The organism is Acinetobacter sp. AOR01_HL (genome assembly GCF_027855455.1).
Classification (GTDB): Bacteria; Pseudomonadota; Gammaproteobacteria; order Pseudomonadales; family Moraxellaceae; genus Acinetobacter; species Acinetobacter baumannii.
The window spans coordinates 1-230686 of record NZ_JAKTIM010000018.1; the positions used below are offsets into that span (position 1 = coordinate 1).

General features: G+C 40.2%; 205 protein-coding genes, 6 tRNA genes, 1 pseudogene and 1 riboswitch (1 of these 213 cut by a window edge). Of the genes and pseudogenes, 112 read left to right on the plus strand and 100 right to left on the minus strand.

What is annotated here, in order from left to right:
* Positions 1-12: 12 nt before the first annotated feature.
* The 12 genes from tuf to MKL62_RS04660 all read left to right on the plus strand — a co-directional run bounded on the left by tuf (position 13) and on the right by MKL62_RS04660 (position 14646).
* Positions 13-1203: an elongation factor Tu gene (gene tuf / locus MKL62_RS04605; protein WP_001029610.1), complete on the plus strand. Its 1191-nt coding sequence runs from the start codon at positions 13-15 to the stop codon at positions 1201-1203.
* Between the two features lie 60 nt (positions 1204-1263).
* Positions 1264-1339 (plus strand) — tRNA-Trp (locus MKL62_RS04610).
* A gap of 75 nt (positions 1340-1414) precedes the next feature.
* On the plus strand, positions 1415-1855 hold the full coding sequence (gene secE / locus MKL62_RS04615) for a preprotein translocase subunit SecE (RefSeq protein WP_000063880.1): 441 nt from the start codon (positions 1415-1417) through the stop codon (positions 1853-1855).
* 7 nt (positions 1856-1862) lie between these two features.
* Positions 1863-2396 (plus strand): transcription termination/antitermination protein NusG, encoded by a 534-nt coding sequence (gene nusG, locus MKL62_RS04620; RefSeq protein WP_000832994.1) that lies wholly within the window; start codon positions 1863-1865, stop codon positions 2394-2396.
* A gap of 108 nt (positions 2397-2504) precedes the next feature.
* Positions 2505-2933 (plus strand): 50S ribosomal protein L11, encoded by a 429-nt coding sequence (rplK, locus tag MKL62_RS04625; RefSeq protein WP_001074682.1) that lies wholly within the window; start codon positions 2505-2507, stop codon positions 2931-2933.
* 3 nt (positions 2934-2936) lie between these two features.
* Positions 2937-3632: a 50S ribosomal protein L1 gene (rplA, locus tag MKL62_RS04630; protein WP_001096694.1), complete on the plus strand. Its 696-nt coding sequence runs from the start codon at positions 2937-2939 to the stop codon at positions 3630-3632.
* A 319-nt stretch (positions 3633-3951) separates the two neighbouring features.
* Complete coding sequence (gene rplJ, locus MKL62_RS04635; protein ID WP_001196213.1) at positions 3952-4458, plus strand: 50S ribosomal protein L10; 507 nt, start codon at positions 3952-3954, stop codon at positions 4456-4458.
* Positions 4459-4500: 42 nt separating this feature from the next.
* Positions 4501-4872: a 50S ribosomal protein L7/L12 gene (gene rplL / locus MKL62_RS04640; protein ID WP_001229360.1), complete on the plus strand. Its 372-nt coding sequence runs from the start codon at positions 4501-4503 to the stop codon at positions 4870-4872.
* A gap of 305 nt (positions 4873-5177) precedes the next feature.
* Complete coding sequence (gene rpoB / locus MKL62_RS04645) at positions 5178-9266, plus strand: DNA-directed RNA polymerase subunit beta (RefSeq protein WP_000331899.1); 4089 nt, start codon at positions 5178-5180, stop codon at positions 9264-9266.
* A gap of 86 nt (positions 9267-9352) precedes the next feature.
* Complete coding sequence (gene rpoC / locus MKL62_RS04650) at positions 9353-13546, plus strand: DNA-directed RNA polymerase subunit beta' (protein ID WP_030423666.1); 4194 nt, start codon at positions 9353-9355, stop codon at positions 13544-13546.
* A 164-nt stretch (positions 13547-13710) separates the two neighbouring features.
* Positions 13711-14076: a hypothetical protein gene (locus MKL62_RS04655; RefSeq protein WP_000738603.1), complete on the plus strand. Its 366-nt coding sequence runs from the start codon at positions 13711-13713 to the stop codon at positions 14074-14076.
* A gap of 213 nt (positions 14077-14289) precedes the next feature.
* Positions 14290-14646, plus strand: a complete 357-nt coding sequence (locus tag MKL62_RS04660; RefSeq protein ID WP_001034851.1) for a YMGG-like glycine zipper-containing protein — start codon at positions 14290-14292, stop codon at positions 14644-14646.
* Positions 14647-14674: 28 nt separating this feature from the next.
* Here MKL62_RS04660 and MKL62_RS04665 read toward each other — a convergent pair whose 3' ends face one another.
* A complete protein-coding gene (locus MKL62_RS04665; RefSeq protein WP_000996189.1) occupies positions 14675-15172 on the minus strand; it encodes a DUF4442 domain-containing protein in 498 nt (165 codons plus the stop codon).
* Positions 15173-15289: 117 nt separating this feature from the next.
* On the opposite strand from MKL62_RS04665, the gene MKL62_RS04670 reads away from it, so the two are divergent.
* The 5 genes from MKL62_RS04670 to htpG all read left to right on the plus strand — a co-directional run bounded on the left by MKL62_RS04670 (position 15290) and on the right by htpG (position 21175).
* Positions 15290-16168 (plus strand): alpha/beta fold hydrolase, encoded by an 879-nt coding sequence (locus MKL62_RS04670; RefSeq protein WP_161778798.1) that lies wholly within the window; start codon positions 15290-15292, stop codon positions 16166-16168.
* Positions 16169-16272: 104 nt separating this feature from the next.
* Complete coding sequence (locus MKL62_RS04675) at positions 16273-17697, plus strand: Na+/H+ antiporter family protein (RefSeq protein WP_000994938.1); 1425 nt, start codon at positions 16273-16275, stop codon at positions 17695-17697.
* Between the two features lie 327 nt (positions 17698-18024).
* Positions 18025-18615 carry an OmpW/AlkL family protein gene (locus MKL62_RS04680; protein WP_000472952.1) on the plus strand — a complete coding sequence of 197 codons (591 nt, stop codon included), beginning with the start codon at positions 18025-18027 and terminating at the stop codon, positions 18613-18615.
* 184 nt (positions 18616-18799) lie between these two features.
* Positions 18800-19153, plus strand: coding sequence for a lysozyme inhibitor LprI family protein (locus MKL62_RS04685; RefSeq protein ID WP_031999767.1), 354 nt, complete (start codon positions 18800-18802; stop codon positions 19151-19153).
* Positions 19154-19255: 102 nt separating this feature from the next.
* A complete protein-coding gene (gene htpG / locus MKL62_RS04690) occupies positions 19256-21175 on the plus strand; it encodes a molecular chaperone HtpG (protein ID WP_030423663.1) in 1920 nt (639 codons plus the stop codon).
* Between the two features lie 83 nt (positions 21176-21258).
* On the opposite strand, the gene MKL62_RS04695 is transcribed toward htpG, so the two are convergent.
* The 3 genes from MKL62_RS04695 to MKL62_RS04705 all read right to left on the minus strand — a co-directional run bounded on the left by MKL62_RS04695 (position 21259) and on the right by MKL62_RS04705 (position 24485).
* Complete coding sequence (locus tag MKL62_RS04695) at positions 21259-22161, minus strand: hypothetical protein (RefSeq protein ID WP_030423662.1); 903 nt, start codon at positions 22159-22161, stop codon at positions 21259-21261.
* A 121-nt stretch (positions 22162-22282) separates the two neighbouring features.
* A complete protein-coding gene (locus MKL62_RS04700) occupies positions 22283-23422 on the minus strand; it encodes a hypothetical protein (RefSeq protein WP_005129855.1) in 1140 nt (379 codons plus the stop codon).
* A 358-nt stretch (positions 23423-23780) separates the two neighbouring features.
* A complete protein-coding gene (locus MKL62_RS04705) occupies positions 23781-24485 on the minus strand; it encodes a DsbA family oxidoreductase (RefSeq protein WP_001261850.1) in 705 nt (234 codons plus the stop codon).
* 177 nt (positions 24486-24662) lie between these two features.
* Here MKL62_RS04705 and MKL62_RS04710 point away from each other — a divergent pair, with 177 nt between their 5' ends.
* Positions 24663-25421: a hypothetical protein gene (locus MKL62_RS04710; RefSeq protein ID WP_005129854.1), complete on the plus strand. Its 759-nt coding sequence runs from the start codon at positions 24663-24665 to the stop codon at positions 25419-25421.
* A 21-nt stretch (positions 25422-25442) separates the two neighbouring features.
* On the opposite strand, the gene MKL62_RS04715 is transcribed toward MKL62_RS04710, so the two are convergent.
* Complete coding sequence (locus MKL62_RS04715) at positions 25443-25808, minus strand: MerR family transcriptional regulator (protein WP_005129852.1); 366 nt, start codon at positions 25806-25808, stop codon at positions 25443-25445.
* A gap of 71 nt (positions 25809-25879) precedes the next feature.
* Between MKL62_RS04715 and MKL62_RS04720 the strand changes: the two genes are divergently transcribed.
* Complete coding sequence (locus tag MKL62_RS04720; protein ID WP_109850603.1) at positions 25880-26524, plus strand: RBBP9/YdeN family alpha/beta hydrolase; 645 nt, start codon at positions 25880-25882, stop codon at positions 26522-26524.
* 68 nt (positions 26525-26592) lie between these two features.
* On the opposite strand, the gene MKL62_RS04725 is transcribed toward MKL62_RS04720, so the two are convergent.
* On the minus strand, positions 26593-27309 hold the full coding sequence (locus MKL62_RS04725; protein WP_001009587.1) for a YidX family protein: 717 nt from the start codon (positions 27307-27309) through the stop codon (positions 26593-26595).
* Between the two features lie 275 nt (positions 27310-27584).
* On the opposite strand from MKL62_RS04725, the gene MKL62_RS04730 reads away from it, so the two are divergent.
* Positions 27585-28076 carry a hypothetical protein gene (locus MKL62_RS04730; protein WP_005129848.1) on the plus strand — a complete coding sequence of 164 codons (492 nt, stop codon included), beginning with the start codon at positions 27585-27587 and terminating at the stop codon, positions 28074-28076.
* A 44-nt stretch (positions 28077-28120) separates the two neighbouring features.
* Here MKL62_RS04730 and fadA read toward each other — a convergent pair whose 3' ends face one another.
* Both fadA and fadB read right to left on the minus strand, forming a co-directional pair.
* Entirely contained in the window at positions 28121-29293 is a 1173-nt protein-coding gene (gene fadA, locus MKL62_RS04735; RefSeq protein ID WP_000212712.1) for an acetyl-CoA C-acyltransferase FadA, read from the minus strand.
* 12 nt (positions 29294-29305) lie between these two features.
* On the minus strand, positions 29306-31459 hold the full coding sequence (fadB, locus tag MKL62_RS04740; RefSeq protein ID WP_000580938.1) for a fatty acid oxidation complex subunit alpha FadB: 2154 nt from the start codon (positions 31457-31459) through the stop codon (positions 29306-29308).
* A 572-nt stretch (positions 31460-32031) separates the two neighbouring features.
* Here fadB and lpxO point away from each other — a divergent pair.
* The 8 genes and pseudogenes from lpxO to MKL62_RS04785 all read left to right on the plus strand — a co-directional run bounded on the left by lpxO (position 32032) and on the right by MKL62_RS04785 (position 40100).
* Positions 32032-32946, plus strand: coding sequence for a lipid A hydroxylase LpxO (lpxO, locus tag MKL62_RS04745; protein ID WP_030423660.1), 915 nt, complete (start codon positions 32032-32034; stop codon positions 32944-32946).
* 211 nt (positions 32947-33157) lie between these two features.
* Positions 33158-34201 (plus strand): lysozyme inhibitor LprI family protein, encoded by a 1044-nt coding sequence (locus MKL62_RS04755; protein ID WP_005129845.1) that lies wholly within the window; start codon positions 33158-33160, stop codon positions 34199-34201.
* A gap of 229 nt (positions 34202-34430) precedes the next feature.
* Positions 34431-34961 (plus strand): CHAP domain-containing protein, encoded by a 531-nt coding sequence (locus MKL62_RS04760; RefSeq protein WP_005129844.1) that lies wholly within the window; start codon positions 34431-34433, stop codon positions 34959-34961.
* 133 nt (positions 34962-35094) lie between these two features.
* The gene (gene uvrC / locus MKL62_RS04765; RefSeq protein ID WP_031945841.1) at positions 35095-36894 is read left to right on the plus strand and encodes an excinuclease ABC subunit UvrC; all 1800 of its coding nucleotides are present in this window, start codon (positions 35095-35097) and stop codon (positions 36892-36894) included.
* A 120-nt stretch (positions 36895-37014) separates the two neighbouring features.
* On the plus strand, positions 37015-37809 hold the full coding sequence (locus MKL62_RS04770; RefSeq protein ID WP_000055161.1) for a thioesterase family protein: 795 nt from the start codon (positions 37015-37017) through the stop codon (positions 37807-37809).
* Between the two features lie 118 nt (positions 37810-37927).
* A complete protein-coding gene (gene pgsA / locus MKL62_RS04775) occupies positions 37928-38515 on the plus strand; it encodes a CDP-diacylglycerol--glycerol-3-phosphate 3-phosphatidyltransferase (RefSeq protein WP_000206941.1) in 588 nt (195 codons plus the stop codon).
* A 123-nt stretch (positions 38516-38638) separates the two neighbouring features.
* Positions 38639-39492: pseudogene (locus MKL62_RS04780) on the plus strand (methylated-DNA--[protein]-cysteine S-methyltransferase).
* Entirely contained in the window at positions 39489-40100 is a 612-nt protein-coding gene (locus MKL62_RS04785; protein ID WP_000171261.1) for an alpha-ketoglutarate-dependent dioxygenase AlkB family protein, read from the plus strand. The pseudogene MKL62_RS04780 and the gene MKL62_RS04785 overlap by 4 nt, the downstream one beginning before the upstream one ends.
* 194 nt (positions 40101-40294) lie before the next feature.
* Here the strand turns inward: MKL62_RS04785 and MKL62_RS04790 are convergent, their stop codons facing one another.
* The gene (locus MKL62_RS04790; protein ID WP_001018361.1) at positions 40295-41068 is read right to left on the minus strand and encodes an IclR family transcriptional regulator; all 774 of its coding nucleotides are present in this window, start codon (positions 41066-41068) and stop codon (positions 40295-40297) included.
* 497 nt (positions 41069-41565) lie between these two features.
* Between MKL62_RS04790 and MKL62_RS04795 the strand changes: the two genes are divergently transcribed.
* The 3 genes from MKL62_RS04795 to MKL62_RS04805 are packed head-to-tail and all read left to right on the plus strand — an operon-like array spanning position 41566 to position 44905.
* A complete protein-coding gene (locus MKL62_RS04795) occupies positions 41566-43665 on the plus strand; it encodes an FUSC family protein (protein ID WP_005129839.1) in 2100 nt (699 codons plus the stop codon).
* Positions 43658-43864 carry a DUF1656 domain-containing protein gene (locus MKL62_RS04800; RefSeq protein ID WP_000503613.1) on the plus strand — a complete coding sequence of 69 codons (207 nt, stop codon included), beginning with the start codon at positions 43658-43660 and terminating at the stop codon, positions 43862-43864. Before MKL62_RS04795 ends, MKL62_RS04800 begins: the two co-directional genes overlap by 8 nt.
* Before the next feature lie 39 nt (positions 43865-43903).
* Complete coding sequence (locus tag MKL62_RS04805; protein WP_005129838.1) at positions 43904-44905, plus strand: HlyD family secretion protein; 1002 nt, start codon at positions 43904-43906, stop codon at positions 44903-44905.
* 56 nt (positions 44906-44961) lie between these two features.
* Here MKL62_RS04805 and ruvX read toward each other — a convergent pair whose 3' ends face one another.
* The 3 genes from ruvX to recN form a co-directional block, all read right to left on the minus strand.
* Entirely contained in the window at positions 44962-45402 is a 441-nt protein-coding gene (gene ruvX / locus MKL62_RS04810) for a Holliday junction resolvase RuvX (protein WP_000127528.1), read from the minus strand.
* Complete coding sequence (locus MKL62_RS04815; protein WP_001979301.1) at positions 45402-45956, minus strand: YqgE/AlgH family protein; 555 nt, start codon at positions 45954-45956, stop codon at positions 45402-45404. The genes ruvX and MKL62_RS04815 overlap by 1 nt, the downstream gene beginning before the upstream one ends.
* A gap of 126 nt (positions 45957-46082) precedes the next feature.
* Positions 46083-47750, minus strand: coding sequence for a DNA repair protein RecN (gene recN / locus MKL62_RS04820; RefSeq protein ID WP_000955429.1), 1668 nt, complete (start codon positions 47748-47750; stop codon positions 46083-46085).
* Positions 47751-47864: 114 nt separating this feature from the next.
* Here recN and MKL62_RS04825 point away from each other — a divergent pair, with 114 nt between their 5' ends.
* From MKL62_RS04825 to MKL62_RS04840, 4 genes are all read left to right on the plus strand, one after another.
* Complete coding sequence (locus MKL62_RS04825; protein WP_005129836.1) at positions 47865-49175, plus strand: tetratricopeptide repeat protein; 1311 nt, start codon at positions 47865-47867, stop codon at positions 49173-49175.
* Between the two features lie 76 nt (positions 49176-49251).
* A complete protein-coding gene (gene ppnP / locus MKL62_RS04830; RefSeq protein WP_000099685.1) occupies positions 49252-49578 on the plus strand; it encodes a pyrimidine/purine nucleoside phosphorylase in 327 nt (108 codons plus the stop codon).
* 101 nt (positions 49579-49679) lie between these two features.
* Complete coding sequence (rlmB, locus tag MKL62_RS04835; RefSeq protein WP_001118149.1) at positions 49680-50429, plus strand: 23S rRNA (guanosine(2251)-2'-O)-methyltransferase RlmB; 750 nt, start codon at positions 49680-49682, stop codon at positions 50427-50429.
* Between the two features lie 35 nt (positions 50430-50464).
* Positions 50465-51379 carry a DMT family transporter gene (locus tag MKL62_RS04840; protein ID WP_000075015.1) on the plus strand — a complete coding sequence of 305 codons (915 nt, stop codon included), beginning with the start codon at positions 50465-50467 and terminating at the stop codon, positions 51377-51379.
* Here the strand turns inward: MKL62_RS04840 and coaE are convergent.
* From coaE to pilB, 4 genes are read right to left on the minus strand one after another with little or no spacing between them, the layout of a single operon-like run.
* On the minus strand, positions 51376-51972 hold the full coding sequence (coaE, locus tag MKL62_RS04845; RefSeq protein WP_030423659.1) for a dephospho-CoA kinase: 597 nt from the start codon (positions 51970-51972) through the stop codon (positions 51376-51378). The two genes, MKL62_RS04840 and coaE, sit on opposite strands and share 4 nt — an antisense overlap.
* A gap of 1 nt (position 51973) precedes the next feature.
* Entirely contained in the window at positions 51974-52834 is an 861-nt protein-coding gene (locus MKL62_RS04850; protein WP_001152273.1) for a prepilin peptidase, read from the minus strand.
* On the minus strand, positions 52834-54060 hold the full coding sequence (locus tag MKL62_RS04855) for a type II secretion system F family protein (RefSeq protein ID WP_000279216.1): 1227 nt from the start codon (positions 54058-54060) through the stop codon (positions 52834-52836). Before MKL62_RS04855 ends, MKL62_RS04850 begins: the two co-directional genes overlap by 1 nt.
* A gap of 29 nt (positions 54061-54089) precedes the next feature.
* Positions 54090-55802, minus strand: a complete 1713-nt coding sequence (gene pilB, locus MKL62_RS04860; protein ID WP_001274984.1) for a type IV-A pilus assembly ATPase PilB — start codon at positions 55800-55802, stop codon at positions 54090-54092.
* Positions 55803-56092: 290 nt separating this feature from the next.
* Here pilB and tpiA point away from each other — a divergent pair, with 290 nt between their 5' ends.
* From tpiA to MKL62_RS04905, 9 genes are all read left to right on the plus strand, one after another.
* The gene (gene tpiA, locus MKL62_RS04865) at positions 56093-56887 is read left to right on the plus strand and encodes a triose-phosphate isomerase (protein ID WP_000016939.1); all 795 of its coding nucleotides are present in this window, start codon (positions 56093-56095) and stop codon (positions 56885-56887) included.
* Between the two features lie 12 nt (positions 56888-56899).
* A complete protein-coding gene (gene secG, locus MKL62_RS04870) occupies positions 56900-57229 on the plus strand; it encodes a preprotein translocase subunit SecG (RefSeq protein WP_005129832.1) in 330 nt (109 codons plus the stop codon).
* A 56-nt stretch (positions 57230-57285) separates the two neighbouring features.
* A tRNA-Leu gene (locus tag MKL62_RS04875) sits at positions 57286-57370 on the plus strand.
* A gap of 42 nt (positions 57371-57412) precedes the next feature.
* Positions 57413-57489, plus strand: a tRNA-Met gene (locus MKL62_RS04880).
* An 89-nt stretch (positions 57490-57578) separates the two neighbouring features.
* Positions 57579-57655: transfer RNA gene (locus MKL62_RS04885), tRNA-Met, on the plus strand.
* 215 nt (positions 57656-57870) lie between these two features.
* Positions 57871-58395 (plus strand): ribosome maturation factor RimP, encoded by a 525-nt coding sequence (gene rimP / locus MKL62_RS04890; RefSeq protein ID WP_000777730.1) that lies wholly within the window; start codon positions 57871-57873, stop codon positions 58393-58395.
* A 37-nt stretch (positions 58396-58432) separates the two neighbouring features.
* Positions 58433-59917: a transcription termination factor NusA gene (nusA, locus tag MKL62_RS04895; protein ID WP_000532248.1), complete on the plus strand. Its 1485-nt coding sequence runs from the start codon at positions 58433-58435 to the stop codon at positions 59915-59917.
* Positions 59918-59927: 10 nt separating this feature from the next.
* Positions 59928-62627, plus strand: a complete 2700-nt coding sequence (infB, locus tag MKL62_RS04900) for a translation initiation factor IF-2 (RefSeq protein WP_000130326.1) — start codon at positions 59928-59930, stop codon at positions 62625-62627.
* The gene (locus MKL62_RS04905) at positions 62627-63028 is read left to right on the plus strand and encodes a ribosome-binding factor A (RefSeq protein ID WP_000897046.1); all 402 of its coding nucleotides are present in this window, start codon (positions 62627-62629) and stop codon (positions 63026-63028) included. Before infB ends, MKL62_RS04905 begins: the two co-directional genes overlap by 1 nt.
* Before the next feature lie 55 nt (positions 63029-63083).
* Here MKL62_RS04905 and MKL62_RS04910 read toward each other — a convergent pair whose 3' ends face one another.
* From MKL62_RS04910 to hisIE, 9 genes are all read right to left on the minus strand, one after another.
* Positions 63084-63488 (minus strand): Na+/H+ antiporter subunit G, encoded by a 405-nt coding sequence (locus MKL62_RS04910; protein WP_001167533.1) that lies wholly within the window; start codon positions 63486-63488, stop codon positions 63084-63086.
* A gap of 12 nt (positions 63489-63500) precedes the next feature.
* A complete protein-coding gene (locus MKL62_RS04915; RefSeq protein WP_000154076.1) occupies positions 63501-63776 on the minus strand; it encodes a monovalent cation/H+ antiporter subunit F in 276 nt (91 codons plus the stop codon).
* The gene (locus tag MKL62_RS04920; RefSeq protein WP_005129831.1) at positions 63773-64300 is read right to left on the minus strand and encodes a Na+/H+ antiporter subunit E; all 528 of its coding nucleotides are present in this window, start codon (positions 64298-64300) and stop codon (positions 63773-63775) included. Before MKL62_RS04920 ends, MKL62_RS04915 begins: the two co-directional genes overlap by 4 nt.
* A 2-nt stretch (positions 64301-64302) precedes the next feature.
* A complete protein-coding gene (locus MKL62_RS04925; RefSeq protein ID WP_000459271.1) occupies positions 64303-66114 on the minus strand; it encodes a monovalent cation/H+ antiporter subunit D in 1812 nt (603 codons plus the stop codon).
* Positions 66114-66482, minus strand: a complete 369-nt coding sequence (locus MKL62_RS04930; RefSeq protein WP_000624229.1) for a Na+/H+ antiporter subunit C — start codon at positions 66480-66482, stop codon at positions 66114-66116. The genes MKL62_RS04925 and MKL62_RS04930 overlap by 1 nt, the downstream gene beginning before the upstream one ends.
* Positions 66479-69328 carry a monovalent cation/H+ antiporter subunit A gene (locus tag MKL62_RS04935; RefSeq protein WP_000381591.1) on the minus strand — a complete coding sequence of 950 codons (2850 nt, stop codon included), beginning with the start codon at positions 69326-69328 and terminating at the stop codon, positions 66479-66481. Before MKL62_RS04935 ends, MKL62_RS04930 begins: the two co-directional genes overlap by 4 nt.
* A 314-nt stretch (positions 69329-69642) precedes the next feature.
* Positions 69643-71025 (minus strand): AAA family ATPase, encoded by a 1383-nt coding sequence (locus MKL62_RS04940; protein WP_005129829.1) that lies wholly within the window; start codon positions 71023-71025, stop codon positions 69643-69645.
* A gap of 23 nt (positions 71026-71048) precedes the next feature.
* Positions 71049-72551 carry a UvrD-helicase domain-containing protein gene (locus MKL62_RS04945; RefSeq protein WP_000065140.1) on the minus strand — a complete coding sequence of 501 codons (1503 nt, stop codon included), beginning with the start codon at positions 72549-72551 and terminating at the stop codon, positions 71049-71051.
* A 9-nt stretch (positions 72552-72560) separates the two neighbouring features.
* Positions 72561-73328, minus strand: a complete 768-nt coding sequence (gene hisIE, locus MKL62_RS04950) for a bifunctional phosphoribosyl-AMP cyclohydrolase/phosphoribosyl-ATP diphosphatase HisIE (RefSeq protein ID WP_000073504.1) — start codon at positions 73326-73328, stop codon at positions 72561-72563.
* 213 nt (positions 73329-73541) lie between these two features.
* On the opposite strand from hisIE, the gene MKL62_RS04955 reads away from it, so the two are divergent.
* Positions 73542-73808, plus strand: a complete 267-nt coding sequence (locus MKL62_RS04955) for a hypothetical protein (RefSeq protein ID WP_000357680.1) — start codon at positions 73542-73544, stop codon at positions 73806-73808.
* 1 nt (position 73809) lies between these two features.
* Here MKL62_RS04955 and MKL62_RS04960 read toward each other — a convergent pair whose 3' ends face one another.
* The 6 genes from MKL62_RS04960 to MKL62_RS04985 all read right to left on the minus strand — a co-directional run bounded on the left by MKL62_RS04960 (position 73810) and on the right by MKL62_RS04985 (position 79775).
* The gene (locus MKL62_RS04960; protein ID WP_005129826.1) at positions 73810-74196 is read right to left on the minus strand and encodes a VOC family protein; all 387 of its coding nucleotides are present in this window, start codon (positions 74194-74196) and stop codon (positions 73810-73812) included.
* A gap of 26 nt (positions 74197-74222) precedes the next feature.
* Entirely contained in the window at positions 74223-75536 is a 1314-nt protein-coding gene (locus tag MKL62_RS04965) for an FAD-dependent oxidoreductase (protein WP_005129825.1), read from the minus strand.
* 123 nt (positions 75537-75659) lie between these two features.
* Complete coding sequence (locus tag MKL62_RS04970) at positions 75660-77279, minus strand: ABC1 kinase family protein (protein ID WP_000612218.1); 1620 nt, start codon at positions 77277-77279, stop codon at positions 75660-75662.
* Between the two features lie 12 nt (positions 77280-77291).
* Positions 77292-77960: a ubiquinone biosynthesis accessory factor UbiJ gene (locus tag MKL62_RS04975; protein WP_002047646.1), complete on the minus strand. Its 669-nt coding sequence runs from the start codon at positions 77958-77960 to the stop codon at positions 77292-77294.
* An 11-nt stretch (positions 77961-77971) separates the two neighbouring features.
* Complete coding sequence (ubiE, locus tag MKL62_RS04980; RefSeq protein ID WP_000064213.1) at positions 77972-78919, minus strand: bifunctional demethylmenaquinone methyltransferase/2-methoxy-6-polyprenyl-1,4-benzoquinol methylase UbiE; 948 nt, start codon at positions 78917-78919, stop codon at positions 77972-77974.
* A 148-nt stretch (positions 78920-79067) separates the two neighbouring features.
* Positions 79068-79775, minus strand: a complete 708-nt coding sequence (locus MKL62_RS04985; protein ID WP_000039800.1) for a DUF8198 family protein — start codon at positions 79773-79775, stop codon at positions 79068-79070.
* 207 nt (positions 79776-79982) lie between these two features.
* Between MKL62_RS04985 and pap the strand changes: the two genes are divergently transcribed.
* The gene (pap, locus tag MKL62_RS04990) at positions 79983-81401 is read left to right on the plus strand and encodes a polyphosphate:AMP phosphotransferase (RefSeq protein WP_000003544.1); all 1419 of its coding nucleotides are present in this window, start codon (positions 79983-79985) and stop codon (positions 81399-81401) included.
* Between the two features lie 22 nt (positions 81402-81423).
* Here pap and MKL62_RS04995 read toward each other — a convergent pair whose 3' ends face one another.
* Positions 81424-81930: a hypothetical protein gene (locus MKL62_RS04995; RefSeq protein WP_000687236.1), complete on the minus strand. Its 507-nt coding sequence runs from the start codon at positions 81928-81930 to the stop codon at positions 81424-81426.
* Positions 81931-82101: 171 nt separating this feature from the next.
* On the opposite strand from MKL62_RS04995, the gene MKL62_RS05000 reads away from it, so the two are divergent.
* From MKL62_RS05000 to recD, 3 genes are all read left to right on the plus strand, one after another.
* Positions 82102-85737, plus strand: a complete 3636-nt coding sequence (locus MKL62_RS05000; protein WP_005129823.1) for an exodeoxyribonuclease V subunit gamma — start codon at positions 82102-82104, stop codon at positions 85735-85737.
* A gap of 3 nt (positions 85738-85740) precedes the next feature.
* On the plus strand, positions 85741-89439 hold the full coding sequence (locus MKL62_RS05005; protein ID WP_005129818.1) for a UvrD-helicase domain-containing protein: 3699 nt from the start codon (positions 85741-85743) through the stop codon (positions 89437-89439).
* Positions 89440-89547: 108 nt separating this feature from the next.
* On the plus strand, positions 89548-91299 hold the full coding sequence (gene recD / locus MKL62_RS05010; protein ID WP_005129817.1) for an exodeoxyribonuclease V subunit alpha: 1752 nt from the start codon (positions 89548-89550) through the stop codon (positions 91297-91299).
* Between the two features lie 716 nt (positions 91300-92015).
* Here recD and MKL62_RS05015 read toward each other — a convergent pair.
* Positions 92016-93314, minus strand: a complete 1299-nt coding sequence (locus tag MKL62_RS05015; RefSeq protein WP_000689282.1) for an EstA family serine hydrolase — start codon at positions 93312-93314, stop codon at positions 92016-92018.
* Between the two features lie 212 nt (positions 93315-93526).
* On the opposite strand from MKL62_RS05015, the gene rpsO reads away from it, so the two are divergent.
* From rpsO to MKL62_RS05030, 3 genes are all read left to right on the plus strand, one after another.
* A complete protein-coding gene (gene rpsO, locus MKL62_RS05020; RefSeq protein WP_001229357.1) occupies positions 93527-93796 on the plus strand; it encodes a 30S ribosomal protein S15 in 270 nt (89 codons plus the stop codon).
* Positions 93797-94053: 257 nt separating this feature from the next.
* On the plus strand, positions 94054-96141 hold the full coding sequence (pnp, locus tag MKL62_RS05025; RefSeq protein ID WP_001985790.1) for a polyribonucleotide nucleotidyltransferase: 2088 nt from the start codon (positions 94054-94056) through the stop codon (positions 96139-96141).
* Between the two features lie 84 nt (positions 96142-96225).
* The gene (locus MKL62_RS05030; protein ID WP_001198549.1) at positions 96226-97437 is read left to right on the plus strand and encodes a magnesium transporter CorA family protein; all 1212 of its coding nucleotides are present in this window, start codon (positions 96226-96228) and stop codon (positions 97435-97437) included.
* 246 nt (positions 97438-97683) lie between these two features.
* On the opposite strand, the gene MKL62_RS05035 is transcribed toward MKL62_RS05030, so the two are convergent.
* The 6 genes from MKL62_RS05035 to MKL62_RS05060 all read right to left on the minus strand — a co-directional run bounded on the left by MKL62_RS05035 (position 97684) and on the right by MKL62_RS05060 (position 105068).
* Positions 97684-98013, minus strand: a complete 330-nt coding sequence (locus MKL62_RS05035; protein WP_000207459.1) for a chaperone modulator CbpM — start codon at positions 98011-98013, stop codon at positions 97684-97686.
* An 11-nt stretch (positions 98014-98024) separates the two neighbouring features.
* Positions 98025-98981 (minus strand): DnaJ C-terminal domain-containing protein, encoded by a 957-nt coding sequence (locus MKL62_RS05040; RefSeq protein WP_001107916.1) that lies wholly within the window; start codon positions 98979-98981, stop codon positions 98025-98027.
* A gap of 150 nt (positions 98982-99131) precedes the next feature.
* Positions 99132-99743 (minus strand): LysE family translocator, encoded by a 612-nt coding sequence (locus MKL62_RS05045; protein WP_001105725.1) that lies wholly within the window; start codon positions 99741-99743, stop codon positions 99132-99134.
* Between the two features lie 137 nt (positions 99744-99880).
* Positions 99881-100756 (minus strand): Hsp33 family molecular chaperone HslO, encoded by an 876-nt coding sequence (hslO, locus tag MKL62_RS05050; RefSeq protein ID WP_001281765.1) that lies wholly within the window; start codon positions 100754-100756, stop codon positions 99881-99883.
* Positions 100757-100921: 165 nt separating this feature from the next.
* On the minus strand, positions 100922-102763 hold the full coding sequence (locus MKL62_RS05055) for a monovalent cation:proton antiporter-2 (CPA2) family protein (RefSeq protein ID WP_005129815.1): 1842 nt from the start codon (positions 102761-102763) through the stop codon (positions 100922-100924).
* A gap of 76 nt (positions 102764-102839) precedes the next feature.
* A complete protein-coding gene (locus MKL62_RS05060) occupies positions 102840-105068 on the minus strand; it encodes a primosomal protein N' (RefSeq protein WP_000156655.1) in 2229 nt (742 codons plus the stop codon).
* Between the two features lie 148 nt (positions 105069-105216).
* Here MKL62_RS05060 and gspF point away from each other — a divergent pair, with 148 nt between their 5' ends.
* The 4 genes from gspF to MKL62_RS05080 all read left to right on the plus strand — a co-directional run bounded on the left by gspF (position 105217) and on the right by MKL62_RS05080 (position 108120).
* Complete coding sequence (gene gspF / locus MKL62_RS05065) at positions 105217-106422, plus strand: type II secretion system inner membrane protein GspF (protein ID WP_001112089.1); 1206 nt, start codon at positions 105217-105219, stop codon at positions 106420-106422.
* A 23-nt stretch (positions 106423-106445) separates the two neighbouring features.
* A complete protein-coding gene (gspG, locus tag MKL62_RS05070; protein ID WP_000865304.1) occupies positions 106446-107027 on the plus strand; it encodes a type II secretion system major pseudopilin GspG in 582 nt (193 codons plus the stop codon).
* A gap of 266 nt (positions 107028-107293) precedes the next feature.
* Entirely contained in the window at positions 107294-107638 is a 345-nt protein-coding gene (locus MKL62_RS05075; RefSeq protein ID WP_000643174.1) for a hypothetical protein, read from the plus strand.
* Between the two features lie 143 nt (positions 107639-107781).
* On the plus strand, positions 107782-108120 hold the full coding sequence (locus MKL62_RS05080) for a tRNA-binding protein (protein ID WP_000434938.1): 339 nt from the start codon (positions 107782-107784) through the stop codon (positions 108118-108120).
* Position 108121: 1 nt separating this feature from the next.
* Here the strand turns inward: MKL62_RS05080 and lnt are convergent, their stop codons facing one another.
* Together lnt and MKL62_RS05090 are read right to left on the minus strand one after the other, a co-directional pair.
* On the minus strand, positions 108122-109681 hold the full coding sequence (gene lnt, locus MKL62_RS05085; protein WP_005129813.1) for an apolipoprotein N-acyltransferase: 1560 nt from the start codon (positions 109679-109681) through the stop codon (positions 108122-108124).
* On the minus strand, positions 109678-110517 hold the full coding sequence (locus MKL62_RS05090; protein WP_001154809.1) for a CorC family transporter: 840 nt from the start codon (positions 110515-110517) through the stop codon (positions 109678-109680). The genes lnt and MKL62_RS05090 overlap by 4 nt, the downstream gene beginning before the upstream one ends.
* Before the next feature lie 184 nt (positions 110518-110701).
* Here MKL62_RS05090 and tusA point away from each other — a divergent pair, with 184 nt between their 5' ends.
* Positions 110702-110959 carry a sulfurtransferase TusA gene (gene tusA / locus MKL62_RS05095; protein ID WP_000003406.1) on the plus strand — a complete coding sequence of 86 codons (258 nt, stop codon included), beginning with the start codon at positions 110702-110704 and terminating at the stop codon, positions 110957-110959.
* A gap of 143 nt (positions 110960-111102) precedes the next feature.
* Complete coding sequence (locus MKL62_RS05100; RefSeq protein WP_005129812.1) at positions 111103-111483, plus strand: hypothetical protein; 381 nt, start codon at positions 111103-111105, stop codon at positions 111481-111483.
* Between the two features lie 86 nt (positions 111484-111569).
* On the opposite strand, the gene MKL62_RS05105 is transcribed toward MKL62_RS05100, so the two are convergent.
* Positions 111570-113282 (minus strand): electron transfer flavoprotein-ubiquinone oxidoreductase, encoded by a 1713-nt coding sequence (locus MKL62_RS05105; RefSeq protein WP_000400008.1) that lies wholly within the window; start codon positions 113280-113282, stop codon positions 111570-111572.
* Positions 113283-113468: 186 nt separating this feature from the next.
* Here MKL62_RS05105 and MKL62_RS05110 point away from each other — a divergent pair, with 186 nt between their 5' ends.
* The 5 genes from MKL62_RS05110 (at position 113469) to MKL62_RS05130 (ending at position 117878) form a co-directional block, all read left to right on the plus strand.
* Positions 113469-114080, plus strand: a complete 612-nt coding sequence (locus tag MKL62_RS05110; RefSeq protein ID WP_000248028.1) for a DUF1285 domain-containing protein — start codon at positions 113469-113471, stop codon at positions 114078-114080.
* A gap of 48 nt (positions 114081-114128) precedes the next feature.
* Complete coding sequence (gene murI, locus MKL62_RS05115) at positions 114129-114995, plus strand: glutamate racemase (RefSeq protein WP_005129809.1); 867 nt, start codon at positions 114129-114131, stop codon at positions 114993-114995.
* Between the two features lie 120 nt (positions 114996-115115).
* Complete coding sequence (locus tag MKL62_RS05120) at positions 115116-116120, plus strand: DUF4062 domain-containing protein (RefSeq protein WP_005129807.1); 1005 nt, start codon at positions 115116-115118, stop codon at positions 116118-116120.
* Between the two features lie 73 nt (positions 116121-116193).
* The gene (hemH, locus tag MKL62_RS05125) at positions 116194-117210 is read left to right on the plus strand and encodes a ferrochelatase (RefSeq protein ID WP_002132779.1); all 1017 of its coding nucleotides are present in this window, start codon (positions 116194-116196) and stop codon (positions 117208-117210) included.
* 23 nt (positions 117211-117233) lie between these two features.
* Complete coding sequence (locus tag MKL62_RS05130; RefSeq protein ID WP_000942273.1) at positions 117234-117878, plus strand: MBL fold metallo-hydrolase; 645 nt, start codon at positions 117234-117236, stop codon at positions 117876-117878.
* On the opposite strand, the gene MKL62_RS05135 is transcribed toward MKL62_RS05130, so the two are convergent.
* Positions 117875-118069 carry a DNA gyrase inhibitor YacG gene (locus MKL62_RS05135; protein WP_001138289.1) on the minus strand — a complete coding sequence of 65 codons (195 nt, stop codon included), beginning with the start codon at positions 118067-118069 and terminating at the stop codon, positions 117875-117877. The genes MKL62_RS05130 and MKL62_RS05135 overlap by 4 nt on opposite strands.
* 87 nt (positions 118070-118156) lie before the next feature.
* Between MKL62_RS05135 and MKL62_RS05140 the strand changes: the two genes are divergently transcribed.
* The 4 genes from MKL62_RS05140 to crcB all read left to right on the plus strand — a co-directional run bounded on the left by MKL62_RS05140 (position 118157) and on the right by crcB (position 121094).
* Positions 118157-118795 (plus strand): class I SAM-dependent methyltransferase, encoded by a 639-nt coding sequence (locus tag MKL62_RS05140; RefSeq protein WP_014466029.1) that lies wholly within the window; start codon positions 118157-118159, stop codon positions 118793-118795.
* Positions 118785-119990 carry a TIGR03862 family flavoprotein gene (locus tag MKL62_RS05145; RefSeq protein WP_005129803.1) on the plus strand — a complete coding sequence of 402 codons (1206 nt, stop codon included), beginning with the start codon at positions 118785-118787 and terminating at the stop codon, positions 119988-119990. Before MKL62_RS05140 ends, MKL62_RS05145 begins: the two co-directional genes overlap by 11 nt.
* A gap of 77 nt (positions 119991-120067) precedes the next feature.
* Positions 120068-120478, plus strand: a complete 411-nt coding sequence (locus tag MKL62_RS05150; protein WP_000075984.1) for a GFA family protein — start codon at positions 120068-120070, stop codon at positions 120476-120478.
* A 44-nt stretch (positions 120479-120522) separates the two neighbouring features.
* A riboswitch (Fluoride riboswitch) is annotated at positions 120523-120589 on the plus strand.
* 124 nt (positions 120590-120713) lie between these two features.
* Entirely contained in the window at positions 120714-121094 is a 381-nt protein-coding gene (gene crcB, locus MKL62_RS05155; protein WP_005129802.1) for a fluoride efflux transporter CrcB, read from the plus strand.
* A gap of 502 nt (positions 121095-121596) precedes the next feature.
* Here crcB and MKL62_RS05160 read toward each other — a convergent pair.
* The 3 genes from MKL62_RS05160 to MKL62_RS05170 all read right to left on the minus strand — a co-directional run bounded on the left by MKL62_RS05160 (position 121597) and on the right by MKL62_RS05170 (position 123835).
* Positions 121597-121929, minus strand: a complete 333-nt coding sequence (locus MKL62_RS05160; protein ID WP_000046495.1) for a HopJ type III effector protein — start codon at positions 121927-121929, stop codon at positions 121597-121599.
* Between the two features lie 252 nt (positions 121930-122181).
* On the minus strand, positions 122182-122436 hold the full coding sequence (locus MKL62_RS05165) for a type B 50S ribosomal protein L31 (protein ID WP_001224256.1): 255 nt from the start codon (positions 122434-122436) through the stop codon (positions 122182-122184).
* A gap of 100 nt (positions 122437-122536) precedes the next feature.
* Entirely contained in the window at positions 122537-123835 is a 1299-nt protein-coding gene (locus tag MKL62_RS05170; protein WP_001096918.1) for an ABC1 kinase family protein, read from the minus strand.
* Between the two features lie 257 nt (positions 123836-124092).
* Between MKL62_RS05170 and MKL62_RS05175 the strand changes: the two genes are divergently transcribed.
* Together MKL62_RS05175 and MKL62_RS05180 are read left to right on the plus strand one after the other, a co-directional pair.
* Complete coding sequence (locus tag MKL62_RS05175) at positions 124093-125340, plus strand: SfnB family sulfur acquisition oxidoreductase (RefSeq protein ID WP_005129801.1); 1248 nt, start codon at positions 124093-124095, stop codon at positions 125338-125340.
* 33 nt (positions 125341-125373) lie between these two features.
* The gene (locus MKL62_RS05180) at positions 125374-126624 is read left to right on the plus strand and encodes an acyl-CoA dehydrogenase family protein (protein ID WP_000205418.1); all 1251 of its coding nucleotides are present in this window, start codon (positions 125374-125376) and stop codon (positions 126622-126624) included.
* Positions 126625-126658: 34 nt separating this feature from the next.
* Here MKL62_RS05180 and abeM read toward each other — a convergent pair whose 3' ends face one another.
* Both abeM and MKL62_RS05190 read right to left on the minus strand, forming a co-directional pair.
* Complete coding sequence (gene abeM, locus MKL62_RS05185) at positions 126659-128005, minus strand: multidrug efflux MATE transporter AbeM (RefSeq protein ID WP_005129800.1); 1347 nt, start codon at positions 128003-128005, stop codon at positions 126659-126661.
* A gap of 33 nt (positions 128006-128038) precedes the next feature.
* Positions 128039-128500 (minus strand): DMT family transporter, encoded by a 462-nt coding sequence (locus tag MKL62_RS05190; RefSeq protein WP_001984522.1) that lies wholly within the window; start codon positions 128498-128500, stop codon positions 128039-128041.
* Positions 128501-128617: 117 nt separating this feature from the next.
* Between MKL62_RS05190 and hemW the strand changes: the two genes are divergently transcribed.
* Complete coding sequence (hemW, locus tag MKL62_RS05195) at positions 128618-129772, plus strand: radical SAM family heme chaperone HemW (protein ID WP_005129799.1); 1155 nt, start codon at positions 128618-128620, stop codon at positions 129770-129772.
* A 51-nt stretch (positions 129773-129823) separates the two neighbouring features.
* Here hemW and MKL62_RS05200 read toward each other — a convergent pair whose 3' ends face one another.
* Entirely contained in the window at positions 129824-130579 is a 756-nt protein-coding gene (locus MKL62_RS05200; RefSeq protein WP_005129797.1) for an SDR family oxidoreductase, read from the minus strand.
* A 112-nt stretch (positions 130580-130691) separates the two neighbouring features.
* On the opposite strand from MKL62_RS05200, the gene MKL62_RS05205 reads away from it, so the two are divergent.
* Complete coding sequence (locus MKL62_RS05205) at positions 130692-131588, plus strand: LysR family transcriptional regulator (protein WP_000375499.1); 897 nt, start codon at positions 130692-130694, stop codon at positions 131586-131588.
* A gap of 63 nt (positions 131589-131651) precedes the next feature.
* On the opposite strand, the gene MKL62_RS05210 is transcribed toward MKL62_RS05205, so the two are convergent.
* The 4 genes from MKL62_RS05210 to MKL62_RS05225 form a co-directional block, all read right to left on the minus strand.
* A tRNA-Lys gene (locus tag MKL62_RS05210) sits at positions 131652-131727 on the minus strand.
* Positions 131728-131749: 22 nt separating this feature from the next.
* Positions 131750-131825 (minus strand) — tRNA-Lys (locus tag MKL62_RS05215).
* Positions 131826-132057: 232 nt separating this feature from the next.
* Positions 132058-133899 carry a long-chain-acyl-CoA synthetase gene (locus MKL62_RS05220; protein WP_000084325.1) on the minus strand — a complete coding sequence of 614 codons (1842 nt, stop codon included), beginning with the start codon at positions 133897-133899 and terminating at the stop codon, positions 132058-132060.
* A gap of 192 nt (positions 133900-134091) precedes the next feature.
* Positions 134092-137424 (minus strand): Rne/Rng family ribonuclease, encoded by a 3333-nt coding sequence (locus MKL62_RS05225; protein ID WP_000827319.1) that lies wholly within the window; start codon positions 137422-137424, stop codon positions 134092-134094.
* A gap of 722 nt (positions 137425-138146) precedes the next feature.
* On the opposite strand from MKL62_RS05225, the gene MKL62_RS05230 reads away from it, so the two are divergent.
* The 4 genes from MKL62_RS05230 to MKL62_RS05245 all read left to right on the plus strand — a co-directional run bounded on the left by MKL62_RS05230 (position 138147) and on the right by MKL62_RS05245 (position 141174).
* Positions 138147-139079 carry an RluA family pseudouridine synthase gene (locus MKL62_RS05230; RefSeq protein ID WP_001089412.1) on the plus strand — a complete coding sequence of 311 codons (933 nt, stop codon included), beginning with the start codon at positions 138147-138149 and terminating at the stop codon, positions 139077-139079.
* Positions 139076-139750: an HAD-IA family hydrolase gene (locus tag MKL62_RS05235; RefSeq protein WP_005129796.1), complete on the plus strand. Its 675-nt coding sequence runs from the start codon at positions 139076-139078 to the stop codon at positions 139748-139750. The genes MKL62_RS05230 and MKL62_RS05235 overlap by 4 nt, the downstream gene beginning before the upstream one ends.
* A gap of 73 nt (positions 139751-139823) precedes the next feature.
* The gene (locus tag MKL62_RS05240; RefSeq protein WP_000091414.1) at positions 139824-140519 is read left to right on the plus strand and encodes a helix-turn-helix transcriptional regulator; all 696 of its coding nucleotides are present in this window, start codon (positions 139824-139826) and stop codon (positions 140517-140519) included.
* Between the two features lie 49 nt (positions 140520-140568).
* Entirely contained in the window at positions 140569-141174 is a 606-nt protein-coding gene (locus MKL62_RS05245) for a glutathione S-transferase family protein (RefSeq protein ID WP_000053842.1), read from the plus strand.
* Between the two features lie 56 nt (positions 141175-141230).
* Here the strand turns inward: MKL62_RS05245 and MKL62_RS05250 are convergent, their stop codons facing one another.
* Complete coding sequence (locus tag MKL62_RS05250; protein ID WP_000232918.1) at positions 141231-141908, minus strand: DUF1345 domain-containing protein; 678 nt, start codon at positions 141906-141908, stop codon at positions 141231-141233.
* Between the two features lie 263 nt (positions 141909-142171).
* Positions 142172-143071 (minus strand): DNA-binding transcriptional regulator HcaR, encoded by a 900-nt coding sequence (gene hcaR, locus MKL62_RS05255; RefSeq protein ID WP_000423241.1) that lies wholly within the window; start codon positions 143069-143071, stop codon positions 142172-142174.
* 735 nt (positions 143072-143806) lie between these two features.
* Here hcaR and MKL62_RS05260 point away from each other — a divergent pair.
* Complete coding sequence (locus MKL62_RS05260; RefSeq protein ID WP_000653392.1) at positions 143807-144859, plus strand: MBL fold metallo-hydrolase; 1053 nt, start codon at positions 143807-143809, stop codon at positions 144857-144859.
* Positions 144860-144925: 66 nt separating this feature from the next.
* Here the strand turns inward: MKL62_RS05260 and katG are convergent, their stop codons facing one another.
* The 3 genes from katG to MKL62_RS05275 form a co-directional block, all read right to left on the minus strand.
* Positions 144926-147082, minus strand: a complete 2157-nt coding sequence (gene katG / locus MKL62_RS05265) for a catalase/peroxidase HPI (RefSeq protein ID WP_000064289.1) — start codon at positions 147080-147082, stop codon at positions 144926-144928.
* Between the two features lie 515 nt (positions 147083-147597).
* Positions 147598-149892, minus strand: a complete 2295-nt coding sequence (ptsP, locus tag MKL62_RS05270; RefSeq protein WP_000069121.1) for a phosphoenolpyruvate--protein phosphotransferase — start codon at positions 149890-149892, stop codon at positions 147598-147600.
* A gap of 85 nt (positions 149893-149977) precedes the next feature.
* Positions 149978-150463 carry an RNA pyrophosphohydrolase gene (locus MKL62_RS05275; RefSeq protein ID WP_000567254.1) on the minus strand — a complete coding sequence of 162 codons (486 nt, stop codon included), beginning with the start codon at positions 150461-150463 and terminating at the stop codon, positions 149978-149980.
* Between the two features lie 182 nt (positions 150464-150645).
* Between MKL62_RS05275 and MKL62_RS05280 the strand changes: the two genes are divergently transcribed.
* Complete coding sequence (locus MKL62_RS05280; RefSeq protein WP_000761586.1) at positions 150646-151296, plus strand: HAD family hydrolase; 651 nt, start codon at positions 150646-150648, stop codon at positions 151294-151296.
* Between the two features lie 54 nt (positions 151297-151350).
* Here MKL62_RS05280 and MKL62_RS05285 read toward each other — a convergent pair whose 3' ends face one another.
* The gene (locus MKL62_RS05285; protein ID WP_005129793.1) at positions 151351-151947 is read right to left on the minus strand and encodes a hypothetical protein; all 597 of its coding nucleotides are present in this window, start codon (positions 151945-151947) and stop codon (positions 151351-151353) included.
* Positions 151948-152042: 95 nt separating this feature from the next.
* Here MKL62_RS05285 and MKL62_RS05290 point away from each other — a divergent pair, with 95 nt between their 5' ends.
* Complete coding sequence (locus MKL62_RS05290; protein WP_000164722.1) at positions 152043-152279, plus strand: hypothetical protein; 237 nt, start codon at positions 152043-152045, stop codon at positions 152277-152279.
* A 5-nt stretch (positions 152280-152284) separates the two neighbouring features.
* Here MKL62_RS05290 and MKL62_RS05295 read toward each other — a convergent pair whose 3' ends face one another.
* A complete protein-coding gene (locus tag MKL62_RS05295; RefSeq protein WP_001046500.1) occupies positions 152285-153145 on the minus strand; it encodes a LysR family transcriptional regulator in 861 nt (286 codons plus the stop codon).
* 117 nt (positions 153146-153262) lie between these two features.
* Complete coding sequence (locus MKL62_RS05300) at positions 153263-153517, minus strand: DUF2061 domain-containing protein (RefSeq protein WP_000244901.1); 255 nt, start codon at positions 153515-153517, stop codon at positions 153263-153265.
* Positions 153518-153754: 237 nt separating this feature from the next.
* Here MKL62_RS05300 and leuC point away from each other — a divergent pair, with 237 nt between their 5' ends.
* The 4 genes from leuC to leuB all read left to right on the plus strand — a co-directional run bounded on the left by leuC (position 153755) and on the right by leuB (position 157653).
* Positions 153755-155173 (plus strand): 3-isopropylmalate dehydratase large subunit, encoded by a 1419-nt coding sequence (gene leuC, locus MKL62_RS05305; protein WP_000907601.1) that lies wholly within the window; start codon positions 153755-153757, stop codon positions 155171-155173.
* 18 nt (positions 155174-155191) lie between these two features.
* Complete coding sequence (gene leuD / locus MKL62_RS05310) at positions 155192-155839, plus strand: 3-isopropylmalate dehydratase small subunit (RefSeq protein ID WP_005129788.1); 648 nt, start codon at positions 155192-155194, stop codon at positions 155837-155839.
* Between the two features lie 112 nt (positions 155840-155951).
* Positions 155952-156542, plus strand: coding sequence for a hypothetical protein (locus MKL62_RS05315; RefSeq protein WP_001984507.1), 591 nt, complete (start codon positions 155952-155954; stop codon positions 156540-156542).
* A 31-nt stretch (positions 156543-156573) separates the two neighbouring features.
* A complete protein-coding gene (leuB, locus tag MKL62_RS05320) occupies positions 156574-157653 on the plus strand; it encodes a 3-isopropylmalate dehydrogenase (RefSeq protein ID WP_000043186.1) in 1080 nt (359 codons plus the stop codon).
* A gap of 52 nt (positions 157654-157705) precedes the next feature.
* Here leuB and MKL62_RS05325 read toward each other — a convergent pair whose 3' ends face one another.
* Positions 157706-158113, minus strand: a complete 408-nt coding sequence (locus tag MKL62_RS05325) for a hypothetical protein (RefSeq protein WP_002056803.1) — start codon at positions 158111-158113, stop codon at positions 157706-157708.
* A 168-nt stretch (positions 158114-158281) separates the two neighbouring features.
* Here MKL62_RS05325 and MKL62_RS05330 point away from each other — a divergent pair, with 168 nt between their 5' ends.
* Entirely contained in the window at positions 158282-158650 is a 369-nt protein-coding gene (locus MKL62_RS05330) for a lysozyme inhibitor LprI family protein (protein ID WP_000724606.1), read from the plus strand.
* Positions 158651-158701: 51 nt separating this feature from the next.
* Here MKL62_RS05330 and infA read toward each other — a convergent pair whose 3' ends face one another.
* Positions 158702-158923 carry a translation initiation factor IF-1 gene (gene infA, locus MKL62_RS05335; RefSeq protein ID WP_001284370.1) on the minus strand — a complete coding sequence of 74 codons (222 nt, stop codon included), beginning with the start codon at positions 158921-158923 and terminating at the stop codon, positions 158702-158704.
* 264 nt (positions 158924-159187) lie between these two features.
* Here infA and MKL62_RS05340 point away from each other — a divergent pair, with 264 nt between their 5' ends.
* Positions 159188-160198: an AraC family transcriptional regulator gene (locus tag MKL62_RS05340; RefSeq protein WP_002009591.1), complete on the plus strand. Its 1011-nt coding sequence runs from the start codon at positions 159188-159190 to the stop codon at positions 160196-160198.
* A gap of 19 nt (positions 160199-160217) precedes the next feature.
* Here MKL62_RS05340 and truA read toward each other — a convergent pair whose 3' ends face one another.
* From truA to asd, 5 genes are all read right to left on the minus strand, one after another.
* A complete protein-coding gene (gene truA / locus MKL62_RS05345; protein ID WP_005129785.1) occupies positions 160218-161015 on the minus strand; it encodes a tRNA pseudouridine(38-40) synthase TruA in 798 nt (265 codons plus the stop codon).
* Between the two features lie 14 nt (positions 161016-161029).
* On the minus strand, positions 161030-162001 hold the full coding sequence (locus MKL62_RS05350; RefSeq protein WP_025470097.1) for an asparaginase: 972 nt from the start codon (positions 161999-162001) through the stop codon (positions 161030-161032).
* Between the two features lie 58 nt (positions 162002-162059).
* Positions 162060-163322 carry a T4P machinery localization factor FimV gene (locus tag MKL62_RS05355; RefSeq protein WP_005129783.1) on the minus strand — a complete coding sequence of 421 codons (1263 nt, stop codon included), beginning with the start codon at positions 163320-163322 and terminating at the stop codon, positions 162060-162062.
* 59 nt (positions 163323-163381) lie between these two features.
* On the minus strand, positions 163382-164746 hold the full coding sequence (locus MKL62_RS05360) for a type IV pilus assembly protein FimV (protein WP_005129780.1): 1365 nt from the start codon (positions 164744-164746) through the stop codon (positions 163382-163384).
* Between the two features lie 148 nt (positions 164747-164894).
* Entirely contained in the window at positions 164895-166013 is a 1119-nt protein-coding gene (gene asd, locus MKL62_RS05365; protein WP_000862762.1) for an aspartate-semialdehyde dehydrogenase, read from the minus strand.
* 189 nt (positions 166014-166202) lie between these two features.
* Between asd and MKL62_RS05370 the strand changes: the two genes are divergently transcribed.
* Both MKL62_RS05370 and gltP read left to right on the plus strand, forming a co-directional pair.
* Positions 166203-167324 carry an endonuclease/exonuclease/phosphatase family protein gene (locus MKL62_RS05370; protein WP_000262509.1) on the plus strand — a complete coding sequence of 374 codons (1122 nt, stop codon included), beginning with the start codon at positions 166203-166205 and terminating at the stop codon, positions 167322-167324.
* 689 nt (positions 167325-168013) lie between these two features.
* Positions 168014-169300, plus strand: coding sequence for a glutamate/aspartate:proton symporter GltP (gltP, locus tag MKL62_RS05375; RefSeq protein WP_000787677.1), 1287 nt, complete (start codon positions 168014-168016; stop codon positions 169298-169300).
* 56 nt (positions 169301-169356) lie between these two features.
* On the opposite strand, the gene MKL62_RS05380 is transcribed toward gltP, so the two are convergent.
* The 3 genes from MKL62_RS05380 to MKL62_RS05390 all read right to left on the minus strand — a co-directional run bounded on the left by MKL62_RS05380 (position 169357) and on the right by MKL62_RS05390 (position 172407).
* A complete protein-coding gene (locus MKL62_RS05380) occupies positions 169357-170457 on the minus strand; it encodes a glycosyltransferase family 4 protein (protein WP_000867091.1) in 1101 nt (366 codons plus the stop codon).
* 265 nt (positions 170458-170722) lie between these two features.
* Positions 170723-171658 carry an LpxL/LpxP family acyltransferase gene (locus MKL62_RS05385; protein WP_000078867.1) on the minus strand — a complete coding sequence of 312 codons (936 nt, stop codon included), beginning with the start codon at positions 171656-171658 and terminating at the stop codon, positions 170723-170725.
* Positions 171659-171774: 116 nt separating this feature from the next.
* On the minus strand, positions 171775-172407 hold the full coding sequence (locus tag MKL62_RS05390; protein WP_005129768.1) for a LysE family translocator: 633 nt from the start codon (positions 172405-172407) through the stop codon (positions 171775-171777).
* A 140-nt stretch (positions 172408-172547) separates the two neighbouring features.
* Here MKL62_RS05390 and MKL62_RS05395 point away from each other — a divergent pair, with 140 nt between their 5' ends.
* Positions 172548-173555, plus strand: coding sequence for an acyltransferase family protein (locus MKL62_RS05395; RefSeq protein WP_005129766.1), 1008 nt, complete (start codon positions 172548-172550; stop codon positions 173553-173555).
* Positions 173556-173574: 19 nt separating this feature from the next.
* On the opposite strand, the gene MKL62_RS05400 is transcribed toward MKL62_RS05395, so the two are convergent.
* Complete coding sequence (locus tag MKL62_RS05400; RefSeq protein WP_000323469.1) at positions 173575-175485, minus strand: ATP-binding cassette domain-containing protein; 1911 nt, start codon at positions 175483-175485, stop codon at positions 173575-173577.
* Between the two features lie 32 nt (positions 175486-175517).
* Between MKL62_RS05400 and MKL62_RS05405 the strand changes: the two genes are divergently transcribed.
* Positions 175518-175763, plus strand: coding sequence for a SlyX family protein (locus tag MKL62_RS05405; RefSeq protein WP_000165735.1), 246 nt, complete (start codon positions 175518-175520; stop codon positions 175761-175763).
* Positions 175764-175810: 47 nt separating this feature from the next.
* Here the strand turns inward: MKL62_RS05405 and MKL62_RS05410 are convergent, their stop codons facing one another.
* A complete protein-coding gene (locus MKL62_RS05410; RefSeq protein ID WP_005129764.1) occupies positions 175811-176821 on the minus strand; it encodes a zinc-binding alcohol dehydrogenase family protein in 1011 nt (336 codons plus the stop codon).
* Positions 176822-176920: 99 nt separating this feature from the next.
* Between MKL62_RS05410 and MKL62_RS05415 the strand changes: the two genes are divergently transcribed.
* The 10 genes from MKL62_RS05415 (at position 176921) to MKL62_RS05460 (ending at position 185874) form a co-directional block, all read left to right on the plus strand.
* Positions 176921-177298, plus strand: coding sequence for a winged helix-turn-helix transcriptional regulator (locus MKL62_RS05415; protein ID WP_001029768.1), 378 nt, complete (start codon positions 176921-176923; stop codon positions 177296-177298).
* 147 nt (positions 177299-177445) lie between these two features.
* Positions 177446-177895, plus strand: coding sequence for a hypothetical protein (locus MKL62_RS05420; RefSeq protein WP_000368721.1), 450 nt, complete (start codon positions 177446-177448; stop codon positions 177893-177895).
* 35 nt (positions 177896-177930) lie between these two features.
* On the plus strand, positions 177931-180567 hold the full coding sequence (gene topA, locus MKL62_RS05425) for a type I DNA topoisomerase (RefSeq protein WP_000024261.1): 2637 nt from the start codon (positions 177931-177933) through the stop codon (positions 180565-180567).
* Between the two features lie 87 nt (positions 180568-180654).
* A complete protein-coding gene (locus MKL62_RS05430; RefSeq protein WP_005129762.1) occupies positions 180655-181413 on the plus strand; it encodes a hypothetical protein in 759 nt (252 codons plus the stop codon).
* 137 nt (positions 181414-181550) lie between these two features.
* Positions 181551-182123, plus strand: a complete 573-nt coding sequence (locus tag MKL62_RS05435; RefSeq protein WP_000859452.1) for an HdeD family acid-resistance protein — start codon at positions 181551-181553, stop codon at positions 182121-182123.
* A gap of 116 nt (positions 182124-182239) precedes the next feature.
* Entirely contained in the window at positions 182240-184219 is a 1980-nt protein-coding gene (locus MKL62_RS05440) for an ATP-dependent helicase (protein ID WP_000050364.1), read from the plus strand.
* Positions 184220-184292: 73 nt separating this feature from the next.
* A complete protein-coding gene (locus MKL62_RS05445) occupies positions 184293-184532 on the plus strand; it encodes an RNA recognition motif domain-containing protein (RefSeq protein WP_000699342.1) in 240 nt (79 codons plus the stop codon).
* 7 nt (positions 184533-184539) lie between these two features.
* Positions 184540-184899 carry an ASCH domain-containing protein gene (locus MKL62_RS05450; RefSeq protein WP_001183874.1) on the plus strand — a complete coding sequence of 120 codons (360 nt, stop codon included), beginning with the start codon at positions 184540-184542 and terminating at the stop codon, positions 184897-184899.
* 80 nt (positions 184900-184979) lie between these two features.
* A complete protein-coding gene (locus tag MKL62_RS05455) occupies positions 184980-185483 on the plus strand; it encodes a DUF6586 family protein (protein WP_002027464.1) in 504 nt (167 codons plus the stop codon).
* A 112-nt stretch (positions 185484-185595) separates the two neighbouring features.
* Positions 185596-185874: a hypothetical protein gene (locus MKL62_RS05460; protein ID WP_000027403.1), complete on the plus strand. Its 279-nt coding sequence runs from the start codon at positions 185596-185598 to the stop codon at positions 185872-185874.
* Positions 185875-185911: 37 nt separating this feature from the next.
* On the opposite strand, the gene MKL62_RS05465 is transcribed toward MKL62_RS05460, so the two are convergent.
* The 4 genes from MKL62_RS05465 to MKL62_RS05480 form a co-directional block, all read right to left on the minus strand.
* A complete protein-coding gene (locus tag MKL62_RS05465; RefSeq protein ID WP_001119811.1) occupies positions 185912-187621 on the minus strand; it encodes a cation:proton antiporter in 1710 nt (569 codons plus the stop codon).
* A gap of 148 nt (positions 187622-187769) precedes the next feature.
* A complete protein-coding gene (rpmG, locus tag MKL62_RS05470; RefSeq protein WP_001205031.1) occupies positions 187770-187925 on the minus strand; it encodes a 50S ribosomal protein L33 in 156 nt (51 codons plus the stop codon).
* 12 nt (positions 187926-187937) lie between these two features.
* Positions 187938-188174 carry a 50S ribosomal protein L28 gene (rpmB, locus tag MKL62_RS05475; protein WP_000048256.1) on the minus strand — a complete coding sequence of 79 codons (237 nt, stop codon included), beginning with the start codon at positions 188172-188174 and terminating at the stop codon, positions 187938-187940.
* A gap of 167 nt (positions 188175-188341) precedes the next feature.
* Positions 188342-189790 carry a coniferyl aldehyde dehydrogenase gene (locus MKL62_RS05480; protein ID WP_001088254.1) on the minus strand — a complete coding sequence of 483 codons (1449 nt, stop codon included), beginning with the start codon at positions 189788-189790 and terminating at the stop codon, positions 188342-188344.
* Positions 189791-189902: 112 nt separating this feature from the next.
* Between MKL62_RS05480 and MKL62_RS05485 the strand changes: the two genes are divergently transcribed.
* From MKL62_RS05485 to MKL62_RS05505, 5 genes are all read left to right on the plus strand, one after another.
* On the plus strand, positions 189903-190595 hold the full coding sequence (locus tag MKL62_RS05485; protein WP_000056618.1) for a TetR/AcrR family transcriptional regulator: 693 nt from the start codon (positions 189903-189905) through the stop codon (positions 190593-190595).
* A 74-nt stretch (positions 190596-190669) separates the two neighbouring features.
* Entirely contained in the window at positions 190670-191533 is an 864-nt protein-coding gene (purU, locus tag MKL62_RS05490) for a formyltetrahydrofolate deformylase (protein ID WP_001057506.1), read from the plus strand.
* 391 nt (positions 191534-191924) lie between these two features.
* Positions 191925-192680: an energy transducer TonB gene (locus tag MKL62_RS05495; protein WP_000083586.1), complete on the plus strand. Its 756-nt coding sequence runs from the start codon at positions 191925-191927 to the stop codon at positions 192678-192680.
* A 44-nt stretch (positions 192681-192724) separates the two neighbouring features.
* Positions 192725-193345, plus strand: a complete 621-nt coding sequence (locus tag MKL62_RS05500; protein WP_001011664.1) for a MotA/TolQ/ExbB proton channel family protein — start codon at positions 192725-192727, stop codon at positions 193343-193345.
* Positions 193345-193749 carry an ExbD/TolR family protein gene (locus tag MKL62_RS05505; protein WP_000885431.1) on the plus strand — a complete coding sequence of 135 codons (405 nt, stop codon included), beginning with the start codon at positions 193345-193347 and terminating at the stop codon, positions 193747-193749. The genes MKL62_RS05500 and MKL62_RS05505 overlap by 1 nt, the downstream gene beginning before the upstream one ends.
* A 60-nt stretch (positions 193750-193809) precedes the next feature.
* Here MKL62_RS05505 and msrA read toward each other — a convergent pair whose 3' ends face one another.
* The 7 genes from msrA to lgt form a co-directional block, all read right to left on the minus strand.
* Entirely contained in the window at positions 193810-194331 is a 522-nt protein-coding gene (msrA, locus tag MKL62_RS05510; RefSeq protein WP_001183413.1) for a peptide-methionine (S)-S-oxide reductase MsrA, read from the minus strand.
* A gap of 100 nt (positions 194332-194431) precedes the next feature.
* Complete coding sequence (locus MKL62_RS05515) at positions 194432-195487, minus strand: DUF4105 domain-containing protein (protein WP_000551512.1); 1056 nt, start codon at positions 195485-195487, stop codon at positions 194432-194434.
* A gap of 14 nt (positions 195488-195501) precedes the next feature.
* Entirely contained in the window at positions 195502-196011 is a 510-nt protein-coding gene (locus MKL62_RS05520) for a dihydrofolate reductase (RefSeq protein ID WP_000312550.1), read from the minus strand.
* Between the two features lie 44 nt (positions 196012-196055).
* Positions 196056-196898, minus strand: a complete 843-nt coding sequence (gene thyA, locus MKL62_RS05525) for a thymidylate synthase (RefSeq protein ID WP_001203170.1) — start codon at positions 196896-196898, stop codon at positions 196056-196058.
* Between the two features lie 122 nt (positions 196899-197020).
* Positions 197021-197383 (minus strand): hypothetical protein, encoded by a 363-nt coding sequence (locus MKL62_RS05530; RefSeq protein WP_000881943.1) that lies wholly within the window; start codon positions 197381-197383, stop codon positions 197021-197023.
* Between the two features lie 10 nt (positions 197384-197393).
* Positions 197394-197753 carry a hypothetical protein gene (locus MKL62_RS05535; RefSeq protein ID WP_000889270.1) on the minus strand — a complete coding sequence of 120 codons (360 nt, stop codon included), beginning with the start codon at positions 197751-197753 and terminating at the stop codon, positions 197394-197396.
* Positions 197754-197826: 73 nt separating this feature from the next.
* Complete coding sequence (gene lgt / locus MKL62_RS05540) at positions 197827-198645, minus strand: prolipoprotein diacylglyceryl transferase (protein ID WP_000959085.1); 819 nt, start codon at positions 198643-198645, stop codon at positions 197827-197829.
* 93 nt (positions 198646-198738) lie between these two features.
* Between lgt and MKL62_RS05545 the strand changes: the two genes are divergently transcribed.
* Complete coding sequence (locus MKL62_RS05545; RefSeq protein ID WP_000335019.1) at positions 198739-199518, plus strand: NRDE family protein; 780 nt, start codon at positions 198739-198741, stop codon at positions 199516-199518.
* Between the two features lie 43 nt (positions 199519-199561).
* Here MKL62_RS05545 and MKL62_RS05550 read toward each other — a convergent pair whose 3' ends face one another.
* The 5 genes from MKL62_RS05550 to MKL62_RS05570 form a co-directional block, all read right to left on the minus strand.
* Positions 199562-201895 carry a PhoX family protein gene (locus tag MKL62_RS05550; RefSeq protein ID WP_005129759.1) on the minus strand — a complete coding sequence of 778 codons (2334 nt, stop codon included), beginning with the start codon at positions 201893-201895 and terminating at the stop codon, positions 199562-199564.
* A 208-nt stretch (positions 201896-202103) separates the two neighbouring features.
* Positions 202104-204284 carry a PhoX family protein gene (locus MKL62_RS05555; RefSeq protein ID WP_005129757.1) on the minus strand — a complete coding sequence of 727 codons (2181 nt, stop codon included), beginning with the start codon at positions 204282-204284 and terminating at the stop codon, positions 202104-202106.
* Positions 204285-204457: 173 nt separating this feature from the next.
* On the minus strand, positions 204458-205228 hold the full coding sequence (gene tatC, locus MKL62_RS05560; RefSeq protein WP_001072722.1) for a twin-arginine translocase subunit TatC: 771 nt from the start codon (positions 205226-205228) through the stop codon (positions 204458-204460).
* The gene (tatB, locus tag MKL62_RS05565; protein WP_005129754.1) at positions 205225-205659 is read right to left on the minus strand and encodes a Sec-independent protein translocase protein TatB; all 435 of its coding nucleotides are present in this window, start codon (positions 205657-205659) and stop codon (positions 205225-205227) included. Before tatB ends, tatC begins: the two co-directional genes overlap by 4 nt.
* 11 nt (positions 205660-205670) lie before the next feature.
* Positions 205671-205889 carry a Sec-independent protein translocase subunit TatA gene (locus tag MKL62_RS05570; RefSeq protein WP_000908081.1) on the minus strand — a complete coding sequence of 73 codons (219 nt, stop codon included), beginning with the start codon at positions 205887-205889 and terminating at the stop codon, positions 205671-205673.
* Between the two features lie 252 nt (positions 205890-206141).
* On the opposite strand from MKL62_RS05570, the gene MKL62_RS05575 reads away from it, so the two are divergent.
* A complete protein-coding gene (locus MKL62_RS05575) occupies positions 206142-207017 on the plus strand; it encodes an AEC family transporter (RefSeq protein ID WP_001196392.1) in 876 nt (291 codons plus the stop codon).
* A 195-nt stretch (positions 207018-207212) separates the two neighbouring features.
* On the opposite strand, the gene rdgB is transcribed toward MKL62_RS05575, so the two are convergent.
* The 7 genes from rdgB to MKL62_RS05610 form a co-directional block, all read right to left on the minus strand.
* Positions 207213-207839 (minus strand): RdgB/HAM1 family non-canonical purine NTP pyrophosphatase, encoded by a 627-nt coding sequence (gene rdgB, locus MKL62_RS05580; RefSeq protein ID WP_000106724.1) that lies wholly within the window; start codon positions 207837-207839, stop codon positions 207213-207215.
* Between the two features lie 168 nt (positions 207840-208007).
* Complete coding sequence (locus tag MKL62_RS05585; RefSeq protein ID WP_000751692.1) at positions 208008-208595, minus strand: tetratricopeptide repeat protein; 588 nt, start codon at positions 208593-208595, stop codon at positions 208008-208010.
* Positions 208592-209185 (minus strand): methionine biosynthesis protein MetW, encoded by a 594-nt coding sequence (metW, locus tag MKL62_RS05590; protein ID WP_001217230.1) that lies wholly within the window; start codon positions 209183-209185, stop codon positions 208592-208594. Before metW ends, MKL62_RS05585 begins: the two co-directional genes overlap by 4 nt.
* Positions 209185-210345, minus strand: coding sequence for a homoserine O-succinyltransferase MetX (metX, locus tag MKL62_RS05595; protein WP_000009640.1), 1161 nt, complete (start codon positions 210343-210345; stop codon positions 209185-209187). The genes metW and metX overlap by 1 nt, the downstream gene beginning before the upstream one ends.
* Positions 210346-210428: 83 nt before the next feature.
* Positions 210429-212126: a 2-isopropylmalate synthase gene (gene leuA, locus MKL62_RS05600; RefSeq protein ID WP_000978841.1), complete on the minus strand. Its 1698-nt coding sequence runs from the start codon at positions 212124-212126 to the stop codon at positions 210429-210431.
* 458 nt (positions 212127-212584) lie between these two features.
* Positions 212585-213268: a Fe2+-dependent dioxygenase gene (locus tag MKL62_RS05605; protein WP_001984475.1), complete on the minus strand. Its 684-nt coding sequence runs from the start codon at positions 213266-213268 to the stop codon at positions 212585-212587.
* Positions 213269-213372: 104 nt separating this feature from the next.
* The gene (locus MKL62_RS05610) at positions 213373-215604 is read right to left on the minus strand and encodes a TonB-dependent receptor (RefSeq protein WP_002072256.1); all 2232 of its coding nucleotides are present in this window, start codon (positions 215602-215604) and stop codon (positions 213373-213375) included.
* 414 nt (positions 215605-216018) lie between these two features.
* Between MKL62_RS05610 and tig the strand changes: the two genes are divergently transcribed.
* The 4 genes from tig (at position 216019) to MKL62_RS05630 (ending at position 220430) form a co-directional block, all read left to right on the plus strand.
* Positions 216019-217353 carry a trigger factor gene (gene tig, locus MKL62_RS05615; RefSeq protein ID WP_001198432.1) on the plus strand — a complete coding sequence of 445 codons (1335 nt, stop codon included), beginning with the start codon at positions 216019-216021 and terminating at the stop codon, positions 217351-217353.
* Positions 217354-217545: 192 nt separating this feature from the next.
* Positions 217546-218151, plus strand: a complete 606-nt coding sequence (gene clpP, locus MKL62_RS05620; RefSeq protein ID WP_000289452.1) for an ATP-dependent Clp endopeptidase proteolytic subunit ClpP — start codon at positions 217546-217548, stop codon at positions 218149-218151.
* 101 nt (positions 218152-218252) lie between these two features.
* Positions 218253-219566: an ATP-dependent Clp protease ATP-binding subunit ClpX gene (clpX, locus tag MKL62_RS05625; protein WP_001289250.1), complete on the plus strand. Its 1314-nt coding sequence runs from the start codon at positions 218253-218255 to the stop codon at positions 219564-219566.
* A 147-nt stretch (positions 219567-219713) separates the two neighbouring features.
* A complete protein-coding gene (locus MKL62_RS05630; RefSeq protein ID WP_001269736.1) occupies positions 219714-220430 on the plus strand; it encodes a DUF2846 domain-containing protein in 717 nt (238 codons plus the stop codon).
* A gap of 24 nt (positions 220431-220454) precedes the next feature.
* On the opposite strand, the gene MKL62_RS05635 is transcribed toward MKL62_RS05630, so the two are convergent.
* From MKL62_RS05635 to MKL62_RS05650, 4 genes are all read right to left on the minus strand, one after another.
* Positions 220455-221009 carry a DUF2059 domain-containing protein gene (locus MKL62_RS05635; protein ID WP_000155519.1) on the minus strand — a complete coding sequence of 185 codons (555 nt, stop codon included), beginning with the start codon at positions 221007-221009 and terminating at the stop codon, positions 220455-220457.
* Between the two features lie 141 nt (positions 221010-221150).
* Positions 221151-222677, minus strand: a complete 1527-nt coding sequence (locus MKL62_RS05640; protein WP_000207467.1) for a fumarate hydratase — start codon at positions 222675-222677, stop codon at positions 221151-221153.
* A 227-nt stretch (positions 222678-222904) separates the two neighbouring features.
* Positions 222905-225049 carry a phosphate acetyltransferase gene (gene pta / locus MKL62_RS05645; protein ID WP_005129752.1) on the minus strand — a complete coding sequence of 715 codons (2145 nt, stop codon included), beginning with the start codon at positions 225047-225049 and terminating at the stop codon, positions 222905-222907.
* Positions 225050-225091: 42 nt separating this feature from the next.
* Positions 225092-226294, minus strand: a complete 1203-nt coding sequence (locus MKL62_RS05650; protein WP_000236000.1) for an acetate/propionate family kinase — start codon at positions 226292-226294, stop codon at positions 225092-225094.
* Between the two features lie 762 nt (positions 226295-227056).
* On the opposite strand from MKL62_RS05650, the gene edd reads away from it, so the two are divergent.
* The 3 genes from edd to MKL62_RS05665 form a co-directional block, all read left to right on the plus strand.
* Positions 227057-228910 (plus strand): phosphogluconate dehydratase, encoded by a 1854-nt coding sequence (gene edd, locus MKL62_RS05655; RefSeq protein WP_005129751.1) that lies wholly within the window; start codon positions 227057-227059, stop codon positions 228908-228910.
* Positions 228911-228930: 20 nt separating this feature from the next.
* Complete coding sequence (gene eda / locus MKL62_RS05660; RefSeq protein ID WP_005129750.1) at positions 228931-229551, plus strand: bifunctional 4-hydroxy-2-oxoglutarate aldolase/2-dehydro-3-deoxy-phosphogluconate aldolase; 621 nt, start codon at positions 228931-228933, stop codon at positions 229549-229551.
* A 195-nt stretch (positions 229552-229746) separates the two neighbouring features.
* Positions 229747-230686 carry the 5' portion of a GntT/GntP/DsdX family permease gene (locus MKL62_RS05665; protein WP_000450961.1) on the plus strand. It continues 419 nt past the right edge of the window, so 940 of the gene's 1359 nt are visible here — the first part of the coding sequence; it begins with the start codon at positions 229747-229749; its stop codon lies beyond the right edge, outside the window.

The following is a 230686-nucleotide window of genomic DNA, read 5'->3' on the forward strand; positions in this document are numbered from 1 at the left end:
AGGAAGATCATCATGGCTAAAGCCAAGTTTGAACGTAATAAACCACACGTAAACGTGGGTACAATCGGTCACGTTGACCATGGTAAAACAACTTTAACTGCTGCGATTGCAACAATTTGTGCAAAAACTTACGGCGGTGAAGCGAAAGATTACTCACAAATCGACTCAGCACCTGAAGAAAAAGCACGTGGTATTACAATTAATACATCACACGTAGAATACGATTCTCCAACTCGTCACTACGCACACGTTGACTGCCCAGGCCACGCCGACTACGTTAAAAACATGATCACTGGTGCTGCTCAGATGGACGGCGCGATCCTTGTATGTGCTGCAACTGACGGTCCAATGCCACAAACTCGTGAGCACATCCTTCTTTCTCGTCAGGTAGGTGTACCTTACATCATCGTATTCTTAAACAAATGCGACCTTGTTGATGACGAAGAATTACTTGAATTAGTAGAAATGGAAGTACGTGAACTTCTTTCTACTTATGACTTCCCAGGTGATGACACTCCAGTAATCCGTGGTTCAGCTCTTGCAGCGCTTAACGGTGAAGCTGGTCCTTACGGTGAAGAATCAGTTCTTGCTCTTGTAGCAGCACTTGACTCTTACATCCCAGAGCCAGAGCGTGCAATCGACAAAGCATTCTTGATGCCAATCGAAGACGTATTCTCAATTTCTGGTCGTGGTACAGTAGTAACAGGCCGTGTTGAAGCTGGTATCATCAAAGTTGGTGAAGAAGTAGAGATCGTTGGTATTAAAGATACAGTTAAAACAACTGTAACTGGCGTAGAAATGTTCCGTAAACTTCTTGACGAAGGCCGTGCAGGTGAGAACTGTGGTATCTTACTTCGTGGTACTAAGCGTGAAGAAGTACAACGTGGTCAAGTACTTGCTAAACCAGGTACAATCAAGCCGCACACTAAATTCGACGCAGAAGTATACGTACTTTCTAAAGAAGAAGGTGGTCGTCACACTCCATTCTTAAATGGTTACCGTCCACAGTTCTACTTCCGTACAACTGACGTAACTGGTGCGATCCAGTTGAAAGAAGGCGTTGAAATGGTAATGCCAGGTGACAACGTTGAAATGTCAGTAGAATTAATCCACCCAATCGCAATGGACCCAGGTCTACGTTTTGCGATCCGTGAAGGTGGTCGTACTGTAGGTGCTGGTGTTGTTGCTAAAGTAACTGCATAAGCATAATATAGTGACGAATTACGTCTCAAGTTGAGAGCTTTGGCTCTCAACTTGCTTTATAGGTCAGTAGTTCAATTGGTAGAGCGTCGGTCTCCAAAACCGAATGTTGGGGGTTCGAGTCCCTCCTGACCTGCCATATTTTGAAATAAAAAGCTTGATGCTGGCTTAGTTGTTCATATAATAAGTCGCGAGTTCTACGACGAGTACAAAAATGTCGAATGATAAATCGCGTGACGCATTGAGCGACGCGCCAATTCCTCAAAGAAATAATTCTGCTGAAGTTGTTCGTTCTGGTTCGCCTTTAGATATCGTTCTATGGGTGATAGCAATTGCATTATTGCTCTCGGCTACCATGGTGAATCAGCATTTACCAGCGTATTGGGCCCCTGCAAATGATGTTTGGGTGCGCGTTGGGGTAATTTTTGCTTGTATCGTTGTGGCTTTAGGTTTATTATACGCCACCCATCAAGGTAAAGGCTTCGTTCGTTTGCTGAAAGATGCACGAGTCGAATTGCGTCGAGTAACTTGGCCAACAAAACAAGAAACAGTCACAACATCGTGGCAGGTTCTATTGGTTGTAGTTGTTGCATCATTAGTTTTATGGTGTTTTGACTATGGTTTGGGTTGGTTAATTAAGTTGATTATCGGGTAAAAGAGCTATGAAACGTTGGTACATTATTCATGCCTATTCTGGTTATGAAAAACAAGTGATGCGTTCACTTAAAGAACGAATCCAGCGTAGCGCTGTTGCCGATAGCTTTGGTGATGTCCTTGTTCCTACCGAAGAAGTGGTAGAAATGAAGGATGGTAAGAAGCGTAAATCTGAGCGTAAATTCTTTCCTGGCTATGTGTTAGTTGAAATGGAAATGAATGACGATACTTGGCACATTGTTAAAGAGTGTCCAAAAGTATTAGGTTTTATTGGTGGTACACCTGAAAAACCTGCGCCAATCACTCAACGTGAAGCAGATGCGATTCTTGCGCGTGTACGTAATACTGGTGAAGCCCCACGTCCTAAGACGATGTTTGAGCCAGGTGAAGAATTACTTGTTATTGACGGTCCATTCACAGACTTTAAAGGTGTGGTGGAAGAGGTTCAATACGATAAGTCACGTTTAACGTTGACGATTAACGTGTTTAATCGACCAACTCAGGTTGAACTCGAATTTCGCCAAGTCGAAAAAACGATTTAATCTTAATTGGTTGAAAAGCGCCCGATTTTATCGGGCATTGTTGTTGTAACAGTATTGTTACGTAGAAATTGGGGAGCCTAACGGCGTTTGTACCCAGAGGTATTTAAAATGGCTAAGAAGATTGACGGCTATATCAAGCTGCAAGTTCCAGCTGGTAAAGCAAATCCATCTCCACCGATTGGTCCTGCACTAGGTCAACGTGGTGTAAACATCATGGCATTCTGTAAAGAATTCAATGCTGCTACACAAAAAGTTGAACCAGGTCTTCCAATCCCTGTAGTGATTACTGTGTACAACGACAAGTCGTTCACATTCATCATGAAAACTCCTCCAGCTTCTATTCTTCTTAAGAAAGCTGCTGGTATCCAAAAGGGTTCATCTGTACCTAACAAAACTAAAGTTGGTAAGTTGACTCGTGCTCAATTAGAAGAAATCGCGACTACTAAAGAACCAGACTTAACTGGTGCTGACTTAGACGCGCGTGTTCGTACCATCGCTGGTTCTGCACGTTCTATGGGCTTGGAAGTGGAGCTATAAGACATGGCAAAGTTAACTAAACGTCAAAAAGCCATTGCTGCTGCTGTTGAAGCGAACAAAGTTTACACTTTGGAAGAAGCAGTACAGGTTCTTAACAGCTTGCCTGCTGCAAAGTTCAAAGAATCTTTAGACATCTCTGTAAACCTTGGCGTAGATCCACGTAAATCTGATCAGGTTGTTCGTGGTGCGACTACATTACCTGCAGGTACTGGTAAAACTGTACGTGTAGCTGTATTTGCTCAAGGCGCGCAAGCAGAAGCTGCGAAAGAAGCTGGTGCTGATGTTGTAGGTTTTGATGACCTTGCTGAAAGCATCCAAGGTGGAAACCTTGACTTTGATGTTGTAATCGCTGCTCCTGACGCTATGCGTGTTGTTGGTAAGCTCGGTACAATTCTTGGTCCACGTGGTTTAATGCCAAACCCTAAAGTTGGTACTGTAACTCCTGACGTTGCTGGCGCTGTTAAAAACGCTAAATCTGGTCAGGCACGTTACCGTGTAGACAAAGCGGGTATTATTCACGCTGCGATTGGTCAAGTTGGCTTTGATGCTGCTGCAATCCGTCAAAACGTTGAAACTTTAGTTGCTGACTTGAAAAAGTTAAAACCTGCAACTTCTAAAGGTGTATACATCAAGAAGATCACTTTGAGCTCAACTATGGGTCCTGGTCTTACTGTTGATGTAAACAACGTTTCTAACTAAGTTTTAACTTGGTTAAGTAAAGAATTTTAAAGTCCTGATGAGGATTAAGTATAAAACAGAAAAGTTATTTCTGCTTTTGCTTCGGTAGAGTAAAGCTTTATCTATTACTTATCAGGCGGACTTTGAATTGATAAATGAGAATTTATCAGCGTCAAAGACCTCAGGCGAAAAGACGTTATTTTCGAATAGCGATTTTCTTAATAAACCAGCCTGCGTAGACGCGGTGGTGTGATTTGTTCCTCCTCCGCGTGTAAGTCGAAAGACTTACGAACTGGGAGTGTGCCCATTGGGTACATAAATCACCTTAGGAGGTTTTACAATGGCTCTTCTTATTGAAGACAAAAAACAGATCGTTGCAGAAGTAAGTGAAGTTGCTTCTAAAGCGTTTGCAGCCGTTGTTGCTGACTATCAAGGTTTAAGCGTAGAGCAATTAACAACACTTCGTGTTGAAGCTCGTAAGCTAGGTGTAACTACACGTATTGTACGTAACACTTTGGCTAAACGCGCATTTCAAGGTACTCAGTTTGATATCTTGAACGACAACCTTGTTGGTCCAACAATTCTAGGTTTTTCAACTTCTGAAGATGACATGGGTGCAGCTGCACGCTTGTTCGAAGAATTTGCTAAAACTAACAAAGCATTTGAATTAAAAGCTGCTGCATTTGACGGCAAAGTTTATCAAGGTGCTGATGTTAGCGTTATTGCTAATCTTCCGAACCAAGAGAAAGCGCTTACTATGCTTGCCTCTGTCCTTCAAGCTCCTATTTCGAAATTGGGTCGCCTCATTACAGCACTCAAAGAGAAAAACGAGTCAGAAGCTGCTTAATCAATTTTACACACCATTCAATATCCATTTGGAGTTATTCTCATGGCTTTAACTAACGAAGAAATCTTAAATGCAGTTGCTGAAAAAACTGTTCTTGAACTTGTTGAATTAATTTCTGCTTTCGAAGAGAAATTCAACGTATCTGCAGCTGCTGTAGCTGTTGCTGCTCCAGCTGGTGGCGCTGCTGCTGCTGCTGAAGAACAATCTGAATTCAACGTTGAGTTGACTTCTTTCGGTGCTAACAAAGTAGCTGTAATTAAAGCTGTTCGTGAAGCAACTGGTCTTGGTCTTAAAGAAGCTAAAGACTTAGTTGAAGGCGCTCCTCAAGTTCTTAAAGAAGGCGTTTCTAAAGAAGAAGGCGAAGAACTTAAGAAGAAACTTGAAGAAGCTGGTGCTACAGTTACACTTAAGTAATTGTAAAAGGAGTCGGTTTTTAAATCGGCTCCATAAAATGGCTGATGGCTCTTGGGTCATCAGCCTTTTTGCGTTACAATAATCGGCTCGATTTTTGTTAGTTTTGTTTGGTTTTTAGAGAAAGCCTAAATAAAATAAATAAATTCAAATGCTTACCAATATTTTTCATTTTTAAAAATATTGTTAAGCGTTTTTATACCACTAAAAATTGCAGCATTTGTAAACAGTGGTGGCCATATCGGCCTGCGTAATTCCTTCTGAGCCCGTTCTGCAGGCGGGCTTGGTTTACTTTCCGAGGACTCCAGATGGCATACTCATATACCGAAAAGAAACGGATCCGTAAGAATTTTGGTAAATTGCCCCAAGTAATGGATGCACCGTACTTATTATCGATTCAGGTCGATTCGTACAGAACATTCTTGCAAGATGGCAAATCACCAAAAAACCGCGAAGATATCGGTCTCCAAGCCGCATTTCGTTCAGTTTTTCCTATCGAAAGTTATTCTGGCAATGCTGCTTTAGAATTTGTTGAGTATAGCCTTGGTAAACCTGAGTTCGATGTACGCGAATGTATTCTTCGTGGCTCGACTTATGCGGCACCAATGCGCGTTAAAATTCGTTTGATTATTAAAGATCGCGAAACTAAATCAATTAAAGACGTACGCGAACAAGAAGTCTATATGGGTGAAATTCCACTCATGACTGAAAATGGTACCTTTGTTATCAACGGTACTGAGCGTGTAATCGTATCTCAATTACACCGTTCGCCAGGCGTATTCTTTGACCATGATAAAGGTAAGACCCACTCAAGTGGTAAAGTGTTGTATTCAGCACGTATCATTCCTTACCGTGGTTCATGGTTAGACTTCGAATTTGATGCAAAAGACTTAGTTTACGTACGTATCGACCGTCGTCGTAAATTACTTGCTACAGTTGTGTTACGTGCACTAGGTTATAACAATGAACAGATCTTGAATTTGTTCTATGAAAAAGTACCAGTGTATCTTGACATGGGTAGCTATCAAATTGACCTCGTACCTGAGCGTTTACGTGGTGAAATGGCTCAATTTGATATTACTGACAATGAAGGTAAAGTCATTGTTGAGCAAGGTAAACGTATTAATGCTCGTCACGTACGTCAAATGGAAGCTGCAGGTTTAACTAAGCTTTCAGTTCCTGATGAATACTTATATGAGCGTATCACTGCTGAAGATATTACTTTACGTGATGGTGAAGTAATTGCTGCAAATACTCTGTTAAGCCATGAAGTAATGGTGAAGTTGGCAGAAGGCGGTGTTAAGCAATTTAATATCTTGTTCACTAACGATATTGACCGTGGTTCATTCGTAGCTGATACATTACGTGCAGACTTGACGCGTGACCGTGAAGAAGCATTAGTAGAAATCTACAAAGTAATGCGTCCGGGCGAGCCACCAACAAAAGAAGCTGCTGAAAACTTATTCAATAACTTGTTCTTCTCTTCTGAACGCTATGACTTATCTCCAGTAGGTCGTATGAAGTTCAACCGTCGTTTAGGTCGTCCTTACGAAGTTGGTACTGATCAGAAGTCACGCGAAGTTGAAGGTATTTTATCGCACGAAGATATTATCGATGTATTACGTACATTGGTTGAAATCCGTAACGGTAAAGGTGAAGTCGACGATATCGACCACTTAGGTAACCGTCGTGTACGTTCTGTTGGTGAAATGACAGAGAACCAATTCCGTGTAGGTTTAGTTCGTGTTGAGCGTGCTGTTAAAGAGCGTTTAAGCCAAGCAGAAACAGATAACTTGTCTCCACAAGATTTGATTAATGCAAAACCAGTTGCTGCTGCAATCAAAGAATTCTTTGGTTCAAGCCAGTTATCTCAGTTTATGGACCAAAACAACCCATTATCTGAGATTACACATAAACGTCGTGTATCTGCGCTTGGTCCTGGTGGTTTAACACGTGAACGTGCAGGCTTCGAAGTACGTGACGTACACCAAACTCACTATGGTCGTGTTTGTCCAATTGAAACTCCTGAAGGTCCAAACATTGGTTTGATCAACTCGCTTTCTGTATATGCAAAAGCGAATGACTTCGGTTTCTTGGAAACACCATACCGCAAAGTTGTAGATGGTCGTGTAACTGATGATGTTGAATATTTATCTGCAATTGAAGAAGTAGGTACTGTTATTGCACAGGCCGACTCTGCAGTAGATAAAGATGGCAACTTAACAGAAGAATTCGTTTCTGTTCGTCATCAAGGTGAATTCGTACGTATGCCGCCTGAAAAAGTAACGCATATGGACGTTTCTGCACAGCAGGTAGTATCTGTTGCTGCATCACTTATTCCATTCCTTGAACACGATGACGCAAACCGTGCGCTCATGGGTTCAAACATGCAACGTCAGGCAGTTCCTACTTTACGTGCGGATAAACCGCTTGTAGGTACAGGTATGGAAGCGAACGTTGCACGTGACTCTGGTGTGTGTGTAATCGCAAACCGTGGCGGTGTAATTGAATATGTAGATGCTTCTCGTATCGTTATTCGTGTAAACGAAGATGAAATGGTTGCAGGTGAGGCAGGTGTAGATATCTATAACCTCATCAAATATACACGTTCAAACCAAAATACTTGTATTAACCAAAATGTTATCGTGAACTTGGGCGACAAAGTTGCTCGTGGTGACATCTTGGCAGACGGTCCGTCAACAGACATGGGTGAACTTGCGCTTGGTCAAAACATGCGTGTAGCATTCATGACATGGAATGGTTACAACTACGAAGACTCGATCTTGTTATCTGAGCGTGTACTTCAAGAAGACCGTTTAACATCTATTCACATTCAAGAATTGTCATGTGTAGCACGTGATACTAAGTTAGGTGCAGAAGAAATTACTGCCGATATTCCTAACGTAGGTGAAGCTGCGCTTTCTAAACTTGATGAATCAGGTATCGTTTATATCGGTGCTGAAGTTACTGCTGGCGACATCTTAGTTGGTAAAGTAACGCCTAAAGGTGAAACTCAGTTAACTCCTGAAGAAAAACTGCTTCGTGCAATTTTTGGTGAGAAAGCTGCTGACGTTAAAGACTCATCTTTACGTGTTCCATCTGGTACTAAAGGTACAGTTATTGACGTTCAAGTCTTCACTCGTGATGGCTTAGAGAAAGATGACCGTGCTTTAGCAATTGAAAAAGCACAGCTTGATTCTTACCGTAAAGACTTGAAAGAAGAATACAAGATCTTCGAAGAAGCGGCTCGTGAGCGTGTAATTCGTTTGCTTAAAGGCCAAGAGTCTAATGGCGGTGGTTCAACTAAACGTGGTGATAAACTTTCTGAAGATTTATTATCTGGTTTAGAGCTTGTTGACTTACTTGAAATTCAACCAGCAGATGAAGCAATCGCTGAGCGTTTAACTCAAATTCAAGTGTTCTTAAAAGAGAAGAGCGCAGAAATCGATGAGAAATTCGCTGAGAAGAAACGTAAGCTTGCAACAGGTGATGAATTAACAACTGGCGTATTGAAAGTTGTTAAAGTTTACTTAGCTGTTAAACGTCGTATTCAGCCTGGTGATAAGATGGCTGGTCGTCACGGTAACAAAGGTGTTGTATCTAACATCTTACCTGTTGAAGACATGCCACATGATGCTAACGGTGTCCCGGTAGATATCGTATTGAACCCGCTGGGTGTACCATCTCGTATGAACGTGGGTCAGATTCTAGAGACTCACTTGGGTATGGCGGCTAAAGGGCTTGGTGACAAAATCGAAAAAATGTTGAAAGAACAACGTACAGTTTTAGAACTGCGCGAATTCTTAGACAAGATTTATAACAAAGTCGGTGGTGAGCAAGAAGATCTTGATAGCTTGACTGATGAAGAAATTCTAGCGCTTGCAGGTAACTTGCGTGCGGGTGTGCCTTTAGCTACTCCTGTATTTGATGGTGCTGAAGAAAGTCAAATTAAAGACTTACTTGAATTGGCTGACATTTCACGTACTGGTCAAACAGTATTGTTTGACGGACGTACAGGTGAACAGTTTGACCGTCCAGTAACTGTTGGTTACATGTACATGCTTAAATTGAACCACTTGGTTGATGACAAGATGCATGCGCGTTCAACTGGTTCTTACTCACTTGTTACACAACAACCGCTTGGTGGTAAAGCACAATTCGGTGGTCAGCGTTTCGGTGAGATGGAAGTATGGGCACTTGAAGCATACGGTGCAGCATATACACTCCAAGAAATGCTTACAGTGAAGTCGGATGACGTTGAAGGCCGTACTCGCATCTATAAGAATATTGTAGATGGTAACCATTATATGGATCCGGGTATGCCTGAATCGTTCAACGTATTGACCAAAGAGATCCGTTCTTTAGGTATCAACATTGAACTAAAAAATGGTGACTAAGTCGTAAGACTCACGATTTTTTAGGTAAAAACAATATTTGTGACCCAGTCGGGTAAGCGAGGCTTCCCGACACACGGAGAAAAAAATTGAAAGACTTGCTCGATATCATGCGTAAGAAAACGGACTCAGATGGTCATGCACCAGTTGAGTTCGACCGTATCCGTATTGGTCTTGCGTCACCAGAAATGATTAAGTCATGGTCTCATGGTGAAGTTAAAAAACCTGAGACAATCAACTATCGTACGTTCAAACCAGAACGTGATGGTTTGTTCTGTGCCAAAATCTTTGGTCCAGTAAAAGATTACGAATGCTTGTGTGGTAAATACAAGCGTATGAAATACAAAGGCGTCATTTGTGAAAAATGTGGCGTTGAAGTAACTACAGCAAAAGTTCGTCGTGAACGTATGGGTCACATTGAGCTTGCTTCTCCAGTTGCACATATCTGGTTCTTAAAATCGTTACCATCCCGTATCGGTTTATTACTTGATATGACCCTTCGTGATATCGAACGTGTATTGTATTTCGAATCATACGTTGTTACTGATCCTGGTATGACACCATTTGAAAAGTATCAACTTCTTAATGATGAAGAATACTTTACTGCTCTAGAAGAGCACGGCGACGAATTTGTTGCAAAAATGGGTGCAGAAGCAGTTCAAGACTTGTTGAAAGACATCGACCTTGAAGCTGAAATTTCACGTTTACGTGAAGAAATTCCTCAAACAACTTCTGAAACGAAGTTGAAAAAAGCGTCTAAACGCTTGAAATTGATGGAAGCATTCAAAGACTCAAACAACAAGCCAGAATGGATGGTAATGAACGTACTTCCGGTACTTCCACCAGATTTACGTCCATTAGTTCCACTTGAAGGTGGTCGTTTCGCGACTTCTGACTTGAACGACTTATATCGTCGTGTAATTAACCGTAACAACCGTTTGAAGCGTCTTCTTGACCTTGCAGCGCCGGACATCATCGTACGTAATGAAAAACGTATGTTACAAGAGTCTGTAGATGCGTTGCTTGATAACGGTCGTCGTGGTCGTGCAATTACTGGTTCTAACAAACGTCCATTAAAATCTTTGGCAGACATGATCAAAGGTAAACAAGGTCGTTTCCGTCAGAACTTGTTAGGTAAGCGTGTTGACTACTCTGGTCGTTCGGTAATTACTGTAGGTCCTACTTTACGTCTTCACCAATGTGGTCTTCCGAAGAAAATGGCACTTGAATTATTCAAGCCATTCATTTTCGCGAAATTACAAGCTTCAGGTCAGGCAACAACCATTAAAGCTGCGAAGAAAATGGTTGAGCGTGAGACTCCGGAAGTTTGGGACGTTCTTGCATCTGTAATTCGTCAACATCCAGTAATGTTGAACCGTGCGCCAACACTTCACCGTTTAGGTCTTCAAGCATTTGAACCTATTCTTATTGAAGGTAAGGCAATCCGTCTTCACCCGCTCGTCTGTGCTGCGTTCAACGCCGACTTCGACGGTGACCAAATGGCGGTACACGTTCCATTGACACTTGAAGCACAGTTAGAAGCTCGTGCATTGATGATGTCAACAAACAACATCTTGTCACCAGCAAACGGTGAGCCAATCATCGTTCCTTCTCAGGACGTTGTCTTGGGTCTTTACTACATCACTCGTGATGCAGTAAACGCGAAAGGTGAAGGCATGGTGTTTGCGGATACTCACGAAGTAAACCGTGCACTTGCAACTGGTCAAGTTGCGATCCATGCTCGTGTTAAAGTACGTGTGCATCAAACGGTTATCAATGAAAATGATGAGCGTGAACAGCAAACTATTATTGTTGATACAACACCAGGTCGTTGCTTACTTTGGGAAGTTGTTCCAGAAGGTTTAAGCTTCGACATGATCAACCTTGAGATGACTAAAAAGAACATCTCTAAGTTAATCAACTCTTGCTACCGTAAACTTGGTTTGAAAGATACAGTTATCTTCGCTGACCAATTAATGTACTTGGGCTTCCGTCAAGCGACTCGTTCAGGTGTATCTGTAGGTATGGAAGACATGTTAATTCCACCTACGAAACACACAATTATTGACAAAGCGGAAACAGAAGTTCGTGAAATCGAACAACAGTTCGAACAAGGTTTCGTAACTGCTGGTGAACGTTATAACAAAGTTGTCGATATTTGGGCGCGTACAAACGACCAAGTTGCTAAAGCAATGATGGATAACTTGTCTTATACACTTGTGAAAAACAAACAAGGTGAAGACGAGAAGCAAAAATCATTCAACAGTATCTATATGATGTCTGACTCTGGTGCCCGTGGTAGTGCGGCTCAGATTCGTCAGCTTGCAGGTATGCGTGGTTTGATGGCAAAACCGGATGGCTCGATTATTGAGACTCCAATTAAAGCGAACTTCCGTGAAGGTTTGACAGTACTCCAGTACTTCATTTCAACACACGGTGCGCGTAAAGGTTTGGCCGATACTGCATTGAAAACTGCGAACTCTGGTTACTTGACTCGTCGTCTTGTAGACGTAGCACAAGACTTAGTAATTACTGAGCCAGATTGTGGTACAAGTGGTGGTCTAGTGATGACTCCATTCATTCAAGGTGGTGATGTCATCGAGCCATTACGTGACCGCGTATTAGGTCGTGTAACTGCTGAAGATGTACGTCGTGCATCTGATGATGAAGTTGTATTACCTCGTGGTACGTTAATTGACGAGAAAATCGCGGCTCAGCTTGAAGAGGCTGGTGTCGATGAAGTTAAAGTACGTTCTGTAATCGCATGTGAATCAACATTCGGTGTATGTGCGAAATGTTATGGTCGTGACCTTGCTCGTGGTCACTTGGTAAACCCAGGTGAGTCAGTAGGTGTAATGGCTGCACAGTCAATCGGTGAACCTGGTACACAGTTAACAATGCGTACGTTCCACGTGGGTGGTGCTGCAAGCCGAACTTCTGCTGCGAACAGTGTTCAAGTACGTAACAAAGGTACTGTACGTTTCCATAACGTAAAAACTGTACAACATGCGAAAGGCCACTTGGTTTCAGTTTCACGTTCAGGTGAAATTGGTATTGCCGATGAGTTAGGTCGTGAGCGTGAACGCTACAAACTTCCTTACGGTGCGAGCATCTTGTTGAAAGATGGTGAGCTTGTTGAGGCTGGTGGTATCGTTGCGACATGGGATCCGCATACACATCCATTGGTAACAGAAGTTGCTGGTAAAGCACGTTTCAGCCAAATTGCTGATGGTGTAACTGCAACATCTAAAACTGATGATGCAACTGGTATGACAACTGTTGAAATCTTGCCTGTAACAGCACGTCCTGCTTCTGGTAAAGATTTACGTCCAGCAATCGTATTAGATACAACTGATGGCGGTGAACAGTTCTACTTCTTACCACAAAACACAATTGTGACTGTTCGCGACGGCGAAACAATTGGTGTGGGTGACGTTATCGGTCGTGTACCACAAGAATCTTCACGTACTCGTGATATTACCGGTGGTCTTCCGCGTGTTGCTGACTTGTTCGAAGCACGTAAGCCGAAAGAACATGCGATCTTGGCAGAAGTGTCTGGTATCGTAAGCTTCGGTAAAGAGACCAAAGGTAAGAACCGTTTAGTGATTACTCCAGATGACGGTTCTGAAATTTACGAAGAGTTGATTCCAAAATGGCGTCAAATCAACGTGTTTGAAGGTGAACATGTGAACCGTGGTGAAACCATTTCTGATGGTCCACAAAATCCACATGACATCTTACGCTTGAAAGGTGAAGTTGCTTTAACTAACTACATCGTGAACGAAGTACAAGACGTTTACCGTCTCCAAGGTGTAAAAATCAACGATAAGCACATTGAAGTTATCGTACGTCAAATGTTGCGTAAAGTTGATATCATCGATGGTGGTGATACAAGCTTCATCAAAGGTGAGCAAGTGGATTACATCCGTGTTGTTCAAGAGAACCAAGCTGTCTTGGCTCAGAACAAGTTCCCTGCGAAGTTTGAACGTCAATTGATGGGTATTACGAAAGCATCGCTTTCTACTGACTCATTCATCTCTGCTGCATCGTTCCAGGAAACAACTCGTGTGTTAACTGAAGCGGCTGTAACAGGTAAAGAAGATGATTTACGTGGCTTGAAAGAAAACGTTGTAGTGGGTCGCTTGATTCCAGCGGGTACTGGTCTTGCATACCACTTAGAGCGTCGTCGTCAAGAAGCGGAAGCAGCAGAACATGCTCTTCACAATGACTTCAGCGAAGTAGACCAAGCATTTAGCCAAGCTTTAAACTCAGAACAATTCTAAGCTTAAACTTGCATTAAAAAGGCGCCTTAGGGCGCCTTTTTTGTGGAAAAAATAAGCCATTTTTACAAAAAGTCTATTAAAGCACTCTTAATTTATTACTTAATGGGGGAAAACCCTCCATGAAAGCATACTATTCTAGGCGCAACTGAGTAGGAGTAGCTTTAATGAAAAAAATGATGATGATTGCAGGTGTTGGTTTAATGTCAACTACTCTATTTGTAGGTTGCCAAAATGCTAGCCCAGAAAGCAAACGTATTGGTTCGGCAGCTATCGGTGGTGGTGCAGGTGGTGCCGTAGGTAAACATATAGGCGGTAATATTGGTGCAGGTTTAGGAGCAGCGCTTGGTGCTGGTGTTGCCGCTAATGCTAAAGGCTCTAGCAGTAAAACAGTACGTAATAGTGCCATTGGTGCAGGTGTTGGGGCAATCTTAGGTGGTGCAGTGATTGGTGGTGACGCTGGTGCTGCTGCAGGTGGAGCCCTCGGTGGTAGTGCTGGTGCAGCCTATGAAGAGAAAAAAGGTAAGTACTAAAACTACCTCTAACTATATTAAAAAAGAAGCTCTTATTTCATTAAGAGCTTTTTTTTTATCTGCTTTTAAAAGATGAAAATTTAACTCATCACTGTGCATAAATTGGCTTTACAAAATATCTATTAATTACGACAGTGCAATAACACAAACTGATCAAATTCCCCATAAAAGAAGACTATGCTTTGATTAAAGCCCAAAGGAGTGAGTACGGTCATGAATAAAAAAATTGGTTTAATATCTACTGTCATATTATCTACAGTTATGTTCACCGGCTGTCAAAATATGAGTCCGTCTGACCAGCGTATTGGTGCAGCAGCAGCGGGTGGTGCATTGGGTGGTGGTCTTGGTAACCATGTTGGTGGTGGTATCGGTGCAGGTTTAGGTGCTGCGGTAGGTGCAGGTGTGGGTTCTAATACTCAAGGCGGCAGTAAACAAACTACAACCAAGAGTGCGATTGGTGCAGGTATTGGTTCGGTCGTTGGTAAAGCTATCATAGGTGGTGATACAGGTGCTGCAATTGGTGGCGCAATCGGCGGCGGTGCTGGCGCTGCGATTGAAGAAAAGAAATAAAAATAAGTGAAATGAAAAATAAGCGCCTTCAGGCGCTTATTTTATTAGTAGAAGGCTTTGCTTTTTTACGTCGGATATAAAGTGTCTTTTGGACTTCAGCAATTCTCACACCTGATTCATCGAAAATATTTAAATGATATGTTCTAAGAACAGGAGCATAGTTTTCGGCAAGTTCACGAATTTGTTCAATTTCTGCTAAATCAACGCGAATGTCAGCATAAACGGTACTTCGGCCAGGTGATAAAAAATTAATTTCAGCTGCTTTATCCCAAACAATATATTTTGATCCGAGATGATGCATAAGAATCAACATATAAAAGGGGTCAACCATTGAATAAAGGCTTCCGCCAAAGTGAGTGCCTACCAGATTTTGATTTTTCCAAGTAAGTGGCATTTTTACCCGAACATGACAGAGCTCTAAATTCATGACTTCAATATGAATTCCAGCTCCACGGTAAGGTGGGTAATGGTTAAATAAGAATTTGGAAATTGAAGGAATGTTCTGAAGTTTTTTTAAAATAGCCATAATAGTCAATTTTTTTTATTGCAACACTGGTCATACTAGATAAGTATCATCTTTTTTATATTGATGGCAATGCTTTATCCGATTAACGACATGATCGATTGAAAAACAAAATAGGAAATGATTATGCAGCCAAAGATTTATGCCGTAACGACAAGTGATCAACAAACCCTGTGTGCCAAAGCTTGGGGTGATGAGAAAAATACTCCATTAGTGTTAGTGCATGGTTATCCAGATAATCAGGAAGTATGGGAATCGGTCATTGAGCATTTAATCAATGATTTTTATATTGTGACTTATGATGTCCGTGGAGCAGGCTTATCATCTATTCCTAAACGGATACGGGATTACCGTTTAGAACGTTTATCTTTAGATTTGCAGGAAGTCGTAGATGAGGTAATCCCAAATCGACAGTTCCATATGGCTGCGCATGATTGGGGTTCAATTCAGTCTTGGGAATCTGCAACAGAACCTAAATTTAAAGGCCGGTTACTCTCTTATACAACAATTTCCGGTCCATGTTTGGATCATGCGGCACTTTTCTTAAGAGATAAGTTTAAAACATCACCTGCACAGATCCTAAAAATACTCACAAAATCATGGTATATCGGAGCATTCCATTTACCGCTAATTGCTCCAACTGTATGGTCGCTGTTTAGTCCAGAGAAGTGGGGTAAGATCTTAAAAGATTTAGAGCGAAAAGATAATTTGCCTTTAAATAATAATATTTCCTCAGATGGGAAATACGGTATTAACTTATATCGTGCGAATTTTATTCCACGTTTAACTAGCCCTCGTCAGCGTTATGCGCAATGTCCAGTTAAAGCAATTATTTTAAAGTATGACACTTTTGTCAGCCCAGAATATATTACAGAAGCGATGCCAAAATGGGTTGAAAACTTCGAATATGTTGAGCTTGAAGCAAATCATTGGGCGATTTTGAGTCAGGCTGAAAAAGTGGCAGCTCATATTCGCCAATTTATTGACTCGCAGAGCTAATAAGTGACTGTTTAATATACAAAACTGGTAATTCGGCGATATTTTCGGCTTCATAGAGGTGAATCTGGTAGAATATCGCCTTTTGTTTTGCTCTGAACTTATTCATGAATGCTGTCGTTATTGCGATTGCAGTGATGTTCTTATTATCACTGGCGCGCGTTTCTGTCGTACTGACTTTAGTGGTTTCTGCCATTGTGGGCGGCCTCGTAGCGGGTTTAAGCCTTTCTCAAACTGTTGAAGCCTTTAACGCTGGTCTTGGTGATGGTGCTGAAGTTGCACTTGCCTATGCAGTGTTAGGGGCATTTGCTCTGGCACTTTCAAAATCTGGATTACCTGATTTACTTGCCCATAAACTGATTGGTTTATTGGGAATGGAAGCGGGGAAAAGCCGAGAAACTAAAGTGAAATATTTACTCTTAGGTATTTTACTGATCGCAGCTATTTTCTCTCAAAACCTTATTCCAGTTCATATTGCTTTTATTCCAGTATTGGTTCCGCCTCTATTACGAGTCATGAACCATTTAAAACTAGACCGCCGCGCCGCAGCCTGTGTACTTACGCTAGGCTTAGTTGGGACATATATTTTCTTACCTGTTGGCTTTGGTGCGATTTTCCTTGAACAGATTTTGATGGGAAATATCAACAAGATTGGTGCTGCTTATGGCTTACATGTAGAACGTGGCATGATGCCTATTGGTATGGCAATTCCAGTTTTGGGAATGGTTCTAGGCACCTTGGTTGCGGTATTTATCAGTTACCGTAAGCCACGAATTTATGCTGACCGTTCGATAAGCCCTGTAACTACAATTGATTTAGATAAACCTCTTCGTGCAACTGCACAAGATGAAACAGCAGACTTAAAAGCAGACGCAGAAGAACTTAAACATGAGGCAGAGCAAGGCCCTGTTATTGCTAAAAAAACAATTTTTATGGCTTTACTGGCTATTGGACTCACTTTAGTTGCGCAGCTTTATTCCGGCTCAATGATCTTGGGTGGTTTAGTGGGCTTTGCAGTGCTTTCTACGGCAGGCATTTTTAAATGGCAAGATGCAGATGATGTCTTTGTACAAGGCATGAGAATGATGGCTCTAGTCGGTTTTATTATGATCTCTGCTGCTGGTTTTGCTTCAGTTATGACTCATACCGGAGATATTAACCAGTTGGTTAAAGGTGTGGTAGAAATCATTGGTGATAACCGTGCGCTTGCTGCATTTTTAATGCTTTGTATTGGCCTATTTGTCACGATTGGTATAGGTTCATCTTTCTCAAGTGTTCCTGTATTAGCTGTTATTTATGTACCTTTATGTGTCCAGTTCGGTTTCTCACCGTTAGCGACAATTGCACTTATCGGGACAGCTGCTGCTTTAGGTGATGCTGGATCTCCGGCTTCTGATTCTACCTTAGGACCAACAGCAGGTTTAGGTGTAGATGGGCAACATGACCATATTTGGGATACTGTGATACCAACATTTATTCACTTTAATATTCCGCTATTAATTTTTGGTTGGATTGCAGCCATGGTTTTATAATTTTTATAAAATATTAAATAAAGACCTCCTTAGTTTTTATCTAGAGATAATGATTAAGGAGTTTTTTTTGTGGTATAAACAAAACATGTATTTAGAATAAACTATATTAAAATACTCGGGATTTAAAGCTTATTAAAAAGGTTGGTTATATAAAATAATTCTGATTAATTAGGTTGGAATAAAAAACCAATTAAAATGGTCGGTTAATATATAATTTTATTTAAAACAGTTATTTAAAAATAAATATAAAAATAATTTTATAATGGGTGTTGCATCAATTTAAAATAAATGTTTATTATAAATATAAATAAGGTTGGAGATATTAAAGTGTTCAAAAAAGCATTAGTTATTGCATTAATGGGGGTGTCTTCATTTACTTTTGCTGGTAATTGGCAAGTAAAATTTGGGGGTAGTGTTATTGCTCCATCGGAAGATACAACAACACCTTTAGGTGTAGTAAAGGCTGATCATGAATATGCATTTACTCCATCAGTAGAATACTTTTTTGGTCAATCTCCATTTTCGGCAGAATTATTATTAGCAACACCTATTAATCACGATGTATTGCTCAATGGCGAAAAAAAAGCGCGTATTAAACAATTACCACCAACAATTACAGCAAAATATCATTTTAAAAACTCGACTCGTTTTACACCGTATATTGGTATCGGGGCAACAGCATTTATTCCTTGGGATGAACAAGGCGTAGCTGTAAAAGTAAAAGAAGATTTTGGTGTCGCTGGCCAAGTTGGTTTTAATTTCCAACCTGCTGATGCTAAAAATTGGGGAGTATTTGTAGATGTTCGTTATGCAGATATTAGTCCAGAGGTAACAATTGATCCTTCAGTAGCTAATTATAAGTTTGATTTAGATATCAACCCGTTTGTTTACACTTTAGGTTATAGCTATAAATTCTAAGCATAATAATAAATAGAAAGAATATAATAATAAACCTAGATTCAGGCACCTCACATAGCTTTTTATGTGAGGTTTTTTATTTCATGGTTCTCACTAAAAAACGCATAAAATAGACAGTTTTATACATATTTTACCGCTCTTTATTTCTAAACTATTTTTTATACATTTTTAAAGGAATAACATGATGAATAGAAAATTTGCCATGGGGCTAGCACTTTTTAGTGGTTTAGCTTTTACGCATAGTTTGCAAGCTGCTAGTTTCTCTTGCAATGCTGCAAAGACAAAGACTGAACTCAGTATTTGTAAAAATCGTTCTTTAAATGATGCTGATGTAAAAATGGCAACAACGTATCAAATTGTCCTGCATGCTTTACCTATGGGTGGACGTGATAGTCAGAAAGATGCTCAATATCAATGGCTGAAAAAGCGAAATGCTTGTGCGGCTAGCGTAAGTTGTATCAGCAAAGCTTATCAACAACGCCAAAAACAGTTAGACACGATATTGCAAGATAGAGTGTTAAGCCACGGTCCGTTTTAATTAGAGTAAAAATTTTTAATATTCAGGATTGAAAAATTCTAGAAGTACTCCATTCATAAAGCATTCGAGAACAAACAGACTTCAAAATTTAAGGAGTGATTTATGAGTGAACAAGCATCACAAAATTATAGTTTCCAAGCGGAAGTAGCACGGCTTTTACATTTAGTGACGCATTCTCTCTATTCAAACCCTGAAATTTTCTTACGTGAACTTATCTCTAATGCATCAGATGCATGTGATAAATTGCGTTTCGAAGGAATTAATCATCCTGAATATTATGAAAATGACCCTAATTTACATGTACGAATCAGCTTAAATAAAGAAGATAAAACTTTAACGATTTCTGATAATGGTATTGGTTTAAGCCAACAAGAAGCTATTGATAACTTGGGTACAATTGCAAAATCAGGTACTAAAGATTTCATGTCAAAATTGACGGGTGACCAGAAAGCGGATGCTCAGTTAATTGGTCAGTTTGGTGTTGGTTTCTACTCAGGTTTTATTGTTGCCGATAAAATTACGGTTGAATCACGCCGCGCAGGTCTAGATGCTTCTGAAGGGGTGCGTTGGATCAGTGGTGGTACAGGTGAGTTTGAAGTTCAGCAAATTGATAAAGCTTCACGCGGTACTGACATTATTCTTCACTTGCGTGATGACGCGCTTGATTATTTAGAGTCTTATAAAGTTAAGCAAATCGTTAATAAATATTCTGACCACATTAGCTTGCCAATTGAAATGCAAAAAGAAGTTTGGCAAGAAGAGGAAGCTGCTGAAGGTGAGGAGCCTAAAGGCGGCCAAATGGTCAAAACAGATGAGTGGGAAGCAATTAACTCGGCAAGTGCCCTATGGACACGTAACAAGAGTGAAGTGACTGAAGAGCAATATGTTGAGTTCTATAAAAACTTAACTCACGATTTTGAAGCTCCGCTTGCATGGGCACATAACCGTGTAGAAGGTAGTACGGAATATACCCAGTTACTTTATATTCCAAGTAAAGCACCTCATGACATTTTTACACGTGAAGCAAAAGCAGGAATTAAGCTGTATGTAAAACGCGTATTTATTATGGATGATGCGGACAATCTAATTCCAAACTATTTACGCTTTGTACAAGGTGTTGTGGACAGCGCTGATTTACCGCTTAATGTCAGCCGTGAGTTGTTGCAAGAAAGCCGTGATGTTAAGACAATCCGTGAAGGTAACGCACGCCGTGTACTCACTTTGCTTGATGGCTTAGCTAAATCTGAAGATGAAAAAGACCAAGAAAAATTCAAAACGTTCTACACTGAGTTTGGCTCAGTTCTTAAAGAAGGTTTGGGTGAAGACTTCGGTAACCGCGAACGTATTTTAAAATTATTACGTTATGCAACTTCAACAAATGATGAAGTAACAACTTCTTTTGCGGACTATAAGGCACGCATGAAAGAAGGCCAAAAAGCTATCTATTATGTGACTGCTGAAAGTTTAGCTGCTGCTAAGAACTCTCCACAGTTGGAGTTGTTTAAGAAAAAAGGCATTGAAGTATTATTAATGGCAGAGCGTGTTGACGAGTGGGCAATGAACTTTGTTCACGAGTTTGACGGTACACCATTGAAGAATGTATCTAAAGGTGCAGTTGATTTAGGTGACTTGCAAGATGCTGAAGAGAAAAAGGCACTTGAGCAAGCGGCTGAACAGTTTAAACCTGTTGTTGAGAAATTAAGTGACTCATTGAAGGCTAAAACCAAAGAAGTCCGTGTAACGACTCGTTTGGTAGATTCTCCGGCATGTTTAGTGACTAGTGAAGGGGAATTGTCTCCTCAACTTATTCGTATGCTCAAACAAGCAGGGCAAGCCGTACCTGAAATCAAGCCAATTTTAGAAATTAACCCTGAGCATCCTTTAGTGAAAAAACTTGAAGGTTCAGAACAATTTGATGATTTGGCGAATGTGATTTTTGATCAGGCGGTGATTGCAGAAGGTGGATTACCGGAAGATCCGGCAGCTTATGTGAAGCGTATTAATAACTTATTGCTAAAATAATTTTGCAATAGAAAAAGCCTCTGAATTATCAGGGGCTTTTTTGTGGATAAAGAAAGAGTTATCCACAATTTGATGGTTTTTGTCTAAAAATTAGCTTCCAGATTCATTTGGACACTGAGCTGATGCTTGGGATCATCATCAAGATGGTTAAAGAAATTAAGATCATTTTGCATAAAAATCCAATCTCTCCATATCGGTTGACGCCATGAGATATAAGGTCCCCAACTATTTAGGCGGATATCGTTATTGGCATATACACCACCGCTATAAATACCGTAAGTCAGACGATTATCTTTTACAAATTCAAATTGTTGGAAAGTCCAATTCCCCCAGTTGTAATCTTCCTTTCCACTCTTATTCACATTAAATGTATTGGAAAATAATGTGTTATCTTGCATTTTCTGCGTTAAGTTCAGCGTCGTTTCAGTGTAATTCCGGCTAGTCGAACCATATCGGAAAATTTGCTCAGTATCTAGACTAATGTTATGTCGTAAATTCCATTTTTTCTTGGCAAGAAATTGTACATAAACATCACTTTCCGAGTTTGAGCCTAGATCAAGATCATTTTCAAACGGCATCCAGGTTGAAATGGTATTCCAACTTGCTGTGAGCGGATTATTTTCTGAAATATGAAGAGTTGAAGCTTTCTTCTTGATCTTGCCAAAGGTTTTATAAGGATGTTTGCGTTGGGCTGCGCGACTCCACAACGTATCATTTCCAAATACAGCCATCAGGTCCTGAATAAGTGCAGTATCTGAACTATGACTTGGTTCTACTTCGCATGGTGAATGTAAAAAAGATACAGACTGACTTTTTGTTTTGAGAGTAACCACAGACGAATACAGGGTTCGCCTTGTAGAGCGTGAGTGTTTCAAAGAAGTGGGCAAAAGCTGTGTATGAGGAATTAAAACCAGCATACCTAAGCTATAAATGCAAAGTAAGGCAGTAGATCTGTATTCAAATGAAAAAGAAGAGAATTGATTCATTTTTCTGAAGATCAGGAATCAAAAATTAGCTCGTTATTGTAAGAAGAAAAACTTAAATTTTTATTTAAAAGTATTTTATTATTCATCACCTTGAATGGGGAACCCAAGGTGATTTTTAAGCTTAGAAAAGGGCTTCTAATCGTAAGAATGTGCTCACATAATGGTTGCGATCTTCACGATGGTCATTAAAGTAATTGAGGTCGCCTTGTACAAAGAACCATTCACGTAAAACAGGCTGACGCCATGATACAAATGGTCCCCAACTGTTTAAACGTAAATCGTTGTCATTGTAGTAGCCACCTGTATAAATGCCATAGTTAAAACGGTTATTTGCAAAGAAGCTATGTTCTCGGAAAAGACGGTTTTCCCATGTTAAATCATCGTCTTGATCATCGGCATAAGTTAAGCTGAACTGGTTTGATAAGATCGGCTGATTTGGACGAGCATGAGTGAGTTCAAGATTAGTACGTAAGTAGTTTTCACTATCTATGCCATAACGATAAATTTGTTCTGCATAAAATTTAAAATCATTACGGAGTTGCCAGTCTCTTGATGCCTTTAAACGGACATAAATATCATCGCCAGAACGGATACCTAAGTCAGCGTCTGTTTCAAAAGGTAGCTTTTTCGAGAAATTTGACCAACGTAATGCGATTGAGCTGTTGTCATCTCGAGTTCGTTTACCATCTAACTTTTTATTTGGATCTTGATTTGGGTTTTGATTGATATTGGCTGGGCTATTATTAAATTCGTCATCTAAAGAGTCATCACCAAATACCACACTTAAACGCTTCTCTAGAGTAGGTAATTTAATCTTACCGCGAATTCTGGGCTTGATTTCATAATTATCATATTCATTCCAATAGTTATCGATCATAACCCGAATGGTGGCTGACGCGGGTTTTTGTGGGTCAACTTCACCAAACCAGTTATCAATTTTTCCAGATGTACGATCGGCCCAATTACGGATTTTCTTTTGTTTACGGTCAAACCAAGTCTGATCTTCGGTTTGCTCGGTTGGTGGAACAATCGGTTCGTTGGACTGCTCGGGGAAAATCGTTGGGGTTGCATCAATCCATCTTGGAATTTGGTCTAAAAGATTTTCATCTTTATTTTCTTCGGCTTGTGCTCCAGATGACAAACCGTTTACTTCTTGGGTTGAGGAAGAATTTACTTCTGCATGAGCCATACATACTGAACCAAATCCTAAGGTCAAAAGGGCAAAAAGCTGCCGATATGTAATGATGTGAAATGTTTTCATATCTATCTTTATGTTTTGTTGTTATTGTCACTTTTGTAGATTTTTCTAATAAAATCAAGAGGACGACACAAAACTTAAGTAAATTTAACTTTTCTTACATATTTGAAATTAATTAAAAAGTTTAAGCTATTAGCGATAATTTTTAAGCAAAAAAAATCCCCCAAACTAGGGGGAGTTTTTGATCAAGGAAACTTCAAATTCCGATCATTAAACACATAAAAAACAGAACATTACAGCGCGAATATTCTAAGCCGCAATCATAAACCGATTTTAAACAATTGAATAGTTCTTTTTTTAGAACGCTCTATTGCTAAAATGGTGATAAAACATACGACTCGTTCACACTTTATCGTTAAGCCTATTTATTTTGTGGAATATCGCATGTTTCATCATTACAAACAGCTGCGTCATCTTGCTCAATATTTTCAGCATTTGCCTTGAGCTGTGCTTGTTCTAGTACTTGTAAAAACACTTCACGAGGTTGTGCTCCTGCAAGTGCGATTCTTTGGTCAAATACAAAGAAAGGTACGCCAGTTACATTGAGCTGCTCATGTGCAATTTTTTCATCATGACGAACAAAGTCAGCCAACTCATTTGTATCGAGTACATACTCAACTTCGGCATTATCAAGGCCAATACGAGAAGCAATTTCTTCTACAACTTCGCGTTCGCCAATAGCTAAACCTTCAGTCATATAAGCATGGAAAAAGGCTTCTTTTGCTTCGTTTCCTAAACCTTTACTTTGTGCAAGGTGGATAATACGGTGTGCATTAAAGCTATTGCCTGAGTTGGCTTTTTGCCATTGGAAGTCAATACCTTCAGAAGCAGCCATGGCCGCAATGTTGCGTTCCATTTCTTCCATCTCTTCATAGGTACGGCCATATTTTTTAGCCAAACGCTCAGTATTTGAAGTGTCATGTTTTGCGGGAGCATCAGGATCTAGTTCGAAACTATGCCAGTGAATATCAAGCTCGATACCTGCCTCGGCAGCGACATGTTCAAGGCGTTTTTTGCCGATATAGCAGAAAGGGCATACTACATCAGACCAGACATCAACACGCATGGGAGAATCTCATAAATATAATTTACCCATCATAATAGGGATGATGTACATGGATTTAAAGCATTGAATGGAGAATAGAGTGTTGCGTATTGTGAAATAAATGGCATATAAAGAGCTATAAGCTCTATTTTATAACTATAAAGAGCAAAACTATAAGAATGGAAATAGGAGGTGTTTATGCGCCGAGTTTTGATTGCAATTGCAAGTCTGGTTGTTATTACGAGTATTGTTTTTTTTACCTATCAACATATAAAACAGCAGCAAGCCAAAGATAGCAGTCAAATGTTTGATGTGGTAATGACTGAAAAAATGAATCAGCTTTATGATCAGGCCCAAGACTGGACTAAACCTGTACAACTTGATATTCACGATAAACGGCTGGCAGGACACTACAAACAAGTCTCAGAGTTTCTTTTGAGTTATTGGGTCCAAAATGTAAATGCACGTAATGAATATTTAAGAGAATTAAAAGCGGCGAAATGGGATACGTTCTTAAATGTTGACCGTTTAGATCATGATAAAAAACAAAAATATGCTGAAACCGAAAAAATGTTAGCCGATGTTCGCAGAGCTTCAGATAAGTATCAATCCGAATATGAAAAAATTCATAAAACCTTCTTGGCAAAAATTCAGGAACTGTCTGTTGATAAAGAGATGAGACAAATCCTCGAAATAAAATTAGGAGCTCAGCAAAAAGCCGATCAGGACCATGCAATTTTTATGATTGAGCTACAAATTTTAGATAAAGCAGAAGAAATGTTTAAGCTTTTAAAAACTTATCCATGGCAAAAGAAAGATCAGATGATACTTTTCCATGAAAATGCTCAGGTCAAAAAGTTTAATACACTGTATCAAGACGTTTTAAAACTTAATGCAAAAATTGAAAAAATTAAGAAAAAGAATGTAGCTGCCTTAGAAGGGGAGTTAAAAGAATAGCTACAGGAGGAGCATCACTTTTTAAATATTGGTGCTCTCAGCTTTTCCTTTTGCCAAGAAAGATTGTAATAAACTTTGAGAAGTTTGCAGTTTGTTTAACTGATCGGACACATGCTTAAGTTCTGTTTGCAGTTTTTCTTGAACCATTGGACACAGCGTAAATACCCGTTCATCTAAATCAAAACATGGCAATAAAACATGAATGTCTTTCAGGTTCATACCTGCATCATTTAATATTTTAATTTTCTTAATATTTTCAATATCTTTTTGCGTATAACTTCGATAATTATTGCTGGCTCGATGAGGCTGTATAAGCCCTAAATTTTCATAATACCGCAGCATACGTGGGCTTACTTTTGTGAGCTCGGAAACTTTAGCTAAGTTCATAAAATAGGATTGACCTTAACAGTGGTGTCATAGTTTAGCATGTTTTTATATTTCAAAATGGTACTTGTTCAATGATTAGAAAACTCATTTTATTGGTGATATTCGGATTAATGTCATTTGTTACAAATGCCAAAACCCTTGAATTACAGGAGAAGAACATGCGTCAAATATTTGTGCTTCACGGTTACTCAGCTTCTATTAACGATCATTGGTTTTTGGACTTAAAACATCAAATAGAAGATGAAAATACAACTGTTACTTTAATACCATTTCCAGATTCTGAGCATCCGGACGTCGATGCTTGGCAGAAAGTATTAGATGAGCAGGTTCCTGCAGTTAATGAAAATACTTATTTTGTTGCCCACAGTTTAGGGGTAATTACCTTGCTACACTTTTTACAAAGACATGATTATCAAAATATTGGAGGAATGATTTTAGTATCTGGATTCTCTGGTCCAATTTCAGACTCTTCACCTCTTAGTCCTTATATAACAAAGAGTAAAGTCGACACCAACTATTTCCGTGACATAAAGAAAAAGCTGGTTTATTTGTCTGATAATGATGATTTGGTTCCACCACAACTAACGATACAATTGGCTAAGGATATTGATGCGCCTTATATTACCGTTCCTAATGGTGGGCACTTTTTAGGTCGGGAAGGTTATACGGAATTTCCGCAATTAGTCGATTCTTTAAAAGAAATGTTAGAAAATTGATAAAAATCCCCGCATTGAGCGGGGATTTTTTATCTTTACTGAAATTTGTAATTTTTATTCCTAATCTATTAAGGCTGGTAAATGATACCCATGACTTTCGCAGGTAAAGCAATAATATCGAAAGTTAAGGTAAACGGAAGCAGTGGTAAACTTGCTAGCTTCTCCTTAGTTGATAAGGGTACTTTTCCGCTTTTATCATGAAGATATTGGATTCTAACGTGATATGGCTTGGATAAAGGGGTTATTTTTTTAAGATTGTTTACAGGAGGATAAACAGTTCCTCTAAGATTTAACTCAAATTTATGTAGTTCTAATGTCTTTTCATAGTCACATGGAATTACACCATATTGTTTGAATAAAGCTGATTCTTTCTCGTTCAATTTCCCATTAGGTGGGGTGTAAGAAAATCTAATATGTCCGTAAAAATGGTTACTATTCGAAGCTGGAGCATTAAAATCTAGCTCATTACTTATTTGAATATATTGTGGATTTAATTGACTAATTAATTGAATGAAATCGTTACCGCCTTTACTAATGACATAACTATATTTTTTCCCTGCGATAACAATACTGTCCTCTGGTTCATTTGGGAGAGATACTGATGGTTTACCGAATGCAATTACATCATCTTCTGTTAAAGTGATCCATTCATAGCCTGAGTCGTATTTTGTAAATAGCTCTCGCGTGTTTTCACCAATAATTCGATTACTCACACAACCAGTGAGAAAGAAACTGGCTAGTAAGCAGCTCATAAGAATATTCTGATTTAATATTTTAAAGTTCATTATTTCTGTCGAATTCAATAGATTTATAAAAAGCTGACTATAAACAAAAAATCGTAATATTTAAATCTGGCAATATAATATGACTTAGCCATATTCAGATTAATTTCTAAAATCTTTTATGAATTTCTTTTTAATAAGTTTAAAAATCTAACGTTATTTACCGTTTATCTGAGCATTACTGAATCAAAAATGACTTTGTTGTAGCCTATTTATAGAACATTTTATTTAGTCATCATTTTGAGTTCGCGTAGGGTGACTGATTTTGGGAGCAAGTTATGAACTTTCTAAAACAATCAGCCTTCATTGCTGTATTTGCTTTTATGGGTTTACCAACTGTTCAAGCAGAAGAAGTGGCTACTTTACCTACAATTCGCGTTATGGCCGAATCTGAGCTACGTGAAGAAGTAGGCTTTGTCCCATTTCAAGAAGATAAAAAAGTGCGTCAGGCTCTACAACATCGTGAGTATAAAACTCATAACGATATACAGAATGCTTTAGTCCCTGAAGGTATGACGACAGTAGACTATCAACCTGTCATGGCACAGCCAGACTTGTCTCAGCTTTCTCCATTTTTACGAGAATATATTCTAGCTGTAGCGGGAGGAATCCAATCTTCTGACCCAACCAATGGTCTTTTTGAAATGTTAAAGCCGCTGAACATTAACCGAAGTAATGTCGATGCTTATCGTGAAGGTACGATGAAAGTAAATTTAGATGATATTTTGAGATTACAGCAACAAATCCAAGATGGTTTAAAAGGTCGATAAAAAAATCCCCGCATTGAGCGGGGATTTTTTTATCTTGGTGTTAATTAAACACGTTCGATCACTGTTGCGATACCTTGACCAAGGCCGATACACATCGTTGCAAGACCGATTTGAGTATCTTGTTGTTCCATTACGTTTAACAACGTAGTGGTGATACGAGCACCTGAACAACCTAGTGGGTGACCAAGAGCGATTGCACCACCATTTAAGTTCACGATGTCTTGTTTGTCATACAGACCTAAGCCTTTAAGAACAGACAAGCCTTGTGCAGCAAATGCTTCATTTAACTCAACAGTCTGGATATCAGCAATTGATAAGCCAGCACGTTTAAGCGCTTTTTGAGTTGCTGGAACTGGACCATAACCCATGATTGCTGCATCACAACCAGCAACCGCCATAGAGCGGATCACGGCACGTGGTTTTAAACCTAATGCTTGTGCACGTTCAGCAGACATAAGCAACATTGCAGAAGCGCCATCAGAAAGAGCAGAAGATGTTGCTGCTGTTACTGAACCACCTTTAGGGTCAAATACAGGTTTTAATGCTTTGAACGCTTCAAGGTTTGCATCTGGACGAATCACTTCATCGATGTCGCAAAGGATTTTAAAGCCATTTGCATCGTGGCCTTCAACACCAATGATTTCATTTTTGAAACGGCCTTCTTGAGTTGCAGCCCAAGCACGACGGTGAGATTCAACACCGAACGCATCTTGTTCTTCACGGGTAATGCCGTTCATGCGACCTAACATTTCAGCAGTTAAGCCCATCATGTTAGATGCTTTAGCGTAGTGTTTAGATGCTTCAGGGTTAAGGTCGATGCCGTGCATCATGCCTACGTGACCCATGTGCTCTACACCACCAATAATGAAGATATCACCTTGGTTTGTTGCAATTTGTGCAGCCGCAGTGTGGATCGCTTGCATAGAAGAGCCACAAAGACGGTTAACTGTTTGACCAGCCACAGTTTTAGGCAAGCCAGCCAATAAACCGATGTTACGGCCAATGTTCATACCTTGTTCTAGGGTCTGGTTTACACAGCCCCAAATCAGGTCTTCAACTTCATTTACATCAAACTGGTTACGGGCAACGAGCGCACGTACAAGTTCAGCAGATAGACTGTCGGCACGTACATTACGGAACATACCGTTTTTAGATTTGCCCATGGCAGAACGAACGCCATCAACAATCACAACGTCACGTGGATTTAAAGTAGCCATTCACGTCGCTCCTTAACCGTAGAATTTTTTGTTGTTAGCAGCCATGTCGCGCAACATTTGTGGCGCTTCATAAGCCTTACCTAAGTGCGCATATTTGTCGCAAAGTGCAACGTATTCAGCAACACCTGTTTGGTCGATGTAACGGCATGGACCACCACGGAATGGAGGGAAACCAATACCCATAATCATTGCCATGTCTGCCTCAGACGCAGTCGCTACAATGTTGTCTTCTAAGCAACGAACAGTTTCATTGCAAAGAGCAAGCATCATACGGTCAATAATTTCTTGGTTATCAAATTCGCGTTTTTCGCCCGTTACGAATGGAGCAATTACTTCATACGCTGTTGGATCAACAGTTTTTGCTTTCTTGCCTTTCTTATCGAGTTCGTATTTGTAGAAACCTACATCATTCTTTTGACCAAGACGCTTCGCTTCGTACATTGCTTCGATCGCGCCTTTGTAGTCTGGCTTCATACGGTCAGGGAAACCTTCAGCCATCACTTCAGCACCATGTACACCTGTATCGATACCTACAACATCGATCAGATAAGCAGGTCCCATTGGCCAACCGAACTTAGACATTACATTGTCGATTTGTTGGAAATCTGCGCCGTCTTTTACAAGAAGGTCAAATGCACCGAAGTAAGGGAACAATACACGGTTAACCAAGAATCCTGGGCAGTCATTTACAACGATTGGTGTTTTACCCATTTTTTGAGCAAGAACGACCGTAGTTGCAATTGCTTCTTCAGAAGTTTTCTCACCACGAATAACTTCAACAAGTGGCATCATGTGAACCGGGTTGAAGAAGTGCATACCAACGAAGTTTTCAGGACGTTGTAATGCTTTTGCTAAACGTGTAATTGAAATGGTAGAGGTGTTAGAAGCAATGATCGTGTTTTCACGAACATTTTTCTCAGTTTCAGCAAGTACGATTTCTTTTACTTTTGGATTTTCAGTTACTGCTTCGATCACGATGTCAACTTCTTTAAACTCTTCGTAGCTTAAAGTAGGACGGATGCGAGCAAGTGTTTCACCCATTTGCGCAGGTTTCATTTTCTTGCGTTCAACTTGCTTGGTTAACAAGTTGTTTGCTTCTTTCATACCTAATGCAAGCTGTGGGTTACCAATATCCTTCATGATGATTGGAGTGCCTTTGCTTGCCGCTTGGTAAGCAATACCACCACCCATGATACCCGCGCCAAGTACAGCAGCTTGGTTTACAGGATGAGCACCCTTTTCATGTTGCTTAGATGCTTTTTTAACAACTTGGTCATTAATGAATAAACCAATTAATGCTTCAGCTTGAGGAGTTACGGCTGCTTTGGCAAAGCCTTCAGCCTCAGCTTTTAACGCTTCATCACGTGCAAGGCTTGCACCAGCTTGTAATGAATCAAGTAATAATTTTGGAGCAGGGTATTGAGCAGGATTTGCTTTAGCAAGTACCGCACCTTTTGCTGTGTTGAACGCCATCATTTGTTCAAGTGGGTTTAATTTTACAGCTTCAAGTTTTTCTTGGCGTTTTGCTTTCCAGTTTAAACGACCAGAAATCGCTTGTTTAACCAGATCAGTAGCAGCGTCAAGTAATTTGTCCGCAGCAACCACAGCATCTACAGCGCCATCTTTAAGTGCAGCAGCCGGTTTCTTTGGAGTAGCCATTGCCATCCATTCAACTGCATTATCAATACCAATGAGACGGCTTAAACGAACACTACCACCGAAACCAGGGTAAATACCGAGTTTGATTTCTGGTAAACCGACTTGTGCAGCTTCTGACATCACGCGATAGTCACAAACTAAACACATTTCAAAACCACCACCCAAAGCCATGCCGTTAATAGCAGCAACTTTTGGAAGGTCTAAATCTTCAAAGCTATTGAAGATTTCGTGAACAGGCATAAGCCAGTCAACAATCGCTTTTTCGCCTTGTGCAAAGTTTTGACCAAATTCGGTAATATCTGCACCAACAATGAATGTAGATTTGCCCGAGGTAACAACTAAGCCTTTAATATCGTTATTAGCTTTTACAGCCGCGATAGCAGCTTTGAAATCTTCAATTGTTGCACGGTTGAATTTATTGACCGACTCACCTTGTAAGTCAAAGCGGAATTCTGCAATTCCGTCCGCAAGCATTTGGACGGTAATGGCATTGCCAGCGTGGATCATGCCTGATCTCCTTAGTTTTGGAGGATTTCTAAGTTGATGTTATGAAGCGTGTGTACAGCTCCGGTACACATTTATGCTTCGCTAATCTTACGATAACTATATCTAAAAAGAACCCGACAAGTTGTATCAAGCCGTGACGCAAGGGTCATCTTATTTTTAATTGAATTCATACCAATTAAATGCATAAAGAAAATCATAGAGATAGCTGCTGAGTAAAGGCTTTTGTTTTAATTTAAGTTTTTATTTATAAAAAGTATAAATCTTTAATTTTTTATATAAAAAATGAGAATTTTATCCTATTCACTTCTTGTCAAAAAGGTCAATTGTTCTGGGGTAATGTCTAAAAAAGTCGACTACAAAGACACAATTTTCTAATGAATGATCACCATAACAAATTAAGCACTTTTTTTATATTAAGGCCCCTTAATTTTCCAAAATACACTGTTTAATTTTTTACATTCGCTTTTTATAAGTCAATTTTGTTAAAATTTGCGCCAATTAAATAAACTTCCGGTTGCTATTACCTTAGAAAATTAAGGTAAGGTTGCCCTAAACTTTGAAAGAGTAGCAATATGATTAAGTGGATCATATTAGCGATTTTTGTGATATCTGCATTGTATATCCAACATCGCGGCAAAGTGCGTCACTCGTTTTATCGTCAATTTTTTGACCATTCAACCTTGCTCGCACCGATTAACTTTTTAATGTACATCTTTTCAAAGGTACCGAATCAACCCTATATCGACACTCAACACTTTAAAGATTTAAAAGTGTTAGATGAAAATTGGGAAATGATTCGAGATGAAGCGAAAGCTTTATATGATCAAGGTGGGATTAAAGCATCAAGTACCTATAACGACTTAGGTTTTAACTCGTTCTTTAAAACAGGGTGGAAACGTTTTTACCTCAAGTGGTATGAATCAAGCCATCCTTCTGCTGCTGAGCTTTGCCCAAAAACAACGGCTTTACTCAAAACATTACCAACGATTAAAGCGGCAATGTTTACAGAGCTTGCTTCTGACAGCCGTTTGGTCAGACACCGTGATCCATATGCGGGGTCACTCCGTTATCATTTAGGTCTGATTACTCCGAATGATGACCGTTGTTTCATTGACGTAGATGGTGAAAGATACTCTTGGCGTGATGGTCAAAGTGTCGTGTTTGACGAAACTTATATTCACTATGCTGAAAATAAGACTGATCAAAACCGTATCATCTTCTTTGCCGATGTTGAACGTCCAATGAAAGTAAAATGGATGGAACGTTTCAATCATTGGTTTGGTCGTAACGTAATGACTGCGGCAAGCTCACCGAATGAAACAGGTGACCAAACAGGGGGCTTAAATAAAGCCTTTGGTTATGTTTATCAAATTCGTATTAAAGCTAAAGCTTTAAAAGCTAGTAATCGTAAGTTGTATTACTTCTTGAAATGGTTCCTCATGCTTGGAATTTTCTTCCTGATTTTTGTTCGACCATACGTATTTTAATGAAAGCGCCCGAAAGGGCGTTTTTTTTATTGTGATTATTTAAATAATTTAGATTTATTTTTATGCATTTAAAACGATGATTATTAGCGTGGGGAGTATTTTATTTAAAATTTCAGGTGAATTCTATTTTAATTATTGGGATGATAAGGCGATTGGTAAATATATGCCTTTCTTGTACTTAATAAATTTTAAAAATTTGCGTGGAATATAAATGAATACGGTGATGAAACAAGCTTTAGTAATAACTACATTCACTGCAGCAGTGATATTGACTGGATGTGGTAAATCTAAGCCAGAGCCAAAATCAAAAACAGAAAAAGTCGAAGCAATTTCGGATTGGAGCTGTACGTACCCTGATAATTTAAATCAGATTCAAACCTCTTTGAAAAAAGAATATTTGAAACAAATCGAACGTAGTTTAAGGCAAAGTCAATATCAGGTTGATACGGATATTCTTAATAAAATTAATCACGGTTTGAAGTTTGAAATTAAAAATGTTCGCACTTTACCGTTAGAAGATGAAAGCCAAAAAAATACACAACTCAGCTGTGAAAGCCAATTGGTTGTTTCATTTCCTAAAGGTTTACAAAAACGTGCGGAAAAAGCATATATTGAAGAGTTGCGTCATTCTGATAAAGAATCGGATACGCTCAATGACTATTTTTCGGATAATGAATCCTCTTTGACCCTTGAAAATGATCAATTGAAAGGTGACTTTTTCTATAACATTACAAAAACAGATAAAGAAGGTTTGGTGTTTGACTTGCCAACTCAAAATAGTGTGATTGAAGGATTGGTTTTTGTTGCCACTAAAGCTGTGCAATATGCAGCTTATGTTAAAGAAAATGAGTTGATTGAAGAAAATATTGAAGAAAATCTGCAAATATCTGAGCAAAATAATGAAGAGCAGACTGCTCTGGCTCAGGAAGCCATGGATGTTCGTAAAAAAGAATTGGATGCTGACAAAGCGAAGCAAGTGGAACGCTTAAATCTGACTTGGGATAAATTGAGTGCCGATAAAAAAACTCAATTTAAACAAGATCAATCGGATTGGTTTAAAAAACGTGATGTTGAATGTAAGGTGCTGGCACAAAAGACTGTAGATGAAATTCCTGAAAAAGACTTAGAAACTTACCAAAAGCAATCCGATTATTGGACCGCTGAGATGCGTAAGCAAAATCAGGAAATGCAATATACACAATGCTTTATTCAAAAAACTGCAGAGCGAACAGTTTATTTAAATAATTTAAACTAATCTGAAACTCTCTATAAGTGCTTGGTCAATCGTGTTGAAATAGATGGGATTGACCAATCTTTAGTAAGTTCGAAAGGGCGTTTTTTTATGCTGTACAGTACTTAACGAATTCTGTGACTCATTTCACAGTGCTGGCAATTTGTTACAACTATTAAAAGCCAACAGATAATTTTGATTCTACAATGGCGCGGTTTTTTCGAAGACTTGGTTAGCGGAAGTAGGTTTTACAATGGCTCATGCTCATCACGCAGCTCATGCATATGTTCACCATATCAAAGTGAGAAAAGAAGAAAGTTCTCAAGGTGACTTAAAAACAAAAGCGATGTTAAGCAAAGCTTCTTCGGGAAATAAAAAATATCATCGATCGGCTTCTAAACGACATAAATCGGAAGATCAAAATATTGATCTACATAAGTTCTCAAGTAAGCTTGAAAGTATGTCTGCAAAGCACAGTAAAGAAAAATGTGCCAAGAATATTCGTATTGCTTTACAAGCAGCAGGCGCCGATGTGTCTAAGCATCCGGTAGCAGCTTCAGACTGGGGGCATACACTTGAGAAGAACGGTTATAAGAAAATTAAACCTGCTTTTAACCGTCCACAAGAAGGCGATATTTATATTATTGAGCGAACAAGTGGACACACATATGGTCATATTGCAGGTTACACAGGCAATGGCTGGTTCTCAGATTTTCGTCAAAAAACCTATGCGGTCTATAAAGAAAAAGACGTTAAATATAGCTACTATCGCCTCGATTCTTAAGGAAGTACGACACACTTTGTCGGGCTACTTTCCTATCCCTTTTCAAATTTAGGTTCTGGCACAGTAAAGCACTTGAAAAGTAAAGGTGAAAACATCACATTAGGTATTCAATATTAAGCCATGTATGCCAATAGTGAATCAAAACGCTCGTCCCCATATTGAAAAAATTTTAGCTAATCTGACCCAACTTCCAGGCGTTTATAAGATGCTAGGGAAAGAGGGGGAGTTGTTATATGTTGGTAAAGCTAAAAATCTAAAAAATCGGGTGTCGAGTTATTTTGTTAAAACCATTGAGCATCCGAAAACTCAAGCTTTAGTCGCTCGAATTTATGATATTGAAACGCTAGTTACGCGTTCAGAAACCGAAGCGCTGCTTTTAGAACAAAACTTAATTAAACAACATCGTCCGCCTTATAACATTATGCTGCGAGACGACAAGTCATACGTCTATATCTTTGTATCAGCAGATAAACCGTATCCACGAATTGCCAGTGGACGTGGCAAAGGTAAGCACCAAATTGGTAAATTCTTTGGGCCTTATCCAAGTGCTTATAGTGCCCGAGATACCTTACTGGTTTTACAAAAGCTTTTTAATGTTCGCCAATGTGAAAATAGTTACTTTTCACAGCGCAAACGTCCATGTTTGCAATATCAAATCAAACGTTGTTCGGCCCCTTGTGTAGGTTTGGTCTCGCCAGAAGATTACAAAGAAGATGTGAATAACAGTATTCGTTTCTTACAAGGTGATACTAAAGAGTTAAACCAGGAACTGATTGCGAAAATGGAACAGGCAGCGGCAGATCTTGAATTTGAAAAAGCTGTTTTTTATCGGGATCGGTTGTCTTTACTTCGCGAAGTACAAGCACAGCAAGCCGTTTTCAAAGTGAAAGGTGAAGCTGATATTTTGGCAATTGCCTATCAGGCTGGCGTGACATGTGTGCAGATTATGCATGTACGTAACGGTCGTATGTTAGGAGGTAAAAGTTATTTTCCTGATATGTTAGGCGATGACCTTGGTCAAATGCTAAGTGACTTTATGGCAAACTTTTACTTTCAGGTTGCCGATGAAGTACCAAGCGAACTGATTGTGAATACTGCCTTACCTGACCGTAAAGAGTTGGAAGAAGCCTTAGCACAGCAGTTTGAAAAGAAAGTCCAGATTAAGAGCAGTGTACGAGAAACACGTGCCGAATGGTTAGAACTTGCCGAAATGAATGTTCAACATGCAATTAAAGGGCAGTTGAGTAATCACTTAGAACTCAATGAGCGTTTCCACCAGCTTGAGCAGGTAGTTGGCCGTCCAATTGATCGGATTGAATGTTTTGATATTAGCCATACTATGGGTGAAGCACCAATTGCATCATGCGTAGTGTTTGACCAAGGTGGAGCACGTAAACGGGACTATCGCCAATTTGCCATTCAAGATATTACTGCGGGTGACGATTATGCAGCAATGCGCCAAGCTTTAACGCGTCGCTATAAAAAGGCAATGTTACCAGATCTGCTTTTAATTGATGGTGGTAAAGGCCAGCTCCATATGGCCATGGAAGTAATGCAAGAGCTTGGGTTAGAAGCTTTTATGATAGGTGTATCAAAAGGTGAAGGCCGTAAACCGGGGCTTGAAACGCTTCATTTTACCGATGGCACAAAAATCCAGTTACCTGAAGATAGTAAGGCGCTACATTTGATTCAACAGGTACGTGATGAAGCTCACCGTTTTGCCATTACTAAACACCGCGCTAAACGTGATAAACGCCGCAGTACTTCAGTTTTAGAAGCAATTCCGGGCTTAGGACCTAAACGCCGTCGAGATTTATTAACACATTTTGGTGGGATTCAAGGTGTGTTAAAAGCATCTGAAAAAGAACTGACAGTCGTGCCGGGCTTAGGTGAAGTGATGGCAAGAACGATTTATAAAATTTTGCATGAGTAGTCATGTCTTGAGAAGATGAGTGACAAAAGCGCTCGTAAATTAATAGCTGAATGATCATTCACATATTGGTCAAAATGATGAAAGATATTTCTTAATCATGCGCATGATTTAGGGATATGAATGTCATTACTGCAACTATGGGAAGATGTAAAACAAAATGAATGGATTGATATACCTGCAGGATGGTTACAGGGCCGCACCGTTTTTGGTGGTCTTGTTGCTGGGTTATTAATGCAAAAAGCATGCTCCTATATTCAAGATTCAAATAAAAGATTATTAAGTTGTAGTGTTACTTTTGTAGGCCCTGTACAACAAGGCGCTGCCCGATTGACTATTGAAGTTTTAAGAGAAGGAAAGTCAGTCACTACGCTTGAAGCACGTTTATGGCAAGATGATGCAGTACAAACGATTTTGGTTGCAAGTTTTGGGGCTTCTCGTGCATCGAGTATTGAGGTAAAGCAAGAGCCAGTCGTCCCTGCTTATGTGCCACCTGAAAACTTATCTGTCATTCCTTTTGCGAAACATATGCCTGAATGCTTTCAGCATTTTGAAGTCTGTTGGGCTGAGGGGAATTATCCGGTAACGGGAAGTAAACATCCCGACTTTGGTGGCTGGTCAAGGTTCTCACCAGAGCAGCATGCGAATCGTCAAATGACATTATCTGATTTGATTGTTCTTATGGATATTTGGCCACCGGGTGTTTTGCCTATGTTTAAGCAAGTTGCACCTGCAAGTTCTTTATCATGGCATATTACGTATGTTCATCCAGTTCGGCACCAGTTGTGTGACTGGTTTAAATATAAAGTAACTACTGAATATGCAGCTGAGGGGTACTCCACAGAATATGCATATCTTTGGGATCAAAATGATCATTTAATTGCAATCTTGCGGCAAACTGTTACGGTATTTACCTAAGTAATCTACTTTCTCGATTCACATATTTCGTATAAAGTGGCTGTTACAGATAGATACAATATTGAAGTATGTGTCTTTGTCTGTTAAAAGATGCGTGAAGACTAAATTGGCGGTGTTTATGACCACAGGGCGAATCCTGAATATCCCAAATATCCTAACTTTGGCGCGTATTGCGCTTATTCCTGTATTTTTGGTGATTGCATATTGGCCGCCTGCAATAGGTATTGGTGAGCACGTAGGAAGTATGACACGTCATATTATCTTAACGGCTATTTTCGTGTTGGCTGCCGTAACCGACTGGTTTGATGGCTATTTAGCACGAACTTTAAACCAGACTTCAGCATTTGGCCGTTTCCTAGACCCGGTTGCAGATAAACTTATGGTTGCAGCTGCACTTATTGTTTTAGTGCAGTGGAAACCGACAATTGCAATGGCTTTCGCTGCAATTGTTATTATTTCACGGGAAATTACTGTGTCTGCTTTACGTGAGTGGATGGCAGAGCTTGGCGCGCGGACCAGTGTAGCCGTATCAACAGTCGGTAAATATAAAACTGCATTTCAAATGATTGCGATTAGCGTGTTCCTGTTGAATTGGCAGCCTTTAGAAGTATTGGCCTATGCTTTGTTATATACCGCCGTTATTTTGACTTTATGGTCAATGTTTATTTATTTAAAAGCTGCATGGCCATACCTAAAGCAGCCATAAAATTAAAAAGATTTTCAAAAGCCTTTCCTTGCGAAAGGCTTTTTTATTGGAAAGTGCAAGAATCGGGTCGTCATGGTGTCTTGGCTACTTTAAAGTAAGATTGAGTACCTAAGGAGGTGACAGATGCAAATGCTTTCTTCTCGGCAATTTGCTGCGATTGCCACAATTATTGAATATTTATATGAACATCTAGACCAGCAACCAAGCTTAGAAGATGTCGCTACATATATGAATTTAAGTCCGAGTTATATCCAGCGGCAGTTCCAAGAATGGGTAGGCATTAGCCCTAAGAAGTTTGTGCAATATATGAGCTTGCAGCAAGCAAAATATTATTTAATGCAGCAACGTAGCTTATTAGATGCGGCTTTAAATACTGGACTGTCGGGTAGGGTCGTTTACATGATTTGTTTATTCAGCTTGAAGGGATGACCCCTGGTGAATACAAGCAGCAAGGTGATGGCGTTGAACTGAATTATTCAGTTGAAACGAGTCCATTTGGTGACTTATTGGTAGTAAGTAGTGATAAAGGGATTTGTTCTGTTCGCTTTGTTGATCATAGTGAGAACATACAAGAAATCGTTAAACAGTATTTTCCGAAAGCTCAGTTAAAAAATCACTCTCCGATTTGGCATCAACAGATTGCACAGTGGTTTAGACAAGACTTCTCAGAACATTTACAGCAGAAATTACCGCTTAATCTTGCAGGAACACCATTTCAGCTACAAGTATGGGAGGCACTGCTTACTATTCCCGAAGGACAGTTACGAACCTATCAAGATATTGCTGAGCAAATTGGAAAACCTAAGGCAGTCAGAGCAGTGGCTACAGCAATTGGCCAAAATCCGATTGCGTATTTAATTCCATGTCATCGGGTCATTCGCGCAACAGGAATGGTCGGTGAGTACCATTGGCAAAAAGGGCGTAAACTGGCATTGTTAGCTTGGGAAATGGCTAAGCAGCAAGGGGAGATTGCATGACACTAGATTTATTTTCTCCAGAACCTTGTTCAAATTTATTGCCTTATGATGGTGAGGTTCAGGATTATGGATGTATTTTAACTGTCGAAGAAGCTGAACAATATTTTCATTATTTGTACCACCATTTGGCGTGGCGACATGATGAAGCGAAGCTATATGGCAAGCACTTTATAACACCTCGTAAAGTTGCTTGGTATGGAGATGAGCATTATCGATATAAATATTCTGGTGTCTTTCGTGATTCTTTACCGTGGGACAAAGCACTTGCTCAGCTAAAACAGCAAGTAGAGCAGATCCTTTCAGAAAAATTTAATTCTTGCTTGGCAAATCTTTATGAAGACGGAACTCAAGGAATGGCTTGGCATAGTGATTCGGATGTGTCTTTAGCTAGAACCACTACAATTGCCTCCTTAAGTTTTGGAGCAACGCGGAAGTTCTCTTTTAGGCATATTCAAACTAAAGAAAAAGTTGAGATGTGGTTACAACCGGGTCAACTTATTGTGATGCGTGGTGAGACTCAACAATATTGGCAACACCGTTTAAATCGTTCAACCAAGATTTTACAACCACGGATTAACCTGACTTTTCGTCAGTTCAAATTTTCATAAGTTTTTTCTAAGAATTGGGCAAGAAAAAAGCCCATGATGGCAACATGAGCTTATTCCTCTGAGGGAGAGCCTACTATTGATGAGCTGCTGATGAAAAGAATCATCAATAGGTGCTAAAATCATAATATGAGAATATTTGGGTATTTTCAATGCTTCAAAGTGTAAGAAAACTTTAAATTATCAAAAATATTATTTTAGATCTCGCCCTTTTCTGAAAGTTCCATAAAGCGCTGCTCAATCAATGCCGCGTTTTCTTGCAAAATTTCAATCAACTTTTCAATATTTAAAAAATCAAAGCGGTTCTTTGATGCGACTAACGTTAAAGCCAAAGGAACTTCTTTACTCGAAAAACGAACGGGTACAGCAAGCCCTGAAACATTGGGGTCAATCTCACCTTGCGAGAAATAGAAGCCTTGTTTTTTTATTTTACGCATACGCTGAATAAAGCTAGGTTCGTCTACAGCAAAACCTGATTCAGACAGCTCATGTTGAAAACGTTCATAGTAGTCATGCATGCGTTGTTTGCTTAAATGTGAAACCATCGTTTTTGGTGAAGCCCCAACATAAATTGGGCGTGGGCAGCCTCGACCATATGAAAGTAATTCAGTATCTTTAAAAATCTCATGATGAATATCAATGCAGTAGTCATCATTTAAATAGGTGAGTAAACAGCAAAGTTCAGTACGCTCTACAATATTTCGCATAAATGGCGTACTGATTTGGACCAATGGGTCGGTTGTTCTAGATACATAGTCAAGAACTGCTATTTTTGAGCCTAAAGTGTAATCGCCAGAAGTACCATTAATACGTTTTAATAAGTCGGCTGATACGAGTTCTTTCAGATAACGGTAGCTGGTCGGTTTAGACAAGCCAAGTTCTTCGCAAATAATATCGACATTAATCACTGGTCGTGAAACGGAAAATAAATCCAGTACGGTTAAAATTTTGCCAAAACTTGAAATTGCCATGATGTCTTATTCGTATCCTTAGTAAACGGGTCACACTTGAGTTCTTATAACAGAAAAATTGAAGCTTTGTCTCAATTCCAAGATAACTACCTGATTTAAATATTTTACGCTCAGAATCAGAAAAGTTCTCTTGATTCACACATCATATATGATTAACTAAAAACATATCAAATTATCAAATAAAGATATTTTAGTTGACTAAATCACTTTAATTTGAAAAAATTGTGCAACAAAATATCTAATCGAGAAATTGGTTTATTCTACCGGCTTTCTCGATGTCTCTTCTTTCCTAAGCTTGGTCGTATAAATAGCGGTCAAACTGAAATCATCTCGGTACATCATGCAGAGATGTAGGAAAAATCATTGTATTGAAGGATGCTCTCATTAACTCATTTGTCTTATAGGCAAATGACAAAGTCGTATTGTCTTTTTTTTTAAAAGCAAACGGACACTGATGAGCATGCTCATCAGTTCAAATCTATATTTGAGATGAGTTCATGTTATTAAAGCAAATACTGGCTTTCCGCCCGAGTAAGCTTGATCTAATTTTTGCAATAAAGACATTTATTGCCGGTATGTTGGCATTATTTGTATCGTTCGAATTAGACCTGATTAATCCAATGTGGTCGATCGGTACCGTCCTGATTATCGCCAATCCTTATTCGGGTATGGTGTCGTCTAAGTGTGTTTATCGTTTATTGGGAACGGTAGGCGGGGCCATTATTGCCTTAACCATTACTCCGCATCTGATTAATACGCCGTGGATCTTTACGGTTGTGTTATCACTATGGGTGGGCTTTGCGCTTTATGTGTCTTTATTAGACCGTACTCCTCGCAGTTATGCATTTATGTTGGCAGGTTATTCAACCGCAATGATTGTGTATAACGCGATTACTTATATTGATCAGTACAATATTTTTGATATTGCTTTGGCTCGTGTACTTGAGATTTCAATTGGTGTGATTTCGAGTGCGGTTGTGTCTGCGACTATTTTGCCCATGCATATTGGTTCGGCAATCAAACAGCGTGTAACGAAAACCCTCAAAGATACAGAAAACCTGTTTGCTAATTTGTTAAATGCAGATCAACAGCAAAACAATACACAGCTTTTAGCTGCTATTACTCGTGATACGACCGATATTCATGCTCTGGCAGTTCACTTGACCTATGAAAAAGGTGAGTTGCATGGCATGACCAAACCTTTGCAGGAAATGCTCCATCAAATGTCGATGGTGGTCGCGAACTTGGTTGCCTTATCTGAACGAATTAAACAACTGCAAGAACTCAATTTTATTGAAAGTCATTCAGATAAATTAAAGCAGCTTTCAGGGCATGTGATTCATTTTCTGGAACAAAAAGATCAGATGACTGATGAAAATATTCTGCAGTTACCTGACGAGTTTGAAAATGATTTCTTGAACTTAAATGATTCGGCTTCTGAACATCAGCAAGTGTTATTGGCTGCCATGAAAATGGATGTGCGTCATTTCATTAGTAATGTTTTAGCTGTAAAAGTTTTATGGCAACGCATCAAGCAAGGTAATAAAGAGATTCCAGATAATATTACCCCAATGACGACTAAATATCCAAGTTTACACCGAGATCATGGTGTGGCAGTCAGAGGTGGTATTAGTGCAGTGCTGATTACATTTATTGTGACTGGTGTGTGGATTCTTTCTGGCTGGAAAGCTGGGTTCATGATGGCACAGATCGGTGCAGTCACTGCCTGTATCCTAACAGCCCTAGATAACCCTGTTCCTGTCTTACGTATTTTTATATGGGGCAGTGTGGCTTCGGCGGTTTTAGTTTTTATTTACGCGTTTGGTATTTTCCCTCATGTCACCACATTTTGGGAACTTGGACTCGTTTTATTACCAATGTTCTTGTTTGCGGTTTCCATGATGGCGAATCAGGCACTCATGCCAGTCGGGATGGTGCTAGGTATTAATACCATGATGGGGCTGAACTTGCACAATGCTTACAGCATGGATGCAGTGTCTTATTTAGATAGCTCATTTGGTATGGTCATGGGCGTATTGGTGTCATTAGTCGTTATTGATGTTGTGCGTGCCATGTCACCCGATACCAGTGCAAACCGTATTTTGGCTTTACATTACCGTGCGATGCGCCAAGCCATATACATTCCTTATGGTATTGAATTTAAAGTTCACTTACGGGGGATGTTAGACCGTGTTGGTGTCTTAAATACTAAAATGGTTCAGTCAGAAGAGATTAAAAAATCTATTCAACAGGCTTTGGTTGAATCAAGTGCGATCATTGATTTAAGCCGACTACAAGAGCTAGCAAATCAAGTTCCGATATCTTCGGAATTAGCCCATCACATTGGCCGTTTGCAACAAGATTTAGATGAGCTATTTAGAGCCAAAGAAAATGAAAAAGGTGAAAGTGATGTATTGGTACAGCACATTCACCAAACCTTATTTGAACTTAAACAACTTGCTTCAAATATTGAAGATATGACTCTGCGTCAAAGATTATTTATTTCACTAAATAATATTGCTTATAGCATGTGTCATGTTTCATCAAACCAAATGAATGCAGATCGTACGCTTACAGGAGCCACAGCGCATGGGTGAGTTTAATGTCTACGGTATTTACGTGCCTGCTTTGCTCGTCCAAGCCATTTTTGCATATATATGTTTTCGCTGGTTAAGTCCCTTAACCAACAAATGGATTGCACAAGGCTGGATTGCATTACCCAGTATTTTCAATTTGTGTTTTTACCTTTTACTACTTTTGGTGATACACCAAATTTTTGTTGGGTTAGGTGCTTAAAGATGATTGCCAGATTAAAGATTGAGTTAGGTGAGTAAAATGAATCAATTGGAGTTGAAAAAAGTCATCCGTCCAGTGATTTTGATTGTCGCATTAATGATTGCTGTCTATACCATTGGGCATTTATGGAACTACTATAATGCAGCACCGTGGACACGTGATGGTCGAGTTCGTGGTGACGTTATTCAGGTCTCTTCAGATGTAGCAGGACTTGTAACGGAAGTATTGGTTCAAGATAACCAGACTGTAAAAAAAGGTCAGGTGCTTTTTAAAATTGATGTCTCTCGCCGAGCTTTAGATGTAGAGCAAGCAAAATCTGATTTGGCAAAAGCAAAAGCGGCCTATGCTCAAGCACAAGCAGGTCTAGCCCAAGCTAAAGCAAACTTGATTAAGTCGAGTACTAACATTAAGTTAGCCGAGAAAAACGCAAACCGTTATTCAAACTTAATGGATGGTGCGATTTCTAAGCAGGAACAAGATCAGGTCTTTGCAACTCGCGATCAATCACACGCGGAACATGAGCAACTCCAAGCTGCTATTCAACAAGCTGAAGCCACTATTAAACAGCAACAGGCACTGGTTGAAGCAGCAACAAGTAATTTACATTTAGCAGAACTCAATATGCACCGTGCGGCTGTTGTGGCGCCAGCAGATGGAACATTATCTAACTTTGATTTGCGTCCGGGTAATTATGTTCAAGTTGGACAAGCGGTTGCAGCATTGCTAGATCGTAAGCAGCTTTATGTTGTGGGATATTTTGAAGAAACAAAATTAGACCGTATTCATATTGGCGATGAAGCAACTGTGCAATTAATGGGTGATAGACAGAAAATTAAAGGCCATGTGCAGGGTATTGCATCGGGTATTGAAGACCGTGAGCGTTCAAGTAGTTCGAAACTGCTTGCAAATGTAAACCCGACATTTAGCTGGGTTCGTTTAGCGCAGCGTGTACCTGTAAAAATTGTATTAGACGAAGCACCAAAAAATGAGTTGGCTTTTGTGTCTGGCCGTACTGCTACAGTACATATTATTGAAAAATAAAAAGCTTAAGTTTTTAAACTCAATAAAAAAGCATGTTTGAAACATGCTTTTTTATTTTATGGCGTTAAACCAACAGGATTGCGATACCAGCTCTGAATTAGCAAAGCTGCGGCAAAACTATCGGCTGACAACTTCTTGGCACGACCTTGTTCTTGATAAAAACCAAGTTCTTCTCTTGCCTCACGAGTGGTGAGTCGTTCATCGACCATCCACGTTTCAATATTGGTTTGATGGCGTAGGCGACGTGCAAACTTACGTGCCCGTGTTGAAAGTTCTGACTCGCTATCATCCATATTCAATGGAAGACCAACAATAAATAAATCAGGCTGCCACTCTTTCACAATTTTTAAAAGTTGGTCCCAGTTGGGAATACCATCTTTCATTACAAAAAGTGGTAATGGGTTAGCACTTTCAATTGCAGACTGACCAATCGCCATTCCCATTTTCTGTGTGCCAAAGTCAAAAGCCATAATTGATTTTGATTGTGTTGCAGTCATTAAGCGTGTCCGATTTCAGAAGCCAGCCATGTACGATCTACACCAATTTTTTTATAGGCTGCATCCCAACGATCATCGTACGGCAAGTTAAAAATCAGATCCATATCGGCATCACAGATAAGCCAATCACCACGAGCGATTTCATCTTCTAGCTGGTTTTTACCCCAGCTCGCATAACCAAGGGCGATTTGGTAGCGGCCAACACCTTCGTTATGTGCAATCGCATCGAGAATATCTTTACTGGTAGTAATACAGACATTCTCACCCACAGCAATAGAAGAGTGCCATGTTGGTTGGCCTGTATGAAGAACAAAGCCCGCCTCAGGGCGTAAAGGACCACCTTGTAAAACCTCATGCGGATTTACATTGTCTGCATCAATGTCTAAATCATTGAGTAGCTCTTTAATTTGGATACCGGCAGGGCGATTGATAATAATACCTTGGGCACCTTCTTCGTCATGACGGGCAAGATAAATTACTGTATTTGCAAAAAAGTCATCTGCCATTTCTGGCGGGGCAATCAGACAACGGTGAGTCATATATTGTTTGGTCACCTAAGCGGTTCTCCCTCAAAAAATGTCGCTATAGGGTCTCTCGACCCTTTTTATCTATATAGGTTCTTTTTATCAACATACAAGAGTTAATCGGATTTCGCCAATCTTTTTCTCTCATTTTCTTTATTAAGTTGAAGAAGCCTGAAATTTAAGTTGACGTAATTGTTTAGCATGCTGCAAGGTTGTTTCATTAATTTCAACACCTCCTGACATGCGTGCTAGCTCGGAAATAATTTGATTTTCATCAAGTTGTACAATAGTACTACTTGCCGGATCAGTTTGTTGTTTTTTGACTAACAAATGTTGATCGGATTGTGCAGCCACCTGTGCTTGGTGGGTAATACATAGAAGTTGGACATGCTGAGCCAAGTCGGCCAATAAACGTCCAACCACTTCAGCTGTACCACCACTAATTCCGACATCAATCTCGTCAAATACCAAAACTTCTGCTTCGGTCTTTTCAGCATTCATGACTTGCATAACGAGTGCAATACGAGAAAGCTCACCACCAGATGCTACACGTGCCAATGGTTGAGGAGGTATGCCTTTATTGGCAGTAAATAAAAGTTGAATAAAACTTAAACCTTCTGCATTTGGTTGTTCTAATGGTTCAAACTTAAACTCAAAATGTGCCTCAGGCAGCGCTAAAGGTTTAACCTGTTCAGTTAATTGTTTTGCAAGTGGAGCAGCAGCTTCACGACGAATATTATCCAAATGCTGGGCTTTTTCTAAAAATTCTTGATGTGACTTTTCTACTTGTTCAGCCAGAGTTTCAGGGTCTTCTAACTGATGTAATTGTTCAAGCTCACTTTGCCAAGTTTCGTACTCTTCTTTAAGTGTTTCTGGTTGAGTACGGTATTTACGAGCAAGTCGATGGAAAACCTCTAGCTTGGAGTTCAGTTCTTCCATTCGTTCAGGATCGAAACTCTGACGGTCAATAAATTGACGTAAATTTGATGTGGCATCATCAATTTCACTTTGCGCATTTAATAACGAATTATAAATTTCGGAAAGCTGCTCACTACGCCCCGCATGAGACTCTAGACGGCGAATGATCGACGACATTTCTTGAGTAATGTTTTGTTCAGCTTCATCAAGCGCATTTAAACTATAGCTACAGTCTTGCATGATATGTTCATGATGACTAAGGCGATCGAACTCTTGCTCGATTTCTTTGTAATCGGTTTGAATGACTTCCTCAAGCTCTTCAATTTGTAACTCTAAGGTCGCAATACGTTGTAGACGGGTCGCTTGAGCGTCGAGCGCAGCCTGATGCTGGCGGATATTACGCTGCCATGTACTATATGCTTCACGAACATCATTTGCTTCGGCGTAAAAATTACTATAACGGTCTAGCCAATGCTTTGGATAAGGTGGTTCAAGTAGCTGTTGTTGGCTGTGCTGGCTATACAACTGAACCAATAAGCGGCCTAATTCTTTAAGCTCAGAGAGACTACTTGGACGGCCATTTACCCATGCTTTGCTACGGCCAGTTGCAAAAATAACCCGACGTAAATGAATTTCCCCTGAATCATCATCTAGTTCATGTTCTTTTAACCATTTTGCTTCAGGGCTATTGTCCTGATAAGTAAAAACTGCGGTTACATCCGCTTTGTCCGAACCATAGCGGACATAATTTGTATCTGTACGTTCCCCTAAGCAGGCAGATAGTGCATCCAGTAATAATGATTTTCCTGCACCTGTCTCACCTGTTAGAACATTAAATCCTTGTTCTATATCAATAGCTAAATGATCAGCTAATGCAAAATTAATTAAAGTTAAATGTGTGAGCATAAACGCATCCAACGCGCCAAATTATGGGTTAAAGATAGAGAAGTTTTTAATTTGCTACAAGTGATCTATTATTCTAACTGAAATTATAGAACAGCAAGATTGCGGATCTTTACAATGAAAAAAACATTAAGCTTACCGAAAGCACCAATAGGGATGATCAACCGCCATAAAAAAATTAATCCTGCTGAAATGAATAAAATTTTAAATCAGCATTTTAATGCATTTAAACAGGCTGCTGCACAGGGTGATTATGTCAAAGCATATCAACATGTAAAAAAAGCAGTAAGTCTGGTTCCTGGACATCCCGGAGCATTGTCTGATTTAGCTTATACTGAGCTACGGTTACGCCGTTATGAAGATGCATATCAACATTATATGCAAGCCATTAAAGCAAGTGGTTCTAACGTTAATACAAATCTATACGATGGATTGACCGAAGTTTGTCATCATTTAAATAAAAAAGAAGAGAAGATAAAATTTGGGCGTTTAGCTATTTCAACCAAAAAAGAACTCACAAAGAATGAGCCTACTTTAAATATACCCACTCATAAACCCGTGCCCTTTAGCCCAAATCCACAAGAAAATATCATTGCTTTTTCTCTATTTGGAGCAAATCCGCGGTATTGTGAAACTTCCATTTTAAATACTAAGTTAGCTCAAGAAATCTATCCTGAATGGACGTGTCGATTCTATGTGGATGAGAGCGTTCCCGAACTTGTACAACAACGGTTACAAGCAAATGGCGCACAAGTTGTACATGTTAGTCCCACTCAAAAACAGTTATCAGGTTTATTTTGGCGCTTTTTAGTTATGGATGATCCGATAGTTAAACGGTTTTTAGTACGTGATGCCGACTCTATCGTGTCTTATCGTGAAAAAGCCGCTGTTGATGCTTGGCTTAAAAGTGATCAATGGTTCCATTTAATGAGAGATAGCTATTCTCATACTGAATTAATTTTGGCAGGTATGTGGGGCGGTTGCACAGGTATTTTTCATAATATTGAAGCACATATCAGGGATTATGTTGCCACTGGAAGGTATCCGGACAATCGAGTCATAGATCAACATTACCTGCGTTATTGTATTTGGCCGACTTTAAAACAAAGTGTGCTTGTACATGATAGCCAGCAATTTGATGAAAATAGTGCCGATTTTCCGGTTTATGATCTAACTTCAATGCAAAATGACCAAGACAATTTTCATGTAGGGATGGATAATGGTTCACCAGTCGTTACAACTGCGGTTAATCATCCAACGGCAGAAAAAGTTTACTGGATTTTATTCGATGAAAATCACGATGAAGTTTGCAGATATGATGCAATTGTGTCGAAGAGTCGAAATATTGAAGTGAATTTACCCCACGCTTTTGCTAAAAAAATTCAGTTACAGCAGTGGAAATTACAAGTCTATCCGTATGAAAACTGATTGATTAGTTATTTAGGCACAATTAAACTACATTCATCATAATTTATATAAATGCGGCATTATCTGGAGAGTGTGCATGAGTTCAACCCAATTTGATCATGTAACGGTCATCAAAAAATCAAATGTTTATTTTGGTGGAGCATGTATCAGCCATACCGTGCAATTTGAAGATGGAACGAAAAAAACATTAGGTGTTATTTTGCCGACTGAACAGCCTTTAACATTTGAAACCCATGTTCCTGAGCGTATGGAAATTATTTCAGGTGAATGTCGCGTTAAAATTGCAGACAGCAATGAAAGTGAATTGTTCCGCGCTGGTCAATCTTTTTATGTACCAGGCAATAGTGTTTTCAAAATCGAGACTGATGAAGTGCTTGATTATGTTTGCCACTTAGAAGGCTAAGAAATTACTGTTTAAATCGGGTACACTATGCCCAAAGAAATCCTGTGAAGTTGGCTTTACAGGATTTTTATTTTTTGCTCAAACGTTGTTAGAGGTCATGCATGGCAAAACCGGAATATTATTATGGCGTTCACTCAGTGGAGTCATTGTTAGAACTTGAGCCGGAGCGCGTGCTGACCCTGTTTACATTGAAAGGGCGCGACGATCAGCGTTTGCAGAAGATTCTGCAATTGGCCGAGCCTTTTGGGATTAGTGTACAAAAAGCAAGCCGTGATAGCCTCGAAAAGCTTGCGGGTTTGCCATTTCACCAAGGCGTAGTTGCAGCAGTACGTCCGCACCCGACTTTAAATGAAAAAGATCTAGACCAGCTCTTGGCTGAAACTCCAGATGCCTTATTGCTGGCATTAGATCAGGTGACAGATCCACATAACTTAGGGGCATGTATCCGTACTGCCGCTGCAATGGGTGTTCAGGCAGTGATTGTGCCTCGCGATCGCTCAGCAAGCTTAACTCCAACTGCTCGTAAAGTCGCAGCGGGTGGGGCTGAAAAAGTTAAATTTATTCAAGTGACTAATTTGGCTCGTACTTTAGCGCATCTTAAAGAGACAACTCATGTCCGTGTGATTGGTACGATGCTTGATGAAAATGCATTACCTATTCAGAAGTGTGATTTCTCGGGTGCTGTTGTGATTGTAATGGGTGCAGAAGACACAGGTTTACGTCCAATTACTCAAGCACAGTGTGACCAAAAAGCCTATATTCCAATGTCGGGTAACTTACAAAGTTTAAATGTAAGTGTGGCAACGGGTATGGCACTTTATGAAGCTTGTCGTCAGCGTTCTGAGGTATAATTTAGCTGCCTTCCTAGTTTTTATGCAGTCTTGATATGTCTCCCCGTACGCAAGGTTATTTTTTTGTATTGGTGACCATGTGTATTTGGGGCGGGTTTACGCTTTTTGCCCGCTTAAATGCACAATGGCACATCAGTGCTTGGGATATTGCCGCACTACGCTTTGCTATAGCCTTCCTAATTTTGATGCCTATCTTAATTTATAAAAAAGATCTCGCTTTTTTATGGAGTAAGCATGCGGTTATTTTGGCATTGATTGGTGGAGTCATTTACTGCCTTACGGTTTATACAGCTTTTCTTTATGCACCAGCTGCACATGCTGCAATATTTTTAAATGGTTGTATTCCTATCTGTACTGCTATAGCTGCTTATATTTTATTTAGACAGCCATTTGATAAACATACATGGGTGAGTCTGGCAATTATGATTACTGCCTTGGCCCTCATGAGCGCATTAATGTTGCAAAGTAGTACCTCTGCTTTTGGAATTGGAGATTTACTTCTGTTTATCAGTGCGATTTGGTGGGGGATTTTTACTGTACTACTTAAACAGTGGAAGCTCTCTGCTTGGCATTCTATGGCAAGCGTCGCAATCTGGTCTGCAATTATTTATTTGCCGATTTATTTGTTGTTCTTACCTAAGCACTTTATGGATGTAGATCCTTTGCACTTAGCTGTACAAAGTATTTTTCATGGCGTGTTTGTCGTTATTATTGCGACATTAACCTATGTTGCTGCTATTCAGCGTCTTGGCGCATTTAAAACGGGAAGTATTGTAACTTTGGCACCGTTTATTGCTGCTATTTTAGCTGTACCTTTACTTGGTGAATCATTAAGCCCATCAATTGTAGTGGGCTTAGTAGGTATGGGAATAGGCGCTTTACAGCCTTGGCGCTGGTTTAGACAAGATAGCCTGACACAAAAGATTAAGCAGCAAAATACACGAAATTAGTTTGCACGCTTCAAATAACTTTGATGTAAAGGCTTTAATTGCTGATATAAATGTTCGAGTAATCCGTCATTAAACACGATGTCATTTGCAAGCTCACGTTTTCGTTCGCGTGGCATTTGTGCAGCAATAATTTTCTGGATTTGTTCTTGATTTTGTCCATCGCGCTGGCTTGCACGCTGAATTTGAGTTTGTTCACTCGCATCAATTAATAGCGTGTGATTGACCAGTTCATGTTGATTTGTTTCAAACAATAATGGCGAAACTAAAATCACATATGGACTTTTAGGATTTTGTAGCTGTTGAATAATAGATTGACGGATTGCGGGATGGGTAATTTGCTCGAGTGTATGACGCGCTTGCGGATTTTGAAAAATATATTCACGTAAGGCACGGCGGTCCAAACTGCCATCGGGTTGAAGCACCCAATCTCCAAAGGTCTGTTGAATTTTTTGAAGGGCAGGTTGCCCTTTTTCAACTACTTCGCGAGCAACAATATCGGCATCGACGACTTGGATTCCTTGGGATTCAAACCATTGTGTTGCAGCTGATTTACCACTGCCTATACCACCTGTGATTCCCAGAATAAAAGCCATCTTAACCTCCCAAATAAATTTTCATAATCTGATCACCCCATAAAAAGGCAACCCAACCAGCAATGGCAATATATGGCCCAAAAGCAAAAGGCTGATTGTCATTTCTTAATTTTAATAAAATGATGCCAATGATTGCGCCAAGTAACGATGACAATAACACAATTAACGGCAGCATCAATGGCCCCATCCATGCTCCTAATGCTGCAAGCAATTTAAAGTCGCCGTAGCCCATACCTTCTTTGCCAGTGATCACTTTAAATAAGTAATAGACAATCCAAAGACATAGGAAACCAATGAGATAACCCCAAATGGCTGAGTTGGGTGAGGTATAAATATTAAAGGTATTAATACCTAAGCCGAGCGCAGCTAAAGGTAAGGTAAAGCGATCAGGCAATAATTGTGTATCGAAATCAATAAAAGTAAGGGCTATCAGTACCCATGTGAGGACGAGTCCAAAAAGCATTTGTATGGTTGGGCCAAATACCATGACTACTACTAATGAACATAGCATGGTGAGTAGTTCGATGGCTGGATAGCGAATACTAATCGGGTGCTGGCAATGGCCACACTTTCCTCTTAACATAAGCCAGCTTATAACAGGAATATTTTGATACCAACGGATCGGTTGCTGACATGCAGGGCACGATGAAGCAGGCTTACTTAAAGTTAACTTCTCATGATCAATAATCGGTTGCTCAGGATTGAGCAGCATTTGGCATTCTTGCTGCCAATCTTGCTCCATCATTTTTGGCGTGCGGTAAATCACTACATTAAGAAAGCTACCGATACATAGGCTCACGAGTGCAACAGCAATATAAAGTGCAGTTAAGTTTTGAATAAAATACGCAATGATGTCTTGCATTATACAACTGAGCCCATTTGGAAAATTGGAAGATACATAGCAATTACCAGACCGCCTACGAGCACCCCTAAAATTGCCATAATTAAAGGTTCCATCATAGAAGTTAAACCATCAACGGCATTATCCACTTCATTTTCATAGTAAGTGGCAACTTTATCGAGCATGCTGTCTAGTGCACCCGATTCTTCACCAATTGCCACCATTTGTATAGCCATAGATGGAAAACGGTTAGACACTCGCATAGCAAACTGAAGCTGTTGACCCGTTGCGACATCTTCACGAATTTTCATCACAGCTTTTTCATAAATCACGTTATTGGTTGCGCCAGCAGTCGATTCTAATGCATCAATAAGTGGAACACCTGCGGCAAATGTTGTAGCAAGCGTGCGGCTATAGCGGGCAATAATTGCTTTATAAACCAAGTCCCCAAAAATAGGTAACTTAAGCGCCAGTTTATCTAAGCCGTCACGAAACTTTTTACTGCGTTTTTTTGCTTCCAGAAAGGCAGCAATGACTGCGCCAATCGCAATAATCATAATGAACCAGTATTCCTGCATCCATTTCGACATATTCACAACCATTTGCGTAAATGCAGGTAAATCTGCTCCAAAAGACGCAAATAAATCTTGGAAAACGGGAACTACTTTAACCATCAAAATAATGGTCACCACAATGGCTACTACAATAACTGTTGCCGGGTATTTCATTGCTTTCTTGATTTTTTGCTTGAGCAATTCACTTTTTTCTTTGTAAATTGCAACGCGGTCCAGCATCGTTTCGAGTGCGCCTGATTGTTCACCAGACTCAACAAGTGAACAAAACAAGTTATCAAAATGTTGAGGATATTTTCTTAAAGCTGAGGCAAAAGTACTACCACCTTCGACTTCACCTTTAATACCGAGTACAACCTCACGCATGGCCGGGTTTTCTAAACCTTCAGCTACAATTTCAAAGCCTTGTACGAGTGGTACACCAGCTTTCATCATAGTCGCCAGTTGTCGAGTAAAAATCGTAATATCGAGTGTGGTGACTTTTTTCTTGAATAAACCTTCAAGAATATTTTTACGTTTTTCACGTATATTTCGAACAGTCACCCCTTGTTTGCGTAAGGTTACTTTGGCTAAAGCCATGTTTTTAGCCGGAAGTTCTCCTTTGATTTTTACGCCCTTACGGTCAACCCCTTCATAAGCAAAAGTCGGCATCATTTGTGCCTTTTTGACAGCCATTAGATTATCCTTATTTTTTAAATAGTGTCTTATTCACTGGTGACACGGTTAACTTCTTGTAAAGAGGTCACCCCTTGCATCACCTTTTTTAAACCTGAACGACGTAGATTATTAAACCCCAATTTTTCAGAAGCAGCTGCGATTTCTAAAGCGTTGCCATCTTCCATAATAATCTTGGAAATTTCAGGTGTAACTTTCATTACCTCATAAATACCGACACGGCCTTTATAGCCTTCACGACATTCAGGGCAACCTACGGGCTGAAAAACCCGAAAATCTGGGTGTGCTAAATCTTGTTCGGTAAAGCCCATTTCTAATAAGCTTTGTTTAGGAATATCAGCAGGTATTTTGCATTGAGAACAAAGACGACGTGCTAAACGCTGTGCAATAACTAGGTTTACTGATGTTGCAATATTAAAAGAAGGAACCCCCATATTACGTAGACGGGTCAATGTTTCCGGAGCACTATTGGTATGTAGTGTTGACATCACCATGTGGCCGGTTTGAGCCGCCTTAATTGCAATTTCTGCTGTTTCCAAGTCACGAATCTCACCCACCATAATAATGTCAGGGTCTTGTCGTAAAAATGATTTAAGTGCGGCCGCAAAAGTAAGCCCTACCTTGGGATTTACGTTAACTTGATTAATCCCTTCAAGATTAATTTCTACCGGGTCTTCGGCAGTAGAAATATTGGAGCTTTCAGTATTTAAAATATTTAAACCTGTATATAACGATACGGTTTTACCAGAACCTGTTGGTCCGGTAATTAAAAGCATGCCTTGAGGTTTATCTAATGCCTCCATGAACAAAGCTTTTTGATCTTCTTCATATCCTAATGCATCAATTCCTAGCATTGCGCTTGATGGGTCAAGAATACGTAGAACTAACTTTTCACCAAACAAAGTCGGGAGGGAGTTCACACGAAAATCAATCGCTTTGGTTTTTGACAGCTTGAGCTTGATACGACCATCTTGTGGGACACGTTTTTCAGAAATGTCCATTTGAGACATTACTTTTAAGCGTGATGCCAAGCGGTTTGCAAGCTGTAGAGGGGGATTGGCAATTTGACGTAACACACCATCGACACGATAGCGCACCCGATAGGATTTTTCGTACGGTTCAAAATGTAAGTCTGAAGCACCCATACGAATAGCATCAATTAATAACTTATTAATATATTTAACAATCGGGGCTTCATCGCCTTGTGGAGCTTCTTCTTCATCGTCTTGAGCGGTAGGGCCATCAAGATTAACATCGAGATCAAACTCTTCATCATTGAAGTCAAAGCTGCTTTCTTCTGCAAAATGCTGGCCTAAAACTTTTTCGAGTTTATGGTGCTCCACAATTACAGGCTCAACCAGCAATTTACTATTAAAACGAATTGCATCAATCGCTTCGATATTGCTTGGATTACTGGTCGCGACATATAAAATTTGCCCTCTTTGAATGAGCGGCAAAATTCGATGTTTTAAAATCAGTTTCTGATCGACCAGATCTTTAGGAATCTGAGAAGTGTCATAAACATCCAGATCGAAATATGGTTCAGCAAACTCAGCAGAAATTGTTTCAGCCAATAATGAAGGGGAGAGATGAACCTCTTCAATTAAATATGCGACTGTGTCCTGCTTAGCTCTTTTCGCTGCATCTAATGCAGTTTGCATGGTCGCTGCCGACACATGCTTTTCTTCGACTAAACGTCGAAAAAACCCCGTAAATTTTGGAGATGTATGTAATGCTGACATCTGCCTGCCTATGTTAATGTGTTTATAATTGGTATATGAAAAATTATACTTTTGTTATGTAAAATTACTACCTTAGAAAGTGTTGCTCGGGTCCTACTCAGCCTATTAAAGCTTGAACCAGTCGAAGTTTTTCTTTATTAATTTTTAGAATGTCGGACTTTTAATAAAGTAAAGTTTTTTCTTAATTTCAAACACTAGAAAAGATATGAGTAATCGCGTTAAAGAAAAGTATCTGAAATTTGTATAAATGCGTGTAGAATGTGCTGCATTTTTGATGAAAGGTGAGCAGTATGTCGGGTTCGACGATTACGCCTTGGGTAGTTGGTAACTGGAAAATGAATCCAATGCGTGCCAACGCCAACCAACTTATAGAAGAATTTAAACAATTATTGCAACAAAACCAAATTGCAGATGAAAACTGCCATGTGGGCGTTGCCCCTGTTTCTATTGCTCTTACAACGGTACAAGCGCAATTACAGGATGCTGCAAGAACGGTATATACGGTTGCACAGGATGTATCACGTGTTGCTGGTACAGGTGCTTATACTGGTGAAGTCAGTGCAGAACTATTAAAAGATAGCCAAATTAATTTCGTACTGGTAGGACACTCTGAACGTCGTGATATTTTTGGTGACAACGTTGAAATTTTGAAGGCAAAACTCCAAAATGCATTAAATGCGGGTATGACTGTCATTTATTGTGTGGGCGAAAGCCTTGAACAACGTGAGCAAGGTCAGGCCGAGCAAGTTGTTCTACAGCAAATTTGTGATATTGCACCTGTAGTTACTGCAGAACAATGGCAAAATCAAGTGGTTATTGCCTATGAACCTATTTGGGCAATTGGTACAGGTAAAACAGCTTCTCCGCAAGATGCGCAAGCGATGCATGCTAAAATTCGTGAAGGCTTATGCCAACTTACACCAGCAGGCTCAAATATTGCTATTTTATATGGCGGTAGTGTAAAAGCTGAAAATGCTGTTGAGTTAGCTGCATGTCCAGATATCAATGGTGCGTTGGTGGGTGGTGCTTCATTAAATGCAGCATCTTTTTATCAAATTGTACAAGCCTTCGCGCAAAGCAAATAACGAGGATAGGGTATGCACTCTTTTGTACTTGTTGTACATATTATTTTAGCAGTACTAATGATTGCATTAATTTTAGTGCAACATGGTAAAGGCGCAGATGCAGGTGCCTCTTTTGGTGGAGGTGGCGCAGCAACAGTATTTGGTGCGTCTGGTTCAGGTAACTTCTTGACTCGCGTGACTGCAATTTTGACAGCTTTATTCTTTGTGACCAGTTTGACTCTGGCTGTTTTTGCCAAGAAGCAAACGACCGAAGCATATAGTTTGAAAACTGTACAAACGACTGCGCCAGTGCAGACTACATCGCCTGAAACTTCACCAAATGCACCAAAAACTGGCCAATAATTGGAAATAAGACTTTCCTTTTGGAATTGAAAGGACTAGAATGCGTCCCACAAGCTGCGGTGGTGGTGGAATTGGTAGACACGCTACCTTGAGGTGGTAGTGCTTTCGGGCGTGGGGGTTCAAGTCCCCCCTTCCGCACCAACTTTGAACCAGAAAGTTGAGTGCAAGCAGTTTTGTTTTTGATGCGGGATGGAGCAGTCTGGTAGCTCGTCGGGCTCATAACCCGAAGGTCGTTGGTTCAAATCCAGCTCCCGCTACCAATTTGATTAAGGTGCAACTTAATCAAGCTAATATTGGATAAGTTTACATTGACTTTTTTCGATATTTGTATATAATTTTTGCACGTTGATGCGGGATGGAGCAGTCTGGTAGCTCGTCGGGCTCATAACCCGAAGGTCGTTGGTTCAAATCCAGCTCCCGCTACCAAGTTTCTTAAAGAGGCTCACAGACAAGGTGGGCCTTTTTGCACAGTGGACTATTGTTTTCTGTGCTATATAGGGGCGATTAACGCCCTTTTTTATTGGTTATCGTATCGCTATCGTGTAGTGTCGACATCAATTGGTCAAATAGTCATGCTTCACTATAGTAAGTCTGTGTCGGTTAAAACAACCGATTGAATCGCACGAGAATGACGAGAGTAAATGAAATTATCAAATAAATCCCAAGCATTGTATGACATGATTGCTCCAGCAGTGGAGGCATGTGGTGTCGACCTTTGGGGAATTGAATTCCTTCCACAAGGTAAGCGTTCATTATTGCGTATTTATATCGATAGACCGGTTGATGAAAATGCTGAACCAGTGATTAATGAAGATGGTGAAGTAGAGCAAGGCCGCGGTATTGGTGTAGAAGATTGTGTTCGTGTTACACAACAGGTCGGCGCAATGCTGGATGTCCATGATCCGATTTCAGGTGAATATGCATTAGAAGTTTCTTCACCAGGTTGGGATCGCCCATTTTTTCAACTCGAACAGTTGCAAGGCTACATTGGACAACAGGTTGCTTTGCGTTTGATTGCTGCAGTAGAAAATCGTCGTAAATTTCAAGCAAAACTCCTTGCTGTAGACCTTGAAAATGAAGAGATTCAGGTTGAAGTTGAAGGAAAGCATGTGCTTGATATCGACAGCAACAATATCGATAAAGCAAACTTGATCTATCAAGATTAAATTTATTTAAATTATATAAGAAATCGGTAGGTGACTTATGGGCCGCGAAATTCTTACCGTTGTTGAAACGGTTAGTAATGAAAAAGGTGTTAGTCGTGAAGCGATCTTCGAAGCTTTAGAACAAGCTCTAGTTGCTGCAACGAAGAAAAAATTTTACGAGGGTACCAATTCTGAAGAAGCTCAGCTTCGTGTAGAAATTGATCGTAGAACTGGTGATTACCGTACTTTCCGTCAATGGACTGTTGTGGCAGATGAAGATCATGAAATGCCAGCATGCCAAGACGCAATTTCTGATGTTGATCCTGCAAAATGGTCAATTGGCGACGTTCGTGAGCTTGAAGTAGAATCGATTGAGTTCGGTCGTATCGCTGCGCAGATTGCGAAACAGGTTATCGTACAAAAAATTCGTGAAGCAGAGCGTGCATTAGTTGCTGATGCTTATGAATCAAAAGTTGGCGAGCTAATTTACGGTGAAGTGAAAAAGCAAACTAAAGATGGTTTCATCATTGACTTAGGTGACAATGCTGAAGCTTATTTAGCTCGTGAAGAAATGATTCCTAAAGAGATTCTTCGTCCAAAACAACGTGTAAATGCTATTTTATATAGTGTAAACCGTGAAGGCCGTGGTGCTCAGCTTCTATTATCACGCGCTAAGCCTGAAATGCTTATTGCTTTGATGAAGAAAGAAATTCCTGAAATTTCTGAAGAAATTATTGAAATTAAAGCTGCGGCGCGTCAACCAGGTGTTCGTGCAAAAATCGCAGTAAAAACGAACGACCACCGTATTGACCCTGTTGGTGCATGTATTGGTATGCGTGGAACACGTATCCAGGCGGTACAGCAAGAGTTAAATGGTGAGCGTATTGATGTTGTAGTTTGGTCTGATGATCCAGCTCAATACATCGCAAGTGCATTAGAACCAGCTGATGTATCAGGCATTGTGCTTGATGAAGATGCAAAAAGTGCAGACATCATTTTTGCTACCAATGATCAATTGGCACGTGCGATTGGTTCGCAAGGTCAAAATGTTCGTTTAGCTTCTGATTTAACTGGCTACAAACTCGACATGATGCTTGAAGAAGAGTATCGTGCTCGTCAGCAGAATGAAGCTCAGCAATATCTCGACATGTTCGTATCACGTTTAGATATTGAAGAAGACTTGGCAATGGCGTTGGTAGAGATGGGCTTCACTTCTTTAGAAGAGATTGCTTATGTGCCAGCTGAAACTTTTGACGAAATTGAACTTGACGCTGAGTTAGTTGAGTTATTGCAAAGTCGTGCAAAAGAAGCTGCATTAACTGATGCATTGAAACAGCAAGAAAATATTCAAGAACCGAGTGCAGACCTTCTCAATATGGAAGGCATGACCTCTGAGATCGCTTACTCGCTAGCCGCTCGCGGTATTATTACTGTTGATGATTTGGCAGATCAAGCAACTGACGATATTTCTGATATTGAAGGTCTTGGTCATGAAAAAGCAGGTCAATTGATCATGAAAGCTCGCGAATCATGGTTTAACTAGGAGATGAAATATGACGGACAAGTCGATTAAAGAGTTAGCTCTCAGCGTAGGACGTCCTGTTGAGAAGCTCCTAGAACAGGCTCGTGAAGCAGGTTTGCCTCAACGTACAGCAGACGACATTATTACCACTGAACAACAGGACACTTTAGTCAATTATTTGAAAAAGGTGCATGGTCAGGAAAGTGGTAACACAGGAAAAATTGCGTTGAAACGTAAAACAACCAGTACCGCTAAAGTTGCAAGTACTTCGGGTAAAGCAAAAACTATTAACGTAGAAGTACGTAAAAAACAGGTTTTTGCTAAACCAAACCCAGAACAAATTGCAGCAGAAGCTAAAGCGCGCGCAGAAGCAGAAGCTAAAGCGCGTGCAGAACAACAAGCGCGTGAAGCTGCAGAGCAAAAAGCGCGTCTTCAAACAGAGCAAAAAGCAAAAGCAACTTTAGATGCAATGCGTGCTGCTCATCAACAAGATAGCGCTGCACAGTCAGCTCCTAAAGCTGCTGTTGTAGTGAAAAAACGTGGTGGTGGTACAGTAAAACCTGCACCAAAACCAGCAGAAACATTAGAGCAAAAGAAAGCGCGTGAAGCACAAACAGCTCAGTTGAAAGCAACTGAAGAAGCTGCACGTCGTAAAGCGGCTGAGGAAGCTCAGCAGCGTACGCTTGAACAAATGCGTAAGATGGCATCTAAATATTCAAATGATGATGCTACTGCAACTATTCGTGTGATTGATGATTCTCCTCTTGCTTCAGGTCTTGTTGGCCAAGCTTATGAAGATTCATTTAATCAAGAAGACCGTGAAATTAAACGTGGTGGTGCTACAACTAACCCTCGCGCTGGTAAGAAAGGCGGTCGTCGTGGTCAAGAAGAGCAAAGCTTCGTTAACCATAACAAACGTGGTTTAAAATCAAGCCAAGCGAACAAGCATGGTTTTGAAAAGCCAGTTAAAAAGCAAGTCTATGATGTAGAAATCGGTTCAAGCATTGTTGTTGCCGATCTTGCTCAAAAGATGGCGATTAAAGTACGTGAAGTTATCAAGACACTTATGAAAATGGGTGAATTGGTTAACCAGAACCAGACAATTGACCAAGATACAGCTGCACTTGTTGTAGAAGAAATGGGTCATAACCCTGTTCTAGTTTCTGATACACAAGCAGAAGATAACTTACTTGAAGCAGCTGAAGAAGCACGTGGTGAACAAACTACTCGTCCTCCAGTTGTTACAATCATGGGTCACGTTGACCATGGTAAAACATCATTGCTTGACCGTATCCGTCGTTCCAAAGTGGCGGCAGGTGAAGCAGGTGGTATTACCCAGCACATTGGTGCATATCACGTTGAAACAGACAAAGGGATTATTACATTCCTTGATACACCGGGACACGCAGCATTTACCTCAATGCGTGCACGTGGTGCTAAAGCAACGGATATCGTGGTATTGGTTGTTGCAGCAGATGACGGTGTAATGCCGCAAACTGCAGAAGCGATTGACCATGCACGTGCAGCAGGAACTCCAATTATTGTTGCTATCAACAAAATGGATAAAGAATCTGCTGATCCAGACCGTGTGTTAAATGAATTAACAACCAAAGAAATCGTTCCAGAAGAATGGGGCGGTGATGTTCCGGTTGCTAAGGTTTCAGCACATACTGGCCAAGGTATTGATGAACTCCTTGATTTAATTCTGATTCAATCTGAATTGATGGAATTAAAAGCATCTGCTGAAGGTGCTGCACAAGGTGTTGTTATTGAAGCACGTGTTGATAAAGGCCGTGGTGCAGTAACTTCGATTCTTGTTCAAAACGGTACATTAAATATTGGTGACCTTGTTCTTGCTGGTTCATCATATGGCCGTGTTCGTGCGATGTCTGATGAAAACGGTAAGCCGATTAAGTCAGCAGGACCATCTATTCCAGTGGAAATTTTGGGTCTACCAGAAGCTCCAATGGCGGGTGATGAAGTTCTTGTCGTAAATGACGAGAAGAAGGCACGTGAAGTTGCTGATGCTCGTGCAGACCGTGAACGTGAAAAACGTATCGAACGTCAAAGCGCAATGCGTCTTGAAAACATCATGGCATCTATGGGCAAAAAAGACGTTCCTACAGTGAACGTTGTTTTAAGAACAGATGTTCGTGGTACTTTAGAAGCATTGAATGCTGCATTACATGAACTCTCTACTGATGAAGTAAAAGTTCGCGTAATTAGTTCTGGTGTTGGTGCGATCACTGAATCTGACGTAATTCTTGCCGAGTCTTCAGAAGCTGTATTGTTAGGCTTCAACGTTCGTGCTGATACAGCTGCTCGTCAGAAGAGTGACCAAGACGGTATCGATATTCGTTACTACAGCATCATCTATGAATTGATTGATGATGTAAAAGATGCCATGAGCGGTAAACTTGCTCCTGAACACCGTGAAACTATCTTGGGTGTTGCTCAAGTACGTGAAGTGTTCCGTTCTAGTAAGTTTGGTGCTGCTGCGGGCTGTATGGTTATGGAAGGCGTGATTCACCGTAACAAACCAATCCGTGTCTTACGTGATGATGTTGTGATTTTCCAAGGTGAACTTGAATCATTACGTCGTTATAAAGATGTCGTTGATGAAGTTCGTGCCGGTATGGAATGTGGTCTTGCCGTGAAAGGTTATAACGACATCAAACCTCTTGATAAGATTGAGGTTTATGATGTTCAAATGGTTAAACGGAGTCTTTAATGGCGGGTGGACAACGCTTAAAGCGAATGGCGGATTCAGTACAGCGCGAGCTTTCTGAACTTATCCGTCAGGAGTTGAAAGATCCGCGTCTGGGTGGTCTTGTGACCATCTCAGGCGTTAAAGTCAGTCCGGACTTAGGTTATGCCGATGTCTATGTGACCGTGATGGGTCGTGAATTAAGCGATGACCAAAACGAAGTGGCTCACCGTGAAACACTAGATATTTTGAATAAAGCATCTGGTTTTTTACGTCAGGAGTTGAGTCGTCGTATTAAAACGCGCATCACGCCTCGCTTGCGTTTCCATTACGATAAAACCAATGCATATGGCAACTATATGTTTGGCCTTATCGAAAAAGCGGTACAAGATTTACCGAAACGTGAGTCAGATGACGAAGAGTAATGAAAACTCAAAATAAAAAAGCCACCTTGGGGTGGCTTTTTTTTGTGTTCAAGTTTTATTCCTGAGGAGGTTCCATGGGTGGTTTGTTTTGTGAAAAACGTTGCCCAATTTTATACCGATCCCAAGGTAGAGGACGTTCGATGGCTTCAGGTACTTCACCACTCAATGAGCGTAAACGTAAATGTAGCGCGGCTTGAGCAATTAAGTTGGCTGATACAGGTGCAGTAATAAAAGCCAACAGTGTAATAAGTAACTCGGCAAAGCCAAATCGGCCTTGAAAAGCAAAAAAGATCATTGAAGCAATTAAAAAGCTACCTAAGCCTAATGTACTCGACTTGGTAGGTGCATGTAGTCGCATGAATAAATCGGGTAGACGCACCATACCGATAGATCCGACTAACATAAAAAAAGCACCGAAAACCAGAAAGATCGAAACAATAATTTCCATTGTAATTTGCATTTTGACCTTCCCCTAATCGATTACATGACCAGTTGTAAAATAACGGGCTAAAGCAGCCGTTGAAACAAACCCTAGCATAGCGACTAACAACGCCCCTTCGAATAAAGAGGTGGTTGTCCAATAAATGCCTAACACAATAATGAGACAGGTCGCATTTAAAAATAGGGTATCAAGCGCTAGTAGGCGGTCGACAATAGATGGACCCATCACCATTCGAAATAAGCAAAGCAACATAGAGATTGTGATAGCAATCAAGCTAATGCCAAGAGCATAAGGTAGGATGGTCATACGTTGTCCTCCGATTTGCTTTTCACATCAAAAATTTCCATGAGTGGAGCCTCATAGCGTTGTTTGATGTCTTGCACATCACTTTCAGTATTTTCTGTGCTAAGAGAGTGGACCAAAATATCACCACGCTCTTGATCAATACCGGCAGAGACCGTGCCAGGCGTTGTGGTAATAATCATTGCCAGTAAAGAGTTTACTTGTTCATGTTCTGTTTCTAATGGAACACGGTACCATTTAGGATGTAATTTTTTCGGTGACCCTAATACCAGTTTAGCAACCCGAAAATTGGAAACAATAATATCCCACAAGACAACAAAACACAGTTTTATGGCAGGTTTCCAATGGATATGCGGGGTTCTGGTAATAAAAGGACGAACTAGACGAGGAATAACAAGCCCCAAAATTACAGCCATAAGCAGGTCGCTCGCATCAAGACTATGCGCGAGCATTAACCAGAAGATGATAATCAAAAAAGAAACAAATGGATGCGGAAACCAGCGGTCAAGCAATTTAGATAGCTGCATTGTTATGGCTCCATAGGTTTCAGTTGACTTTCATCAGCAATGGTTGGGGTTTGCAATTTTTCTTGCTGCTGAATTTGGCGGTGTTTATATTCAGAAATATGCTCACCGTTGAAAGTATCTTTCGAAATAATGTCAGGAATAAGATAGGCATTATGATCTTCAACCTCACCACCATATTTTGTTTCTGGTAAATAAGTTGAGTCATATGGCTGAACACTAATAACTTCGCCATTTTGATCAGTTTTAAGAATAGATTGCTGATACAGGGCATGATCTTGAATTTGCTGAGCGGTATTTGTGGTGTAGTGCAATACAGGTGAAGCAAATGCTACATAAGCCACTAAACCGGCAAGCAAGATATAGATGACTGTATCGTTACGTGGCGGTGCTTTTTCAGGTAAAGCACGATAAATAATATAAGCAGGATTGATCGGGTCTTCTTCTGGTGGCGATGCACGCCAGAATAAAATAAAGCCGACACGTGTTAATGCAATAATGCTTAATAGGCTCACCAAAAGAACAATACCAATAACCCAGCCTTGATATGCAGTTTCAACAGTAGCCTGCAAAATAAATACTTTCCCAAAGAAGCCACTAAAAGGTGGTAAGCCTGCGAGCATCATGGCAATCAGGAAATAGGTCAGCATGGCTGCTTTTTCTTGTTTAATTCTTGGTGCAATCTTTAAATGGTCTTTAAAATCACCGCGCTGTGAAGTCATCCAGCCACAGAACAGGTAAAATGCTGCACCAATTAATGTACTGTGGACTAAATAGAATAATGCTCCAGACCACGCTTGCGTGTTTGACATGGCAATTGCAATCAATAAAGTACCAATTGAAGACAGCACCATAAAGCCAACAAAACGTCTGAGGCGATCTGCACCAATTGCGCCAATCACGCCATATAAAGAAGTCACTAAACCAATTGGAAGCAACCAGCTTTTAAAGATTTCTTGGCTGAGTACATCATTAAATACAGTTCCATTGACACGCAAAATGGCATAGATCCCCACTTTGGTCATAATGGTAAAAATTGCTGCGACAGGTGTACTTGCCACGGCATAAGTTTTTGGTAGCCAAAAACCAACTGGTAGCATGGCCGCTTTAATACCAAACACGACAAATAATAGTAAGGCACCTGCAACTGCTAATTTATGTTGATCTGCATCTAAAGTCGGTAGCAAACGTGAAACGTCAGCCATATTGAGGCTACCTACACTGCCATAGATCATGCCAAGACCAATTAAGAACAGGGCAGAGGCTAAAAGGTTGATAATGACGTAATGCACACCAAGCTGAAATCTCGGTTTTCCTTGTCCATGTAATAAGAGGACGTAGGATGCCATGAGCAAGATTTCAAAGAAAACGAACAGGTTAAATAAGTCGCCTGTGAGGAATGCGCCACATAGCCCCATTAAAAGAAAATGGAATATGGCGTGGAAATAGCGACCTCTCGTATCCCAGTTTTCACTGGCATACCATAAAACCGGAACTGCTAAGGCATAAGTTAAAACTAGCATAAAAGCTGAAAGGCGGTCGAGTACCAGCACAATACCAAAGGGAGCTGACCACTCGCTCAACTGATAAACTGTAATTTGGCCAGTGTTTGCAACAAGCAGATAACTAACAGCAGTGATTAACCCAGCTATTGCTGAGATCAAACTAATGCCACGGCGCCAAGGTTGTCGCCAATCTTCTTTTAATGCACCAGCGCCAGGGTTACCTAGAAGCAATAAGATAAAACCAGTAAATGCTGGGATGAGGATACTGAAAATTGGTGTATTAGCTTGCCAAAAAGATAAAAAATCAAACATCACGGCTCATCCTCACGTGGGTCGTATGTTGGAGAAATATCTTCTTTAGCATCAACATGGTCACTACCGGATTCATAACGGCTACGTAATGCGAGCTGCACAATAAAAGCGGTAGTGGCAAAACCGATCACGATTGCTGTTAAAACAAGTGCTTGTGGAAGTGGATCTGTAATATTGGTGGTTTCGGTTAGGATGGCTGGTGAGCTGACTTGCAAACGGCCCATCGCAAACAAAAATAAGTTAACCGCATAGCCCAGCACTGCTAAGCCCAACACAACAGGGAAGGTACGCGCACGTAAGATTAGATAAATGCCTGTCGCAACAAGTAGCCCAATGGCAGAGGCCAGTAAGAATTCTAAACTGATCATGATGATTTCTCCCCATGAGGTACAGGACCAGACATACTCGAGTGGCGAGAGTCCCCTAATACAGAAATGAGTAGCATGGTAGCGCCTACTACGGTGATATACACACCCAGATCAAAGCTTGCTGCTGAAGCCAGATGCAACTTACCTAAAACTGGTAATTCAACATAGACGTGCGCACTGGTTAAGAATGGACGTGCCCAGAACCATGCGGCAATGCCAGTAAGGCCTGCAATTGTTAATCCGGAGCCAATCCAGATTTCGTAAAGACGACCGGATTGGGCTTTTAACATTTGTTCTGCTTGATCTTGACCTAAAGCAATGTACTGAATAATCAGTGCCATTGAGGTAATCAGTCCTGCAATAAAGCCACCACCCGGGTAGTTGTGCCCACGCATAAAGATATAGACACTTACGACCAATGCTAAAGGTAATACCCAAGAGGCCGTAATACGGAACATAAGCGGAGATGGGTTAAAGCGGTAGGTGAGGCCTTGTGTCATGGTGGTGCCATGTACGCGCATGCCATCCATGAGACATAGCGCACCAATCGCAGCAATGCCTAGTACTGTAATTTCACCAAAGGTATCAAAGCCACGGAAGTCCACCAAAATAACATTTACAATGTTTGAACCGCCGCCAAGTGGTAAGGATTGCTGAGCAAAGAACCATGAAATCGAATTATGATCACGCGTTAAAATAAGCCATGTAATCCAACCAATTCCTAAACCGCCAATAATTGCTAACGCAGCATCTCTCCAACGTCTTGAGCGACGAGATTCATATGGCGTAAGTTGTGGGAGTAACGATAAGCTCATCAACAACAGAACAGTCGTAACTACATCTACTGTAATTTGAGTGAGTGCTAAGTCAGGTGCCGACATGGTGACAAATACCATGGTAACCACAAGACCAATTGCACCACTAATGAGTACAGCCTTGATACGTTCATGGTGGAACCAAAGCATCATCCAGCAACCTGAGAATAAGGTCAGCCAAAGAACTACTGCAATCCATGGTGCGTGAGTCAGCTCACGTGTACCTGTGGTAAGGCCCTGATTGAACAAAGGCAGAGTAACCATGACGATGCTAAAAGCAATGATTAAGAACAGGTAACTTTGCAAAGAACCATTTTCGGTTTTTTGTTTAATTTTTCGGCTTGTTAATAATAAATGCTTTAAGAATAAGTCAAATAAAATACGGCCTTGTAAGCGCCCTAAACGTGGGTCAAGGTCGATCTTACGAATCATGCCATCTTTTGCTAGGGCAAAATAGAAAAGCGTACCGCCAACTAGAGCAATAATACTCATGATTAATGGCGCATTAAATCCATGCCAAATTGCAAGATGAGTACCTGCAAAATCAGGTTGCATAAGACTTGCACGTGTCACACTGTTAACTAGAGGCTCGACCAGTAGGGCAGGGAAAATACCGACCAAAATACATAATGTCGCAAGCAATATAGCTGGTGCTCGCATGCCGATAGGTGGCTCATGGGCATTTTTATTTGGAACTTGTTTACCTACGGGGCCATCAAAAAATACGCCGTGTACTAAGCGAATTGAATAACTGACTGCAAAAATACCAGCAAGCGTCGCAATAATACTGGCAAAAATAACAGTTGATCCTGAAAGGCTCGCTAATAGCTCGGTAAAGAACATTTCCTTAGAAATAAAGCCATTGGTGAGAGGAACACCTGCCATGGATGCCGCTGTAATCATAGTCAGTGTTGCGGTAAACGGTAATAGTTGCCAAATCCCACTTAACTTTCTAAGGTCACGTGTACCTGTTTCATGGTCAATGATCCCGGCAATCATAAACAGGGCAGCTTTAAAGGTTGCGTGGTTAATAATATGGAAAATTGCCGCAGCAACAGCCAAAGGTGAACCAATACCAAGCAGGCAAACGATAAGACCTAAATGACTAATTGTAGAATAGGCTAGTAGCCCTTTTAGATCTTCTTTAAAAATTGCGAAGCATGCGGCCATACAAAGTGTAAATAGGCCGACAAACGTGACAATGTTGTGATAAAGCGCAGCACCAATGAAAATAGGTGCAAGACGAGCTAATAAGAAAATCCCGGCTTTTACCATGGTGGCAGAGTGCAAATAGGCCGACACGGGAGTGGGCGCTGCCATTGCATTGGGTAACCAAAAATGGAACGGGAACTGAGCACTTTTAGTAAATGCACCCAGTAAAATAAGCAAAAGCGTCGGAACAAACAGATAGTGACTTTGAATGAGGTCTTTCATTCCGACAATATCATTAATTTCGTAGGTTCCTGTGATTTGTCCTAATAAGACAAATCCACCTAGCATGGCGAGTCCACCCATACCTGTAATGGTAAGTGCCATACGCGAGCCACGTTGAGCAGCTTCGTAATGACTCCAGTAACCGACTAATAGGAAGGATGAAATACTGGTAAGTTCCCAAAAGACTAATAAAATAATTAAATTGTTAGAGAGGGAAATACCAAGCATTGCTGCCATAAACAGCATGAGTAATAAATATAATTTACTTAATGAATTTTTAGGGCCTAAATAATAATAGGCATAAATATAAATGAGTGTACCGATACCGGTAATAAGAAGAGAAAATAATAAACCAAGGGCATCAAGTCTAAAGCTCAGATTAATTCCTAATTGTGGTAACCAATCCCAACTTTGTTGAATGCTTGCACCACCAAGCACAGTTTTAGCCTGAGTCAGTAATAAACCAAAACTGGTTAAACTGACTCCGATCGCCCCTAAAGCCGTTACTCCACGTGAAAACCGTTGAAGCAATGAAACAAGGGTGGTGCCTAATATTAACGGTAATAAGATAATTATCGGTAGCACACTCGTATCCATATATAATTTAGACCGAAGCCTAAAGGTGAAATTTTCATTTCAGAATAGATAGGAATTCAAAGAGATTTCCAAAGCTTATATTCTGAAAACCCGACCAAATTAGAAAAATAAAGCGAGAAACAAGTTGTATTGCGCAACTTGAATAATAAAAACGCAAAATGAAATTTATTGTACACTAAAAAATCATTAAAAATCTGATGTTATTACATGTGGTAACAACATCTAGTGATTTTCCAGCTCAAAAAACCAGATCTCATCATATATTTAGCGAATTCGGTTTTATTATAAAAATTGAGCGAAATGGATAATAAATTTTAAAGAGAGGAGGTTTCTTCCGAGGTGTCTCCTGCATGAATCATACGTAATAATTCATTTTTTTGCTGTTCATTTAGATTTTGGATTTGTTGGTACAAACTATCGATTTGAGCTGTTGCCAGCTCGGTATCAAGCGGTAAGGGGTCCATATGTGGCGTTAACGCTTCATCTTGTTGTAATAACGTATAAAGATGTTCGAGTTGCTGCTGAGTGGTATTTAAATCAAGTGGACTGATTTTTCCATGCTCTAATTTAAAACATTGATATGCGGCTGCATGTTCAAGCAATTCTTCACGGCTTCCGGTCACAATAATTTGTAAGCGTGGGAATGCGCGATGAAGACGATTTAAAATTTCTGAGCAATGTGCTGCATCTAGTTGTGAATCGATCTGGTCAATTAACAAAACGCCTTCACCTTCAAGACAAGGGTCTAAGCTCAACGGATTGAGCAAACAAAGCCTGCGAACCACATCGCCTACGAGTGCAATCCATGTTTTAGTGGTGTTAGAAAGTTGTTGAAAGGCCAAGACTTCACCCTTGTAATGTGCCATAAGTTGAAGTTTTGGGTGATATTGCAAATAAAAGTCTTCAAGCTCAGGAAAAATAATCTTTAATGCCGATTTTAATGCGTACAAATTTGGTGAAGGAAGCTGTTTAGGATGTCCTGCCAATTCAAGTTGTAGCTGACGTAAAATTTCTTCCTGATCTTGTGAATTGGATTGTTTTGAAATAATTCGCTGTACAACATGAGCCGCTTGTGCATTTTCAATATCGCTAATTTCACGTAACCACTCAAAAAAGCGGGCGAAGGTGGTAAACGGAATGAAGCTAATGTCATAAGCAGAAATAGACTGAGTAATACCCGGTAAATTTTTATTCAGTAAATTTATATCGTTAACAAATCGCTCTGACGGATAATAAGCGAGTAAGGGAAGACCTTGAAGTGGGTCTTTTCTTGTGACTTGATGATAAAGGGTAATGGTTTGATCGAGCTGCTGAGTTTCAACTTGACTAATCCCTACGCCACTTGAATTTAAGGTCTTGAACAGTTTCCAGCTACACAGAGATGTGTCGGTTTGCTGGGTTGAAGTGGTTTCAGGGAGCTGTCCAAATTCCGGTGGAATCTGGATGCTGACTTCTATTTTAGACTGCAAACGAGAATGGCTAATGTCCTGATCTGGCATGACAATGCCTGGTGTGCGTGCATCTTTAAGGCGCGCAGGAAACCACGTTAAAGCATGATAAATATGCTTGAGTAGCATACTTTTGCCAGTCGCCTGCTCGCCTAAAATTAAAGTAATCGGTTGTTTGTCATATTGGAACTGTATTTTTAGGTCATGAAACAGAGCAATATGTTTAAATTGGATAGATTCAAGTTTCATAGGCTCACCTAATTATGAGCGCTTCAACCAACCGACTGACGAAGACTTAAAGGCGCCCTTAGTTTTAATTGTTGTATCAGATCATAAAGATGATGGATATTTAGACTTACTTTAGCACGAGTACAGGCAACGTACAGTAATCTTAACTCTTCATCTGTAATCTTATGCTCTAATCCATTAATTTTAAATTGATAGTCGTCTTCAATATGGACACGGTTCCATTCCAGCCCTTTCGCTTTATGGGCAGTCGAGATGACATAGTCAGCTTGCTCAAGGGGAGTAATCTTTGCAAGTGCTTTTTTTAATGGGTCAGTGCCGTGATCATCTACCAGCTTAACCAATGGTTTAATATCGCTTCCTTCATTGGTTTCGCAGTACTCATGAACATCATGCCATGAGTTAAACCATGCCAACTCAGGAACGTCAGTAACTCGTTTTCCTTGTTTTAAGAGGCTTGCAGCATCTACAAAACGGTTTAGTTTTTGATGGTCAGCTTGCAAACTCACTTTATCGCCGTGAACTAAGCCTGCCAATAACAGCTCCATTGCGCGAGCATTGGTACGACACAAAATCGCATCACGCATTTTTGTATGCGGTTTATTGACTACACTTGATTTCTGGTTCGGATTACCAAGCAAAGGAACTGTCTCATTTAAGCCACCTAATAACGCATTGGCGACATCGGCAATTGCTTCCCCAAAACGAAAAGAGGTCGTTAAGCGAGACTCTGGCAAAGGCAGCTGTTGCATGGCATTTACTGCACCGCGCCACGCGTAGATTTGCTGGTGGGCATCGCCTACATAAATAACCTGCGTACTTTTTTGACGAAGTAATATACCCAGCATTAAAGGGTCAGCATCTTGTGCTTCATCAAATAAAACATAATCGGCCGGAATATTAGGCTCAGATAATGCCCAAAGTTTGAGGTAAATATCATGACCAATTCCTGCTTGATGACTTGGGTCGATGGACTCTAGCCAGCGGCGTTCTACAGCAGGGTAAAGGTGAGTTTGAAGTGCAGTAATATCGTCTGGATGTAACCAGTTTGGCGCCTGAATATGTCGAGGCGCTGGATATTGAGAACTGGTCGAACAGAAATAGCTCACCGCATTGGCGACAAGGCTTGCGAGGCGACTTGGCATTAAGACGTATTTTTCATAACGTCCACCCATCATTCGACGTAGGGTAATCGGTTCTAGTCGATATTCTTTTGCAATAAAGCTTGGGCTTAAGCGAGGTAAGCGTAATTTATCAGTTACGCCACGTGGCACACTGCGAAAGGCGAGTGAGTGAAAAGTACGGCAATCTACATTGCGATGAAATTTGTTTTGAGCTTCACCAGCAATGGCTTTGTTAAAAGCCAAATACATACCACGCCGTTCAGGCATGGCATCACTAATCATTTGCAACGTAGTAGTTTTACCTGTGCCCGCATAGGCAATCACTTTAAATGATTGCCCAAGACGTGCGTTATCTATAGCAATTGCTTGCTCATAGGTGGCTTTAGGTTTTTCGATATTCGACACTGAGTGATTTTAAACCTTATTGCGGTTAGCTTTTTCAACTAAACCAGATAAACCCTGACGACGACCTAACTCGTCAATAATAAGTTGTGGATTAAGATCGAAATAACCCAACATGACAATACTATGGAACCACAAATCGGCAGTTTCATAAATCAAGTCATTTAAATTGCTTTCTGTATTTTGAGCAGCGTAGTCTTTCGCAGCAATAATGGTTTCTACGCCTTCTTCGCCGACTTTTTCTAAAATTTTATTGATGCCTTTTTTGTAGAGGCTTGCAACATATGATGTGTCTGCTTCTGCTTGCTTACGTTCTTGCATCAATTGCCCTAAGTGAGCAAGTACATCCACTTGTTCAGTAGTATGAGCATGATCGTGACTTTCAGCTTTGGCTTTGTCGCCATAAATTGCAGTAGGGTCTTTTAACTGTGCATCGACAATTTCCCAGCCCTGTGGGGTGAGTTTACGGTAGAAACAGGACTCACGACCTGTATGACATGCGATACCGCCATGTTGCTCAACCTGTAATACAATCACGTCGCCATCGCAGTCTAAACGAATTTCATAAACTGTTTGGAAATGACCTGATTCTTCACCTTTGTGCCAAAGTTTTTGGCGAGAACGGGAGAAATACACAGCCTGATTTTTTTCTGCTGTGAGTGCAAGTGATTCACGGTTCATCCACGCCACCATCAAAATACGTCCGGTTTGATGATGTTGAGCAATGGCAGGGATAAGACCATTGGAATCAAATTTAACTTCATCTAACCAGTTTGACATGAGCGGAAATCCATTCAGTGGAAATGAGCTAGTGTAGCGCTTGTGTTTAGGGTTGGCTATGCTTGTCGTATAAAAAATCGTTTATATGATTTGTCTATAAGATGGGTATTAGTAAATTGTAATTTAAGAGTTGTTTAAATTAATTTTGATTTGTGAAGCCATCGCTATTATAAAATTATCTAAGCATATTGTTATAACATAGGAAAATAAGTCTTGGACAAAATAGAAAATTTTGCTTGTCGAGTATGTGGTCTTATACAGGATGAAGAGCCGTGGGGGGAAAGTGGCGAAGACCCAAACTTTAATATTTGTGATTGTTGTGGGGTTGAATTTGGATATGAGGATTATACTAAAGAATCTGTAAAAGCGTACCGCAATAAATGGTTAGAGGTAGGTGCTAATTGGTGGAAATTAAAAGAGAAACCCAAAGATTGGGATATTAAAAAACAATTACAAAATATCCCTGTAAATTTTAAATAACTTATAACCTTATGTTGTTTGAAATCTCAATCAAATTTTGATCTGGATCGCGAATATAAACTGAAAGAATAGGATGCATTGCACCAGTACGCTCAATCGGACCTTCTTCAATTTGAATATTTAATTGATTAAGGTGTGCAACCACTTCTGAAATGGGAGTGTCTGAAATAAAACACAAGTCGGCAGATCTGGGAGTCGGCTGTAATGCCTTCGGTTCAAACTCGTTGCCTTGCTGGTGTAAATTTATCTTTTGATTTCCAAACTTTAGAGCCTTTCTATCACCTTTAAACGTGATGACTTCAAACCCCAATACGGTTTGATAGAAATTACAGGTGGATTCAATATTTGAGACAGTTAAAACAAGATGATCAAGATGGCTGATTTTCATGTGTTAATCACTATTATTTGGTGGGGTTAATAGTCAGACAAAGATTGGCTTTCTAAATGAAATGCACTGTTTTCTTTAGGCAATTGAGCTACCTGATCATAATCAAGTTGCTTGAATGGCCCTGTTTTTAAGCCTGAAATTGTAATTGCCATTTCTTTTCGAAAATAAGGAATTTGATACATCCAAGGGAAAACTAAATCTCTTAAACCTCCCGCCCACCAATGGTCAGATTGATAAAGTGGTGTTAGTAAGCGACTAAGAAATTGATAAAACTGGGTAGATGAACCGCGAAGCTGGTGATAATGCTGCCAGAGCAGGGACCAATCAATATTCTGGTTTTTTTGAGCATGTCGCAATGATTGAGAAAAAGCCCAAGCATCTAATAATGCCATATTGGCCCCTTGTCCCAACTGTGGGCTCATCGCATGAGCTGCATCTCCAATTACCCCAATTCGACCTTGACCAAATTGAGTCATGACGACATCACGATAGTTTGCAGATAGCCATTTGGGCTGAGTTTGACTGTTATACAAAATTTCTTTGAGCCACTCTGCAACTTTGGGCCAACGTTCTGAAACTTGCTTTAACCAAGCTTGTTTAGCCTGCTCATCTTGCAAAAAGCTTTGTAATTGTGGCGTAGGTAAGCTCCAAAAAACACTTGAAAGGCGCTGTTGAGGTTCGGTTGGAATCGCTCCCGTAGGAAGAATTCCCATCATAATTTTCGAGCGATCATAAAATTGATGCAAAATTTCAGAATCGAGAACTTGGCACTCGGGCACGATACTCCACGCAGCCCCCCAAGGATAAGCTTTGTCAACCTTTACCCATGCTTTAGGGCGTAATTGACTACGAGCACCATTGGCAATGAGTAGGCCATCAAAGCAAGCATCAAACTTTTGATTTTGATGACTGCCAAATATCCGAACTTCATCGTTATATTCTACAAAACTTTCAACGGAATGATTCATGCACCAAGTAATCTGGCTTGAATATTCGCTAAGTTTTTGAGTGAGAACGTGACATAAAGTGGCTCGGTGTATACCTAGACCATAAAGATTTGTTGATGCTTCGCGATAGTGACTGTTAACTAAAAGACGCTTGTCTGGAAGTTGTCCTTCTAAGCCTGTGACTTTCGCACCTAAGGTTAGGGCTTTGTCGAGCACACCTAAGTGCTCAAATACGGCTAAGCCCGCAGGTTGTAGCAGTAAACCTGCACCTACCGGAGATAACTCATCAACTTGTTCAAAAATAGTAACGTGGTTGCCTTCACGGGCGAGCAAAATCGCAGTGGCTAAACCTGCCGTGCCTGCACCAATAATGGCAAAATGAGGTGTTTTCATTGTTTGTTCTTTTCAAGCATTCATAAAGCTAAATTTAGCAATGAACGGATAATCGATCTATATTTTTTTAAATTATAAGTTTTACCCATAAAAAGTCCCTTGCATGAGCAAGGGACTTGGAAGTTATTTCAATACACGCCACAGCGCCAATAAGCTGCTCAACACAATCAAAATAATAGATACAAACCAAGGGCTAATAATCGCAATGGTTAGCAAAATTAGCATAGTACTGCCAAACATCCAGCTACGACGTTGTTGGTGTTCCATTTGTAAACGAAGCTGTTGAATTTCACGTAACTGACGATCTTGCCAAGCAGACTGATTTTTTAAACCATTTAAGCTATCAATAATTAAACTTGGGAAATCTTGAGCGCCTAAAAGTAGGTCTGGCAATTGCTGACCAAGCTCTTTTACATTTTTGACTGGGTTCATATTAGATTTGACCCATTCTGTCAAAATTGGTTTCGCCAATTTCCAGATGTCGAGTTGCGGATAAAGGTCCGTACCTAAGCCTTCTACATGCACCAAAGTTTTGAGTAGTAGCATGAGCTGTGGCGGGATTTCTAAATGGAAGCGACGGGCAATATCCATCACTTGAATTAAGATACCCGCAAAATCAAGCTGGTCCATTGGTTTAGACACCATTGGCCCAACAGTGCGGCGCATTTCACGTGCTAACGCGTCTTGATCTGTACCCGGTGGAATCCAGCCAGCTTGATGCACAATTTGAATAAGCTGCATAAAGTTGCTGTTCATGACAGCAAGCAACATGCGGGCAACCGTCATCTGGTCGTGTTTAGATAGCTCACCCATAATTGCACAGTCCAGTGCAATAAAGCGTGGATTGCTTGGATTAATGGTTTCTACAAAGACATTGCCGGGGTGCATGTCGGCATGGAAAAAGTTATCGCGGAAGACTTGCGTAAAGAAAATGGTTAATCCTTTTTCTGCAAGTTGTGCGCGGTCCATGCCTAAACGGTCAAAGGTTGCCGTATCTGAAATAGGGACACCGGTAATACGCTCAGCCACCATCACATCTTTGGTGTCCATGTAGACTTCTGGCACATACATCATGGTTGAACCAGTGAAGTAATGGCGCATACGACGGGTGTTATCTGCTTCAATACTTAAGTCCAGCTCATTTAAAATGATTTGGCGGTAGTCTTGAATAATTTCAGATAAATGTAATGCACGGGCAGCTTCAAGACGACTTTCTAAGGTGTTACCTAGCCAAGCCAGAATTTCAAAGTCTTGTAAAATTTGGCTACGAATGTCTGGACGAGTAACTTTAACAACAACTTCACGTCCATCATGTAGCGCCGCTGTATGGACTTGTGCAATTGAGGCTGCTGCAAGTGGTTGATCATCAAAGCGGGCAAACAGTGTATTTACATCTGCCTTTAAAGAATCTTGAATACGTTGTTTGGCAACTTCTCCATCAAAAGGTTTGACCTGATCTTGAAGTAAAACCAGTTGGGCGAGTATTTCAGGTGGAATCAAATCACGGCGAGTTGACAGGAGTTGTCCAAGCTTAATTGCAAGCGGCCCCATATCTTCTAAAGCTTCTTTAAGCTTTAAAGGATTTTTACGTTCACGACTAGACCATGCTGCCGGATGCATTTTTATAATGTTCAATGCATGCTTAGCTTTAACAGGTAATTCATCCGCAGGGAACAACGTATCGAGTCTATAGTGCGCTGCAATACGCCAAAGTTCGAGTAAACGTGAAACGTGCGGAATCATATAAAGTCTTACCTAGTCTTGAGTGGGTTGTAGTTGTGCATTGAGCTGCTGCAATTTAGCTTCTAGACGATCAATGTCTTGATTAAGCTTACGCGTAGCCTGATTTAAATCGTCCATTTCCCAACGTGGGGCAAATAAACCGCTGTCTTCTTTTAAGGCATCTTCAGCAAAAAATAGATGACTTTGAAGAGAGCGTTTTAAATGTTTTGGTGCAAGTTGAATCTTACCGATTTCGTGAGCGAGTTGAGGACCAACCCATTTTGATAGATGCGCAGCTAAATCAGGTTCAGCTTGCTGCATAATTTTTTGAATATCCTGTAAGAGGTGATAATCACCTTGAAGCGGGATATTACCAATTTGGTCTGGATCGCTTAATAATAATTTGATCAGTTCAATGACATCTTTGACATGCAAAGTTGCAGTGGCTTCAGAAATTTTAAATTGTGGATCAAAAGGGCGCTGCTCAAAAATAGATGGCTTTTCACTGTGCCCTGTAACGGTAGGTTCAAGACGTACTTTTTCTTGGTCAAAGAATACATCAACAGAAAGTTGCGGGCTATCGATGATAACACGCAACATTTTGCCCTGTAGCTGATTGAGCTGAATGCGGGTTAATGCATCCAGATCGATCAGATGATGAATGATACGTTCGACTGCACCGAGTGCCAGAATCGACCACATATCGCTATCCCTTACAGTTTGAAACCGCGGTGAACAGCAACAATACCGCCAGTCAGGTTGTGATAATCACAGTTCTGGAAGCCAGCATTTTCCATCATCCCTTTTAAGGTACGTTGGTCTGGGTGCATGCGAATTGATTCAGCCAAGTACTTATAACTTTCTGAGTCATTGGCAACCAATTTACCCATAATCGGTAAAGCAGTGAATGAGTAGAGGTCATAAAGTTTTGAGAATGGCTCAAATACTGGTTTAGAAAACTCAAGAACAAGTAAACGACCACCTGGCTTAAGCACACGGAACATAGAAGCAAGCGCAGCATCTTTGTCTGTCACGTTACGTAAACCAAAGCTAATGGTGACAAGGTCAAAGCTGTTATCTGCAAAAGGTTCTAAAGTTTCAGCATTGGCAAGTACAAAATCGACATTGGTGCAGCCTGCATCAATTAGACGGTCACGGCCAACATTGAGCATAGATTCGTTAATGTCTGAAAGTACAACATGACCCTGCGGGCCCACTTCACGGCTAAATACTTTTGCTAAGTCGCCTGTACCACCAGCAATGTCTAACACATGTTGACCACGGCGAACACCAGACATGTTAATTGCAAAGCGTTTCCATAAACGGTGAATACCAAATGACATCAAGTCATTCATAAGGTCATATTTGCTTGCAACCGAGTGGAAAACTTCAGCAACTTTTTGTGCTTTGTCTTCAGTTCGAACTGTTGAATAACCAAAGTGTGTTGTTTCACCAACGTTGCCAGTGTTGCCTGCACCACGTGGTAAATTGTATTTCGGTACAGAACCGCTAACAGGTGTATCTGTTAAGGTTTGCTGTAAAGATTGTTGTTGCCCTTGAGGGGTACCTTGCGGTAACGGTGAGCTTAGGAATGGGCTAACTTTGTCTGAACTTTGTGCCTGCTCAGTTGGAGATGTTGGCTTTTGGTTTTCGTTAGACATATTGTCTCTCCTAGACTCAAACTCAAGTGAAACGGAATAAGTTCTGCATGATGACAGATTTTGTCTATTTTTACAGGCATCATCATGCAAATATAATGAATAAAATCTCAACTTCGTGAGGTTGAGTTTTTTCTATGTGCCGACCTTATCACACTCTAAACGGATTCGGATGTCCTGAATGTACTTTTTCAACAATCTGGCGTTCTTTTTCCGTAAAAGTTTTAATAAAGGCCTCAGCCGATTTTAAAGGTTTCATTGCGCTAAAACCATCTTGAATAAAATCATACATCAATTCGAAGTGATATTTTTGTGCAATACCTTTACACATTTTAAAAGCAGTAAACATCATAAATGAACGCATGTATTTATCGAGTGCTGCTCCTAAATCGTCAAGAAGGGCAAGCTGCTGGTAACGGGCTTCGGCCTGATCAAGCTTGATTAAGGTTAAGCGCATGATCTCGTCGGTAAGTACAGTATCTGCCGGATAGTCTTCAAGAAGCTGCATTGCTACTTGTTCATCAAGTTGAGTGGCAAGTACAGCCAAACTTACCGACTTTGTACCTGTCTTAATTGCGTTTTCAGGTAAAACCTTTTCTGCTTTATGTGCATATTTCAATAAACGTTCAATTTGTGCTGCAAGTGCATCGAACTCTGGTCCACCATATAAACGGTTTAAAAAGTACTGAGCCATCAGTTTGTGTTCTGGTAAATTAAAAAAGTCGTGATGCGTCTCTTTCATCCGTTCTTTTAGCCATGTTTGTACATCTTGCAGACGTTGGGCTAGCACTGGATTGTCGTGATAATTAAATGTTTTATATTGTTGTAAAAGTTCATCAAAAGCAGCGAGTTTAGACATGTAAGGCTCTAATATTGGGCTATTTACAAAAAATCATAAGAGGCATTGTAACCTTCTACTATGGCGAGTAGATGTAAAAAAAATGATTTATGCGTCAATTTTCAGGTTAAATCATGTTGCAATGACATAATTTGTATAGCAATTCATCACCCAAGCGCATAAGTTAAATAATGGCGAAATTAAATAAAAAGATTAGAGCAGTGGACCATGAGTGAACAACAACCAAAATTTGAAATACGAGACGAAGAACAGCTTTCAGTTGATTTAATTGAAGCACAATATGCTTTAAAAGAAAGCCGAGGGAAACCCAATGCCAAAAGCACACTCATTTTAATGAGTGGTATCGAGTTAGCTGGAAAAGGGGAAGCGGTTAAACAGCTTCGTGAGTGGCTAGATCCAAGATATCTACGGGTGAAAGCAGATGCACCACGTGTGCTGACAGACTCTGAAGCATTCTGGCAGTCTTATTCAGCATTTATTCCGACTGAAGGCCAAATTGTGGTGATGTTTGGCAACTGGTATAGCGATTTGTTGGTTACGGCAACTCATGTGTCAGAACCTTTGGATGATGCGCGCTTTGATGCTTATGTTGAAAATATGCGGGCGTTTGAACAGGACCTAAAAAATAACTATGTCGATGTCATTAAGGTCTGGTTTGATCTTTCGTGGAAATCACTCCAAAAACGTTTAGATAAAATAGACCCATCTGAACAGCATTGGCATAAGCTTCATGGCCTAGACTGGCGTAATAAAAAACAATATGACACTTTGCAAAAGTTACGCCGTCGCTTTACCGACGATTGGTACATTATTGATGGGGAAGATGAAAAACAGCGCGATCAATTTTTTGCTCAGTATCTTTTACAACATATGCGTCAATTGCCTGAACATGAAACTGAAGTCAAAGGTAAATGGCAACAGGCAAAAATTCCCGAGAGTTTATTAAAACCTGCTCAGGAAAAAATGGATAAAGCCGAATATAAAAAAGAGCTCGATAAACTCAGTAAAAAAATTGCCGATACCATGCGCTTTGATAAACGCAATGTGGTGATTGCATTTGAAGGGATGGATGCTGCCGGTAAAGGCGGGGCCATTAAGCGAATTGTTAAAAACTTAGACCCGCGTGAATATGATATTCACTGTATTGGGGCGCCTGAACGTTTCGAAGCAAGACACCCGTATTTGTGGCGTTTTTGGAATCGTATTAATGAAGCTGAAAAAATTACCATTTTTGACCGTACCTGGTATGGTCGTGTGCTGGTCGAGCGTGTTGAAGGATTTGCTTCACCTATCGAATGGCAAAGGGCATATGACGAAATCAATCGCTTTGAAAAAGACTTATTTGATAGTCAAACGATTGTGGTAAAAATTTGGCTAGCAATTAGTAAAGATGAGCAAGAGCAACGTTTTAAAGCCAGAGAAGAGACACCGCACAAACGTTTTAAAATTACTGCCGAAGATTGGCGTAACCGTGATAAGTGGGATGATTATTTAAAGGCAGCCGCAGATATGTTTGAGCGAACCAGTACCGAATATGCGCCTTGGTATATTGTCGCAACAGACGATAAATACACTGCACGCTTAGAAGTGTTAAGAGCTATTTTAAAACAGCTGAGAGCAGATTAAACTCTCAGCCGTAAGTTAGATTTTAGTTTACAACCGTGCCACGACTTTTTTGTTGAATACGTTTAGCAAGGTTGTAGCTGTCATTTAGATGAGTTTGGGCTATTTTTTTCATCATAAAATAGCCTAAACTTGCTGCGACAAGTTGCCCACCTAGTGGAACGAATTTTGTCACTTGTTTGGTAACAATCTTTCCAAAGAAACCGTTAAAGGTTTTTTTAACGGTAGTGCGAGCGACCACAAAGCCTGAAAATTGAAAGCCGCGTTTTCGTAATTCATCCCAGTGAATTGTTTTTGTTTTTGGATCATAGACACTGACATGTTCAGGCGCTAAACCAAAGCGGGAATTAATATCGGGAATAAGCTGTGACAAAATTCCCAAATCTACTACCACGTCAAAAAAAGGAATGGGTACAATTGCTGCACCAGCAGAGACGTAAGCTCTTTTCTGAATGAGTTCTTGGCACTCATCGCGAATTTGTTCCAGATTTAGGCTAGGATCAATATAGTCAGGAATGTTATCAATTTTCATAATGTTTTACCTGTAATGTGTTCCTTGAAGGTGCCTTGCCAACACAAGGTAAGTGACACCTAAAATGAGATTATGCTGTGTTTAAACCAACGTGACATAGTCAGATTCAGTTGTATAGTAATGAATGTTTATGATTTTGTGCATAAATTATGCGAGTAGGATATGAAATAAATGGGTATCCATGTTATTCAAAGTCAACGTATTGATGTGTTGTTGCAGGGCGTACTGGCATCTACGTCCCAGCCGTCAACGCATCCATTACAGGTTTTGAAAGCCCAGCATTTCATTGTGCCAAGTCCTGCTATCGAGCAATGGCTGATACAAAAACTTGCAGAACAGCAAGGAATGAGTGCCAATTACCAGTTTCACCAACGTGTGCGCGGGTTTCAGTGGTATGCCTATCAACAGGTCCTCACGGCGCATAAGGAACAGGTTCGTAAAGCCAATATTCCACGCTTGATTTTTAAATGGCGTGTACATCAAGCCTTACAGGAATTTATTCAGCCTGATGTTATGAGCATAGATAGCTCTCATCCACTGCATTCTATTGTTCAACGTATTTATGACAGCGCAGATCGGCTTGAACAAGGTATTGAGAAGCAACTAAAAAAACAAAAAATGTTGTATTGGGTTGCCGAGCAGGTTGCCGATTTATTTAGTAACTACATGGTCTATCGGGGACAGTGCCAGCGTGGTTGTGAAAATATGTGTACTTGTCCAAATAACTGGTTAGCAGCATGGGGACAAGGCCGATCGCTCGATATCGAAAAGTATATTGCCCATAAAGATAAAGAAATTTCGGCATTTACTTTGCAGCAAACCCAAGAGTTAGAACGTTGGCAGCGCTGGTTATGGCAGCAGCATTTTCATGATGATTTTATGCAAATGCAGCAAATTGATGAGTTGTTTTGGCAAGAGTTAGAGCATCCTGAGCGCCAGAAGAAGGCATTGGCTCGTTTGCCGGAGCAAATAGTCATTTTTACTTTACTGGATTTACCACCCAGCCAGCTTCAGTTTTTACGTCGTTTAGGGCAATACATTGATGTTTTGATTTTGCACTATAACCCTTCGCAAGAATATTGGGCCGATAGTGTCGACCCACTCTGGAAACAGCGCTATGACTTAGGGGTAAAAGAGCGTTTTATAGCGAAGAACCCCCAAGCGACCGATGCGGAAATTGCCGATTTCTTTAATAAATTTACGCTTAATTTTAATGCTGAGGCGCGTGAGTCAAGACATCCACTGTTAACCAGATTGGGCAAACAAGCCCGCGACCACTTCTCATTACTCTCAAACTTATCTACAGGTGAGGAAGGTAAGTGGGTGGATGCCTTTGTAGATGATTTTCCTGAAAGTTTACTTGGCAAAGTTCAGTCAGATATTTTGCACTTGGTGGAACCCCAAGCAAAGCAGTATGAGCTTGCCCCTAACGATGACTCAATTCAGATTCATGTCTGCCACTCGACATTACGGCAACTTGAAGTATTGAAAGAACAATTGATTGGCTGGTTGGCAAAACCGCACGAACAGCCACGTCGTCCAAATGATATTTTGGTTTTAGTTCCTAATTTGGCAGAAGTAGAGCCTTTAATACGAAGTGTTTTTCCTGCTACTGCAACTGAGCAAGGCGTGCATTTGCCTGTCAAAATAGCAGGAATTGCCTCACTCGATGCACTTAATGCATGGCGTGCCGTGATTGGGCGTATTCACCTTATGCAAGGGCGATTTAGCTTTGATGAGTTTGCTGACTGGCTTGGTTTACACGCGACTCAACAGCGTTATGCACTTGAATATGCTCAAGTAGAGCGAATTTTAAATTTACTTGCTGATGCAGGGTTTAAACGTGGGCTTGATGCAGAGCATCTGAAACGTAGTTTATGTGACGGCGATGATGATTATCGATATAGCTTTAAGTTTGCTTTAGAGCGGTTAGCGCTCGGCATAGCAATTCCTGAACATGCTACATTTAATCAGGTGCTGAGTTACGCTAAGGTTCAACCAGGCGATTTTGAGCTTATTGGTACGCTCATTCAGATTTATCAAGATTTAAATGAACGCCGTGACTGGCTCATTATGCATGAGCAGAAAAAGAGTCATACGGTGGAATATTGGTTGCAAACACTCTCGCAAGATATTATCGAGTTTGAGCAGGCCGGTGTGGCTGCTTTAAAGACTGCGCGGGAAATTGTAAAAAAACAAGAGCGTATGTTAACGCTCGCAAGTTACTATGCCGAGACAGAAACAGGCACCTTACGTAAAATCACCTTGCCTTTGCCTTATATTTTGGATGAGATTCAGCGAACTTTAGAAAATCAGACGGCTCAAGCTGAACCGACAGGACAGATTACCTTTGCCCAGATTGGACAAATTCGTCCTTTGCCTTATCGTTTAATTGTGATGTTGAACCTTGATGCAGGGCAGTTTCCAAATCGAGACACCCATGTGCCATTTGATTTGATGGATGCCTTACGTCAACAATTAGGTGACCGTTCCCGTCTTGAGGATGACCAAGGTGCTTTCTTAGACGCCTTACTTTTAGCTCAAGAAAACTTATGGCTGTTTTATAACGGCTTTGATGTCAATGACGGTGAGGTGAGAGATCCTTCTAGTATTCTTCAAGAGTTCCGTGAGCATCTTGCACTTATTGTAAAGCCGGAACCAAATGCACCCGATCGAGAAGTGATTGAAGGTATTGAAATTCCCTCTCAATTAAAACAGCTCTATCACTTACATTATTTACAGCCATTTGACCCTAAAGGTTTTATGGCCGAGAACCGCTATATTCGTTATCAAGATCACTGGTTTAACGTGGCGATGCAAATTCAGCAAGCTTCCGGTGTTCTCAAGCCTTGGGCAAATATATCTTATCCTTTAGAAATACCTGACATGTTGGTTTTAGACAGCCATCAGTGGATACAGGATGTGACTTTCCCCGCACGTTTATATTTAAAAACTTTAGGCGTAGAAAACTTAGGAAATGTAGGCGTATTAGATCAGAATGAACCTTTGCTTTTAGATGGTTTGGGCCGTTATACCATTCGGCATTTTTTACAGCAAAACGAACAGCAGGCACAGCCTGAAGTTCTACTTGATCAGTTGCCTGTAGGCAAAGTTCAATACAGCGCATGGCAACAGGGCATTTTTGAACAGGAATGTTTGCTTGAGCGCCTTCATCATTATGCGCCAGCTGTGACACAAACGACTCAGCGTGTGTGGCGAATTGCCAAACAGCTACATATGAATATTACGGTGCCAAAATCTGAAACTCAGGATTGGGTCAGTATGGAAGCATCAAGTGCTCGGGCAAAAAGACGTGCAAAAGTTTGGTTAGAGTATCTGCTTTGGTTGGCCTATTTAAATGAAGGAAGTGCAGGAGCTGAAAGACGCCGCATTGTGGTTTTTAGTGACCAAACTGTCATCTGTAAAGGTATTAGTTCGGAGCAAGCTCGGCAGTATTTACAACCGTGGTTTAAAATCTGGCGTTATGCTCAACAGCAGCCACTCGTGTTACCAGCAGCTTTATTATTAAAGCCACTTGAAAAAGCTAAGGCATATCAGTGGGAAACAACAAACCCGACAGAAAAAATAAAACTGGATGAGAAGAGCTATGCGGAGCTGTTAAAATACTGGAATGAAACGGGGACATTTACCTCTATCGATATGACACAAAATGAAGCGTGCAAGTTACATCAAGACTGGCGTTTCATTTTGCAAGAACAAGATGCACAAGCATTACTTCAACATGCTTGTGATGAGTTTGCCTATGACCTGTATCATCCGGTTTTTCAATTTCAACATTCGGAGTAAGGCATGAACTCAAGAGTACAGGTGTCTTATCAACCTATTATTGATATTGAATTTAGTGGACTGCATTTAATTGAGGCTTCGGCGGGTACCGGGAAAACCTATACACTGTCGAGTTTAATGGTTCGTATTTTTCTTGAGAAATATTTACCGGGCCAAGTCATTGCAACAACATTCACCCGTGCTGCTGCGGCTGAGTTAAAAAGCCGGATTCGTGCGCGTTTGGTCGAAACCCACCGTTATTTAGATGCCAAGCGGAGCTTGACTGAAAAAGAGATTCTTTTGCAGGCCGAGCAAGAATCTGACTTATTACTGCAACATATTCTCAAGCATTTTGCGACACGTATTGCCTATGCCTGTGAGCGTTTAAAGCTCGTGATCGATCAGCTAGATGAGCTATTTGTCGGAACACTCGATAGCTTTAGCCAAAAGCTATTACGTGAGTTTGCTTTTGAGAGCGGAAAAATTGAACGTGCCCAAATTACCGATGATGCCAAAACCTATAGCCGACAACTGATTCATGATGTTTTACGTGAATGGATACAGTCTCAGCCTCAAACCGTGATTGATGCATTGTATCTGGCAGGTGAGTTAAAAAGTGTCGACAGTTTTGTCAAACTGGTCGAAGACTCACTGAATTTTAGTTCGGCTCACTTTAAGCTTCCCGAAAAGCCTACCATTCAGTTTGAACAGCTTGCTCAGCTCAAACAGTTGGCAGCAGAAATTGATATCAGTCTTCTAGAACCGTATTACTCGCTTGATGGCGACCACTATAAACATGTAAGCGGCACAATATTTCGTAATGGGGCATTTAATAAGTTATTTAGTGAATGTTTGCCACAGTTATTACAAGTTTTAAAGCAAAGCGACAGTATTTTAATTTTTGATGGGTCTTTGGCAGTACATCGGGAACTCGTTTTTAAGTTTTTAGGCCAGCTTGCCGATCAGAAAGTTTTCAAGAAATGTCCTGCCGAAATTTCGGATGGATTTTATCAGCATCCTTGTATTCAGCAGATTCAGCAGTTATTTGGTGTGCTGAAAAACTATGCTGAACAGTTCGATCAGCTTCATATTTATTTAAAAGCCTATTTGTGTGTAGAGGTTAAAAAACGTTTACCGCAGGTTTTACAAAACAAGGGCGAGACGACTTTTTCTCAGCAAATTCGCACTTTGTCAGAAGCTTTAAAGGGCGAGCAGGGGCAACGTTTCGCCGTATTTGTGCAGGCTCGATACCCCTTAATTTTGGTTGATGAGTTTCAAGACACCAACCAAGACCAAGATGATATGCTCGCCAGCATTTGGCGTCATCCAGAACGTTACCAAAAAGGTTGCATGATTATGGTGGGTGACCGTAAGCAGGCAATTTACGGTTTCCGTGGTGGGGATATGCTCACCTTCTTGAATGCCTACAAAGATATTCAGGCAAAGCATGGTCGCGAATATAAGTTAATTCATAACCACCGTTCAGTCGCTGACTTGGTTGAAGTGGTTGATGCGTTATTTCAAAGGCAAATCGACTTTGGTGAACAGGTTCAATATGACCCGATTCGGGCAGGGACTCGACCTCATCCGGTTTTAATCGATCAAAACCAGCCTAATCCGCATCCTTTACGTTGGCTCATGCTAAAAGACAAGGAAACGGAAGCACAGCAAGTCGCGTGGAAAATACGTGATTTACTCAATCAGTCACATGCAGGACAACTTTATTTTCAAAAAGATGCTCAGACTCAAACCTTAAATGAAGATGATATTGCGGTCTTGTCGCGTAATCATGATGGACTTGATAAAGTTCAATTTGAATTAGAACGTTTAGGAATACGAGTTAATCGGCCATCAAAACGAAGTGTTTTTGATTGCACAATTGCTCAGGATGTTGGGGCCTTACTCACTGCGATTCTTCATCCTTACGATGAGGCCAAAGTGAAACGAGCTTTGATTAGCCGTTTATTTGCTATGGACCTTAAACAGCTGTTGCAACTCGAGCAAACGGCCGAAGGTTTAAGCCAGTTTATGACGGGTTTTGATACTATTCGGGAATTGTGGTCAGCTCAGGGCTTTTTAGTAGCATGGCAGCAATGTTTAAACCAATTTGGCATTTGGAAAAATCTGGTTGCTGTCCAGAGTAAAGATAATGAGCGGGTTGTGGTGAACTTGCGTCATTTGACCGAAATTTTGAGCCAACATAGCGAGAAATATCAGGGCGCGCAAAATCTCTATCACTGGTATCTCAAGCAATTACAATCACCGCTTGATCGTGAATGGGAGTTAGAGCGTAGGTTGTCGAGTGAAGCTGGCGTACAGCTCATGACCATTCACCAGTCAAAAGGTCTTGAGTTTAAAATTGTCTTTTTGCTCGGGGCCGACAAGCCATTTCGGGAAAATAACAAAACACTTAACTTCTCGACCCAAGATATAACGGTTCCGGAGTCGGCTCAAACCCTAACACAACGTGTTGTTGCGATTGCCGATAAAACATATTTAAACGAAATCGAGCTGAAGCAGCATGAAGAACGGGCTTTGGCGGAACAAAACCGTCTATGGTACGTTGCTTTAACCCGGGCAAGTCATCGTGTTTATGCGCTCTTACAAGATACGGATGGCAAGTCTGTTTCAGGTTTGGCATTTTGGAAAAACAGAGCGGAACCATTCCAGCACCGTTGTTGTACCGATGAAATAATTTTGGAACAACCACCTGCTGCAAGACATTTAAATCAACACATCAATATTATTGAGATACAGGCGCAGCATTTTCCTGATCAGCGCTTTTATTCGAGAGGCAAAACCAGTTTTAGTTATCTGGCACAGCATTTAAGACATAAAGTAGGTACAGATTTACTCGCGAGTCAGAGCTATGAAGCTGTTTTAGCCGAAGATGAACTCGATCAGGTTATTTCTGTTGAGGCGCCCGCAGCACAGCCAATTAACTGGATCAAAAGTAATTTTCCGAGAGGGACGCTCGCAGGTAATTTCTTACATGAAATTTTTGAGCATATTGATTTTCAATGTTCAGATGAGTGGGTAAGTGAAATACGTCGTCGTTTTAAAAATGACTACAGTAGTTTGTGGCAAGATTTATTAATCAAATACCAAGAAAGCTTTCCCGAAGAACAAGAAGCGGAATATTCGCTTTATCACGCTGTAGCCGAATGGTTGCAAGAGATTTTAAGCACGCCGTTATATCAAGGCTTTCGCCTAAATCAGTTACAGCCAGAGCACTATTTATCAGAGTGTCCTTTTTATTTGGCACTGTCAGATCGTGTACTAGCCATGAAACGTATTCAGCAGCTGTTTGCTGAATATGGTATGGAAATGCCAGAGTTATTAGAGGCTCGTTCTGCACGCTATTTAAATGGTTCGATAGACTTGGTTTATTTTGATGGGCAGCGTTATCACATTGCTGACTATAAGAGTAACTACTTGGGTGAAAACCTTGCTGATTACAGTGTAGAAAGTATTGCACAAAGTATGTCTTTAGCCAGCTATTGGCTACAAGCAGGCCTGTATTTGGTTGCGTTACATCGTTATTTAAAAGTCAAAATGCAGAATTATGATATTGAACAACACTTAGGTGGGGCGACTTATCTTTACTTACGCGGTATGAATGGCGAAGCTGAGCAGGGTTATTATTATTGGCAGCCAAGTACAGAATTTGTTCTACGACTCGATGCTATTTTAGGGTACTTTGCTGAGGATAAAATTGCATAAAAAATGCTGATAAAAGATCTAATTTTAGAATTAACAAATACTTGGGGTGTGGATAAGCCTGTCTATAACCATGTGGACAAGCGTGTGGAAAACTAGGTGGATAAGTGTGTGGACAATCTAAATAGCCCTGAACAAAGCGATTTAAGCTGGTTAACGACTTGGAGTACCTTTCTAAATCAAGCCCCGTTTACTGCTCAGACACAAGCTCCAGAGGCAGCTTGTTTTTTGCAGCAGCTAATTGAAGCGAGCTTGCAGGGTGACAGTTGTATTGAGATTAGCCCAGAGCAAATAGAAACACTTGGCCAACTGGTGACATCTGCTGAACAAGCAAAGTCTCAAGTTGCCCCTTGTGTCCACGACGGGCAGGGGTTGGCATTATACCGATATTGGAACCTAGAGCAACGTCTAGCTGAGCAAATTCGCCGATTAAAGCAACAACCAATTCAACCTGTTTCATGTGAAGAGCATTTAGACTTATTAACTGATCCTCATCAGCGAGCTGCTTTGCAAATGGTGACTCGGCAGAGCTTAAGTATTATTACAGGTGGGCCGGGTACAGGTAAGACCTATACGCTTGCTCGTATTATTGCTGTGCTTAGTCAGGCAATTCCGCATATCCGTGTGGCGATGGCTGCTCCGACGGGTAAAGCTGCACAGCGTATGCAAGAAGCCTTACAAAACTCGTTTAATGATCCCAAACTGCTTGAGTCGGGGCTAATGAGTGATGAGCTAAGAAACCAAAGTACCCAAACTATCCATCGATTATTAGGTATGGGGCATAGTCAAACTCCACGGTTTAATCAAAAACAGCCTTTGCCTTATGACGTTATTGTGGTGGATGAAGCCTCTATGCTGGACTTAAATCTGGCAACGTTATTATTTGAAGCGGTCCCTGAGTCTTGTCGAATTATTTTATTAGGCGATGCCAACCAGCTTGCTTCTGTAGATGTTGGAGCGGTACTTGCAGATTTACAGCAAATCAAGGCTTTGTCTGAAAACCGTGTTCACCTTCAAACCAGCCGTCGTTTTGCGGAAGGGGCTTTGATTGGACAGGTTGCCCGATTTATTCAAATGCAAACTGGTCAAATTGACCATGAGCAAGTTTTACAACAATTTGAAATCGATATTGTTCAGGTTTCAGAATTACGTTCAATACCTTTAGAAACCGACATGCCCGATGTGGTTCAGCTTGAATATTTACCCGAAGAGTCCCCTATAGCGCTAGAAACTTACTACCAAAAATTGATGGTGGGTTTTCAAGGCTATGTGCAAAGCTTAAAAGCTTATTTACAAGATGATCGTTCAACTGAACATATTGAAAATATCGTTAAGTCATTCGATGACTACCGTATTTTAACTGCCGTACGTCATGGACCATTTGGTTTGCAGCAACTTAATCAATATGCTGAACGCTGGTTACAACAACAGCTAGGTATTGTGACTTTAGGAGGATGGTATGTTGGCCGTCCGGTTATGATGACCTATAACGATTACCAGCTCGGTATTTCAAATGGTGACATTGGTTTATGTTTTGAACATAGAACCCAGCCGCAACAGTTTGAAGTGTATTTCCCAAGTTTAAATAAGTGGGTTGCTGCAAATCGGCTACCTAAAAGTATTCAAAGTGCATTTGCCTTAACAATTCACAAATCACAAGGTTCTGAATTTACCCATACAGCTGTTGTTCTTGATCAGGCTGCCAAGAATTTGTTAAGCCAAGAGTTGATCTACACTGCGATTACACGAGCCAAAAAAGTAGTGAGTTTATTGGTCGATCCAGAGGCGTTACTTCAATCTTTTACAGTTCGCACGACAAGAAAAAGCGGTTTAGTTGAAAAAGTTAATCGGTTAGTTCGTTAAGCCAAACTTAATATTTTTACCCTTGTAAGAAAAAGCTTACATGGATTCGAGATATTTGCTGCTAGAGAACCCACCCTGTTTTTGAGATTATAAACGCACAACGAGCTTGGCAAGGAATGTCGGGCAAAATCGCACAATAATAATAACTTAAGTCGAGAGACTGCGAACTTACAATGATGTAGGTGAATAAAGAGGAAACTTACAGCCGCTAAGCCTTGTAGTTTTGGGAGAGACTACAGGGCTTTTTTATATTTAAGTCTTAACCCCACCAAAATATCTGAATAAATCTTTAGATGACTCACCCTATTTCTTGCTTATATTATCAATTATTTAACTCAATAATTTTTAATATATTTATTTATAATATGATTCTTAAATAAGCATTTTTCGCGTGAATTGTTAAGTTAAATGTTATACAGAACCGTATGTTATTTAGCATTTAAAGATAAACGATAAATATTAGACAGACCTGTACGTTTTCGCTTACATGATGATAAGAAAAATACTACTTTTCTTCATAATTGGATATGACAAAATACATCCCATAAGGAAATAGAACTAAAACAACGGAAGTGAGTAAAACGAGAAGAAGGATGTGGAAAGCATCTCACACATAACAATAAGAACAGCGATAAACACGATAAACAACAACTACAGCGCCAAAAACCCAAGCAGAAATGCTTGGGTTTTTTATTTTGTCGCTGGGTTAATTTTAGCTATACCAGATCGGTTTCATGCGAATCACTACCAAATAGTGAACGGCGTTGATCTCTAGGAATTCGTGGGCATTGAGTCGAAATTTGATAAAGCAGATTGGCTAGAGCAGGAAGGTGTGTACCAACCACAGATTTGCCAGTGGTTAACAAAGAAACGCTGATATCACGCTCTGGGTCGGCCCAACACAAAATATTGGAAAAACCGAGGTGACCAAAAGCTTGTCCAGTCATTGGACCAAATAACCCTACCGGATTACTGCCTAGCATTGGTCCTAAGGCATAGCGCATCGGTATTAATAAAGTTCGGTCAATGTTAACTCCTGTGGTAGGGAGTGTTGCTCTAAAAATTGTTTTCTCGCTTAAAATTTGTTTGCCTTGGTAGCTTCCCCCACTTAAAAGCATTTCAAAGAAGCGTCCAGCTTGCTCTGCACTGGTATAAATATTACCGGCGGGACAGATGGTATCCATAAAGCGGCTATCATTAGTGACATCTACAGCGAGTTGTAAGCCTCCACCTAGTACATGATTGAGATAATGATCTGTTCCTAAACGCGGATGTAAACCTGTTGCACAATTAAGAGCAACTTCAGCACGATATTCTGGTTTTAATCCATAGTTAAAATAGGGCATGTCCATCGGTTTCTCGATGGTCTCATGCACGAATTGGCGAAGGTCTTGCCCTGTAACCCGCTCAATAATTTCTCCTAAGATATAACCTGCCGTTACTGCATGATAGGCAAGGTGATTTCCCGCTGGAGAAACAGGTCTTGCTGCGTATAAGCGCCTTAAAATTTCATCTTGATCAAAAAGCAGTTCAGGTGTGACATCTCCATCAACATAAGGAATGCCTCCACGATGAGATAACAAATGAAAGATTGTCGCGCGGCGCTTTCCGTTCACCCCATACTCGGGAATATAATAGCTCACGGGGTCAAGTAAGTTGATTTCGCCCTTTTCATCTAAAAGATGAATTAACATGGCAGTAATCATCTTGGATGCTGAAAATAGACAAACGGGAGTGTCTGGCGTTGCGATGAGTGCATTCTCTTGCAGACCAGCCGGCGAGTTTCCTTGAGCATAGCCAATGCTTCGATTTAATAAAATTTTCCCCTGTCGACGTAAGCAAAAAGTAATGAGCGGATAGTTTCCGGTTTTGTAGAGTGACTCAATACTTTTCCAGATTTTTTGAACTTGCTGTTCACTCATTCCACCTAGTTCGGCAGGTACTTCATCTTTGTGATGAATGACCGATTCAAGGTCATTCGGTACCGGACAGGTATTGGTCGAAAATATTTTCACACGTCCCTCGCGTTTCTTTCTTTTTATTCAAGGCCAAGTGTGCAGGGTTAAGAAGCTGATGTCAGTGTCTAAAATGACAGGTAACAGAAAACAATTTTGCAATCCATATATAGATACCTTAAAATAGGCAACTTGCTGTAGTGATGCACGGCAGTCAGTTGCGCTCAACTGATTCATATCATTTTATTTTTTAAGCATCTCGGAGAAATCGAATGGCTTTAACTAATGCAGACCGCGCAGAGATCATTGCTAAATTTGCTCGCGCTGAAAACGACACTGGTTCACCAGAAGTACAAGTAGCTTTATTGACTGCTCAAATCAATGATTTACAAGGTCACTTCAAAGCTCACAAACACGACCACCACAGCCGTCGCGGTTTGATCCGTATGGTTAACCAACGTCGTAAATTGCTTGACTACTTAAATGGTAAAGACCACGAGCGTTACACTGCTTTGATCGGTGCTTTAGGTCTACGTCGTTAATTCGATTTTGCTTTGTTTTCGGTTTATCGCATGTTGCTATGCTTTGTTTCTGAAAAGAAAGTTTCGTCTAATAAACCATTAGGCGATTTATAGAAGGGGCGCTTGTGCGCTCCTTCTTTGCGTTTAATATTATTTAAAATTTTTGGTCTAGTGTGATGGCTTCTAAGCTTTGTCATTTACCTACCGATAGTTGTAGCCTGAATGCCAAACCTTAGGGGTCTCACTAGAATAAAATTAGGAAAATACAATACATGTCAATGTTTAACATCGTTCGTAAAGAATTCCAATTCGGTCAGCATCAAGTCGTTTTAGAAACGGGTCGCGTTGCACGTCAAGCAAATACAGTTTTAATCACAATGGGTGGTGTAACTGTATTGGTAGCAGTAGTTGCTGCTCCAACAGCAAAAGCTGGTCAGGATTTCTTCCCTTTAACAGTTAACTATCAAGAAAAACAATATGCAGCAGGTCGTATCCCTGGTGGATATGGTAAGCGTGAAGGTCGTGCTTCTGAAGCTGAAACTTTAATTTCACGTCTTATTGACCGTCCAATTCGTCCATTGTTCCCAGAAGGTTACTACAACGAAATTCAGGTAACTGCAACTGTGGTTTCTTCTGACAAAACGATGGAAGCTGATATTGCAGCAATGTTAGGTACTTCTGCTGCGTTGGCAATTGCAGGTACTCCATTCCGTGGTCCAATCGGTGCAGCACGTGTTGGTTTAATCAACGGCGAATATGTTTTAAACCCGAATTTTGAGCAAATGGCTCAGTCTGACCTTGACCTTGTGGTTGCTGGTACAGAGTCTGCTGTATTGATGGTTGAATCTGAAGCGAAAGAACTTTCAGAAGACCAAATGTTAGGTGCGGTTCTTTTTGGTCATGACGAAATGCAAATTGCAATTCAAGCGATCAATGAATTTGCAGCTGCAGCTGGTGCGAAACCATCTGACTGGGTTGCTCCAGCACACAACGAAGAATTACGTGCAAAATTAAAAGAAGCATTTGAAGCAAAAATTTCAGAAGCTTATACCATTGCAGTAAAACAAGATCGTTATGCAGCATTAGATGCACTTCATGCTGAAGCTGTTGCTCAATTCGTTCCTGAAGAAGATGTAGACGGTATTGCTGACGAAGTAGACTACTTATTTGAAGATCTTAAATACCGTACCGTACGTGACAACATTTTATCTGGTAAACCACGTATTGATGGCCGTGACACCAAAACTGTTCGTGCGTTAGATGTACAAGTGGGCGTACTTGAGCGTGCACACGGTTCTGCATTATTTACACGTGGTGAAACTCAGGCGTTAGTAACAACGACTTTGGGTAATACTCGTGATGCATTAATGGTTGATACTCTTGCTGGTACTAAAACTGACAACTTCATGTTGCACTACAACTTCCCTGCTTACTCAGTAGGTGAAACAGGCCGTGAATCTGGTCCTAAGCGTCGTGAAATTGGTCATGGTCGTTTAGCGCGTCGTGGTGTTCAAGCAGTTCTTCCTGCAGCTGACCGCTTCCCGTACGTTATTCGTATTGTATCTGACATTACTGAATCTAACGGTTCATCTTCAATGGCTTCTGTGTGTGGTGCGTCATTATCACTTATGGATGCAGGTGTTCCGCTTAAAGCACCAGTTGCTGGTATCGCAATGGGCTTAGTGAAGGAAGGCGAGCGTTTCGCAGTACTTTCTGACATTTTAGGTGATGAAGACCACCTTGGTGACATGGACTTTAAAGTAGCAGGTTCTGCAAACGGTATTACTGCACTTCAAATGGACATCAAGATCGAAGGTATTACTGAAGAAATTATGGAAGTTGCATTAAACCAAGCATTTGCTGGTCGTATGCATATCCTTAATGAAATGAACAAAGTAATTTCACGTGCTCGTCCTGAAATTTCAATGCACGCTCCAACATTCGAAGTGATTACAATTAATCCGGATAAAATCCGTGATGTTATTGGTAAAGGTGGTGCAACAATCCGTCAAATCACTGAAGAAACTAAAGCTGCTATCGATATTGAAGATAACGGTACAGTTCGCGTATTTGGTGAAACTAAAGCTGCTGCTAAAGCTGCAATTGCGAAAATTCAAGCGATTACTGCTGAAGTTGAACCAGGTAAGATCTACGACGGTAAAGTAATTCGTATTGTAGAATTCGGTGCATTTGTAAACATCATGCCGGGTACTGATGGTCTTCTTCATATTTCGCAAATCTCTAATGAGCGTATTGCGAACGTAACTGATGTTCTTAAAGAAGGTCAGGAAGTAAAAGTACAGGTTCAAGACGTTGATAATCGTGGTCGTATCAAATTGACTATGAAAGATATTGAGCAAGCATAATTGCTTAACTCACTAAAAAAGTCCGCTTGATGCGGGCTTTTTTTATGGCATGATGCAAGTAATACACCAATAGATCGACATGGTATGCAGGTTTATTATTTTTATCGTCATCAAAATGACGGCTATGTTTTTTTAAGCCGTGAAAAGCACACTGAACATATTCTCGAGTTTTTCTGGATTGATAGTGTGAGATCGGATGTTGTGAGCCAGAATGAAGAATGGCAACAAAAAATTCAGCAACTTGCAGATGTATCCATTAATGAGTTTCATATGCGAGATATTGCGAATATCGAACATCCTTGTGCATTTGATACGCTTGAAGAATACGACCTGCTTATTTTTAGAAAGCTCGTAACGCCGGATGATGAAATTAAAAATGGCGAATCACATGAGAGTGTATTTGGTTTAGCCACCACACCGATCAGTTTTATTTTTACGCCTAAAGTACTTATTAGCGTACGTGAACAGGGCAACAAGTCGATTGAAAATTATATTCAGCGCCTTGAAAATATTTTATGTAAAACTCTCGAAGAGCAAAATAAAACCCGTAAGCTGCCTAATTCACCTGTAGATCTGTGTTTACGTCTGCTCAATAGTATGGTGGATGGTTACCTTGATATTCGTTCACCTTTGACCAGAAGGGTCGAGCATTGGCAACAACAGCTATTACAAGGGAATCGGCGGTTTAAACAGTGGCATCAACTGTTTCATGAAAATATGGCCTTTCAGCAAGTCGAAAATCTATGTGAAGAACAAATTGAAACCTTACAAGAGTTTCGTGATGAAATTGTAGAAAACTATCATCATGTTATTGGAGAGAAGACGCATAGTTCTCAAGACCTTTTATTAGTGCGTTTAAACGATTTAATGAGTCATGTCGAACGTATTCAAAAACATACCTTGCGTTTACGTAGTGCGATTCAATCGGCAATAGATTTGCATTTCTCGGCAATTGCTAACCAGACCAATGAGAACATGCGTATTCTTGCCATTATTACTGCTGTGTTTGCGCCTCTTACGCTTTTAACGGGTATTTATGGAATGAACTTTGAGTTTATTCCCGGGCTTAAATCACCAGTAGGTTTTTGGATTATGCTTGGGGTTATGCTGCTAAGTACCATTTTATTGCTCTACTATTTTTATAGACAGCATTTGGTGGGGCGTGGTGAAAAAAGTGTGATTGATTTACTGGCGCAGCAGCATCGCCAAGATCGTATGAATTTGTTTTGGTTTTTGGAATATGAACCGATTAAGCAGACTTTGAAGGAAGTGGAAAAGATTACTCGGTTGAAATAAATTTTTATTTCTGCACGACTGGGCCTCGCTAACTTGTTATTTAATATAGTCATTAACCTTCGGTTCGACCTACTTTTGTTTCGGCAAAAGTAGGCAAAACCATTACCATCTGCAAAACCTGTTCAATACCTATTTTTAAATAACAGTATTACAAAACCATTATCTGATTGATACCACGCAGGTTGCAGATGGCTTTCTCCACTATCAGATTTCAACTAGGGTTTTATGCTGTATTAATGCTATTCCTCAATGAAAATGCTTCAACTGTTTTCTAAGTTGTTGCACTTCATCAATCAAATCTAACATCACCGCAACAGCTGCAAGGCTTGCATCAAAGTCACGTTGCAAACGATACGCTTTACGAGCGCGAATAACATCTTCACCCATGAATTGATGTTTTTCAGGTGGAGTATCAATCGCTAAAATATCATATTCAATGAGCTGGAGAATCCAGTCTGGGCTTTGACCACAGGCTTGAGCAAACTGTTGCAAGTCAAATGTACATTGTTCATCAACGACTTCAGCACTAAAGGTGTGGCCGTCACATACAATTTCTCGATAATGGATGGTTGTCATGATCTTGCTCCTTAATGAGATGAACGAGGTTCGAATGAAGCAAAGGCTTCTGCCAATTGCTGATAGGCTTCTTTTTCTTTTTCAGAATGCGCCGGTGGGAATACAATATTTAAAATTAAATAAAGATGGCCTGGCGTTTTATTTGGTATCCCTTTGTCTTTTAAACGTAGTTGTTGTCCTTGTTTTGCATTTTTAGGTAAATTGACGTGTAAAGGTCCCGCAGGTGTTTTTACTTCAATGCCTTGCCCTAATGCGGCTTCCCATGGCGCTACATCTACAGTCAAATATACATCACTGCCTTCGACATGCACACGATCTGTATCTTTATACTGAATCTCGATATAAAGATCGCCGTTGGCACCACCATTAATACCACTTTGTCCTTGTCCACTTAGGCGAATTTGCTGACCTTCTTTCATGCCTTTAGGTATTTTTACCTGTAAGGTTTTTCGTTGTACCTCTGGCTCACCATAGGCATTAATGGTTGGAATTTGTAGGGTAATGTGTTGTGTTGATCCATGGTAAGCAATATCAAGATCTACCTCTATGCTGGCATGCTGGTCTTCACCTCGATAACTACGTTGTTGTCTTTGATATTGCTGTTGTCCACCGCCAAAGCCTGCACCAAAGCGTCCAAATAAGTCTTCAAAGCCACTAAAGTCTGCTTGCTCACCGCCTGTAAAACCTTGACGATAAAATCTGGCACCATCGAAACCACCTTGAGCTGCCCCTTGACCAAAACCATTAAAACCTTGTGGGTGGTCTAACATTTGGTCGTATTCAGCTTTTTTCTCAGGATTGCTTAGGGTGTCGTAGGCAACATTAATTGCCTGCATCTTTTCTTCTGCATCTTTTTCTTTGCTGATGTCGGGATGATATTTACGAGCTAATTTCCGATACGCTTTTTTAATTTCATCAGCTGAGGCTTCTCGTTTAACCCCTAATTCTTCATAATAATTTTTGGCCATAATGTTTTATCACGATGGTGTTGTTTATTTCATTATGAAACGATTTTTAAAGCTTTCAATGAGCTAGATTGTATAAGAGTTGTTCTCGTGCGAAGTAGGGCGAGCAAAATAAAAGAGACATAGAGAGGTAAGAGCTATGTCTCTCATTGTTTAAATGAATGTCTGATATAAACCGTAAACGGCAATAACTAACAGTAATAGACCACATAAACCGAGGATCTTCGGGTATAAATGGCTGTTCGAGAGGCGGCGGAAAAATATATAGACTAAAGATAGCGTTAAAAAGTCTAAAACTATCCATGTCAGCGTAAGAATAGTTAAACTTAAATCTAGATGAGGTGAAATAGAAACAAATTGCGGAAAGAAAGCTGAAAAGAAAATAATATCTTTAGGGTTTGAAATACCCACTAAAAAGCCTTTTTTAAAACCGCCATTTTGAGCAGAAACGGTTTGAATTGCTTCAGGATGAGGGGCTTGAATGACTTCTTTGAGAATACTAAAGCCCAAATAACCAATATATAGGCAGCCTAAAACACGAATAATATTTAAATAGTTTTCATTAATACCCAATACGCCTTTAAGTACGAGTACTGAAATAAAAATTAAAACGAGAGAGGCAAGGTTTGTACCAAAAATGGTTTCCAGTGCTTTTTTATAACCACCTTTAAGTCCGGCACTTGCCACTAAAATCATGACAGGGCCAGGGGTCGCAATCATAATAATGACACTAAAAATAAAGAGAAAATAATCAAAATAATTCATGAGATATAAGCATCTTATTTATTGGGTTATCAAGTAAGCTCATATTAACTGATTTAAAATAACATGCTGAAAATTATCATCAAAAAATTATAGATAAATAAAAAGGCGGATTGCCCGCCTTTTTATAAAGTAAGTAATTAACTCAAATGTTCACCAAACAGACCCAATGCCTCTTCAGCAGTGAACTCATAACGGGTGTTACAGAACTGGCAATCCATTTGAATCGGGTTTTGTGCTTCCAATGTTTCATGAACAGCATCAACACCAATTTGAATGAGGGCTTTGGCACAGCGTTCTTTAGAACAAGTACAACCAAATTTTAAGTGTTCAACTTCTGGTAAACGTACTTCTTCTTCGTTATAAAGACGATACAAGATCTCATTTGCTGAAAGCTCTGTTAGTTCTTCTGACTTAAGCGTTTCAGTTAGCATGGTTAAACGTGGCCATAAATCTTCATCAACCAGTTTTTGCTCTTCCTCATCATGACGAGGTAATAACTGAATGAGCAAACCACCTGAGCGCTGTGCGGTGCTTGCCAGTACAATTCGAGTTGGAATTTGTGCAGACAAGTCATAGTACTGCATTAAACAGCCAGCTAAATTTGCTTGATCAAGAGGTACAATCCCTTGATAACGCTCACCATGCTCAGGTTCAATGTTAATAAATAAAACAGGGTTAACCAAAGCAGCTAAAACAGTGCTGCTATCTGTTGCTTCACCAAAACGTGGATCTGTTTCGTAGTCTGCTAAAGCACGAACTTCGCCTAAATGGTTACATTCTGCCATAGCCCATTTGAAAGAGCCGTTAGCCTGGATTTGCAAGCTGATACGACCTTTGATTTTTAAAGTACTCGCAAGTAATGCTGTAGCGCTCAACATCTCGCCTAATAGAATTTGAACCGCAGGCATGTAGTCGCGTTGAGCTAAAATAGTTTTTAATGCTTCTTCTAGATGAACCACTTCACCGCGAACAGGAAAGTCCTCTATATAAAAGCGTTGGCGTAAATCAGACATAATATTCTCCAGGGCCCTAAGCAGATTATAACAATTTCGGTTTAATCAGGCTTAGGGAATGCAGCGAAGCTGCAAGCAGGACAACGGCAACTCTTGTACCGATTGTCGCAATCATTTAGGCAATGTGAATAAGTCCTTAATATAGCCATTTTGCGAAATCTCAAGTTATTCTTCGTGATCTCGTGTAATGTCGATACGATCTGGTTGTAAATGACGCTTTAAGTTAACGTCGTGCTTCGATGTGGCTTGTTGTGCATCGCTTTCAAATAGGTGTTCAAGCTCTGCCAGAGCATTACGATGGGTTTCAAAAACCTTTTGTTCATCGGTATAAATGCTTTGCTGCTGTATGAGTAATTTCTCATCATAATCCCGAAAGATTTCGATATTGTTATAAGCTTGTTCATCGGAAATACCGAGTTCGCGTAAAGCACGATAAGCCATACCTAATGATGATAAATAGGTTTCACGCCAAATATGTTCAACACCTAAGTCTCTTAATAGATGCACATGGTGGCGGTCACGGGCACGAGCCAGTAATTTTAGGTTTGGATAGTTCAATCTAAGATGACGTGCGACATTCATAGAATCTTCGACATCATCAATTGCCAAAATAAATACTTTCGCTTTTTCAATCCCTGCTGAGCGAAGTAAGTCAGGCTGGGTGACATCACCATAATAGAGCTTACCTCCGTAACGTCGAACAAAGTCCACTTGATGAAGATTGTTATCGATGGCAGTAAATCCTAAGTGCTGTAAGCGGGCAATACGCGCAATAATTTGTCCAAAGCGCCCAAAACCGGCAATGATAATTGGGTTATCTTGCTGAGGAATCTCATCATATTCAGGTGGCAATTCTTTATGAAAAAGGGGAATGATCTTACAGGCCATGATCCAGTAAATCACTGGGGTAAGGACCATTGATAAGGTCACAATCAACGTGACAGGCTCTAATAAGGCATCCGTTAAAATCTTTTCACTTTTTGCTAGGCTCAAAATTACAAAAGCGAATTCACCGCCTTGAGCCAAGCAAGTTCCGAGTAACAAGCTATTGTTCCAACTGTACTTTTTATAGCGGGCAATGGCAGTTAAAACGAGGGTTTTGATGACGAGTAGGCCGATTGCTCCACCAATAATGAGCCAAGGCATTTCAATCAGTAACGACAATTGTGTCGTCATGCCTACGGTCATAAAGAATAAGCCAAGTAATAGCCCTTTAAACGGCGCAATACTCGCTTCAAGCTCATGACGGAATTCTGAGTCGGCTAAAAGGACCCCGGTAAGGAAAGCACCTAATGTTGTACTAATGCCTAAAGTGTCCATCAGTAACACAACGGCAAGAATAATAAATAACCCTACAGCCGTAATCAGTTCAGTCGCACCACTCTTGGCGACAAAACGGAAAAATGGGCGCATGACATAACGGCTAAATAGGAACAAACCAGTAAACGTCGCGATGATGGCTGCAAAATAAGCAATACCATGATGGGTAGATTCGGTTCCTGCCAGAAGAGGAATCACCGCAAGTAATGGAATTGCTGCAATGTCTTGGAAAAGCAAGATTGAAAAAGATTGCTGACCATAGGTGGTATTGAGCTGTTGTTTCTCAGTCAGAAGCTGTAATACAAAGGCCGTAGAAGACAGCGCAAGCGCAAAACCAATCACAAAGCTGGCAGCGAGGTGTTGTTGAAATAGCAGCAATACGGTGAGCATGAGAATTATACCCGTAATCACGACTTGTAAACTTCCCATCACGAATATGGAGTCACGCATTTCCCACAAACGTTGCGGGCGGAGTTCTAGACCAATCAGGAACATAAGTAAAATGACCCCAAATTCAGCCAACTCCATAATGGCCTCAGGGTCATGGGCAATATTTAACACACTCGGGCCAAGAAGTATGCCCGTAAATAAATAACCTAAAACTGTTGCAATCCCTAGGCGTTTGCCCAAAGGGACTAAAATCAGAGATGCTCCAAGAAAAATAGTTGCTTGCAGTAGGAATGACATTCATTGCCCCGAATGTATTGATCTTTTTTAAGTGTAAAGGGAAAAAGTGTTCTTCACACCATGATATTCAAATCATCTAACTAAATTCTTGCGGGTCAACATCAATTGAGAGTCTGAGTTGATGCTGTCTTGGCGCATGGACCAACTGAGCCCACCATTGTCTTAAGTAAAAATGCAGACGAGCGCGGTCAGCAGACAAAATCACCATATGTGCGCGGTAACGTCCTGCTTTACGTTCCATTGGCGCTGGAATTGGTCCCCAGATATCAACAATATCACCTGCTATTTGGCGAAGTTGCTCGGCAGCTTCATTTAAAAAATGCAAGGTATAGTCGCGATCTTTCGATTCAGCGCGTATAAGTACGGCATAGCGATAAGGCGGCAGTAATGCAACTTTACGCTCAGCCAATGTTTGTTTCGCCACTGCCCGATAATCTTTTTCAATAAGTGTGGTCAATAAAGGGTGATCTGGCCTTAAAGTCTGTAAATAAACATGACCCTTATGTTCTCCACGACCTGCACGACCAGCCACTTGTACAATCAATTGAGCAGTACGCTCTGGCGCTCGAATATCGACACTCAATAAACCTGCATCGATGTCTAAAATAGCAACCAAGGTCACATGCGGAAAATGGTGACCTTTTGCCAACATTTGCGTACCGAGTAAAATCGAAGGTTTATTTTGTTGAATGCGATCATAAATTTTTTGCCAGCTACCGACTCGGCTGGTGCTGTCACGATCGACCCGAATCACATCATGATCTGGGAATAATTCTTGTAAATGCTCTTCAACCTTGGCTGTGCCAGCACCTAAAGTTTTGAGGCTCTTTTGCTGACACTCAGGGCATTGGTCTGGCAAGCGATGAACGGTGCCACAGTGATGACAATGTAAGTAAGAGTAGGGCTGAGTGTGCAAAGTAAAATGTGCATCACAATGAGGACAATTCGCTTGCCAACCACAACTTTCACAGACCAGAACAGGTGCATAACCACGACGGTTTAAAAAAATTAAAACCTGTTCTTTTCTTGCTAGGGTATTTTTAATCTGTTCGATTAAAGGCTGACTAATACCATGCTGTTTTTTGACAATTTTAAGATCAATCAAATGCATTTTTGGTAAAAGCGCATGGCCTGCACGCTGGTTCAGCTGAAGTGCAGTTAACTTGCCAGTTTCGACTAAGTGATAACTGTCAATGCTTGGAGTTGCTGAACCTAAAAGAACAGGACAGCCTTGTAAATATCCTCGGTAAAGTGCGACATCACGAGCATGGTAACGGAAACCTTCTTGTTGTTTATAAGACAGGTCGTGTTCTTCATCTAAAATGATCAGGCCCAAACGTGGCAGCGGGGTATAAATGGCTGAACGTGTTCCTAAAATAATAGAGGCCTTTCCAGTCTGTGCTTGTTGCCATGCTTGTAGGCGTTTAGAGTCATTTAACCCCGAATGTAATAAAGCAATGTCGCAGTTAAAACGAGACTTAAAGCGCGAAATAGTTTGAGGGGTTAAACCAATTTCAGGCACTAACACCAGTACTTGCTTACCTTGCTTTAGCACCTCATGCATGATGTGCAAATAAACTTCGGTTTTACCACTTCCAGTTAAGCCATCTAGTAAAAATGCTTGGTATTGATGCTGTGCATTAAGGACGTGCTGGGTGGCCTTCTTTTGGTCTTCATTGAGCGTGAGTGGCATTTGCGCCAATTGCACAGGGGATGGACTAAAGTCATGAGGCTCAAGCGTACAGTCTACGAGACCTTTCTTTTGTAGTGCTTTAAGTGTTGCAGTTTCTACACCACTTAAATTGAGAATATTTTCAGTGGTTCCGGCAGGATGTAATTTTAAAATTTGATAAGCATCTTGCTGTTTGATTGAGCGTTTTAATAAAGCTTCGGCATTGTCACATGGAATGATTTTCCATAGATGAAATAAAACATCCATGGGTTTGCCCTGACGCAATAACGCAGGTAAAGCAGTCTGCATCACCTCACCAATCGGAAATTGGTAATATTGTGCTGACCATGTCAATAAATTTAAAACTTGTTCATCTAAAATAGGCTCATCATCTAAAAGTTCAGAAATGGCCTTAAGCTGAAAGTTACCTGTAAATGATTCTTGTGGGTCAACTTTTTCAGTAATGATACCAATCAGGTTTTGCCGTCCAAATGAAATTGCGACGCGTGAACCTACTTGAGCCCGTTCATATTGTGCTTTGGTGAGTGTATAGTCAAAAGTGTCGTACAGATGCACAGGTACGGCAACACGCACACGATAAACAACTGAATCAGGCTTTGGCGTTATGGTCATAGAGGCTCATTTCGTCAATTTTAAAAAACGGCATAGCGTCGTGAAGAGGACTTGGGTATTCTACACAGGCTATAGAATGAATATGAATGATTGCGTAGCATAGATGCAACAGCAGCGACTATTATTTTTGGAAAATTAGAACATTACCATGCCTGCATATCAATTTACTGCTATTGATGCTTCAGGGAAGCAGCAAAAGGGGGTGCTTGAAGGAGACTCGGCACGTCAGATTCGCCAACAATTACGCGATAAAGCATGGACTCCGATTAGCGTTGACCCGGTTGAACAAAAAGATAAGCATCAAAGCCACGGATTATTCCAAAAAAAGTTTAGTGCTTACGATTTAGCACTGATGACCAGACAGCTTTCGGTTTTGGTTGCTGCTGCAATTCCTTTAGAAGAAGCTCTCCGCGCCGTGAGCAGACAAAGTGAAAAAGCGCATGTACAAAATCTTTTACTCTCAGTTCGTTCGAAAGTATTGGAAGGGCATTCACTCGCACAAGGTATGCAACAGTCAGGGCGTTTTCCTGACCTTTATATTGCTACTGTTGCCGCAGGTGAGCGTTCGGGGCATTTAGATCTCATTTTAGATCAGCTATCAGACTACACCGAGAACCGTTTTGCCATGCAAAAGAAAGTTCAAGGTGCCATGATTTACCCAATCATTTTAATGCTGATGTCTTTCGGTATTGTGATGGGATTAATGACTTATGTGGTCCCAGAGATTGTAAAAACCTTCGATCAAAGCAAAGATGCCTTACCATGGATTACAGTTGCTTTAATGAAAGCGAGTGATTTTATCCGTCATGCATGGGTATTTATTATTCTTTTTGCAATTGTAGGGGTAGTAGCTTTTGTCCGTTTTTTAAAAACTACTGCGGGACATTATGCTTTTGATCGATTAACACTCAAATTGCCATTATTCGGTAAACTATCCCGTGGTATTAATGCTGCGCGCTTTGCCAGTACTTTATCTATTTTGACTCGTTCAGGCGTGCCATTGGTAGATGCCTTAAAGATTGGTGCTGCTGTGACCAATAACTGGGTCATCCGTGATTCAATTTCCCAAGCGGCTGAGCGTGTTACCGAAGGTGGTAACCTCGGTACGCAACTGGAGCGCAGTGGTTATTTCCCACCAATGATGGTACAAATGATTCGAAGTGGTGAGGCATCAGGTGAGCTTGACCGTATGCTTGAACGTGCGTCGACCATGCAAGACCGCGAGGTGACGACATTTATCTCAACCTTATTGGCATTACTTGAACCGCTTATGCTGGTGTTAATGGCAAGCATCGTACTGGTTATTGTAATTGCGGTTATGCTGCCAATCGTAAATATGAACAATATGATTTAATAACTTTGATATTAGAGATAATGATGAAAGTAAAAAATATTCAAAGCGAAATAGCGATGAAACAACATAGTGAATCTGTGGTTTCAAATCAGTTTGAACCAACGTGCCATTCCGAGCATAGCTCTGTATCAGATGTTTGCTCTTCAAGTGCCTTCGGACTTGCGACACGTTCGACCCGTGCTCGAATGAAACGTGCCTCAGGCTTTACCCTTATTGAAGTTATGGTCGTGATTGTAATCTTAGGCGTGTTGGCTGCTTTAATCGTACCGAACGTCATGGGCCGTAGTGAAAAAGCTAAAATTGATACGACTCAAATTACCTTGAAAGGGGTTGCGGGTGCCTTAGATCAATACAAGCTCGATAATGGGCATTTCCCAACTATGCAAGAAGGTGGTTTAGATGCGCTTATTAATCAACCTGCTACAGCAAAAAACTGGATGCCGGGTGGTTATGTGAAAGGTGGTTATCCTAAAGACAGCTGGAAAAATGATATCCAATATGTCGTACCTGGAAAAGACGGCCATCCTTTTGATCTATATTCATTTGGCGCAGATGGTAAAGAAGGTGGTGAAGGTAACGATGCCGATATTTATTATCAGCCTTAATTAAAATGTAAGAGAGATTATCGATTCGGTTAATAAGATAAAACAATAATCCGAATTGATAATCTTTCTTAATCATAAAAATATAATAATGCATTGAAAATAAAGTAAAAAAGTTAATATCTAGATTTGAGATTTAAAATAAGAATTATTCCCATATTTAATAGTTACAAGAAAGTTAAAATATAAGAGAAAATAAGCTATATATTTAAATAAAAGCTTTGCATAATAAATAAAAAGCACTTTATTCAATGAATGGGAGAGATTAAATGAAAGCATTTCTCGTACTTGATGAGCTGAATCAGTTTCATTGGGCGATGCTTAAATCTGTCCTATTGATTTTAGCATTATTACCCATTGCTGAAGTTTCATTAAAGCTATGGTTGAGTACTGAGGGAAGTAGCCAAATCATGATTGGTTTCTTTGCCTTAAGTATTGTAAGCGCTTGGTTAATGGTGAGCTTCTTTACCGCATTAAAAACGAGTGTATGGCAAACTAAACAGATGGCTTCTAAATACGAACAATTGCTTTTTAAAGCTTATCGTTATGTGCCGATGGTTTTTTTATCGAGTTTAGTTGCTTATTTATCTTTGCAATTATCGATTGCTTTTTAATCTTATTTAAACCCAAATTTTTAAATAAAACGTAGACTCAACGTCTACGTTTTATTTTTTAACTGGACTTAAAACAGGGTGTTTCTTCATTTGTACATATTATATGCTTCAAATCAGCAATTTAAGAAGATGAGAAATATGAAATGGAACAAATCGAGTGGAATGACTTTTTAAAAGTAGAACTGCGCGTTGGTAAAATTATTCAAGCTGAGGTTTTTGAAAAGGCGCGAAAACCTGCCTATATTTTGCATGTAGATTTTGGTGAAGAATTGGGTGTACGTAAATCGAGTGCACAGATTACTAAACTTTATCAACCGCAGGATTTGATTGGTAAATTAGTTGTTGCGGTAGTGAATTTCCCTAAAAAGCAAATAGGACCTATCCAATCGGAATGTTTGGTAACAGGCTTTCATAATGCAGATGGGGATGTAGCACTTTGTATCCCAGAGTTTGAAGTACCTCTGGGTACAAAGCTATTATAATTTAGCGACGTGATTTGTAAGACACGTCTACTTTACGTGGACGATAGATCCAACCTAAAACTAGCAGTAATACTGCAAATCCTAAAATTGGATAATCACCTAGACGGTTATAGAGAGTTTGACCTTGCATGGCTGGTAAATCGCCTCTCAAGACAAACTCTTTATCAATCGGTGCTTGTTCGGTGATATGGCCATTTTGATCAATAAACGCTGTTACACCTGTGTTAGTTGCACGAATAAACCAGCGACCATTTTCTTTCGCACGCATCTGCACCATTTGTAAATGTTGCCATGGGCCAGCTGTTCCGGTAAACCAAGCATCGTTAGATACAGTTACCAAAAAGTCGCTGTCTTCTGCATTACGGCGTGTCAGGTTCGGATATGCCACTTCATAACAAATTGCAGCCGCAAGTGCATGCCCTTTAATTAAAAGTGGTTTCTGATCACTCTCACCACGTGTAAAACCGCTCATGCTAATATCATTTTGCATGGCTGGTAAAACCCAAGAAAGCAAACCTGACAGCGGAATATATTCACCAAAAGGTACGAGACGCTGCTTTTTATAAAGGCCGCTTGAATCGCTGCCAGAGGCCATAATACTGTTGTAATACAGCGGGCTACCAACTTGATGCGATTTCGCTACATCCCAATAAGGTATGCCGGTTACCCAAGCGGTATGGTTCTTTTTAGCTTGTGCATCCATTGCATCCAAAAACGGTTCAATGTCGGTTTGGAAGAGTGGAATTGAAGACTCAGGCCATACAATGAGGTCACGGCCCCATTCAGATTGAGTCAAACCAGCATAAATTTCTAATGTTCTAACTTGATATTCGGTTAGCCATTTTAAATCTTGTGGAATGTTACCTTGAATGAGCGAAACGCTAAGCGGTTTAGCCGCTTTAGGTTGTACAAACTGAATATATGATGCTCCCCATGCACCTAAAACTAACAGGGCAGCAGGGATAACCCAGAAAATACGCTTACGTAGAACTTCAACTAAAGCACACGCCAATACAATTACTACAAAGGAAATTGCATAAATACCAAATAGCGGCGCATAACCATCGAGTAAACGTTCAGTAAAAGCATAACCTACAAACAGCCAAGGGAAACCGGTAAATACCCAAGTTTTAGCCCACTCAAAAATAATCCAGAGAGGGGCGAAAGTCAGCGGTGTTTCAGGAAAGAAGCGTCGATAAACCCATGTCTGAAATGCTGTAAATAAGCCCATTACAAAGGCCATAACAGCAATCATACATACACTTAGAAAAGCATTGGTATCGCCATATACATGGATCGACGTATAGAGCCAGAAAGCCCCTACAAACCATAAACCAAAACCATAACTCCAGCCAATTGCAAATGCTTGTTTGGCTGAGCGGTTATGCAATGTCGCATAGAGTAGGGCAGGAGACAAAATTGCCAACCACCACCAATAATAAGGTGCCAGTGCAAAACTGAACACGGCACCTGAAAATAAAGCAATGAGCAATGGAAAAATTAAAGGAAGCTGTTTTTGTTGTTGCGAAGAATCTAACAGCTTTTCAAAGTATGCTCTCATTGACGTACAGCTCGAATCAGATGAATAGTGCGGGCATCTGCTTCAACAATCGTAAATAACCAATTTCCAAGCTCAACAGTCTGACCTTGTAAATCACTAACTAGACCAATTTCTTGAAGCAATAAACCGCCGACAGTTTCTACTTCATCGTCAGAAAAATCAGCATCTAAAACAGTGTTGAAGTGTTCAATTGGTGTAAGTGCCTGCACCATCCATGCATTCGCTATTGTATGGTCGTTATCTGGAACAATGTATTGTGCATCTTCATCTGCAGTATCATGTTCGTCTTCAATTTCACCAACGATCTCTTCAAGAATATCTTCAAGCGTAACCAGTCCCGCTGTTGATCCATATTCATCAATCACAATCGCGATATGGGTCTGGGTGTGCTTAAGCATACGAAGAACTTGATCTGAACGTGCACTTTCAGGCACAAATAATGGCTGACGCATAAGCGAGCCAATATCTAATTTAGTATTTGGTTCAGTCAAAAATGGTAGTAAATCTTTTGCCAGTAAAATACCAACAACATTATCAGGTTGGTCAGCTGAGAAAACTGGAAAACGTGAGTGAGCAGACTCAACCAATACGTGAAGAATATCAAGTAACTGATCATCTTCTTGCATACTGATCATTGCTGTTCGTGGCGTCATGACTTCACGAATTTTTGTAGCAGGAAGGTCAAGAACACCTTCAAGCATGGCAACAGTATCAGGTTCTAAAAAACGACGTGAATTTTGGACTAGTTTTAATAATTCATCTCGGGTTTCTGGCGCTGTACCTAACCACTTTCGTAAGCCTCGCATACCCCACGACGGACTCGGTTCCTCTTGCATGATCTTTCCTAAAGACTCAATGTATCAAATGAATACACTGATCATACCGAAGAAAAAGCCCTTATGCATCTATAAAACAAAGTAAAAGACAAAACACATATTGTTATGTAAACGCCAGTTACAGTTCATAAGACAGTGATGGGTTTATGCTAAAATGTGAAAATTCTATTTGTTCGAGTTTGTTATGTCAGAACAACCTATTTCACCTACTGTACAACTTAATACGCGTGGTTTACGTTGTCCGGAACCTGTCATGATGCTGCATCAGGCGATTCGCAAAGCAAAATCAGGAGATGTTGTTGAAGTGTTGGCGACTGACCCTTCGACTTCTTGGGATATCCCTAAGTTTTGTATGCATTTGGGACATGAACTCCTATTAAAAGAAGAAGTTCTAGATGAGCAGAACCATAAAGAATACCGTTATCTGGTACAAAAAGGATAGAACAACAAAAAATAGAATAGAGCTTCTACCCACACATATTAGAAGCTCTATTAGAAATTAATTTTTAATTTAAAATGATAATATTTTTCAAATAAGAATCGTTATATAATTCTAAAAACTAAATATTTAGATGCCTTTATAAAGTGAATGATGATTTTGTAAAACAGAGTTTAATTATATGTCTTTGGTTTTTCTGTATTGCAGGTTTGTTACGTATTGAAGTTTCTTGGTTATCCGAGAATATTACTACCTTAATTCTATTTATTTTGATTACTCTTGGTTCAGTTATATTAGGTTATAGCAATACACATTTTTCTCCTGAACCTAAAGTTAAAATGAGTTTGATCTTACACACAAGGTTTATGGGGTTTTTACTAATTCTCGATTTATTATTTGGTAAATCAGTTTGGTACTTCGATTTAGCGCGAAACTTTGGTTTTCTCGGCTTATTTTTATTAGGCACATTTATTTTCTACAAAAGGAATCTTAATTTAAACGTAGCAAAAATACCTCCTTTTGAATAAGCTGATTCCAATAAAAAAAGCCCCGAATAATCGGGGCTTTTTGATACATCTTAGGATATGAGCCGCAGCTAAAGCGGCGCAAGGGATTACATATTAGGATAATTCGGACCACCGCCGCCCTCAGGCGTTACCCAAGTAATATTTTGAGATGGGTCTTTAATATCACAGGTCTTACAGTGAACACAGTTCGCTGCGTTAATCTGGAAGCGTTTAGAGCCGTCATCATTTTCCATGATTTCGTAAACACCAGCAGGACAATAGCGCTGCGCAGGCTCATCCCATTTTGGTAAGTTTACGTTCACTGGAATTGAAGGATCAGTAAGCTTCAAGTGAGCTGGCTGGTTTTCTTCGTGTACAGTGTTTGAGATAAACACAGAAGATAAACGGTCAAATGTCAGTTTGCCATCTGGTTTTGGATAAGTTGGCTTGAAGCTCGTTGCATCAACAGTTTTCAATACAGCGAAGTCTTGTTTCAAGTCATGTAAAGTGAATGGCACTTTAAAGACGTTTTGGTCAATAAAGTTAAATGCACCACCAATCCATTGACCAAATTTATGCATTGCAGGGCCAAAGTTACGAGCGTTATAAAGCTCTTCTTTTAACCAGCTGTTGTTAAATTTGTCTGTGTAAGAAGTTAATTCTTTAACGAATAAATCTTCGCCTTCGGTTACACGAGCAACCGCAAGATCACCACCTTTTTCAACTCCGGCAGCAATTGCTTCAAATACAGCTTCACCACATAACATGCCTGATTTCATGGCAGTGTGTGAGCCTTTGATTTTCGCAAAGTTTAAGAAGCCTGCATCATCACCAATTAAGCAACCACCCGGGAAAGTCAATTTAGGTAAAGAGTTGAAACCGCCTTTCACTACAGCACGTGCGCCGTAAGAAATACGTTTACCACCTTCTAAATACTGTTTGATGAGTGGGTGAGTTTTCCAGCGCTGCATTTCCATGAATGGATACATGTGTGGATTTTCATAAGACAAGTCCACAATCATACCCAAAGTCACTTGGTTGTTTTCAGCGTGGTATAACCACCAACCACCAGAAGAACCAGTTTCAGACAATGGCCAACCAGCACCGTGCATCACTAGACCCGGTTTATGTTTTGCTGGGTCAATTTCCCAAAGTTCTTTAATCCCGATCCCGTAATGTTGCGGATCTGCATCTTTATCAAGATTATATTTTGCAATTAGGCGTTTACCTAAGTGGCCACGGCAGCCTTCAGCAAAGAGAGTGTATTTAGCGTGAAGTTCATAACCCGGAGTAAAGTTATGTGTAGGCTCACCATCTTTACCAATACCCATGTCACCAGTTTGAATACCTTTTACAGTACCGTCTTCATGGTAAAGCACTTCAGATGCAGCAAAGCCAGGGAAGATAGAAACTTCTAATTCTTCAGCTTTTTGACCTAACCAGCGAACAACGTTACCTAGCGAGATAACATAGTTCCCATCATTGTGCATGGTTTTAGGAACCATCCAGTGAGGTGCTTCTTTAGAGGTAGTTTCTGAAAGCAAGAAGAATGTCTTGTCTTCAGTTACAGGTACGTTAAGAGGCGCACCTTCTTCTTTCCAGTTCGGGAAAAGTTCATTAATAGCACGCGGTTCAAGTACAGCACCAGATAAGATATGCGCACCTACTTCAGAGCCTTTTTCAACTACACAAACTGAAAGATCGGGTAAGTTATTTTCAATCGCTAATTGACGGATCTTAATCGCAGCAGATAGACCTGCAGGTCCTGCACCTACGATGACAACGTCAAACTCCATCGATTCACGTTCGATGTGTTCCATGTAGGACTCCTCAATACTTAAAGGTGGCAACCGTAATGTCAGATCATCCGGTGCTGCCGTGAGTGTTTTAATCCATAGGCGCAAATATGCTATTGTGCCTTTTATCGTTTGGGCTAGTATAGTTTTAAACCATGATCTAGCCAATTGGCTGAGTCGTCATATTTTTTCGTCAGCAAGGCATAAACTATGGTAAATCAAAATAATTCCCCATCGGATATGGGAAAAATACCGTTATCTGATGATAAAAACTTAATGAACATTGCACAATACTTAAAAGGTGTACAGCAAAGTCACAAAAGGTCAATCCCACCTTTAGAGCAATGGCATCCAAAGCATTGCGGTAAAATGGATTTAACGGTGAAAGCCAATGGAGAATGGTGGCACGAAGGTCAATTAATCAAGCGCCAAGCCCTATTGGATTTGTTTACCAAAGTCCTATGGAAAGAAGAGGGTAAATTCTACCTGAAAACCCCTGTAGAACAAATTGAAATCGAAGTTGAAGATGAACCTTTATTAGTCAATCAGGTAGATCAGATTGAAATTTCAGGTGATGAGTTTCTACAACTGACGACGACCAATCAGGATGTGATTTTAGTTGATGCAGAACACCCGATTTTTATGCGGGAATATGCAGGGGAGTTGCGTCCTTATGTCCATGTTCGATTTGGTATTAATGCGCTTATTCAACGTCAGGCTTTCTATCATCTCGTGAACTATGGAACACTGGTCGAAAATGATAAAGGCGAAACCATTTTGCAGTTAAAAAGTGGTAATTTGCACTTGCAATTAGGCACTTGAGGTTTAAGCTTTATAGAGTGAAATTTTCCGACACTCTCTAGTACTGCCATGACAGCCATACAGCCTTTATTTACTGAATTAGAACCTATGCCTAAAGCATTAGCAGATGCCCCAATTGGTATTTTTGATTCAGGTATTGGAGGTATGTCGGTTGCAGCAGAAATTGCCAAATATTTGCCAAACGAACGTATTGTGTATTATGCAGATACAGCCTATGTTCCGTATGGTCCTCGCTCTGATGAAGAAATCAGAGAGCTAACGGCTCGTGCCGTCGACTGGTTATATCGTCAGGGTTGTAAAATTGCGGTCGTAGCTTGTAATACGGCTTCCGCATTTAGCCTTGATCATTTACGAGAACATTATGGCGAACACTTCCCGATTGTTGGCTTGGTACCGGCACTAAAACCTGCAGTATTACAAACTCGTTCTAAAGTGGTTGCAGTATTGGCGACACCAGCTACTTTTCGTGGACAACTCATTAAGGATGTTGTCGAAAAGTTTGCTGTTCCAGCGGGTGTTAAAGTGATGACTCTAACGAGTTTAGAGCTTGTCCCTTGTGTAGAAGCAGGGCAGCAAATGAGCCCTGCTTGTTTAAATGCATTAAGAGAAGTTTTACAACCTGCAGTTGAGCAAGGCGCGGACTATTTGGTACTTGGTTGTACGCACTATCCTTTTTTAAATGAAGCCATTCATCATCTTTTTGATAACCAATTCACACTGGTTGATTCGGGATTGGCAGTTGCCCGACAAACAGCCCGTATTTTAATAAAAAATGAGTTATTATGTGACCAAATGCGTCAGAATGTTGCACGTATTGAATGTTATGTAAGTGGTAATAATGCAGATGCATTACAACCTGTTTTACAAAATATGATTCCACAAGAATTGACATGGACGCTGCACAATCTGAGTTGAGCTCTATTGTAGGCATTCAGAAGAAAGCGTTTTTTTATATTTATTTTTCTTATTTGGGGTGGTTCATAATCTTGGCTGATTCAGGCCATATCAAGATTATGGGGCGATAAGGGTATTGCTATGCTCGATACACGCTATCAGATTTTTATTTCAACCTCAGGTCGCGAGATGCAATCTGAGCGTATGGTTCTTTCCCAAACTTTAGTCAATATGGGATTTTTTGCTTGGGGGTTAGAATATAGAAATCCTCTAACAACAACGCTTGCCCGTCGGCAAATTGATGAGTCGGATTATGTTGTTTTGCTGCTGGGTAGTCAGTATGGGGAGCAATCAATTTCAGGGGCGAGTTATTTTTCTTTAGAGTACGAATATGCGTTAAGTCGCGCGAAGCCCATTGTCGTCTTTATGCATGAACAACCTGAAAGTCGTGATATGCATTTACAAGAGACCCATCCGCAGCTTAAAGAGAAATTTCTGGCATTCCGAAAAAAGTTATTACGTGAAGCGAATCATATTTTTTATTTTAAAAGCCCACGTGAATTAGAACTTGCTGTTCGTTTAAATATACCTTTAATGGTTGAACAATATATGGGACAAGGTTGGGTGCCTGCACGCCAAGCGCATTATTTGGAAGATGAAATTAACCGATTAAAAAGTAAAATTTTACAATTAGAACAACAGTTATCAGAGTCATCAATTCAAGCAAATGAAGTGACACCGCAAGATGTTTTTGCTTTTGAATATCAAATTCAGGCTTTTCAAGATGGCAACTTTAAAGAGCTTAAGCGCCAGAGACAAATGACTTGGTCTCAACTGTTAAGTATTTTGGCTAAACATTTTGAGACAGCCATGCCAGAAGAGAACTTTGGGACTTGCCTCAATGAGTATTTAAATCAGGACGGGTTAGAAGACGCTCGCCAAGAGTTGCCTAGAGCACATGCAGTGGCAGGTGCACAAATTAATCATAAAGCCCTGTTTCGTATTAAAAAGCAAATGCAATCACAAGGCTGGATTGTTCCAACCAAGATTGATCAACAACATAGTTTATGGAAAGTAACGACCAAAGCCCAAAAGCTCTTGCTCAGTTATAAATGGAATCATCGGAGTACTCGATTAAAAGCTTAGAGCGATTCAATTTAGATATGACCATGAAAGCTGTTACATTAGTGTCATAAGATGAATTGAAAGGCATTTACACATGTCGTTTGAACAAAAACCGAAAGTTACTGTCATTTTAGCGAATTTAGGCACACCGGATGAGGCAACTGTCCCAGCGGTGCGCCGTTTTTTAAAGCAGTTTTTATCTGATCCACGTGTAATTGAAATTCCAAAATTCATTTGGTGGATTATTTTAAATCTGTTTGTTTTGCCTTTTCGCCCAAAAAGAGTAGCGCATGCCTATGCTTCGGTATGGTCTACCGATTCACCAATGCGTGAAATTGTATTTGAGCAAACTCAACGTGTGCAGGCTTATTTAGAGCGTGAAAATAAACAGTTTGATTTAACTGTGTTGCCCGCTATGACTTATGGTAATCCGGGTATTGATGCAGTTTTAGAAAAATTGTCCGCTCATCCACAAGAGCATGTCATTTTATTGCCTTTATTTCCCCAATATTCTGCGACATCGACTGCTCCATTATATGATGCTTTTGCTAAGTGGATTCCTACTCAGCGAAATTTGCCGGGTCTGACCATTATTAAAGATTATTATCAACATCCAATGTTTATTCAGGCGTTGGCAGAAAGTGTTCTAGCTTACCAAGAGCAACATGGCAAACCTGAAAAGCTGTTGATGTCATTTCATGGTATTCCACAGCCTTATGCAGATAAAGGCGACCCTTATGCAGACCGTTGTCGTATTACCGCAAAGTTAGTCGCTGAAGCTTTACATTTAAAAGATGATGAATGGGCAATTAGTTTCCAATCACGTTTTGGCAAACAAGAATGGGTGAAACCTTATACTGATCAACTTTTACAAGATTGGGCGAAGCAGGGCGTTAAGTCTGTTCAGGTCTTAAGCCCAGCTTTTTCTGCTGACTGTTTAGAAACGCTTGAAGAGCTCGCTATTCAAAATGCTGAGTTATTTCAGCAAGCTGGTGGCGGAAGCTATGCTTACATCCCTGCTTTAAATAGCGATGAGGCACATATTGATTTGCTTGCAGGTTTAGTTCAGGCTAATCTTGATGCCCTTACCCATACCTTAGCCCACCGTTAATTGCGTTTTAGCCAGAGGTTCTTATGCTGCAAGTCAAAATTGTTCCAGTTACTGCTTTTGCTCAAAATTGTTCTTTAGTTTGGGACAGTGAAACAAAAGAAGCAGTTTTGATTGATGCAGGCGGTGATGCTGCTGTTTTGAAGAAAGAAGTAGAAGCCTTAGGTTTAAAAGTAAAGGCGTTATGGCTTACTCATGGGCATTTAGATCACGCAGGGGCTGTAGGTGAACTCGCAAAAGAGTGGAGTGTTCCTGTTGTTGGTCCGCATAAAGAAGATCAGTTCTGGCTAGATATGATTCAGGAAGTTTCGGCCCGTTATGGTTTTCCAATCCCACAGCCTGTAAAAGTCGATCAATGGCTTGAAGGTGGTGAAGTGCTAAAACTGGGTGAAGATGAGTTTGAGGTACGTTTTGCACCAGGACATACACCAGGTCACGTCATGTTCTATAACAAGAATCATGGTTTACTCTGGACTGGCGATGTCCTGTTTAAAGGCTCAATTGGAAGAACAGATTTTCCACGTGGTAATCATGATCAACTGATTGAATCAATTCAGCGTGAGTGTTTTAGCTTACCAGATGAAACCCAGTTTATTTCAGGGCATGGACCAATGAGTACCATTGGCTATGAAAAACAATTTAACCCGTTTGTCGCAGGTAAAGCGGGTTAATCCTCATAATCATCTTCATGCTGACTACCCTTGTCTTGCTGAGGAGCATCTTGGGTAGGCAGTCTATATTCATCGTTTGCCCAAGCGCCTAAATCAATAAGTTTGCAACGTTCAGAACAAAACGGGCGAAATTCATTACCTTCCCAAACACTTGGTTCACCACAGCGTGGGCAGGGAAATGTACGTGGCATAAAGCAGTAACCTCAAAGTGAAGAGAAATAGATTAGGCAAAAGTCAGGTGACTTGTTAGACTTGTGCCGATTTTTATTTAGTTTGATGTGATTATGCAGATTCGTCAATTTCAAGCACAACGTATGCAAGCGCCTCGCGATTTTACCCCAATTGAAAATACTCCGATTTGTGTAGAAATTGGGGCAGGCAAAGGTAAACATGCTTTGCTATTTAGTGGGCAAAATCCTCAGCACACGTTATATGCAATTGAACGAACTAGAGAAAAATTCTTGGCCATGCAAAAGCAGCATGGTTTGGAACCACGAGACAACTTGGTGCCTGTACATGCAGATGCTTTACCTTGGGTTGTACATGCTCTATATCCTGCTCAAGTAGAACATTTCTTTATCCTCTATCCGAACCCAGAACCTCATAATCCAGCACAACGCTGGTTGAACATGCCATTTTTTGAGTTCCTGTTATCACGCCTGAAAACAGGTGGAACGATTACATTGGCAAGTAATATTCCTGAATATATTGAAGAAGCTGAACAACAGTTATTAAATGTGTGGAAGCTGCCTTATCAAAAAGAAAAAATTGCGCAAACTTCTGCACGTACTCATTTTGAAATTAAATATTTAGAGCGTGGCGAGCTTTGTCAGCAGCTCATTATGACCAAGCCTGAAGGTTATAAAACTCGTTTTGATGAGTTTGCACCGCTACAAGGGCAAACACATGTCGAATAAGCGGATTGCCATTATTGGTGCGGGTCCGGCTGGTTTAATGGCCGCGGAGGTGCTGAGCCAGTATGCTTATGAAATTGATGTGTTTGAGCAAAAACCTTCGGCTGCGCGTAAGTTTCTGATGGCTGGTAAAACAGGGCTAAATATCTCGCATGCTGAACCATTACCCCAGTTCATTGAACGTTATGACCATGCAGAATGGCTCAAACCGTGGGTTGAAAAATGGGATGCAGTCTGGATTCAGAACTGGATGAAAGGATTGGGAATAGACTCGTATGTGGGTAGTTCCGGTCGTATTTTTCCTGTTGAAATGAAAGCTGCTCCTTTACTTCGCGCTTGGTTAAAACGTTTAGCAGAACAGCAGGTTAAATTCTTTTATCGTCATCGTTGTATTAATTTGCATGGTACAACAGTGACTTTTGAAAACCAAAATAAACAGAATACAGAAACCTTTACCCAACAATACGATGCGGTTGTGTTGGCTTGTGGGGCTGTATCTTGGTCTCAATTGGGCAGTGATGGTGCTTGGCAACAATGGATGGATCAATCTAGTATTGAACCTTTTCAAGCAAGTAATGCAGGGGTATTGCATACTTGGTCAGCTTTTATGGAAAGCTGTTTTGGTGAGCCTTTAAAGCGTATCAATGCGTGGGTTGAACCCAGCCAAGTTACTCATGGTGATATTGTGATTACTCACTACGGTTTAGAAAGTGGGGTCATTTATAAACTCGGACGCGCCTTACGAGAACAACAAAAACAAGGAAAAAGCTTAAATCTATTTTTAGATTTATTGCCTGATGTAGAGCTTACACAGTTAGTTAAAAAGTTACAGGCTAGCAAAAAACAATCTCTCACCAATATCTGGCGTAAAGCAGGCTTAGACACAGCTAAAATTAACTTAATTAGAGAAGTGGTTGATAAAGCACTATGGAGTCAACCAGAGACGATGGCGCAAAAAATGAAAGCACTTCAAATTAAGTTAGATGGCTTTAGGCCTATTGAAGAAGCGATTAGCTGTGCTGGTGGTGTTAAGCAAGATGCATTAACAGAACGTTTAGAGCTGAAACAAACTTCAGGTGTTTTTTGCTGTGGCGAAATGCTGGATTGGGATGCTCCTACAGGGGGATATTTGCTGACAGCATGCTTTGCTACGGGACGAGCAGCTGGTGAAGGTGTGCATTCATTCTTAGAGAAATAACAACGAATTCGGTGCTATGTTTGATATGTGAAAAGTGTTATTTTTGAGCGATCAATAATAATAGGAGTCGGAATCGTATGTCTCAAGCATCGCCAGTCTATCAGGGAAGTTGTTTATGTCAGGGTATTCGCTATGAAATTAAAGGCGATATCGGAGATATTATCCAATGCCATTGTCAACGCTGCCGAAAATCCAATGGAACAGCATTTGCAACGAATGCTCCTATCAACAGTGCAGATTTTAAAATTACGCAAGGTGAAGACCTTGTCAAAAAATTTGCTGTGAATGGTGTGTACCGTTGGTTTTGTAGCGAATGTGGTTCACCGCTTATTAGCTCGCGTGATGCTCAGCCTGAACTGTATCGTTTAAGAATTGGGACTCTAGATACACCATTAGACCAAAAACCGACTATGCATATTTTTGCTGCTTCAAAGGCAGAGTGGGAATGCATCCATGACGATTTACCGCAATACGATGAACGTCCATGATTTAAAAAGTATGTTTTAATCAAATTTTAGATGATTTAATATACTTAAAACAGGGAGATGGCATTCCTCCCTTGAAAAACCGCCGTATTGGCTAATGATGCCTACGTTACCCTCATGTATTTATAGCGCTGGGTACGTAGGTTATTGCGTACTCTGCTTATTTTTGGAGTGCGCCATGTCACGTTTCCCATCATTTTTGTTTGCTCTTTTAGCATCTCACTAAAGGGATGGTCCTATGTATTATCCTTTACTTTCAATTGCCTTAGGTTCAGTGCTCGGGGCGTGGTTGCGTTGGCTTTTAGGTTTAAAACTCAACCCGATTTATCCGCAAATTCCGTTGGGTACTGTTACTGTTAATTTGGTCGGTGGCTTTATTATTGGTTTTGCGATGGCTTATTTTGCTCATAGTGATTTAAGTCCGAACTATAAACTTTTCGTAATCACAGGTTTTTGTGGTGCTTTAACTACATTCTCAACTTTCTCAATTGAGATCGTCACCTTATTGCAAAGTGGTAAGTGGGGAATGGCGATGTTGGCCATTTCTATTCATTTAATTGGGTCTTTAATTTTTACGTGTTTGGGGTTGGCGACTTATTATTGGGTAGCGGGACATTGAGTTTTTATATTTAAGAATTGAGTATGATTTCAAGTTGTGAGAGCTCATCGAAGTTGAATGTTGGGTAGGATTTTCACAACGGAGTCTTATCGTTGAGTTATCTAATGGAAGCAGCTAATTAAGTTACTTTGGTTTTGCCCAAAGTAACCAAAGGCATCTGTCATTCGCAGAACCTGTTCACTGAATCCATTTATCTTATGCTTTGCAAAAACAATCTTTTATTGACACCACGCAGGCTGCGAATGACGTTATCGCGTATCAAATGTAAGAGGTTAATAAAATAATTAAGAAAAATAAGGCATTTACTATCGTGACAGACGGCATGGATGCCGTCGTTTCGCTGTGCTACATGGATGTAGCATCAGCGCAACAAAGGATTTTTGTTACTTTTCATCCTTGAAAAGTAAGCTTAGCCTATACAATCCATCATTTGGATATCACTTCCATTTAAGGCAGTGCTCATAATAAAAATTAAGTCGTTTCTATTATTTATTTAAATCTATTATTTTTCAGTTAAAGCCTGGCCTTCAAACTTCACACCATCCCAACCATTTTGCATAAACTGACGAATATTTTGGTGGTCAGTTCCCTCTGGGGTAGCTAATACAGATGCGTAGTGCTCTGCAAATAAACTTAAAGTTTGTGCTTGGTCTAAACCTTGTAACTTGGCAAAAGAGAAAACTTTTGCACTGCCTTGATTTTCAGTTGCAGCGTTATGCTGTGCGCCATTTTGAAAAGCTGTTGGAGTATGTTGGTAGCGTGCTTCAATATAAGCTAAAACATCTGAAAATTTTGCTGTGCCTGCTTGTAATTGGGCAAGTAACTCTTGTGCCATAATCTTAAACTTCCTATCAAATGGGGCTTAAGCATAGCATTGAATACATGTTTTGAAAGCTTGAGAGCTATAAAAAATGATGAGTTGTTGAGAAAAATCAGAAGCGTTCTTGTGAAAATTGTGGATAAGTTTAACTTTATACACACCTTAGAAAATCATTGAAAAATGCACATAAAAAAAGAAGCCTAAGTGGAGGAGATGAGTCTTAGGCTTCCAATGGTTTAAGTGTATTGGTTAAAACTTAACGTAAGATTAACTCTTACGATTAAAGCGAGCGAAGCGTTTGTTAAAGCTTGCAACACGCCCTTCATTACTTGCTTGACGTACTTCACCTGTATAGAAAGGATGTGAAGCACTTGAAATATCAAGAGTCACATAAGGATAGACTTGTCCTTGATATTCTTTGGTTTGTTTAGTTTGAATAGTACTACCAATTAAGAAGTATACGTCTGCATTGGTGTCATGAAATAACACTTGTTGGTAAGCAGGATGAATATCTTTACGCATGAGAGATTGTCCTAAATTATTTTTGATTAAGGAAATGTTATAACATAACAATTAATAAGTCAATGTAACCCTAAAAGGCTACATTGATAAGTAAATTAAGTTAGTTAGAAGGTGGAACCAGCTCTTCAAATAAATCATTCAGGTTGTCATGTACTTTTAAGTGAATGAGGTTCCAGTAGTGTCCTGAAATGGTTCTATTAACCATTAATGTATCTGGTGAAGGTTTAAAGACATCCCAATATTTTAAAGACTTTTTCACGAGTAACATGCCATCATGATGGGATGAATTCTCTGCAAAATCATAGGTTGTGGTAAGTGGACGCAACAACACTTCAATCCAGAGTTTATAAAGATCGCTCGGGAATTTACCTTTTTCTGCTAGTGAATGTAGTTCGAGTAATTCTGTTTCAATTAAATCGATATCTTCATGGCGAGCTGCATTCACCAGTCGTTTGAAACTATACACAATTTCATTGGAAAGTGTTTTAACACTGCCATAGTCATAAATAATCACACTACCATCTTGGCGGAAGGCAAAGTTACCTGGGTGAGGGTCACAGTGGAAACGTTTTAAAAAGAACATTTCTTGACCTAAAGCGCGGATTAGACGACGGCCAATTGTGTTTCGAATTTCGATAGGCCAAGAACTAGCAGTTTCAATGCTGTCACCTTGTTCAAGGCTTAAGGTTAAAATACGTCTTGAAGAGTAATCTTTATAAACAGTCGGGATAATAATTTTGTCGTCTAATTTACTATGAAAAGTTTTAAAGACTTCAAGATTTTGAGCTTCGATTTCATAGTTAAGTTCTGCTGATAGACTATCTTGAATCTCTGCAAAAAGCTGATCTTGTAGCTTTTTATCAATCTTAAGTACACCCATTAAGCGAAGGGCTAAACGTACTTGTTTTAAGTCACTTTCACAGGCTTCATCAACACCAGGATATTGAACTTTAACCACAACTTGTTCGCCACTTGGCAGAACAGCTTTGTGAACTTGCCCAATCGATGCAGCAGCAAAAGGTTCTTGTTCAAAAGATTTAAAGGCAACATTCAGCGGTTTGCCAAGCTCACGTTCAACTTGTTGCTGAATCGCTGCAAAAGGCATAGCTGGAGCTTGGCGTTGTAGTTTTGATATCGCTTTGGCGACTTCGGGCGGGAAGATATCTTTATATTGCGATGCAATTTGCCCGACCTTCATGACCGCACCTTTCATTTCTCCCAAGGTGTCTGCAATTTGAAGTCCGATATCTTGAAATAATTTTGTTTTTGCAGCCAGTTTCTGTTCTTCATCCGCAGTCAAGTTTCGAATCGAGTTAGAAACGGTTTTTGTTGCAATGCTCGCGGTCATTCCTGCAAGTTTCATAAATCGTTTGCCAGGTGAACTTGCATTCTTTGCCATATCTTCGATACCTCATTGACTACAACATAATATTGCCTAGGTTTGATCATAGGTGACAAAACTTAAAAAGCCTATAAGAAATTGTTTATCTCCTGTAAGAAAATTTTCGAAAAACAAAATGTTATTTTTATAGTAAAAAATATGAAAAGCTTTTGAAAATTCATTTCATAAACAAAGCTTTAATATCTATAAAGTCACTGTTTTTTTAGTGCTAAGGTGAAGGGCATGTTAAATAAGAAATAGAGACAATAAAACTTATGACCAGTCTAAATTCGTCCTATGGGCGCTCTCAAGCGGTTCCTTTATCTGTATTTGAGCAGTCAAAAGACGCACATATTATTCGTTCTGATGAAGAGGCAATAGAGATTGCCAAGCAACTTGCTCAAGAGTTTGCCACAGAAGCATCAGATCGAGATAGAGAGCGCCGTTTACCCTTAAATGAAATTCAGCAGTTCTCACAAAGTGGCCTGTGGGCCATTACAGTACCTAAGCAATTTGGTGGGGCGCAAGTCAAGTATCGAACTTTAGCGGAAGTGATCAAAACAATTGCGAGTGTTGATCCTTCTCTTGCTCAATTGCCTCAAAACCACTTGGCTTTTATTGAACATTTAAGACTAGATGCGAAACCTGAACAGCAACAATTCTTCTTTAACTTGGTGTTAAGAGGAATTCGTTTTGGGAATGCATTTTCCGAAAAACACAGTAAGACAGTAGCAGACCTCACTACCACATTACGAAAGACCGAGCATGGTTATGAAATTAATGGCAAGAAATTCTTTGCAACGGGTGCCTTGCTCGCACATTGGATTCCAATTGTTGCTGTAAATGAACTAGGACAACCTTATGCTGCACTTGTGCCACGTGAAACATCTGGGGTCAATATTATTAATGACTGGTCTGGTTTTGGACAACGTACTACAGCTAGTGGCACGGTAGAGCTGAATCAGGTGCCAGTACGTGAAGAATATCTAGTTCCAATTTACCAAGCATTTGAGCGCCCAACACCAGCAGGTGCTATTTCTCAGTTTATTCAGGCTGCGGTCGATGCCGGTATTGCGCGTGGTGCAATTGAAGAAACGATTCAATATGTCAAAAACTATAGCCGTGCATGGATTGATTCAGGTCTGGAAAAAGCCAGTGATGACCCTTACACCATTGCAAATATTGGTGACCTAAAAATCAAACTGCGTGCAGCAGAAGCGGTATTGGATTTGGCTGGAGATGCAATTGATCAGGCCATTGCCAACACCACCGAAGAACATGTAAACCAAGCCACTCTATTGGTTGCCGAGGCAAAAGTACTCACCACAGAAATTGCTATTTTGGCAGCCAATAAACTTTTTGAGTTGTCGGGTACGCGTTCTACTTTATCTGAACTCAACCTTGACCGTCACTGGCGCAATGCCCGTACCCACACTTTGCATGACCCTGTGCGTTGGAAATATCACATTGTTGGTAACTATTATCTCAATGGGGTTCAGCCACCTCGTCATGCATGGAGCTAAATTGAAAGAAAAAACAAAATTAGGAGAATAACGATGACAACAGCTCAAATTGAATTAGAAGAACTGTCGGTCGGTGCTGATTACGAAAAGGTTGCAAACAGATTCCGTCCCATTTTCGAAAAAATTGCACAAGGTGCAATTCAACGGGAAAAAGAGCGAATCTTGCCTTTTGAGCCGATTCAGTGGTTAAAAGAAGCCAAATTGGGCGCTGTACGAATACCCCGTAAATATGGTGGAGATGGGGTTTCATTACCTCAACTGTTCCAGCTTTTGGCAGAGTTAGCAGAAGCTGACTCCAATATTGTGCAAGCTCTACGAGGTCATTTTGCATTTGTTGAAGATCGCTTGGTTGCTCATAAAGAACATTCTCAGGAAGTCTGGTTTCAGCGCTTTGTACAAGGTGATTTAGTCGGGAATGCGTGGACAGAAGTTGGAAACGTACAGATCGGCGATGTCGTTACTCGTGTCACCAAAGACGCTTCGGGTAACTTGGTGGTAAATGGTGAAAAGTACTATTCAACCGGTAGTATCTTTGCAGACTGGATTGATTTATTTGCTTACGATGAAGTAAATGACCGTCATGTGATTGCTGCTATTTACCGCCATGAAACAGGGGTGAGCGTGATTGATGACTGGGATGGTTTTGGTCAAAAGACAACGGGCAGTGGTACTTTAAAAGTACATCAGGTTCATTTGCCAGCTTCACACCTTATTCCATTTGACCAACGTTTTAAATATCAGACCGCTTTTTATCAGGTGGTGCATCTTGCAACTTTAACGGGTATTGCGCGTGCCGCGGTTGAGACGTTTAGTCAGGAAATTCGTGAACGTAAACGTATTTTTAGTCATGGTAATGGGGACTTAGTTCGTCACGACCCACAAGTTTTACAAGTGGTTGGCAAAGCCTCAGCTCAAGCGTATGCAAGTGAAGCAATTACCTTAAAAACCGCTGAGGCACTGCAAAAAGCCTATGAAAGTCATTTTGCCGAATCCGAAGTGAAAGAGCATCAATTCAATGTAGATGCCGAGCTTGAGTCGGCACAAGGGCAGGTCGTAATTTCTAACCTAGTGCTTGATTTAACAAGTCAGTTATTTAATGCCTTGGGTGCATCGGCAAGTAGCCAAGTGAAACAACTTGACCGTTTCTGGCGTAATGCGCGGACTGTGTCTTCACATAATCCACTTATTTACAAAGAAAAGGTGATTGGAGATTGGGAAGTAAACCGTACGGATTTACCATTTGTCTGGCAAATTGGAGCAAGCCCACGGGCAAAGACTGCATAAAATAAAAAAAGCCGATGTTTCATCGGCTTTTTTATTAGGTTTGACTTAAACGTTTGGTATTCAAATAGAGTCGTGAGAGCAATAAAACACAGGCAATACTTAAACCAATAATTAAACCTAACCACACACCAGCTACGCCCCACTCGGTATAACGCGCTAAATAAAGACCGATTGGAAAAGCAATTACCCAATATGCCATTAAAGTGATCCACATCGGTGCCTGAGTATCTTGCATCCCTCTTAAACAGCCGGCAGCGCTAACTTGTAGGGCATCCATTAATTGATATGCCATTGCAAACCAGAGCAAATACATGGCAACCGGGACAACATTTATATCTTGAGTATAAACCGAGACAATTTGTTCACGGCCTAGAGCAATAAAAGACATGGTCAATAGAGCAAAAAATACTGCTGTGCTTAGACCAATTTTTTGTACTTGGTACATGGAAGCCCAGTTCTTTTCACCATAATATGTTCCCACGCGAATGGTTAAAGCAATGGCAAGAGAAAGTGGAATCATAAACAGTACCGAAGTGACTGAAATTGCTACTTGGTGTGCGGCAATAAAGACTTCCCCTAGAGGGCTAAGGACCAATGCCCCTGTACTAAAAATACTCACTTCAAAAAACACAGCTAAACCAATTGGCAGACCAAGCTGTAAAATTCTTTTAACCCAAGTCAGGTTAATTTTATCGAATCTGCTAAAAATAGATGTGTTTCGATAAGCCGAAGCCTTATAAATATAGCCTGCTAACGTAATGAGCATCAGCCACTGTAAAATGGATGTTGCAAAACCACAGCCTGCGCTACCCAAAGCAGGTATTGGTCCTAAGCCATACATAAAAATCATGTTAAGCGGGATTAAAACCACTAAGGCTAGTAAGCTAATGACCGTTACAGGGCGGGGATGGCCTAATGCTTCGGAATAGCCTCGTAGCGCTGCATACATGGTTACAGCGGGCATACCCAAACCAATTGCATGTAAGAATAAACTGGCTTTAGGTTGTAAACTTTCTGGTACGCCAAACACATGTAAGAAAAATGGCATAAGCTGCAAAATGAGCATTGCCAATATCCCTAGAATTACTGCAACCCATAATGATTGGCGGACAATCACTGGAATTTGCTCTGTATTTCTAGCGCCTTTTGCTTCGGCAACTAATGGTGTGGTTGCAATCATGATGCCACTGAACAAGAGCATGACTGGAATCCATAAGCCTACACCTACCGCAATAGCGGCTAAGTCTGCGGCAGATAAATGCCCAGCCATAATGGTATCAATTAACCCGAACCCTGCTTGAGCAAACTGCGTAATTAAAATAGGTAACATTAAATGGAAGAGTTGTTTTAATTCAGACCGAAACGACGTGACATTCGACACAAAAGGTACTCTTTATAAATATAAAAAATGAAACTAGCGTTGCAAGGTAAGTAATACACCAACAAAGATGACCACTCCACCTAGAAACCGTTGCCATGTAACAGGTGTCTTTTCGGTACCTAACCAGCCAAAATGGTCAAGTAACATAGAAATGACCAATTGCCCAAAAACGACTAACCCTGTAAAGGTTAAAAAACCAAGCTTAGGTGCAGTATAAATGCTCATGCTAATTGCATAAACCCCAAGGAATCCTCCGGTCCAGAGAAGCCATGGAATATTGGATATTTCACTTAAACTCGGTTTCTCGGCACTTTGGAAGAACACCATAATGGCTAAGACGATAGTACCTATGAAAAATGATAACAATGCTGCTTGCAAAGGTGAGTGTAATTGCTCACGAAGCTGAGCATTAATTGCAGTCTGAAAAGCCATGGCAACACCGATTCCCATAGCTAATGGTAAGATCAGGAAAAGTTGACTAGAGAATTTCATCATTTTTATCAATATTTAAGTATGTTTAAAAACAGTCTAAAGCAATTAAGGTATGTTTTCATAAGCCCATTGATGCAGTCATGTTAAAATAGAAATATTGTGTAAATTGGACCCTGTTCCTTGGCCGTATTAAATCCTGCTTCTGTTCCTTTATCTTTATATATCCACATGCCTTGGTGCGTGCGTAAATGTCCCTATTGCGACTTCAACTCACATGCCGTGCCTGATGGTGCGCTTTCGGCAGAACTCGAGCAAACTTATTTAAAAGCATTGGTGGCCGACTTTGAAACTCAAGTCGAGATGGCACAAGGACGTTCAATTCACAGTGTATTTATTGGTGGTGGAACACCTTCACTTATTTCTGCCAAAGGCTATGCATGGCTATTTGAACAGCTTAAATCGCTGCTTAACTTTGAAGATGACTGTGAAATTACTTTAGAAGCTAATCCGGGAACACTAGAGCATGACCCGTTTGCAGGCTATTTAGAAGCAGGAATTAATCGTTTGTCGATTGGTGTACAGACTTTTAATACCGATCACTTGCAAAAACTTGGGCGTATTCATTCAGCCAACAATGCTATGGATGCAATTGAGCAGGCACGACAAGCAGGCTTTAAGCGAGTTAATGTTGATTTAATGCATGGCTTGCCTGAACAAACACTAGAGCAAGCACTTTATGATTTAAAGACGGCTGTAGAGCAGGGTGCAACACATATCAGCTGGTATCAACTGACCATTGAACCAAATACTGTATTTTTCCGAACACAACCTGTTTTACCTCAAGATGAGGTGTTAGAAGATATTCAAGAGCAAGGTGAAGCCTATCTAAAAGCAAATGGCTTTATCAATTATGAAGTGTCAGCTTGGCGTAAAGAGCAGCCTTCAGCTCATAATTTAAATTATTGGCAATTTGGTGATTATCTTGCGATTGGTGCAGGAGCACATGGCAAAGTAACCCGACCAGATGGTGTATATCGTTTTCAAAAGACTCGTTTACCGAAAGACTATTTGGCTAAGGTTCCAGCCGAACATTTGCAAATGAAAAAGATTGAAGCAGATGAACTATCTTTTGAGTTTATGATGAACGCTTTACGTTTAAATGATGGGGTAAAAGCTGAGTTATATGAACAGCGCACAGGCTTAAGTTTAGATGATTTAAATGATGTACTTACTTCATTGCGTTCGAGAAAGTTATTGGTAGAGGATAGCGATCGATTGGCCTGTACAGAGCAGGGGCATATTTTCTTAAACTCGGTACTCGAAGAGTTCTTATAATTAAATCAATATTAAGAAAAAGCCGCACGATGAGATGCGGCTTTTTTAATTTTAGCGGGTGGTATAACCACCATTTGCGAAAATCGTCTGACCTGTAATCCACCAACCGTCGGTGACTAAGAAACGGACTAATGGCTCAATATCTTCAATTTTAGTAAGTCCACCTAAAGCTGAAGCTGATTTATGGTAAGCGACTGCTTCGGCAGACTCTTGACCATAAAAGAATGGTGTGTCCATTGGTCCCGGTGCAACAGCAGTCACAGAAATTTGGCGATCTCCAAATTCTTTCGATGCCGTCCGGGTGTAATGCTCAACAGGTGCTTTTAAGCCTTCATAGGTTGAATAGAACCCTGTGTAAGCAGCCAGAAGAGAAGTTACGATTGAACAGATTTTTCCGCCGTTATTTAAATGTCGACCCGCCGATTGAATAAAGAAATAGGCAATTTTTGAGTTGATATCACTCATGCTATCAAACTCTTGTTCGGTGGTTTCTAAAATCGGTTTTTTAAGGACTTTTCCGATGGTATTAATCGCAATATCGATACCACCAAAATGCTGCTTAGTGTCTAAGAATAGCTTCTCGATGTTATCGATATCTGTTAGATCTGCCTGAATTAGAATTGCATCTGCACCCAAGGCTTTTACGTCTGCGAGTGTTTGCTCGGCATTTGCCTGAGTTTCCGAACTATTATAATGAATTGCGAGTTTTGCACCCTGTTCTGCAAATTTACGACTAATGAGTCCGCCTAGGTTTTTAGCACCGCCAGTAATCAATACAACTTTATCTTTGAGGCTATGAGTTGTCATGATGATTGTTCCTATGATGACTTGTTTTAGTGTTTTTAAGTCTAGATTGGCAGTAATTTGTGATCAATTATGCTAGTTTGGTTTAACTATTCAGAAAATACGAACAATTAAAATGGATCGGTTGCAGCAATTTTATATTTTTACAGAAGTCGCTAAACGACAAAGCTTTAGTGAGGTAGCAAATCAGCTTGATTTACCTCGCTCGACAGTGACGAGTGCCATTCAACAGTTAGAAACTCACTATGGAGTACGCTTATTTCATCGTACTACCCGTAAAGTCAGTCTTACTCAAGATGGCCAACGAATATTGCCAGAATGCCAAAACCTGTTGTTTGATTATGAACAATTAGAACAGTTGATTCAGACACAAAAACAGCATTACCGGGGCACATTAAAAATTTCGATGCCTAGCCGGATTGTGCATCAAGTGATTATTCCTGAGCTGCCTGATTTTTATCATCGTTATCCGGATATTCATTTACAGCTCAATAGTTCTGATGACCTGACTGACTTAATTGAAAAGGGAATTGACTGTGTTGTTCGGGTAGGAGAACTAGATAACAGTAGTTTAATTGCAAGATTTATTGGTCATTTGGTGATGGTGAATTGTGCCAGCACGCAATATTTACAAGATTATGGTATTCCTGAGCAGTTAAATGATCTTGAACAGCATAAATTAATTAATTACGCAGGAGCTGTAGGAGAAAAGCAGGGAGAATTTATATATCAAGGTGGAACTGTGATGATGGATAGTGCTTTAAGTGTGAACAATACCGAGGCCTATATCGCCGCCGCTTGTGCAGGTTTGGGAATTATTCAACTTCCTTATTATGATGTTCAGGATAAAATTGAACAGGGGATTTTAGTTGAAGTACTGAGTGCTTACAGTGCACCATCGCTTCCACTTAATATTTTGTATCCCAACAGGAGTTATATTCCAAAGCGACTAGAAGTTTTTATGAATTGGGTGGGGGAAGTTTTAAATCGCAAATGTATCGTCATCTTTTAGTCATAAAAAGAAAATAGGATAACAATAAAAAAAGCCTCTCGAACTGAGAGGCTTTTTAGAATTTGGTGGGTCGTCCGCGACTCGAACGCGGGACCAACGGATTAAAAGTCCGCTGCTCTACCAACTGAGCTAACGACCCAAATAGGTTCAAAACTAATAAGTGGTGGGTCGTCCGCGACTCGAACGCGGGACCAACGGATTAAAAGTCCGCTGCTCTACCAACTGAGCTAACGACCCTGAGCGAGAATTAAGTAAAACCTTGTTTTACTTGAATGCAGGAGAAAATCTATAATTTTCTTTAGCATTCAAACTCGAACTGACTCAGAGAGAAGTAACACTTCTAAACACTGTATCGTTTTGATGTCGCGTATTTTAGCAAGTTATTCAACTAACACAAGAGGAAATTTAAAAACATTTGCATGATTGCTTATAAAAAGCACGATTTCCTCTTGTTTAGCTAAAAAATAAACTAAAAACGGTATTTATACGCCTGAATATTGTCAAAAATTTCAGTTGTGATATCACAATAACAGCTTGCACCAGGTAATAAAGCGAGTAAACGTTCAGAAGTTTTGCTTGGATTAAACGCTTCTTCCTTCAGTTTATTCTTCTGATATTTAAATGTACCTGTTGTTTCGACCTTTTTTTGTACACGTAAAAATACAGGTACTGCATAGGTAGGTAAACATTTCTTAAATACGGTCACCATTTCGGTTAAATCAGCATCATTTAGCTCTTCACCATCTGCGAGAGTGATCGCTGCCATACCAGCACGGCCATTAGTATTTGGAATTTCTACCCCATAAACGACAGCTTCGGCAATTTTGTCGTATTCGCATACCATGTTTTCAACTTCAGTCGTTGATACGTTTTCACCTTTCCATCGGAAAGTATCACCTAGACGGTCAACGAACTGTGCATGACGGAAGCCGATATCACGGACCAAATCACCTGTGTTGAAATAAGAATCGCCTTTCTTGAAGACATCTTTCCAGATCACAGACTTGTTCTTTTCAGGGTCGGTGTAACCATCAAATGGCGAGCGGCTGGTAATTTTCCCGATGAGTAGGCCAACTTCACCTGCTTTTACTTTCTGGCACCAGCCATTTTTATCGCGTATTGGCTCGTTTTTCTCTTTATCGAACTGGATAATGGCATATGGAGTAGGAGAGAAGCCAACCGTATTGTCAAAGTTGAAAATATTACTAAATCCAACATTGCCTTCACTCGATGCATAAAGCTCAAGTACTTCTTTAACACCAAAGCGTTGTTTGAACTTGTCCCAGATATTTGGGCGCATACCATTACCAATCATTTTGGTTACACGATGGTTGCGGTCAAGCTCGGTGACAGGAGCATCCATCAAGTAGCGGCAAAGTTCACCAACATAACCAATGGCAGACGCATTAAATTTTTGAACATCTTTCCAGAATGCGCTAGTCGAATATTTACGTCGAATCGCAAGTGTTGCACTGCCTGCGATAACGCCACACCAGCAAACCACCACGCCTGTTGCATGGTAAAGCGGTAAGGTCACGTACATGACGTCATCTGGTCCTAAGTTTAAGATATGACCATAGGTGCCATACGCTAATGTCCAGCGACTGTGCTTGAAAATAACCGCCTTTGGTAAACCTGTTGTACCTGATGTGTAGATATAGAACAGACCATCGTTACCTGTGACAGAGCGGGTAGTAGACGGATTGAATTTTGGAAATTGATCAATTTGATCCGCAAGATTGACATAGCCTTCAGGCGCTGTACCCGAGTTTTGACGTGTTGCCTGATCTGCGAACCAGTGGAAGCGGTCTTTAGGTACATTTAAGTCCTGACGAATTTCATCAATAGCAGCTCGGACTTCTTCACCCGCAATAACGGCAATAGGTTTTACAAGATTGATGCTATGAGCGAGAACCTTACCGACTTGAGATGTATTTACAAGTGCAATTGTCACACCAACTTTGGCTAAACCAACAATTGTTGCAATCAGCTCAGAGCGGTTTTCAATCATTACAGCAATGACGTCCCCTTTACGCGCTCCGAGAGAAAGGTAGTAATGGGAAATCTGGTTTGCCCATTCATTTAAAGCTTCATAAGAATAACTTTGATCTTCAAATAATAATGCCGTGCCTTTCGGATTTCTTTTAACAGCTTTTTCAAAAGCAATACCCAAACCTGTTGGAGTATTTGATGTTCTTAAATAAGCCTGTTTAAGACCATTTAGGATATGGGGTACTTTGGGAATGAAGCTAGGAAGTCTTGTGGCAACATCACCAAGCGTAATGATATCGGTCTGTGTTGTCTGGCTCATATCAATCCTATTTATTTTTCGATCAATCCAAAAAAGGTTGTGTGGGCAAAAAGTCCAATAGTTTTCATGGTTCACCATGCTTTTAAAACTTTTCTTCTAGTGCAATCAACCTAATTGGCTAAAAATAACAAAAAAAACCTAGTCATCGAAATGACTAGGTTTGTTTAAATTAGCTGCAATTGAGCAAATGGCTTACTCAGCTACAGGATTAGCTTTTTTTGGCGGACGGCCACGAGGGCGACGAGGGCGGCTCGGTTTGTCCTTATCTGCCTTAACGTCTTCTGATTCGGCATCAGTTGTTGCTTCAGTCGGAGCTACTGTTTCTTCAGCCGCTGCTTTTGCTTTGCTTGCTGCTTTTGATGGCGCAGGTTCCTTCGCTGCAGGAGCTTCAGCTACTGTTTCTTCTGTAGCTTTTTCCTCTGCAGGAGCAGCTTCAGGTTGTACGACTTCAGTTGACTGATTAAGTTCAAGCGGTTGTTGTGCTGGTTCAACTGTTGCTTGTGTTTCAGCAGTTGGAGCAGCAACGGTTTCTTCTGCTACAGGAGCAGGAGTAGCAACTTCTTCTTGAGCAGAATGTTGTTGTTTCACTTGCTCAAATGCTTGTTCCGCAGCAAGTTTTGCTAAACGACGACGCTCACGCGGGTCATTTGCAACACGTGGAGCTGGTGCTTGCGGCGGAGTAAGTGGAAGTACTGGTGCAGGTTCTGCTTCTTCAGCCGGTTTGTGGCTTGGAAGTTCTGCATCACGAGTTACCGGCTTTTTCTCTTCCGTTTCAGCAGTAACTTCAACTACTAACGTACTTGCGTACTGTTCTGCAAATTTCTGCAAAGCACGATTAAACGTTGGGACTAGACCAAATTGTTCAATCAATACGGTGCAATCTTCACCATACACATGACGGATTAAACTACCGATTGTGTGTTGTGCCAAAGTTGGAATTTGCGATGGCGCAATAGATGGCGTAGCTGCCTTAGCGTGTTTAGCCTCACGTTGCTGACGACGACGCATACGAGGGTCATTGCTAGCACGTTTGATTTGTGGCTGAGCAGCTTCTTGGCTTGGCTGAGCTTCTTCTTTGGTTTCAACTACAGCAGCTTTCTCGGCTACAACAGGAGCTGGAGTTGGCTCTTGAGCAACTTCAGTAGAAGTCGTTTCAACTCGCTCAACGTGACGACGCTCAGGTGTAAGTGCAACAATCTCACTTTGACCTTGATCAACATTGATGATTAAAGCAGTGTTCATGACATCATGCTTAGGTGCATCAATCACATCAACCTTAATTTGTTTTTCATCAACAACAACCGGTGTATTTTGATTTTCATTTAATACACTTGGATCGCGGTGGCGATTTGGACGGTTTGGACGTTGTTGATTATTACGGTCACGACGTGGCACAGCATTTTCAGTGTGTTGTACATCATTATTTTGATGTTGCTGATCTTGCTGCTGTTGACGTTTTTGCTGACGTTTTAACTCACGTTGTTCTTGGCGTGACAATTGAACCACTTCTTCATGAACTTGATGTTGCTGTTCATGTGATTGGTGATGTTGTTCACGTTGCTCTTTATGTTTACGCTTTTTGTTGTTCTGACGTTGTTGCTGAGATTTATCATCCTTTTCAACATGTTCGCGAACGTCTTGTTTCACAGGTGACTGTGAAATATAAGCGTTATTTGATTGAACTGGCGCAACTTCTGCAACAGCAGGTACGGCTACTTGACCGAACTGTCCGCGGCTTACTGCGCCTGTATTCACCATTTGCTCAATCGCAGCAGCAGCATTTTGTGCTGAACGAGATTGATCAACTGTTTGCGCTTGTTTTTGAACAAACAGGTTTTCTAACCATGCACATGGGCTTGCTGCTTTTTGAGCAGAAGGTTGTGCTACAGGTTGAGTTGCATGATTTGCTTTTTTCTGAGCCGCAGCATGAGTTGAAGCTGTAGCAGTTACATGAGCATGGCCATGATCTGCTTCTTCTAAATGCCATTCAGAAGACTCATAACCTAACTCTTTCTCGCTAGAACGGGTTGCTTCTGTACGTTCATAGCTAGATGGAGCAAAGCCATCTGGGTTATATGCAATTTCGTAATGTGGAGTTTCTAAGTGCGGGTGTGGTAATACAGTCACACGTACACCAGAAGTTTGCTCTAAATACACCAGACTATGGCGTTTTTCATTAAGCAAGAAGGCTGCAATTTCAACTGGAACTTCAACCTGAACTTCACCATGACGTTCGCGGAGTGCAATCTCTTCAACTTTACGCATAATTGAAAGAGAAAGCGAACGTAAATCACGAACCATGCCTGTACCATGACAGCGAGGGCATACATAACCTGTTGCTTCTTCAAGCGATGGGCGTAAGCGTTGACGGCTCATTTCCATTAAGCCAAAACGAGACAATTGACCAAACTGGATACGGGCACGATCGCTTTGTGTTGCTTCACGAAGTTTTGCTTCAACCATACGTTGATTGCGTTCTTTAGTCATATCGATGAAGTCGATAACAACTAAACCGCCAATGTCACGTAAACGAAGTTGGCGAGCAATTTCTTCTGCTGCTTCAAGGTTAGTATTCAGTGCAGTTTCTTCAACATCATGACCGCGAGTCGATTTCGCAGAGTTAATATCGATTGAAACTAAAGCTTCAGTCTGGTCAATGACGATTGAACCGCCTGAAGGAAGTTTTACTTCACGTTCATAAGCAGTTTGAATTTGGCTTTCAATACCAAAATGAGCAAACAATGGCTCGTTTAAAGTATAAGTTTTTAATTTGTCTAATTGACGAGGCATCACTGCTTTAACAAAGTTATATGCTTCGTTATAAGCTTGTTCGCTATCAATTAAGATTTCAGCAACGTCATCACGTAAGTAATCACGAATTGCACGTGTTACTACACCCGCTTCTTGATGAACAAGCATCGGAGAAGGGCCTGAGCTCGCTGTACCTTGAATTTGTGCCCACAGGTCAAGCAAGTGTTGTAAATCGAGCTGTAATTCTTCTTGAGTACGCCCAATACCGGCAGTACGAACAATAACGCTCATACCACGAGGTACATTTAAAGAAGCTAAAATTTCTTTTAATTCTTCACGTACTGAACCTGAAATTTGACGGCTAATGCCACCACCTTTCGGGTTATTTGGCATAAGAACTAAATAACGGCCTGCAAGGGAAATAAACGTAGAAAGTGCTGCACCTTTATTACCACGTTCTTCTTTTTCAACCTGAACTAAAAGCTCTGTGCCTTCAGTAATAAGTTCACGAATGTTTGAAGTTTGACGTGGGTCTGCCTGAAAATAGCTGTTCGCAATTTCACGCATAGACAAGAAGCCTTGACGACCTGCGCCATATTCAACAAAAACAGCTTCTAAAGATGGTTCTACGCGGGTGACATGGCCTTTATAGATATTGGATTTTTTCTGTTCTCGGGTACGATTCTCTAAATCAAAATCGTAAAGACGATTACCAGTGATAAGTGCAACGCGAACTTCTTCGGCATGAGTTGCATTAATCAACATACGTTTCATGGGTGTGACACCTAATAGTGACTCACACAAACAAACCAAACAAACTTAAAGGTTCTGAACGAACATCGAACATGACGGATCATTTCCCAGATCTCAAAATACTTGTGGTCTGAGTCATCTGTTACCGGCTACATTTAGCCTTAGCTTCGATTCTCGTCTGTGATGTAGGCAATACTGCTTCAACCTTTAAATCGGAATTCCTTTTTGCTTCACTGGCGGGTGAGCGGTGCATTGGTTAATGACTTTCACTGTCATTGGGCGCGAAGTGACTTCTTTATTGGAAGTTTGATACGGAATGCTCATCGTATCGGTGCTTTCGGCAGTTCCAATGCATCAACGCTTTAGCCTGAAGGCAACATTAAGGAGCGATTTGTCTGATGTGTATCAGTTTACGTTCCATAACCAACTAGAGTTGGTAACATATTTTTTTGAACAAACTGAATTAAACGCAACAGTTTGTCATTTTGCCGATATAATAAGCCTTCGGCGTCGGCATAATTCTTTAGGACCTGTCCGAGCTGGTGATGAAAGCATCATTTTGATTGAGGTTTCAATCAGGGAAATTTCCCTTTAGATGTTCACTTACGGTGGTATCCGTGCGCTGACTATATCAAACCTTGCAGCATCTGCCTATGGGCTAAGCTTAGATTTCTTGTGAAAAAACTAAGCTAATCGGTCATTTATTAATCAAATTTCGTAAAATTTCAGGTTTAAATATTAGTATGAATTCTACACAGCAATGGCAAAGTGTCACTTGGTTTGAGGTGGATGAGCATCAAGCAGGACAACGAATCGATAATTTCCTGTTTTCACGTTTAAAGGGTGTGCCAAAGAGTCGAATTTATCGTTTGATTCGTGAAGGTCAGGTTCGCGTGAATAAAAAACGTATTAAAGCCGAGACCAAACTTGCAATTGGAGACCAGATTCGTGTTGCGCCAATTCGCTATGAACAAAAAGATGAAACTGCTGTTCCTGTAAGCGACAGTGTGGCTCAAGGTTTATTAAGCCGTGTGGTCTATGAAGATGAAGGATTATTAGTTGTAAATAAACCATCGGGTATTGCTGTACATGGCGGTAGTGGCGTGGCTTATGGTTTGATTGAGGCACTACGCGCGGCAACAGGTAAAAAATATTTAGAATTGATTCACCGTATTGACCGCGACACTTCTGGTCTAGTTATGATTAGTAAGAAACGTAGCACTTTAAAACTGCTACAAGATATGTTGCGTGAACACAAAATTCGTAAGACCTATGCAGCGATTGTAAAAGGTCAGGTGAGTCTTGATAAACAGCTCATTGATGCTCCTTTATTTCGTTATGAGTTAGCCAATGGCGAACGTCGTGTACGTGTATCTAAAGAAGGTAAGCCAAGTAAAACCGAATGGGTAGTTGCAGAGCGCTTTAAAAATGCCACTTTAGTTCATGCATCTCCTTTATCAGGGCGTACCCATCAAATTCGTGTACATGGTTTAAGTATTGGACATCCGTTGGTGGGCGATGATAAATATGGGCACAACACTGCATATACGGGGCCTGAAGCACGCCGTTTGTGTTTACATGCCATGCGTTTGGATATTCCGGGTTACCCAACGATTGAAGCACCGTTGCCAGAAGACATGACCCAGTTATTAGAGGCTTTGAGAGTAGCAAAATGAGTCTGAAAACCGAATTAGTGATTTTTGACTGGGATGGTACTTTATATAATTCTGTTGGTCAGATTGTGGCAAGTTTACAGCATGCGGCAGAAGAGCATAAGTTAACTCTGACTGATGAAGCCGCAAAGAGTATTATCGGTTTAGGTTTGCCGGAAGTGATGCAGACCTTATTTCCAGACGTACCTGATTTGCATGATTCGATTTTAAAAGCATATGGCGATCACTATATTGCCAACTCGACAAATGATGCATGGTTTGAAGGTATTTCTGAACTACTTCATGACTTAAAAGCTCAAGGTTTAAAACTTGCAGTTGCGACGGGTAAAAACCGTCGTGGATTAGACCGTGTGATTGCAAAAACACAGAGTACTCATCTGTTTGATGTTACTCGAGCAGCCAATGAAACCCGTTCAAAACCAGATCCGCTCATGTTACAAGAAATCTTGACTGTAACTGGAGTAAGTGTCGAACAGGCAGTTATGATTGGTGATAGTAGTTATGACCTTGAAATGGCTCAGCGTTTGGGTATGCCTCGTATTGGGGTGGGCTATGGAGTGCACTCGGTCGAAGTTCTACAACAGTTCCAACCTTTAACCATTGCTAAAGATGTATCTGAGCTGCACAACTTTTTAAGAGAGTATGCAAAGTTATCTACTGTGGACGTAGCGTAATTTAAAATGATGTAAGAAGGAGGAATTTATTCCTCCTTCTTTTTAAAACTAAAGAACAATAAGAAGAGAAAAAATGAGCCGCTCTATTCGTCTATTAAATCTTTTACAGCAACTCCGTGAATCTCGTTATCCCGTTACTGCTCAAGTCTTGGCTGAACGCTTGGGAATTAGTATTCGCAGCATTTACCGTGATATTGATAGTTTACGTGCTCAAGGTGTGAGAATAGATGCATCGGCAGGTTTGGGGTTTCAGCTTAAAGAAGACATTTTATTACCACCGGTTACTTTTAATGAGAATGAAGCCGAGGCTCTATTTTTAGCTTTAGAGTGGTTGAAAGACGTTCCAGATCACGCAATGAAATCGGCAGCCGTTTCAATTTATTCCAAACTTTATGCAGTTTTACCAGAGCACCGGAAATATTTGATCGATGACATGACGCTAGGTGTTACACATTACTGGCATCCGGTTGATGAAGCTTTAGTAGAACAAGTACGTTTAGCGATTCGTAAACAAGTAAAGATCAAAGTCGATTATTGCGATGAACACAAGCGTATGAGTCAACGTTCTCTTTGGCCTTTTGCTTTAGGGTATTTACATGACAAAGTTGTACTTGCTGCTTGGTGTGAATTACGGCAGGCCTTTCGCCATTTTCGGATAGATCGTATTCATAACTTGCAAATGAGTGAGGAAATATATCCTGAATTTAAAAAACATCTGTTTCAAAGATGGTGGAAACAAGAAATGCAAAGGACTACTGACAAAAACTGACAAAAGGTATTTGTAAACTAGGAATCACGATAAACAAGGAGCAATAAGAATGAGTCTTAAACTTTATACTAACAATGAATCGCGTGGTGTCGTTATAGACTGGCTTTTGGTTGAGCTTGGCGTGGAATGTGAACGTATTGAAGTAGCATACCGAACCGAGATGAAATCACCCGAATATTTAAAGCTTAACCCGTTTGGGAAAGTGCCTGTATTGGTAGATGGCGATGTCGTTATTTATGAATTAGGTGCAATTTGTGCATATCTGGCAGACAAATTTAGTGACAAAGGTTTGGCACCTGCTTTAGATGATCCGAAACGTGGTTTGTACTATCGTTGGCTTTTTATGATGGCGGGTCCTTGGGAAGCTGCTGGTGTCGATAAAGCTTTAGGAATAGAAATCGCACCTGAGCAAAAAATGTTTGTGGGTTATGGTGATTATAACGATGCTTATCAAGCTTTAGTTCAAGGACTGAGTGAAGCAAATCCGTATGTATGTGGTGAACAATTTACCGCCGCAGATGTAAGTGTTGGAGCCATGCTATTATGGCAATTAAAAATGAAAACGATTGAATCGCACCCAGCCATTACACGTTATGTTGAAACGATCAAACAGCGCGAAGGCTTAAAACAAAGCAGTATGGGCCAACTGTTGTAAGTATAGTTATTCTTAAAAGCCCCCTAAATGGGGCTTTTTTGTTTTTTATAAAGGTCTTAATTGGTAAGAAAGCCAGCAGCAACGTTAATACAAATCGCTAAAATGGTCGTGTTAAAGCCAAAAGATAATACAGCATGAAATAAGTTTAAAAGACGCATATGTTTGTTCGTAATTGAAACATCGGCGGTTTGTGCTGAGGTGCCAATGATATAGCTAAAATATAAGAAGTCAGGGTAGGTCGGATGTTCGGTACCCGGGAAGTCTAACCCACCGTTCTCTTCATTTCTGGATAGAGCCATATAAAAGTCATGGGCATAATGCAAAGCGAAAACAGTATGCATGAAAAGCCATGCTGAAATAATGGTGAGTAAAGCTAACGCTACATGTCCTAACTTTTCATAATGCCCAGAAGGGAGCTGGGAAAGTTGTACCAAAATCGCAACTAGACTCATTGTGATGGCCAATAAAACAATGAGCATAATGACCCATTTACTTTCGTCCTGTTTTTTGGCTTGCTGTTGCATTTGTGAATGGTCGGCACTTCTCATCAGTTTCCAGACATGGAGTAAATATAAACTGATTGAGCCATTCCAGCTTGCTAATAAAATGGTAGACCATTTCCATGAAGTGAGCCATGCCAATAAACTTGCAACAACCACTCCAAAAATTAAAGCAATAAAGAAGTGAGGGCGGTTTTGTACACTACGTCCTAAATGCTGAAATAGTCCAACCATCTTGTTAACTCTCCTTGCTGTTATCTTAAATATATTTTTTACTATTTGGTTAATTTAACATTAAGTTTTATATAACCTTTATACTTTAGATCGTCATTTTTGTTTTTATTAAGTGTGACAATCTAAAATATAATAAAAATTATCTCAAATTAATTAATCGATAAAAGATATTAAATAAATTTTAATTTCATTTTTTTATACATGCATTTAAATTTTCTAACTCATTTATTATTTAATAATAAGCGTAAATATACCTAAAGTGCTTAATCTAGATTTTTATCAAGATGAAATACTTTGTTGAGTTGATCAATAAATCTTTTTACACCGACTGACTCTGTATTTTTACGATAACTAACAAATAAATCTAAAGAAGGTAATTCGACATCTAGAGGGCGAACTACAGTGTTAGAAACCCCTAAAGGCGCGACATAGGCAGGTAAAATAGTACAACCTAGGCCTGAACCAATAGAGTTTATATTAAGTAAAATGCTATCGGCCTTTTGTACAATATTGAGGTCAATACCATGAGTTTTAGTAAACTCTAAAATTGTATTGTGTAGTGTATTAGATTGTTCAGCTGCCGGAATAATAAAATCAATACCATGCAAAGCTTTGACCGGAATACGGTCATATTTCGCAAGTGGATGGTTTCTTGGTAATAAAAAAATTAAAGGTTCTGTTAAGACAAATTGGCTTTGGATTTCATCATTTTCAGTATTATCACGGGTAAACGTGATGTCGAGTTCACCTCTTTTTAAGGCTTTGAGTTGCTCAGCGTTATTTAAACTTGATAATTCAATGGTGAGGTCAGGGTGTTGTAAGCGCAGATTTGGAAGTACGTATGGAAAAATTTTCATTTCTGCGATGGGGACGAAACCGATACGTAATAATTGTTGTTTAGCCTTTGAGACCTGGCGGGCCATCGCTACTGCTTTATCAGCTTGAGCAAGCGTTAAACGGGCATGCTCTAAAAATACTTCACCTTCTTCTGTTAACTCAACTTTACGTTTTGTGCGGTTTAAAAGTCGTACCCCGACATCTTCTTCTAAATCTTTAATTTGTTGGCTAAGGGAGGGTTGAGCAGTATAGAGTTTGAGAGCGGCCTTACTAAAATTTAATTCTTCAGCAACTGTAATGAAATATCGAAGATGGCGTAATTCCATAAGACTAATCCAAAAAATGTCTTACTATGATTTAAGCAAAGTATAAAGCATAAAACTATATAGCGTGAAGGTGCTTTAGGTATTTATAAAATAAATGAAAATTTATAAATCATTATGAAATTAATATGAAATTTTATTTAATTATTAATTTGTAAAATATATTAATTCATATTCATAACCAAAGTGATTTTAAATTTAGAAAAGAAATTTAAATTACTTTTCAGAAATTCACTTAAAGTTTTCTCATATTATGAAAAAAAGTATTGTTAATTTAAGAATTGAGAATCTTAATTTCTAACAAAAAATGTGTAAGGAGTATTTTGTTAATAAATGTTTCGGTTCATCTTGCTATATTTTTTTAGTTTTTTCAATGCATGTGCTGCTTGGTTTAATAGTTTATATATGAAGCAAAATTGATAAAATTGAGCAGTTTTAAAAATAAGAGATTAACCATAAAGAAACTAGCTCACCTCTGTTGTAAGTCTTTGCTTATTATATTCTATTGTTATGTTATACAGTAGCTTTTAATAAGAATAGTAATTAACGAATCACAAACTCAACACATCTAAACATTTTTTTGTGGCACTTTAGATTGATCTATGTCGGCTGTGACAAAAATAAAAGGGATATTTATATGATAAATAAGTGTAAGTGTCATAGCTTAATTTATTTAAATCGCTAAGATAGAAAACTGAATGATTCATCCTCCTGATGCTACAACCATAGAATAAGCCCATGAAAGACAAGCCGACATTAACTTATCAATTGCCGACTCAGTCCTGTTGGACGCATACATGGATAAAACCACCTTTTTGTCATCCTGAACTGGGCCATGAAAATGACACCCGTTTTTATAATCAGCAGCCTAGATCGCCTGCACGAGGATCGAAAGAGTTATTGCGTTGGTTAGTCACTCGTGAGTCTTATACTTGGAATGTTGATATTCAGAATGAATATGATGTACGTGTTAATACACCAATTGCTTTACCACAAAACCGTCCTCATGCGGATTTAGATGATTGGCAAGTTTGGTTTGTAGGGCATGCTACGGTACTCATTCAAATTGGACCTTATAACTTTATTACCGATCCGGTATGGTGTGACTACGCAAGTCCTTTACATGGCCGTGGTCCACGCCGTGTATGCCCAGCGGGTTTTGCTTTAGAGCAGTTACCTACCATTCATGGGGTATTGTTGAGCCATAACCATTATGACCACATGGATTTAGCAACGCTTGAGTGGCTTCATAAGAAGTTTGCTATGCCGATTTATACAGGGCTTGGCAACGGATTTTACTTACCTAAAGAGTTCCATGTAATTGAAATGGATTGGTGGCAGGAAATTCCTTATCACGAATTAAGAATTGTTTATACACCTGCTCAGCATGGCTCGGGGCGGGGTTTACGTGACCAAAATAAGGCACTTTGGGGCGGCTTTTCGGTTTTGGCGAAAACAGGACATTGTTTTTTTGCGGGTGATACCGGTTATGCGGGCCACTTCAAACAAATTCATACGCGCTATGGCGCGCCGCGTGTGGCCTTACTTCCAATCGGAGCTTATGAACCTCGTAAATTAATGAGCTATGTTCATATGAATCCGCAAGATGCAGTTCATGCGCATTTAGATTTACAAGCACATCGGTCTGTGGCAATTCACTATCGAACTTTTCAGTTAACGGATGAGGGGCGTGAAGATCCTGAACATGCGTTAGCTCAAGCCATTAAAGCTTCATCAAAGCTTGCTAATCCTTTTTATTGCATTCGAGAAGGGCATAAATTGACTGTCTAAAATTCATTGTTTTGTATTAAAAAAGCCAGTTCAATTTGAACTGGCTTTTTATTATTTTGGCTTAAATTAAGCTAAGTCAAAACGGTCAAGATTCATGACTTTAGTCCATGCAGCAACAAAGTCTTGAACAAATTTTTCTTTACCATCTGCCTGAGCATAAACCTCTGCTAATGCACGTAAGATTGAGTTTGAACCGAAGACTAAATCATTACGTGTTGCGGTAAATTTCACTGTGCCTGATTTACGGTCTTTACCTTCAAATACTTCACTTGTTGAATCAACAGGTGCCCATACATTCGACATGTCGAGTAAGTTTGTGAAGAAGTCTGTGCTGAGTACACCAACTTGCTGAGTGAAGACACCATGTTGAGAACCATCCCAGTTAGTGCCCAGTACACGTAAACCACCAATCAATGCAGTTAACTCTGGTGCAGTCAAAGTCAGTTGTTGTGCTTTATCAATTAATAAGACTTCAGCTGGTGTGTTGACTCCCTGTTTTTTCCAATTTCTGAAACCGTCAGCAAGACCGAGCAGTAATTGGAATGATTCAACATCGGTTTGACTTTGTAATGCGTCAACACGACCAGGGGCAAACGGAACGGTAATATTGAAACCTGCTGCTTGAGCAGCTTGTTCTACACCAACGTTACCAGCTAACACGATTAAATCCGCCAATGACAATTGGGTTGATGCCTTGAGCTCTTCAATTTTAGTTAAAGTCTCAACAGCTTTTTTGTTTACTTCCCACTCACGTTGTGGTGATAAAGCAATACGTGCACCGTTTGCACCACCACGTTTATCTCCACCACGGAATGTTGATGCAGATGCCCATGCAAGGGAAACCAACTCACCAGCAGATAACCCTAGAGCAACGATTTTTGCTTTTGCATCAGCAATGCTTGCAGAAGATGGTGTAGCGCTAGCAGCAGGTAATGGATCTTGCCAAATTAAATCTTCAGCAGGAACTTCTGGACCTAAATAACGTGCTTTTGGTCCCATATCACGGTGAGTTAATTTAAACCAAGCACGAGCAAAAGCATTGGCAAAGGCTTGTGGATCGTTAAGGAAACGACGAGAGATCTTTTCAAACTCAGGGTCAAAACGTAAGGTCAAATCTGTAGTAAGCATCGTTGGCTTACGTTTAATTGATGGGTCGAAAGGATCTGGAATAATGGCTTCAGCATCTGCTGCTACCCATTGAATTGCGCCAGCAGGTGAACGTTCTTGTACCCATTCGTATTTGAAGAGGTTTTCAAAGAAGTAATTGCTCCATTGTGTTGGTGTTTGTGACCAAATAACTTCTAAACCTGAAGTGATCGCATCTTTACCGACACCTGTACCATAGCTGTTTGCCCAACCAAAGCCCATTTGTTCAATTGGTGCACCTTCTGGGTCTGCTTGGACATGGTCAGCAGAGGCAGCACCGTGAGTTTTACCTAAAGTATGACCGCCTGCAATCAAGGCAACAATTTCTTCATCATCCATTGCCATGTTGCCGAAAGTGGCACGAATAAACGGTGCTGCTGATCGTGGGTCACCACTCGCTTGTGGTCCTTCAGGGTTCACATAAATTAGGCCCATTTCGGTTGCAGCAAGATTACTGCCCGCCAATGCTTCAGAGTTACGATGAGCTAACCATTCTTTTTCATCGCCCCAGTTTACATCGTTGTCTGGTTCCCAAACATCTTCACGACCGGCACCAAAACCAAAGGTACGGAAACCAGAAGACTCAAGTGCGATGTTCCCGGCAAGAATAAATAAATCGGCCCAAGATATTTTTTGACCGTATTTTTGTTTAACTGGCCATAGTAAACGGCGTGCTTTATCTAAACTTGCATTGTCAGGCCAACTATTTAATGGAGCAAAACGTTGTTGACCACGACCGGCACCACCACGGCCATCGCCCATACGATATGTACCGGCAGCATGCCACGCTAAACGGATAAATAAGCCCGTATAATTTCCCCAGTCGGCTGGCCACCAGTCTTGGGAATCGGTTAATACATTTTTGATATCGGCTTTAAGTGCGTAGTAGTCGAGTTTTTTAAATTCTTGACGGTAATTAAAATCTTTACCGAGTGGATTAGAGCGTTCTGAATGTTGATTAAGTAAGTCAACACGTAATTGATTTGGCCACCAGTGTAAATTAGCCGTGCCACCACCGACTGTTACTTGCGGTTTTGAGTTATGACCTGAAAAAGGACATTTTGATTCGTTTGACATGATTATATTCTCTCTGGGTAATATTTATTGAGCTCTTAATAAAACTGAAGGCTCATTTTCCTGGACTTCTGGGTTAAAAAAATGATGCGTATCGAATAAAGAAATGAGAGAACAAATGGTGAGAGAAACCGTTTTAAAAATTTTTCACTGTTATGTCAGCTCATCAGTTTTATTCAACAATACATGAGTTTCCTTTGTTTATTATTCCTTCAATTTACTGCATGAAGGCTAAAAAACAAGAGGGAAAATGGTTCAAATTTTGCAAATAATGACGCATGGCATGAGCTCCTTAATCATTGAAACATCGCAATATCTTTCAATTTCGTTCTTTAAATATACTAGAATCTGATTGTTTATTTTTCAAATGGATTAAATTGTCCATATTAATTGGTAAAACCGATTTTTGGGGGATTAAAGATCAGGAGTGCGCTAAGTGGCAGCTTAAAAATGAAGAGAAAATTTAAAAATAGATGAATTGAAAAAGGAGAGCTTTTTGACTCTCCTTTTTTAAATATTTATACGCTTACAAGGCGGTTAGATTTAACCATATCGGCTAGACCGTGAGTTTTAAAGTAGTACTCAAGCCAGCTTTTTACAATAAGCGGATTATTCATTTTCATGACATCATCAAGCAGCTTTTGGGCATCTGACATTGGGACATGGCAAATTGCTTTTCGGACACGCAAGATGTTACTTGAACTCATCGAAAGGGTATTAAAGCCCATGGCCATCAGTAAGATTGCCGATAACGGATCACCCGCCATCTCACCACAAATACTTACCGGTTTTTGGTATTTATGACATTCCTTCACGAGTCGAGTTAAAGCCCGCAAAATAGACGGATGGAAGTGTGAATAGACGTTTGCGACATGCGGATTATTACGGTCCACAGCAAGTAAGTATTGAGTTAAGTCATTTGAACCAACCGAGAAGAAATCGACAAGTTCTGCGAACTCATCAATTTGTAGCAGTACACTCGGTACCTCAACCATAATCCCGATTTTTGGTTTAGTAATTTTAACTTGTTCTTCTTCTTGTACTGCAATCCAGTCACGCTCAAGTAAATAAAGTACTTCTTCGACTTCACTTACTGTCGTTACCATTGGCAATAGGATATGCAAATTATTTAAACCAATACTGGCTTTAAGCATTGCCCGGATTTGTGCTGAGAAAATCTCTGGATGGTCGAGCGTGAAACGAATACCGCGCCACCCTAATGCCGAGTTCTCTTCTTCAATACTGAAGTAAGGTAAGTCTTTATCGGCACCAATATCGAGGGTACGCATGACTACCGGCTTATTGGCAAAGTGACTCAATTGTTGGCGATAGATGGCACGTTGTTCTTCTTCACCCGGGAAACGTTCCCGTAACATGAATGGAATTTCACTACGGTACAAACCCACACCTTGAGCGCCACGTTGTACACCGCGGACTACATCAATCATAAGGCCCGTGTTCACAAACAGTTGAACAGAGACACCGTCTGGTGTAATCGCTTCTTTGGTCTCATATTGTTTGAGATCTTTTGCGATTTGCTCGTCTTCTTTTTGAATTTCTTTATAACGTTGACGTAAACGACGTGGAGGGTTTACAAAAACACGGCCCTGATAGGCATCCACAATCATTTCTGCATCATCAAGCGTATTTACAGGCAGTTCGGTTACGCCGACCACCGTTGGAATACCTAATGCACGGGCAACAATCACCATATGCGAATTGGCTGCGCCTTCTGACGTCACAATAGCTGCGATATTATCTACTGGTAATTCTACTAGCGCTGCGGTACTAATTTCTTCACCAATTAAAATACTGTCTGGGCTAAGTTCACGGTGGCTCGAATCTTCTTCTTGTAAGCACGCTAGAATACGTCGCCCTAAGTCTTTAAGGTCAGAAACGCGTTCACGAAGATAATCGTCCTCCATTTGTGCAAATAGGGCAGTGTGTTTTTCAATTACACGGCGCACCGCACCTTGTGCCCAATGCCCATCACGGATCAGTTCTTTAATTTCTGCAGGTAAGGCATTTTCATCTAGCATTCTTAAGAATACGCTAAACAAAGCACGTTCTTCTGCCATGAGCGAGTCATGCATTTTTTCATCTAAAGAACGAATCTCTGAACGTACCGATGAAATAGCTTGATCTAAAATGCGGAGTTCATCGCTGATATCTTCTGCTTCGCGGTCGGGTACTGAACCTAAGTCGGCAGGTGGATATAAAATAATAGCGCGACCTAAAGCCACCCCACCTGCACCGGAAACGCCTTGAAAGGTCTTATAGGCAGGCCCATTGCTTGGCTTACGAAATACGTCAATATTTCCAACCGCATGCGCATGTGCAATAACACCTGAGAGCTGTGCACATAAGGTGACTAAAAATGATTCGGCTGCTTCACTAAAATCTTGAGGAAGTCGATTTTGGACAACTAAAACACCCATAACCTTACGGCGATACATGACGGGTACGCCAAGGAATGAGTTATAAATTTCTTCGCCCGTTTCAGGTAAATACAAAAAGCGTTCGTGCTTTGGCGCATTGTCAAGGTTAACAATTTCTTCACGTTGCCCAACCAGACCCACCAAGCCTTCACCTAACTGCAATGAAACATGCCCAACAGATTCTGGATTTAAGCCTTTTGAGGCCATCAATACATAACGTTGATTGCGTTCATCGAGTAAATAAATAGAGCAAACATCCACTTTCATGGCCTCAGCAACCTGATTGACCATAATGTCTAACGATTCATGCAAACTCACGGACGCATTAATCTCTTGGACAATGCGTCTTAGAGTGTCGAGTTGCATGTTTGACATGGATGTATACTCCAGTATTTTTTTAGACTATGAATGTATTTATAACAGCACTTTTAATAAAAATCATTTGCTAGATAAATGATTTTTAGGGTAATTGTTGCACTGGCAACTGTGTACACAACTCCACCATGGCTTTACGGTAAACATCACGTTTGAAGTTCACCACTTGACCAAGAGGATACCAATAGCTAACCCACTGCCATTCATCGAATTCAGGCGGGTCGGCGAGGTTTAACTGAATGTTTTTTGCAGGCGCAGTTAACTTCAGTAAAAACCATTTCTGTTTCTGTCCGATACATACGGGGTCAGAGTCTGACCGAATATACCGATGTGGCAAACGATAACGCAGCCATCCTTTGGTTTGCGCAATAATCTGGACATGCTCGGGCAATAAGCCGATTTCTTCTCTCAGTTCTCGAAAAAGTGCCTGTTCAGGGGTTTCTCCAAACTGGATGCCTCCTTGTGGAAATTGCCAAGCATTGTGACCAATGCGCTTTGCCCATAAAACCTGTCCATCATCGTTTGCCAAAATGATCCCGACATTGGGTCGGAAACCTTCTGAGTCGATCATTTGGCTACCTAAATATTGTCTATATCGTTGACTTCGATCACGGGGACAAACACTTTTTTATGTCCAGCTCGAAAAGATCAAAGTAAAATGTTTAAATTGTTACGATCTTAACGAATTTCTATCGACTAGCGGAGATAGATTTACATTTTTTTTCTTAAATTTCAGTTTAAACGAGAATTTTCATGAAACTGGCGTTGTTTGATTTAGACCATACCTTGTTAAATACCGATTCAGACCACTCGTGGGGTGAATTTTTAGTCAATGAAGGTTTGGTTGATCCGGTTCATCATCGTCAGATGAATGATAAATTTTATGAAGACTACAAAGCAGGGCAACTAGATCCATATGCTTATAATGAGTTTGTTTTCGGCTTTCTAACAAAGCATGACAATAACTACTTAACTGAGCTTCATCAGTTGTTTATGGAAAAAGTGATTCGTCCTCAAATGCGACCAAAAGGTTTTGATGCAATCAAAAAACATCAAGATTTAGGCCATACCATTGTAGGTATTACAGCAACAAGTGATTTTATTACTGCGCCGATTTTCCGTGAATTTGGAATTACTGAAATCTTAGCAACTAACGCCGAGGTTGCTGATGGTAAATATACAGGTAAAGTGGCGGGTTTAGCGTGTTATCAAAAGGGCAAACTTGCACGTCTTGAGGCATGGCTGGACGGACGTAGCGTTTCTGAGTCTTGGGCTTATTCAGATTCAATTAATGACCGTTTTTTACTTGAATATGCAACGCATGCGATTGCAGTCAACCCTGATGATCGCCTTGAGAAACTGGCTCAAGAACACAACTGGGAAATTCAGGACTGGTCGATTTAATTTAAAGCAAGAGCTTCCTAGAAAAATGTAATATTCCGGAAGCTCTCTAATAAATTATTTAACTTTCTCTGTGGCATGCCAAATATTTGAATCAGGATTTTGTTGATGCCAAAGCTTGAATTGAGCTCGCCATTGTTGAAAAGGAACCGATAAAGTAGGTCGTGGGTCATCACTTAAGCTATAAGCCATGCCTTCTACCAGCCATTTAGGTTTAGTTAGCATTGCTATATTTCCCCATTCTTCTGCTTGTCGATGATGAATAAGCTCATGAGTGATATAGAAATCTTTCCAGCCTCGCGGTGCAACCAATAACCCCAAATTACCAACCGCTTTAGCGGCTGCTTTTTCCATACCAAAGGTATTTGCACATTGTGGAGTTGAGCAAAAAACCATAGTGGGTTGTTGATGAAAAGCACCTACTTTATTTTGGGTCTCTTTTAATGCCTGATTATAAAGTGCCTTTGCAAGAGGCTGTGTCTTTGGATCATCTACACAGACTTGACCATCACAATGTAACAATGAAAGGTGATGGGTGAAAATAACACGTATCGGTTTAAACCAAATAAATGTAACTAGAACTAAGATAGCTAAAGTTATAAATATATATAAACCGATTTTAATTATCTTTGAATATTGATTCTTCACGCTCATGAATCTTAAGTGAAAAGTATAATGATAGTAGAGTAAAGGGTATATATTTATAGTATTATTTCTAATCAATATATAATTTTATTAATTAAAATAGCATGACTAAAAATAAGCGCACTAAAAGTAAAGGCAGCAATGGTTTCTTTCAAGAATTTATAGATCAGCTCATTACCGCTATTTTTGGTGAGTTACTTATTTATATCATTGCTTTACTGTTTATGAGTGCACTTGGCGGAATTATTTTCGCTGCTATATGTTTCAGTTGGGGCGTTCTATTTTTACTACTACCTTTCGCGGCTTTGATTTATATCCTTGTTAAAAAATATAGCCATTAATACCGTTATTCTTGCATCATTTTAATCAATTCCTGCATGGCTCTAGATTGAGTACGTGCAGGATGCCATACCATGCCTAACTGCCGATTCATCTCGACATTTAAATCAAGCTGCTGCATATCTTGATTCAGCAGAGTTTTTGGTAAAACTGACCAACCTAAACCAATAGAAACCAACATACGAATTGACTCTAGTGGGTTATTGCTCATGGTAATTTTCGGTTTAAGGCCTTGCTTTTCAAACTCAGCCAAGGTGATTTGAGCTGTATAAGTCTGTGCAGCAGGCAGCAAACTTGGATATTCAATTAAATCTTGTAAGGTCAAATTCTTTTTTTGAGCCAATGGATGAAATGGAGCAGCTACAAAAACTAAAGGATCATTCCAGATCGTAATATAGTTAAGACGCTCATCACCTGAGGGCGGGAGTGTTAAAAAAGCTAACTCTAAATCGCCAGCAAGTACCTGTTCGTGTGCTTGTTCGGAATCAACAAAATGTACGTCTAGCGTGACTTGAGGAAACTGCTGAACAAAGTGTTTAAGCGGAGCAGGCAAGTGATGCAAACCGATGTGATGACTCGTCCCGATTTTTAAACGTCCTTGTATTTGGGTTTGCTCATGACTTAGCGTGTGGTGAATATCTCGAAGTTCATTTAACCAGCTTTTAACTTTTGGTAATAATGAATGCGCAGCATGAGTTGCTTGAACCCCACGGCCTGCCGATTCAAATAACTTTACGCCAAAGTACTCTTCTAGGCTATGAATACGTTTGGTGACAGCAGGTTGGGTAATAAATAGTTGATCCGCAGCCACAGAGATCGAACCTGTTTCCATAACTTTTACAAAAGCTTCAAAGGCTGCAAGATTCATAATACAACTCTACTTGGAATAGAAAAATCGAGAGAGGCTAAAGTTGCCAAGCCAAAATCGTATCATGCTTGCAGCTCAACGTTCTATAAAGTTGTGATTTAGCGTATTAATCTTAATCTAAGCAGTCGTCTCGTTTTTGCTTAAAGCTGATATACGGCGGTCTTTTGCTGCCCATACTTTTTCATGAAAGAAAAATGCAAAAGCTTGTACTGTTGGTTCTAACATACTTAATGTTAAAGCCATCCAAATATTACCCGTTACAAAGTAGGCAACTAACATGGCTACCGTAATATGCATTATGTAGTAACTTAAGGTTTTCTTTAAGGTACGTTGATTATTAACAACGAATTTTTGAATATTAGCCATAACCATTCTCTCTACCTGTATTTGATATTTTTAGTATAGAGATGAGAGTATAGGATTAAAAATGGATTATGCAAATGATAATCATTAACAAATCCGATTTATATATTTTGACTGATATTAAAACATTCAGGAATTATTCCTAAAAGTTTTCTAATTTATAAAAATGATAAATTAGATTTATGTAAAACTCTGGCTATAATCGAAGAAAGATTAGAATTACCCAGTCCAATGGAGCAAGACGACATGGCAGGCAAAACTTTATATGACAAATTGTGGGATGACCACGTAGTTACTCAGCGTGATGATGGTTCGTGCTTACTTTATATCGACCGTCATTTATTGCATGAAGTAACGAGTCCACAAGCATTTGAAGGTTTGCAACTTGCTGGTCGTCAACCGTGGCGTTTAAGTGCAAACGTAGCTACCCCAGACCATAACGTTCCAACATCTAAAAAAGAACGTGATCAGGGCATCGCTGGTATTGAAGATGATACATCTCGTATTCAGGTTCAGACCTTAGATGATAACTGTAAGGCATTTAATATTGTTGAATTCGGTATTAATGATATTCGCCAAGGAATTGTGCATGTTGTCGGACCTGAACAGGGCTTAACTTTGCCGGGTATGACGGTGGTGTGCGGTGACTCGCATACAGCAACTCACGGTGCTTTTGGTTGCTTGGCACATGGTATTGGGACATCTGAGGTTGAACATGTGTTAGCGACACAATGTTTGGTTCAGAAAAAATCCAAAAACATGTTGGTTCGCGTTGATGGCGTTTTAGGTAAGGGTGTAACACCAAAAGATGTAGTGTTAGCCATTATCGGTAAAATTGGTACTGCTGGCGGTACGGGCTATGCAATCGAATTTGGTGGTCAGGTATTCCGTGATATGTCGATTGAAGGACGTATGACGGTATGTAACATGGCGATCGAAGCTGGTGCTCGTGTGGGTATGGTTGCTGTTGATGATAAAACCATTGAATACGTAAAAGGTCGTAGCTATGCACCAAAAGGTGAGCAATGGGATCAAGCAGTTGCTTACTGGAACACATTGCATTCAGACGATGATGCTGTGTTTGATGCAGTTGTTGAATTAAATGGTGCGGAGATTGAACCACAAGTGTCTTGGGGTACTTCACCTGAGATGGTAATTCCTGTCTCGAAAGCTGTACCAACTTTAGAACAAGCGAAAGATGACGTACAACGCAATGACTGGACACGTGCATATCAATATATGGGCTTAAATGCAGGTCAGGCATTGGCTGATATTCAGCTTGATCGTGTGTTTATTGGTTCTTGCACTAATTCACGTATTGAAGATATTCGTGCTGCTGCTGAAGTAGTTAAAGGCCGTAAAGTGGCACCTAGCATTAAGCAAGCCATGATTGTTCCAGGTTCTGGTTTAGTTAAACAACAGGCAGAAAAAGAAGGTTTGGATAAAATTTTCTTGGAAGCTGGTTTTGAATGGCGTGAGCCGGGTTGCTCAATGTGCTTGGCAATGAACGCAGACAAGTTACAACCGGGTGAGCATTGTGCATCAACCTCGAACCGTAACTTTGAAGGTCGTCAGGGTAATGGTGGTCGTACTCACTTGGTCAGTCCGGCAATGGCAGCAGCGGCTGCGATCGCAGGTCATTTTGTTGACGTTCGTTCATTTTAATTCGGTCTGGAGCAAACCATGAAAGCTTACACAGTTGAACAAGGTATCGTTGCACCATTAGATCGTGCCAATGTTGATACAGATTTAATTATTCCAAAACAGTTTTTAAAGTCGATTAAACGTACAGGTTTTGGCGACAACTTATTTGACGAAATTCGTTATTTAGACGAAGGCTATCCGGGACAAGATAACTCGGTACGTCCAAAAAATCCGGATTTCGTTTTAAATCAGCCTCGCTATCAAGGTGCAACCGTTTTAATTGCTCGTACTAACTTTGGTTGTGGTTCAAGCCGTGAGCATGCACCTTGGGCATTAAACGAATATGGTTTCCGTACTGTTATTGCACCAAGCTTTGCTGATATTTTCTTTAATAACTGTTTTAAAAACGGAATGTTGCCAGTTATTTTGCCTGAAGACATTGTTGATCAGTTATTTAAGGAATGTGCTGCGCAAGAAGGGTATCAATTAACAATTGATTTGGCTGCGCAAGAAGTTCGTACACCAACTGGAGAAGCATTTAAATTCGAAGTGGATCCATTTCGTAAGCATTGCTTGTTAAATGGTTTGGATGATATTGGCTTGACACTTCAAAATGCGGACGCAATTCGCGCTTATGAAGAAAAAACCAAACAGGTTCGTCCTTGGGTATTCCAAGAGATAAATTAACCTTTCGGTACATTTTAAACATAGTCATGGCGTCGTGTTCAAACTCTTGCTAACATGCTAAAGCATAACAACAGCTTAAAATTATGCACTAGATGAGGATTGGGCTTGAACAATGAAGAGGAACGTTACTCATAGCTTTTTGTTGAGCCTGTGCGCGATAACACTAAGTGCTTGTCAGAGCACTTACAATGTAGTGGATACTGTTCGTATTAAGCAGGCTGAACAAGAAAATTTGGGGCAGAATGCAGCAATATATTGTTCGGGCGCAAAAAGTTGCGAATTTGAACGGCTAAATGATATTACTGTTGTTGATGCACAGACACGTCGTATTAGTAATCAGGCAATTCATCAAGGAATTGTGAGATTAAATGGTTCGGTGTTAAGTCAAAGCAATAGTTTGTATCTATCTGTGCCTGCCAAACAATATGAAGTGGTGATTCGTTACTATCCGATTTCTCCAGATCGGGCTGAAACGATTCATGTTATTCACCAATTCAAAGCTAACCATCGCTATATGTTTAAAATGTACCGAGACAAATCTAACCGTTCGGGTAGTTTGCTGAATGTTTCTGTACCAGATCCATTATGTGTTGACTTAGAGCAGGATGGGCGGGTAATTCGCCGTTTTTGTCGACCATTTGATGTCACCACAGGACTAGGTGAATTTCTCGAACAGAAAAAACTAACACCACGGCAGTCGTAACGCTGTCTTGTCTTTGAAAATGGAAAACTTCATGTCTAAACAGATTTTAATTTTGGCTGGCGATGGGATTGGTCCTGAAATTGTTGGGGCAGCAGAAAAAGTATTAAATAAAGTAAATGAAAAATTTAATTTGTCGTTGACTTGGGAACATGGCTTGTTAGGTGGTGCAGCGATTGATGCTCATGGAGAACCGTACCCAGCAGTAACTAGCGAGCAAGCAAAGAAGGCTGATGCCATTTTATTAGGTGCTGTTGGCGGACCAAAGTGGGACACTATTGAACGTTCTATCCGTCCTGAACGCGGTCTTTTAAAAATTCGTAGTGAACTTAACTTATTTGCTAATTTGCGCCCAGCAATCTTATATCCACAATTAGCCGATGCTTCTAGCTTAAAACCTGAGATAGTTGCTGGTTTAGATATTTTGATCGTTCGTGAATTGACTGGTGGTATCTATTTTGGTCAACCACGTGGTATTCGTGAACTCGAAAATGGTGAAAAACAGGGCTATAACACTGACGTTTATTCTGAAAGCGAAATTAAGCGTATTGCAAAAGTTGCTTTTGAACTTGCAGGATTACGTGGCGGTAAAGTGTGTTCTGTAGATAAAGCCAATGTTTTAGAAGTAACAGAGCTTTGGAAGCAAACGGTCACAGATTTACAGCAAGCCAACTATCCAAATATTCAGCTTTCACACATGTATGTGGACAATGCTGCCATGCAGCTTGTACGTGCGCCTAAACAGTTTGACGTAATCGTGACAGGTAACTTGTTTGGCGATATCTTGTCTGATGAAGCAGCAATGCTTACTGGCTCAATTGGTATGTTGCCATCGGCTTCTTTAGATGAAAATGGCAAAGGCATGTATGAACCTTGTCATGGTTCAGCGCCTGATATTGCAGGGCAAAACGTTGCAAACCCGTTGGCAACCATACTGTCAGTTGCGATGATGCTTCGTTATACCTTCCGTGAAGAAGCTGCTGCTAAAGCAATTGAAGATGCAGTAGGGCAAGTACTTGATCAAGGTTTACGTACAGCCGATATTATGTCTGAAGGCATGACTAAAGTTGGTACAGCCGAGATGGGTGAAGCAGTTGTTGCTGCTCTTGCTTAATCGCTACTTTGCTAAAAAACGCAGCTTAAAGCTGCGTTTTTTATGGTTGTGTTTAGCAAGCTTTACCTTCGTATTGAATGGACTCGGCAATGTCATTTTTGAGTTTAAAAATAACCTTGCAATTAAAGTTAATATCATAAGAGTTGCCGCTCAAATTTCCTGATTGTATAGGAACAGAACCACCTCTCATATCGACATTACTCACCATCGGAATTGGGATGCTTAAGGGTCGTAAAATCGTATAAATAAGTTGATCAGAAGTTTTTTGTGGTGTGCGGGCGACTTGAAAGCCAAGACTCCGTAAGTTGAGATCTTGCTGAATCGTTGTAGATGATTTGCCTATAAAATTTTTTAAATATTCTTGCAAATCTACAGATTGGCGTGGATGACTAGCACAGCCATTAATATTTAACAGCATGAATGAAAGCAAACTCATTTGACATAAGGTAGATATATTCATTTTTTCTCTATATAGAATTATATTTATCATTAAAGAACAATAGGTTGGATTTGCTAACTTGTAAAGTAAAAAAGCAGGATTATGATAAATAGAAGGTAAGTTTGCCTTTAGACTTATTCTTATATTTACAGACTAATAATAATTGCCCAAAACTTAAGGAAGAAGAGTATGAAAAAAATAGTTTTTGCCTTTTTGTGTTTCGGAATAACCACGGCCTATGCTGATAACTGTGATAGTGCTCGTAATACTTATGATGATATTTACTGTACCAATAAAATCTATGCGAGTGCTGATGCAGACCTGAATAAGAATTATCAGGCATTAAGAGCGAAATTAAATACAGCACAAAGAAATACGCTTAAGAAGTCGCAGCTTGCTTGGATACGCCAACGTGATGCTGAATGTACAGATTCTAATAGAAATAGCGTAGACGTGCAGTGTCGTTTACAGACAACGCAAGAAAGAAACCATTGGCTGCAAGAAAGATTGCGTGAATGCCAAACGGTGGGATGTAAAACCAGTCGATTAAGTGAATAAAAAACGCAATAAAAAAGCCACATGATGAAGTGGCTTTTTTGCATTCACTAATTAGCGAGCACGGTACGTAATACGACCTTTGGTTAAGTCATATGGAGTCATTTCGACTTTCACACTGTCGCCAGTAAGAATACGAATATAGTGTTTACGCATTTTACCAGAAATGTGTGCAATAACTTCGTGACCGTTTTCAAGACGTACACGGAACATCGTATTAGGAAGCGTTTCGGTGACAACGCCTTCGAACTCAATGAGTTCCTCTTTATTGGCCATAGCCTACCTGATGATCAAATTGGAAAGGCGCAAATTATAGTCAATTTATTTAAAAAAAACAAGATAGACATCTTCTTGTGAAAGCATCTGGTTAAAGTATGACTAATAAAAAAAGATGTAATTTTTTTCACAAAAGAACTCTAATTCTGTTGTCAGTTTGGTCAATCAACGCTAATCTAAAATCATAGTTATTAGGGACTGTTCATGCATAAAGAGTCAACAGCTCCTAAGTATCAATGAAGTATCTACATGGAAGGGCACTGCGTGGGTCAGCTAACAGATGCATCAGTTGTATTACGTTTTGGCTATCAAGCAATTCGTCGTGCAGGATTGCCAACAGAAGAAATATTAACTAAAGCGGGAGTCGCTTTAAATCAGGTCGATACAAACGCACGTACTCCGTTAAGTGCGCAGTATGCCTTTTGGACTGCTGCTCAGGAAGTCAGTAAAGATCCAGACATTGGTTTGCATTTAGGTGAGCATTTACCTTTGTACCGTGGTCAGGTGATTGAACATTTATTTATTAGTAGTGAAACTTTTGGTGAAGGACTTAAGCGAGCTTTGGCTTACCAGCGACTCATTAGTGATGCATTTGATGCAAAACTGGTGGTTGAAGATGGACGCTGCTATTTGACCAATGGTGAGCAGGTAGGGGCAGACAACCTTGTTAATCGTCATTTTTCAGAATGTGCGATTTCAGGTGTGCTCAGATTCTTCAAATTTATTACCGAAGGCCAGTTTCATCCAATCTTCATTGATTTTAATTTCAGTGAAGGTGCCTCTGAAGATGAATACTTCCGCGTCTATGGCTGTCCGGTAAGCTTAGGGCAGAAAGAAACACGGCTATATTTTGACCCTGCCATTTTAGATTTTCAGCTTTGGCAGGCAGAGCCTGAATTACTTCAATTGCATGAACAATTGGCAATTGAAAAGTTACAAGAACTTGCCCGTTATGATTTAGTGGGTGAGGTCCGTCGTGCGATTGGTTCGACACTTGAAAGTGGAGAAACGACGCTAGAAACCGTAGCGGCACAATTAAATATTACGCCGCGTCGTTTACGGACGCAGTTAAGTGAAGCAAATACCAGCTTCCAGCAAATACTTTCTGACTACCGTTGTCGTTTAGCTAAAAAACTTTTAGCAAACACTAATGAAAGTGTTGAGCGTATTGTGTATTTAACTGGTTTTTCTGAACCGAGTACATTCTACCGCGCGTTTAAGCGCTGGACCAATGAAACACCGGTTGAGTACCGTAAGCGTAAGCAACACCGTTAGAACTAAAAATTGGTTAAGCCTACTCAGGTAGGTTTAACCAATGTGGCCCGAGTGGTGGTTGTGGTAAGTCAAACTGCTCGGGATAATAACATTGAATAAAATAGAGACCATCAGGTGGGGCGGTAATTCCTGCTGCCTTACGATCTTCGGCTGCGAACATTGTATCAATATGGTCGATTTCATACATGCCTTGCCCAATTTCAAGTAAGCAACCCATAATGTTTCGAACCATATGATGTAAAAAGCCATCAGCTTGAATATCTAAAACCAAATAACGTCCATGTTCAAACAAACGGCAATGCTTTACATGTCGTACAGGTTGATTTGACTGGCAGGCTGCTGCACGGAAGGTTTCAAAGTTATGCGTACCTTCAAATTTGCTGGCAGCTTTAATCATTTTTTGCACGTCTAATTTTTGATAAATATGCGTGACTTGTTTATGTAAAAGTGCAGGGCGATGTGGAGCGTTATATACAACATAGCGGTAGCGACGAGCAGTGGCTTTAAACCGTGCATGGAACTCTTCATCCATCTGTTTAATCCACTGAATTGAAATATCCTTAGGAAGCTGGCTATTTGCTCCCATGATCCATCCACGCTCTGGACGAATCGCATTAGTGTCAAAATGAGCCACCATATTTGTTGCGTGTACTCCTGCATCTGTTCGACCAGCACCGTGAAGTGTGATCGGTTCATCCGCGATTTTGCTGAGTACACGCTCTATGGTTTCCTGAACGCTGACAACGCCTGGCTGTTGTGTTTGCCAACCTCGATATTGAATACCACTAAATTCAATACCGACCGCATAACGTTGCATGGCTTCACCTCTATTTAATGCAGATTTTCATTCCAATGGTTCAACCATTGTTCTGGGGTTGGGTATTTTAAATAGATTTGAAGTGCTTTTGCATAGAGATCTGCATGGCTATGGGTATCATTAATGACAATTTTTGCAGTTTTGGCCCAAGCACTAATTGCATAACGTTGGTCAATACTTCCAAAAGTGACTTGTGTCGCCAAAATTGGTACACATCCACGAGTATAGAGTTCATCTAATGTTGCCAAAAACTCATCGTTTACGGCGATATTACCTGTACCGAAACCTTGCAACACTAAAAAGTGTGGTGGGGCAGGAAGTAAGTGACGTAATTGTTGTACTAAATGCTGTGTTGCAATCGGTTGCATCATCCAGTTTAAAATCTGAAAGGAAGCAGCTTTTTCAATTTGAGCATCTTGTACGATCAATTCATTTTGCTGAGGCGTAAACTCAACGTTACTACTTAACCCTGAAAATGCATCAAGTTCAGTGGTATGCGTTTTTAATGCAGTTTGTGCGTGAAATACTTGATGGTGGAATGCGAGATAAGCACCAACCGGAAGTGCAATGACCTGCTCTAATGCAAGATATAAGTTCTCAATTGCATCAGTAAATTCACGGGTGTTATCACCTTGAATATTGAGTAACGGGTATTGGCTACCAGTAATCACAATATGACAGCTTTGCCCTAAAAAGCGGGCTAAAGTCGCAGCTGCATAACTGAGCGTATCTGTACCATGAATGACAACAAAATGCTGATAGCCTTCTAGTTGTAATTGTTGTATGCGTTGAATTAGACGCAACCAGTCAGGTGCTGTACATGCACTGCTATCGACAATATTGGGCGCAGCAAAGCAGTCAACTGTTAAGTGTGGGGGAATCACTTTCTCAAGTTGAGGTAGGAATTGGTCATAAGGCATAGGAGCTAAAGGTTCACCAATGCAACCAAAAGTACCACCCATATAAAATAAAGCTATTTTTTTCATCTTTTTGCAGGCATAAAAAAGCAGTCATCTCTGACTGCTTATGGTAAATCGAACAGTTCTAAGAAGCTATGCGATTAAGTAGGTTTTTCGCATGTTGTTGTTGTTCTGTGTTGAATTTTTGCTCATCACCCTCTAGTAAATTACGCGCTGCTTGGTTCGCTCCAAACTTAATGTATTGTTCAGCCAATTTTAAATCGAGTTCATTTTCATTTATTTGTTTTAATTCTGGAAAAGCTTCTAAAAGCGGATCCTCTATTTGGGTTTGAGTAGTTGCTTCATTTACTACATCTATATGGCTTTGAGTTTCAAGCTCTGGCGCTGGAACTAAGGCAGGCTCATCTAACGAAAACTCAAGAGGTGCGATAGAAGCTGCTTCTAATGGGGTTTGTTCTACGAGTTTAATTTCATCTAATGATGGAGCTTGTTGAACAGATTTCGTCTCTGAACTTGAAGGATTTAAGTCAAGGTTAAAATCTAATGCATTGATGCTATTTTCTTGCTCTGCTTTTACCTCTACTGCTTGAGATTTTTCCTCAGTTTCATGCAGAGGTGCCAAGTCAAAAGAAAACTCTAAATCGGCCAGCTCATTTGTTTCTTGAGTGGATGATAATTCAGGTTGTTGTGCCGGTTGGTTGGTATTTTCCGTAGTCGGAGTCTGTTCGAATGAAAAGTTAAACTCTAAAGGTTCAATTTCAACAGCAGGTTTTTGTTTTACAGGGGTATAGTCTTTCTGTAGGTCATCAAAAGAAGCCTCGGAAGAACTTGTTGTTAATTCATCGAACTGAGCCGTTGTATCTGTGTTTTTCGGTTCTTCATATGTTTGAGCTTGAGGGAAATCAATAGCATCAAGTTGTCTGGATGATTCATATTCTTTTTGTCGAATTTCTGCTTGAGCTGCTATTTCATTTAAACCCAAGCTACGAATATGGCTAATCAACTGTTGAATTGCAAATTCATCTTTCTGAGCAATATGAATTTCAAGAAGTAATAAATACAGTTCATGTTGAGTATTATCTTTTTTTAGCGCCTGATTGACTTGAGCTTCAGCTGCTGAAAACTGTTTTTCTTGAATGAGCTGTTGGATATTGTGTCGTAAAGCTTCTGGTACAGGATTACTTTGAGGGATAGCAGGAGTATTTTCCTCAATGACCTTGGCTTTGGTTTTTTCACGCGAACTTTTGCTTGATTTAGCACTCGCTTTTTTGCCAGATTTTCTATTTATATTTTTTGGGGAAGTGGCCTCTTGTTTTTGACTATTCTCGCGTTTTTTTAAAATAACGGCGACCACGAGTAATATGATAAACGGAATCACATATAACATTACTTTCCCCTTAAAAAATAAATATTTGCAATATAAAGCGTGCTAACTCTGGTTTTAACTTAATGTTTTTGCTTGTGAGTTTGTTGCTGTGCCTGTAATTGCTGTTGTAACTCTGCCAAACGCGCATTCAAGAGTTGAATACGTTGGTCTTTTAAACTTAAAGTTTGATTTAGTTTGGTTACATTCCTTTGTAATGTAACGGTTTTTTTACGAGTTGTCATAACTTTTACTGCTAACTCAGTATTGTTTTGACTTTGTTGTGTGCTCTTTTTTGCACTTCCATGAGCAGAATTTGGGCTGTTCTCTGCCACAATGCTCATTTCAGCTTGTTGTAAACGATATTTAGCTCTGCCAGAAGAGGGTTTTGCCAAGTGAGCTTCACTCGATTTAGGTTTTAAATGGGAAGCTTTAGTTGCATTTGTTGTTAAGTTTAGCGAACTTCCCTGACGTAAACGGTTTACATCGCCTTGAATAAAAGCATGTCGGTTTTGTGCTTGGATATCTCGCATGACTTTAGCCACAGGTTGTTTGGTCTGTGCTGCAATACGATTGGCAATACTCCATAAAGACTCGTTACGTTGTACGACATATTTACCAGTAGGTGCCGGGCCTTTATAAGCGCTAATTTTTTGCTTTTTCGGCGTATTTTTACTTAATACATTTTTTTGTTGGGCAGTTTTAGATTGCGCTGCTTTTTTGACGGTAGTTGTTTGATTGCTACCACTTGATTTGAGTGAAGTCGAAGGTTGTTTCTCTACAGCCGATGATTCGGTATTCATTGTAGCTATAGTTGGCTGAGGTGTTTGAGTCGAAGGTTTTTCGGTAAAAGGAGCCACAGGAGCAGGGCTAGAACTATTCAAAGCTGGAGCAGTTCCAGTGCTAATATTTAGATTATGTTCATTACTTGGGGCTTCAGCCACGGTTGATGTATTTTCAGTAGGTGTGTACTGAGTACTTTCAGGTAAATTTAGTGCGATATCTTTTTCATTTACGATAAATTGCGGTGAAAGTGGACTTTCGTTCATGGCGGCTTTTTTTATAGGCGATGGCTTTAAAACGGTTTTAATATGTTGAAGACGGGTTGCGTTACCTTCACTGACTTTTACGACAATATTCAGTTCAGGATCGATAATAGGACGCGATGAGGTAATCACAATAACGCCAGAACCCTGACCATTTTGGCGTGTATAAAAGTTTAGGTTACCCGGAGGTTGATGAGTTACTCCCAAACCATTGAGATCATCTTGAGTGGCCAAACTGACTTGCAATGGGGTATTAGGATCTGCTTGCTGAAAATTCATTTCTGCATAAAGTAATTCCCCAGGTGCAGATTGAATTTGAATAGGATCTAATGTAATCGCATAAATAGAAGGCGAAGACATAATGGTGAAAATGGCAATTTTTAATTTGTTATATGCAGTCATCTCAATCCATGACCTGATCAGTCGTAAAGTCGTTCAAAATTATACAATAATGGAATGTAAATAAATTGTTAATTTTTTACAAACCAGTTACGAAAAAGCCGATCAAATGTGATCGGCTTTTTATTTTGACTGAATAATTCAGATCAAATTATGAGCTTTTGTATTCTACTAAAATACGTAACATACGACGTAGAGGCTCAGCAGCACCCCAAAGTAACTGATCGCCTACTGTGAATGCGCCGAGGTACTCTTTACCCATATTGAGTTTACGTAAACGACCTACAGGTACAGTTAGGGTACCAGTTACAGCAACAGGTGTAAGATCAGTCATTGATGCTTCACGTGTATTTGGTACAACTTTAGCCCACTGGTTTGAGTTACGAATCATATCTTCGATCTCATCAAGCGGAACATCTTTTTTCAATTTGATGGTTAATGCTTGAGAGTGGCAACGCATTGCACCGATACGAACACAGTGACCATCGATAGGAACGATTTGAGAGTTACCTAAGATCTTGTTGGTCTCAACTTGTCCTTTCCACTCTTCTTTTGACTGACCGCTTTCAAGCTGTTTATCAATGTAAGGAATTAATGAACCAGCAAGTGGCACACCAAAGTTCGCAGAAGGGAAACCTTCACCGCGTTGTAACTCGGCAACTTGACGGTCAATATCAAGAATTGCAGATTTAGGATCATCTAACAAAGTCTTGGTATTGTTATATAAATAACCCATACCTGTTAACAACTCACGCATGTTTTGTGCGCCAGCGCCTGATGCCGCTTGATAAGTCATCGCAGTCATCCACTCAACCAAATTATTTTGGAAAAGTGCGCCAACACCCATCAACATGAGTGATACTGTACAGTTACCACCAACGAAAGTTTTAGTACCTTTCGCTAAGCCGTCTTTAATTACATTAAGGTTAACCGGATCAAGAACGATGATTGCATCATCAGTCATACGTAAAGTAGATGCCGCATCAATCCAGTAGCCATCCCAACCAGTTGCTTTTAACTTTGGGAAAACTTCAGACGTGTAGTCACCACCTTGACAGGTAATAATGACATCCATTTGCTTCAGACTGGTAATGTCTGTAGCTTCCATAAGTGCTGGGGCAGTCTTACCACCAAATGAAGGAGCTTCACCACCTGCATTACTGGTAGAGAAGTAGAATGGCTCAATATGAGCAAAATCATTCTCTTCAACCATACGTTGCATAAGGACGGAACCGACCATCCCGCGCCAACCGACCAGACCTACTTTCATGTCATTTTGCCTCGGTGCGTTAAAATTGTTAAAGGGGGAGTTGAGTGTATCAAAAGTGCTCACAACTGCAAGCGTTACAGAATCAAAACAGCAATTTTATTGAGTAGAATATCTTGTTTATGTTACATACAAAATTGATAAAGATGACAAAAACATTAAAAAACAAATCATCTTAAAAGAGTAATTTCAATGGTTTATATCGAAGTACTGGCAGTAGTGGTGATTTGGTTAAGCTTCTGGTCACTTATTCCTCGTGATGAGTGGTGGTTTCGAGGTGCAGATTTTCCAAGATTACAAATTCTGTTTATTGGCTTAATTGCTTTAATTGGTATGTTGTTTTGGCCGACCGAATGGGATGTATGGCGTGAGCTTTTGCTTGCGGTACTCATCGCAGCGATTGCCTACCAACTTAAAATGGTTTTACCGTATACGCTGTTTTGGAAAAAACAGGTTAAAAAGGTCAAACAGCATCAGCTAGATCCTACAAAACAGATTTCACTGATAGTTTCTAATGTGCTCACCCCGAATGATAAATATCATTTATTACTTGAGCATGTACGGACGTTGAAACCTGATTTATTGCTTACTTTAGAGAGCGATACAACTTGGGAAAATGCTTTAAAAGAGATCGAGAAAGATTATCCATACCGTGTGCCCGTACCTTTAGATAATTTATACGGGATGCATTTATATAGCCGGTTACCGCTTAAAAATACTGAGGTTAAATTCATTTTAAGTAATGAAATACCTTCTATTCATACCACGGTAATTTTGCGATCTGGCATGCCTGTTCAGCTCTACTGTTTACATCCTAAGCCACCTAGCCCAACTGAAGCAAAAGATTCAACACTGCGTGACGCTGAGCTTTTAATTGTCGGAGATCAAATTAAAGATCTTGATGAAAGTTGTATTGTGATGGGGGATTTAAACGACGTAGCGTGGTCACGAACAACCCGTTTATTTCAACGTATTAGTGGGCTACTCGATCCACGAGTGGGGCGGCATTTTATTAATACTTTTCATGCGGACTATCCTTTATTGCGCTGGTCACTTGACCATATCTTTCATAGTACAGACTTCGGTTTAGTAAAAATGCAGCGTTTATCTCATATTGGATCAGACCATTTTCCTGTCTATGTCGTTTTACAAACAGGTCGAATATTTGAAGAAATTCACGAGGAACTAGAACAAACTCAAGCCGATGAAGAAGAAGCTCAAGCCGCGATACAAGAAGGTATTGCTAAAGCTGAAAAAGAAGAAAAAATCGTGACTGATGAAATTGCACAGCCTTATAAAGAGAAAAATATATAAAGTGAGTTGTAAGCAATAACGTACAAAGATTTGAGTCTAGGTCCAATAGGCAGGCAGAGTTAAAACCCGTATTCTACATTCATCGGCACACGGAAGCGGGAATGGATAATCCCAAGTAAGGATGCACTAAGCTGATATGGAACGACATCACGGATAAGATGTTAGAACGGAAGCGATAAAAAGAATTATATACCCTGAAAGCACAACCTCATTTACCCGAGTTTTGCAGGACGCAGAACTCGGGTTGATATTTTATAGATATATCATTTAATTCGTTGTAAATAAAACCAATATTTTTAAGGTATTCTTAATTTTAAAATCTACTTAATTATAAGTCATTGTCCATAAATTTTTTTATATATCTGAGCAATTTTTAATGAAAATGGATACAAAAAACTTTTTTGTTAAGTTTTTGTTTTTATAGATTATTGACGGATAAATCTAGGCTTTGACCTATTTAGATATAAATTGGACTTGTTTAATTGGCAAATCTCAATAGAATGTGCCGATCGTTGACATGTTGGATCGTCAACAGGCATTGTTGTTTACTTCGCCGGATCGGCGGGTTGTGATTTGCTTGTGCATTTAAATTTCTGTTTGGAAATTCGTGTACATATTGAGGTTTCACTCTAAAGTAGTGGTCTTCTCCCTCTCATATTTGATACTTTGCGGTGCATAAGGATTGTCTTATGAAGAATTTTAAATTTAGCCTTGCATGGCAAATTTTAATTGCTTTAATCCTAGGGATAGTTGTCGGGGCTGTTTTACATAACCAGCCTGAAATCAAAGATAGTATTGTAAATAACGTTCTTACTCCATTAGGTAAGATCTTTATTAGCCTGATTAAAATGATTGTAATCCCAATCGTTTTCTCTACATTGATTTTAGGTATTGCTGGTGTTGGCAGTACAAAAAGTCTAGGGCGTCTTGGTTTTAAAACCATTCTCTATTTCGAAATTATTACTACTATTGCTATTTTGGTTGGCTTGTTTGCAGCGAATATCTTCCATCCAGGTTCAGGCATTGATATGTCTCAACTGGTACAAACTGATATTTCTCAATATAAGCATACAACTGAAGAAGTACAGTCACAGTCTCATGGTATTATCCAGACGATATTATCGCTTATCCCAACGAACATTATTAGTTCAATGGCGCATGGCGAAATGTTGCCAGTGATTTTCTTTGCTGTGCTATTTGGTATTGGTTTATCTTCATTACCAGCAACAACAAAAGACCCATTATTAAATGTATTTCATGCTGTATCGGAAACAATGTTCCGTGTAACACACATCATCATGAAATATGCGCCAGTGGGTGTATTTGGCTTAATCGCTGTAACTGTTGCAAACTTCGGTTTTGCTTCGCTTATTCCATTGGGTAAATTGGTTGTATTGGTTTATGGTGCAATCTTATTCTTTGCTTTAGTGGTTTTAGGTATTACTGCAAAAATGTTCAGCATCAATATCTTTACTTTGTTTAAGATTTTGAAAGATGAATTAATTTTGGCGTATTCGACTGCAAGTTCGGAAACAGTTTTACCGCGTATTATGCAAAAAATGGAAGCTTATGGTGCGCCAAAAGCGATTTCTAGTTTTGTAATTCCAACTGGTTATTCATTTAACCTTGATGGTTCTACGCTTTACCAAAGTATCGCAGCAATCTTTATTGCACAGCTTTACGGCATTGAAATGTCAATCAGCCAACAAGTGATTTTAGTTGTAACGTTAATGATTACTTCTAAAGGTATTGCAGGTGTTCCTGGGGTATCATTTGTTGTGTTATTGGCGACATTAGGTAGTGTTGGTATTCCTGTAGAAGGCTTAGCATTTATTGCTGGTGTTGACCGTATCATGGATATGGCTCGTACTGCGTTGAACGTTGTAGGTAACGCGCTTGCTGTACTTGTAATCAGTAAATGGGAAAAACAATACGACTATGAAAAAGCTGCTGCTTATGAAGCATCTCTTAAGTAATAGAGAAGTTTTTTAGTCGAAAAAAACCCGCGAACATCGCGGGTTTTTTTATTGGGTTATTTCAATACACTTTGATATAGCTCAAGGGTTTGGTCACACATATCTTTTAAACTAAACATTGTCACAGGAGCGACTGTTTGCGGTTGTTCAATATGATTCTTTACTGTTTCTACTAAAGCTTTTTCATTTTCTGCTTCAACAAGACCTTGTGGGTATACATGAGATAAAATCTCGGCAACACCGCCACGGTTCCAGCCAATGACCGGCGTGCCTACCGAAAGGGCTTCTAATGCTGTTCTACCGAATGTTTCTGCTTGATTGGATAGAGAGAGCACTATATCGCTAAAAGCGAGCCATTCGCGTATATCTGAGCGATGTCCTACAAAGGTAATTTTATCTGCAAGTCCTTTGCTTTGAATGGTGTTTTGCAACTCACTTAAATAGGCTTGTTTTTTTACATCAGCCCCACCCACAACAACAGCATGCAGTTGAGGATATTGTTCACCTAGTTTTTGCATCAGTTCAATTAAACTTTCATGTCCTTTTAAACGAGTAATACGGCCAGGTAGGCAAAGTAAAAATTTATTCTCGAGTTCGGGAAAGTCGTTAAAAACTTGGTTAAACCACTGTGCTGAAGGTTGGTAGTTATGCGGAAAAGCAGCAGGGTCAATGCCTCGATAAATACGGACAATATCTTGTGGTGGACAGTTTTTATAATGGTCTGTGATGTATTTAACTACGCTGTCAGAAACAGCGATCACTTTTTCTGCCTGAGTCATGATCGCACTATAACGATTAACTGAATAGAAACCATGTACCGTGCTAATGAGGTGAGGGCGTTTATTCGCTGGTATTTTTCTTAAAGCGAAGTGGGTTAGCCACGCAGGTACGCGAGAGCGCACATGTACAATGTCTGGTTGGTGCTCTTCAATCAGCTGACGTAATGGACGGATTTGCCACAAGCTTGACAATGATTTTTTATGGATAGGCAGCGTTAAATGAGTAGAACCTTCAGCTTCAAGTTGAGACACTAGTCGGCCGCCATTTGAAACAACCAAAGATTGATGGCCTTGTGCAACCAGTGCACGTGCAATTTCCAGTGTGCCGCGTTCTACGCCACCGCTATTGAGTTCTGGGAGAAGTTGCATCACTTTCATTGTTTTTTGCCTTATACGTTCATAAAAGATGAATCATCCATAGATACATCATCTCAAACTAAATCATTATCCGGAGTTTACTATCGTGATAGCGACATGGATGTCGCTGTTGCGTTGTGTTACAAGGATGTAACATCAGCGGAACAAAGGATTTTTGCTTACTTTTTATCCCTAAAAAGTAAGGTCTGCCTATCCGAAAGTATTTGAATATCACTTTAAATCGAGGCTGGGCCTATTACTAATCTAAAATTATTACAGCCTTATCTTAATAAATCTCTTCATATCCCTCTGGACGTGTTTTAAAGCGACGGTGAAACCACATATATTGAGTTGGTGCGATACGAAGCTGGTTCTCAATAATCTTATTCACACGCGTTGCATCATCGACTTCATCTTCACTTGGTAAATTGTCGACCGCAGGTTCAATCAAAATATGATATTTAGGGTTCTGTACATCGCCATGACGATAAAAATATAAAGGCACAGCAACCGCTTTCGAGATTTTTAATAAACGACGGTGAGCGGTTACAGTGGCAGCTGGCACTCCAAAAAATGGTGCCATAACACCTTGTTTAAGCCCAAAGTCTTGATCGGGACTATACCAAATTGCATCGCCCTCTTTAAGATGACGAATCAAACCACGCATGTCATCATGATCAATTTGTGCTTTATAAATTGTGCCGCGGCAACGATAAATTAGCATATCGAGGAGTGGGTTGTTTTGAGGGCGATACACAACATCCGGCTCGAAATATTGGGCGCATACATAACCACCTGCATCGAGTAAAGTACTATGTGTACCAAGCAATAAAACACCTTTGCCTTGAGCTTGAGCATTGGTAATGTGTTCTAAGCCTTCAATAGTGACACGGTTTTTAAACCAGTAAGGCTTATACCATGCGTTTAAAGTTTCAAATACCCCAAGCATCATATCCACAAAAACTTGTTTTGCTTGTTGCTGTACTTTTTCAGGTGTCCATTCTGGAAAGCAAACTTCTAAATTACGAATTGTGGTTTTACGACGAGATTTTAAATATTTCCAAGCGATATTTGCCAACCCGTGAGCCAAACGCCATTGAATTGCCCACGGTAAAATAGCCAAAAGCATCAGGAAAGTAATCGCAATCCACACACCCCAATATTTAGGCAACAAAAAGGACCATTGAAACTCACCGGGCGTATAAGGCTGCTTTTGGCTCATAATGATATAAAGAATTTAAAAAGTTAAAACTGCCAAAAGTGTATCACGAACTGAATTTATCGTCGTAATACACAGGAGTAAATTGAAGGTTTAGAGGGGATAAAAAATAAAGTGGGTTATCGGCGGTGTTCTAGGAGAATATGAACAGCAAGTCCGGCTAAGACTGTACCCATGACCCAGCGTTGAATGCTTGCCCAAAGTGGTTTTTTCTGTAGAAAAAGAGCAATGCTGCCGGCAGAAAATACAATCAGCGCATTTACTGAAACGCTTACAAAAATTTGTATAGTTCCGAGTTGGATAGACTGCGCTAAAATACTGCCTTGTTGTGGGTGAATAAACTGAGGTAATAAAGATAAATACATAATCGCAATTTTAGGATTAAGTAAATTTGTCAAAAAGCCCATTAAAAATAACTTTAATGGTGAGTCAACCGCCAAATGTTTAATATTAAAAATAGGTGCGGCATTGGGACGTAAAGCTTTCCATGCTAACCAAAGTAAGTACATTGCACCGGCAATACGAATAGTATCATATGCATATGGTACTGCAACAACAAGTGCCGTAATCCCGAAAGATGCGCAGAGCATGTAAAATACAAAACCAACGGCAACGCCACCGAGAGAAATAAATCCTGCGATTTTACCCTGACTAATGGAACGAGAAATAAGATAAATCATGTTAGGACCAGGGGTGAGTACCATCGCCACACAAATGAATCCAAATGCCAAAATTTGAGAGAGATCTAGCACGGAAATATCCTTAAATATTATTATACTGATAGGTATAACATAATTGTTTTGTATACAGCGAATCTTTATTCATTGTCTTTTTGAATCAAAAAATAAGAATAATTCAGTATGATATGAATATCTTGAATTTATAGAAATTTATGAGAAATCTCCATATTGATGCCACAAAAGGTGTCTTAATTTTTCTGGTTGTATTGGGTCATTACCTTGAAAGGTTAATTGGCTGGAACGAACCTCTAAATCAAGCGATTTTAGGGAGTATTTACTTTGTTCATATGCCCGCTTTTATTTTTATATCGGGAATATTTTTTAAAGAAGAGAAAATCCTAGAAAAGTTAATTTACTTTTTATCGTTATATTTGCCGTTTCAGCTTTTATTTCAATTGCTTGATGCTTTTTATAATGGAAGTCTTTGGAATGGTACATTTCAATTCTTATGGTTTGCTAAACCTTATTGGGTGCTTTGGTATTTATTTAGCATGGGAATTTGGACACTTTTAGCTTTTTTCCTAAAAAAGACAGCACATCCGGTTCTATTTTCTATTATTTTAGCTTTACTTATTGGATTTTCACCTATCAATAATTATAGTTATTCAATAGGTAGAATTTTCGTATTTTTACCTTTTTTTATGACTGGGGCGATCTATGGTAAAACTATTTTTCAGTATATTCCGCAGTTACCTTATGAAAAGTTATTTGCTGTTATCATATTATTAATAATTACTATTGTAGCCGCTATAAGCCATTATAGTTATTATTGGTTATTTGGGAGTCTATCTTATATTCAGTTAGATGTAGATTTATGGCAAGGAGTGCTGATCCGCAGTGTAATTATGTTGCTATCGGCTATGGGTGTTTTGAGTTTATTTGTATTCACTCAAAATTTTAAACAACCTTGGATTGGTTTAGGTCAAAAAACACTGCCAGTTTATATATTGCATGCTTTTGTAATTATTGTTTTGACCCATCAGTTAAGCTTTAAATATTCGGTAGAGATTAATATTTTCATTAGTCTTGTTTTAGCTGTCCTAACTTGCATGGTTTTACAGTTACAGATATTTGAACGTTTAATTCGCTTCATCTCTTTATTTGTATATAAGCCTTTTATGAAATTACTAGAAATTCTAAATCCAAAAAAAGGGCTTTAATTAAAGCCCTTTTTATTGATTAACTGCCTTTACTCATTTGCTCAAGTTCATCCCAGCGCTCTAACTTTTCAAGGAGTAACTCTTCAATTTCTGCTAGACGCTGGCTTGCTTTGGTTGCCGCATCGGCATCCGTTACGAACCATGAGCCGTCAGCAAGTTTATCAGAAAGTTCAGCTTGCTCATTTTCTAACTTTTCAATTTCTGCCGGTAATTGCTCAAGTTCACGTTGATCTTTGTAGCTTAATTTGACCTTTTTTACGTTCGTTTGAGCTGCATTTTTTTCAGCTTCTGCTTTAGCCTGAGCTTTTTTTACATCGCCTTTTTGGTCAACGACTCTCTCATTTGGACGCTGAATTAAATAGTCCTGATAACCACCGATATATTCTGCAATACCGCCTTTGCCATCAAATACCCAAGTTGATGTCACAACGTTGTCCATAAAAGCACGGTCATGGCTAATTAGAAGCAAAGTACCTTTATATTCAGACAACATCTCCTCAAGTAGCTCAAGTGTGACCATATCTAAGTCATTCGTTGGCTCATCCATTACAATCAGGTTCGAAGGCTTGAGCAACAGTTTTGCTAACAGGACACGATTACGCTCACCACCAGAAAGTGCTTTCACCGGTGTACGAGCTCGTTCCGGAGAGAATAGGAAGTCTTGTAAGTAACTGAGAATATGGCGACGTTGACCATTTACATCAACGAAATCTGAACCTTCAGAAACGTTTTCAGAAACCGACTTTTCAAGATCAAGCTGATTACGTAATTGGTCGAAGTAAGCAATTTCAAGCTGAGTTCCTGTTTTGACAACACCTTCGTGCTGAACTTCGCCTAAGATCGCTTTAATTAAAGTAGTCTTTCCTACGCCGTTATCACCGACCAAACCAATGCGGTCACCGCGCATAACAATGGCAGAGAAATCTCTAATGAGGGTTTGTCCATCGTAGCTTACGCTTAAATGTTCAATATCAAATACAAGTTTGCCTGAGCGCTGTGCTTCTTGAACGCCCATATTGACTTTGCCTTGTTGGAAACGGCGAGCTTTTGACTCTTCTCGTAATGCTTTAAGGGCACGGACACGACCTTCATTACGTGTACGACGTGCTTTAATACCTTGACGAATCCATGCTTCTTCTTCGGCAAGTTTCTTTTCAAACAAGGCATTTTGTTTTTCTTCAGCTTCAAGTTGCTGAGCTTTTAGGTCAAGGTAACGAGAATAGTTTCCTTCATAGCTGCGTAATATGCCGCGGTCCAATTCCACAATACGAGTTGCAAGGCGGTCTACAAAAGAACGGTCATGCGAAATAAAGAGTAAGGTTAAATTATTTTGATCAAGCAGGAATTTCTCAAGCCACTCAATACTTTCAACATCTAAGTGGTTAGTTGGCTCATCGAGTAATAACACATCTGGTTGGGTAAGTAGGGCGCGCGCAAGTAAAACACGACGTTTACGACCACCCGATAGGTCGGCTAGATCTGCATTCGGATCTAACTCCATTTTACCTAAAATCGTGTTGACCTTATTTTCTAATGCCCATCCATCAAGTTGGTCAAGTTTATGCTGTAAAGATCCCATACGATCGCAAGCTTCCATGTCACCCAGTACACAGGCATCACTTGCTTCATGATAGGCTTTAAGTACGGCAGCGGCTTCGCCTGCACCTTCTGCTACAATATCTGCAACTTTGCCCGATGACATCGGAACATCTTGGGCTAACATAGAAACAGTTAAACCATTTTGGACAGAAACTTCACCAGAATCTGGTAGTAGGCTTCCCTCAATGAGTTTAAGTAAAGTAGACTTACCTTCACCATTACGACCAATTAAACAGACTCGTTCGCCACGTTCTAGGTTGAAGTTCGCGCCATCGAGCAGGGCAGGTCCGCCAAAAGCAAGTTGGACATCCCTTAAAGTAATATAGGCCATAATGTTTTCCAAAATCTCAAATGAGGACTTAAATGACTAAACCACCATATCATGATGATCAAGCGTCATTTTCCGCACCCATTGAAGATTTGCAAGTGCGAATTGCATTTTTAGATGATTTAGTTGAGGAATTAAATCAGCAACTCGCGATTCAAACTTTAGAAATAGCTGATTTAAAAAAACAAATGCAATTACTTTATCAACGTGTGGAATCTGCAGATTTATCAGAAGGTGTTGCACCTTTTGATCCATTAACGAATAAACCACCGCATTACTAATTAAAATGGCAAGCGTTACGCTTGCCATTTATTTTCAAAAGTGCAACTTAAAATCCGTGTAAAACGATTTTTCCTTTGGTTGAACCACTTTCAATTTGCTCATGAACCCGTGTTAAGTTTTCAGCATTAATTGGGCTTAAAACCTGAGTCACAGTTGTTTTGATTTTACCTTCATCCACCAGTTTACTGACTTCATTTAGTAGCTCACTTTGTTTTTCCATATCTTCAGTCTGGAACATAGAGCGCGTAAACATAAATTCCCAGTGAACTGAGACAGACTTAGATTTAAACGGTTTAATATCTAACTGATCAGGGTCATCAATAAGTCCAAAATGACCTTGTGGAGCAATTAACTCTACAATATCTGATAAATGTTGATCTGTTTCAGTGGTTGAGAATACATATAAAGGTGCACTTAAACCTAATTGTTTAATTTGTGCAGCTAAAGGCTGACGGTGGTTTAATACATAGTCAGCACCTAGTTGTTCTACCCATTCTTTTGTTTCGGGGCGTGAAGCTGTAGCAATAATCGTGAGGTTAGTTAATTGCTTAAGAAGCTGAATGGTAATTGAACCTACCCCACCAGCTCCACCAATCACTAAAATAGTCGTATTAGCAGGCGCAGTCTTTGGAACTTGCAGACGATCAAATAACATTTCCCAAGCTGTGATTGCTGTTAAAGGAAGAGCCGCAGCTTCAGTCACTTCTAAAGTTTTTGGTTTATGAGCGACAATACGTTCATCAACTAATTGCAATTCACTATTACTGCCTTGGCGATTTAAAGCACCTGCATACCAAACCACATCACCAATTTTAAATTGAGTAACTTTATCGCCAATCGCTTCTACCGTGCCTACAGCATCCCATCCAAGTACTTTCCAACCAGATTGTTCAGCACTTACATTTTTACGTATTTTGGTATCGACTGGATTTACTGATACAGCTTGAACACGAACAAGTAAATCATGTCCTTTAGTTACTGGAGTGTCGAGTTCAATATCTACGAGTGCCTCTGGCAATGTAATAGGCCCCGCTTTTTGATACGCCACAGCTTTCATAATCATCATTCCTCTTGTTGAGAGTTTGATCATAACGTAAGCTTAAAAATAGTGACTACAGACAAATAACGCTCATAGTGTCAAAAAGGATACTGTAAAATGGCAAAAGCTCGACATTCAAGTTTTGACTGCTCACCAGGTTGTTCAGTTGAGGCCGCAATCAGTTTGATTGATGGCAAATGGAAATGTGTCATTCTTTGGCATTTATTAAATGAAGGAACTTTACGATTTAATGAAATTCGTAAACGAGTTCCAAGCATTACACAAAGAATGCTGACCAATCAGCTTCGGGAATTAGAACAAGATGGCATTATTCATCGTGAGGTTTATCCTCAAGTGCCTCCTAAAGTGGAATATTGTCTAACTGATTTAGGGCGCGGGCTTGAGCAGATACTTCTTGCTTTAAAAACGTGGGGAGATGCGCATCTGGATCAGTTTGGTAAGTTAACTACTCTTGAAACTGAAAAGAGCGCCTAAATATTCTGCCTAGATTGTTAAAAATATCTATGAGGAAATGTTGTAGTTTTTAGCCTTGTCGGTTAATTGGACATTATTTTTATGATGTAACTTGCGTTTTCTGGTCAGCTTATGCAACTCTAATAAAAGAGATTAATAGGTTTTGCTATGGACAATATCGGAATTTGGGTTACCGTTATCATTGTTCTTTTCGTGCTAGGCTCCATTTTTGGTTTAAGAGTGAGTCCACGTGAAAAGGCGTTGGGAATTATGCGAGACAAAGCCCGCAAAATGGGGCTACATCCACGCGTAATTGCTGCACCTGAATGGACACATGTCCCGATGGCAACTGAAAAGCGTGCCAGCATGGTTGCTTACTATAGTGTATTGATCCCCGATGCTCGTTTACCGCTCATGCGTGCTCGCGTTATAGACGGAAAATTAAAAGTTGTGCAAGGCGATGAGAAATTTAATGATTCTCCCATTGCATTAAAAGGGATTTATGCTATTGATATGCAGGCAAACTGTGTAGGCCTTTATTGGGATGAGGAATCGGACCTGAAAGCTACGCAATTAGATGAGATGAAGGCTTATCTGTTGGCCTTGGCTGAAGCCTGATTTTTAAATTTATTGGTATAGGAATAACATTTTATATGGCGAATACCTCGCGCTCTGCATCTCAAAGCACAGCATCTTCTGCCTCTGCTGCACATAAACGTGCCTTAGTGATTGTGGAGTCGCCTGCCAAAGCGAAAACCATCAACAAATATTTAGGTTCGCAGTACATTGTTAAGTCTTCTGTAGGTCACGTACGTGACTTGCCAACAGGCGGCAGTAAAGCAACAGAGAAAAAGCCGGCTGCCCGGACCAAACTCACTGAGGCTGAAAAAGAACAAAAAGCGAATCAGGCTTTAATCAATCGTATGGGTGTCGATCCGGAACATGGATGGCAAGCGCATTACGAAGTTCTGCCTGGCAAAGAAAATGTTGTTGCTGAACTCAAGAAACTTGCTAAAGATGCAGATGCAATCTATCTCGCAACGGACTTGGATAGAGAAGGGGAAGCAATCGCTTGGCACTTACGCGAAGTGATTGGTGGTGACGATAGCCGTTATCATCGTGTGGTATTTAACGAAATTACTAAAAATGCCATTCAAGAAGCATTTAAACAGCCAACACGTCTCGACTTAAACCGTGTTAATGCACAACAAGCACGTCGTTTCTTGGACCGTGTAGTAGGCTTCATGGTTTCGCCATTATTATGGGAAAAGATTGCCCGTGGTTTATCGGCAGGTCGTGTACAGTCTGTAGCGGTAAAGCTTGTTGTTGAACGTGAACGTGAAATTCGTGCTTTTATTCCAGAAGAATATTGGCAAGTCTTTGCAGACACTAAAGCTAAAAAAGATGACATTCGTCTTGAGGCTGTAAAACAGGCGGGTAAAACGCTTAAATTAAAAAATAAAGCTGAAACAGATGCCCTGTTAGATGTATTAAAAGGCGCTGAATATAAAGTTGCCCAGCGTGAAGATAAACCAACTAAGGTGAATCCAAGCGCCCCATACATCACTTCGACTTTGCAACAAGCTGCAAGTACACGTTTAGGTTTCTCTGTAAAGAAAACCATGATGTTGGCGCAGCGCTTGTATGAAGCTGGTTTCATTACTTATATGCGTACTGACTCAACGTTTTTGAGTGATGATGCTGTAAGTATGGTACGTGCGCATATTGAAAGCCAATATGGCGAAAAATATTTACCAGCTAAGCCAAATCGCTATGGTAATAAAGCAGGTGCTCAAGAAGCCCACGAAGCTATTCGTCCATCAAATGTTGCGCTGACTGGTGATCAACTTGCTGGTGTAGAGCGTGATGCTCAGCGTTTGTATGATTTAATTTGGCGTCAGTTCGTAGCTTGCCAAATGACTCCGGCAGAATATTTATCTTCAACTTTAACAGTTGAAGCTGGCAATGTGGAGTTAAAGGCAAAAGGCCGTACGCTTGTATTTGATGGCTTTACTAAAGTTCGTGGTGCCAACAAATCTGATGACGATATCATTTTACCTGCAATTAAAGTGGGCGAAATTTTAAAGCTAGAAAAGCTAGATCCAAGTCAGCATTTTACCAAACCACCAGCTCGTTTTACTGAAGCATCTTTAGTAAAAGAACTTGAAAAACGTGGTATTGGTCGTCCGTCGACTTATGCTGCCATTATTTCTACGATTCAAGAACGTGGTTACGTTAAGTTAGAAAATCGCCGTCTCTTTGCTGAGAAAATGGGTGAGATCGTAACGGATCGTCTTGATGAAAGTTTTAATAACCTAATGAATTATGCATTTACCGCAGATTTAGAAGGTCAGTTGGACCGTGTAGCAACGGGTGAGCGTAACTGGAAAGAATTGCTAGACACATTCTATGGTGATTTTAAAAAGCGTTTGACCAATGCTCAAGGTGAGCAGGGAATGCGTCGTAACCAGCCAGTTGAAGTACCAGCAGTACATTGCCCTGAATGTTCACGTCCAATGCAGATTCGTACGGGTACTACAGGCGTATTCTTAGGGTGTTCTGGCTATAACTTGCCGCCTAAAGAACGCTGTAAAGGGACCTTGAACTTAACGCCAGTTGAGTCTTTAGCAGCGTTATCTGATGACGATAGTGCTGAAACAGCAGACTTGATGTCAAAACATCGTTGTCCGAAATGTGGTACAGCAATGGACAGCTACGTCATTGATGGTGGCCGTAAGTTACATGTTTGTGGTAACAACCCGGATTGCGATGGCTATGAGCTTGAAGAAGGTGAGTTCAAGATCAAAGGTTATGATGGCCCAACCATTCCATGTGATAAATGTGATGGTGAAATGCAGCTTAAAACTGGCCGTTTTGGTCCGTATTTCGCTTGTACAAGCTGTGACAATACTCGTAAAGTCTTGAAAAATGGTCAACCTGCACCACCACGTGTAGAACCAATCAAGATGGAACATTTGCGTTCAACCAAGCATGATGATTATTTTGTGTTACGTGATGGCGCGGCTGGTCTGTTCTTGGCTGCAAGTAAGTTCCCGAAAATTCGTGAAACACGTGCACCAAAAGTTGCTGAGCTTCGTAGCGTAGCTGATCAACTTGATCCAAAATACCAGTTTATTTTACAAGCTCCAGATGTAGACCCTGAAGGTAATCCAACCATTGTGAAGTTTAGTCGTAAGAACCAATCACAATATGTGGGTTCTGAAACACCAGAAGGTAAACAAACCAAATGGAGCCTAATTTACCAAGACGGTAAATGGATTGAAGGCTAAATAAGACAGATAAAAAATGCTAGCTCAGCTAGCATTTTTTACATCTACAACAATAAAAGAAAATTTTAATTTTTATGGGGAAAAAGAATGTGGAAAAACATTCGGATTTTATGTCTATTAATTGTTTTATTAATCGTTGCAGTTCAAGCGTGGCGTGACCAAAACCAAGACTGGAATCAGCCTATTGTGGTGATATTACACCCAATAAATGCAGATGGCTTACAAACCACACAAGCTTATATTCATCAGTTACAAAACACTGATTTTCAGGCGCTTAAAAGCTATTTAAGTGAATGGTCGCAACATTATCGGGGGCAATCAGCAAACTTTGAAATACGCTTGGGGCAACAGTTACAGCAGCGTCCACCTGAGGTGCCACAAAATGCCGGTATTTTTCATGTGGTTTGGTGGAGTTTAAAGTTTCGTTTTTATGCCTGGCGACAACAACAGCCTGAAGATAATGGAGCATCGCTCAAACTTTATTTAAATTATTACGATCCCAATTATCAAAAAGTTTTGGTGCATTCGACTGCTTTAGAAAAGGGCCGTATTGGTAGTGTTAATTTGTTTGCTACACGTGGGCAAGCATCACAAAATCAGGTTGTAATCGTTCATGAGCTATTGCATGGCTTTGGGGCAAAAGATAAATATGATTTAAAAACAGGTCAGCCCATATATCCATTAGGATATGCACAACCTGAAAAAGTACCTCTTTATCCACAAAAGCGAGCAGAAATCATGGGTGGTCGAACACCATTATCTGAGCAGACCAGCAAAATGCCAAGTGATTTACAAGAAACCGTAATAGGTTTACCAACAGCTCAAGAAGTGGGGTGGCTGAAATAAAATTGTGGATAAATACTGTTTTATCCACATCAATTGTTAATAAACGATGCACATCTTATACAGACAATAAATGTGAAGTGCATCACTATAATGACATTATATAAACTTCCTAATACCTGATAATAAGAGTCGCCGTCATGAAAACTGTAGGTAATGATTTGGTTCGTAATCAGCTACATGCTGATCGTAAATGGTATCTAATATTAGGCTTTGTGCTCATTATTTTTGGTTTGGTGTTATTTAGCTCACTGCCATTTGCCACATTTTCGGTTGTTTTTCTGTTTGGTATTTTAATGATGGTGGGTGGTGTATTGCATTTAATTGCTGCCTTAAGTGTATTTAAAGGCGGTAGCCGATGGCTGTGGGCACTTTTTGGAGTGCTGTATTTAATGGCGGGCTATTATGCATTTTCTACGCCTGTTACTACGGCTGTTGTTTTAACAAGCTTATTATCAATTGCTCTGATTATTGCGGGTGTAATCCGCACTATAAATGCATTTTTACTAAGACCAATTGCAGGGTGGGGCTGGACCTTATTTTCAGGATTATTAACCCTCGCTACAGGTATTTTAATTTTAGTTTCTAAAGATTCTCCGTTTTGGGTGTTAGGAATGTTTTTGGCAGTAGATATTTTATTTCAGGGAATTAACTTTTTAGGGCTCGCTTCTGCGATTAAGCATTTACCTTCTAGCTCAAAAACAGTTTCTTAAAATAAATAACGAACAAAAGAGCACTTAGAGTGCTCTTTTTTGTTTTTAGTGAGCGAAGGTCCATCTCATGGCATGGCTCTGTTAAACTAAGCCTTGGTGTTTTAGCGATATGTGTTATGAGTCTTGCAAAGTTAATTAATGAATTAAATGCTCAGCAAAAAAAAGCAGCAACGACTACGGCTCAAAACTGTCTGGTTTTGGCTGGAGCGGGTTGTGGCAAGACGAAAACTATTGTTGCTCGCGCAGCTTATTTAATTGATCAGGGTTTGCCTGCAAATCAAATTCAGATTTTAACGTTCACCCGCCGAGCTGCGAGTGAAATTGTTGCAAGGGTTGAACAGCATGTCGGGGCACAAGCTAAAGGTCTTCGTGCATCCACTTTCCATACCTTTTGCATGTATTTATTGCGTCGTAATCCGCAAGCGTTTGGTTTAACCCAATTTAGTATTATTGATCGTGATGATCAGTTACTCATGTTTCGCTTATTGAGAGGCAAAGACAAAGATAATGTTTTGCCTAAAGCGGCAGAGCTGTGTGATTTATATTCTTATGCCCGAAATACGCAATCTAAGCTTTCTGAAGCGTTACTCAAGCAATTACCTGAAGCATATGAATATAAATCACAAATTGCTGAGTTAATGAAAACCTATGAACAGCGTAAAAGAGAGCGTAATTTTTTAGACTATGATGACATTTTGTCGATCGTCGCTGTTCATTTACAAAACTCCGAAGCATTGACGAACTGGGTTGCTGGTTTCTGCCAAGCTTTGTTGGTTGATGAGATGCAAGATACCAACCCTTTACAGTGGGCACTTTTGCAGCCACTGATTGGTAAGGTGAAATTATTTTGTGTGGGAGATGACGCCCAGTCGATTTACGGTTTCCGCGGGGCCGATTTTGAAAACATTCATTCTTTTAAAGAACGTATTCCAGATGCAGTGATTCATACCTTGGATCTGAATTATCGCTCGACTCAAGAAATATTAGATTTATCAAATTGGTTACTCGCCCACAGTCCAATCGATTATCAAAAACAGTTACAGGCTCATCGTGGCAAAGGACAAAAGCCACAACTCCATTTGTTTGGTAACGAATTTGAAGAAGCCAACTGGATTGCACAAGACTTAATAGAGCGACACCAACAGGGGGCAAATTGGTACGACCATATGGTGTTAGTCCGCTCTGGTTACAGCGCACGCTATTTAGAAGGTGCATTTATTGCCGCTGAAATTCCGTATCGTTTTATTGGTGGCGTAAAGTTACTTGAATCAGCGCATGTAAAGGATGTGCTCAGTTTATTGCGTATTGTGAGTAACCCGCAGGATGACTTGGCTTGGATGCGCTTTTTAACCTTATGGGATGGTATTGGAGATGTGGGTGCCAGCAAGCTAGCGCAAGAGTTAATGAGCATTTGTGAGGTCGAAGAGCGTTGTCAGCGTTTGGAGCGTCATGGAAAAGTTCCTTTACAGGCCATTTTGATTTTGAAACAGCTTGATGTGCTACAGCAGCATGTTGAGGCAAGCATTGGTCTAGCACTTGATGCATTAAGTGAACAGTTAGAGCAAAACTATAAAACTAAAGACTGGTCACGTCGAGTTAGGGATTTTGACTTGGTTAAACAACTTGCGCGTAAACATGCATCTCTTGGTGAATTTCTTGAAGAATATGTGCTTGAACCAATTTCAATTTCTGAAATTGAAAAAGCGGGTGATGATGATTTAGTGACCTTAATTACAATTCACTCCGCTAAAGGTGCAGAACAGAAAGTGTGTTATGTGCCACATGTCTCACCAAACCAATATCCCTATGCGCGTGCACAGGGCGATTTTGATGAAGTCGAAGAAGAGCGCAGAGTATTGTATGTTGCATTAACACGTGCGGAAAATGAATTGATTTTGACGAAGCAAAATCTCAATACATGGTCACAAGACACGTATGACGAACAAGGCCGCAAAATCGAAAGCTATTTTCTAAATGATTTACCTGCCCATTTGGTTCAGGCCAAAATTCATCGTCAGGTGCCACAGCCATTTGCCAAAAAACAATGGAATACTTCACGAACAGTAAACTTAGGTTTTGGTATCGATCTTGACTAAATTACTGTATAAGACACTGTGAATACTCAAATGTATATTGGCCTTTCTTTTGATGGTCAATGAAGGTTGGAAAATGAAAATATTAGTTCGTAATTTAGATCGTTCAGTGACTGAAGCTGAAGTTTTAGAGCTGTTTAAAGCTTATGGTAAAGTTGAGTCTTGTGTCGTTGTAACCGATAAAGATACGGGTAAATCAAAGGGCTTTGGCTTTGTCGAAATGCCGAATCCGCGTGAAGCCATTAAAGCAATCAAAGGTCTAAATACACTTAAAGTAAAAGGTTACGGTATTCGGGTTAAGGCAGCTGAAGAGTAAGGCTTTTATGCAACAATTTTTAGCTCTTTCTGTGGTTGCTCCAAATGGAACCCGTATAGCTCAGGGAATAAAAACACTTGAAGTTCGTTCATGGGTCCCTGCACAGCTGCCTCTTAAAGATCTATTCATTGTTGAGAACCAAAATTTTTTAATAAATGATGGTGATGAAGAAGAGGGAGTCGCGGTCGCTTTGGTTGATGTTGATTCTATTCATGTTTGGCGAAACGATGAGATTGAACTTGCCTGTGCCTCTGGTTGGAGTGAAGGATATTTTGCTTGGGTTCTAAGTAATGTGCGTCCTATGAAGCGACAGTTGAAAGTTCCGGCTAAACGTAAAATTTATCAAGTCTCTCTGGATTTACCATAAATAACGTTGATTTTATCAATGGAGTCGTTAAGCTAAGAATAGCCATATAGATGGCAATTTTAGAACAGGAAAGTTTAGTTATGTCACGTGTTGCTCGTTATCATGCCGATCGTACCAATCAAAAACTCTATTTTGCACGCTTAGCGTGTCAACAAGCAGAGCAAACTGATCATGTACAGCAGGTACAAGCGTATCGTGAAGCAGCTGTATTTCATTTACATGGTGCGATGTTGGCATTTTTGCAAGAATTGGTACGTTATTACCGTTTAAATGACTTGCAACCGACATTAAAATCTATTGAAGAGCATATGGCGGCAAAAGGACAAGTTTCTCCGGAAGTTTCTGTTTTGCAGCAATTGGCAAAAGATGGCTTCGTTGCAGAATTAAAACGTGCTTACCGTATGTGCCAATATGCACCGGAACCAACTGAACCGACACCGGAAGAAGAAACTTCTTCTAATTTGATCATTAAAGTGACTCAGGGACCACAATCATGGTTACCTGATGTGAAAATTTTGCGTGAATGGCATAGAGAGTTAAGTCATTTAATTGATGGTTTTCGTAACGAAATGGTCGAGTTCTAAAATTAAACTATCTGAGCGCTTGAAATTTAATCCCAGTGCGCCTATATAAATAAGACGAGAGATGCAAAGTGCAAGGGTGCTTTGCCACCATGTTGAAACATGGAGGAAGTATATGTCTATACAGCAATTGAAAGAGTTATTTGGAAATCAAGAAGCAGTGTTGGAATTAGTCCAACTAGAAGGTGGTGAGCTCGCCTTGCGTAATGCTGGTTCTGAAAAAGAGCCCTTGGTTAAAATTCAGTTTAGTGATGAACTAAAGGCAATATTAGGTGAACAGACGCCTATAGTTGCACAACATATGATTCAAGCAGCTTTGTTTGGGCTGTTAGAAAAGCAGGTCAATGAATGGCAGGCTGAAGTTGTGGATGAGCAGCCTAAATTCTTAAGTTAAAAAAAGCGTACTCTTGAGTACGCTTTTTTTGTATGCATTAATGATGTGTGGACTGATGCGCAAGTTCGATTTGATTTAAAATATGATGGCTCATATTCTTAGCCATTTCTTCTTTCGCATAGAATACTTCACCAATGTGTTCGTCTCTAATCACTGCGGCTTCTTCTTTACTTTCTGCACAAATTAAAACCTGAATTTGAGGGTTCAATTGCTTCGCAATATCTACAATCCGATGAATATCTAAAATATCCATAGGTGAAATTACCAAGAGTCGTGCGTGCATGATATGTGCTTGAATTAAAACGCCAGGTTCGGTTGCTACACCACTTACAGCTGCAATATTTGCCTGACGTAGTTTTTCTACGATTTCACGATTCTCTTCTGCAATTACGACTTTAATATTTTGATTAATTAAATTTTCAGTAATACGTCGTCCAACGCCACCATACCCTACAATCACCACTTGATCGCGTAGATAAGATTGATCGACTTCATCGGGCAGCATGGCTAATGGGTCGCCACTACGTTCAAGAAGTCGTGCTAAATGAGAGCGTTCACGAATCCAACGTTGTACCGGCTCAATTGCCGAGAAGATGAAAGAGTTCAGTGTAATTGAGAATAATGCGCCTGCTAAAATTAGGTTTTGAGCTTCTAGAGTTAATAGACCTAAAGAGACACCAAGGGTAGCCAAAATAAATGAAAACTCACCAATTTGAGCAAGGCTGGCCCCGACTGTTAAAGCAGTATTGATTGGATAGCGGAAGAATAAAACCAAGGCCATTGCAGCAAGTGTTTTACCCACCATAATAATTGCGATAACAGCCAAGATATGTAGTGGACGTTCAATAAGAATATGTGGATCAAACAACATCCCTACTGAAACGAAAAATAAAATCGAGAAAATTTCACGTAGTGGTAGCGTTTCTTCTTCTGCGCGATGGCTAAAATCTGATTCTTTAACAACCATTCCGGCAAAGAATGCCCCTAATGCCATTGAAACTCCAAAGATGGCATAAGAACCATAGGCAATCGATACAGCAGCAGCGACTACAGTAAGCGTAAATAGCTCTCTTGAACCTAAGCGAGCAACAAACTGCATAATAATAGGCACAACGCGCTTACCGACAATCAGCATAAAGGCGATAAAGCCAATAACCTTTAATAGGGTGATTCCAAGAGTTAGCCAGATGTTACCTTCTGTGCCTGCTGGAGCTTTTCCGCCAAGTAAAACAGCTGTAGCTGGAAGAAGTACTAAAACAAGTACCATGACTAAATCTTCAACTAACAGCCAGCCCACAGCAATTTTGCCGTTTACAGAATCTAGCAGACCACGGTCTCCTAAAGCTTTTAATAATACAACTGTACTCGCACATGACAGGCTTAAGCCAAAAACGAGTGCGGAGCCAAAGCTCCAGCCCCATAACATTGAAACGCCAATACCCAGTAAAGTTGCAACAGCAATTTGTAAGATTGCACCTGGCAAGGCAATGCGGCGAACAAGTAAAAGATCATTTAAGGAAAAATGCATACCAACGCCAAACATGAGGAACATTACACCAAGTTCAGCAAGTTGGTTTGCAAGATGAATATCTGCTTCAACACCAGGAGTATTAGGACTAATAATAATTCCGGCAATGAGATAGCCAATAAGAGGGGGAAGTCGTAGTCGGGCGGCAATATAGCCAAAAAACAGGGCAACGCCGAAACCAACAGCAAGTAAAATAATTAAATCTACGTCATGCGGCACTAAAAACTCCTTTTACGTGAGTTAGGCTAAAGACAAGCATAAAAAATGCCAAGGCGGAATATGTGGAAAGTTTAACAAAAAGGCTGGTATAAAAAAAATGCAAAAAAAAACGACTTCATAAAGAAGTCGTTTTTTTTCGAGGCTAAAATTATTTGATTTTAGCTTCTTTGAAAATCACGTGTTGACGGATTTTTGGATCAAATTTTTTGATTTCCATTTTTTCCGGCATAGTACGTTTGTTTTTAGTCGTGGTATAGAAGTAACCTGTACCAGCTGAAGAAACGAGGCGAATCTTATCACGCATTGCTCAGACTCCTTAGATCTTTTGACCTTGAGCACGAAGGTCTGCAACAACCTTTTCGATACCCAATTTGTCAATAATACGCATACCTTTAGTGGTTAAACGAAGACGTACAAAACGTTTTTCGCTTTCTAACCAGAAACGGTGGTGGTGCAGGTTCGGCTCGAACCGGCGCTTGGTTTTGTTGTTGGCGTGTGAGACGTTGTTACCAACGACTGGACGCTTGCCGGTAACTTGGCAAACCTTAGACATGGTGTAACTCCATTGATTTAGCCAACAGCAAATCTGTGGCCAGTCATACTAAATGTAAACGGATGAATTCATTCAAGGGGCGTTTTATACCAAAAATACGATTAAAAGACAAGCGAAATTGGTAAAAACGAGGCATGATCTAGTATAACAGATCATGCCTTGATCAGTTAGCGCAACAAGGTTTTCGAAATGAAGCGATGAATCGGTTTATTGAACGGTGGAAGAATATATTTCAAGCTATAAAGTTTTGGATTTGACATGACCGAACGTTCATGCGAAAGCCCAAAAAAGCCCTCCGGTCCGTGATATTTACCCATACCTGACGCACCAATACCGCCAAAAGGTAAATCATCTTGTGCTACATGGGTAATCACCATGTTAATTCCGAAATGCCCTGAATGAGTATGCTGAGAGATATAATCGGCGCGTGCCTGATCATAGTCAAAATAATACATTGCCAAAGGACGTGGTCGACTATTAATAAATTCGATGACTTCTTCTATTTGGTCATATTCTAAAATTGGTAGAACAGGACCAAAAATTTCATTTTGCATAATATCCATTGCAGTCGTTACACCAGTAACCAGAGTCGGTGCAATTTTGCGGACATCATCTAAAATTTCATTTTGAGGATTAATTTCAATAATACGAGCACCCTGATCACGGGCATTTTCTAGATAGCCCTGAATACGGTTGTACTGCTTATCATTAATAATAGAAGTGTAGTCTTGATTGTTACGGAAATGAGGATACATTCCAGCCACAATCAATTTAAAGTTTTCAATGAACTCGGCAGTTTTACCACGCGGCAAGAAAATATGGTCTGGCGCAACGCAAGTTTGGCCTGCATTCCATAATTTACCCACAGCAATACGCTGTGCGACATCTTTCATGTCTACGGAAGCATGTACAAGCGCAGGGGATTTACCACCCAACTCAAGAATGACTGGCACAAGGTTTTGAGCTGCAGCCGCCATGACTGTTTTACCGACAGAAGTCGAGCCTGTGAAAATCATTTTGTCAAAAGGCAGGTGACTAAACGCATCAGAGATCACACCACCGCCATTAACCACAGCAACCAATTCTTGTGGAAAAGCTTCAGAAAGAGCATTTTCAAGAACCTGTCCAAAATTTGGAGAAGCACTCGAAATTTTGATCATGGCATGGTTACCAGCCGCCAAAGCACAGATGAGTGGGCCAACGGAAAGTAGTAATGGATAGTTCCAAGGTGTAATAATGCCAATAACACCCATTGGTTGATATTGTACCCAACCTTTTGCTGGCTGATGTAATACACTGATATGGCGTTTTGATGGTTTCATCCATCCGGTCAGGTTCTTACTGTAATACTTGATTTGTTCAAGACAGGTAAGTAACTCACCAATTTTGGTTTCCATAATGGCACGATTGCCATAATCAAGGTTAATTGCTTCGGCAATCTGATCTTGATATTTTACCAAGACTCTTTTAAGACGAGCTAAACGATCAATACGCTCTTTAGCAGTGGGTACCGGATGACGTAAGTAGGCAATCTTTTGCTGCTCAAGCAAATCATGTAAATGCTTAACATCATAAGGAACCTGAGTCTCTGGATTTGTTTTTGTTTGACTGTTCATCGGTACTTACCAAATATACTGATATACTTATTTTTTAGAGTAAATACTCTAAAGAGTCAAGTTGGTTTCTGTGTGCAAGTCTTAACCATATGAATTAACGAAGGTTATTAAAATGTCTCTACCTAAAGCTCTGAAGACAAAAGATCGGATTTTACAAATCAGTTTGCAGCTTTTTAATGAGCGTGGCGAACGGTCTGTCACTACCAATCATATTGCTGCAGAGTTGGGGATTAGTCCTGGAAACTTGTATTATCACTTTCGAAACAAGCATGAAATCATTAAGGAATTAATGCACCAATATCAGGTCGAGACTTTAGAAATGCTCTCTTTACCTGAGGACAGACCATTAACGACCAATGACAAAATTAATTATTTTCAGGTACTCAGTGGTCAGCTATGGAACTATCGTTTTATCCACCGCGATGTTTATCATTTAGTTGAAAGTAACGAAGACTTTAAAAAGATCTATCCTCGATTCGCAGGGCAGGTCATGCAGCAAGGACAAAGAATTTATCAGGCCTTTGTTGATGCCGGGCTTATGAAAATGACGCCATCGGAAATTGAAGCGCTCATTATTAACCTCTGGATTGTCTTAACGAACTGGACCAACTTTCTATATATGTCCGGACACATTAGTGACAATAACCACCTTGAAGAAAAATGGGTTTGGCAAGCTTTACGTCAAATGGTTTTTTTAGAAGGCCCTTATTTAATGGGGGAAAGCCGCGCGACTTATGAGCAATTATTGGAGTCGCTTGGACCTTCTGATCTTTTTGCCAGCTTATCGTCCCTAAAAGATGAATAGTTGTGCTTGTTTATTTAGAGCGCTAGAATACTCGGCTTATCAAAATTTTGTCTCAATTAAGTGATATTAACCAAATGAATATGACCACTGCCAATACAGCCCGTTTACTGATTACTTGTGAAGACAAGCCTGGGATCGTACAGGCTGTATCGAGCTTTTTGTACCATCAGGGTGCAAACATTACCGCGCTTGATCAGTATGCGACGGAAGCTCAAGGCGGACGTTATTTCATGCGTGTTGAATTTGAACTTGATCATTTACAGTCTCGTAAAGATGCTTTAATTCAGACTTTCGCAGCAAATGTAGCGGAACGTTATGGCATGCAATGGCGTCTTGCTTTTGTTAATGATATTAAAAAGGTTGGTATTTTAGTTTCTAAAGTTGACCATGCTTTGCTTGAGCTATTGTGGCGTCATGCACGTGGTTCTTTACCGTGTGAAATTACCCACGTAATTTCTAACCACGAAGATTTACGTGAAGCGGTTGAAAACTTTGGTATTCCATTTACAGTCATTAAAGTAACCAAAGACAATAAAGCAGAAGCTTATGCTCAAATTCATGAAATGATGCAAGGCAATGACTTGTTAGTTCTTGCGCGTTACATGCAGATTTTAAGCGAAGATTTCGTTTCTAAATGGGAAATGAAAATTATCAATATTCACCACTCATTCTTACCTGCTTTTGTGGGCGCAAACCCATACAAGCAAGCATATGAAAAAGGTGTAAAGTTGATTGGTGCAACAGCTCACTATGTGACTGCTGACCTAGACCAAGGCCCAATTATTGAGCAAGACGTTGAACGTGTGAGCCATGATTATAATGTTGAGCAGTTGCGTGAGCTTGGCGAAGATGTTGAACGTAATGTATTAGCTCGTGCTGTTAAATGGCATTTAGAAGACCGAATTATTGTAGATGGCAATAAGACTGTTGTTTTCTAACAACTTATATTCCTTTAAAAGCATGCTTTTGAGCGTGCTTTTTTTATGGCTAAAATAAATTTAAAATGTTATAACATAACTAGAGTCTGTTGCTCTATAGATTACTTTTAATATCTAGCTACTTAATTATTTTTTAAGCTGAGCGCGATCTGATAAGTGAAAATAGGGAACTTACAAATTTTAGTGCGTTGTCTAAGCATGAGAAAACTAAGGTGATATCACTTTATCAAGTTAGACCTCGCGATAATGAGGAATGTTTTCATAAAAAAGTAGTTGCAAATGAAAACACTTCTCATTTATTATTGTGGCACTTTATTGTTCTATCCGATGTTTGAAATCGTTTCTATAAATTGAAAGCCGAAATCATCATCCATTAGGTAATTAGATTCTTATGAGTCAATCTTCCGCAGCCTTAAACTCTCCCAATCCGATGAAAAAGAAAGTCATCACGGCACTAATTGCGGTTGCAATTGGTCATATCGGGGTCTTATGGGCAGTCAGCCACATTAAGCCTGCTGAACTAAAGCCAATTGAAAAGAAACCTTTACAAGTCCGTTTTGTAAAAATTCAAGAGCAACCAAAACCTTTACCACCAAAACCAAAAGAACCGCCTAAAAAGCCGGAACCTAAAAAAGAAGTGAAAGAGGTTAAAGTTGTTGAGAAACCTGTAACTCCACCTAAAAAAGTGGAAAAAATTCAGCAGGTCAAAAAGGCTGAAACACCTAAAGAAACAGTAAAAACAGAACCTAAAGTTGAACCAAAAATAGTAACGCCAACGACTACTGTGACTGAAAAAGTCGTTGAAAAGCCAAAGCCAGTGGTTCAAGAAGCACCTAAAGCTCAACCTGCTCCAGATCCATCGCCAAAACGCGTTTCAATTGGCGGTTCGGGTGTACAGTGGAGCCGCTCACCACGTTTGACTGTTTCACCAAAAGATTTACAGGGCGAAGCACGCTCGGTTGTTGTACTTATTGAAGCCGATGAGAAAGGCAAGATTACTAACGTGCGCGTAACCCGTAGCAGCGGTATTCCAAGTCTAGATGACAAGGTAGTCCGCGCTGTACGTAGTGCAAAATTTAAACCTTATATGGAAAACGGTGTTGCTTATCCAATTAAAGCAGAGCAACCGTTTGACTTAACCCCTTAAACGAATTTGAGTCCCAACGGCTAACCTTAATCAGGAGTTCGAATATGAACTTTTCAATCTATTGGCAACATGCAGATGCAGTGAGTAAAACCCTGTATTTCATCTTATTGGCAATGTCGATTGCTACTTGGACAGTTTTCATCTTACGTTTGATGGGGACTCGCCAACTAAAACAACAAGCTTATGCTCAACTCTCTCAGGCTATTACTTCGCTCAAAGCAAAGTTACAACCTTTGAGTTTTGAACAACGTAAAGCAGTTGCAGAGCAAGCATTATTGCGTCAGATTTCTGCTGAGAAAGCCAATGCTGATAAAGGTATTTCAGTTTTAGGAACAATTGCTTCAATTGCACCATTCGTTGGTTTGTTTGGTACAGTATGGGGTATTTTCCACGCGTTAGTTGCCGTTGGTAAGAGCGGACAGGCAGGTTTAGCTCAAGTGGCTACACCAGTAGGTGAAGCACTTATTATGACTGGTCTTGGTCTTGCAGTTGCGATTCCAGCGGTATTGGCTTATAACATTTGTGTACGTGCGAATCGTGGCCTTGCTCATGATTTACAAGATCAAGCACACAGTTTGTTAATCGACACCATGTTGCAGCAAGACTCAACTGTAAAGTCTGATGTTAAAACTGCACAGCAAAGTTATGTTGGAGGTCAAGCTTAATGGCTTTTCAATTGGGTGAAGACCACGATAGTGGCATGAATGAGATGAATCTCATTCCGCTAATCGACATTATGTTGGTGTTAATGATCATCTTTTTGGTCACAGCAACAGTTGCCAACCCATCGATTCCATTAACGCTTCCTAAAACAACTGCTGAAATTATTGATCCACCACCAAAAGCAATTACGATTAGTATCAATGCAAATGGTGAAGTGGCTTGGGATACTCAAGTAATTAGCCTTGATGAGCTTCAAAAACGTTTCCAAGAAGCAGGTCAAGGTGCGGTTAAACCGACAGTTCAACTTCGCGCTGATAAAGAGTCGAAGTACGATACTGTTGCTCAGGTAATGTCTCGCGCCAGTGAAGCCGGACTGAGCGATATTGCCTTTGTAAGTGAAAACTAAAATCTAGTTTCACGTAATAAAAAAGCAACCAATTCGGTTGCTTTTTTATTTTCTCATTTATTAATTTTTCATGAGATGTTGGAATTTACTATGTAACTTTAACAGCTTAGGTGGAATTGCAAAGTTACAGTAACCTTGTGAAGGGTTCTTTTCATAGTAATTTTGATGATAGTCTTCTGCTGGATAGAATGTAGGAGCAGGGGATAATTCAGTCACAATATCAAGATCATCATCTTTTAATGTCTGAATGGTGTGTTCCGCTGCCTGCTTTTGCTCTTCATTAAAATAGTAAATAACAGAGCGATATTGAGTACCAATATCATTACCTTGGCGGTTTAAAGTCGTTGGATCATGCGTTGCAAAGAACACATCAAGTAACTGAGAATATGTAACTTGTTGTTCATCAAAGTCGATAAGAACCACTTCAGCATGCTGAGTGTCACCTTGACATACTTGCTCATAAGTTGGGTGAGTTGTATGCCCACCAGCATAACCACTTGTTACTTTTTCTACACCACGTATTTGTAAAAATACGGCTTCGACGCACCAAAAACAGCCGCCGCCAAATAATGCCTGTTGCATTGTTTTTTCCTCTATTTCCTGCCTATTACAATAGGGTTTATCTAGTTAGATTACAAAGTAAAGCGTGTATAAAAAAGTAAAGAAAATTGCATTACTTATTTCATTTTACTTTAGGTAAACCCTGTCGAACAATTTGAGAGAAATGCTCACTGCTTTGGTCTGCAAATTGTTCGAAATGTTCAGTACGTGGGTTAATGTGTGCAATTTGGTACCACTGTTTCAAGCTAATATTTTGATCGAGTGCTTTAAGATCATATAAATAATTAGGTAAGTAACCAGAGGCAATTAACCGATAATCTTTAGGAAGCTGATATGGGTTAATGGCTTGAACCATATCAAAAATTAAAGTTGTACAATTACTTGTGAGCGTATTGTACCACTTTGGTTCTGCACGTAGTTCATCTGCTTTTTTAAGATATTCTAAAAAGAGCGCTTTTTGCTCAGAGCGAGGCATATTGACCGGGAAATTATAAACTTGCTCTTTACGGATATTGCTACGCGTGTAGACAATATCTTTTTCATCAGATGCAATTAAGCTCAGTTCATATTTTCTAAAGAAGCCGCCAATTGCTGAAAACTCTTCAGTCTTTTCTTTTCGAATTTCGATCGAAAAAACTAAAGGTTGTTGATTTTTAAATTCGAAACTGACTAGCGTATGGGCAATTTGTGGCCCCATCCAGTAAGAGGTAATGATATTTATACCATTTAACTGGTTTAGATCAAAAGTACGGGTTTCCCAGCGGACATCATAGGTTCCATCAGGATGCCAGTTGAAGTTACGGACATTATGCAAAGTAATAACATCGCCGTGTTTTTCGTAACTTAGCATATTGGCAACTTCAGGGTTCCAGTCACGGTCTTGACGTGCAGTAATCGAAAAGTACCAAACCAAAGAGCAGGCAAAAGCTAACAGGTAGATTAAAACGTCTGTACGACGGCTAATGATATGCCCATTAAAATATAAACCCGCCATACTTAAAGCAAAGGCAATCCATATGCCAATAATAATACGGCTGCCTAACCAGCCAAAAGGTTGTTGGACCCATAGGGCTAAGCATACCCAAATGCTGGAAAGCACAATAAACAACGTGAATAAACTATGTAAAGCGCCGAAGAGGAGGGCGATAATAAATTCACGTGTTCCGATATTGTGCATAGGCGACCAGAAAATTATTTTTTATAAGTGGCAAATTCGAATGAAGTTCCTGATTTTTCATCTACTTGCTGTTCGCTTGCAGTTTTGTGAAATTCACTCGGTATTGTTGGATAATGTGCATCACCTTGTACATCTAAGTCAACATGAGTGAGCTCAAGACGGTCTGCAATTGTCAAGGTTTGCTTAAAGATTTCACCACCACCAATAATGAATAAAGCTTGCTTTTCGGTGTTTTTGGCATCTTCTAAAGCAGCATTTAAAGCATCTTCAATTGAATACGCAATTTTTACGCCGTCAAAATGCCAGTTAATGTCACGGGTAATCACCCAGTTCACACGGTTCGGTAGAGCACGACCCATAGACTCAAGCGTTTTGCGGCCCATGATCACCACACCACCTTGTGTGATTTCTTTAAAATGTTTTAAATCGGCAGAGATATGCCATGGCAACGCATTGCCTTTACCAATACAGTGATTTTTGTCCATTGCGACAACGTGGACAACTTCTACATTTTGCCATGCCATAATCTTATTCTCTAAACCGTAATCTAATGAAATTTAAGCCGTCGTTATACTGCAACTGGTGCTTTAATTGCCGGATGTGACTCGTAACCTACAATCTCGATGTCTTCAAATTTGAAGTCGAAAATATCTTTAACTTCTGGATTAAGTTTTAATTGGCAAAGTGGTAATGGCTCACGCGTCAATTGTAGTTTTGCCTGCTCAAAATGGTTGGCATAAAGATGCGTATCGCCACCTGTCCAAACAAAATCACCAACACCTAAGCCACACACTTGAGCAATCATATGGGTGAGTAGGGCATAGCTGGCAATATTAAATGGCACGCCTAAGAATACGTCAGCACTACGTTGATAAAGCTGGCATGACAACTTGTTGTCTTGTACGAAGAATTGGAAGAGCGTATGGCAAGGCGGTAAAGCAACTTGTCCAGCCTCATTTGGGTTCCAGCCAGAGACAATTAAACGGCGTGAATTTGGGTTGGTTTTAATTTCATTAATTAACCATTTAATTTGGTCAAAACCATCTTGGTTATAAGTACCATCGGCATTTTTAGTTGCGCCGAAATTACGCCATTGATGGCCATAAACTGGGCCAAGCTCATGTTCTGGGCGGCCGAAACGGGCAGTTTGTTCTGCTGTTGCCCATTCATCCCAAATGGTGACTTTATTGTCTTGTAAGTACTTAACGTTAGTATCGCCTTTTAAGAACCAAAGTAACTCAATCACGATAGAACGAAAGTGAACTTTTTTTGTGGTGAGTAAAGGAAAACCCTTAGAGAGATCAAAACGCATTTGATGACCAAATACAGAACGGGTTCCTGTGCCTGTACGGTCGCCTTTGTCACCGCCATTATCAAGGATATGTTGTAGAAGGTCTAAATATGCACGCATAACACTCTCGAGTTCGGATTAATTTCCATAAAATAAAAGGGGAGACGGTTCATGGATTAATAAACCGTGGAAGATAATAGCATGGATTCAGGACTGTTAGGAAAGCGAGCCTTGCTTTGTAATTAAAATCGCTTAGCACGATTTTGATAAATCGAAACAAGAAAAAATCCAACCAGTACAAAGCCTAAAGCTTGTAGTGTTGCGATCCAATTGTGTTGAGGGGGCAGTAACCACATTATAATAGCAACAATAATGAGAGGGTAAATTCTAAGCAGAAACTGGAGTTTAACTTTATATGAACTGTGCTCTGGAATTTTTGTTTGTAAATATTGCCCGAAATGAAGCCCGAACCCTAACACGAGACTAAGAACAGTGTAAGTCGGCGATAAAGGCTGTACTTGATTGGCTGCATAAATTGCAGCACAAACGACAATAATGAAAATGAGTTTGATGTGACGCGGTGCGTTATACCAATAAGCCAACATAAAAATGAGCCTATTTGTTAAATAACGATTGAGGTGAAAAAATAAAAGCAGCAAGCGCCATAAATGCGATTCCTTGAACGCCCCAGATCAGCAAGTTAGGCATGGTTTTTACAAAGATAAGTGCAAATAAAAGAGCGATAGGAACCCACGTAAATAGGCGGTAAAGTAAGCCAGTCGGGTTACTTTGAGCAAAATGCAATTTAAAGTAACGGCAGATTAAAAAAATAACCCCAGTTCCTGTAAACATTAAAATGGTATCTAAAGGCAATGGTTGATATTGATATAACCCAATACAGATTAAGAGGGTAATAATTAAAATGATTAATTTTTTAAAAGTCGGGACTTGTGTATTAAACCAGAATTCCAGCATGGCGAATCTTCTTTCTTGGGAGATAAAAACTGTAGCATAAAAAAGAGGAGCCGAAACTCCTCTGATTTAGATGTTAACTGTTCTTTTGAGGGCCCCAGTCATAAATTTTCTTTTGGTAGGCATACCACATCATCCAAAGACCTATCAGTAGCATTGGAACGGTGAGGATTTGTCCTTTCGTCATCCAGCCAAACAAGATGAAACCTTGGTCGGCATCCGGTTGACGGAAGAATTCCATCACAAAGCGTGCAACACCATAACCCATTAAAAATAGGGCAGATACAGCCATACGTGGGCGTGGTTTTGAGCTAAACCACCACAAAATAATAAAGAGTAATAGTCCTTCGCAAAGCGCTTGGTAGATTTGAGAAGGGTGACGAACCAGATGTAATGGATCGGTTGGGAAAATCATTCCGAATGGATAATTCGGATCTGTGACCGCACGGCCATATAACTCTCCGCCAATAAAGTTACCAATACGTCCGAACATTAAGCCTGTCGGTACACATGGGGCAACAAAGTCGAGTGTCTGGAACCATGTTTTTTGATATTTTTTACACCAGAATAGCATTGCGATCATGACGCCTAAGAAGCCGCCGTGGAAGCTCATACCACCTGTCCAGACTTGGAATAACCAGATTGGGTTTTCAAGGAATTTATCAAACTCATAGAAAAGCACATAGCCGATACGTCCGCCGAGTACAACACCTAAGGCACCGTAAAACACCAGATCGGAAACCATGTCCGATGTCCAGCCATCACGCTGTTTGGCACGGTAGGAAGCAAGCCCCCAAGCACATAAAAATGCCAATAAATACATGAGTCCATACCAATGGACTTGAAGAGGTCCTAGATGTATTGCGACCGGATCGATATTAGGATAGGTCAGCATTGCTGCTCCTTGATCTTACGTTTTGACAGATTGTAGCGGAATGATATGAAAAATGTTGTACATTCAATGTGTAAACATAGGGAACAAGAATCAATGTGTATTGTGGCTTTAGCATGGCATGTTCTGGATGATATGCCCTTGTGTCTGATTTCAAATCGCGATGAGTTTTATCATCGACCAACCGCATTGTTGCATCAATGGGAACATACGCCAATCATTGCAGGGCAAGACTTACAGTCGGGTGGTACTTGGATGGGTGTTACGCCGCAGGGCCGATGGGCTGTGTTAACCAATTTCCGTGATGGACGTGATAAAAAACAATATGAGACCTCTCGTGGTCATTTAGTTCAGGCTTTTTTAGAGTCTGATTTGTTACCGATTCGCTTTGCTCAGCAATTAGAACAACAGCAACAGAACTTTGCTGGTTTTAACCTGTTTATGGGAACTGCTGATCAGGCGGTCTATATGAGTAACCGCGGTGAGGCTCCTCAAGTATTAGCCAACGGTGTATATGTGGTTTCGAATGGTTTAATGTCCGACCACTGGGAAAAAACCAGACATTTACGCACACGTTTTACGCAAGAGTTCTTGCCTATGCATCAGCACAAAACAGAAGAGTTAAGTTTGCAGCATGCAGCGTGGGATATTTTAGAAGATGAGCGTAAGGTCACCACAGCATTGTTGCCAAACACGGGCATTCAGCCGGAAATGGAAGAATTATTGTCATCGACTTTTATTCAAAGCCCCGTATATGGAACACGGTGTTCGAATTTTTTAAGAATGACCAATAATGAATGGATATGGTTGGAAAAGACCCAGCAGGGTGAACATAGTGGTCAAATTGTGCAGCAACAGGTGCTTTTAAACCGTTAGAAAAATGCCGATCAAGTGATCGGCATTTTTTTGGGTAAATCAATTAACCGGCAATAACGCCGCCATCTTTACGGGTAATCACAACAGTTGCTGAGCGTGGGCGCGCAGTTTTATTGCTTGGGTCTTTTTGTGTGGCAGGCCAGTTACTTTCTGGTTTCGCGTAACTTGGTGAATCTTCACCAGGGTGCTGAACATTAATGAAAATTGCTTTGTAGTCAGGAGTCATGGCAATACCAGTAATTTCACATTGCTTTGGTCCGACTAAGAAACGACGTAATGTTGCGTCTGTAACTTTGGCACCTGTTATGGTCTGCTGACCATTTGAAGTTGTTGCTGTACCACCATCACCGATTTGACCCGGCAGAGCTGCAAGCATCATACAGTTAGTAACATCAGTGTAAGCGCCGTCATCGGTTTCAATCCAGAGAACACCGCGTGGGTCAAACCACATACCATCCGGAGATGAAAAATCATTGTTATCTGTTAAGCCGGATAAGTTGATGTTTGAAGCCATTGATGCTTCTGCGCCAAATAGGTAGATATCCCATTTGAAGGTTTCAGCAGTTGTTTTGTCATCAGTTTCTTTAAAACGGATGATATGACCGTTTACGTTTCCTTTTTGTTCTTTTGTGCCTGCATATAGGTCTGTGTAGTTACGTGGATTGGCTGCATCAGTTGCATAGTCTTTACCACGATTTGAGTTATTGGTGAGTGTGACATAGATTTCACCGTTTACTGGGTTGACCGTACACCATTCTGGGCGGTCCATTTTTGTTGCACCTACAGAATCCGCTGCTAAGCGTGCAAATGTAACAACATCTGCCTGTGACTTAAACGGGTAGGTAGTGTTGCTTTCATTTAAGCCATTTTTGCCATAAGCAAGTTCAATCCATTGACCTGAACCATCGTTATTAAACTTAGCAACATACAATTTGCCTGCATTCATGTATTTGTCGCCAGCTGTATAACCACCGTTTATATCTTTGGTGTCCCACACAGCGGTTGAAACAAATTTATAGATGTATTCACCACGAGAGTCATCACCCATATAAAATGCTAATGGTTGACCTACTACGGCACGGCAAGCACTGTCTTCATGTGCGAAACGGCCTAATGAAGTACGTTTAACCGGATTTTGGCGTCCATCAAATGGATCAATCTCAACCATCCAGCCAAATGTATTTGGCCCATTTCGGTAATCTTGGGTAGCTTGAGCTGCTTTTACATCGGCATTCCAGCGATCATACAAGTCTTGTGACTCTACTTGACCAATTGCTGTTTCCCAGCCGTAACGCGAACTTGTGCCTAAATAAATTTGTCGCCCTTGTTCATCAACGTTAGGGATTAACTCACCATTTTTATCTTTTAAGTAAATGATCTTGCCATCTTTATCTTTTTTAGGTGCACCTTTTTCATCTTTCTCATACAGATAAGGTTCATCTTTTTTAACGCCTAAACCATAACGTTTTAATGCAATTTTTTCTGCATCTGTACGTGCATATTCATCGCTACCCGAACGTTGGAAATAACCAATAAAGTTTTCTTCAGTGGTTAAATAAGTGCCCCAAGGTGTATAACCGTTACCGCAGTTATTATGAGTGCCACGTGTTTGACGTCCAGCAGGTGAGAAGCGAGTTGCAAGCAGGCTTGAACCCGCTGCAGCACCTGCAAACTCCATAACTGTAGAAGCTGTAATACGACGATTAAAAATAGAATTTTTAACAATTTCTACTTTTTGAGTGGTTGGATCTTTTTTAATATGAACTACAGAAACCCCATGTGCATTGGTTTCACGAATGACTTCATCTTCAGGGCGACGTCCATCCACTTTTGTAGGACCTTTGGGATGAAGGAAGGTCTGATTAATATATTCGTGATTCATCACCAACAAACCTTGTGCTGACACAGTCTCATCAAAGCGGTTTGTTGATGTGTTTAAGCCAAAATAATGCATGCCGTCATGGCAGTCGCCAGAGCGAAACTGGAAGCTTGGGCCAGATGGAATATTATTGTCGTCCCAATCTCCAACTCTTGGATTGATTGAGTCACCTAAAGCGTAGATAACATTGGCTTCATAACCTTCAGGTACAGTCACAATATCATTTAAATTTTTAGCTACGGGCGTAAAAGTGAGTTTTTCCGGTTTTTTATTTGGGTCTACAGGTGTGGTTCCACCATTATTAGAGCCAGAGTCATCATCGTTATCATTACAGCCAGTTAAAGTAGAAGCTAAAGTCAGTGCTACTGCACCGCTTGCTGCTTTGGTGATTAAACTACGACGACTGATGTGTTGTTCTAAAATGTCACGAAAGTGGATATTGTCAGAAGTATTATTGTCCAATTCTTGGTCTTCATGATATGGCGTCAGCTCTGTCATGGGAAATTCCTAAGTTAATAAAGAGATTGTTCTAAAAGTCTTCATGAGCTTAGTTTGTGAATGTGACGAGGCTTTGACGTTTTGATGATAAGTTAATGAAATATTTGACCGTTTAGTGAAAGGTTGAAGGAATTTTATTTTTTTAATGAGACTTTAAAAATAAAAGAAACCTGCATAAAGCAGGCCTCTTTTATAGTGTTGAAAGAAATCATTTCTTCACAACAGATGGTGCAATTGGGTCGGCAGTGATATAGCCAACTGCTGCTGCAAATTTATTACTGTAATTTGTATTAATTGCAGTATCAATTTGAGCGAGTAAATCTGCGCTAATACCAGTACGAACACCATCTTTTTCTTTGTAGAAACGGTTCCATTCGTCACCTGGATGTTGGAAGTTACTCATGATGTAAGTCCAACCGTTTACCTCGTCGACTGCATGTAGACCCGTCGATTCAGCACCTGCTGGTGTAGATAAGATACGGATGAGCTGTTTGGTATCAACGTTATAAGCCCATAAGAAGTTATTTAAGTGGTTACCAGAGTCTTCACCGATAAATAAAGTGCGAAGCTTTTCTGAGAACTTCAAGTTATCAGGGCTAGCAATTTGCTCTGGGTCAGCAGTGTTCCCTAAGCTGTCAAAGCTAATATCTTTACCTTTAATGAGAAGGTTAGATTGGCTAGGTACCCACTCACTATTGATTGCAATATTTGAGCTGTCTTTCTGGCCACCAGTTAATGTGTGCTCCAAAATACCACCAGCAGTGATTTTCGGGAATTTAACGTTGTGCTCAGCAAGATAACCGTTACCACCTTCAACCATTGAATCGACAATATTAGCTAAAGCTGAATAAGCTTTTTTATCTGCAATATTTACTGTTGTGCCTTCATTTTTGGTCAATGCCATTGAAGCACCCATGTAAGCAGCATAACGGTGTGTTTCAAGGAAAGCCGCTGCAAGTTTAGTTCTGTCGCTATTATCTTTAAGCTTGAGATATACACCAGTTTTACTTAAATAAGTAAATTTAAAACCTTGAGCTTCTAATTCTGCTTTTTGGGCAGCTTGTTGTAGTTTTAAACGCTCTTTTGCCGCTTTGGCTAAAGCTTGTTGTTCAGGAGTACCTTTGTCGCCTGCATCAATAGCCTCTTTCTCTGCTGTTGTTGCATCGCTTGGATATTTAGCAATTTGTAGAACTGACTCAAAAATATCAGTTCCTTTAATGCCGCTCTTGATGAGGTTTTCAATCTCGGCACTTGTTGCATGACCAAGTCTGATCCAAGAAATCTGACCAGTCGTTGTGTCACTAAGTACTGTTGTATATTTTGCAACGTAGAGTGTACCTGCAGATAAATCTTTCTCCTTATCTGCAACGAACATAAATAGTCCACCGTTGGTATAGTCATCACCCATTAACACCGTGCGGTTATCAGGGAAAACCTGTACAAGTTCGTGTGAAATACGGCCTAAACAATAGTGCTTTGTAACGCGACCAGTACCATCTGCATTTACGGTAATTTCTGGCAAGTGGCCATAGTTATATGGATTGGCAATGCTTTCATCGCCATATATATTTTTACTGAAGGCTTTAAGTGTTGAAAGTGATTGACCTAATTTTTGGTCAAAAGCATCTGGTTCGTATTCTTCACTAGAAAGATGAGTTCCCCATGGAGATAAACTTGCACCACAAGTAATCCATAGCCCATGTGCACTTGAAGTATCAACGTTATGGTATTTAATTAAAGTTAAGTGACCTGTCTTTGGATCTTGATCTAAAGTTAAGACAGCAATCGGAGATGATAATTTACCGTAAGTATCACCACCATTTTGGTCTTTTGATAGATATTCAAATTGAACCACATGGAACACTGGGTTACCGGTTACACCCAATGCTTTCTTGTCAGCATCTGTGAAATCTTTGCCTGTTGCTTGTTTGAAACTAATGAGAGAACTACCATCTGGGCAGTCAGAGAAGAATTGACGTTCTTTACCTGCAACTGATTTATCAATAATTGGCTTATTATTAATATCGTAATAACCACCCGCGATGACTTTTCCTCCTTTACCATCAGGCACTTCTGTACCTGTTAAGAAGAATGGTTTGTAAGCGAGTTGATATTCTGTTTTGCTGCCGTCTTCCCATGAAATAGCAAGTTTTGATGCACATGCTGTTGTGGCAATATCTGCTACCGTTGAAGGAGCTGGCATTGAAGTGAACGTTGCATTCTTAAAGTTAATTGGCTTTGACGGAGTGACAATAGATGAGTCGTTATCGCTATCGTTACAACCTGCTAACGTTGCTGCCGTAGCCATCGCACCTAATGGAAGAAAAGGGATCCCCGTAAACCATTTTAAAATATCGCGACGTGTTGGGTGGTTAGAAGCAGTGGTCATAATAAATCCGTAACTTTTGTGTGTATATTTGTTGAGTCGATTCTATGGATTGAAAATGACACTTTTCTTACATTTTTAAGTCACTTTGAAGACAGTTTATTGCTTTGTAGATTAAAAAGCGTTCTACATAAAAAAAGCCTGAACTTAGAAGTTCAGGCTTTTATATATTATTTTTATTCAGCAGAATGGGTTTTTCTCTTTTCAAGAATTTTGCCGAAGAGTAAACCTATTTCGAAAAGTAGCCACATTGGAATTGCTAGCATCACCATCGAAATCGCATCGGGTGGGGTAATAAACATCGCTACAAAGAAGCATCCTACAATAATAAAACGTCTTTTTTCAGCAAGGCTTTGCGTATTTACCACACCAATCAAAATAAGTAGCAAGGTCGCGATAGGAATTTCAAAAGTGACACCAAACACCAAAAATAGCTTTAAGCAGAAGCTTAAATAACTATTAATGTCGGTCATTGGTGCTACTGTTTCAGGTGAAACGCTAATAAAGAAATGTAATATGGCAGGCAGGGTAATGTAATAAGCAAAAGCGACACCTGCATAAAATAAAATAATACTACCAATGAGTAACGGCAGCGCTAAATGACGCTCTTTTTGATAAAGCGCAGGGCGAACAAAAGACCATATTTCATAAAGAATAAATGGCATTGCCAACATGAGCGCAACAAATAAATTAAGTTTAAATGGGGCCATAAAGGTTGCTGTAACATCCGTTGCAATCATGGAAGATGAGGCAGGAAGTTGTAACCTTAGAGGCTCAGATAATAATTGATAAGTATGATTTCGAAAGGGCAGTAAACAAAAAAATAAGAATAATGTTACCCCTACAATCCTAAATAAATGACGTCTTAAAACCACCAAATGATTCATGATTGGCATTTGGTCTAGGTTTTCTTGACTATTTACAGCGGTTGAAGGCAGTTGGTTCATACGGCAATCTTCAATTCAACAGGAGATGTTTCTGAAATATCAGTTTGAGGAAAAGGCGTAACTTTAGTCAGATACGGCACTTTGTAATGGCCCGATATAGGAGTACATTTCCGAATAGGCTTTTGTGTTGTTTTAGCTGTTTCAGTTGCTTCTAAAGATTCTGAAACCTGCTGTTTTTGTATTTCTTCAAGCTGTTGTTGTACTTTACGTTCCAATGCTTCAATGCGGTTAAGTTCCTCTTGCATTTCTTTGCGGAACTCAGACAGACGTAGCTCCTGATCAATCTCGTTTTGCAGATTCGTAATATAGCGTTTTAGTCGAACATACCAGCGACCTGCAAAGCGTGCAGCTTCCGGAAGCTTCTCTGGACCTAAAACTAAAATTGCAATAATTGCAAAACAGAGTAACTCTGTCATTCCTACATCAAGCATGGGTCAAACCTTTAGCTTTTCACTGATGTGCTTTCAGATGTTTTAACTTGTGCATCAATTGTACGAGGGCTATTTAAAGATGCAGCTTCGTCTTCTTCACGAACTGACTTTTTAAAATCTCTTACTGCACCGCCTACATCTTTACCGATATTTTTTAGCTTAGATGTACCGAACAATAAAATAACGACAATTGCGAAAATAACGACATGCCAAATAGATAAACCAGCCATGATTTTATACCTCTTTTTAGTTCGCTTTATATCAACAGGTTGCCATGACAGGAATGTGACACTTATATTTCATTTTTAAGACAATATTTATAAGTGGCCACTTATGACCAGATTTTTAAAGATATTTTTTGGGAGGATTTTTAAATTTTATTGAGCTTCGTTCTTAGACGAATTTACTTGAAATAGATCATACATTTCAAAATCAAAAGGTGTAGCATAACAGGCTGATTTTGACGAGCGAGAGGAGAGAGCGTGGCATTATTACTGCCTATATTGGCATTTATCACAGGACTTCTACTTGCTCAGACCTCCATTTCAGAAACCATAAAACCTATTCTCTCAGCTTGGCTTGCACGACTCCTGATTCCGATTGTGATTATTTACAACATGGTCTTTTATCAATCGGGAAGCTTGAGCTTAATGCTCTTTAGTTTTGGTTCGGCGTTCATTATTTTCTTTGCTTATTTGGCTTTATTTAAAGACCGCTTATTGGCACTTTGCGTAAGTTATACCAACATGGGGTGGCTTGGTTTTCCTTTCGCTATGGCTTTATTCGGTCCTGAAGCAACTGCTCCAATTGTTGCTTTATATATTGGAATGTCGCTTTTTGGCAATGCTTGGGCTGTGACTGCCGTTACTACGGCACCGCAAAGTAAGCTCAATATATTAAAAAAGGTTTTAACTTCACCACCTTGTATATCGATATTCTGTGCTGTTGTGCTCAGACTTTTAGGGGCCCAACATATCGAAAGCCCTGCTATACATTGGGTTTATGAGGTTGCTAAATTTGCAATGACTTTTGCAGGTATGTGTGTGCTTGGAATGTGGCTGCGCCGTACCAGAGTTTATATAAAAGATTTAATTTACAGTACAAAAGCTCAAGCATTTAAAGTGGCCTGTGGATTTGTACTTTGTGGATTAAGTTATAGGTTTTTACCGATTCCAAATATAAATCAGCACATCGGTGTAATGTTTTTAATGTTTTGCTTGCCACCGGCAGCCAATATTGTAGCTCTAGAAACCCATTATCAAGGCACGGGTAGATCTGCTGCTTATATCGCTTCAGGGACGATTGTGAGTTGTGTGTGTATTGCGATTTATGCAGTGTTTTTACACTTGTTCGTCTAATTAATTATTTAATTATAAGTTTCCTGCACTTGCTGGTGCGAAGGCGGCATGGATGCCGCCAGTTAGACTGTGGCACAGGGAAGTGCCATCAGTCTAACAAAAGATTTTTGCTTACTTTTCATCTTTGAAAAGTAAGGTTCGCCTATACAAAGTTTAATCTGTTTTAACGCTGTATAGTTTGGCCGTGTGATCAGCCTACTTCTGCAAGCTCTCTCTAAATAACTGCATCGCTTGCCCACGATGACTAATCTTATTCTTGTCTTCTTTAGACAACTCAGCGCTAGAAACTTGTAGCTCTGGCAACCAGAACAGTGGGTCATAACCAAAACCATTTTCACCACGTGGCGCTTCTAAAATTTCACCATGCCAGATGCCTTGGAAAATTTGTGGCAATGGATCTTCCGCATGAGTCACTAAAGCAAGTACGCACACAAACATACCTTCAATCGCTTCACCATTTTTACGAAATGGCAAAAGGTCATTTAATAATTTGGCATTATTCGCTGAATCGTCACCATGTTCTCCAGCATAACGTGCTGAATAAATACCAGGTGCACCTCCTAAAACCGGAACACAAATACCGGAGTCATCAGCCATAGCAGGTTTCCCTGAAATTTTAGAGGCATGACGCGCTTTAATAATGGCATTTTCAATAAAGCTTAAGCCGTCTTCAATGGCATCGGGAATATTTAGGCGACCCTGAGGAATAATTTCTACAGGCAACTTGAGCTGTTCAAAAAGTTTTTCAAACTCTGCGACTTTACCTTTGTTGTTACTTGCAAGGACTAAAGAACCCTGATCAAACCAATGTGGGGTAGACATAAGATAACCAAACTTTATAACCAATATTGAACGTGAGCTATGTTACGTGTTTTTTGAAAGGGGATATAGAGCAAAACAAATAGAATATAAAATTAGAAGCTTAAAAAACTAAAACCACCTTATAGATGATATAAGGTGGTTTTAGTCGAGTAAGTATAAGCTGGATTATTATTGTGCTTGAATCCATTTATCCGCGCGGTCACGTGCCATACGGATTTGCTCTTGAGTTAAGTTTGCAGCAAGAGCCGTCTTTTTACCTTCAGATAAGCTAATCACTTTATTGTCGAGCATGCCATCACGAGTTGAAAGTTCATACCACTGGTAAGCACCTACGTAGTTTTTCTTTTGCTCTTCCATCATCGCAAGGTTGTAGCTTGCACGGTTATCGCCGTTACTTGCCGCTTTTTCGAAATATTTACGAGCCATAGCTTCGTCTTTCTTAACGCCAATACCATCAGCATACATACGGCCAACATTTAATTGCGCAGGTGAAAGACCTTGATCAGCAGCAGCTTTAAACCATGCAAATGCTTGTTTATCGTCTTTTGCTACATCTTTGCCGTATTGATAACGTGTACCAAGATAAAACTGTGCTCCAGCTTGACCCGCTTGAGCTGCTTTTTGAAGGTCATGAATCCCCATTGTGGAGAAGCGCGCAGCTTGGCTCGCAACCGATTGTGGCTGGGCGATATAATCTGCATGAGCCTGCATACTTAGCAGTCCTGCAATTAGTGTGCTAAATAATGTCTTTTTCATAGTGCACTCACTCGATAAATAGCGACTTCACCAAACAAATTCGGAACATGTTTGCTTAACAGGCTTCCCTGCTGGTTTCCATTGACGGCGAGTCGATTAATAATTTGTATTTGATTTTCCGCACATAGTGCTTCGAAATCTTTAAACGTACATAAATGAATGTTGGGGGTGTTATACCACATATATGGTAGAGCATCCGATACAGGCATCATCCCTTTTAATGCTAGAAAAGAGCGAGTCTTCCAGTGTGCAAAGTTTGGAAAAGTGATAATGGCCTGTTTACCCACACGCACCATGTCTCTTAATAAAACATCGGGTGCATCTACGGCTTGCAAAGCCTGTGCCATAACCACATAGTCAAAAGACTGGTCGGCAAAACGGCTTAAACCGAGATTCAAATCTTGTTGAATAATATTTAACCCGCGACTGACGGCAATTGCAATCTTTTCTTGATCAATTTCTAAACCATAAGCACGAATTTGATGCTTTTGGCTCATATGAGCGAGTAATTCACCGTCACCACACCCTAAATCGAGTACGCTAGAGCCGGGTTTAATCCACTTTTCTGCCAGTTGTTGATCAATACGCATTAGCTTGCCTCCAGTGAAGTCGATTTTAAATGTTCTTCACCGCCTAAGAAAGCGCGCAGTGTTTTGACATACAGTGGAATCGGGAATAAGAACGAGTCATGACCTTGTTCAGCATCAATATCAAGATAACTTACCGGTTTATGATTGGTAATGAGAGCATCTACAATTTCTTGTGAGCGACTTGGTGCAAAACGCCAGTCAGTGGTGAATGAGACAATCAGGAACTGGCATTTGGTTTTACTCATTGCTTCTGTAAGCGAGTGGCCGTACTCACGCGATGGATCAAAATAATCCAAAGCTTTGGTCATAATGAGATAAGTATTGGCATCAAAGTTACGACTAAACTGTTCACCTTGATAACGGAGATAACTTTCGACCTGAAACTCGACATCAAAACCGTACATAAACTTGCCGGATTTTAAATCACGACCAAATTTTTGTTTCATGGCTTCTTCAGAAAGATAGGTAATATGGCCGACCATACGAGCCAAAATTAGACCACGCTTCGGATAGCTATCATTTTCCAAATAACGGCCATGATGGAAGTCCGGGTCGGACAGGATTGATTGACGTGCCACTTCGTTAAACGCAATATTTTGTGCTGAAAGCTTTGGCGCACTGGCAATAACGACACATTTTTGTAAACGGTCAGGGTAGTCTACCGACCATTGTAATGCCTGCATGCCACCCAAAGAACCACCGACCACCGCATACCAGACACTTATTCCTAAGCGGTCAGAAAGCATGGCTTGAGTTTTGACCCAGTCACGGACCGTTACTAACGGGAAATCTGGACCATAGGGACGATTGTCATTTTCAGGATTTGGTGAAGTTGGACCGGTTGATCCACTACATCCGCCAATATTATTAAGCGCAACTACAAAAAATTTATTTGTGTCGATTGCCTTGCCCGGGCCAATACAGCTATCCCACCATCCAGCTTTTTTATCATCTTCATGGTGATAACCCGCTGCATGATGATGTCCGGAAAGGGCATGGCAGATTAAAATCGCATTTGATTTATCTGCATTTAAAGTGCCGTAAGTTTCAACCATTAACTCAAAGCGTGGTAAAACACGGCCACATTCAAGATGTAAGGGTTCTTCAAATTGGAACTTTTGCGGAGTGACTAACCCCACTGAGTCAGCTGGAAAAGACACGGGAACATTTCGCCTTTTAAATCTTTCAGGAATAAAAAGAAAGGATACCAAGCTAGGTATCCTTTCCAAAGTCTTTTTTTTAATTAAACAGCGGCGGCAACAACCTGATCTGTACTTAAAACACCTTGATCAATCAAACGGTTGGTACATGCAATAATAGCTTCAATAGATGAAGTGACTGTGTTGTCGTGAACACCTGCACCAAATGAGCCTCTGCCTGTACCTTTCACTTGAAGTTCAATTAAGGTTAATGCTTTGGCATTTGCACCTGAACTAATACTGCGTTCTTCGTAGTTCAATACATCAATTGGTAATTGAAGTGCATTTAAGAATGCAGAGATTGGACCATTACCTTCGCCACGTAATTGTTGAGTTTCACCTTCAACATCAATCTCAAGTTCAATAATTTGAGTACCATTAATGTCAGATAACTTATAGTTTTTGACCGTGTAATGGTGGTTTTTCACTTCAACATACGTGTCTTTAAATAAGGTCCAGATTTGTTTAGCGCTAATCTCTGTACCATTCTCATCAGTATATTGTTGAACAACCTGACTAAATTCGATTTGTAAACGACGAGGCAATACAACGTTATAGTTTGATTCTAATAAGTAAGCGATACCGCCTTTACCAGACTGACTATTCACACGAATGACAGCATCATAGTCGCGGCCCAAATCTTTTGGGTCGATTGGTAAGTAAGGCATATCCCAGATTTCTTCATTTTTCTGGTATTCAAAGCCTTTTTTGATTGCGTCCTGATGCGAACCAGAGAATGCAGTAAATACCAAGTCACCTGCATATGGATGACGAGGGTGTACAGGTAAACCAGTACATTCTTCAACCGTTGCAATGACTTCATTAATATTAGAGAAATCTAATTCTGGCGCTACACCTTGGGTGTACATGTTCAATGCAATTGCTGCAACGTCAACGTTACCGGTACGTTCGCCGTTACCAAATACGCAGCCCTCCACACGGTCGGCACCCGCCATAATGGCAAGTTCTGATGCAGCAATACCACAGCCACGGTCATTGTGACAGTGAACGGAAATAATCACGCCATCACGACGTGCCAAATTACGATGCATCCATTCGATTTGGTCTGCATAAACATTTGGTGTTGAAACTTCGACAGTCGCAGGTAAGTTCAAAATAACTTTATGATCTGGACGTGCATCCCAAATTTCTGTAACCGCATCACAGACTTCTTTCGCTACTTCTAATTCAGTTGCAGAGAAACATTCTGGACTGTACTGGAAAATCCAGTCAGTTTCAGGATATTGCGCAGCATATTCTTTCACTTTCTGAGCTGCATTCACCGCCAACTGTTTTGCACCATTTACATCTACATTCAACACTTTTTGACGGAAGGTTGGAGAGTTAGAGTTATAAATATGCACAATTGCGCGCTTAGCACCTGCTAAAGCTTCGAAAGTACGCTCAATTAAATGGTCACGTGCCTGAACCAATACTTCAATGTATACATCATCAGGAATATGATTTTCTTCGATCAACATACGAGTAAAATCGAAGTCAATTTGAGACGCAGAAGGGAAGCCGATTTCAATATGTTTAAAACCAATTTTTACAAGCATTTTGAACATTTTGAACTTTTGTTCCATGTTCATCGGTTCAAAAATTGCTTGGTTACCATCACGTAAATCCGTGCTCATCCAGATTGGCGCTTTTGTAATTTCATTATTTGGCCATTGGCGGTCTGGTAAATCGACTCGCTGGTACATACGGCGGTATTTTTTGCTAGGGTCAGCCAACATCATGAGAAAACTCCTTATCTCGTAGCACGGTTGCGTCAAGTATCGTGTAAAAGGCAACGTCTACAGTTATATATGGTATCTAATACAGAAAAATTAAAGGGAATTTGAAAAGGTCTGCTTTAAAATACAGACAAAAATTTATACGCGCGCGAGGCGCAGCATCAGGAGTTCGAGATGATGTCTTGCTTGAGTAGGCTGGGCAAACAAGTGATTCGTTTTCATCTATAGACCATGTAATAGTAAGTTTGGTGGTTTGCTAATATGCTTATTGTTTAGATATATCACATCTAAACAATGATTACACGTTGTGCAAAAGACTTATACACATTTTAATTTCAGTGTTCAGAAAATAATTTTCTAATTTTGCATTGTTCTATATTTTATCGAAAATAATTTTCATTATTTTGCCTTATTGAGATAAAAATAATTGATTAGACTAAATAAGGCAAAAATAAATAGAGTTATAGTTCAGCCCACTTACGCATCAAGTTATGGTAAAGGTTGGTCAGTTTAATGACTTCGCTATGATTATCACCTAGCTGCATTCTTAGGTTTTGTACTGTTTGATCTAGGTTAAAAAGCATATGTCGTTCGGCATCATCACGCACCATACTTTGCACCCAGAAAAAAGAAGCAATACGACAGCCAGAAGTAATTGCTGTCACTTCATGCAAACTGGTAGATGGATATAAAATCATATCTCCTGCTGGAAGTTTGACTTCGTGATAACCATAAGTGTCTTCTACGACCAGATCACCACCTTCATATTCTTCAGGTTCGCTTAAAAATAAAGTACATGACAAATCGGTTCTAAGTCGTTCGTTTGTACCACGTATACGACGGATAGAGTTGTCTACATGAAAACCAAAAGACTCCTGATTTTCATAACGATTAAACAGGGGAGGGATAATATCAAGTGGTATTGCAGCAGATAAAAATAATGGGTGAGTGCCTAATGCCTCAAGAATAATATTACTCAGATGGTGAGTAAGCGGATGATCTTCAGGTAATTGCTGATTGCGTTTTACAGTTGCAGAGAGTGTACCAGCGGTTACTTTGCCATTGACCCATTCAATTTTGTCCATTTCATTACGAAAATATTGGACCTGTTCTTTACTCAATACATTGGGAATATGGTGGATCACGGTGATACCTGCGAGTAATAATAGTAGAAAATTAAAATAGCCTCTAACAAGAGAGGCTATTTTATATCAGAAACCATAAAAATATTATGGGATTCTAAGTTAACTTAGTATTTAAAGTTAACTGCTAGAACTGCACTACGGCCTTCTGCTTCTGTTGCATAGTGAGAAGCGTAAGCTTTAGTGAAATAGCGCTTATCAGATAGGTTGTTGATATTTAATTGAAGATCAACATTTTTATTTACGTTGTAACGTGCCATCGCATCGTAACGTACGTAAGATGGAACCCATTTAGTATTTGCTACATCACCATATACTTTGTCAGAGTAAACAGCGCCAGCGCCTACCGTCAATTGTGGAAGTACTTTATAGGTAGTCCATAACGTAGCAGCTTGCTTAGGTACGTTTGGCATTTGGTTGCCATTATAAATAGATTGGTCAGTACATTTTCCGCTACGGCAAGATTTACCATTTTTGGTTAGTTCACTGTCTAAATAAGTATAGCCAGCTGAAATGTTCCATTTATCAGTAATTTCACCATTTAAGCCTAATTCAAAACCATCAACTTTACTTTCACCTACATTTGCATAAGTAGTTGGGTCGATTTGTACACGTGTATTTTGTTTTTCAGTACGGAAAATAGCAGCTGTTAAATTTAGGTGGTTATCTAGGAAATCCCATTTCGTACCGATTTCAAATGTTTGCGCCTCTTCGGGATCAATCATTTGATTATTGGCATTAATTGTTTCGCTATTATCCCCCCAACCTGCATTTAAGCCGACTGGACTAGCTGAGGTTGCGTAGCTTGTATAGATTGAGCCATTCTCTGTTGGTTTAAATGTAATGCCCGCTTGATAGGTCACGAAATCTGAATCATTTTTTGCTGTATAGGCCGCTGCACTAGAAGTAGCTAAGAAGTTTTGTTCAGCTTCAAACTTATCCCAACGCAGGCCAAGATCTAATAACCATTTTGGTGTGATCTCAATATTGTCGAGTAAGTAGACAGAAGTACTTTCTACAGTTGCATCAAAGTCTGGGCGTGCTTGTAAACGGTCAACAAATGGCTTTTGAGTTGGACCATTGAGCGAGGTACACCAATTTGTTGATAAGTCTGAACAATCGCTATAGAAGCCAGTACTAGAAACATTACCTTTGGCATCAATAATGTTATAGCCGCCTTTATCAGTCTTTTGTTTGCTGTACTCTGCTCCTACATTAAATCTGTGCTTTAAGAAGCCAGTATCAAATTTACCTGTAAGTGCTAATTGATCAGTAAATGTTTCACTATCTGTAATAGCTGAGTTCAAACGATGCCAAACAAGACCTTTGCCAACATTACCTTTTGAGTCATCTGGGTTTGTCCAGACATAATCATTTTTTGATTTGGCATACATGGCCGTATTAGTAATAGTTATATTGTCGGTAAGGTCGTGTTCTAATTTAATTGTACCGATGTGATTTTCTTGCTTTTGAAAATCTCGATCTTTCCAGCCGTAATATGTACCTTGTTTGACTTCAGCCGGTTTACCTTGAGCTTTTCCAAGAGATGAATCCCAATAAGGAATACCTGAATCAGGTTTATCATCAGTTTGTAAATAATAGTAGCTCAAAGTTGCACGTGTCGGTGTATCTAAGCCAAAAGTAATACTTGGTGCAATACCAACACGTTTATATTCAGCCCCATTACTTTGGCCAGCCTTTTCATTTTGATGTCCCAAAACAGCTACACGTGCTGCAATGCCATTTCCAAAATCTTTATTACCATCTAAAGTGATACGTTGGTAGTTATCAGTACCAGCGGCTACTGAGCCTTCTAGAAAATCACCCTTTTTAGCTACCTTGGAAATCATATTGATGCTGCCACCAACTGAACCTGCACCACCCATTGCTGATGCAGAACCTTTGGTTACCTCTACTTGCTCGACCGCAAACATTTCACGGTTTTGTGAGGTAGAGTTGCGGATACCATCAATATACATAGAGCTTTCTGAACTATAACCACGGATGAAAGGTCGGTCACCATTCGGATTACCGCCTTCACCTGCACCTAGAGTAATGCCAGGAACAGTACGCAATGCATCTGCTAAAGTTGTTACTTTTGTATCTTCTATAAGTTGTTTTGAGATAACTGACACTGATTTAGGAGTATCTAGAAGGGGAGCTACGAATTTAGAGTTTGCTGATTGATCAACCTTTAAAGATTCTTCTTGAGTCGCTTTAGTATGGATAGTTGGTAATTGCGAAACTGCTTCTTGCGCCATCGCAGTTGTTGCTATCATCGAGAGCGATGAGGCGATTGCAGAGGAAACAATTTTTTTACGTGTTCTAATCAATGACATGACTTTCAGGACTTAAATATAAACGTTATGCGAATAATAATAATTCTTATTTATATGTACAGTTTGTGTTAATTGGATTTGCCGATAGAATTATGAAGAAAATGTGAAAGTTTTAATCACTTTTAGTTACAAATTGGCCCTAATTAATTGATTAAACTTAACTGTTTGGAAAAACGATAACTTTATTAAAATTAATTGTAATTTTAGATTTGTAAAGAATAGTTAAAAAATTACTTTTGCTTAACGTTGCATTAAAAAAAATTAAAAAATCATAAAATTACTGTGAAATTTCCTAAAAATACGTCCTTCAATTTTATGATCTGATCGGTTAATTTTGTATATCTTGAAAGTTGTCATATAATACAGCACTTTTTTAAAAACTGTTCCTACTAACTAATTTTTATCGAGGAAGCCATGCAAGTAACGACTGAAGCGGTTTCGGGCGTTGCCCGTCGTTTAAATGTTTCTGTACCGACGAGCCGTATTAACGAGCAATTTGAAGCTCGTTTGAAGCGCACTGCCAAAACTGTGAAGATCAACGGCTTCCGTCCGGGCAAAGTACCTGCAAACGTTGTTCGCCGCGAATACGGTGCAAGTATTTATCAAGAAGTTGTGAATGACATCATTCGTGACAGCGTATTTGAAGCAATTCAACAAGAAAAAATCAATGCGGTAGGTATGCCGAACATTGAGAAAGTTGAACATAAAGAAGATGCTTTAGTTTTTGAAGCAACTGTAGAAGTTTATCCTGAAGTTGAAGTAAAAGCATTTGACGGTTTGGAGGTTGAACGTAAAACAGCTGAAATTAAAGACGCTGACGTTGACACTATGATCGAAAACTTGCAAAAGCAACGTCAAACTTGGGCTGTAACCAAGGGTATGGCGAAAAAAGACATGCAAGTGACTTTTGACTTCGAAGGTTCTATCGACGGTGAGAAGTTCGAAGGCGGTTCTGCTGAAGACTTTAAACTTGTGTTAGGTTCAGGCCGTATGATTCCTGGCTTCGAAGACGGCATCATTGGCATGAAAGCTGGTGAAGAGAAAGTTATTGATGTAACTTTCCCTGAAGATTACCAAGCTGAAAACTTAGCGGGTAAAGCAGCTCAGTTCAAAATCACTGTGAAGCAAGTTGAAAAGCCTAAACTTCCAGAGATTGATGCTGAATTCTTAAAAATCTTCGGTGTTTCTGAAGAAGAAGGCATTGAAAAATTAAAAGCTGACGTTCGTAAAAACATGGAACGTGAAGTTCGCAATGGCTTACGTAACCAAGTTAAACAAGCTGCATTTGATGCTCTTGTTGCTGCTAACGAAATTGAAGTTCCAGCTGCAATGGTTGCTCAAGAAATTGACCGTCAACGTCAACAAATGGTTCAACAATTCACTCAACAATTTGGTGGTGCGGGCGCGCAATCTTTTGACAAGAGCATGCTTCCTGACGAATTATTCAAAGAACAAGCAGAACGTTCTGTTAAGCTTGGCGTATTGGTAAGCAAAGTATTAGCTGATGCTAAACTTGAAGTTGACCAAGCACGTGTTGATGCTTACATCGACGACATGGCTTCTTCTTATGAAGATCCAACTGAAGTGATTGAATACTTCAAAAATGATGCTCAACAACGCGCTCAAATTGAAGCTGTTGTGTTAGAAGATCAAGTTGTTGATCACATCTTAGCTTCTGCTAAAGTGACTGACAAAGCAGTATCTTACGAAGATTTATTGAAAGAACAACAAGCTCGCCGTATGGGCTAATCTTTTGAGAAGTCAGGAAAAGGCGCTTTAGGCGCCTTTTTCATTTTTAGGTATATGGTTAATTTGAGTACGTCTTAAGTACTTAGGTATAAATAATATAATATTTCAGTGCGAACCTTTTGCAATTTGAGAAATTATCCCGCATATTGTTGCCATAGGTTAAGTCACAAAAAATTTAGGAATAAATAACGTATGTATGTTCCAACAATTGAAAATGCTTTAGTTCCTGTTGTGGTTGAACAATCTTCTCGCGGCGAACGTTCTTTTGATATTTATTCACGACTTTTACGTGAGCGCGTCATTTTTCTAACTGGTGAGGTTGAAGACAACATGGCAAATTTGATTGTTGCCCAAATGTTGTTCTTGGAAGCTGAAAACCCAGATAAAGATATCCATCTTTATATTAACTCGCCAGGTGGTTCGGTCACTGCTGGTATGGCGATTTATGACACGATGCAATTTATTAAACCTGATGTAGTGACATACTGTATGGGGCAGGCTGCATCTATGGGCGCATTCTTATTAAATGCTGGTGCTAAAGGTAAACGCTATTGCCTTGAAAATGCACGTGTAATGATTCACCAACCATTAGGTGGATTCCGTGGTCAAGCATCAGATATTGAAATTCATGCTCGTGAAATTCTATTTATTAAAGAGCGCTTGAACCGTTTGATGGCAGAACACAGTGGTCAAGACTATGACACGATTGCTCGTGATACCGATCGTGATAACTTTATGACTGCACAAGCAGCAAAAGAATATGGTTTGGTCGATCAGGTATTAAGTAAGCGTCCATAAGGGAAAATATTAAGTGGCTTGAGTTGTTGGAAAACGCCTCCATATAGTCATTTAACCCTATCGCTTGCCCTCATATTTAAGATTCTATTTGTGGAGAGAATATGTCCGAACATCCTCAAGGACAAAAACATTGTTCATTTTGCGGTAAAACGCAGTCTGAAGTCGGGAAACTGATTGCGGGCGAGGACGCATATATTTGTAATGAGTGTGTAGATGTCTGCTTAGACCTTGTACAAACCAGCCAACAGGTTGAAGCAGGTGACTGGGCGAGCAAGGCATTGCCAAAACCACATGAAATACGTGCTGCGCTTGATCAATATGTGATTGGTCAGGATCTTGCCAAAAAGACATTATCTGTTGCCGTTTATAACCATTATAAGCGTTTGAAAGTCGGGCAATCTGGTCATGTGTCTAAAGATGTGGAAATTGCTAAAAGTAACATTCTACTGATTGGGCCTACCGGTTCAGGTAAAACATTACTTGCTCAAACATTGGCTCGTTTGTTAGATGTGCCGTTTGCAATGGCAGATGCGACTACTTTGACTGAAGCGGGTTATGTTGGCGAAGACGTTGAAAATATCGTACAAAAGCTTTTGCAAAAAGCAGATTACGATGTAGAAAAAGCTCAAAAGGGCATTATCTACATTGATGAAATCGACAAGATTACACGTAAATCTGAAAATCCATCGATTACTCGTGATGTGTCTGGTGAAGGTGTACAACAAGCTTTGCTTAAGATGATTGAAGGTACTGTAGCTTCAATTCCACCACAAGGTGGACGTAAGCATCCGCAGCAAGAGTTCATTCAAATTGATACCTCAAATATCCTATTTATTTGTGGTGGTGCATTTGCTGGACTGGAAAAAATTGTACAACAGCGTCAAGAGAAAGGTGGAATTGGCTTTACGGCTGATGTTAAAAACAAAGATGAAACCAAAAAACTTGCTGAATTATTCCGTCAAGTTGAGCCAACTGATTTAGTTAAATTTGGTTTAATTCCAGAATTCATTGGCCGTTTACCGGTGATTGCAACGCTTGAAGAGCTTGATGAAGAAGCGTTAATGCAAATTCTAACTGAACCGAAAAATGCATTAACTCGTCAGTATCAATACCTGTTCAATATGGAAAATGTTGACCTCGTATTTGAAGATTCAGCTTTACGTGCAGTGGCTAAGCGTGCGCTTGAGCGTAATACCGGAGCTCGTGGCCTACGTTCGATTTTGGAAAATGTTCTACTTGAAACGATGTATGACTTGCCAAGCCGTACAGATGTAGGAACAGTTTTCATTAATGAAGCAGTTATTAATGGTGAAGCTGAACCTGTCTATAAGTCAGAACGTCAGCCTAAAGAAGCTGTAACACATGAAAGTGTTGCTAAGGCAGATTTAAAAGTAATTGATTCGAAGTCTGCTTAGATTTCATTCATCTAAAAAGCATGAATTGCCTCGGTGATTCATGCTTTTTTTGTTTTCAATTCATGTAGGTGGTGTTAATCTAAAAAAACAAAATACGCATAGTTTTGCGATATAGAAAAATCAAAAGAAAACGCTTTGAGGGATGTCATGCGTTATTTAATTATTGCTTTAAGTTGTGCCGCATTACTTGCAGGTTGCCAAAGTTCATCACACTTAGAAAAGAATTCAGGTGAGCTGACCGCCACTTTACCTAAAGTTGATGTGGATAAAGAACCCGGTTTATTGGATCAATATCGTTTAGGCGGCTTCACTGTAGGGGGATGGGTAAATCAAAAGTTAGGTCAGACATTTGCGCCAGTTAAACCCCAAAATGAGCAGGCAGCAGTTGTCTATCTTTACCGTCCAGACACGAAATGGAATCGTCAAGAAATTGCAGCCATCAATTTATTTGTAAATGGAAAACGAATTCCAAGTTTATTGCATAACCATTATTACTGGATTGAACTGCCAGCAGGAACTTACCGTATTTCAGCGAGCCGCCCTTTGTTGGGGATTCATTTTCAAGAACCTAAATATATCGATATTACGGTAGATGCAGGCGCATCTTATTATTTGAAGTATGATGAAGAAAATAAAATGGACCGTAGTGAGCACACGGGTCCATTTATGTTAATGCAAGATAATATTGGTCGTAGAGAAATTGCATTTACCGAGCTTAAATCTTCTAGCTACAATTTTGTTGCTGAAGATGCTTCAGGAAAAATACGTCATAAGCCCCAAGAATTAAAACCTGCTAAATATAATGAAAAGTCAGATGTACATCTGATAAAACCATTTAAATTGTGGAACCCTTTAACGTGGTAACAATTTGAGGTCGATAAAGAAAAGTTAAGACTTTTCTTTATCTTTCATTAAGGGTGCAATAATTTTTAGCATTTCTTCTTGCATATGATCTCGTGCTTTAGGGTCATTAAAAGTTTGCTGTCCTAATTCCATCATATATTCTGAAATTTGCCCCATAATCTGTACATTTTTACGGGTAATTGATTGACCTTCTGGGGTTTTCAAAAACTTTAAATTTGCTTGGATTTCTTCTTCGGTATACGTTTTTAAATAAATATCTTGTAAGGCTTGAGTCGTTTTAGGGCTACTAATCAGCTGGTTACTCGAATCTTTTAAAAGTAAGCCTAACTTTTTCGCTGCCTCTTTTTCTTTCGGGCCTAAAGTTTTGATGCCCGTAATATTGCTAATGATCTGTTCAGCTTGTTGATCATAGTAAGGCGTTAACTCATTGATTGATTCTTTCAATAGATAATCAATTTGGCTCATTTGCATGAGTTCTTTCACTGAACTTAACTTGGCAGGAGAAGCAAATAAGCTTGTAGTAATACAGCTTAGACAGAGACTGATTGAAAGATTTTTAAGAATAGGGCGAATAGTCATGAAATGACCTATATGCAGTGTAGGGCGGGTGGGTATATTCATTAATAGCACAGATTGGCGAACCAATTGTTACAATTCTTTTCAATTTCAAAAAAATATTAAAAGGCATAAAAAAAGCACCGAATCCGGTGCTTTTCTTGATTAGCCAGCTGCGGCATCGATTACTGGAATTTTACCAATTTTCGCTTGCCAGATTTTTGGAGCTACTGCGTGAATTGATGTACCGTTTACATCAACTGCAACAGATACCGGCATATCTTCCACTACAAATTTGTAGATTGCTTCCATACCCAAGTCTGCAAATGCAACCACTTCAGCTTCGCGAACAGCTTTAGATACGAGGTAAGCTGCACCGCCAACTGCCATAAGGTAAGTTGCTTTGTTGTCCTTGATTGCTTCAATTGCTGTAGGACCACGATCAGCTTTACCAATCATACCGAATAGACCAGTATGCTCGAGTACTTTACGTGTGAATTTGTCCATACGTGTAGCCGTTGTAGGACCAGCAGGACCAACCACTTCATCACGTACCGGATCAACAGGACCAACGTAGTAAATGAACTTGCCTTTAAGATCAACCGGTAATTCTTCACCGTTGTCGATCATTTCAACCATACGTTTATGTGCAGCGTCACGACCTGTGTACATTGTACCGCTAAGAAGTAATGTGTCGCCCGGTTTCCAAGAATCCATTTCTTCTTGAGTAATGGTATCAAGGTTTACACGTTTAGATTGTGAAGCATCCCAAGTTACAGATGGGTAGTCTTCAAGTTTTGGTGCTTGAATATGAGCTACACCTGAACCATCAAGCTGGAAGTGAGCGTGACGAGTCGCAGCACAGTTAGGAATCATACCTACTGGTTTGCCAGCAGCGTGACATGGGTAGTCTTTGATTTTAATGTCAAGAACAGTCGTTAAACCGCCAAGACCTTGTGCACCAATACCAAGAGCGTTTACTTTTTCAAAGATTTCGATACGAAGTTCTTCGATTTTGTTCTCTGGTCCACGGCGAAGTAATTCGTCCATGTTGATTTCTTCCATGAGTGCTTCTTTCGCAAGCATCATGGCTTTTTCAGCAGTACCACCAATACCGATACCGAGCATACCAGGAGGGCACCAGCCTGCACCCATCGTTGGAACGGTTTTAAGAACCCAGTCAACAATCGAGTCAGATGGGTTAAGCATCGCAAGTTTAGATTTGTTTTCTGAACCGCCACCTTTAGCAGCAACAGTAATATCTACTTTGTTACCTGGTACGAGTTTGTAGTGAATAACGGCAGGGGTATTGTCTTTTGTATTTTTACGACCAAATGCAGGGTCAGCAAGAACAGATGCACGAAGAACGTTGCTGTTTTCAAGGTAACCTTGGCGAACACCTTCATTTACTGCATCGTCTAAGCTCATTGTTAAATCAAATTTAACATCTAAGCCCACTTCAAGGAAAACGTTAACAATACCAGTATCTTGGCAAATTGGACGATGACCTTCCGCACACATGCGAGAGTTAATTAAAATCTGTGCAATTGCATCCTTTGCAGCTTTGTTTTCTTCGCGATCATAAGCACGGCTCATCGCTTGGATAAAGTCTTGCGGGTGATAGTACGAAATAAACTGTAGGGCGTCCTTGATTGATGTAATCAAGTCATCTTGTTTGATAATCGTTGTCATACCAAAAAATCTCTTGAGCGGGCTGTTAGCTAGCGGGCTAAATTATATGACAAAAAGACAATCTTGTGGGGGATTGGTTGATCTTTTGACCGAAAGTCGAATAACACAAAGGCTAAGTTATTTAAAATTAACAACAACCTAGAATCAGGCTTATTTCTTAAAAAATAAAAAAAGCCATTTGAGCGGATATCAAATGGCGAGAGGTAGAAAAGATTAAATGATATTAATTATTTGGCAGTAGCTTGCTGCTCGGCCTGAATGGCTGTTAATGCAATAGTAAAGACGATGTCATCTACTAAAGCACCACGAGACAAGTCATTGACTGGCTTATTTAGGCCTTGCAGCATTGGGCCAACGCTAACTACATTTGCTGCACGTTGTACTGCTTTATAGGTTGTGTTGCCTGTATTTAAGTCAGGGAAAATAAACACATTGGCACGGCCAGCAACGCGTGAGTCTGGCGCCTTTTGGCGTCCTACACTTTCAACTGAAGCCGCATCGTATTGTAGTGGACCGTCAATCAGTAAATCAGGGCGACATTGCTGTGCAATTTGAGTCGCTTGCTGTACTTTCTCAACATCAGCACCCGTTCCAGATGTACCAGTTGAGTAGCTGATCATGGCAATACGTGGGTCAATTCCAAACGCTTTTGCAGAGTCAGCAGACTGAATCGCAATTTCGGCAAGCTGTTCGGCTGTAGGGTCTGGGTTAATTGCACAGTCACCGTAGACATAGACTTCATCCGGTAAAAGCATAAAGAAAATGGATGAAACCAGTGAGTATGCTGGAGCGGTTTTAATCAATTGGAAAGCTGGACGCACTGTATTGGCGGTTGTATGAACTGCCCCTGAAACTAATCCATCCACATGATCTAGAGCTAGCATCATGGTGCCGAGAACTACAGTATCTTGTAATTGCTCTTTAGCTTGTAGGTCGTTGAGTTTGCCTTTGCGGAGTTCAACCATTGGTGCAATATATTGGTCACGGATCTGATCTGGATCAATAATTTCTAACCCAGCCGGTAACTCGATACCACGTGCTTTTGCTACGTCATGTACAGCTTCTGGTTTTGCTAACAAAATACAATGCGCAATACCACGAGCCTGACATATAGCGGCAGCTTCAATAGTGCGTGGCTCATCACCTTCTGGAAGGACAATCCGTTTTTTAGCTGCAATTGATTTTTGCACCAGTTCATGACGGAATGCAGAAGGGGAAAGGCGTGGTGTAGCACCGTTATTACTATGCTGTTTAAGCCATTCGACATCTATGTGACTGGAAACAAATCGGGTCACTTGCTCGGCACGTTCAGTGTCATCGGTTGGAATTTCATTACCAAAATCGGATAGGCGCTGCGCAGTTTCTAGTGTATTTAAATGGGTATGTAAAATTGGCAACCCTTGTTTGGTAGCACTTTGGCAAAACTCTAAAAGCTTGGGAGCAGGGGCTTCACGTTCAGTCAACACTAAGCCTGCCAGTGGAATACCATTACTGGTGGCGAGACTACTTGCCAGTAATACATCGGTACGTTCAGAAGCGCTAATAATCAGTTCGCCAGCAATGAATTTATTCAGTTCATATTCAATGCTTGATGCAATTAAACTTGAGTGCAAAATACGACGTGTTTTTGCTTCGCCTTGATTTACCCATTGGCCATCAATCACGCTCGCGATGTCTAATGTTCTAGGTACACTTAAGGTATTACTAAACGGAACTAGACCAATAATTGGTAAATCGCTTGATCCAAAGTAGCGGTTATATTTTTGCAATTCTGCCGTAAATTTTGCGATGTCTTCAGTTGGACGTAACGACGGGTCAAATGCGACAGGTATTTGAGCTGTCTCTTCAGACAACCCGCGTGTACGCATAAAGAGTACGCCCGCTGTTCGGTTAGAGGTTGCACCACCAAACTGCCGTAAGTGAGCTTCAACTTTCTCTGCTGTTTTACGTGGGTTTTGAATATCTGCTGTACTGACTAAAACCACTTCAGCATCAAGCGCTTGAGCAAGGCTTGCATTAAGTTCACTGGCAAAATGGTCTTGCCCATTTGGTAATAAGCCTTCAACAATAATCACATTATTGTCTGCTCCGATACTGCGATGAAGACTTACTGCTTCTTCAAGTAACTCATCGACTTCACCAGCCGCAATGCGTTGGGTTAGCTTTTCATGAGAAATGGATTGAACAGTTTTGCTTTGAAATAAATGACCAAATAAAGATGTAGTTCGGTCTAAATTTTCTTGATCTACCTGAGAGAACGGTTTTAAAAAGCCTGCTTTAATCCCATTACAATCAAGTGCATAAATCATACCTAAGCAGGCAGAGGTTAAACCAACCCCTTCACCTGTAGGAATTAATAAAATTGTATTCATATAAACCTATAAATAAATGAATAGCGTTTTTGACTACTGTAATTAAGCAAGGCTTACTTCAGGAGATGTATTTTGTGAAACCTCTACAACCTGACGAGTTTCTTTGGCAATACGGCCTTCTTCATCGGTTGGAATCACCCAGATTTGTGGACCTGTGCCGCTATCAATACGGCCTTCTGTACCACGTTTTAAATTGTTGTTCTGGTCTTTATCGAGCTGTAAACCGAAATGAGGTAAATAAGCTAGAGTTTTTTCACGTATATAAGCTGAGTTCTCACCAATACCGCCTGTAAAGATCAAGCCATCAATACTTGGTAAACCACAACTTAGGGCAGCAAGTGATTTTGCAAGGCGATAGCTAAATACTTCAATCGCAAGGCAAGCATCTTCATTGCCATTTTCAGCAGCTTCAATCACTGTACGCATATCGTTAGAGAGTTGTGATAAGCCAAGTAATCCACTTTCGTTATTTAAAACTTTATCGATTTTTGCTAAGTCCCAGCCAAGATTTTTAGCAAGGAAGCTGTGTAAGCTTGGATCGACATCACCACTACGTGTTCCCATTACAACACCTTCAAGTGGAGTAAGGCCCATAGAAGTATCAACACTTTGTCCATTCCACACTGCACAAGTCGAGCTACCATTGCCCAAGTGTGCTGTTAACCAACCGCCTTTTTGGAATTTTCCTGCCAGTTCACTGCCGCGGTCAGACACATAAGCATGGCTTGTACCGTGGAAACCATAGCGACGAACATTATGTTCTGTATATAAAAACTTAGGGATTGCATAACGGTATGCATGCGCAGGCATAGTTTGATGAAATGCGGTGTCAAATACGGCAACTTGAGGTAATTCAGGGAATAGGCGCATCGTTGCTTCAATCCCGATTAAGTGAGCAGGATTATGAAGCGGTGCAAGCGGAGTGGCTGCACGAATACGTTCTACAATTTCAGGGGTGAGTAGTTCAGCTTTGGTAAGGCTTCCACCATGTACGACACGGTGACCGATTGCTTGAGGTTTATAGTTTGCAAGACGTGCAAGTAAAGTTTCTAAAGCTTTGGCGTGGTCAGCATAAGGAATTGAAAGCTCTAGCGGTTCTCCACCGACGGTAATCCCTTTAATACGAGCATCAGCTGCCCCTAAGTTTTCTGCTAAACCGTAAATACGATCTTCACGACGCTCTGAAACCAGTGCGTATTTAATAGATGAAGAACCGCAATTAATAACTAATACTGATGTAGCCACGTTGAAATACCCAAGTCCTGATATAAAAATAGTTTTCCTAACTTCCTGATCAAAAGGCATTAATTGTGTGATGCATTAAGAGCAGGTTGTGATGTTTTAACATGTGTTGTTTTTCTGTCCAAGATAGACTTTAGCCCATTAGACTTAAGCACTATCGACCATTAAATTTTTTATAACTAATATTCGCTCAGTATAAAGCTTAACCACTGTATTTATTGTTTTTTTGTAGAAGAATTAAACAGTTTTTTGTATATATTTATGAAAGCTAGATTTCTATTTAATGTATTTTTCAAATATTTGGGATAAATTTTTTAAGAAAAAAGAAGTGCTGTTATTTTAATCAAACTAGAGGGGAGTATTACAAATAATATACGTAAATGAAATTAAATTTTAATCGTTTATATATAGGTTAAAATGAATAAATCATAAACATTTTTAATATAAAACTTAGTATAAAAAAGCCGGTATTAATACATTTATAAGAATAATTTATTGCTTTGATATTATGAGAATTTTCTCATAGTTAATAGAGGCAGATTTACCAATAAATATAGTCAAAAATAAAACCAGCTTCTCGTTTAAAACTTAAACATAATTTGTATTTAATACCGATGCTCGAGTATTACCGTAAAGTTGACTAGGGCTTGCATGTCGCTTTTTGCCTTAATAATATTGTTCCTCCCCCTTATCAAATGATGATGAAATATATCATTTGGTCTATTTTTATGTTCCGGCTTATCCGGTTGTACAGGAGCGTCCAGCATGGACTTGCCGAATCCAGTATTGGCAAAAGTTACTGAACGTGTAATTGCGCGTAGCCAAAAAACTCGTTCTGCATATTTACAACGTATTGAACATGCCCAAGGCAAATTCCCAGCTCGTGGTGCACTCTCATGTGCCAACCTGGCTCATGGTTTTGCTGGCATGGAAGATAATGAAAAATTAATTATTAAAGTTGGCCGTGAACCAAATATTGGCATTGTGTCTTCATATAATGAAATGCTTTCAGCACATGCCCCATATAAAACATTCCCTGACATTATAAAAACAGCTGCACGTGAAAATGGTGGTGTTGCACAGTTTGCGGGCGGTGTACCGGCAATGTGTGATGGTATTACTCAAGGTAATGCTGGTATGGAATTATCACTATTTTCACGTGAAACCATTGCGATGGGGACTGCGATTGCACTTTCCCATAACATGTTCGATGCCGCATTGTGTCTCGGGGTATGCGATAAGATTGTTCCGGGCTTGCTGATTGGTGCTTTGCAGTTTGGTTATCTACCCACCATTTTTGTCCCTGCGGGGCCAATGAGTAGCGGTTTGTCGAATGATGATAAAGCTAAAATCCGCCAGCAATTCGCGACAGGTCAAGTAGGACGCGATGCCTTACTTGAAGCTGAATCGGCTGCTTATCATGGTCAAGGTACGTGTACATTCTACGGTACTGCGAACAGTAACCAAATGTTGATGGAAGTGATGGGCTTGCATTTGCCAAGTGCGGCATTTGTTCATCCTCATACGCCATTACGTGATGCGCTCACTGCCGAAGCTGCTAAACGTGTACTTGACTTAACTGCCGAGCGAGGCAACTACACGCCGATTGGCCATGTTATTGATGAAAAAGCCATTATTAATGGTATTGTGGCTTTACTGGCTACAGGCGGTTCAACCAACCATACGTTGCATCTTATTGCGATTGCACGTGCGGCTGGCATCTTAATTGACTGGGATGACTTTGATGAGTTGTCTGCAGTTGTTCCATTGCTCGCAAAAATCTATCCAAATGGCAAGGCCGATGTAAACCATTTCCAAGCTGCGGGTGGGGTAGCCTTCCTTATTCGTAACTTACTTGAGGCTGGTTTGTTACATAACGATGTGACGACCGTCGCTGGTAAAGGTTTACAACATTACACCAAAGAACCGAAATTGATTGACGGTAAGCTTACTTGGGTTGACGGGATAGTTCAAAGCCTTGATGACAAAGTACTCCGTAGCATTGATGCGCCGTTTCAGCCAGATGGCGGCTTGCGCTTAATGCAAGGTCGCCTTGGCCGTGGTGTTATCAAGATTTCTGCGGTTGCGCCAGAGCACCGTAAAGTGAAAGCACCGGCAATTGTTTTTGACTCGCAAGAAGCGGTACAGGCAGCGTTTGATCGTGGTGAATTACACCGAGACTTTATTGCGGTTGTTCGTTTCCAAGGTGCGCGTGCTAATGGTATGCCTGAGTTGCACCGCTTGACTCCTGTGTTGGGTGTTTTACAGGATCAAGGCTTCCATGTTGCATTAGTAACCGATGGTCGTATGTCTGGTGCTTCAGGCAAAGTGCCAGCAGTCATTCATTTGTCTCCAGAAGCGTTATTGAACGGTCCGATTGGCAAAGTTCAAACCGGAGATATGTTAATCATTGATGCTGAAGCTGGTGTACTCGATATTGAGTTAGATGAGCAGACTTGGCAGTCACGTCCTGTTGCTCAACCAGAACATCAGGCAGAAAACGAAGTTGGTTTTGGCCGTGAATTATTTGGTGTGTTCCGTGCGGCAGCAGCGCCTGCTGAACATGGTGCATCTGTGTTTGGTGCACTTGTTGGTGAAGAGCCACAAGGGCAGATTTAAGACAAAGGAATTACAAAGTAATGAGCAAGATTGAAGATGTTGTCAAATTAGGTCCAGTAATTCCGGTGTTGGCTTTTGACTCTGCCGAACAAGGTGAACATGTATCACGTGCGTTGCATGCTGGTGGTGTAAAGGTACTGGAAATTACTTTACGTACAGCTGCTGGGCTTGCTGCCATTGAACGTGCATCTCAGTTAGCAGATGACATTGTGGTGGGTGTGGGAACAATTACCAAGCCTGAGCATTGTGCGCAAGCTAAAAAAGCTGGTGCTAAATTTGGGGTATCACCTGGTTTGACCAAAGACTTGCATTTGGCTGCACAAGATGCAGGTTTACCTCTTTTACCAGGCGTAATGACACCGAGTGATCTCATTCAAGCGATTGAGTTGGGCTACGACATTGTGAAGTTTTTCCCTGCTCAACAGGCAGGTGGGGTTGAGATGCTAAAAGCATTTTATGGTCCATTTCCAAACTTACATTTCTGCCCAACAGGTGGAATTACAGCAGAGACAGCTCCAGATTTCTTAAAGCAACCTAATGTGGTGTGTGTAGGTGGGTCATGGTTAACGCCTAAACCTGTTGTCGCTGCACAAGATTGGGCTGAAATTACCCGTTTAGCCCAAATTGCAAGTCAGTTGTGAGTTTTACGAAAGTAATTGTGGTTTAAAAATCTAAAGTGTCTTTTAGGTGCTTTAGATTTTTTGTGATGCTGTGACTGGCGGTTGCCAGTCATACTAAATATAAAAAATGAGTGCTTCAACAATGAGTATATCTCTGGTTGAAGACCTTTATTTAGGCAGTGCCTAGATATCATTATTCCAAGGAGAAAGTGTCACATGGAGACGGTTCAGGGTGGCATGTTGCTTGTCTATACTTTAATTGCGATCGTTGCTTTGATTGTCATGATCGCGAAGTTTAGAATTTACCCCTTTTTAGTTCTTATTATTGTTTCTCTTGGTTTAGCTCTTGCAGTTGGCATGCCAATGGACGGGATTGTTAAATCATATGAAGCAGGTACCGGTAAAACACTAGGTCACCTTGCGATTGTGATTGCGTTAGGAACCATGCTTGGCAAGATGATGGCTGAGTCTGGTGGTGCAGAACGAATAGCAATTACTTTAATTAAATGGTTTGGTGAAAAACATATTCACTGGGCCATGATGTTTATTGCGTTAATTGTAGGGCTTCCGGTATTTTTTGAAGTTGGTTTTGTACTTCTTATTCCAATTGCATTCAATATTGCCAAACGTACAGGTAAATCATTATTAATTGTTGGTTTACCTATGGTTGCGGGTTTATCGGTCGTACATGGGTTGATTCCACCGCATCCAGCCGCTTTGCTTGCGGTACAGGCTTACCATGCCGACATCGGTAAAACCATTATGTACAGTTTGTTGGTTGGCGTCCCGACGGCGGTTGTTGCAGGTCCATTGTATGCATTATGGATCAACAAATATGTCAAATTGCCTGAAAATAATCCTTTAGCAAAGCAGTTTGTTGAAGCAGATGCTAACAACACACGTGAATTGCCGAGCTTTGGGATAACCTTATTTACGATCATGCTACCGGTTGCATTGATGTTAGTTGGTAGTTGGGCAGATGTTTTCTTTGCACCAAAAACGTTCCCAAATGAGTTATTACGCTTTATTGGTACTTCTGATATTGCATTGCTTATTGCTGTTTTGGTCAGCTTTATTACTTTTGGCACCATGCAGGGTTTTAACCGTGAACAAATTGAAAAATTCTGTGGTGGATGTCTAGCTTCAATTGCGGGTA

What these genes read in the sequence shown, in the direction of transcription:
- tuf (WP_001029610.1), top strand. Translation starts at nt 13, where the DNA reads ATGGCTAAAGCCAAGTTTGAACGTAATAAACCACACGTAAACGTGGGT.
- secE (WP_000063880.1), top strand. Translation starts at nt 1,415, where the DNA reads ATGTCGAATGATAAATCGCGTGACGCATTGAGCGACGCGCCAATTCCT.
- nusG (WP_000832994.1), top strand. Translation starts at nt 1,863, where the DNA reads ATGAAACGTTGGTACATTATTCATGCCTATTCTGGTTATGAAAAACAA.
- rplK (WP_001074682.1), top strand. Translation starts at nt 2,505, where the DNA reads ATGGCTAAGAAGATTGACGGCTATATCAAGCTGCAAGTTCCAGCTGGT.
- rplA (WP_001096694.1), top strand. Translation starts at nt 2,937, where the DNA reads ATGGCAAAGTTAACTAAACGTCAAAAAGCCATTGCTGCTGCTGTTGAA.
- rplJ (WP_001196213.1), top strand. Translation starts at nt 3,952, where the DNA reads ATGGCTCTTCTTATTGAAGACAAAAAACAGATCGTTGCAGAAGTAAGT.
- rplL (WP_001229360.1), top strand. Translation starts at nt 4,501, where the DNA reads ATGGCTTTAACTAACGAAGAAATCTTAAATGCAGTTGCTGAAAAAACT.
- rpoB (WP_000331899.1), top strand. Translation starts at nt 5,178, where the DNA reads ATGGCATACTCATATACCGAAAAGAAACGGATCCGTAAGAATTTTGGT.
- MKL62_RS04655 (WP_000738603.1), top strand. Translation starts at nt 13,711, where the DNA reads ATGAAAAAAATGATGATGATTGCAGGTGTTGGTTTAATGTCAACTACT.
- MKL62_RS04660 (WP_001034851.1), top strand. Translation starts at nt 14,290, where the DNA reads ATGAATAAAAAAATTGGTTTAATATCTACTGTCATATTATCTACAGTT.
- MKL62_RS04665 (WP_000996189.1), bottom strand. Translation starts at nt 15,172, where the DNA reads ATGGCTATTTTAAAAAAACTTCAGAACATTCCTTCAATTTCCAAATTC.
- MKL62_RS04670 (WP_161778798.1), top strand. Translation starts at nt 15,290, where the DNA reads ATGATTATGCAGCCAAAGATTTATGCCGTAACGACAAGTGATCAACAA.
- MKL62_RS04675 (WP_000994938.1), top strand. Translation starts at nt 16,273, where the DNA reads ATGAATGCTGTCGTTATTGCGATTGCAGTGATGTTCTTATTATCACTG.
- MKL62_RS04685 (WP_031999767.1), top strand. Translation starts at nt 18,800, where the DNA reads ATGAATAGAAAATTTGCCATGGGGCTAGCACTTTTTAGTGGTTTAGCT.
- htpG (WP_030423663.1), top strand. Translation starts at nt 19,256, where the DNA reads ATGAGTGAACAAGCATCACAAAATTATAGTTTCCAAGCGGAAGTAGCA.
- MKL62_RS04695 (WP_030423662.1), bottom strand. Translation starts at nt 22,161, where the DNA reads ATGAATCAATTCTCTTCTTTTTCATTTGAATACAGATCTACTGCCTTA.
- MKL62_RS04700 (WP_005129855.1), bottom strand. Translation starts at nt 23,422, where the DNA reads ATGAAAACATTTCACATCATTACATATCGGCAGCTTTTTGCCCTTTTG.
- MKL62_RS04705 (WP_001261850.1), bottom strand. Translation starts at nt 24,485, where the DNA reads ATGCGTGTTGATGTCTGGTCTGATGTAGTATGCCCTTTCTGCTATATC.
- MKL62_RS04710 (WP_005129854.1), top strand. Translation starts at nt 24,663, where the DNA reads ATGCGCCGAGTTTTGATTGCAATTGCAAGTCTGGTTGTTATTACGAGT.
- MKL62_RS04715 (WP_005129852.1), bottom strand. Translation starts at nt 25,808, where the DNA reads ATGAACTTAGCTAAAGTTTCCGAGCTCACAAAAGTAAGCCCACGTATG.
- MKL62_RS04720 (WP_109850603.1), top strand. Translation starts at nt 25,880, where the DNA reads ATGATTAGAAAACTCATTTTATTGGTGATATTCGGATTAATGTCATTT.
- MKL62_RS04725 (WP_001009587.1), bottom strand. Translation starts at nt 27,309, where the DNA reads ATGAACTTTAAAATATTAAATCAGAATATTCTTATGAGCTGCTTACTA.
- MKL62_RS04730 (WP_005129848.1), top strand. Translation starts at nt 27,585, where the DNA reads ATGAACTTTCTAAAACAATCAGCCTTCATTGCTGTATTTGCTTTTATG.
- fadA (WP_000212712.1), bottom strand. Translation starts at nt 29,293, where the DNA reads ATGGCTACTTTAAATCCACGTGACGTTGTGATTGTTGATGGCGTTCGT.
- fadB (WP_000580938.1), bottom strand. Translation starts at nt 31,459, where the DNA reads ATGATCCACGCTGGCAATGCCATTACCGTCCAAATGCTTGCGGACGGA.
- lpxO (WP_030423660.1), top strand. Translation starts at nt 32,032, where the DNA reads ATGATTAAGTGGATCATATTAGCGATTTTTGTGATATCTGCATTGTAT.
- MKL62_RS04755 (WP_005129845.1), top strand. Translation starts at nt 33,158, where the DNA reads ATGAATACGGTGATGAAACAAGCTTTAGTAATAACTACATTCACTGCA.
- MKL62_RS04760 (WP_005129844.1), top strand. Translation starts at nt 34,431, where the DNA reads ATGGCTCATGCTCATCACGCAGCTCATGCATATGTTCACCATATCAAA.
- MKL62_RS04770 (WP_000055161.1), top strand. Translation starts at nt 37,015, where the DNA reads ATGTCATTACTGCAACTATGGGAAGATGTAAAACAAAATGAATGGATT.
- pgsA (WP_000206941.1), top strand. Translation starts at nt 37,928, where the DNA reads ATGACCACAGGGCGAATCCTGAATATCCCAAATATCCTAACTTTGGCG.
- MKL62_RS04785 (WP_000171261.1), top strand. Translation starts at nt 39,489, where the DNA reads ATGACACTAGATTTATTTTCTCCAGAACCTTGTTCAAATTTATTGCCT.
- MKL62_RS04790 (WP_001018361.1), bottom strand. Translation starts at nt 41,068, where the DNA reads ATGGCAATTTCAAGTTTTGGCAAAATTTTAACCGTACTGGATTTATTT.
- MKL62_RS04795 (WP_005129839.1), top strand. Translation starts at nt 41,566, where the DNA reads ATGTTATTAAAGCAAATACTGGCTTTCCGCCCGAGTAAGCTTGATCTA.
- MKL62_RS04800 (WP_000503613.1), top strand. Translation starts at nt 43,658, where the DNA reads ATGGGTGAGTTTAATGTCTACGGTATTTACGTGCCTGCTTTGCTCGTC.
- MKL62_RS04805 (WP_005129838.1), top strand. Translation starts at nt 43,904, where the DNA reads ATGAATCAATTGGAGTTGAAAAAAGTCATCCGTCCAGTGATTTTGATT.
- ruvX (WP_000127528.1), bottom strand. Translation starts at nt 45,402, where the DNA reads ATGACTGCAACACAATCAAAATCAATTATGGCTTTTGACTTTGGCACA.
- recN (WP_000955429.1), bottom strand. Translation starts at nt 47,750, where the DNA reads ATGCTCACACATTTAACTTTAATTAATTTTGCATTAGCTGATCATTTA.
- MKL62_RS04825 (WP_005129836.1), top strand. Translation starts at nt 47,865, where the DNA reads ATGAAAAAAACATTAAGCTTACCGAAAGCACCAATAGGGATGATCAAC.
- ppnP (WP_000099685.1), top strand. Translation starts at nt 49,252, where the DNA reads ATGAGTTCAACCCAATTTGATCATGTAACGGTCATCAAAAAATCAAAT.
- rlmB (WP_001118149.1), top strand. Translation starts at nt 49,680, where the DNA reads ATGGCAAAACCGGAATATTATTATGGCGTTCACTCAGTGGAGTCATTG.
- MKL62_RS04840 (WP_000075015.1), top strand. Translation starts at nt 50,465, where the DNA reads ATGTCTCCCCGTACGCAAGGTTATTTTTTTGTATTGGTGACCATGTGT.
- coaE (WP_030423659.1), bottom strand. Translation starts at nt 51,972, where the DNA reads ATGGCTTTTATTCTGGGAATCACAGGTGGTATAGGCAGTGGTAAATCA.
- MKL62_RS04850 (WP_001152273.1), bottom strand. Translation starts at nt 52,834, where the DNA reads ATGCAAGACATCATTGCGTATTTTATTCAAAACTTAACTGCACTTTAT.
- MKL62_RS04855 (WP_000279216.1), bottom strand. Translation starts at nt 54,060, where the DNA reads ATGGCTGTCAAAAAGGCACAAATGATGCCGACTTTTGCTTATGAAGGG.
- pilB (WP_001274984.1), bottom strand. Translation starts at nt 55,802, where the DNA reads ATGTCAGCATTACATACATCTCCAAAATTTACGGGGTTTTTTCGACGT.
- tpiA (WP_000016939.1), top strand. Translation starts at nt 56,093, where the DNA reads ATGTCGGGTTCGACGATTACGCCTTGGGTAGTTGGTAACTGGAAAATG.
- secG (WP_005129832.1), top strand. Translation starts at nt 56,900, where the DNA reads ATGCACTCTTTTGTACTTGTTGTACATATTATTTTAGCAGTACTAATG.
- rimP (WP_000777730.1), top strand. Translation starts at nt 57,871, where the DNA reads ATGAAATTATCAAATAAATCCCAAGCATTGTATGACATGATTGCTCCA.
- nusA (WP_000532248.1), top strand. Translation starts at nt 58,433, where the DNA reads ATGGGCCGCGAAATTCTTACCGTTGTTGAAACGGTTAGTAATGAAAAA.
- infB (WP_000130326.1), top strand. Translation starts at nt 59,928, where the DNA reads ATGACGGACAAGTCGATTAAAGAGTTAGCTCTCAGCGTAGGACGTCCT.
- MKL62_RS04905 (WP_000897046.1), top strand. Translation starts at nt 62,627, where the DNA reads ATGGCGGGTGGACAACGCTTAAAGCGAATGGCGGATTCAGTACAGCGC.
- MKL62_RS04910 (WP_001167533.1), bottom strand. Translation starts at nt 63,488, where the DNA reads ATGCAAATTACAATGGAAATTATTGTTTCGATCTTTCTGGTTTTCGGT.
- MKL62_RS04915 (WP_000154076.1), bottom strand. Translation starts at nt 63,776, where the DNA reads ATGACCATCCTACCTTATGCTCTTGGCATTAGCTTGATTGCTATCACA.
- MKL62_RS04920 (WP_005129831.1), bottom strand. Translation starts at nt 64,300, where the DNA reads ATGCAGCTATCTAAATTGCTTGACCGCTGGTTTCCGCATCCATTTGTT.
- MKL62_RS04925 (WP_000459271.1), bottom strand. Translation starts at nt 66,114, where the DNA reads ATGTTTGATTTTTTATCTTTTTGGCAAGCTAATACACCAATTTTCAGT.
- MKL62_RS04930 (WP_000624229.1), bottom strand. Translation starts at nt 66,482, where the DNA reads ATGATCAGTTTAGAATTCTTACTGGCCTCTGCCATTGGGCTACTTGTT.
- MKL62_RS04935 (WP_000381591.1), bottom strand. Translation starts at nt 69,328, where the DNA reads ATGGATACGAGTGTGCTACCGATAATTATCTTATTACCGTTAATATTA.
- MKL62_RS04940 (WP_005129829.1), bottom strand. Translation starts at nt 71,025, where the DNA reads ATGAAACTTGAATCTATCCAATTTAAACATATTGCTCTGTTTCATGAC.
- hisIE (WP_000073504.1), bottom strand. Translation starts at nt 73,328, where the DNA reads ATGTCAAACTGGTTAGATGAAGTTAAATTTGATTCCAATGGTCTTATC.
- MKL62_RS04960 (WP_005129826.1), bottom strand. Translation starts at nt 74,196, where the DNA reads ATGAAAATCAGCCATCTTGATCATCTTGTTTTAACTGTCTCAAATATT.
- MKL62_RS04965 (WP_005129825.1), bottom strand. Translation starts at nt 75,536, where the DNA reads ATGAAAACACCTCATTTTGCCATTATTGGTGCAGGCACGGCAGGTTTA.
- MKL62_RS04970 (WP_000612218.1), bottom strand. Translation starts at nt 77,279, where the DNA reads ATGATTCCGCACGTTTCACGTTTACTCGAACTTTGGCGTATTGCAGCG.
- MKL62_RS04975 (WP_002047646.1), bottom strand. Translation starts at nt 77,960, where the DNA reads ATGTGGTCGATTCTGGCACTCGGTGCAGTCGAACGTATCATTCATCAT.
- ubiE (WP_000064213.1), bottom strand. Translation starts at nt 78,919, where the DNA reads ATGTCTAACGAAAACCAAAAGCCAACATCTCCAACTGAGCAGGCACAA.
- MKL62_RS04985 (WP_000039800.1), bottom strand. Translation starts at nt 79,775, where the DNA reads ATGTCTAAACTCGCTGCTTTTGATGAACTTTTACAACAATATAAAACA.
- pap (WP_000003544.1), top strand. Translation starts at nt 79,983, where the DNA reads ATGAGTGAACAACAACCAAAATTTGAAATACGAGACGAAGAACAGCTT.
- MKL62_RS04995 (WP_000687236.1), bottom strand. Translation starts at nt 81,930, where the DNA reads ATGAAAATTGATAACATTCCTGACTATATTGATCCTAGCCTAAATCTG.
- MKL62_RS05000 (WP_005129823.1), top strand. Translation starts at nt 82,102, where the DNA reads ATGGGTATCCATGTTATTCAAAGTCAACGTATTGATGTGTTGTTGCAG.
- MKL62_RS05005 (WP_005129818.1), top strand. Translation starts at nt 85,741, where the DNA reads ATGAACTCAAGAGTACAGGTGTCTTATCAACCTATTATTGATATTGAA.
- rpsO (WP_001229357.1), top strand. Translation starts at nt 93,527, where the DNA reads ATGGCTTTAACTAATGCAGACCGCGCAGAGATCATTGCTAAATTTGCT.
- pnp (WP_001985790.1), top strand. Translation starts at nt 94,054, where the DNA reads ATGTTTAACATCGTTCGTAAAGAATTCCAATTCGGTCAGCATCAAGTC.
- MKL62_RS05030 (WP_001198549.1), top strand. Translation starts at nt 96,226, where the DNA reads ATGCAGGTTTATTATTTTTATCGTCATCAAAATGACGGCTATGTTTTT.
- MKL62_RS05035 (WP_000207459.1), bottom strand. Translation starts at nt 98,013, where the DNA reads ATGACAACCATCCATTATCGAGAAATTGTATGTGACGGCCACACCTTT.
- MKL62_RS05040 (WP_001107916.1), bottom strand. Translation starts at nt 98,981, where the DNA reads ATGGCCAAAAATTATTATGAAGAATTAGGGGTTAAACGAGAAGCCTCA.
- MKL62_RS05045 (WP_001105725.1), bottom strand. Translation starts at nt 99,743, where the DNA reads ATGAATTATTTTGATTATTTTCTCTTTATTTTTAGTGTCATTATTATG.
- hslO (WP_001281765.1), bottom strand. Translation starts at nt 100,756, where the DNA reads ATGTCTGATTTACGCCAACGCTTTTATATAGAGGACTTTCCTGTTCGC.
- MKL62_RS05055 (WP_005129815.1), bottom strand. Translation starts at nt 102,763, where the DNA reads ATGTCATTCCTACTGCAAGCAACTATTTTTCTTGGAGCATCTCTGATT.
- MKL62_RS05060 (WP_000156655.1), bottom strand. Translation starts at nt 105,068, where the DNA reads ATGACCATAACGCCAAAGCCTGATTCAGTTGTTTATCGTGTGCGTGTT.
- gspF (WP_001112089.1), top strand. Translation starts at nt 105,217, where the DNA reads ATGCCTGCATATCAATTTACTGCTATTGATGCTTCAGGGAAGCAGCAA.
- gspG (WP_000865304.1), top strand. Translation starts at nt 106,446, where the DNA reads ATGAAAGTAAAAAATATTCAAAGCGAAATAGCGATGAAACAACATAGT.
- MKL62_RS05075 (WP_000643174.1), top strand. Translation starts at nt 107,294, where the DNA reads ATGAAAGCATTTCTCGTACTTGATGAGCTGAATCAGTTTCATTGGGCG.
- MKL62_RS05080 (WP_000434938.1), top strand. Translation starts at nt 107,782, where the DNA reads ATGGAACAAATCGAGTGGAATGACTTTTTAAAAGTAGAACTGCGCGTT.
- lnt (WP_005129813.1), bottom strand. Translation starts at nt 109,681, where the DNA reads ATGAGAGCATACTTTGAAAAGCTGTTAGATTCTTCGCAACAACAAAAA.
- MKL62_RS05090 (WP_001154809.1), bottom strand. Translation starts at nt 110,517, where the DNA reads ATGCAAGAGGAACCGAGTCCGTCGTGGGGTATGCGAGGCTTACGAAAG.
- tusA (WP_000003406.1), top strand. Translation starts at nt 110,702, where the DNA reads ATGTCAGAACAACCTATTTCACCTACTGTACAACTTAATACGCGTGGT.
- MKL62_RS05105 (WP_000400008.1), bottom strand. Translation starts at nt 113,282, where the DNA reads ATGGAACACATCGAACGTGAATCGATGGAGTTTGACGTTGTCATCGTA.
- MKL62_RS05110 (WP_000248028.1), top strand. Translation starts at nt 113,469, where the DNA reads ATGGTAAATCAAAATAATTCCCCATCGGATATGGGAAAAATACCGTTA.
- murI (WP_005129809.1), top strand. Translation starts at nt 114,129, where the DNA reads ATGACAGCCATACAGCCTTTATTTACTGAATTAGAACCTATGCCTAAA.
- MKL62_RS05120 (WP_005129807.1), top strand. Translation starts at nt 115,116, where the DNA reads ATGCTCGATACACGCTATCAGATTTTTATTTCAACCTCAGGTCGCGAG.
- hemH (WP_002132779.1), top strand. Translation starts at nt 116,194, where the DNA reads ATGTCGTTTGAACAAAAACCGAAAGTTACTGTCATTTTAGCGAATTTA.
- MKL62_RS05130 (WP_000942273.1), top strand. Translation starts at nt 117,234, where the DNA reads ATGCTGCAAGTCAAAATTGTTCCAGTTACTGCTTTTGCTCAAAATTGT.
- MKL62_RS05135 (WP_001138289.1), bottom strand. Translation starts at nt 118,069, where the DNA reads ATGCCACGTACATTTCCCTGCCCACGCTGTGGTGAACCAAGTGTTTGG.
- MKL62_RS05145 (WP_005129803.1), top strand. Translation starts at nt 118,785, where the DNA reads ATGTCGAATAAGCGGATTGCCATTATTGGTGCGGGTCCGGCTGGTTTA.
- MKL62_RS05150 (WP_000075984.1), top strand. Translation starts at nt 120,068, where the DNA reads ATGTCTCAAGCATCGCCAGTCTATCAGGGAAGTTGTTTATGTCAGGGT.
- crcB (WP_005129802.1), top strand. Translation starts at nt 120,714, where the DNA reads ATGTATTATCCTTTACTTTCAATTGCCTTAGGTTCAGTGCTCGGGGCG.
- MKL62_RS05160 (WP_000046495.1), bottom strand. Translation starts at nt 121,929, where the DNA reads ATGGCACAAGAGTTACTTGCCCAATTACAAGCAGGCACAGCAAAATTT.
- MKL62_RS05165 (WP_001224256.1), bottom strand. Translation starts at nt 122,436, where the DNA reads ATGCGTAAAGATATTCATCCTGCTTACCAACAAGTGTTATTTCATGAC.
- MKL62_RS05170 (WP_001096918.1), bottom strand. Translation starts at nt 123,835, where the DNA reads ATGGCAAAGAATGCAAGTTCACCTGGCAAACGATTTATGAAACTTGCA.
- MKL62_RS05175 (WP_005129801.1), top strand. Translation starts at nt 124,093, where the DNA reads ATGACCAGTCTAAATTCGTCCTATGGGCGCTCTCAAGCGGTTCCTTTA.
- MKL62_RS05180 (WP_000205418.1), top strand. Translation starts at nt 125,374, where the DNA reads ATGACAACAGCTCAAATTGAATTAGAAGAACTGTCGGTCGGTGCTGAT.
- MKL62_RS05190 (WP_001984522.1), bottom strand. Translation starts at nt 128,500, where the DNA reads ATGATGAAATTCTCTAGTCAACTTTTCCTGATCTTACCATTAGCTATG.
- MKL62_RS05200 (WP_005129797.1), bottom strand. Translation starts at nt 130,579, where the DNA reads ATGACAACTCATAGCCTCAAAGATAAAGTTGTATTGATTACTGGCGGT.
- MKL62_RS05205 (WP_000375499.1), top strand. Translation starts at nt 130,692, where the DNA reads ATGGATCGGTTGCAGCAATTTTATATTTTTACAGAAGTCGCTAAACGA.
- MKL62_RS05220 (WP_000084325.1), bottom strand. Translation starts at nt 133,899, where the DNA reads ATGAGCCAGACAACACAGACCGATATCATTACGCTTGGTGATGTTGCC.
- MKL62_RS05225 (WP_000827319.1), bottom strand. Translation starts at nt 137,424, where the DNA reads ATGAAACGTATGTTGATTAATGCAACTCATGCCGAAGAAGTTCGCGTT.
- MKL62_RS05230 (WP_001089412.1), top strand. Translation starts at nt 138,147, where the DNA reads ATGAATTCTACACAGCAATGGCAAAGTGTCACTTGGTTTGAGGTGGAT.
- MKL62_RS05235 (WP_005129796.1), top strand. Translation starts at nt 139,076, where the DNA reads ATGAGTCTGAAAACCGAATTAGTGATTTTTGACTGGGATGGTACTTTA.
- MKL62_RS05240 (WP_000091414.1), top strand. Translation starts at nt 139,824, where the DNA reads ATGAGCCGCTCTATTCGTCTATTAAATCTTTTACAGCAACTCCGTGAA.
- MKL62_RS05245 (WP_000053842.1), top strand. Translation starts at nt 140,569, where the DNA reads ATGAGTCTTAAACTTTATACTAACAATGAATCGCGTGGTGTCGTTATA.
- MKL62_RS05250 (WP_000232918.1), bottom strand. Translation starts at nt 141,908, where the DNA reads ATGGTTGGACTATTTCAGCATTTAGGACGTAGTGTACAAAACCGCCCT.
- hcaR (WP_000423241.1), bottom strand. Translation starts at nt 143,071, where the DNA reads ATGGAATTACGCCATCTTCGATATTTCATTACAGTTGCTGAAGAATTA.
- MKL62_RS05260 (WP_000653392.1), top strand. Translation starts at nt 143,807, where the DNA reads ATGAAAGACAAGCCGACATTAACTTATCAATTGCCGACTCAGTCCTGT.
- katG (WP_000064289.1), bottom strand. Translation starts at nt 147,082, where the DNA reads ATGTCAAACGAATCAAAATGTCCTTTTTCAGGTCATAACTCAAAACCG.
- ptsP (WP_000069121.1), bottom strand. Translation starts at nt 149,892, where the DNA reads ATGTCAAACATGCAACTCGACACTCTAAGACGCATTGTCCAAGAGATT.
- MKL62_RS05275 (WP_000567254.1), bottom strand. Translation starts at nt 150,463, where the DNA reads ATGATCGACTCAGAAGGTTTCCGACCCAATGTCGGGATCATTTTGGCA.
- MKL62_RS05280 (WP_000761586.1), top strand. Translation starts at nt 150,646, where the DNA reads ATGAAACTGGCGTTGTTTGATTTAGACCATACCTTGTTAAATACCGAT.
- MKL62_RS05285 (WP_005129793.1), bottom strand. Translation starts at nt 151,947, where the DNA reads ATGAGCGTGAAGAATCAATATTCAAAGATAATTAAAATCGGTTTATAT.
- MKL62_RS05290 (WP_000164722.1), top strand. Translation starts at nt 152,043, where the DNA reads ATGACTAAAAATAAGCGCACTAAAAGTAAAGGCAGCAATGGTTTCTTT.
- MKL62_RS05295 (WP_001046500.1), bottom strand. Translation starts at nt 153,145, where the DNA reads ATGAATCTTGCAGCCTTTGAAGCTTTTGTAAAAGTTATGGAAACAGGT.
- MKL62_RS05300 (WP_000244901.1), bottom strand. Translation starts at nt 153,517, where the DNA reads ATGGTTATGGCTAATATTCAAAAATTCGTTGTTAATAATCAACGTACC.
- leuC (WP_000907601.1), top strand. Translation starts at nt 153,755, where the DNA reads ATGGCAGGCAAAACTTTATATGACAAATTGTGGGATGACCACGTAGTT.
- leuD (WP_005129788.1), top strand. Translation starts at nt 155,192, where the DNA reads ATGAAAGCTTACACAGTTGAACAAGGTATCGTTGCACCATTAGATCGT.
- MKL62_RS05315 (WP_001984507.1), top strand. Translation starts at nt 155,952, where the DNA reads ATGAAGAGGAACGTTACTCATAGCTTTTTGTTGAGCCTGTGCGCGATA.
- leuB (WP_000043186.1), top strand. Translation starts at nt 156,574, where the DNA reads ATGTCTAAACAGATTTTAATTTTGGCTGGCGATGGGATTGGTCCTGAA.
- MKL62_RS05325 (WP_002056803.1), bottom strand. Translation starts at nt 158,113, where the DNA reads ATGAATATATCTACCTTATGTCAAATGAGTTTGCTTTCATTCATGCTG.
- MKL62_RS05330 (WP_000724606.1), top strand. Translation starts at nt 158,282, where the DNA reads ATGAAAAAAATAGTTTTTGCCTTTTTGTGTTTCGGAATAACCACGGCC.
- infA (WP_001284370.1), bottom strand. Translation starts at nt 158,923, where the DNA reads ATGGCCAATAAAGAGGAACTCATTGAGTTCGAAGGCGTTGTCACCGAA.
- truA (WP_005129785.1), bottom strand. Translation starts at nt 161,015, where the DNA reads ATGCAACGTTATGCGGTCGGTATTGAATTTAGTGGTATTCAATATCGA.
- MKL62_RS05350 (WP_025470097.1), bottom strand. Translation starts at nt 162,001, where the DNA reads ATGAAAAAAATAGCTTTATTTTATATGGGTGGTACTTTTGGTTGCATT.
- MKL62_RS05355 (WP_005129783.1), bottom strand. Translation starts at nt 163,322, where the DNA reads ATGTTATATGTGATTCCGTTTATCATATTACTCGTGGTCGCCGTTATT.
- MKL62_RS05360 (WP_005129780.1), bottom strand. Translation starts at nt 164,746, where the DNA reads ATGACTGCATATAACAAATTAAAAATTGCCATTTTCACCATTATGTCT.
- asd (WP_000862762.1), bottom strand. Translation starts at nt 166,013, where the DNA reads ATGAAAGTAGGTCTGGTCGGTTGGCGCGGGATGGTCGGTTCCGTCCTT.
- MKL62_RS05370 (WP_000262509.1), top strand. Translation starts at nt 166,203, where the DNA reads ATGGTTTATATCGAAGTACTGGCAGTAGTGGTGATTTGGTTAAGCTTC.
- gltP (WP_000787677.1), top strand. Translation starts at nt 168,014, where the DNA reads ATGAAGAATTTTAAATTTAGCCTTGCATGGCAAATTTTAATTGCTTTA.
- MKL62_RS05380 (WP_000867091.1), bottom strand. Translation starts at nt 170,457, where the DNA reads ATGAAAGTGATGCAACTTCTCCCAGAACTCAATAGCGGTGGCGTAGAA.
- MKL62_RS05385 (WP_000078867.1), bottom strand. Translation starts at nt 171,658, where the DNA reads ATGAGCCAAAAGCAGCCTTATACGCCCGGTGAGTTTCAATGGTCCTTT.
- MKL62_RS05395 (WP_005129766.1), top strand. Translation starts at nt 172,548, where the DNA reads ATGAGAAATCTCCATATTGATGCCACAAAAGGTGTCTTAATTTTTCTG.
- MKL62_RS05400 (WP_000323469.1), bottom strand. Translation starts at nt 175,485, where the DNA reads ATGGCCTATATTACTTTAAGGGATGTCCAACTTGCTTTTGGCGGACCT.
- MKL62_RS05405 (WP_000165735.1), top strand. Translation starts at nt 175,518, where the DNA reads ATGACTAAACCACCATATCATGATGATCAAGCGTCATTTTCCGCACCC.
- MKL62_RS05410 (WP_005129764.1), bottom strand. Translation starts at nt 176,821, where the DNA reads ATGAAAGCTGTGGCGTATCAAAAAGCGGGGCCTATTACATTGCCAGAG.
- MKL62_RS05415 (WP_001029768.1), top strand. Translation starts at nt 176,921, where the DNA reads ATGGCAAAAGCTCGACATTCAAGTTTTGACTGCTCACCAGGTTGTTCA.
- MKL62_RS05420 (WP_000368721.1), top strand. Translation starts at nt 177,446, where the DNA reads ATGGACAATATCGGAATTTGGGTTACCGTTATCATTGTTCTTTTCGTG.
- topA (WP_000024261.1), top strand. Translation starts at nt 177,931, where the DNA reads ATGGCGAATACCTCGCGCTCTGCATCTCAAAGCACAGCATCTTCTGCC.
- MKL62_RS05430 (WP_005129762.1), top strand. Translation starts at nt 180,655, where the DNA reads ATGTGGAAAAACATTCGGATTTTATGTCTATTAATTGTTTTATTAATC.
- MKL62_RS05435 (WP_000859452.1), top strand. Translation starts at nt 181,551, where the DNA reads ATGAAAACTGTAGGTAATGATTTGGTTCGTAATCAGCTACATGCTGAT.
- MKL62_RS05440 (WP_000050364.1), top strand. Translation starts at nt 182,240, where the DNA reads ATGAGTCTTGCAAAGTTAATTAATGAATTAAATGCTCAGCAAAAAAAA.
- MKL62_RS05445 (WP_000699342.1), top strand. Translation starts at nt 184,293, where the DNA reads ATGAAAATATTAGTTCGTAATTTAGATCGTTCAGTGACTGAAGCTGAA.
- MKL62_RS05450 (WP_001183874.1), top strand. Translation starts at nt 184,540, where the DNA reads ATGCAACAATTTTTAGCTCTTTCTGTGGTTGCTCCAAATGGAACCCGT.
- MKL62_RS05455 (WP_002027464.1), top strand. Translation starts at nt 184,980, where the DNA reads ATGTCACGTGTTGCTCGTTATCATGCCGATCGTACCAATCAAAAACTC.
- MKL62_RS05460 (WP_000027403.1), top strand. Translation starts at nt 185,596, where the DNA reads ATGTCTATACAGCAATTGAAAGAGTTATTTGGAAATCAAGAAGCAGTG.
- rpmG (WP_001205031.1), bottom strand. Translation starts at nt 187,925, where the DNA reads ATGCGTGATAAGATTCGCCTCGTTTCTTCAGCTGGTACAGGTTACTTC.
- rpmB (WP_000048256.1), bottom strand. Translation starts at nt 188,174, where the DNA reads ATGTCTAAGGTTTGCCAAGTTACCGGCAAGCGTCCAGTCGTTGGTAAC.
- MKL62_RS05480 (WP_001088254.1), bottom strand. Translation starts at nt 189,790, where the DNA reads ATGAACAGTCAAACAAAAACAAATCCAGAGACTCAGGTTCCTTATGAT.
- MKL62_RS05485 (WP_000056618.1), top strand. Translation starts at nt 189,903, where the DNA reads ATGTCTCTACCTAAAGCTCTGAAGACAAAAGATCGGATTTTACAAATC.
- purU (WP_001057506.1), top strand. Translation starts at nt 190,670, where the DNA reads ATGAATATGACCACTGCCAATACAGCCCGTTTACTGATTACTTGTGAA.
- MKL62_RS05495 (WP_000083586.1), top strand. Translation starts at nt 191,925, where the DNA reads ATGAGTCAATCTTCCGCAGCCTTAAACTCTCCCAATCCGATGAAAAAG.
- MKL62_RS05500 (WP_001011664.1), top strand. Translation starts at nt 192,725, where the DNA reads ATGAACTTTTCAATCTATTGGCAACATGCAGATGCAGTGAGTAAAACC.
- MKL62_RS05505 (WP_000885431.1), top strand. Translation starts at nt 193,345, where the DNA reads ATGGCTTTTCAATTGGGTGAAGACCACGATAGTGGCATGAATGAGATG.
- msrA (WP_001183413.1), bottom strand. Translation starts at nt 194,331, where the DNA reads ATGCAACAGGCATTATTTGGCGGCGGCTGTTTTTGGTGCGTCGAAGCC.
- MKL62_RS05515 (WP_000551512.1), bottom strand. Translation starts at nt 195,487, where the DNA reads ATGCACAATATCGGAACACGTGAATTTATTATCGCCCTCCTCTTCGGC.
- MKL62_RS05520 (WP_000312550.1), bottom strand. Translation starts at nt 196,011, where the DNA reads ATGGCATGGCAAAATGTAGAAGTTGTCCACGTTGTCGCAATGGACAAA.
- thyA (WP_001203170.1), bottom strand. Translation starts at nt 196,898, where the DNA reads ATGCGTGCATATTTAGACCTTCTACAACATATCCTTGATAATGGCGGT.
- MKL62_RS05530 (WP_000881943.1), bottom strand. Translation starts at nt 197,383, where the DNA reads ATGTTGGCTTATTGGTATAACGCACCGCGTCACATCAAACTCATTTTC.
- MKL62_RS05535 (WP_000889270.1), bottom strand. Translation starts at nt 197,753, where the DNA reads ATGCTGGAATTCTGGTTTAATACACAAGTCCCGACTTTTAAAAAATTA.
- lgt (WP_000959085.1), bottom strand. Translation starts at nt 198,645, where the DNA reads ATGCTGACCTATCCTAATATCGATCCGGTCGCAATACATCTAGGACCT.
- MKL62_RS05545 (WP_000335019.1), top strand. Translation starts at nt 198,739, where the DNA reads ATGTGTATTGTGGCTTTAGCATGGCATGTTCTGGATGATATGCCCTTG.
- MKL62_RS05550 (WP_005129759.1), bottom strand. Translation starts at nt 201,895, where the DNA reads ATGACAGAGCTGACGCCATATCATGAAGACCAAGAATTGGACAATAAT.
- MKL62_RS05555 (WP_005129757.1), bottom strand. Translation starts at nt 204,284, where the DNA reads ATGACCACTGCTTCTAACCACCCAACACGTCGCGATATTTTAAAATGG.
- tatC (WP_001072722.1), bottom strand. Translation starts at nt 205,228, where the DNA reads ATGAACCAACTGCCTTCAACCGCTGTAAATAGTCAAGAAAACCTAGAC.
- tatB (WP_005129754.1), bottom strand. Translation starts at nt 205,659, where the DNA reads ATGCTTGATGTAGGAATGACAGAGTTACTCTGTTTTGCAATTATTGCA.
- MKL62_RS05570 (WP_000908081.1), bottom strand. Translation starts at nt 205,889, where the DNA reads ATGGCTGGTTTATCTATTTGGCATGTCGTTATTTTCGCAATTGTCGTT.
- rdgB (WP_000106724.1), bottom strand. Translation starts at nt 207,839, where the DNA reads ATGTCTACCCCACATTGGTTTGATCAGGGTTCTTTAGTCCTTGCAAGT.
- MKL62_RS05585 (WP_000751692.1), bottom strand. Translation starts at nt 208,595, where the DNA reads ATGAAAAAGACATTATTTAGCACACTAATTGCAGGACTGCTAAGTATG.
- metW (WP_001217230.1), bottom strand. Translation starts at nt 209,185, where the DNA reads ATGCGTATTGATCAACAACTGGCAGAAAAGTGGATTAAACCCGGCTCT.
- leuA (WP_000978841.1), bottom strand. Translation starts at nt 212,126, where the DNA reads ATGATGTTGGCTGACCCTAGCAAAAAATACCGCCGTATGTACCAGCGA.
- MKL62_RS05610 (WP_002072256.1), bottom strand. Translation starts at nt 215,604, where the DNA reads ATGTCATTGATTAGAACACGTAAAAAAATTGTTTCCTCTGCAATCGCC.
- tig (WP_001198432.1), top strand. Translation starts at nt 216,019, where the DNA reads ATGCAAGTAACGACTGAAGCGGTTTCGGGCGTTGCCCGTCGTTTAAAT.
- clpP (WP_000289452.1), top strand. Translation starts at nt 217,546, where the DNA reads ATGTATGTTCCAACAATTGAAAATGCTTTAGTTCCTGTTGTGGTTGAA.
- clpX (WP_001289250.1), top strand. Translation starts at nt 218,253, where the DNA reads ATGTCCGAACATCCTCAAGGACAAAAACATTGTTCATTTTGCGGTAAA.
- MKL62_RS05630 (WP_001269736.1), top strand. Translation starts at nt 219,714, where the DNA reads ATGCGTTATTTAATTATTGCTTTAAGTTGTGCCGCATTACTTGCAGGT.
- MKL62_RS05635 (WP_000155519.1), bottom strand. Translation starts at nt 221,009, where the DNA reads ATGACTATTCGCCCTATTCTTAAAAATCTTTCAATCAGTCTCTGTCTA.
- MKL62_RS05640 (WP_000207467.1), bottom strand. Translation starts at nt 222,677, where the DNA reads ATGACAACGATTATCAAACAAGATGACTTGATTACATCAATCAAGGAC.
- pta (WP_005129752.1), bottom strand. Translation starts at nt 225,049, where the DNA reads ATGAATACAATTTTATTAATTCCTACAGGTGAAGGGGTTGGTTTAACC.
- edd (WP_005129751.1), top strand. Translation starts at nt 227,057, where the DNA reads ATGGACTTGCCGAATCCAGTATTGGCAAAAGTTACTGAACGTGTAATT.
- eda (WP_005129750.1), top strand. Translation starts at nt 228,931, where the DNA reads ATGAGCAAGATTGAAGATGTTGTCAAATTAGGTCCAGTAATTCCGGTG.